The sequence below is a fragment of the Planomicrobium sp. CPCC 101110 genome, from assembly GCF_007859395.1.
Lineage (GTDB): Bacteria > Bacillota > Bacilli > Bacillales_A > Planococcaceae > Planococcus.
In genome coordinates, this window is record NZ_VOHD01000003.1 from 255,291 (window position 1) to 478,944 (window position 223,654).

Genomic DNA, 223,654 nt, shown 5'->3' on the forward strand with positions numbered 1-223,654 from the left:
AGCAACAAGCAGATTGAACGAGCGAATTGAAGTTGAAGAGAAAATAAGAAGCTGCTTCGTATGAAAGGAATCTCGGCTTTCCGACAGAACCGTTTCAATTCATTCGGTAAAACTGAAGGAATGGAATTGTTCCAGCGGAGTTGCTTACTGAAAAAAATAAAGCCGAGCCATCGGTGCAAGGTGCGAAAAGTGGATCAATGTACTCCTTACAGGTGAAGAAACTACAGCAGAAATTATTAAAGCCATGGATATCCAGTAAGAGAAAGTAGGAATTAGCGATGGAAATTTTATTGATAATGGTCGCCATTATGGTTGCTTGGGTGCTTCAAACTTTTCTAGGGACTTATCAGTTGAAGGACTTCAACAAAAACTATTCGGCGCTGCGTGCTTCCGGCCCCGTCTCTATCGGGCGCTCCAAAGGAATAGTGCGCACGGGTGTTGTTCTTTTGATGTCTTTGGACAAGGATAAAAAAATAATGGATGCAAGGAAAATGCAGGGCTTGACGATTTTTGCAAAGTTTAAACGTTTCTCTTTGCTGGAAAATCAGTCTTTGCTCAACATCGATCCCGAAGTTTATCAGCAGTTGGATCGCTTCACACAGAAAGCGTTCGACGAAGCAGTGGAAATTTACAAGAAGGTTGCCAGAGGAGAAGAAATCCCTGCCTCTAAAAGCCCGCTTGGAGAATTGGTTTCTGGATTCAGAAAAAATTAGGAGGTATGGAATATGGATCTATTAGTAAGGTTAGCAGAAGGATTTATCGGTCTCTTTGAACAAGGTGGAGAAGTGTTTACCGGATTTGTCACAGGAATCATCCCGCTTTTGATCGTATTATTAGTGGCGATGAACGCAGCCATCCGATTGATCGGGGAAGAGCGCATCAACAAGTTGGCCATGGCATCGTCAAAAAACATTTTCCTGCGTTACTTGGTATTGCCGTTTGTAGGCACGTTTTTCTTGCTGAATCCCATGACCTTATCTCTCGGACGTTTTTTGCCGGAAAGATACAAGCCAGGATATTATGCATCAGCAAGTTATTCATGCCACTCGATGAATGGATTGTTCCCTCACGTCAACCCGGCAGAACTTTTCGTTTTCCTCGGGATTGCAGCAGGCATCACTCAACTTGGCCTTTCAACAGGAGAGCTGGCTATCAGATATTTACTGGTCGGTATGGCTACGAACATGCTTAGAGGATGGGTTACAGACTTATGCGTAGCGTATGTAGAAAGACAACAGGGCATCAAACTTTCGAAAGAATTAGTTGAAAGAAAGGAAGCGGCTTAAATGGGCGAATATAAATCGGTTGTTGTAAAAGCTGGAAGCGGCGGATTTGGCGGACCTTTGCATGTAACGGTCAATGACAAAAAAAATAAGATAGTCAATATTACTGGAGGAACCATGTCCTCTGTTGCACAAAGAATAGCGGAGGTAAGTGGCGGGGAGCTAGTAGATGGCTTCCGAACTTCCGTCCCTGAAGATGAAATTGCTTGTGTAATCATTGACTGCGGCGGTACTTTGCGCGCCGGACTTTATCCGAAAAAGAGAATCCCAACTATCAATTTGATGGCGACAGGACAGAGCGGCCCGATGGCAAAATTCATCACTGAAGATATTTATGTGTCAGCAGTAAAACCTGAAAGCATTTCGATAGCGACTGAAAGCGCTAATGAAAGTGCACAAGAAAGTACAAAAGAAACAAACGTCGAAGCGGCGACCGAGAAGTTGGAAGAGACAGGGCAAGCACGAAAGTATGACACTTCAAAAAAAATCACGCAGCAATCCCAAGGAAACATCATGGCAAAAGTGGGCCAGCTCATGGGCGGTGTGGTCAGCGTCTTTTATCAAGCAGGGCGTGACGCCATTGATACTGTTCTTAAAACGATTTTGCCGTTCATGGCGTTTGTGGCCATGCTGATCGGTGTCATCTTAGGGACTGGAATTGGGGATGTCATCGCTAATTTCCTTTCTCCTTTAGGCAGCAGCGTCTGGGGCCTTATCGGTTTGGCTGCAATCGTATCGTTCCCCTTGCTTTCCCCTTTCCTGGGGCCTGGAGCAGTAATTGCACAGGTTATCGGTACATTGATCGGCGTAGAGATCGGCCGAGGAAACATTCCACCTCAATATGCATTGCCGGCGTTATTTGCCATTAATGCACAAGCGGCAGCAGATTTTGTACCTGTAGGGCTTGGTCTGGCAGAAGCGGAACCACAGACAGTCGAAGTAGGAGTGCCTGCAGTATTATACGGCAGATTCCTAACAGGAGCGCCGACGGTATTCATTGCTTGGCTTGCAAGTTTTGGTATGTACGATTCATAAAATTTATAAAGGTGGATAAAACACATGACAAAGACAATCTATAACACAGTAGTAACTAAACTTGGCGAATCCGTAAACGAGTTTTTGGAGCAAGGAATGCTCATCACATTCAAAGACAATGCCCCTGAAGAACTGGCTGAATTCTGCATTCTCCATTCGGAAAACGACTTGAAGGAGAACATTGAAGTGGGGGACACGCTTTTCATCGGCAATGATTCCTACCGCATCATCGGGGTAGGAGAAGCAGTTAACAAGAACTTGAAATCGCTGGGACACATCACATTTGATTTTAATGGCACTGAAGAAGTTGAACTTCCTGGTACTCTAGCGCTTGAAAACAAAGAAATCAGCCAAATCAAAGTCGGGGACGTTATAAAGGTGGAACGGTAATAAAGAGATAGTGGAATAAGAATAAAATTGCCTCTTCAAAAGGGGCGGGATGGAGTGTGGACAAATGGTGAAAACAGGAATTCGATTGGATGGAAAAGTAATTATTATTACAGGCGGTAACTCGGGCATTGGAGAGCAGATCGCCAAGCAATTGCAAAAAAGCGGAGCCAGTGTGGTTGTTGCTGATTTGAACGTAGAGACGGGGCTTCGGGAAGACGAAGTTTTCACAGTCCAATGCAATGTAACGAACAAGGAAAGTGTAGATAGCTTGGTCGATCTGACATTGGAAACTTACGGGAAAATTGATGGCCTGGTAAATAATGCAGGCGTCAACCTTCCGCGTCTTCTAGTTGATGCAAGAGGGGAAAAACCTGAATATGAGCTGAACGAAAAAGATTTCGACTTTATGGTAGCGGTAAATCAAAAGGGTCCTTATCTTTGTGCCCAAGCGGTCGCCAAACATATGGTGAAACAAAAAGGCGGCGTGATTGTCAACATGTCCTCTGAATCAGGAGCAGAAGGTTCTGCTGGACAAAGCTGCTACTCCGCAACAAAAGGCGCATTGAATGGTTTTACAAGATCTTGGGCTAAAGAACTTGGGAAATACGGGGTCCGTGTTGTAGGCGTTGCACCGGGCATCATGGAAAAAACAGGATTGCGGACAGACGCTTACAATGAAAGCTTGGCCTACACTAGAAATGTTGCGGTCGAACAACTGGACGGCAACTATGCAAGCACCATCCCTCTAGGTCGGCCGGGCGGTTTAGAGGAACTGGCGGATTTGGTCAATTACCTGCTTTCTGATTACTCGACCTATATAACTGGCACTACCATCAACATTTCGGGAGGCAAATCCCGCTAATTACCGGAGGGAAATGACCATTGAAAATTTATATCGATTCTGCGAATGTAAAAAGCATCGAGCGATTGACTGAGTACTTTCCTGTGGCAGGGGTTACAACAAATCCAACCATTCTAGTAAATGAGAAAAAACCTTATTTGCCCTTGCTGAAAGAAATCCGGGGGGTTATTGGCGGCGACAAAGCTTTGTTTGTACAAGCGATAGGAAACAAAGCCGAGGATATTGTCAAAGAAGCGGAATTTCTTGCAGAGCAATTACCGGGCAAGACCATAATAAAGATCCCTGTCACCGATGAAGGGGTCAAGGCCATCAAATTGCTTGCCCAGGAACAGATTGAGACCTTGGCAACTACTATCTATACCCCTTTTCAAGCAGTGCTAGCTGCACTCGCTGGTGCCAGTTATGTTGCGCCGTATGTGAATCGGATAGAAAATCTGGGTGGCAACGGGGTGGGAGTCACTGCTGAGATTGCCCAACTCCTTCAAGCGCACGGCTTGAACTGCGAAATTATTGCTGCGAGTTTTAAAAACATCCATCAAGTCCAAAGCGTCTTTCTTTCAGGGGCAGAGTCAGCGACCGTTTCCCCCGATCTTATCGAAAAAATGATAGAATTTCCTTCGACTGCAACAGATGTAGCCGATTTTAAAAAGCAATGGCAAGGTGCTTACGGAGAAAATTGCGAAACCATCATCGACTGAACGGATCAAAAGGTTAGGGTGATCAGCAGGTCGTTCTGCTATTCAAAAGCTGAGCCCACCGCTATATGACAGTATAAAGGAAGGATTCTTGCTATAGAATCCTTCCTTTTCTTTTTCCTATGAAATTTTTATCACGGTCAGCTGAAGCAAGGTGGGATAAACAGTAAGTGCACTGGAATTATATTGATGGGAAAGTTCACTTAGCAGCATTCGTCACTTCCAGCAAAATCGTTTTTTCTTTGCTCAACAGTTGAATCCGGTAGTCGTCTTCTTGGATGGTGGATTTGATTTCGTTCGACTCGAGATATACACGAATGGCGGTGCTGATCTCTTTCAGAAGTTGTGGATCTGGCTGTTTTGGCAATGCCGTCTTGATCTGGACGTGCGTGACACCTTCTTCTACCTTATAGCTTAAACCTGTTGTGCCATAAATAGCTTTTCCTTCCATGGCTTCGAAAATATCGCTGGAAACAAAGGCCCAACGATCTTCTTGGCTGCGATGCGCTGCGTTGAAATAACGCAATTCAACCTTCTGGATATTCCACTTTTCTTTCTCGATATTGGCAAGGAGATACTCTTTGATTTCCTCAATTTCCTTTACTTGGTCCGGCATATTCACTTCCAGGGTGTTGAAGAGCTTTCCTTCCTTGATGCTGTAAGTGGGTTGGCCGGCCAAATCGGGATAGCCATAGGCCGAAAAGGCTTCGCTGATCAGCGGTTCAACATTGATTTCCCCTCGGCTTGTATCCGAAGGCGGGTCTTCCCCTTCCTGCATTACAGTCAGATCCAATTGATACTGGTCGATGCCCTCTTCGGCAAGGAGCTCGTGGATCGCCGGTTCAACGGCTTCTTCCATTTCCGAAAGACTCATTTCCTCTTTAGTGAAAGCCAGTTGGACGGTAAACGGGTCTGGCGTTATGCCGACTGCTGAAACAGGATAGCCGCTTTCCTCAGCAGCCTGCATGATTTTTTCGGATAAACTATCGCCAGCCGACTCGGATGGCGCAATTATGAGCGGCAGAATTCTTTCCGCGAATGAAGCCATCGCCGGAGAGTAAAAAGGGGAAGTTCCCAGTAATAGCAGCATGGCCGCAGCTGCCGCAAGCCTTATTCTCATTCGGGAAGTCCCAAGTTTTCTTTTCCGTTTTGGTTCGCCGGCCTTCTCACTTTCCATAAGAATCCGGTCCCGTAACTGTCCATGGCGGGATGGTTCCATTCTGAGCTGGCCGTCCAAGTTCTTAAGCATGTCTTTCAGCTCGTTATCGCGCAATGGCGTCATAGTCAAAACCCCCTTTTACCAGTTCGGTTTTCAGTTCTTTCAAAGCCCTTGCCAAGTTGCTTTTCACTTTGCTTTCGGACCAGCCTAAAATTTCCGCCGTCTCTTTTGTCGAGAATTCCTTCAGCATGCGTAAAGTCGTGACTTGGCGATATGTAGGTTTCAACTTTTTGAGGGAATAAAAGAGAGCCTCCTCCTGTTCACCCATCTCCATCAATTGGGAAGGGAGGGGAGAAGAATCAGGTTCGGTTAACGGCAAGTTGAAATAATGCGTCAACGGATTTTTCTTTCGAAAATGATCTTTGGTCGTGTTTTGGGCGATACGGAACAGCCATGTTCGACTGCTTGATTGGTATTGGAATTGAGTGAAATGCCGATAAGCTTTCACGAATGTTTCTTGCGTCAAGTCTTCGGCCAGCTGGTAATCCCTCACCATCATGAAGATGTAAGTAAAGACAGCTTCTCCATGGTCGTCATACCAATCTGCTAAGGTTTCGCTGGTTTTCAATGATTTTTCTCTCCTTTCCTACTAACTTAGACGCAAAGCGGAAAAATCGGTCGCACAATTGGAAAGTTTTTCTATTGCTGATCGGCCTGTTTATGGGGCGGTTCCTGTCATCAATGACGGGTTTACATATAGCCGCTCATCAATAGCTGCATATAAGAAACCCCAACAACCTTATAAGGATAGGTTTGTTGGGGTTTCTTCAATTCATTTGCAGGCCGGCTTTCCCAAGAGAGCTGGATCTGATTTTAAAAACAACATCGACTGCTTAAAAGCCTCTCTGTTTCAAATAGTCTTCTCTGGCCTGTTTGGCTTTATCCGGTTTGGGCTCATCTTTCAATAGCCTCTTATGGAGATCGTTCAACAGATATACCCCTCTGAATAAGGTGCCTGAAATGATGCCGAAAGCGAGCAAGCCGCCAGCCATCGGCCCCGTCAAAAGCAGCAGGTAGCCTAAAATGGCCGATAAAACTATTGATAGCATCAATTGCAATGCAAGTCCCCCTTGATCCTATAAAAACAGCCCCTGACATTAGGGGCTGTCCCATTGGAAGCAGTTTATCAGTCTCTCGACAAGAACGATGTAAGGCGCAGGATATTCAAGAACAGATTCAGGAAATCCAGGTACAAGCCGATGGCCACGAACGGCACATCCTGTTCCGACATCGGCTGGTGCCGGATGCGGTTGAAATCATAGATCGTGTAGAGCGAGAACAGCAAGACGCCCGCCATCGAAAGGATCATCGCAAAGCCGCTTGAGAACGGAACGAAGAATCCGAAAAGCGAAATCACAAAAAAAGCGATCAATGCGACAAACAGGTAGCTCGACCAGCCGACCAGGTTTTTGTTCATGCGGTAGCCGACCAATCCGTATGCGGCAAAAACAACAGCGGTTGAAACGAATACTGCGAGGACGACTTCTCCGCCCAGGCTGCCTACGTAATACGTCAATGCAGGATAAAGCGTTATACCGCTGATCAAAGCGAAAATCATCGCAAATGTGCTGCCCGCTTTTCTCGCTTTCCGGATGAAAATCATGGAAATAAGGAGAACTACTTCAACGACCATCAATGGCAGCATCAAAGCAGGCGGCACGAATTGCCCTGCAATGACCCCGATCCCGGAGATTACCCATAGCACCGAGAAGAAACTCAAAACGCTCCTCAGCATTTCGTTGTTGGGCAGCTCTTTTTCTAATTCATATTGTGAATACATGTACATTTCCTCCTTTGTCTATAACTAGTATACGGTCATGGTGCCTTTTTAGATTCACCGGATCGAAAATTTTTTTCAGGAAATAAAGGGGTGGGAAAACAGGCTGCGGGTCCCTCGGTACGCAAAAAAACAGAGCCGATTCGGCTCTGTTTGGAGTGGCTATGCCTTTATTTCCGTCCAAGTTCCCGGCCCATGCCGCGCAAAAAATTGATTCCGAACTTGAGGGAGCGGTTGACGTCCGGGTCGCGGAGCGCTTTCACAAGGCCGAAGACGCCGATTTTTTTCGGATTGTCGCGATGCAGTTCCGCTTCGTCGAGTCCGCCTTTGACGCTGTCCATGAGGCGGGCCGTCGTGTTCGGGTCGATGGCGGTGACAACGGCCGCCGCTTTCATCGCGTTGTTGATGAGGTTGGTGACCGGTTCCCGGGAAGCTTGGTGGACGGCGATGCCCGTCAAATTTTCTCGCGCTTTCACCATCGCCCGCACCGCATCGAGTATACCGGCGTCGTTCAATTCACCGGTGATTTCCAGGATTTTATTGAGCGCCTGATCCTGCTGGACGAGCAGGGTTTCAAGTTCGCCCAGCTTTTTCTCTTTTTCCTCTTCCGGCGTCAGCTGCCGCTTGCTGATCTGTGTGATTGGCGTTGCCATCCTTATCACTTTCCTTCCTTATTGATCGGTCAGCGGCACATAGCCCGGGCGCTGCCATTTCCGTTGGACTTCCACTCCGCGCTGCGGCGTCCGTTTCTTGCCGCGCGGATTCGATTTCGAAACCGGGCTCTTGCCTTTTTTCTCGAGCAGTTCCAGGCGGACCTTCGTCTGTTTATAGGCAGGGGTATTGGTCCGGTGGTCGGTGGCCGGCCCGGTCAGGAAATTGATGGCCGTTTCCTTGTTGGTCGAGTGCATCGGCAGGAACAGTTCGTTGTCTTTCACCCGGTCAGTGACAAATGCCGGCACTTTCAGCGCTCCGTAAGGGGAGACGAGCCGTACGAGCGAGCCGTCTTCGATTCCGCGAATCTTCGCAAGTTCCGGCGACACCTCGACAAAGTTCTGCGGCATTTTCTGGTGGATGCCGCGCGATTTGTCGGACAGGTTGCCTTCATGGAACTGCTCAAGAAGCCGTCCGTTGTTGATATGCAGATCGAACTCCTCAGGGAAGACCACAGGCTCCACCCAGTCGGACAAGGCGAAACGTGCTTTCTTGTCCGGGAAGTTGAAGCCGTCGACGTACAGAAGCGGTGTGCTGGCACCGTCCAAACTGCCCCAAAGGAAGCTGTTCCAGCCTTCCAGCCCTTCATAGCTCGCCTGGGAGAAAATCGGCGTCAAACTCGCCATTTCAGCGAAGATGTCGCTTGGGTGGCTGTAGTTCCAGCCGGCGCCCATGCGGTTGGCGATTTCCTGGACGATCCACCAGTCGGGCTTGGAGTCCCCGAGTTCCGGCAGCGCCTTATACAAACGCTGCACGCGCCGCTCGGTGTTCGTGAACGTGCCGTCTTTTTCAAGCGACGGAGCAGCCGGCAGGATTACATCGGCGTACTGTGCCGTTCTTGAGAAGAAGATGTCCTGCACGACGAAAAAGTCCAGCTTCGCCAGCACTTCGTCCACATGGTTGGCATTGGCGTCGACAAGCGCCATGTCCTCGCCGACCAAATACATCGCCTTCATCTTGCCTTCCTCCACAGCCCGGAGCATCGAAACATTGTCATAGCCGGGCTTGGAATCGATCTTCACGCCGTATGCGCGCTCGAACTTTTCACGCGCCGCGTCATCCGACACGTGCTGGTAGCCAGGGAGCCATCCCGGCAATGACCCCATGTCGCAGGCGCCCTGGACATTGTTATGGCCGCGGAGCGGATATGCCCCGGCACCCGGACGGCGGTAGTTGCCTGTGGCAAGCAGCAGGTTGGAAATCGCGGCGGACGTGTCCGAACCGCCGGTGTTCTGGGTGACGCCCATGCCCCAAAGGATGCACGTGCCGTCCGCTTCATGGATGGCGTGCGCAATCTGGATCAGCGTTTCCTGCGGGATGCCGGTTTCCTGTTCCGCATAACTGAGTGTGTATTTCTTGAGCGCTTCTTTATATTCTTCGTAGAAATTGACATTTCCGCGGATGAACGCTTCATCATGCATCCCTGTATCGATCAGGTATTTGGTCACCGCCATCAGCCAGACCTGGTCGGTGCCTTGTTTCGGGCTGATGAAAAGGTCTGCGCGGTCGGCCATTTCGTTGCGGCGCAGGTCGGCGACAATCAGTTTCTGGCCGTGCAATTTATGCGCGCGCTTGATGCGGGTGGCAAGCACCGGATGGGCTTCCGCCGGGTTCGCCCCGACGATGATGACAAGCCCCGCTTTGCCGATATCCTTGATCGTCCCGGCGTCGCCGCCCATGCCGACCGTGCGGAACAAGCCGTCCGTTGCAGGGGACTGGCAGTAACGCGAGCAGTTGTCGATATTGTTCGTCTCGAACACTTGGCGCGCGATTTTCTGGAGCACGTAATTGTCTTCGTTGGTGATTTTTGATGATGAAATGACGCCGATGGCATCTTTCCCGTAATCGCGCTTATAGCCGCCAAGTTTGGAAGCGACCAGATCCAGCGCTTCCTCCCACGTGGCTTCGACAAATTCGTCGCCGCGCCGGATGAGCGGGGTGGTGATGCGCTTGTCGCTGTTGACAAAATCCCAGCCGAATTTCCCTTTGACGCATGTCGAAATCTGGTTTGCCGGCGCATCGGATACCGGCTGGATCTTCAGGATCTCGCGGTCTTTCGTCCACACTTCGAACGAACAGCCGACGCCGCAGAAAGTGCACACCGTCTTGGTCTTTTTCATGCGGGTGTGGCGCATCGCCGCTTCCGCATCGGAAATCGCAAGGATGCCGCTATAGCCGGGTTCCACATCTTTGACGAGGTCAATCATCGGATTCAGGATTTCCGGTTTCATGCCCGTCATGAAGCCCGCTTCGCCGAGCATGGTATTTTCCATGAGGGCGTTGCACGGGCAGACGGTGACGCAGTGGCCGCAGCTGACGCAAGATGAATCATTGATCTTCGCGCCGCCGTCCCAAAGTACGATCGGCCTGTCGCGTTCCCAGTCGATCGACAGCGTTTCGTTGACCTGCAGGTTCTGGCAGGCCTCCACGCACTGGCCGCAGGCGATGCACTGGTTCGGGTCGTAGCGGTAGAACGGGTTGGTGAAGTCCACGGCATCAGTCGAGCATTTCGGCTCGAACGGGTATTTCTGGTGTTCGATTTCCATCATGTCAACGGTGTTGTGCACCTTGCAGTTGCCGTTGTTGTTATCGCACACCGTACAGTAAAGCAGGTGGTTTTCGAGTATCCGGTCCATCGCTTCGGTCTGTGCCGCTTTCGCGCGGGTGGACCCGAGCTGGACGCTCATTCCATCCATAGCCTTGGCCGAACAGGTGCGCAGTAATTTGCCGTCCACTTCCGCGATGCATGTATCGCACGTCTGGATCGGGTCGACTTCGGGCATATAGCAGATCTGGGGGTGGGTGATGTTGTTCGCATTGACGACTTGGAGAATCGTCTGTCCGGGTTCAAAGTCAAAAGATGAACCGTTGATGATGATCGGCATGCCATTACCTCCTTTTAGTCACGTAAATGCCGGGATATCCGCCAAAACGGCAGCTGACGATTCTTGTATACCCCTGTTGTGTGGTAATATTATAATCAATTTAAGCGAGCCGAACAATTTATTTACGAAATAGTCAAAAAATATCGATGAATCTCCGGAAGGAAGGTGAAGTTGCCGATGGAACAGCATAAGGAACGGACCGTCACGCGCTTTGAAAACGGGGCGTTCACCGAGAAAAGGGACCGGGTTGTCATCGAAGAGCCCATCACCATCCATATCAATGGACGCGAATTCATCACCATCGTCTGCACGCCGGAGTGGGTCAAGGATATGGCGGTCGGCTTTCTGGCGTCTGAAGGCATCATCCCGAACCACCAGGACATCAAGGAAATCCGATTGGATGAAAAGGCGGGAATCGTCCACATCACGGCCGACAAAGTCTATCCGTTCTATGAACAATTGCAGAACAAGCGCTTTGTTTCATCGTGCTGCGGCATGAGCCGCCAAGGCTTCGTCTTTGCGCATGACGCCATCACCGCGAAGACGATGAAGGAAGCGCGGGTCAAGCTCACGCCGGAAGACTGTTTCCGGCTCATGCGGCAGATGGACGCCAGCGCCGAAACGTTCCGGAAAACCGGAGGCGTCCACAATGCGGCGCTTTGCAGCACGGACGGCTTTTTCCTGTCGCGCGTCGATATCGGCCGGCACAATGCGCTCGATAAAATTTACGGGCACTGCCTTAGAAACGGGATCCCTGTCCGCGATAAAGTCATTGTCTTCAGCGGCCGCATCTCATCGGAAATTCTCCTGAAAGTCGCGAAAATCGGCTGCGAAGTCATCCTCTCAAAATCCGCACCGACCGAGCTTGCCTTGGAACTTGCCGAAGAGCTCGGCATCACGGCGGTCGGTTTTATCCGCGGGGAGTCGTTCAATCTTTATACGCACCCCGAGCGGATTGCGGCAGGAAAAGCTGGCGGAAACCCGGATCTGCCGTCATCGAAACAGGAAATTTAACAGTGGGCCGGACAAGGAAAATATCAACATTTCCAATTTAAAGCAAGAATCGGCAAATTGGTTTAAACTGGACTGGAAGAACTTACTCGCAACTTACAGAAAAAGGTGAAATTATGAATGGTTTTATGATCGAAAAACCCGTTCCGTATTATGAACAATTCTATCATTCGATAAAAGCGATGATTTTCGAAGGGAAATTCAAACCAGGGGAAAGAATCGTGGAAACGCAGCTTGCTAAAGAATTCAATGTAAGCAAAAGCCCGATCAGGGAAGCGATTCGAATGCTCGTGCAAGAAGGCTTGATCGTCACGGATGAAAAATCAAGGATGGTCATCTACGAACCTACCTTGAAAGATGTGGAAGAAATCTATTTTTGCAGAAAAGCATTGGAATCATTTGCAGTACGGCTGATGATAGAAAAAGCGGCTGACAGTGAAATAGAGGAGATAGAAGAGCTTTTGCTGGAAACGGAAAAAGCGATCCGCGACGGGCAGGAAGACAAAGCAATAATTGATCTGAACGCATCTTTCCACAACTTGATCATTGAATTCACGAAAAACGAGCGGCTGAAAAAACAGATCAAAGACTTGAAAACCTTAATGTACTTTTTCCGAGTGATGAATTTTCAAGGCGGGCACCGGGCCGAAGATATTCTGAAACAGCATCGCGACATCTTTTACCATATCAAAAAAAGGGACCAAGAGAAGGCGGCCCAAGCGATGCTCGACCATCTGCAGCTGGATGTGGACCACTTGACCGAAGTTTTGGGCAAACCGACGAAATAAAAGCGCTGAGAAATTGGTTCAGCGTTTTTTTTTGCGCCGCAAAATAGTTAGAAATTTTAAAATAATCTATTGATTTTATTCTGCGCTTCTTGTAGTATTCAAATTAGAAGTTGGTCGACCGGATACAGTCGACTGAAAAGAACTGAAAATCAAAAAGGTGGGGTAGAATGAAAACTTTTAGAATCGCCAACATCCCTGGGGACGGAATCGGCAAGGAAGTCGTGCCGGCAGCAACGGAAGTTTTGAATGCGCTTGCAGAAGTGCATGGAGGCCTGAAATTCGAGTTTACCGAGTTTCCATGGAGCTGCGAGTATTACTTGGAGCATGGCCAGATGATGCCGGATGACGGCTTGGAGCAGTTGAAGGATTTCGACAGCATCTTCCTTGGCGCTGTCGGGAACTTGCAGCTTGTTCCCGACCACATCTCCTTATGGGGGCTGTTGATAAAAATTCGCCGCGAATTCGAACAGGTGATCAATATCCGCCCTGCAAAGCTGATGGACGGGGTCCGTTCTCCGCTGGTCAATCCTAAAGATTTCGATTTGATTGTAGTCCGGGAAAACAGCGAAGGGGAATACAGCTCCATCGGCGGGAACATCTACAAAGATGAAGATGAAATCGCCATCCAAAACGCTATTTTTTCAAGGAAAGCTTCAGAAAGAGCGATGCGCTATGCTTTTGAGCTGGCTGCCAAGCGAGGAAAGCACGTCACTAGTGCGACCAAATCAAATGGAATCATTTATTCGATGCCGTTTTGGGACAAGGTTTTCAAGGAAGTCTCGAAAGACTATCCGGAAATCACAACCGACTCACAGCATATCGATGCGCTTGCGGCGTTTTTTGTCACCCACCCGGACAAGTTTGATGTGGTCGTAGCAAGCAATTTGTTCGGCGATATTTTAACCGACCTTGGAGCGGCCATCATGGGAAGCATCGGCATTGCCCCGGCAGCCAATATCAACGTGAACGGAAAATACCCTTCCATGTTCGAACCGGTGCATGGGTCAGCGCCCGATATCCTCGGCAAAGGAATCGCCAATCCGATCGGGCAGATCTGGACGGCGAAAATGATGCTCGACCATTTCGGCGAAGAAGAGCTCGGAACCACATTGCTGGATATCGTGGAAAGCGTAACGAGGGACGGGTATTTGACCCCGGATATCGGCGGCACAAACACCACAAAAGAAGTGACGGACGAAATCATCAAGCGCATCAAGGATTTGGGGAAACTGAACGCGGACGAAGAAACGACCGGCTACTCGAAAGTATAAAATCAGGATATGAAGAATTGCATGGCAGGAGCAGAAGTTCTACCATGCGGTTCTTTGAATAAAATGTAAACGCTTTCTTAAAGTTTTGCATAAAACAAATAGGGGTGAAAAGAATGAGCAGTAACAATGTCCAAGAAATCGGCGGTATCAACGGAGTAGGCGAAAAGCGCAAAGGGTTGGGTTTAAGGGGCGTGAAGATTGCGGGAATCGAGGCTCCTGTATTTTTGGGAGTGGCGGCAATTGTATTGATCGGCATGTATATGGAACTGCTGCCGGAGAACATCGTAAGCGGCCTGGCAGTCACCATGGTTCTAGGCGGCCTGCTGATGTGGATCGGAAACAGCATACCGGTATTCGGAACGTTCGGCGGAGGTCCCATCCTTTGCATTTTGATCCCGGCCTTATTTCTGTACTGGGGGCTGATTCCGGAAAGTTTCGCGGTGCTGGCCGATAATTTCTACAATGAATGGGGCTTTGCGGAACTGGTCGTCACCGGTTTGATCGTCGGCAGCATCTTGAGCATGGACCGGAAAATGCTGATGAAGACAGGGCCAAGATTTTTCGTGCCGCTTCTGGGCGGGGTGTTTGCTGCTCTTCTTATCGGCGGAGCGGTCGGCCACTTGATCGGCTTCGGCTTCTCGGAAACGATTTTCTTTGTTGTCGGCCCGATCATGGGCGGCGGAATGGCCGCTGGCGCTGTGCCGATGGCCGAGATTTATGCAGCGAACGGCAGCGGGGATGCGGGCAGTTACCTTGCGCAGCTTGCTCCGGCTGTTATGGTCGGCAATATGGTCTGTATTCTGATTGCCGGGGGATTGAATGGTTTAGGGAAACGCAAAAAACCGCTTTCCACCAACTTTTCAGGAAATGGCAAACTTTTGAGAGCGGCAGAGGCGGGTGCAGAGGAAAAGGCCAAGGCGCAAAAAGAAAGCATCTTGCCGCTGTCATTAAGAAATCTGGCGGTCGGTTTGCTGATAGCTTCCGGGCTGTTCATTTTTGGTGAAATCATCAACTCATTTGTGCCAAGCCTTCACGCATATGTCTGGATCATTCTAGGGGCGGCGGCTTTGAAGCTTTTCAAAGTATTGCCGGAAAGCGTCGAGAAATCTTCGGAGGATTGGTACGACTTCATCTCCATGGCATGGGTTCCGGCTGTTCTGGTTACCATAAGCGCAGGAATGATCGATTTCAACAGTGTGCTGGGAATTGTCACAGACCCGAGCTACATCACCTTGACGATCCTGACAGTCGTGCTCGCTACATTAGGGGCCGGTTTTATCGGAACATTGGTCGGCTTCTATTTTGTCGAATCTTCCATTTCTGCGGGCCTTGGCATGGCGGACATGGGCGGCTCGGGGGATGTGGCGGTATTGAGCGCAAGCGAGCGGATGGGGCTTATGCCGTTCCTGCAGATTTCATCCCGCATAGGCGGCGCAATGATGCTGATCATCTTGTCGATCTTGGCGCCGTTGTTGATGTAAGTGAGGGAACCTTATAAAAATCCACAGCTCAAATCTTATTTTTAAGGTTTGGGCTTTTTTCATCACTTCAGTGATTCAGAAAGGAATGGTTTTGTCATGAAAGTGCTCGTTGCAATCGATTCCTTCAAGGGCAGCATTTCCTCCATCGAAGCCAGCAGAGCGATTTCCGAGGGCATCCAGGAAAGTTATCCCGATGCTGAGATCATCGCCCTGCCTTTGGCCGATGGCGGAGAAGGAACTGTTGAAGCCCTGCTGCAGGCAACAGGAGGAACGAAAATCGAAAGAAAGGTGAAAGGGCCCTTAGCCGCGGAAAAAACAGCGGTCTACGGCATCTTGGACGGCGGAAAAACAGCGGTGATAGAAGTGGCGGAAGCGTGTGGACTGGCGTTCGTTTCACCTGAGCAGCGCAACCCTCTTCTGGCGACTACATACGGCGTGGGTGAACTGATTGCAGACGCGATCGGGAAGGGGTGCCGCGACTTTGTCATCGGCCTCGGCGGCAGCGCCACGAACGATGGCGGCACCGGCATGCTGCAGGCGCTGGGATTCCGCTTTTTGGACGGGTCCGGCAATGAAACGGGGCTTGGGGGACAGGCACTGAAAAAGATCGCCGGGATCGACGGAAGCGGGGCAATGCCCGAATTGATGGAGTGCAATTTCAGGATCGCCTGTGATGTGAACAATGTACTTTATGGTCCGACGGGCGCGGCGCATATCTTTGGGCCGCAAAAAGGGGCGACTCCCGAGATGGTGGAAGAGCTTGATGAAGGGCTGCGGCATTTTGCGCAGATCGTTTTGGATCAACTGGGCATGGATCTTCAATCCATTGCCGGCGCAGGTGCAGCCGGAGGGCTGGGGGCCGCTTTTTCGGGCTTCCTGCGTTCGGAAATGGAGTCCGGGATCGATCTCATAATGGACATCACCGATATGGAGAAAAAAATGCAGGGCGCAGACATAGTGATCACAGGGGAAGGCAGATTGGATGACCAAACCGCCATGGGGAAAGCGCCTCTTGGAGTGGCCCGGCTTGCGGCATTGCATGGCATACCAGCAGTGGCGCTGGCGGGAGCGGTTTCGAAAGATGTCGGGGGATTGAACAGGCTCGGATTGACTTCGTGCTTCTCGATCATCAATTCACCAATGGCATTGGACGAAGCGATGAATCCCGAAGTGGCTTACAGCAACTTAAGAAGGACTGCATCTCAGCTGTTTCGCTTGATCCGAAGTGTAGCTGTTCCGGCAGGAAATCTGCAAAACTAAATCAAAGGGAGAGAACAGGATGAAAATTACAGATGTTGAGGTTATAGGCGTCAATCGATTCCTCTATGTGAAAGTCCATACGGATGAAGGGGTGACGGGCATCGGGGAATCTGGGGCGTGGGGGTTTTTGGATGCCTCGCGGGAAGTGGTCAACTCGTTTAAAAGCTATCTGATCGGAAAAGACGCGCTGCAGATCGAGCACCACTGGCAATACATGTACCGCTGTTTCCATTTTCGGGGAGCGGCCATAATGGGGGCCATCAGCGCAATCGATATCGCATTATGGGATATCGCGGGAAAATGGTTCGGCGTGCCGACTTATGTCCTGCTCGGCGGAAAAAGCAGAAACAAAATCCGCACCTATTACCATGTAATAGGCGAAACAACAGAACAGCTCGTTGCGGACTGTGTGAAAGCGAAAGAACTGGGCTACAACGCGATCGGCCATTTATCGCCTTTTTTGGATGAACCGAGAGGAAAACCTTACTTCATGCCATACGCGCAAATGATCAACGAAGCGGTAGAGCGCGTAAGGCTGATCAGGGAAGCTGTCGGAGATGAAATGGATCTTTGCCTGGAGCTTCACCGGAGGCTGAAACCGGGTGAAGCAGTGGCGTTCGCCCATGCGGTTGAAAAGTACCGGCCTTTCTTTTTGGAGGACCCGACCACGCCTGACAACTTCGATTCGATGGCCCTGATCGCAAACAAGACGAATGTGCCGATTGCTACCGGAGAAAGAATCCATACCATCCAGGAATTCGAGATGCTCCTGTCGCGTAACGCCATGTCGTACGCAAGGCCGAGCCTTGGGGTCTGCGGAGGAATTACGGGAGCCAAAAAAATCGCGGCCATCGCAGAAGCGCACGGCGTGCAGATTGTTCCGCATAATCCGCTAAGCCCCGTCAGCACAGCAGCGTGCATCCAGATAGCCGTCGCGGTGGACAACCTGGCAATCCTGGAATTTCCGGACCATGAAACCTTATCGGCCACGGAACGCTTTACAAGTTCCGGTGTGAACACACAGGATACTTTTAAGCAGAGCGATATGGTCGATTGGGTTCCGAAAACAGTGGATGGATTTATCGACGTTCCTGAAAGGCACGGCATCGGAATCGAACTGTTGGAAGGCGTCGAATCGAAATTCCCATACAAGCGGAGAGACATCAATACAAGATTAGGAATTGATGGTTCAGTTATTGACCAATAAGGGTAACCCATAAGAAACGAGGAAAGCAATCACTCCCAATAAAAAGAGATGAATCGATATGAACAAAACCGTTCTTCAAAACAATGCAGTCTTGAATATCAACCCTTGGCGCATGCTGACCTGGCTTCTGGTCGCCCAGATCATGGTGGCGTTTGTCGGCAGGAGCCTGGCGCCGCTTGGTGTATTGATCGGAGAAGACCTGTCGCTGACAAAAGCGCAGATCGGCATGCTTCCGGCGGCACTGTTTCTCGGACAGTCTTTGGTATCGATACCGGCCGGCTTTCTGGTCGACCGGGTCGGTTCGAAAAAGCTGCTCTTTCTTTTATCGTTGGGCTTGGGGCTGTCTTTCATCCTTATGACGGCCACTTCAATTTACGCTGTAGTCCTCTTCATGGTGGTGCTCGGCGGAGTCGGCTATGGCACTATGCATCCGACTTCCAACAAAGGCATTATCTACTGGTTCACGGAAAAGCGGGGGACCGCTATGGGCATCAAGCAAATGGGCGTGACATTGGGCTCAGCGCTGGCGGCGCTTCTTTTGCTGCCTGCGGCCACGGTTTGGGGATGGCGGCCGGTGCTGATCGGGGCCTGTCTGCTGCTGATCCTCACCGGACTGTTGGCCTTCAGGTTTTACCACGATCCGCCGGCGAAAAAAGCGCAAGGCGGGCCTGCCGGGAAGCCGGTCCGTCTGTTTGCGTCGATTCTCCAGATGTTCAAGGAAAAGCCGTTGGTGCTGGTCAGCATAGCGGCGATGGGCTTGAGCGGAAGCCAGCTGATCCTCAATACATATATCGTCTTGTTCGCTTACGAACACCTCGGCATCCCGCTCGTGCTGGCAGGTGTGCTCTTGGTCATTTCCGAAGTCAGCGGGTCGTTCGGCCGGGTGGCATGGGGCATGATCAGCGATCTGCTATTCAGCGGCAAACGGATCATCGTCCTTGTGATCATCGCTTCCTTATCCATGCTGGCTTCCATTATCGTCAGCCTATTGCCGGCAGGCACGCCGTTCTGGGTGATGGTTCCGGTGACGATTCTGTTCGGCTTCTGCATTTCCGGCTTCAATGGCCTTTGGATGAACGCCGCGACCGAGCTTGTGCCGATTGAACAGGCGGGAATCGCGACCGGCTTCACCTTGACGGTCGGTTCGTGGGGCGTCATCATCGGGCCGCCGCTGTTCGGCTATATTGTCGATGTCACCGGGGCTTTTACGTTCGGCTGGCTGTTTTTGGCCGCCGTACTGGCGGCTGTCATCGCCTTATTGCTTTTTGCGATGGCGATAGTGAAAAAAGAAGAGCGTCATCCACTCAAGTGAAAAGCCGTTCCGAAAAAATTCGAAGGGGTATGAACCGCTGTCCGGCTCCGGGCGGCGGTTTTCCATTTCCGGCCAATTCCAGGGAGAACTTATAGTATAATGAATGGGGAAACCTTATATTTATACTTTTCAGTAAAATGGCACAATGTTTTATTTGTACATAGCCGAAGGAGGAAATTATGTTCAAAGAGGAGTTTTATCAAAACCTGAAAGAACTTGCTGCAATTCCCGGAAGTTCGGGAAGGGAGCATGGAGTGGTCAAGCGTATGGTGGAGCTGTTGGAGCCGTACGCGGAAGTGGAAGTCGACCATATGGGGAATGTCTATGCGGTGCTGGAAGGGAACAAACCCGGACCTACCGTCATGGTTTCGAGCCATTCGGACGAAATCGGCTGCATGGTCAGCGCCATCGACGGCAAAGGGTTCCTCCGGATGGAGCGGACGGGCGGCATGATGGATGCACTGTTGGTCGGCCGGAAAGTCAACGTCAACGGCCATTTCGGCGTTATCGGCGTAAAAGCGGGGCATCTGCAGACGGCGGCCGAAAAGACGAAAGTGTTGCCGATCGAGGACATGTACGTCGATATCGGCGCTTCGTCAAAGGAAGAAGTTCACGCCATGGGCATTGGAATCGGCGACTCGGTCACCTATATCAGCGACCTTGACCGGTTCACCAACCCGGACCTTATCTGCGGCAAGGCGATTGACAACCGGAGCTGCTGCGTGCTGCTGGTGGAGCTGTTCAAAACCCTGCAGGACAAGGATTTCAGCGGCAAGCTGGTCGGCTTGGTGGCGGTCCAGGAGGAAGTCGGGCTCCGCGGCGCGCAAATCGCGGGCTATAAGGTTGACCCGGACTATGCCATCGTACTTGATACCATCGCCTGCGCGGATACACCCGACGGCAATTATTACCCGATAGCCATCGGCAAAGGGCCGGTGCTGCCGCTGTTGTCAGGGTCGGGGATGGGGAACATCATGTCCCTGCAGATAAAGGATCTTATCACGTCCTATGCCGACAAGCTGGAAATCCCGTATCAGCTGTCGGTCATGTCGAAAGGGACAACAGATCTTTCTTCCATCCATCTGGTGAAGGAAGGAATCCACGGAGCCGCCATCACGTTCCCGCGCCGCTATTCCCATTCGCCGGTTGAAATGGCGAACCTGAAGGATTTTGAGGCAGGGTTCAAGCTGCTTGAAGCGATGCTTCGGGACAGCGGCAATTGGGGCGATCTGAGTTTCGTCTGAACCAAAGGGATTTCCCCGTCTGCAGAAAAGATGAGGCAAAGGAAAAACGGTTTGTTAAGAAGAGAAGATAAAAGGAGATGGAAAAATGACGCAGCAAATACAGACAGAAGAAACGAAGCAGCAGTTATTGGATATGCTCACGAGCCGGAAAGACGAAATGATCGAGATTCGGCGCCGCCTGCATCAGAATCCTGAACTTTCCTTCAAGGAAGAAAAGACGGCGCAGTTCATTGCCGACTTCTATAAAGGCAAAGATGTCGAAGTCCAGACCCATGTCGGAAACGGCTATGGCATCATTGTCACCATCCAGGGAGGCAAGCCGGGCAAGACGATCGGTCTGCGGGCGGATTTCGATGCCCTGCCGATCCATGAGGAAACGGACGTACCCTTCAAATCGCAGAACGATGGCGTCATGCACGCCTGCGGCCATGATGGCCATACTGCCTATATGCTTGTTCTGGCCGACTGCCTGATCAGCTTGAAAGACCAGCTTTCGGGCACCATCAAAATCATCCACCAGCACGCCGAAGAGACGCCGCCCGGCGGCGCGAAAAGCATCGTGGAGTCTGGCGTCCTCGATGATCTGGATGCAGTGTTCGGAACCCATCTTTTCCCGAGCCATGCAACAGGCACAATCGGCTACCGGAGCGGCTATGCGATGGCGGGCCGGACGTATTTCAAGCTGATCATCCAAGGCAGGGGCGGACACGGCTCCGCGCCGCAAAATGCAAATGACCCGATTGTCGCCGGTGCCCATTTTGTCACAGCGGTGCAGACCGTCGTCAGCCGGCGGTTGAATCCGTTCGACATGGGCGTGGTCACCATCGGCTCGTTCGACGGCAAGGGCTCATTCAACATCATCAAGGACAGCATCGAAATCGAAGGCGATGTCCGCTATATGAACGAAGAGACCCAGAATCTCATTGCCCGGGAAATACATCGCATCGTCAAAGGAATCGAAGTGCAGTTTGACGTTACGTGCGACTTTACGTATCTGGCCGATTATCCGCCGCTCATCAATGACGCAGCGGTTACGTCAGAAGCGGTAGCGATCCTTGAACAGGCGGATGATCCGGAAATCAAGGAAGTGATTGAGTTCCCGATATTTTCAGGATCTGAGGATTTCGCATATTACTTGGAAAAAACGCCGGGGCTTTTCTTCAATATCGGCTGCAGGCCGAAAGGGGAAGGCACCGTCTACCTTAACCACCATCCGAGGTTCGACATTGACGAAGATGCCCTTCTCGTGGCGGCGAAAGCGGTCGCTCATGTGGTTTGCAGCTACCAAGGAAACCGCTGATTTCTTTTCAGGCGCAGCTGGTTTTGTCAGCTTCAGCGATGAAACATATCACGTTCCCGCGCCGCTATTCCCATTTTTTGTCGAGAAGGTGAACCTGTAAAATACAGGAAACTAGTAAAAAAGAAGAGTGAAGTACGGTTAAATACCCTGAAACCTCCAGGCAGGAAAGTGGTGCGCGGTTCGCGGGGAAATAAAACCACAACCCAGTAGAATAATTGAACAAGAAAAAGCCTCCAGAAATTTCTTTGACAGAATTCTGGGGGCTAACTTGTTATATGGATAATCGTTTTAGATTTGCGCTTCTTTAGGGATTAAGCTTTTACAGCATCCATCATTTTTTGATATTCAAGAATTTCTTCGTCAGTAAACACATTAGATGCCAGGCGTTTGACTTTATCCCAATATTCTTCTTTGAACTTTCCATATTCCAAGCCTTGTTGATCGATGAACGCAACCAAACTGCCGCCGCTGAAAAACAGGTGGGTTTTTGGGTACTTGGCATCCCAGTAGATGTTTGCTCGAAGATTGATGTCATTTCCGGTTTCCTTGGCTTCAAGGCTGATGGAAACAGCGCAGCGGAGTCTTGGTTCTCCACGGTCTTGGCCTTTTCCTTTGCCGGTGATTAGCATTTTGGTGATATAGTGCTCATTTTCAAAAATCATTTCTTTTTCATCGATTGAAAAATTCATCATTATTAATTCCCCCATTTTTCTGTTTTCCCGGACAACCGACTCTGTCTTTTTTGAGTTATTGAAGAAGCGGGACCTTTACGGATTCTTCCGATTAAAAAAGATTCTCCTTAAACATTATCGACTACCATATCTTGGATGGCAACGCTGGTTTCTTGAATCCCTGGCTTCTCTAGAAATCTGAGAGACGATTATGAAGTTTCTTCAAATGGAAATTGACAGTAAATTCTTGTATGATGAAAACTAAAGGGGAAAACCCCTAGCCTTTTGGGAGGTGATATCAGATGACAATCGCAGTCCAATTGTCAGCGTCACTAAAAACTCATGCAAAGCCTGGTATTCCAAACGGCGATACTTTGTATGGGGCAAGCAGCAACCAATCGCCCAATAACTTCGCTGTTAGAACACGGCTTTCTTCCTTATAATCATCTATCCAAAAAACTAAGGAGTGGGCACATGATACATGTAAAAGAAACAGCCGATAGAACCGGAAGCGCAGGGAACCTTCCTGATGCGTTCATCCGGAATGACCAGTTCAATTTCATCAAGGACCAGACAAAGATCCTGGTTACAGGGCAGGCGACCGGCAACGACGCCGAAGTGCTGAATGTCCTCCGCCACTTGGCGCACGAAAAAGTCTTCAAGCTGTTCCCGAATTTGACGCAGGAACAGAAAGCGGTGCTCAGCCCGCTGTCGCAAGTGAAGGAAACGGCAGACGCCGAAGCGTTCCTGGAACAGCTCCGGCCATTCGTCATCCCGTTCAAGACCGTCACCGACCAAAACCTGAAAAAGCTGTTCCCGAAAGCGAAAAAGCTCAAAGGGCCGAAGTTCGATGCGCTCGACTTCAAGAAACTGTCGTACCTCAGCTGGGTTGAGAGCTCGACGCTCATGTATTTGGTGACGGAAAAAGACGGCGTGCTGCACGGCGTCCATGGCACATTGACACGCAGCCACAAAAAAGGCATCTGCTCGGTCTGCAACCGCCACAGCGAAGTCGGCCTGTTCACCGCCAAGACGAAAAGCTCGGGGCAGGACAACTACACCAAGCGCGGCAACTATATCTGCCAGGACAGTGAAATATGCAACGGCAACATCAATTCACTCGACCGCCTCAATGGATTTGTGGAGCGTCTGGAAAAGTGATGGAATAGGCACCAATAAATATAGACCGCTAATTCATTGTGAATTAGCGGTCTTTTTATTTTGGCGATGCCCCGAAATCCGTCTGGACGTTCAGTTGAAGATCTTGCCGGGGTTCAGCAGGTTTCCGGGATCGAGCAGCTGCTTCATGCTTTTCATGACCGCAACGGCAGCACCGTGCTCGGCGTCCTGGAACTTCATCTTCCCGAGCCCGACGCCGTGTTCGCCGGTGCAGGTCCCTTCGAGCGCAATGGCCTGGAGCGCCAACTTTTCATTGACGGCTTCAGCTGCGAGCTGCTGAGCGGGGTCCTTGGCATCGTACATGATCAGCGTATGGAAATTGCCGTCGCCGATATGGCCGAGTATGCCGCCCTGCAGCCCGCTTTCAGCGATCAATTTACGGGCATAGTCGATCATGTCGGGAAGCTTCGAAATCGGGACGCAAACATCGCCGCCTGTCACGGAGACGCCGGGCTGATGGCGGAAAGCATAGGCCATTTCATGTCGCGTCCGCCAGATGAGCGCCCGCTCTTCCGAATCGGAGGCGACTTTCCAATCCTCGCAGCCCAGATCCCGCAGCAGTTCTTCAGCGAGGAGCGCTTCTTCTTCGGCGGCTTTTTTCATATTGGCAAACTCGAAGAAAAGCGAATGTTTTTCCGGCAGGCTGTAGCCGCCATACGCATTGACTTGCCGGATGCTCAGCGCGTCGACAAATTCCATGCGCATGACGGGAATGCCGCTGAGCAGGATCATATGGGCCGCCTCGGCGCATTCGCGCGGCGTCGAAAATGTGCAGCTTGCGGCAATGGTGTGCTCCGGGATGCCGTGGAGCTTCAAAGTGATTTCGGTGATGATGCCAAGCGTTCCTTCTGAGCCTGCGAACAGTCCGGTCATGTGGTAGCCCGACGACGACTTTTTGGCTTTTGTGCCGGTATGCATGACGGTTCCGTCGGCAAGTACGATTTCCAGGTCGAGCAGCTGGTCGCGCATGGCGCCGTAGCGGACCGCCGTGGTGCCGCTGGCATTGGTGGCGGCCATGCCGCCAAGTGTGGCATCCGCCCCGGGATCGATCGGGAAATGGAGTCCGTGGCGGTTGATGAAGCTGTTCAACTGCAAGCGGGTCATACCGGGTCCGACCGTGACAAGCAGATCCTCCGGAGAAAATTTGACGATCCGGTTCATGCGTTCAAAATTCAGCGAAATGCCGCCTTTCAGCGGAATCGACTGGCCTTCAAGGCCGGATCCGGCGCCGAACGGGGTGACAGCGAGCCCGTGTTTGCGGGCGATTTCGAGAATGGTCTGCACGTCTTTTGCCGACTCCGGAAAACAGACGGCTTCAGGCTCATGCGCCGAATGGGAGGATTCATCATGGCCGTGGCGGTACAGGTCGCTTTCGCTGGCGGAAACCTGATCAGACTTTAATGACTGGCGTAAATCTTCAATCCATATTTTTTTCAAAAACAGCCACCTCTTTCGAGAATTTTGACAATTATGAAACTTATATTTACAAACAATTTAGCATACCATATACTTTCTGTATACAGTATACACTGTGTGGAGATGGGGGGAGGAAGGGGGACGTGGAGAAAATCACGAAAAAAGCGACGCTGGCTGAGCAGGCCTATGAGCAGATTAAGAAAATGATCATCACCGGAAAACTGGCGCCGGGAGAAGAATTGCCGGAAGAAAAACTGGCTTTCGAACTCGGCATCAGTAGGACGCCATTGCGCGAAGCCCTGCGGAAATTGGCCGCTGACGCCTTGATCGACCTGCGTTCAACCCGCCCGGCGGCCGTAGCCCTTTTCACGTCGCAGGATGTCAGGGAAATCATGGAACTGCGAAGATTGCTGGAGCTCCATTGCCTCGAGCAGCTCCCGAAAGCCGGCAGCCGGCAGCTCCTGTTCGAGCTGAAGCAGAACGCGGCCCAGCAGGCGCAGGCGGTCGAAAGGAGCGATTTTGCATATTTCATGAATAAAGACCAGCAGTTCCACGCGCTATTGACCAACACCACTTCGAACAGGCGGATGAAGGAAATCATCGCCGCCATCAACACAGGGGGCAGCCGGGCGCTCCTGCTCCTGTCGGAAACGCTTGAAACCAGCGCCGCGGAAGCGTACAAGGAACATCTGGCCATTATCGACGCGATTGAACAAGGGGATATCGGGCTGGCCAAACAGCAGCTGGCCGCCCATCTGGATACCATCGAAAACAGATTGCTGAACCATTACATCAATCAGGAGGTATTATGAAAAAATTATTGGGATTACTATTAATGGCAATTATCATTTTAGCAGCGTGCGGCAGACCGGGCGGCGAATCCACAACAACTTCCGAAGGCGGCGGGGATGAGGAAGTCTACACAATCCGTTTAGCCCACCTGGTCCCGGAAGAGCAGTCTTCCCATGTGGCCGCAGTGAAATTCAAGGAGAAATTGGAAGCGGAATCAGACGGCCGCCTGAAAGTCGAGTTGTATCCGAACGGGCAATTGTACGGATCTGACCGGGAAGCGATCGAAGCGGTCCAGCTCGGCAACGTGGAAATGACGATTCCGGCAGTTGCAGCAATGGCTTCGTTCAACGAAAAGTTCAGCGTCTTCGACCTGCCGTTCCTGTTCAACAATCATGAAGCCGCATACGAGGCGCTTGACGGGGAACTTGGCCAGAGCTTGTTGAAAGACCTGGAAAACAACGACATCAAGGGGCTTGTCTTCGGAGAGAACGGCTTCCGCCACGTTTCCAATAACGAAGGTCCGATTGAAAGCCCTGAGGATATGCAGGGGCTGAAGATGCGGACGCTGGAAAGCCCGCTGCACACGGACACGTTCAACGCATTCGGCGCGAACGCTTCGCCGTTCGCTTTCGGGGAATTGTACACGGCTCTTCAGCAAGGGACTTACGACGCGATGGATTGCCCGATTTCCCTCTACTACACGAACAAGTTCTATGAAGTGCAGGATTACCTGACTTTGACAGGGCATGTGTATGCGGCGACGGCTATTTTGGCGAACAATGATTTCTACAACAGCCTGCCGGAAGACCTTCAGGCATTGATCATGGAAGGCGCCGAGGAATTCCGCACAGAACAGCGCCAGCTTGCGCAGCAGCAGGACACCGAGTTTCTGGAGCAGCTGAAAGCGGAAGGGATGCAGGTGAATGAATTGACGGATGAGCAGCGCAGTGCGTTCCGCGAAGCCGCAGAATCCGTCTATACAAAATACGAAGACCAGATCGGCAAGGATTTGATCGACCAGGCGCTTGCCGCGAACGAATAAATCGAACGCAATGTCGTGAAGGATCAAGGAAGCGATTCCTTGATTTTTCATTTCTGAAGGGAAGTAGGGGATATGGTGAAAAAATTCGCGAAAGCAGAGGAAGTTTTTCTTGTCTTGACGCTCATAGCCATGGTGGCATTGATCTTCGGCCAGGTGGTCGGCCGCTATGTCTTTTCCAACGCGCCCAGCTGGACAGAAGAGCTGGCGCGCTATATCCACATTTTTCAGGTGTGGATCGGCGCAAGCTATGCGGTCAAACTGCGGGAGCATATACGTGTGGAGGCATTTATCGGGTTGTTCAAAGGGGTTCCAAGAAAGATTCTTGAAACCCTGTCAGCTTTGATCTGGTTTGCACTGGCCTTATTTTTGGCTTATTTCGGCACGCAGCTGGTGCTGAGCAGCCTTGACAACGGCCAGGTGACGCCTGCGATGCAGCTGCCGATGTGGATTCCGTTTCTGGCGATCCCTTTAGGGGGAATTGGGATGGCAATCCGCCTCGTGCAGCAGATTGTGCAGATCTGGCGCGGCGATTACGAGATGCACAAGGACGGTGAGCTTCCGGTATGACGATTGGAATTTTGTTCGGCACCTTATTCGCCTGTCTGCTGATCGGTGTCCCGATCGCCATCGCGCTCGGCGTATCGGCGCTTGCAGCCATCTATTTCGGCACCACTTTGCCGCTCGGCATCATCACCCAAAAAGCGTTCACGTCGCTCGATTCGTTCCCGTTGCTTGCAATCCCGTTCTTCATGCTTGCCGGCATCCTGATGGGCAAAGGCGGCGTATCCAAACGCCTGCTTGACCTGGCAGCAGCGATGGTCGGCTGGATGACCGGGGGCCTCAGCATGGTGACGATCCTCGCCTGTATGTTTTTCGCGGCCATTTCCGGTTCCGGCCCGGCAACGGTCGCCGCAATCGGCGGATTCATGATCCCGGCGATGGTGGCGCGCAACTACAGCGGCGGCTTCGCTTCCGCGGTTGCGGCATCCGCCGGTTCGATCGGCGTCATCATCCCGCCGAGCATCCCGTTCGTCCTGTACGGCGTCATCGGCAGCGTCTCGGTCGGCAGCATGTTCCTGGCCGGAATTCTTCCGGGCCTCCTGATCGGTGCCGTACTGATGATGACGGCGTACATAATCTCGCGCAAACGCGGCTACCGGCCGGATCCGGCGGATGGGACGAAATTCGTTTTCAAGGACGTCGCCAAAGCTTTCTGGGACGCCAAATGGGCATTGCTCATCCCGGTCATCATCCTTGGCGGCATCTACGGCGGGGTTTTCTCGCCTACCGAAGCGGCGGTCGTCGCGGTGGTATATGCCATCATCATCGGCAAGTTCGTCTACAAGGAGCTGACGTGGCACGGCCTGTTCGAAAGCTTCCGGCAGGCGGTCGTCATCAACGCGACCACGATGATCATCATCGGCCTGTCGGTATCGTTCGCGTATTTCATGACCATCCAGCAAATACCGGGGGAAATCTCCTCGTACTTGACGGCCTTGTCGACCAACCCGTTTGTCATCTTACTGGCGATCAACTTGCTGCTTCTGGTGGTCGGAATGTTCATCGATACCATCTCGGCACTCGTCGTCCTGACGCCGATCCTCCTGCCGATTGTCGTTGCGGTCGGCGTCGACCCTGTGCATTTCGGCGTCATCCTGGTGGCGAACTTGGCGATCGGCTTTATCACGCCGCCTCTTGGCGTCAACTTGTTTGTCGCATCGAGCGTCGGCGGCGTGCAGTTTGAACGGATTGCCATCGCTGTTTTGCCGTTTATGTTCGCAATGATCGTCTGCCTGCTGGTCATCACGTTCATACCGGAACTGTCTTTGTGGCTGCCGGGCTTGTATGAGTGAGAATATAAGCTGTAAGAATGGAAAAGGCTCTCCGAATGACGGAGAGCCTTTTTTCTTTGATTCAGCTGTCTTGTGAAACATTATCCTCTAGTGCAATGCAAAGGTGGAAGCACTGTTTACAATAACAGTTCTAATATTTTAACAGCAGCGATTACAAAAAGAAGAAATACATTTAACCAAACAAAAAATTTAATGATAAACTCTGCCCAAAACTTTTTCTGCAGGCCCAAATAAAAGACAATAGCATAAAATAAAAAACTGCTGATTACATGGAATTCAGAAGATTTTTCAGTTCCTAAGCCAAAAAAGGATATGAAGATATGGATCGAAGCTGCCAAAGCAAAAGAGACCAAGTAGAATTTCTGTTTTTTTCGTTCAATTTCAGATTCCCATTCAAATTTCTTCATTCTATTTCCTCTTCCGATTTTTGGAGTAATTAAAACAAAAGCTATTCGACTGTTGCCAACAGCTCCCGTGACTCCATGTCGAAAATCTTATAGCCAATCTCAAACATATGGTCTTTTGAAACGGTCACTTCACAATAATAAGGAATTGCTTTTCCGTAGGCGTCCAGTTCAGGGATGTCCGTAAAAGAAAACACGTCATCTGTATCGGGCATCCTGAATGTTGCATCGGCAGTTTTACCTGAAGAAATTTCGATGACGCAGTCCCCTTTGACCACATCATATTCTTTCAGCAGTATGTACTTTAGGCTGGGAAGAGTAGTCATCAAAGCCGTACCGCCGATGAGCAAGCCCAAAACGGTCATAGCCACATTATTCAGTGTAACCTTTTTTTCAAAGTACATAAGCATACATAGGTAAACTGCCATACCAATAAAGAAAATTCCCACTAAGAGAAATGCATAATACATTTTTTCACTTCCTGCAATTGATGGATAAGGAGCTTTACGTAGCTATAGCTTTAAAGTTTCAAACGATGCAACTTGACCAGTATGTTAAAAAGCATACTGGAAAAGCGCATAATAAAGCGGACCAAGCAGGAAGAGCATGAAAACTCCGGCGAAAAGATCCATGGAGCGCGAACCCTCCTCATCGGCCTCGACGAGCGAGCCCTTCAGGAAGAAATAGAAGAAAACATCCCACAGCAGCACGCCGAAAAAGACGATCTGCCAAAAGAACGGCGTCAGGATTTCGCGGTGTGTGACAAAACCGAAAAGCCCGACCCAAGCGATGGCGGAAACGGCCAGGTCAATCAGGAAAACGATGTTCTTATAGCCGCCATGAATCAGATAGGCGATGGATAAAGTGGCCAAAAAGGCGGCGTAGATGTACCAAAAGATTTGTATCATATTTTTAGTTCCTTTTTAGATAGAATGGATGCATAAAGCAACAGTTTCCATTTTAACACTATTTTAAAATAAGAAGTTGAAATAAACCTAGGAGAAAATTACCCAATTGTCCGAAAGCTGTATAATAGAACGTATAAACAATGAGCAAAAACAAGCGGGAAGAACCCGCTTCTTATACAGGAGGAAAACAAGATGAACAAAACCGAACTGATCCAGGCAGTTTCAAATAAAACAAAGTTGCCAAAAGACCAGGCAAGCAAGGCGCTCAACGAAATTCTCAGCAGCATCACCCAAGCCCTCAAGAGCGGCGAAGAAGTGAAGATTAACGACTTCGGCGCATTCCAAGTGGCTGAAAAAGCCGAGCGCAAAGGCCGCAACCCGCAATCAGGCGAGGAAATCACCATCGCCGCTTCCAAAGCGCCGCAGTTCAAGGCGGCAAAAACGCTGAAAGACGCGGTGAACGGCCGCGATTGGATCGAAGACCTTCTTGCGGCAGAGAAGCTAACCGAGGAAGAGGCGAAAGTTCTCAGTTTTGTGGTGGAGGAGAACCGGAAGGCGAAAGAGGCGGATGGGGAATCAGAAGAACGAATCTCAGTTGAAGTGAAGGACATTGCGGATGCGTTGGAATTGGACTTTAGAGAAACTGAGAGCATTGCAAACCGGTTGATTGGGAAGAGGATATTGAATACGGAAGTGTTTACGAGCCAGATTGACAGTGTTTTTTTGAGAGCTAATTACCGGAAGTATATTTAAGAAAGTGAGGAGAAACGTATTGAAAAAGAAAATCCATGTCGTAGGAGCAGTCATTACAGACGGAGAAAAGATCTTATGCGCACAACGCGGAACTGAAAAAGCATTGCCAGGACTATGGGAGTTTCCAGGTGGGAAAATAGAGTCAGATGAAACACCACAACAAGCCCTACAGCGCGAAATTAAAGAAGAAATGCATTGTGATATAGAAATAGGCGAGCAAGTAGAACACACTGTCTACGAATATGATTTCGGTATTGTTCATTTAACAACTTTCTACTGCAATTTAGTAGAAGGTACACCGGTCCTTACAGAACATACCGCTATTGAATGGCTAAAACCACATGAATTAGAAACTTTGGAATGGGCGCCAGCTGATATTCCAGCAATCGAGAAAATAGCTCAAACCTTTGTTACTCAAGACTAAGAAAATGAATGGGGACCTTACATGGATTTACTACAGAATTTGCAGGAGTCTTTATACAAAGGATTTATCGACCAAACGCAACATAGCGGCGAGCGGTTTAAACCAACTTTGTTGGTCAATAACACCCAAACGAATGAGAACGTTTTAAATACATTGCTTGAAGAATTAGACCACTGCCAGTCCTTTCTTTTTTCTGTAGCATTTGTAACTGAAAGTGGTCTGGCGACGCTTAAATCTCACTTTTCAGACCTTCAGCAAAAAGGGATAAAAGGCCGAATTTTGACGTCCACATTTCTTAACTTCAACCAACCAAAAGTGTTCAAAGAACTGCTTAAAATTACCAATGTTGAAGTTCGGTTGGCTAATAAAAAAGGCTTTCACTCTAAAGGATACATATTCAATCATGAAACGCATCATTCTTTGATTGTTGGAAGCTCTAACCTTACCGCTAACGCTTTAAAAGTAAATTACGAATGGAACGTAAAGCTTACGTCACTTGAAAATGGCGAAATCGTTAATCACTTTAACGATCAGTTTAAAGATGTGTGGGAAACGTCTATTCCATTAACAGATGAATGGATTCGAACATACGAAAGCACTTATGTTCCACTCGAAAATAACCGAGAAGCGGGCGTTGTTACAGACTTTCCAATTGCTTATGAAACAAATTCGATAAAAGGTGCATTGCAAATCACGCCAAATAAAATGCAGCAAGCCGCTCTTCAAGAGATTCAAACCGTGCGAGAGATGGGAAATGACAAGGGATTAGTTGTCTCCGCAACTGGAACAGGAAAGACGTATTTGTCCGCATTTGATGTTCGGAGTTTTGCGCCGAAACGAATGCTTTTCATCGTGCACCGGGAACAAATTCTCCAAAAAGCAAAGTCTGATTTTATGCGTATTCTAGGTGGAGCGGAAGAAGACTTTGGTATTCTTTCAGGCTCTTCAAGACAAACCCATGCGCGGTATTTATTTGCGACAATCCAAACCATCTCAAAAGAAGATACATTGCGCCAACTCGATCCACAAGCATTCGATTATATTTTGATCGATGAAGTACATAAAGCAGGGGCAAAATCTTATCAAAAAGTAATTGATCATTTCCGTCCAAAATTCTTAATGGGAATGACGGCTACTCCTGAACGAACTGACGATTTTAATATATACGAGCTATTCGATTACAATGTTGCCTATGAGATCCGCCTTCAAGAAGCGCTAGAAGAAGACATGCTGTGTCCGTTTCACTATTTTGGTGTTACCGATATTGACCTAGGCGATGAAATCACAGACAAAACGAAGAGCTTCTCAAAGTTGGTTACAGAAGAACGCGTCAATCACATTCTTCAAAAAATTAATTACTATGGCTTCTCAGGAGAAAAGGTTCGAGGATTAATGTTTTGCAGTAGAAAAGAAGAAGCTGTAAAGCTTTCAATTGAGTTGAATAAGAGAGGCTTAAAAACGGTAGCATTAACAGGAGATAATTCGCAAGATGATCGTATCCAACAAGTTGAGAAACTAGAGAACGGGCAGTTAGATTATATTTTAACCGTCGATATTTTCAACGAAGGAATCGATATTCCAAGTGTTAACCAAGTAGTTATGCTGCGTCAAACTCAGTCGAGCATCATCTTTATCCAACAGCTTGGTCGCGGTCTGCGAAAGCATGGGTCTAAAGAATATGTAACAATCATCGATTTTATCGGCAATTATAAAAACAATTACTTAATCCCGATTGCCTTATCAGGAGACCGTTCTCAAAACAAAGACAATATCCGCCGGCATATGAAAGACACGAGCTATATTAAAGGTGTCTCTACTGTTAACTTTGAAGAAATTGCGAAGAACCGCGTGTTTAGTGCAATTCAAACGAGTAACTTAACCGCCTTAAAATTACTGAGAGAAGCTTATATTGAACTGAAAAATCGAATTGGTCATGTGCCGAAATTGCATGACTTTATTGTTCATAACTCAATCGATCCTCTTGTCATTGTTAAAGACTATCCAAATTATTACCGCTTCTTGTTGAAATTAAAAGAAACAGAAGAAATATTTTCAACATACGAAGAACAAGTGATAACAATGATTTCGCAAGAACTGCTAAACGGAAAACGAAAGCATGAAATTCTTTTGCTTGAACTTCTTCTGAAGGATGAGCAGGTATCAAAAGAAGATTATCTTTGCCAATTAAAACAACAAGGCTGCACGACGAAAGAAGATACCATTGCATCAGTAGAGCGTGTTTTAGATTTGTCCTTTTTCAATTCGGGCCCTCAAAAGAAATACGGAAATAAAGCAATTGTAGTGCTAAACCAGCAAGGATCCTATTCTTTCAATGAGAAAATTGTGCGGCAATTAAAATCCCATTCTAATTTTAAAGAAACGCTTATCGATCTTATCGAAACAGCCATGGCATTAAGCGAAGAATATTCGTGCGAGAAGCCATTGACTCTCTATAAAAAGTACACAAGAAAAGATGCGTGTAGATTGTTAAATTGGCATAGCGATGAAGGCTCAACGATGTATGGCTATAAAACCAAACATGGGACCTGCCCGATTTTTGTTACTTATCACAAGAACGAAGAAGTTGAGTCGAGTGTGGCTTACACTGAAGGATTTGTGAATCCAGAAATCTTCAAGTGGTCGACAAGAAGCAATCGTACATTAGCATCTGAAGAAGTTCGAAAAATTATCCAAGCAAAAGAACTAGGAATCGATCTGCATCTATTCGTGAAAAAAGATGATGACGAAGGAACTGATTTTTACTACTTAGGCGAAGTTACGCCAGATAAAAATGCAATAGAACAAAGTGTGATGAAAGATAAGAATAACAAGGAGATTCCTGTTGTTCATATGCATTTAGTGATGGAGAATAGTTTGGATGGTAAGTTGTATCATTATATTGCTAGTGAAGTAATTTAATTGTTAGCATAAATCTACATGAAAATGCCCTAAAGCTAATTTGATAGCTTTAGGGCATTTTCCTATAAAGAAAAAACTTCATGAAAATATCTGTATGAAAAAAATTCAAATAAAGAGGAATAATAATATAAGTTTCATACAAACTTTCTAAATATAATAACTCCAAAAATTAGTTTGAAATATTTTCTTAATTAATTCCCAATTGTTGTTATTTTATTGCGAAGGAAATGGTAATATAGCATTATTATATGTAATTAATTATGAAACTTAACAGGAAAAAGAGGTGCCCTAAATGACTAATCCTTACGTACAATATCTTCAGTCAATGAATAACGCGAGTAGTACTAATGATAATGCTATAGCAGAGTCGCAAATCACAAGTCCATATTATGACCATATTCGTATAGAAAGAGAATTAGGAACTTATTTAATTAAAACCATAAAAGAGAAGCCTTCTGTTATTCTCCTTACCGGACATGCCGGCGATGGAAAAACAGGTTTGCTACATCAAATCTTAAGTACTTTAAATGTTATTCGTTCACAAGATAATTTAAAAATTAAAGATGTTTGCTATATTGAAGAGTTGTCTAGTTTATTACTATATGTAAAAGATATGAGTGAATTAACTTTGCAGGAACAAGTTGCATACCTTAAAGAAGGGTTTGAAGTTAAAGCGCAAGGTGGATCTGCAATTATTATTTCGAATACGGGCCCTTTAATTGAAGCATTCAAAGAATATGAAAAAACCATATCAAGTAATGCGGACTTAGATGCTATTGAAATGGACATTCTGAAAATGATGGATAACAACGGCGGGGAAGCTAAATTTGTTGGACAACATGAAGTTGTGTTGATTAATTTGGCGAGAATAGATAATACAGATTTAGTTCCTAAACTATTTGAAAAAATTCTTCAGCCTGATTTATGGTCACCTTGTCAGACGTGCAGTGTCGCAGGAAGTTGTCCAATATACAATAACTACAATACTATTCGAGAAAATAAAGAATCAGTAATAACGTTTATTGAAGCTTTCTATAGATGGTTGTATGAAACCGACAAACGATTGACTATACGTCAAATTTTGGCGCATTTAACTTATTCCCTCACTGGAAATTTAGATTGTGGAACATTAAGCATTAAAAAAACCGAAGAAAATTTATTTAACTACCATTTTGCAAATTTATTTTTCGGCTATATCGGTACAAAAAGTTCCAGTGATGCTTTGAAAATTAAAGCAATCCAAGAAATTCAATCATTACGTATAGACGAGAAAGAACTTCCGCATAATTATAATATATTTGTAAGAAATGATTTTTCAAAGCTCAAAAAGGAAGTCCGCTATATGTCGGAAAAATTTTGGTTTAATGAAATGCGTTTCTATAATAGAAATTCAAGTAATTTACATTCCGATGAAAAACCTTACTTGTTAAGAAAGGCTATGAGACGGATGCAAGTACTGTTTGGAGAATATTCATATGAAGAACAAGAATTGTTATTAGCAAAAGTCTTTACTCCGATTTTTCCTAAATATCTTAAATTAAGAGAAGAACTAATTAAGAAAAGAGAACTGCGAATTTTAGAAAAAATGGTTGTTCGTGCTTTGAATTTGATTTTAGTTGGTAACATTGAGGGGCTTCAGGCAGAAGAAGTTTTGTATCTTCCTCTCAAGAGAAATGACGTTGATGTTCAAAGTGTTCAACTTTTATTAGGTAAAGTGAATACTACTGAAATATTAGTCGTACAAAAGGAAGTAGAGTCAAAGTTCGATGGAAAAGTCAACTTTTATAAACTTGAAATTAAATTATCGAAAATAGAAGAGTCTTTTCCTCTCTCTTTGCTATTACTAGATTACTTCGATAATATCGCTCGAGGTTCTGTTTCAACAAAGTTAAATCCTTCTTTAACTCATGGAGTAGATAAAATGAAAGCTAAAATTTATAAAGCCTATAAGTTTAAGGAAGAAGCAGAAGAAGTGAAGGTTTTGGTTCAAACATTAAAAGGACCTATATTAGTTAACTTAGAAATTGATGATAACAAAATTTATGTAGATTAAGAAAATTAGGAGGAAGTAAAAATGATTAAGCCCTATCCACCTTTAAAAGATTTAATAATACCTGAGAAAAATCCTCAGACTCAAATATACGGACAAAGACTTTATAAAGATCAAACGCATTATGAATATTTACTTGAGTTTTTAGTCGTTTTTATTTCTAAAAAAAGTGACGCAAATTATGTCGATTCTGATGAAGGATTTTCTTTTTTTGTACCGACTAATGGTAAAAAGCTCGCGTATTTTCCAATTCCTAGGATGGGGCTTAAGCGTTTTATTTTCTTTAATCATAGCGATCAAGAAAAACGTTTTAATATAGATAAGGAAGCAATGGCTACTCACCGCAATTATTTAACAACATTGATTAATGAAAGTAAAAAGAAAGATTATTCTAAAGAATTTGTACTAGATGTTATGCAAGATTTGTTATTTGGATTTAATGCCATAACCGGAAAACGTTCGTGGTCAGCTCAAGCACTTTTACCCTTATCTCCAGAAATGATATTTTGTGAAGCAATTGGAAACAGGGAGACCCGAATTAAACTTGGAAATACTGAAAATAAAAGTTCTGAAAAAAACTGGGTTGAAGTAGATAAAAAATTTAATTTTGATCAGCATGCTTTTATGGCGAGAGGTGGAGAAGTATATTACTTGCATGTAGCTCAATCTCTTCAAAATACTTCTCCTGAATATAAAGAATTAATAACTAGTGGAATAAAAGAAATGCTTACTAGCATCGAACAACTAAGTCACATCTCTACATTCATTCAAAAGCAGTGGGAAGAAATAGTAGATAATCCAAATAACAACGATTTAAATTTTCATTACATTAAAAAAACTGCTGAATTTATACCAGATACTTATCACAAAAGAGGAGAGTTTACTGTAAAGGAAATTTGTAATCTTGTTCGTTGTGAACTAGACCCTTTTGAAAAAATAAAACTTTTTGGGACTCTTATTGTAATACAAATTATTCGTTTAATGACTTTACAAGCAACAGAGACTATAAAAGGTGTAGATTCGCAGGAATGGCTAATTGATTTAACTAATAACTCTAAGAGTCCAATAAGAAAAATTGCTGTAAATTCTTATAGAGAATTGGAAGAAAACATATACAGAGCGGTTCACTATGCTGATATACAAAGTTATATAGATAAAATAAAAAATATGAATGATACTAAGGCTCTTGAAGCGGCTGCTAAAGATACAAATTTGTTAGTGCGACGGTTAGCCAAATCTATAAACTTCGTGATTCCTAACAAGGGGCCAAGCATGCGTTTTAGTTTAAATGAAGATTTAGTAAAGGTACTTGTTTTAACGTTAATTGCACCAGGAGAAAGGTTATTATTTTCAACTTTTTTAAAGAAGTGCTATGAACATTTCAAAATAATTATAGGGGCAAGAGAAGCCGCATACCATTTTCATGAAAAAGAAATAACCCATTTAGTTGACTTTGATGAAAACGAAGCTGCCTTTCAAGAACTATTAAAAGATTGTGGTTTTTTAAGAAATTTGTCTGATGCAACATCTATAGTTGAAAATCCGTTTAAAGGGTGAAAAAAATGCAAGTATATGTGAAGGAATTAATTAATATAGTAAATCAAAAAAATAGTGAGAATCAAAACGCTTCTTTCTTTAGGATTGATCATATTAGCCATCCTGCTATTTATCTAGAGTTAGCAAATATTTTAAACGCTAATGGGGATAATATAATTAAATTATCTCAGGAGAAATATGAAGAATTTATTCAAGAAAATAAATTTGGTCCAGTGCTTCAACAATTAAAAGAAAAAAGTTTTGTTAGTGAGAATCAGCGATTAACAAAATGGCGAAATATCTTTGCAGAAGAGAAGAAAACAATTATTTTATTAGGGACAGAAAGCGTTCAAGATAAAGGGGGACTAGCGGATTTTTATTCTATTACTCCTAAAGATATTGAAAAATCTCTAAATCGTAATTATGCCAAATGGTTTGAAGAATTAATAGATGATAATAAAGGGCAAAAAGATTTAATTAATAATTTATTTGAAGCCATCTTTAAGATTACCCCCATTAACTTACTTCAAGTTAGCGAAATAGTAGAAGATATTAAAGTGGAAGGTTTCTCAGAAGCCGAAGAGATCGTCAATTATGTTTTAAGTAATTTATGGTACTACTTTGAACTGCCTAATATCAAGACAGTAGAAGCGAAAGATATTAGTAAGTTAATGACTAATAAAAAACTGCCTATTCTAGAAAGTGCAGCTAAGTTTATAAGAAGAGAAGAATATAAAGATGGCTTTAGTAGCTCTAAAGAAAATAAAATAAACCAGAAATTTGAAGCTTTTTTAGAAAAAGAAGAATTTGATTTATACCAAGAAGAAATTAAAAACTATTTCCATTCTTATAAACACCTCCAAGAGCAAGTAAGAAATTTCGCTAAAGGCATTAACGTTCAGCAGCTTCGAGAAGAATTTGGACAGTTTGATTTTTATATTTTAAACAAAGTATTGGGCGTTAAAGTACCGGGAGAAGTAATCATTTCTTCTAAAGTTCGAACAGTTAAAGGAAATCCTCTGCATGCCTTTTCAACTATGATAATTGATTATATTCAACAAACAAAAATTGAAAAAGGAATTACTGAAGAAACCAAATTAATTATTAATGTACAAAAAATTTCTTTGGCGGAGGGAATTATAAGAGAGGACCAAGAGAATCGGTGGAAAGAGCTATGTTTAGCAGTTAAAGGAATTATTGAATATTTAAAAAATGAACTAGAAGATATTATTGATGTTGAATATCTGAATCAAAATGATGTATTTGATGTGAATAAATTTGATAATCCCATCCTTGAATTTCCATCAACTAAAAAGGTTTCTAAAATAGACTTCCAAATAAAAGCTGAAGGGTTTGGAGCGCTTAATTTTAGCTGGACCTTCAACCCATATGACTATTGGCTCCAATCATTTTCTTATCTTTCAATATTAGAAGAACAATTAAATGGAAATGATATGCTATTACCTATATTCAGTTCCGATAATTTAGGAAATCTTTTATCGAGCCCAGATGCAGCATCTTTCCATTTCCAACTAAAAGAACATGAAATTAGAGCAAATAATATATTAGCAACTCTAAAACATTTGCAGTCATCAGAAGATATTTTATTTGGCAAATTACTTCGCTTAAGAGAGCCATTTATTAATTTTGTCCATTATATTAATCATGAAGGCTTTTATAACTCTATAAATACTAAATATAGTAACGCAGCGACAACATTCATAAATAAATATACTGAAATTATGAAAGATATTTATGGAAATGTTGAACAGATGAAACAAGTGGAAAAGGACAGTTTATACTTAGTTTCAAATTTGTTTTCTATCGTTTCGGAGGAAGACATAAGTGCAACAGTTGGTAAGATCGAAGGAGCTATTATTCCCCCTTTTCATCCAGCGATGCTTGAAAAAATATTAGACCAACAAGCTTATCAAAGAAAAGGAATCGCTGAAATAATAAAGGAAAGCCTTGAAACTGATGTAATTTCTATCGCAAAGTTAAAGTCGAAATTTGAAAAAATTGAGAGACAATCAACCATTATTTCTGGGGTAGATACTATATTAAGTGTAAACAATTTTAGTCGAATTCCTTCACAAGTTTTAGGGTATTTTGCGACGCACGGATCTAATAGTAAGACTACAATTCTTGACAGTTCAAGTCTTATGAAAATGAATTTAGCAAGTGGAGAAGATAATGAAGAAAAGGATTCTGCCTCAAACTCTGCAAAGGCGAAATTAATTCAATCTCATATTCAGCAATATATTACTACTTTTCCAGCTAATATCGATTCGCTTTCAATAGGATTTGTTAATTTTAATCAGTTGCAACCAGTAATAGAAGGCTTACATGAATTTATAAATTATTATAGAAGTTCTCCGCATGGCGTTAATTTAAGATTAGATATTTTTTCTTCAAAAAATAATTACAAAGCTAAAAACTATATGAGTATGTGGTTAGACAGTGTTTTTACTGAAGATGATAATATTACAATTCAAACTTACTTCAATAAATTTGATTCAACCAGTGTAAATGGATTTGAAGATATTATTGATAGAACTCGTTATGATTTGTTATTCATTGAAAATCTGATGGTTACAAAAGAAATAAAGTATGAAAAAACTGGAGAACAAAATATAAGTCCTAGCGACACTCGATTTCCCATGGTTTTTCATCCGATCCCTACGAGAAATGATGAAACTATAAGAAATATCTCAATAAGTCAAAAACAGTTCCAAGCATCTTTTGCGCATTCTCAATTAGTATTTTGGATTGAAAATCCTTTTGGTGAGAAACAACTATATAGAGTTGAGAAGGTATTAAGTCTTGATAATTCTATTAAAGAATTACTTCCAAAACTACACCAATATTCACAATGGGTAATTTCACTTGATGCAGGATTAGATAAGTCAACATTTGAAAAAGAAAACATAATTAGTTTTTCTACTGGTGAAGGTGCATTTGGCGAATTGAATGTCGCTATTTCAGCTTCTGCGAATATGAAAGAAGACATAGCATTAAGACTGAAAAATCGATTAAAAGCTCTTTTCACCTCATGGAATTTGAATATGTGTGAAGAATCTGCTGAATACATTTTAGAGTCTTCCTCTGCTCTAGATGGAATAAAAGTATTAAAAGCTCTTAACCCTCGAGATTATGAAATTCATAGCTTCTTATCCGGAATTCTAGCAGTCAAAACTTTAAATATTGGTTCTCCTAAACCTCAAACGGTTTTGAAAAGTTTTATATCTTTAGATTCTTATAGTCACTGGTTCAACAATGAACCTAACCGTCCTGACTATTTGCTTCTTGAAATTGAAAAAGATGGTTTAAATGAAGAGAAGCTCATTATAAAAGCAAATTTAGTAGAGTGTAAAATGGGTAAAGAAAATCAAGTGCATATCGATAAAGGTACTCTTCAGCTTAAAAATAGCCTCGAATTTTTAGGCAAGGTATTCAATGGGAAGTCAACTGCAAATGATAGACGATATTGGTACGCTCAGTTATACCGATTGTTAGCATTTTCTCCGGTCCATATTACAGATAATCAAACTACTAAAAGTATTTTGAATCAGAACTTGTTGAAAATACTGGATGGTGAGTTCCAAATCATTTGGGATGCAACCCTTCTTACTTATTGGTTAGACCATAATCAAGAAGAAGTCTCAAAATCAGAAATACTATTAGAAGGCAGCAATGTGAAAATTAATCATAAAGCATATGGTCAGCTTTATATTCAATCGCAGTTGTTACCGCAAAAAGAAAGACAGGAAATTGAGTTCATTGCTCCGATAACTAAGGAATTTGATGCTTTTGCAGATGACGAGGAGAACTATAAAGAAGTTGCAAGAAACCTTGATGAAGATGAGTTACCTATAGAAGAATACGAAATAATCGATGTTAAAACGCCTCAGCTAGTTCTTGGGAATATAAAAACAGAAGTTGGCAATGACCTTTACAAAAATGGATTGAATAAATTCAATCATAATTCTTCACAAGTGGCAGAAGATCAGAAAGAAATGAAAAAGGATGACGATTCATTAATAGATGACTCGAAAGAACACCAAAAACCTGAAGCGGTAATCGAAGAAATAGAAGAACCAGGTCAAAGCCTAGAGTTGATAAGAGTATTGTTGGGCGAAGATAGCCGTACAAAGAAAAAAATATATTGGGAATACGGTCATCCTAAACTCGAAAATCGCCACATTTTAATTTCAGGGAAATCAGGAGTAGGTAAAACTTATTTCATGCAATGCCTGCTATTGGAGTTGGCGAATAACAATATTTCAAGCCTGATTTTTGACTATACGGACGGTTTTAAGAAAAGTAAGTTGGAACCTGAATTTAAGGATTCTTTGGGAGATCGGATAAATCAATTCCATGTTCAAAAAGAAGGTTTTCCGGTAAATCCATTCAAAAAGAATATGAAAGAAATTGATGAAGATGAATTTATGGAAGAAACAGATATTGATGTAGCAGAACGTATCCGAAGTGTATTTAGCGCAGTCTATCCAGGGATGGGAGATCAGCAGGCAAATGCTATATACCGTGCAACTTCTAATGGGTTGAAGAAATACGGCGACAAAATGAGCCTTCAGTATTTGAAATCTGAATTGGAAAACGATAACTCCGCTAATGCAAAAACAGTCCTGTCAAAAATTGAACCTTTAATCGATCGCAATCCGTTTAATATGAAAAAAGAATACGATTGGGAAGAACATCGCACAAAAGACGGTATTGTTTTTGTAGTTCAATTATCAGGATTTGTACGGGAAGTTCAGTTGATTGTTACGGAATTCATTTTATGGGATTTATGGAACTTCAACTTATCTCATGGAGATAAGTCGAAGCCATTCCCTGTTATTTTAGATGAAGCCCAAAACTTGGATCACTCTGAAAAATCCCCAAGTGCCAAAATTTTGACTGAAGGCAGAAAGTTTGGCTGGTCAGGATGGTATGCAACCCAATTCATGCAGGGGCAGATGGCGAAAGACGAAATACGACGCTTGCAAAATGCCGGTCAAAAAGTATACTTCTCTCCACCTGAATCGGAAATAAATGATATGGCAAGCTTTTTGAGTACGGACCTTTCTGAAAGAAAAGACTGGGCCAACAAACTATCTAAAATCGGAAAAGGTCAATGTATAGTTTCAGGACCTATGCTGAAAGAAAATGGAGAACTTCAATATGGAAGACCAGCTATTATTGATGTCACCCCATTAAAAGAAAGGGTTTAATAAATGGAATACCAGTTAAATTTTCATCAGACATTTGCACCGGAAACAGAAGCACTCGCACAATTGCTGCGGGTCGCTTCTGCTAATAATGAGTACCATACTAAAGAAGAGATTTCTTCGCTGACGATGATTCCTACCGGTGAAAGTTCAGGAAAAGTGGTTCCTCATATTTATTATGCAACAGCCATGAATCTTATTAATTTTGATAAAAAAGAAAATAAGTATTCACTTTCATTGACAGCCCTAGGAGAAGTTATTTACGAAGAAGATCCATTTCTAACTGAAGATTTATCAAAAATTATTTGTCACTATGAAGTTGCGAATAAGTATGCACCAACAATATTATGGTCATATTTATTTAATCGATATATTCCACTAAGTGGAAATATATTTTCGCAAAACAGTTTATCTAATGCAGTTACTCGAGAATTTGAAAGTGCAAAAGTAAATCTTTCACCTTTAAGATCTTTTTATACGGCTGAGAGATCTTTTGCGAGTTTAAATATTTTAAGCATTGATGGCGAAGAATTCACCATTTTACCGCATCCTATAAACCGTGTTTACCGCTACGTCTATGCATACTTGCTTCTAAAGAATTGGGAAGCACAATTGCCAAAGCAATCAGAAATTACTTTTACTGATCTTACTGATGCTTTAGGTTTTGGCAACCCATTTGTCTGGAATGAACATACTGTTATGGAGGTCTTGGAATTGCTCCAAGATCAAGGGGTAATTGTCGTAAACAGGCAACTATCGCCCATAACTATTATCAAGCAAGTTTCTGCTAATTATTGTCTAAGTAAGTTATATGACTTTTTAATTTAAGTAAGGTGGGTGATGGCATGCATCAATTAAAAGACGTTTTAAGATTTAAGAAAGAATTATATTTTAATGGAGCAGTTCAGGTAGATTGGTTTTATAACAAACAAAAACAAAGCGAAATTGCCAAGAGTTTTGTATTCCATGGACCAGAATATTTTGGTGTGGCAGAAAATGATATTGCATTTAAATCTCATCGTTTAATAGATACAGCAACTTTCACCAATATATTGGCTAATAAATTATATGATGAAAGTCCATTATCGAATTTCTTCATGACAATTGCGCCTTATGGAACAGGTAAATCGCATTTAGCTGTGACTCTTGCCAGTCTGTTTAGTGGAGATGTGCAAGGACAGAGAAACGTTCTATCTAACTTAAAAAGTATAGACTCTAAAATTGCTAAAGAACTTTCCACTTACACTTTAAAACCAAACTTAGTGCTAGTTTTGAATGGCATGAAAGACTTTAACTTAAATTATGAGATATTAAATGCAACTCAAAAAACCTTGGATATTAATGGAGTAGATGGAGAATTCCTTAAAGATTTAACGAAATCTTATGATATTGCACGTAATTTCGTTTCCAATACTTTTGGGAACTATGAAAAGTTATATGAGAAATATAGTGAAGAATTACTAAATAAAGTGCCCTTTAATGTATTAAAAGAATATTTGATGGAAAATATACTGCAGGAATCAAATGTTTTCGAAGTAGTCAACAAAGTTTATTTTGACATTAACGGTACATATATAAGATGGGACGAAGGAGTCTCTGCAGGCGATGTATTGACTAAAATAGCGGATGCCTTATGTGGTGAAAGAGCTCCATTTAATAAGGTGGTTGTATTTTTCGATGAATTTGGACGGTATATTGAGTTCGCTTCATCTTATCCAACTCGTGCTGGAGATTCAGCATTACAGCAAATTTATGAAGCGGTTCAAGATAGCGATGATAAGATTGTCTTTGTAGGATTTATACAATCCGACTTGAAATCATATCTCACTCGTGTGGATCGGACTGCTAATATTAACCGTTATATAGGACGATATGAAGCGAGTGAAAAAGTTCATTTATCATCTAATCTAGAGACCATCTTTGCCAATTTAATAGAGCGAAAAAATCAAAGTGTTTTTAAAGAATTAGTGGTTAATAAAATAGATAATCAAATTAACGATTGGGTCTCATACCATAAAGATTTCTTGGCATGGGCTCCTCAAGCTGAAATTTCAAGTGTCTGGGGAGATTTTGAGCACTTTAAAAAAGTAGTCTTAGAAGGCATTTACCCTCTTCATCCAATGACGTCATGGATGCTATCTAATCTTTCTTCTTGGTTGCAGCAACGTTCTTCTTTAACTTTCTTGGAACGCCAAATTGAATTTGAAGGGGAAAAAGAGTTAAAAGAGTTTGGAGATTTGATAAGTGTACCCGCTACTCGAATTATTCGAACAGAATTTTTCAACGAATTGCTTTCAGCTGAACAAGAGGGGCGTAAGCAAAGTGAATACGCGATTTTATATAATCAAATTTTATCAAAATATGATGATAAGTTTGATGAGCGTCAAAGAGAAGTGCTGGCAGCAAACTTAATATTACGTATCGGCCGTTTTAAGACAAGAAGTGCAACAGATGCTAAGAAAGCTTTGGCATATGCATCAAACCTTTCAATTAAAGAAATAGAGACTGCAGTAGAGCAGCTAGAAGGGAACTTTGGTGTAATCAGCTTTGATGAAAGTGCCAATGTTTACGACTTTGTTGCTGATGCGATTGGCATAAATGATTTTAAACGACTTGTTAATAAGAAAAAAAGTAAGCTGGAATTGGATTTGTCTTTAGTATTTGATAATGGATTGGATGAGATTTTACCGCTGGATAAACAAGAAACTGCATTTGGTGGACACCATTTTATTAAAACAACAGAATGGCAATTTACTCAAAAAATTGTCCATATCAAAGATGTAAATTTAAGGTTTTTAACACAGCTTAAACAAGAATGGAAAGAGTCGGTTGCACCAGATATGCCGAAAGGGCGCTTGGTTTGGATTTATCTTCCGTCTGATATTAGTGATGAAAAATTAAAAAGCATTAAAGATGTTTTGAGAAAAGAAAAATTCAATGAAGCTCCGATAGCTTTTTGTATATTAGATGACAAAGATAATAAATTTTATGAAGCTATTCAAGATTATCAAATTACAAATCTCTTTACCGCTCCGGAAAAAGAAATGTACGCTCGATTCATAGCTGACTTTAGATTGAAAGTCAGCACTATTTTAACTGATTCTTATAACGAATTAGCGACAAAAAGATTAGTTTTAACAGCTGAAGGAATTGAAAAAATTTCTATGCGTCCGAGTAAGTACATGGAGAAACTTTTTATGGAACTATACAGCCGTGTAATTCCTTTTCCATTCACTGAATTCTCTTTAAAACTATTATCAAAAGGAAAAAAGAATTTATCTCGTATAGGTCGTTTAGTGCTGTCAGAAGCTATCTTCCAATTGATTCATTCAGAAACAACAGAAATTAGAAATCGGGTTGAAGACTTGCTTTTTGAGAAAAAAGCTGGTTCATGGGGAGTATTCAACGGAGATTACCAGATGATTTCTCCAACTAATCCGCGTGTATTGTATATTTTCAATGAATGGGATGAGATTCTTGAAAAAGAAGGGAAAATGGATATCCAAAATATTTTTGACCGATATCAAATCCCTCCATTTGGAATAAATGATTACGCATTAGCCTTGCTTGTAACTGTATATATAGTGCAGCGCAAAGTAGAAACTCGGTTAAACGTGAACAATACACGATTGAAGTTAGAAGAGTGGAGTAAGTTGGTTTTCTTAGATAAGAATGTAGATTTTAAATCTTTGTTTTCAACAGTAGTAGTGCGAATCAATCCAGATGAATCTGCTAGCCGGTATTTAACTTTGTTCAAGAAAGTGAATCAAAATAATGACGTAATGATTGCGAATCAACTTTTTAATGAGTACGAAAAATTAAAAATTGAAGAAGACATTCCTGCTGATTTAGAAGATAAAGTGGCACATTTAGAGTATCTCTTAAAAGAAGGGCAGAGACTTTACAATAATACGATTCGTAAATTTGGTAAACTTCGTGCCGATATAGGTGAAGCCACAAGAAAAACTGATGATTTCAAGTTGCTGTTTGAAATATTAGAGACTGTAGAAAATATACAGGGACAAGTAGAAGATTCTGAGAAATATGTATATAACATTGCTCAAATAGAAGAGGCAAGGAAAATTGAAGAACGTTGCCATAACTATATTAAAGATACATTTCCTACTTTTATTAAGGAGTTAAAGTGTCAAAGCCTTGGACAAGCTAGTGCTTTCGAGAAGTGGATATACAAAATTATTGAGTCCTTAAATAAGTATGAGTATTTATCAGAAGCACGGCAATTAAAAAGCCGAAAAGATGTAATACTAGACAACTTAAATGAAAGCCGTAAAACTAGAGAAATTGAAGATACCATTAATCAGTTTGCTAGAAAAAATGCTCCTTCTATCTCTCTTGGATACCAAAAATTAGTTCAGATTAAAGAAGAAGGTTCTAAGAATATAGAGTTTGTAAACAAAAGTAAAGTTGATAATAAAATTAAACAAGAATTGCATCAAATAATAGAAGGTGTTTTACAAAAAACAGACAACTGCCTTAAAAAATTAAATGCAGAAGTAGGAGAAATTTATGATGCCATTTACGATTTATCAACAGTAGATGAGTGTGAAAATTTCTTTATCAAAGTAAAACAAATTCTGAATAAAGAAATACGAGAAGAAGATCGCGAAGGAATAGAAGAAGCTGCAAACAATTTACAAAACTTTTTGAATGATATCCAGGGAGTTCACGATATTAAAGAGAATCGCGAAGCTCTTTTAATGGAAATGGAAGCTTTAGAAAACAAATGGTTGAATATTGAATCTGAAATTGATTTTTCGGTTGTTCTAGAGAATTATAAAAACAGTTTAATAATACGCTTAGATGAACAAGCTGAAAAGTGGAAAGCAAAATATATTATTAGTGAAAATGATTTAAATTCTTGGGATGTTAAGCAATGTTCAACATGGCTGCAGCATACAAATGTAATTCCTCTTTATCTAACAGATGAATTGATTCAAGAAGCGAATGAATTAGATCATAAAATTCAAAAACGATTAAGTGAGTTAAGTGTAGACGCAGTAATTGGTTTATTCTTCGGCTTAACAAAAGAGCAACAAGAAATTGCTTTACAAAAAATGAAAGAAGTTATAGAAGTTCCTCAATAATTGAAGAGAATTTAATTTTAGTATTAATAAATAGCAGTAATTTAGTAAGACCATTTTTGTTATAACATGGTAAAATTATTAAAGTACTTAAAGGCGATAAACAACTAAGGTTTTTTAAAAAAGGTCGTTACAAGAAACGAAAGTTAATAAGTACATGTATTTTAATAAAAAATTCAAAGAAAAAAGACTCTAAGTCTTTTTTCTTTGATGTGAATTTTACTGGAGGCTAACTCCAATGAAAGAAGGTAAGGTAAATGGGTTATAGTCAACATCAAAGTTTTTATTTGCGTGATAGATGGCTTAGTAAAGCTATCAAAAACGTAGAGGTAAATAATTCCTTTTTCTTTGAAAAAGACGCTTTTGAAAAAATGGGATTAGGGAAGAACATGGTTCAATCGTTGAAGCATTGGATAATAGCAACGAAATTATTTGAGGAAGTCCGAGACAATAATCAAAAATACCATCAAATCACTTCCATAGGTAAGTTCATAAAGGAAAAAGATCGCGCTATCAAATATTTTAATACTGCAGGATTGTTGCATCACTCTTTAGGTACAAATAGAGATATCAGCACTACTTGGTATTGGTTTTTCAATGTATACACGGAAACTGCTTTTACTCGGGAAGACGTTTTAGCTGAGCTTACTAACTGGGTTCAGAAACGTGAAAAACGTGTTATTTCCGAAAACTCTTTAAAACGAGATATTGATTGCTTAATCAAGGTCTACACAAGTGGCGGAAGTTCTGCAGATCCTGAGGAAGTCATATTAAGCCCATTATATAAACTAAACTTATTAGAAGAACGTAATGGAATTATTTATAAAAAAGAAGCGAAAATGGATGAAGGCAACTTGTTATTAGTAGGCTATACGTTGCTTAAATATATGCAAGGGCGAAATTTAAGTGCCATCAGCATCGATGATTTGGTACATAAAGAAGAGTTGTTAGGAAAGTTATTTAATATGAAGAGATCTTCGATTGTAAACTTAATCAGTATGTGGACAGAGCATCCGGAATATCCAGCAGTTTTTACAAGAACTAATAATTTGGATACCCTGCGTCTTCCTGAAGTCTCTCCGGAAGAATTTATTTATTATGAGCATGAACGAAAGGTAGAAAAAGTTTATGATTACTGAAAGCAAAAAAGCATTCACTACCAGTATCAACTTGAAGTTTGACATTGGAAACAAGGAATTTGTTCAACGCTACTTGCCTACCCCTTCTCATGCAGAATTTTTGAAAGGCATTATTGGAGGGTTCCTGGGTGAAAGAAAAAATAATGCCCACATTATGATAGGACCTTACGGAAGCGGCAAATCATTAGCAGCCACTATTGTAGCGGATATTTTCTCCAGAAGTATTAATGACCAAGACTTTGAAAAATTGATAGACAAGTTTAAAGATGTGGATCAGGAAATTTTTGAAAAACTGAATGCAGCTAAGCAATCGAATGCATTATTTATTCCAGTAGTCCTTTCAGGGAATGAAGGTCCGTTTAACAGGACAATCATAAATTCTATTGTTAAGTCAGTGAAAAGTGCAGGCTTCCAGATAGATGTTCCTGGAGAAGTTGAAGAGATTCATGGTGTATTGAAAAACTGGGAATCAGCATTTCCGAAAACTCTTAGCCTGTTTAAAAAATCCCTAAAGAACCGTGGCTATACATTGATTCAATGGAAAAAAGAACTCAATGACAATAACCAAAAAGAAATTAAGTGGTTTATGGAAGAATATTCAGTCTTGAGTGCAGGTGCAAAGTTTCAGGTAGAGCATGAAACTAATTTTATAGATAAAATCACTCATATTATTGCTCAATTAAAAGAAAATAACATTAAAATTTTCATTGCATACGATGAATTTGGTCGCTTCCTTCAGTCACTGGAAATGTCACAAATTTATAAAACAATGCAAGATTTGCAGGATTTAGCAGAAGTGGCTGGCCGGAGTGAGAACACCCTTCAACTTTTGCTTATATCGCATAAAAACATGTCACAATACATGCTGGGGCACAATGAGGAATTTAAAGCGGAATTCCAAAGAATTGAAAAGCGATTCAAAACTTATTTTGTAGAAAGCGATAAAGCCACTTTTTACCGTATTGCTCAGGAATACACAAAAAATATGCAAAAAGAGTTAATGTTACTAAATCTTGAATCAGCGGATTCCAAGTGGATTTTAAAAAGATATAATTTGTTCAGCGAATTGAATCATCAGGAAACTGAAAAGTTAATTATAGAAGGTTCGTATCCTTTACATCCGCTGGCATTATTTTTGTTGCCGAGACTATCCAATGTTTTTGGACAAAATGAGCGGACACTCTTTACTTTCCTTGAGAGCGAAGAAACAGGCGGTTTGACTAACTTCGTAGCAAAGCATAAAGAGGGGATGTACTACCCTCATATGCTTTTTGATTACTTCTTTCAAAATTCGATCAATGAATTTCTGGGAGATGAATCTTTCGGGGCTTTGAAAACCTTCGCTAAAATTACCAGCAAAATGAGAACAACCAAGCAGAACAAAGGGCAAATGGATTTGCTGAAACTAATTACTCTATGGGAATTATCGAGCGCAACCAATGTCGTGAAGTTGAATGATGAGTTATTAATGTTTGGAACTGGTCAAAATTTAGACGAGTTGAAGTTAAACTTAGATCGGTTGGTTCAGCAAAAAATGCTGCGTTTTAATCGGATTCTTGGCCAGTGGGAACTTAATGAAGGCAGCTCTGTTTTGGTTGATGAGCTGTTGAATGAAGAAAGAACAATATTAAAAGTCAATAATGAAAATCGTTTAGATGCATTGAAAAGCCTTCTTGAAAAGAAATTTTATCTTGCAACAGATTATAACGACGAAATAAATATCACTCGTTTTATGCAAGTTAATATCCTGACGTCAGAACAATTATTAGAAGAAGGTTTTATAGAAAAAATAAAATATGATGCAGATGGTTATATTTACTATGTAATTCCTGCTGATGAAATGTCTTATTCAAAATCCATTTCGGCAATCGCTTCTATTAAAGACAAACGTATAATTTTCTCAGTCACTGATAGAGAGCTTAAATCCGTTCGAACTTCTTTAGATAGACTAATTGGTTTGGAATCTATTTATTTAAATAAAAAGATACTTTCTGAACATAATCGCTTAGAGGAAGAAATTAGTGTGCTGCTGGCCGAAACTCAATTTGAGATCAGAGAATTTCTAAAGGAATTTGAAAACTTCCAGGAGAATATAAAGTGGTTCTATGAGGGAGCCCAACTAATCGTAAATCACCAAGTTCAATTAGAAAATAAGATAAGCGAAATAATGTATGAAATGTACCCTTACACTCCTGAAATCAGAAATGATTCTATAAACAGAAGAAATTTAAATGGGATGCAAACTAAGGCAATGTATACGGTGCTGAACAATGTCATTAAGAATCCGAATTTCGAACGGCTGGGAATTGAAGGACAGGGACCAGATTATTTAATCTATGCCACTGTTTTTAAAAACAACAATCTTGATGTAAGTAATTTAAACCAAGTTACTTATGAACCCTATAGAATACTCAGACAGTCATTACTAGGTTTTATTAACAATAATAAAGAAGCATCTATGCTGGATTTAGAAAACATTTTCACTTCTCATCCTTTTGGTATTCGTAAGCCGCTCATTCCTTTGTTGTTTGCCGGCCTATTGAGAGACATTTGGGAACAGCTGATGTTTTACAGAAACGGCATGTATGTTACAGCAGTAGATGCAGATAAATTATATGGGATGTTTAATGAGCCAGCAGAATATCAGTTTGTTTTCAATGACTATTCACCAGAATTTCTAAGCTTCGTTAAAGGCGTACAAAAGATATTCCAGCCTTTTGAAAGCGAGTATGTACAAGAACAAACAATTGTTATCAAAGCAAGCAGCGGCATATTAAATTGGTTAAGGCAGTTGCCGCGCCATACTCAAACCACTGATAAAATGGACAATAATTTATTGGAATTTAAAAATATGGTCAGAAAAATTGAAGTGAATCCGATTAATAGCTTGGAGAAGTTACAAGAAACATTTGGAAAACCTGAAGTGTTGGTAGATATGAAAGCTCAATTAGAAGACCATTTCGTGCAATTTGAAGTTCAAGTTATTGATAAGTTATTTAAATCCTTTGATGTAAATTCAATAGAAGAATTAGCGGAGAAACGAAAAAACTTTTCTGCAGACCTTGGAAAACGAAACCAGCTGCTAAAATCTATCGATATCGAAGCTGATAATTTTATTCAAAACTTTGCTCTTAGCTACACGGGGGTTGAACTAGGAAATTGGTCAGACACAACATTTGATTTATTTGAACGACAGATGCAGAATGATTATAGGGATATGGAAATGTCTTCCGATGACAGTAATAAGATTCTGCTAGGCTATGGAGATTCACAAAAGTCTATCAAAAAAGTAGAACTATCTAACAAAGCGAAGACAGTATATGAAAATGTAAACCGGATTATCAATAATGCGGGAAGAAGTGTTCCTAGAGAAGAAATAGAATATCTTGTCTTTAAGTTATTGGATGAGTATATAGAGTAAGTAGGAGGGGTTATGGTGGAAAGAAAAAAAGTGCACGTTGCTATGTATAGCGGCGGAGCTTCTAGCGCATATGTCGCTTATCAAATGGTACAAGCCCACGGGAAAGAAAATTGTATCTTATTCTTTACCAATACCCTTTGGGAAGATGAAGATAATTATCGATTCATGTACGAAGTGGCTGATTATATTGGGGTAGAAATTACCGAGCGAGTAGACGGTAGAACTCCAGAAGAAGTCTTTTATGACTATCGCTTTTTAGGGAATTCGCGTTTAGCTAAATGTTCGGAGGAATTGAAAGTTCAACAGACTATTGTGTTCCTAGAAGAATTAAGAGATCTTCATAATTTAGAACCTGTTCTATACTTTGGAATTGGGCCGCACGAAACTCATCGATCTGATAATTTAAGAGAGTTTTATGCCCACCGCCCATTAGAGCCGATTGAAACTAGATTTCCAATGATTGAAACTTTTAGAGAAGACATTGATGTAAAATCAATTATTGAAGAAGAATGGGGCATTAAACTTCCAAGAATGTATGCAATGGGATTCTCACATGCAAACTGTGGTGGACGCTGCGTACGTGGAGGTTTCCAGCACTATGCGCAACTTTACAAAGTATGGCCTGAACGTTACGCGTTACAAGAGGAAATGGAAGAGAACTTTAGAAGAGATTTTGAAAAAAACGTTTCAATTCTCAAAAAAGATGGCGGGCCATATACTTTGCGAGAATATCGCGAACGTATGGATAGAGAAGGCATCGAAAACTTTTTAAAGATTCCCGATGAAACAGTCCCTTGTGTCTGCTCATTCTCCTAAACCTACTTAAAATTATAAAAAACTTGAAAGCCAGCAGAGTTCATTTAATTCTGGTTTTCAAGTTTTTTTATGTAATTTATTGATGAAAATTTCTAATCCCCCAATATCCTTTGCCTTTTTCCTCTACAGGATAGAATAAATCATGCTCATCTCCAATAGAACCTTTAAAAATATCACAATCACTAGAATGCAAGTAGATATGCTTTCTTATTTGTGATTTCCAATCAACATAGGAATCAAGATCAATCATATTGCGTTTTTCTATAGTGGAGTATATCTCTTCAAGAGTACCTTTGCCATTAAGCGAAACTAGCGTATGCATAATTTCTTCAAGCCATTTTCCCTGTGCTTTCATATTGGTCTCCTTCAATTTTCTATTAAATATAACCTAGTCAACGTTAATAATTAATATCTAAAAATATCAAGAAGTATACATAAAAATCTTTAATAAAAGCTAGAAATAAATTTTAATATTGACTAAGGTTGTTTATCTTGCTGGAATACTGCAAAAGTTTTTTTAGACTTGTAGTTTTATTATTTGGAACTTCCATCCAATCCATACGTAAAAAGAATATAGAGGAAAGGAGGAATGCACAATGCAAACAATAATTCTCATAGCCGCTATCTTTTTACTGTTTTTCATCATAGATAAACTCCTAAGAAAATGGTTCAAGGCCGAAAAAGCGAAGTTCAAGGACTCTCCTGCCAAAGAAATCAATCGGCGGGGAGAAAGGGTTATTTTTATACTTGCGCTGTGCTGTCTTCCTTTTGTGGTGATGAGCGAGGCTCCCGCTTGGCTTATGTGGTTCCTTATTGGAAGCATCATTGTGCAAAACTTCTTTCAAGCTTATATGCAGTGGAAATACGCAAGAGAAGCCCGGGAGCATTTGGTGACGCTTTCTCTTATCCCGGTTGGAGTGGCGGCAATGTTTGCCTTTGCTTTTCTCATATGGTGATAGTAGAAAGGGTTGTTATGAAGTACAAGAAGCAAGCCGATATTGACAAGCACTGGAGGAAACCCCATGGAAATTGTTATCATACTCATCCTGCTCACTATAGGGCTTTTCATCTTTGAAAAACTCATGCGAAAATGGCTGAATATCGAGAAAGTGGAACTGTCGGAAACTCCCGCAGCAAATATCGACCGGTGGGGCCGGGGCGTTATTTTGGTGCTCGCCCTATGCACCATCCCCCTCAGCGCGGGCGCCGAGGAGATGGAGCGGATGATCTGGTTTTTTGTTGTCTATCTTTTCGTTTTGAATCTCTTTCAGGCTTATTTGCAGTGGAAGTACATAAAAGGATCGAAAGAATACTGGGTGACGCTTGCGTCTCTTCCGATCGGCATCGGGGCTTTTCTTTCGATCATTTTCTTCTATTACTGAACAACCTCCGTGAATACGATGGAAAGAAAATAGCTGAACTGAATTGGCTTGGTCCTTTTCAAAGTTGAGTAACGGTACGCAAGATGGAATTGTGGCATTCAAGAACATTTAATCTTGGATAAAAAATGATTAATATCTATAGATAATCGGTTCTTTTGAGTTCTTTATATTAAAACAGCTATTATTAACTAATTTTTATGTATAATTATGTAATTTTAACAAATAAAAAGTATTATTATAGTTTATAATGTATTACAAATAATAAAGATGGAGGTTTTATAGTGCAAGAGAAGCTAGCAGGCTATCCAATTTTTCTGCAAAATATCTTTCGGGTAAGTTTAACGGTTATGATTGCTTTTGTTATGTTTTCCCACGGAACTCAAAAGTTATTTGGGTGGTTTGGAGGAATGGGAATTCAAAAAACTGCTGATGTGTTTGCAAGTTTGGGTTTAACTCCTGCACAGCCGATGGTTATATTGGCTGGTGTGTTTGAGCTCATCTTTGCCTTAGGTATACTAATTCCCAAAACAAGAATAGTGGCTGGATTGGGAATGGTTCTGTTCATGGCTTTTGCTGGAATCCAGTCTTATGAAGGAAAATGGTTTCAATTTGGCGGTTACGGATGGGAATTCGCCCTTTTATTCATTTTATCAACTTTCGTAATCATAACCTTGCAGGTCAATGAAAAAACTCGTTAAGAAATATCGCTTTCGATACCTGTAAATAAAAGCATTATAAGCGCATGAAAAATGCTTAAGAATACATACTCCAATTTCTTATATCTATTTTTCGTTTAGTATAACCAGCTTTCTCTTTCTTAGAAGAGTCAAGGGTGAAAAACAAATAATTCGACCAAAGCGAGGGATCAGATGAAAAAAGCATGGCTCTTCCATAATGGCATAGCGGTTCTAATCCTTGCCGTTTTGATCGTGCTGGATTATGTCGTAAATATCGTTATAGACGGCTCCGGCATTAACACAAGTTTTACGGAGCTTGCAATCTATTTCTGCGGCTTCCATATTTTGATTGCCATGCCCATCTGGCTGGTTGTCCTGCTGATTTGCCGGGCGCGGATGAACAAGAAAACTGTTGGGATGGGGTTGGGGTTGTTTTTGCTTTTCCTCGGACTGGCCGTTTACCCGGTTGTCACCGTAATCGGCTATACGGCTTATTAGCATCGCACCTGAAAAAAGAATAACGAGCAATGGACCGCCTTTCCGGGCGGTTCTTTTTTTATGCAGGAAGTTGTCTAAACTGTTTGACTATTATTTTTGCGGGAAGTTATTATAATAGAGCAGCTGCACCCTTCGGGAAGCTGGGATACGATTTTGGGTTGGAAACAGGGGAAAAGCAAGGCGCAAGGGGTTGACAATCTGTTTTACCATGGGGGGTTCCAAATTGCCTTATCAATTAGGTCGGAATTTTAAGATTTTCTCGTTGAATTCGAATCCGGAACTGGCAAAGGAAGTTGCGGATATTTTGGGCTGCAGGCTCGGTGAATGCTCGGTCACCCGGTTCAGTGACGGGGAAATTCAGATTAATATCGAAGAAAGTGTCCGGGGGATGGAAGTTTATATGATCCAGTCGACTTCCCAGTCGGCGAACGAACACATCATGGAACTCCTGATTATGATCGATGCCTTGAAGCGGGCGTCGGCAAAGACCATCAACGTGGTCATTCCGTATTACGGCTATGCGCGCCAGGACCGGAAAGCGAGTTCGCGTGAGCCTATCACGGCGAAGCTGGTCGCCAACATGCTGGAAACGGCCGGCGCGACCCGCATCATCACGTTGGACCTCCATGCGCCGCAAATCCAGGGTTTTTTTGATATACCGGTGGACCAGCTGTACGGAGGGACGATCCTGGCCGACTATTTCCAGAACAAAGCACTTGAAGATGCGGTGGTCGTGGCTCCGGACAACGGGGGACTCGGGCGGGCCCGCAAGCTCGCGAGCCATTTGGACGTTCCGCTCGGCTTTCTCGATAAACGCCAGCCGGAACCGGGTGCTCCGGAAGAGATCAAAGTTGTCGGGGACATCAAAGGAAAGAACACGATCATCATCGTCGATATCATCGATACCGCGAACACGATTACCTTGGCTGCCAAGGTCTTGATTGAAGAGGGCGCGAAAGCGGTTTATGCCTGCTGCACCCATCCGGTCTTGTCCGGAGAATCCGTAAAAAAAATCGAAGCGGCCCCGATCACGGAGCTTGTGGTGACCAACACCATCCAAGTATCGGAGGAAAAACGCATTCCGAAACTCACCATTCTTTCCATCGCCGCTTTGCTTGCCGAAGCGATCGAGCGTGTGCACAACGAAAAATCGGTGAGCCCATTGTTCGAATAACCAAGCATTCCGTACCGAAGCGGGACGCCGATAAATGGCGTCCCGCTTTTTTCTGCCGATATGAGCGGAAATAAAGAACAGAATTCGACAATTGCTCACATTTCGCCCGCTGAATGGATAAAAACGGCTTGTTCCTGTAGACACTCCACCGGAACTTGGTTTACTATCAATAAGGATGCTTTTTTTAATGTTTATGATAAATACGATTTAACTTGGGGGCCAGCACATTGTCTTATCAATTGAACGGGGATTTCAAACTTTTTACGTTGAATTCAAATCCGGAATTAGCAAAAGAAGTGGCTGAAATATTAGGCTGCGAAATCGGCAAAAGTTCTGTCACGCGCTTCAGTGATGGGGAAATCCAGATCAACATCGAAGAAAGCGTACGGGGCAGTGAAGTATATTTGATCCAATCGACTTCCCAATCGGGAAATGAACATATTATGGAACTTCTTATCATGATCGATGCGCTAAGACGTGTATCGGCAAAAACGATCAACATCGTCATTCCGTATTACGGCTATGCGCGCCAGGACCGGAAAGCGCGTTCACGCGAACCGATCACGGCGAAACTGGTTGCGAACTTGCTGGAAACGGCGGGAGCGGACCGCATCATCACGATGGACCTTCATGCACCGCAGATCCAAGGATTCTTTGATATGCCTGTGGACCAGCTGCTTGGCGTTCCGATCTTGTCCGACTATTTCGAGGCGAAAGAATTGGAAGACCTGGTCATCGTGGCACCGGACAACGGCGGATTGGTGAGAGCGCGTAAAATGGCCAGCCGATTGAATGTGCCGCTTGCGTTTATCGACAAGCGCCGTCCGAAGCCGAACGTTGCGGAAATCATGAACATTGTCGGGGAGATTGAAGGCAAGAACGCGATCATCATCGACGATTTGATCGACACTGCAGGCACCATCACGCTTGCGGCCAATGCGCTGAAGGAAAAAGGCGCAAAAGCGGTCTTCGCTTGCTGTACACACCCGGTCTTGTCCGGTCCGGCAATCAGCCGCATCCAAGACTCGGCAATCGAGGAATTGGTCATCACCAACACAATCGCATTGCCGGAAGAAAAGCGCATTTCAAAAATCACGACTTTATCTGTCGCGCCGCTATTGGCTGATGCGATTGAGCGGGTCCATAACGATGTATCCGTAAGTCCTTTGTTCGAATAAAATTCTACAATACATGAAGACGATAGAAGAGACGGCGTTTTGGCAGAAAGTTTGCCAGGACGCCGTTTTTTAGATGTGGAAGACGCGCCGGAAGGGTGCTAAAATTTAACTTGAAATAAAGTGCGTGCAAGCGGGAAAGCAAATGGGCCAGAGGGTCGGGAGGAGTTGCCAGTGGAGCGGTTTTGGAGTGAAGATGCGGCGTTCTTGCGGCCATTCGATGTGAATCACTGGATGTATATCGCGGTCTTGCTGGCGGTGTTCATCCTGTTGGTCCGGAAAAAAGCCTATATCCGCGAAAACAGCAAGAAGATAAGCATGATAGTGCTCGGTGTCTCGTTGTTTCAGCAAATACTGTTGTATACGTGGTACTCCTTTGAAACAGGCTTTCATCCGTCCGTATCGCTGCCGCTCCACATATCGCGGATCTCGACCCTGCTAGGCATGGTCTACCTATTGACGAAAAGCGCAAAAGTGATGGACATCCTGTTCTACTTCAGCCTTTTCGCATACGGATCTTTCCTTTACCCGATGCGCGTCTATGCCATCGAGCACGTTATGGGCCAATCGTTTCTCATCAACCATATCATTACGTTATTGTTGCCTTACTATGCGCACATGGCCTACGGCTGGAAGCCTGCGCCTTACAGCTTTTTGAAAGCCTACGGTGCTTTTCTCGTTTATTTCGCCGGAGTGCTCATCGTCAATCCGCTCGTCGACGGCAATTACTTCTATTTGAAATACCGGCCGTTCTTCACGGAGTGGCCGGAAGGGGCTTATAACGCAACGATCCTTGTGGTGGTGTTTGCCGGATACTGGCTGGCGTATCAGATTGCGCTGCGCTTGACGGAGAAGGACCATCCGCCATTAAGTAAACAAATGTCGGAGAGAAGATGATTAAAAAGAGCACCTCCTTAGGAAGTGCTCTTTTACAGTTTATTGAGGAACTTATACTTATCATTGAATGGAAACGGATATCGCCCTTGCTGTCCTGCTGGCGTCGTCGCTGTTTTGCTTTATAGCCAAAGTTATAGTGGCAAAGAGGAAACAAACAATTGTCCCGGAATATTTACCCCTTCTTCCTTTCTAAACAGGCTATGCAGAATGAAGCGGAAGGCGGCGACTCTTGCGGGAAAAGCGGGAGTCCTGAGACCCCGCAGGAAGCGCAAGCGACTGAGGAGGCTCAGGCCACGCCCCGCGGAAAGCGTCCGCCAGGAGCAAAATGAACAGTTATAAACTATTGATTTTCCTGTTTATAGATAAGCAGGTCTAATCTTCTATCCCGTAACCGCAGCCACCGATGCCCCTTTGATGTTCTCGGTCGGCAGGATGACTTTTGCAGGCGTCGCAGCACTTCCTTTAATCTTCGAGAACAAGAGCTCCGTGCCGGTCTCGCCGAGCTGCCGTATCGGGATCTCCATGCTCGTCAGCGACGGGAACAGGAACTGCGACAAGTTGGAATTGCTGAAGCCGATGACGGACATATCGGCCGGGATGCGGACGTTTTCCTCCGTGAACGCGCGGTAGACGCTGATGACTTTGAGGTCGTCCGTCGCGAATACGGCTGTCGGCCGGTCGGAAAGTTCAAGCAGTCCTTTTGCCGCTTTGTACGCTTCCCCGATCGTGTAGCCGCTGTTTCGGATCCACTGTTTCTTGGGTTTCAGGCCGTTTGCTTCCATGCAGTCGCGGTAGCCGTTGAAGCGGTCGATTGCCACATTATAGTCGAACGGCGAGTGGAGGCAGGCGATCTTTTCGTGCCCCTGGTCGATCAGGAACTGCGTCTGCGCATAGCTGTCCCGGTAGTTGTCGGTGTCGACGCTGAAAATGTTTGTGTAATCGCCGGTGACTTTTCCGATGACGACGGCGGGTATGCCAAAGACGTCGAGCTGCTGCAGCAGTTTTTCGTTCGTCGGGGACGACAGGATGATGATGCCTTTGATCATTTTCTCCCTGATTTTCTTGATGCACTTTTTCAGCTCATCCTGGTTGTTTTGCGACGTCTGCAGGATGACGTCGAAATGTTCTTCCTCCGCTTTTCTGGAAATGGAATTGAGGATTTCCGAAAAGAACGGGTTGTCGACGATCGTTGCGCTTGAGCGCGAGATGACGAGTATGGCGTCAAAGCCGGTCGACAGGGAGCGGGCGAGCTTGTTGGGATGATAGTTCAAATCCTTGATGGCATTTAGGACACGTTCCCTTGCTTCTTCTGAGATGTTCTGCTGGTTGTTCAGGACCCGGGAGACGGTCGACTTGGAGACATTGGCCGCGCGGGCGATGTCATAAATAGTAGGAGCCATAGGAGTTCCTTCCTTTATTCGTTTTTGATTTATGTAGAAAGCGCTCTCACATCCGCTTTCAAATGAGGCGTATCCGTCGGAGCCGAATGCTCCGTCCGGAATATGCCTTTTTGGTGGAGCTGGTATGTATCGGTGCCGTTTTCAGCTCTTTTATCTTAAGCGAAAGGGATGGGAAAATCTAGATTTTCGGCTGGAAAGGGTTTGACAGAAAACTCTTTCTATTATATATTTGGAGCGTGGGAGCGCTCCCAATCAAATATATACCATTTTTAAGGATTAGCATACATAAAAGTTTTAATTTTTTCAACAGAATGAAAGCGCTATCAGAAAGGGGGCTCCCGATGGACCGGATCAGAGAACGCCTGTCCTTTATATACGGAAGCGAGGAAAGCGAAAAAGCATACACGCGCATCCTTGCGTCGATGGAGAAGACGAAAGCGAAAGCGCTGCGCCCGCGGAAGCAAGCATGGGACGAAAAAGATGTCGTCCTGATCACGTACGGCGACCAATTCCAGGAAGAAGGCACGCCGACGCTCCAGACCTTGAAGAAGATGTACGACCGCTATTTGGCGGACAAGTTCGGTATCGTCCACATCCTGCCGTTTTATCCCTATTCCTCGGATGACGGATTCTCGGTCATCGACTATAGGAAGGTGGATCCGGCCATGGGCGGCTGGAGCGATATCCAGGAGCTGTCGGAGTCCGCGAGCATTATGTTCGATGATGTCTGCAACCACATTTCCGCAAGAAGCGAGTGGTTCCAGGAATACTTGAACAACAACCCGAAATACGCCGGATTTTTTGTCGAAGCGGACCCGGCGGCAGACTTGAGCGGAGTGACGCGTCCCCGGGCGCTGCCCCTCCTGACGCCATTCCGTTTGGCGAACGGCGAGGAAAAGCACTTCTGGACGACGTTCAGCGCCGACCAGATCGACTTGAACTTCGCAAATCCCGACGTCTTGGCGGAAATGGTCGATGTCCTGCTGTTTTATATCGAGCAGGGGGCGGAATACATACGGCTCGATGCCATCGGCTTTATGTGGAAAGAAATTGGCACCACATGCATCCACCATGAAAAGACGCACGAAATCGTCAAGCTGTTCCGCGATATCGTGGACAGCGTGGCAAAAGGGACGGTGCTCATCACCGAAACGAATGTGCCACATAAGGACAATGTGTCCTATTTCGGGAATGGCCGCGACGAAGCGCATATGGTCTATCAGTTCCCGCTGCCGCCGCTCGTCCTGTATTCCATCCATAACGGCAATACGCGTGCTTTGACGGAATGGGCGAAAGGCTTGCCAGAAACCAATCCGGATACGACGTTCTACAATTTCCTCGCTTCCCATGACGGCATCGGCGTTAATCCGATCCGGGGCATCATCCCGGAAAAGGAAATCGTCGGCATGGTGGAAGCATTGAAGGAAGAAGGCGCGCTCGTCAATTACAAAAAGACCGGGACGGGCGAAGACATCCCGTATGAGATCAACGTGACGTACTTTGACGCCCTGAACAAACGGGGCGACAGCGACAGCTTGTGCATCAAGCGCTTTTTGGCGGCCCATTCGGTGCTTCTGGCGCTGCCTGGCGTTCCGGCGGTCTATATCCAAAGCATACTGGGCTCTGTCAACGATTACGAAGGGGTCAGAAAAACCGGCGCGAACCGCTCCATCAACCGCCAGAAATTCAGGTTCGATGAAATCGGGCGGGAACTTTCAACAGGGGGCACAAGAAGAAACCGGGTGTTTACGGAACTGACGGACATCATCAAGGTTCGGAGAGCGGAAGCCCTGTTCCATCCGAACGTGCCGATGCAGGTGGAGGATTTCGGGGATGCGGTGTTTGCCTTCTCAAGAACGAACGGCGGCAACGGCTCGCTCCTGATCCTCAACAACCTGACAAACAGGGAGGCGGCGGTGCCGCTGGGCGGCAGGTTCCTTAATATAATCACACAAGAGGCATTGGAAGTGGAGAATGGCTTTACGCTCGGCCCGTACCAGTTTTTATGGCTGAAACCAATTCAAGAGGAGGAGAACAAATGATCAAAAAAACGTTCGGTTTATTCGGAGTCCTGGGATTGTCGGCAACGCTCGCGGCTTGCGGCGGCGGAGGGGAAACAAGTGAGGACGGCTCGGTATCGATCGAATTCATGCACTCGCAGGTGGAGCAGGACCGCATAACGGTCATCAATGACATCATCGAGAAATTTGAAGCGGCGAACCCGGACATCCAAGTGGAGCCGGTGCCGGTCGAAGAAGATGCCTACAACACGAAAATCGTGACGCTGGCGAGCGCCGGTGAACTGCCGGAAGTGATTGAAGTCGGACAGGATTACGCGCGGGTCATGGACAAAGACCAATTGATCGACAAAGAAGCGGTGCAGACCGTCATCGATGGAGTCGGCGCCGATAACTTCTATGAAGGCGCCCTGAAACTGCTTGGCACGGAAGATGGCAGCGGCTATACCGGCATGCCGATCCATGGATGGGTCCAGGGCATCTGGTACGACAAGGAAAAGCTTGAAGCGGAAGGATTCGCCGAGCCGGAATCATGGGACGATGTCCTTGAAGTGGCCAAAGCCTTCACGGAAGGCAAAAACTATGGAATCGCCATTCCGACGGTCGAAGGCGGATTTTCCGAGCAGGCCTTCTCCCAGTTCGCCCTTTCCAACAACGCGAACGTCTTGGATGCGCAAGGCGAGCTGACGCTGAACACACCGGAAATGCAGGAAGCGCTGCAGTTCTATAAAGACTTGTCGCAGTACACCATGCCGGGTTCGAATGACGTAACGGAAGTGAACGATGCGTTCATGAACGGCACAGTTCCGATGGCCATCTATTCCACATACATTCTTCCGGGCGTTTTTGAACAAGGCAATGCGGAAAACATCGGCTTTGCGATTCCGGCCAACAAAACCCAGGCAGTCTACGGCACGGCCTCCGCTCTGACGATTGCAGCGGGCTTGGAAGATGCGCAAAAAGAAGCGGCCCAGAAATTCGTGACGTTCATGGCGGAGCCGGAAAACATGACGGATTGGGTCTTGATGTCCCCGGGCGGCGCCCAGCCGGTCAGCAATCTGGTTACGGAGAGCGAAGCGTACAAGTCCAACGAAGTGGTGCAGGCGTTCGGCGACCTTTCCACTGAAATCGCCAATTCGTTCAATGAAATCCAGGTGTTCGGGCTTGTGGACGGCAAGAACTTCCTGAAGATGGGCGACATCTCAAGTTCAGGGGAAATCCCTAAAATGATCAACGGCGTAACCGTCGGCGAACAGGATGTCGAAGAAGCCCTCACGACAGCGGAAAGCAACATCCAAAAAGTTCTTCAATAAGTTGTTCTATACAGCTAAACCAGGGGATGCCATTCGGACATCCCCTTATTCTTTCAAATAAGGTGCGTTTTTGACGGCACCGGATATTAGGGGGAGACCATGAAGAAGAAAGCCAGGAAAAAAACCGACAACAAGCTAGCGGCCGTTTTGCTTTTCCCGAGCATCGCATTGATCTTGCTGCTTGTCGCGTATCCGATGGTTTCGAATTTCCAGATCAGTTTTTTCGAGCAGTCGATCAACCCGAACATAGACCCGACGTTTATCGGCTTTGAAAATTACACGGCTATCCTGACGGACGCCGAGTTTTTGAAAAGCCTCGGCATTACTTTCCTTTATACTTTTCTGACGGTGGTCGGCAGCACGATAGTGGGCCTCGCCGTCGCGATTTTCTTCAACCGGCCATTCATGTTCCGGAAAATCTCGCGCGCCCTTATCATCGCCTCTTATGTGGCGCCGACGATTTCGCTCGTGTTCGCCTGGAAGTATATGTTCAACAACAACTACGGCATCATCAATTATTTGACTGTGGATGTGCTTCATCTCTTCGACCAGGCGCCGCTTTGGTTCGACCGGCCGACAAGCAGCTTCATCCTTGTCGTCTTGTTTGCGATCTGGCGCTATTTCCCGTATGCGTTCATTTCGTTCCTAGCGATTTTGCAGACGATCGACAATACGCTGTACGAAGCGGCTGAGATCGACGGCGCTTCGGCTTGGCAGAAGTTCAAAGTGGTGACGCTGCCGGCGATCATGCCGGTCCTGATCATTGTCGCGACGCTGCGCGCGATTTGGCAGTTCTATACGTTCGAGGATGTCTTCCTGCTGACGAACCAAGTCAACACGCTCGGGATTTACCTGTACCAGACGGCGTTTGCCTTCAACGACCTTGGCAAGGCTGCGTCCATTTCGGTGATCCTGTTCCTCATTTTGTTTGCGGTAATTTTGATTACGAGAAAGCGGGTGAATGCAAATGGCAATGGCTAGCAGCAAGAAAGACCGTACGACGAGAAAAATCCTTTTCTATATCGGGCTCGCATTCGTTCTGGCCGGCTCGCTGTTCCCATTCTTCATCATGTTCATGACAAGCGTGAAAAGCACGTCGGAAGCCATCGCGCAGACGCCGACGCTGCTTCCGAAAATCTGGACCATTGATCATTATGCGGACATCTTCAATCCGGAATTGTTCCCTTACGTTACGTATTTCATCAACAGCATGGTCGTGTCGCTGATTGTCGCGGTCATTTCGGTCGCCTTTTCGATTTTCGGCGCCTATGCCATGTCGAAGCTGAAGTTTTTCGGGCGCACGACCATCAATTCCAGTTTCTATGTCGTCTATATGTTTTCGGGGCTCCTGCTGATTGTCCCGCTGTTCAAGATCATCTCGAGCCTCGGCTTGTACAACACGAAAACGGCGCTGACGATTGCGCTGATCGTCCAGACGCTGCCGGCGGCTATATTCATGCTGAAAAGCTATTTTGACACCATTCCCGCCGACATCGAGGAAGCCGCGATGATCGATGGCTTGAACCGGGTGCAGATCATTTTCTACATCATCATGCCGCTGTCGATTTCCGGGATCATTTCCGTGTTTGTCTATGCGTTCATGATCGCTTGGAACGATTTCCTGTTTGCGTCGGTGTTCTTATCAAGTTCCGAGAACTTCACCTTGCCGATCGGCTTGAACGCCTTGTTCAGCACGCCGGATTATGTGTGGGGACGCATGATGGCCGCGTCGATCGTTACGGCATTGCCGGTCATCATCATGTACGGCATCTCCGAGCGCTTTATCAAAGGCGGCGCGGTCGAAGGCGGAGTAAAAGGCTAAACCAAAAAAGGAGCGTTTGTTTTCAATGAAAAAGTTAGTGGCAGTCAAACCGAGAGTGGCAGCATTGATCGAATACGAAGAACGTCCGATCCAGCCATGGGAAGTGAAGATCGCGGTGAAAGAAGCCTCACCGAAGCACGGCACCGAAGTGGCGGATTTCCGGGGGCAGACCCCGTTTATCGAAGAGGAATTCTCGGAGGAGTGGCGCATGTTCATGCCGCGGAAGGAAGGAGCCAAAGGCCTTGTCTTCGGCGAGATGCCGCTTGGCAACATGATCGTCGGGAAAATCGTCGAAGTGGGCGATGAAGTGGCCGACTATGAAATCGGGGATATGGTCTGCACCTACGGGCCGGTCATGGAAACGGTCATCGTCGACGGCGTCGACAACCACCGCCTCCGCAAAATGCCGGAAGGCGCAAAATGGCAGAACGCGGTCTGTTACGACCCCGCACAATTCGCATTATCCGGCGTCCGGGACGCCAATGTCCGTGCCGGAGACTATGCAGTGATTGTAGGGCTTGGCGCCATCGGGCAGATCGCTGTCCAATTGGCAAAAAAAGCGGGGGCGAGCATCGTCATTGCCGTTGACCCGATCGCCCACCGGCGAAAAGTCGCGCTTCGCAACGGAGCGGACCACGCGCTCGACCCGACTGCGGTTGACGTCGGGTTCGAAATCAAAAAACTGACGAACAAAGTCGGGGCAGACGCCATCATCGAAACGAGCGGCAACGCGGCGGCCCTCCAAGGATCCCTGAAAGGCATCGCTTACGGCGGCACCATTTCCTATGTCGCTTTCGGAAAATCGTTTCCGGAAGGCCTGAACTTCGGGCGCGAAGCACATTTCAACAACGCGAAAATCGTCTTTTCCCGCGCGGCAAGCGAACCGAATCCGGATTATCCGCGGTGGAACCGCAAGCGGATCGAAGACACGTGCTGGGAACTGTTGATGAACGGCTATATCAACTGCGAAGACATTATCGACCCGATTGTTCCTTTCCAGGACAGCGCGGACGCATACGTGAAATATGTCGACCAAAATCCGGAATTGAGCATCAAGATGGGCGTGGAGCTGGAAAAAGGCTCTGTCCATCATCCGAAAACTGTACCCGAAGCTTGACCATGAGGAGGAAAAGGGATGAAACTTGGCACACAAAACCAGCCGTTCTTTCCTGAGAAGATTGGCGAGAAATTCCGCGTCATCAAGGAGATGGGCTTTGACGGATTTGAGATCGACGGCAAGCTGCTGGTCGACAATCTTGATGAAGTGAAAAGGGCCGTTGAGGAAACCGGCCTTCCGGTCGCCAGCGCATGCGGCGGCTATGACGGCTGGATCGGCGATTTTAACGAGGAAAAGCGGCTGAACGGCTTGAACGAAATCAAAGAGATTCTCAAAGCGCTGCAGCAGGTCGGCGGAAAAGGCATTGTCGTACCGGCTGCCTGGGGCCAGTTCTCCTACCGCCTGCCGCCGTTGGAGCCGCCAAGGGATGAAGAAGGGGACCGGGATGCCATCAACCGCTCGCTCGCTTTTCTGAATGAGGCGGCGGAGGAAACGGGGACGGTCATTTACCTGGAGCCCCTGAACCGCTATGAGGACCATATGATCAATACGGTGGCGGACGCGAGGCGCTATGTTGAATCGAACGGGTTTGAACGGATCCAGGTTATCGCCGACTTTTACCATATGAACATCGAAGAAGACGATATGGCGGAGACGCTGCACGCCAACCGCGATGTGATCGGGCATATTCACTTGGCCGACAACCAGCGGTTCCAGCCGGGAAGCGGCTCGCTTGATTTCAAGCGCTTGTTCGAAGGGTTGAAGAAAGACGGTTATTCGGGCTATTTGACGCTTGAATGCCGTGTGAAAGGCGAAAACCTGGAGGAGCAGTACAGGGAGTCGGCCGAGTTTTTGAGAAAAGCGCTAGCGTAGGCTAAAGGAGAATGCCCGTTGGAAAAGAAAAAAGCAGTGATCATCGGCGGGGGGAACATCGCGGAAGCGGTCCATGTCCCGCATTACCGGGAACAGAAAGCGATTGAAGTCGTGGCGGTGTTAGGGAGAAACGCGGAACGTGTGCAGGCGTTTGCGGAACGGAACGCCATCCCCCGGTTCTATACCGATGCGGATGAGATGTATGCGGTGGAAAATCCTGATATTGCCAGCGTCTGCACGCCGAACAGCTTCCATTATGCGGCCGTCATGAAAGCGCTGGAAAATGGCTGCCATGTGCTTTGCGAAAAGCCGCCGGCGATTTCCGCGGACGAAGCGTGGAAGATGCACCAAGCGGCCAAAGCGCGCAGCCTGGTGCTTGCCTATAATTTTCATAACCGCTTTGCGGAAGATGTGAAAATCATCCGGGAAAAAGCGGCGGCCGGATTGCTTGGCGACATCTACGTCACGAAAGTCCAGGCGCTGCGCCGGAGCGGCATCCCGGGCTGGGGGTATTTCACCAATAAGGAATTGCAGGGCGGCGGTCCGCTGATCGACATCGGCGTCCATATGCTTGATGCCGCCATGTATGTGCTCGGTTTTCCCGCGGTCAAAAGGGTCACGGCCAAGCAGTTCCAGAAAATCGGCACCCAAAAATCCAGCGGCTCCTTCGGTGAATGGGATCCCCAAAAATACGAAGTGGAGGATTCGCTTTTCGGTTTCATCGAGCTTGAAGGGGGCGGCTTGCTTCAGATTGAAACTTCATTCGCGCTCCACATCAAGGAAGACTCCATCATGAATGCCGCATTTATGGGGGACCAGGCAGGCGCCACGCTATTTCCGGCCCATATCCATACGGACAGGGACGGGAAGCTGGTCACCCTCTACCAAAAAAACCAAGCTGATCCGGAGTGCCAGCGCAAAAGCATGGCAGCGTTCATCGACAACTGTTTGGGCAAGGAAGCCATGATCGCGGACGGCGAACAGGGATTTCTCATCCAGCAGATCGTCGAGGCGCTGTACAGGTCAGCTGAAAAGGGTGAAAGCGTATCGCTATGACAGGAAAACGAACACTGGCCGAAACGGAATTCGATGTGCAGTACATGAAAAAGTATGGCAGCCTGATGGCGCAGGGAAACGGCTACTTGGGCATGCGCGCAGCGAACGAGGAAGCATACACCGAGCAGACGCGCGGCCTGTATATTGCGGGCATCTACAACAAGGCCGGAGCGGGCGAGGCATCCGATCTTGTCAACTTGCCGGATCTGGCAGGCATGCGCATCAAGATCGACGGAACCGTCTTTTCGCTTCTGGACGGGGAAATCTGCTATTACCGCCGGCAGCTGGATTTGTCGGGCGGGGAACTGCGCCGGCAGATCCTCTGGAAAAACAGGGAAGGTGCGAGATTCCACCTGCTGTTCCAGCGCTTTGTTTCGAAAGCCGACCTGCATGTGCTCGCCTCCAAAGTCACCATCACGAGCCTCGACAAAGACGCGGAAGTGGAAGTGGCCAGCGGCATCGACGCCCAGCAGACCAATTTCGGCCGGCAGCACCTGGCCGAAAGGGCGGTCCGGGTATTTGATGAAGAAGTGATGATGGGCAGCTATGAAACGGGCGAATCAGGGCACAGAATCGCCGCAGCCGCCATTTTCCGCTGCGATAAAAGGGCTGTCCGCAGTTTCACCGCCAAAAACCGGCAGCTGCTGCAGACGGTGAAACTGAAGATCGAAGACGGGAAACCATATGAGTTTGAAAAGATTTCCGCGCTCTATACTTCGCTTGACCGGGACTTGGAAGGACAGGAACCGGAAGAGGCGTGCGTCCTGAAGGGGCGGGAAGCCGCGAAAGCCGGCTACAAGGCCTTGTTCGCGGCGTCAAGCGCCGAATGGCAGGCGTTTTGGCAGCGGAAGCAAGTGAAGATCGCTTCAAGGGATCCGTTTGACCAGTTCGCGCTCGACTTCGCGCTTTACCACCTGGAAATCATGGCGCCATCGCACGATGAGCGCTTCAGCGTCGGTGCGAAAGGGCTGACGGGGGAAGGGTATAAAGGCCATGTGTTCTGGGATTCCGAGATTTTCATCTTGCCGTTCCATTTGTTCACCGAACCCGAAACGGCCCGGAAACTGCTGCGCTACCGGTATCTGAAGCTAGAAGGCGCAAAAGGCAAGGCGGCCCAAAACGGTTATGAGGGGGCGTTGTTCCCGTGGGAAAGCGCGTTTTCCGGACGGGAAGAGACGCCGGAGTTCGCGGCCATCAACATCCGGACGGGGGAACGCCAGCGGGTCGCGTCGCCCCTTGCCGAGCACCACATCGCAGCGGACATCGCCTATGCCACGGTCCAGTATTACGAAGCGACAACAGATGAAGCGTTCATGAAGAAAGAGGGCTTGGCGCTTTTGAAGGAAACCGCCCGGTTCTGGATAAGCCGGGCAACGGATGAAGGCGGCCGGCTGTCGCTGAAAGATGTCATCGGGCCGGATGAGTACACGGAGCACGTGGACAACAATGCGTTCACCAATCATATGGCGCACTACAACGTCAAACAGGCGCTCAGGTTCATGGCTCAGTTCGGAGAGGAAGAGGAAGCGTTCAAGCGGCGGGCCGAGGATTTTTTGGACCGGCTGTATTTGCCGGAAGCGGACCGGGAGGGGCTGATTCCACAGGATGACACCTTTTTGTCGCTGCCGGAAATCGACCTTGCAAAATACAAGGAGCATCAGGGCAGCCAAGGGATTCTGCTCGATTATTCACGAAAAGAAGTGAACGATATGCAGATCCTCAAGCAGGCGGATGTTGTCATGCTTCTGTATTTGTTCCCGGATCTGGTCCCGCCGGAAACGGCGCTCCGGAACCTGGAGTATTACGAATACCGCACGATCCACGATTCGTCGCTGAGCAAAGCCATCCACGCGATTGTGGCAGTCCGGTGCGGCCAGGCGGAGTCCGCTTACCGCTTTTTTCAGGAAGCGTGCGAAATCGACTTGGGACCGGACCCGAATTCGTCGGATGAAGGCCTCCACAGCGCTGCGCTCGGCGCCCTGTGGCTCGTCACCGTCTTCGGCTTCGCCAATATCAGGGCTGGCGGCGGCGTGTTGAGCCTTGCGCCGAAGCTTCCGGAGCAGTGGACGGAACTCGCTTTCCCCCTTGTATACCGGGGCCGGCGGCTGGAACTTGTGTTGTCGCATGAAAAGCTCAGCTTCACGAAGCTTTCCGGCCCGAGCATGCGCATCTCGGTTTCAGGGGAAGAATTCCTGTTGGAAGACCGCTTGGAAATAACGACTGTTCAGTTGGAAGGGAAGTAGCGGAATGAAAAAATTAGACGCAGTGGTGTTTGACTTGGACGGCGTGATCACGGACACCGCGCATTTTCATTTTTTGGCGTGGAAAAAGCTGGCGGAGGAACTGGGAATTCCGTTTGATGAAGCGTTCAATGAAAAGCTGAAAGGCATTAGCCGGATGGACTCGCTCGATCTCATCCTTCACAACGGCAATCAGCAGGACCGCTTCACCGATCAGGAAAAAGAAGAGATGGCCGACCGGAAAAACCGCCATTACCAGGAATTGCTGAAGAAACTGGGCCCGGACGATATCCTGCCGGGGATTCTGGAATTGATCGCCGAGATCAAGGGAGAAGGACTGCCGATCGCCATTGCGTCGGTTTCAAAAAACGCCCAAACGGTCCTGGAAGCGCTGGATCTGGAAACTGCGTTCGACTATGTGGTGGACGCAGCCACTGTCCGAAATTCAAAGCCGGATCCGGAGATTTTCCTGACTGCCTGCGAAAAGCTTGGCGCGTTGCCGGAGCACTCGATCGGGATTGAAGATGCCCTTGCCGGAATTGCGGCGATCAAAGCGGGCGGGATGTTCGCGGTAGGCGTCGGCCCTGCATTGGACGGTGCGGATTACCGGGTCGACACTACTGCTGAACTGGACTGGGGCCGCATCAAAAAAGCATATGAAAATTTTTCACCCGGTCTTTAAGGGACGCACCTCAAAGAATAAAAGGCGGCTGCCCAAGTTGTCTTTTATTTTTTGAAGCGTGCGAATTGGTATAGTGGAATCCAAAGCAGAGCAAACTTGGGGAGGGAAACGGATGAAAATTGTTGTGGCACCGGATTCGTTCAAAGGCTCGCTGCCGGCGCAAGGCGTCTGCAGGGCAGTCAAGGAAGGGATCCATGCCGTGTTTCCGGAAGCCGAAGTGGTGGAGCTTCCTTTGGCTGACGGCGGCGAAGGAATCATGGAAAGCATGGTATACGCAACGGGCGGCAATATGGCCAAGACGGAAGTGCAGGATCCGCTGCTCCGGAAAATCGAGTCGGCTTATGGTGTATTGAGCGACGGTGAGACCGTCATCATCGAAATGGCACAAGCCTCCGGACTGCCGCTGCTGGCCGAAAGGGAACGCAATCCACTGGCCGCGTCGAGTTTCGGGACGGGCGAACTGATCCGGGCGGCGCTTGATGCAGGTTACCGCAAGTTCATCATCGGGATCGGCGGCAGTGCGACGAATGATGCCGGGGCGGGAATGCTGCGGGCGCTTGGAACCAAGTTCTTTGATGCGGCAGGGAACGAACTGGAAGACGGCGGCGCGGCGCTTGCCCGGCTTGCGCGTTTTGATGGTTCGGCCTTGGATCCGCGCATTGGCGAATCGGCGTTTCTGGTCGCGAGCGATGTCCGGAACAAATTATGCGGCCCATCCGGCGCATCCGCCGTTTTTGGCCCGCAAAAAGGGGCCACTCCGGAAATGGTCGGGCAGCTGGATGCGGCGCTCGGCCATTTTGCGGATGTCGTTATGGCGCAAAAGGGCGTGGATCTCAGAAGTTATGAAGGCGGCGGAGCAGCGGGCGGCATGGGCGCTTCGCTTATTGCATTCCTCCATGCAACGCTGCAGTCGGGAATCGATCTGGTCATGGAGACGATCGGCTTTGATGAAAAAATCAGAGGTGCTGACTTGGTGATCACGGGGGAAGGCCGGCTTGATGCGCAGACGCTCGATGGCAAACTCATCACCGGCATCACAAAAGCGGCGGGGAAGGCCGGCGTTCCGGTCATTGCGCTCGCCGGATCACAAGCTTTAACAAGCGCGCAAGCGATGGAGATCGGACTCGTTTCCGCTTTCTCGATCGTCTCCGGCCCCTGCACCGTCGAAGAAGCGATGGCGCAAGCCGAATGGCTGATCAAGGAAAAGACCATTGCGGTCATGAACTTGTTGAAACTTTCAACGTATGGTGCGGCCGCGTATGAAAGCAGATAAAATATGATCTCTCCATAAAGAAAAGAACGTCCGTAACGTGTCTAAGCACGGTTGCGGCCGTTCTTTTTGGCGTTTTCAACTGATTTGGGGTGATCCTTATTCAAGGGAGCATGCGGTTTAAGATCATCAGTTCAACTGGATCGATTCTCTTTGCATTACCGGAAGGCACGCCTCCGGTCATCCTGAAAGAGCCGGTGCCATTCCCTAAACTTCACTCAAATTGATGATCCGTGAAAAGTAGGGAAGAATGGCTTGGTTATGGGTTACGACAACGATTGTTTTTCCTTGTTCGTTCAACTGCTTCAGATATTCCATGATGATTCTTTCATTTTCGGCGTCTAGACTGGCTGTCGGTTCGTCTGCCAGAATCAGGCTGCTTTCCTGTAAAATCAACCGGATGATAGCAATGCGCTGCTGTTCACCGCCACTCAATTGATAAATTCTTTTATCTTTCAAGTGGGAGAGGCGGAACTCCTCCAGAAGCAGGCTGATTTTTTCAGCTTTGCTTTTTTTATTCATCTTTTTATATTCCAGCGCCAAGTTCAAGTTCCATTCAACCGTTTCATCTTCTGCAAGCCCGAAATTCTGGAACAGGTACCCGATTTTTTCCCTTCTCAGCATCATGGTTGTTTTTGAATGGAGAGAAGGGTTTTTCTGATCCCATAAGGACAGGTCGCCGGTATTTTGCGGAGTGATCAAACCTATGATATTCAGCAAGGTCGTCTTCCCTTTGCCGCTTTTGCCGATGATGGCAACCATTTCTCCGCTTTCAATGGATAAATTTATATCTGACAGAATTTCTTCTTTGCCATATGCTTTAGTAATATTGGCCAATTCGATTACCGCCATGATTATCCCCCCTTAATAACTTCGTGGATGTTTGTTTGGATCACTTTTCTATACAAGTACAGCAAAATAAGCAGGTCAAGGACGAGCATGGACAAGTAAACGAGGACATTGAATTCTATGAATAGTTTCAAGGAAATGGCCGTCAGCAGCACAAGCCAGACCATGAATTGAGGGTTGAACATTTTGGCTATGCTAAACCCGTGCATATACTGGATGGCGTACCTTTTGCTATTGGAAACAACATCCACATAATTGGAGATGTACATAACGAACAGTAAAGTGAACAAAAACAGTACAGTGAAGACCAACAGATTATCCAGGATAAATTCCGTAAAGTGCAATTTGTCCATGTAAGGCGTCAATAGCGTCCCGGCATTCACAAGGCTGCTTAATTGGTATTGGGCAAGTGCTTGATTGAATTCGTCGCGTTCTTTCAGTTTGAAGTATATATCTCCGCGGTTCAAAAGATCATAGTAATAAAGGCTGCCGAAATCCCCTTTATCAATCAATACAATAGAATTTTTCAGTTTGCTGATATCCGATTCGCCGGACACGGTTTGGCCAAGCAGTTCATATTCCTGATCATCCGCTATATAAACGATATCCAGATCTGAAATCCCTTCTTTTTCCGCTTTCTTTAATCCGAAAAATTCGTTGTAATTCAGCAGGTCATTGTATTGCTTGATATAGAATTTTTTCACAGTCGATTCTTGATCTTTGTATTTTGCCGGAACCAAAAGGGCCGGTTCTTCCGATTGGAAATTTTCCAGGACTTTGCCTGCTGGATCCTTCAGCTTCATGAATTCTTGGATATACCGCTCGTTGGCCACAATATAATTTTCTTCAATGGAGTTGTATATGTCTTCTTCCGTCAGCCCGTGGATTTCTAGATAGGTGGGTGACAGCAGTTCCAGAACATAGGCGTCATTAACGTAAAGCTGCCCTTTTTCATCAAAGAAATCAACCATCTCTTCAATGGAGTTTCCGTAAGCTGCAAGCAGATCAAGGTTTCTGCGGGCCCTTGAATCTTCATCAAAATTATAGCCATTGGATGTGAAGTAGCCTTCCAGCTGCGAGTACTGTTCCAGTTCTTGGGATGTTTTCTGGTAGTCCTGATAAGTTTTGATGAAAGCGGAAACAGATAAAGTGATTGCTAATATCAGCGATACTTTGACGACATGCAGGGCCATATTTGAACGGTTCGAGTAGACTTTGTTTTTGACCATCAAATTGATGTCAATGAATCGCAGGCTTATCTGGGTGACGAGCAACAAGGCCAGATTCAGCAGAACGACTGAAAGTGAAAATGCGCCCAGCAATAAAAAGTAGCGCGGTACAACATTTCCTATGGCCGCATAATAACCAAGGTGAAGGGCGATCGTCGTTATGACGATGATGGTTTCCATCTTCAGAAAATCTTTTAGCGAAGCCTTTATCATATCGATGTTCGAATAACCCAGCATTTTCTTGATTGCATTTACTTTGATGCGCGTGAAAGTATAAATGAACAGCACTAGCTGAGTAAGAATCAGCAGAACTGCGAAATTCAGGATGTTGTTTTTTGCAATCTGATCATAAGCGATATTATTGCTGTGCCGCTCAATTGAGATTCCGAGTCCATCCGCAAAGCCCTGTAAGGTTTCAGGAGGTAAATCGGTATAGAAGACACCGCTGCTGTCGACAAACTCTTCTTTTGTCAGGCCGTGATAGGAAAAAACAGTGTCGGAAGAGATGGATTGGGGTTTGTTCAAGTCCTCCATTTGGCTATGGTAAATCTCGTAAACGAAAGTGTTGTTTTCGGAAACAGGCGTCTTGACCAGCTGCAGCCGGCATGCTTGTTTTGAAAGGCAATAATCATCGAATTCATTGTACAATCCGTTCAGTTCGTTTCCTGACACCGCCTCTATGATGTATCCTTCCAGGGACGGATCCCCGAGATTATTCAACTCGTAGATATCGTAAACAGATTTATTGAAAATGTACGACAACAGAACCAGTTGCCCTATTAAAAATATAAACAGCAGTTTTTTCATAGTTCCTCCTAAAAATCCATAACTCAAAGATAAAGGAAAAAGGGCGATAGTTTTTTAAATCTTATCTTTTGTAATAGTCATAATGCGAAGACTCGTCGCAATACCACACCCGAGCCTGCTGCTTGTAAGCTTTATCTGCCTGCCACCCTGAAGAATATGTACTGCTGCAGACTTTGACTGCCGCCCATACCATATATCTGTTAGAGTTCGTCGTAATGGCGTCCCTGATATCCGAATATACATAGGTATCTGTCTGGCCGCCTTTGTAAACCAATTCGCCGCCTGCTACCGAAGCTGCCGAAACAGCACCGACTGGGATCAAAAACATTAAAATTGCTAGTAACGTTAAGAAACTTTTATTCATTTTTTTCATTTTATCCGCTCCCGCATCGCCCTTTTTCCTATGTTTACCATAACATTACTGGAATGGGAAAAAATAATAATTTCTATATTTGTATAAAATTGGTTAAAAATAATCAAAAATTTTATTTTCAAGAATGGGGAACCAACGGTTATAGCTCTCTTACAATTCGGAAAGTCCTACAGCAAAGCAAATAAAGCAAATGATTAGTTGGATTGTGTTAACTATATTTGAAAATCCGGGAAATGATAAAAGCATATCCATGAAAATGAAAAGTTTAGGATGGAAATGTTAATGGTTTTATGAAAATAAGATGGAAACCATGGATGCGGCTCTGCAATTGAGCATAGGAAGCAGCCAATGCCATACGATGTTTGATATGCTATGAAAAGGGAGACCCGTATTCTTTAGTAGTATGTTAATATCAATATTGCTGCTGAACTGAGGCTGTAAATGAAGGAAAAGGTAAAACTGAAGGTGAAAGGAATTTACGATGACTACTATTTTGTCCAAACGAACAATCAGGATTATTTTATGGATCGCTTTTTTTGCGGTGATGGGTTTGATCGTTTTGCCCGCATCCGTGCCGCTCATTGTCGCTTTTTTGACTGCGCTGATGCTGGAACCGGCAGTCAGGCTTTTGCATAAGAAGAAATTCTTCCCCAACCGAAAGTTAGCCGTCTTAACCGTTTTTATCATATTTACTTTTGCCCTCGGTGTATCTGCTTATTTCATCGTCGCTATTTTAGTGGGGGAAGTGGCCAGGTTCATCGAAAATATTCCATATTACATAACAGAAATAAACGATATTTGGGTAGGGTTTGAAGAAAATCTTTTTGGCAAAGCGGATAATCTGCCTGAAAGCATCCTGATAGAGCTGTCTCTATATGTCCAGAACTTCTTTGATACGATAAAGATGAAGCTTACAGAAATATTCAGCTTGCAAATGATAGGTGCGCACCTCAAAAACATCCCTAATCTTCTAGTAAGCCTGATCGTATATTTGATCGCCTTGTTTTTGTTTTTGCTGGACCTTCCACGGTTAAAAGAAAAAATCCTGGGCTTGATGACAACCGGCACTGCCCAGAAATTTCAATTGATGACATTAAGAATGAAGCAAGTTTTCGTAGGATTTTTAAAAGCCCAATTCCATGTCAGCATTTATATTTTCATAGTTGCCCTGATAGGGCTTTTGGTCATATCGCCTCAAACCGCACTGGTGATGGCAATTATCATTTGGCTTGTGGATCTGTTTCCGCTAATCGGTTCAATCATTGTCCTCGGCCCATGGTCCCTATATCATTTTCTTGCCGGAGATGCAGTGCTGGGTGTGAAACTGGCGATTCTTGGATTGATTCTTTTGGTGGTGCGAAGAGTGATGGAGCCAAAAGTGATGGGCAACCATATCGGATTGTCGCCATTAGCCACTTTGATCGCCATGTTCCTTGGCCTGAAGCTTTTTGGATTTTTAGGAGTCATATTGGGGCCGATTCTAGTCATTCTCTTCAACTCTCTAAAAGATGCGGGGATTATACGTTTGAGTTTTAAACTATAGGTTTCAAGATTTAGCCTGCGGTCTGATAAAAGGGCTTTTCGCCTGCTGAAACAACCCATGAAAGGCATTGAACACCCTGCAAGCAGCAGGGTGTTTTTTTATTTCTCAATAATAGGCGGCTGGTTCTGTCAAATAGCAACCAATATGTTGATTTATACGGCAACCCTTATTGCAGTCACTTTACCCGGCTATTCTTTTATTCCGATAACCCGAATCCTTTTATAATCAGCTGTCCAACTTCCATCTTCCCATAAAACGGATTTTAAATTTCTCTCAGCTTTGGTTATGATGTTATTTTTTGTGTCTTCATCGACCTTTTCAAACATGTAGCCGCCGAACATTTCTATCCAATTCTTCAACCCGTCTTCGCCATTTAGGGGAGTCGGCCTGTCAAAGTGCTGGGCGAAGATGACTTTGAATCCTGCTTCCTCCATCAAAGGCGCATATTCACCGATACTCGGGAAATACCAAGGAAATTGGTCCGGGCTGTGGCTGATGCCTTCTTCTTTCAATTGATGGATGACTTCCTCGGTGATGGTCTGGACGTTCCCTTTGCCGCCAAATTCCGCAACAAACCTGCCTTTCGGTTTCAAGCTTTGGAAAATGCTGCTTAAGGCTTGTTTTGGCTGCTTCACCCAGTGAAGGGTCGCATTAGAAAATACCGCATCAAATTCAGCGCTATACCCCAAGTCAGTTGCATCCCGGACCAGAAAGCGAATCTCGGGGTATTTGCCCAGCGCTTCCGCAATCATATTGCTGGAATTATCCACCCCTGCAACATCCACTCCGCCATCGGATAATTTCTTCGCCAAATCTCCCGTTCCACAACCAAGATCAAGGATTTTCTCTCCTTGTTTCGGGGCTAGCAGTTCAATAAGATCGTTTCCGTACTCTGAGACAAATGAATGGTTTTGATCATATAGAGTCGCGTTCCAAGGATCTTTTGTGCGTTGAGACTTTTCCATTTTGTCCCACTCCTTTTATCGAATATCCGTAAAAATAATAAGATTAACAATTCCGGTAATTATATTGTAAATGAAATACTCATAAATATATATCAACACTCGCCAGAGACAACTTAAATATCAAGGGAAAGAAAGGGGTTGATAAACGAATGCCATTTCTTCCTTTTTGGCTCCTGCAACATTCTTTAACCAACAATTGAATTGGGGAAAGTTATGTATTGTCTTGAATTCAAAGGAGAGGTTTAGTGAAGAAATTTTTAAGCTTATTTTAAGCTTTGCCCCTTATAGTTGCCTTGTGTGAGGCGAAGAGGAAGCGGGATGACAGCCATCATAGCTTGGCTCTTCGAATGAAAAGGCTTATAAAAAACACTTTATTGGAGGAAGAATAAATGAAGAAAAATATGCTTTTAGGATTTGTTTTGGCGACATCGATTGCAACGGTATTAACAGGCTGTGGGAGTGAAGAAGAAAGCGGAACCACAAGCGAACAAGCAGAAAGCGCAGAAACACAAAGCACAGAGAGTGATGCTGAAATGCCGGAGGGCGGTCCGCCAAGCGGACAAGGTGGAGGCATGGGCTCCGCCACCGTGGATACTGAAAGTATTGTGACAGATGTGGCTGCCACGTTGGATGAAGAAGTTTCTGTTTCAGCTGATGGTGCTTCCGTGGACGGCCAAGCGACTGAACTAGCACAAGCGTTTTTAGCGACATTATCCGATGAACAGGCAGAAGCGATTCAATATGACCTGACTGCTGAAAATGCGGCGGTATGGTCAAACTTCCCGGTAAATATGGTGCAGCGAAACGGGATTCTGCTTGGCAGTCTTTCGGAGGAAAGCCTAAAAGCGGCGAAAGCTTTATTTTATGTTGCTTTAGGTGAAGAAGGGTACCAGCAGCTGGTCATGAACTTGGAAGCGGAAGAAGAATTGGGAGAATCGGATAGCGGCTATGATGCCGACATATATTATGTTTCCTTATTAGGGGAAGTGTCGGATTCTTCCACTTGGATTCTTCAGGTAGGCGGCCATCACTATGCCAATAACTTCACATTCAATGCCGAACAAACGGGTGCCACACCTTTCTTTGTGGGGACAGAACCCCAAACATTTGAGACGGCTGACGGGGAAACGGTTGAGCCGATGGCTGTGCATAAAAGCGCTATTTATACGATGCTCGATTCATTGAGCGAGGAGCAAGTGGCTGAGGCGGAAATCACGGATAAATTTGATGATGTTCTTGTGGGTCCGGGAAATGACGGGAATTTCCCGGCGGAAAGTGAAGGGATACTGGTCTCTTCATTAAGTTCAGAGCAGCAGGAATTGGTGAAAGAAGCCATCGAAGCCTGGGTTTCAGATGTGAATGAAGAAGACCAGGAAGCGATTTTGGAGGCTTATTATGCTGAAGATGCATGGGCCGAAACATATATCGCTTGGTCCGGCTCTACAAGCTCAGAAGACCAGGGCTCCTATGTAAGAATTGATGGACCGAGAGTATGGATCGAGTTTGCAGTTCAAGGCGGAATCATCATCAGAGATGAAGTGCATTTCCATACAATCTGGAGAGATAAACTAGCCGATTATGGCGGGGAGTTTAGTTCGCAATGATCAAACAGATCACGTTTATAGCCATGAGTTTGTTGATGGCGGTGCTGCTCATAGCACCTTCATCAACTTCCGCTCATTCCATGCCTTCTTCAGTTGTGTATTTGGATTTTTTGGAAGATAGAGTGGAAGCGGAGCTGGTCATCCCATTGGATCGATTGGAAATCGCGATGGAAAAGAGTTTGTACGATGACCCCGAGCAGGCCATCGTGACCTATCAGGATGAGCTTGTCTCCTATATCACAAGCCATATCAGTGCAGAAACGGCTGAAGCAGAACAATGGACAGTGACGGTTGATGAAATGTCCCTTTTGTATCCGGATAAAGAAACGGACCCGATTGACTTGGCTGTTCAGCTTATACTCACCCCGCCGGCAGGAGCAGCTGTGGATTCCTTCACATTAAATTACGATGCGGTCGTCCGGGAGCTTGTCACACATACCGTAACGGTTGCGGTCAGAAGCGACTGGAACAATGCCATTTACACCAGCAGCCCTGAAATTGTCGCGAGTGTCATTGAAGGCAATACGACAGTGCAAATCGACCAATCGGCGGGCAATACATGGACAGGCTTCATCAGCATTGTTCAGTCGGGCATGGCCCATATCGCGGAAGGCGTGGATCATTTACTGTTCCTGCTTGCACTGCTTTTGCCTGCACCATTAGCAGTGAGAGGGAAAGGATGGGGACAGTCGGCTGGCGTTAAATCCAGTGTAAAGCAGCTTCTGAAAATTACGCTGGCGTTCACGATTGGCCATTCCATCACCTTGATCGCTGGAGCCACTGGCTGGCTGGCTGTTCCAAGTCAACCGATTGAAGTTCTCATAGCTGTCTCTATTTTGGTCTCGGCGGTTCATGCAATCCGCCCGATTTTTACGGGCCGCGAAGTGTTTGTGGCGGGAGGCTTCGGTTTGGTGCATGGATTGGCGTTTGCGGCCTTAGTGACTGAATTGGGTGTGACACCGATGCGGATCATATGGAGTGTATTAGGCTTTAACATCGGAATTGAACTGATGCAGCTGATCGTGATTTTATTGATCATGCCATGGCTGCTTATACTCAGCGGCACTAAGGGTTATGCGTTCGTAAGACTAGCCGGGGCATTATTCGCAATCGCCGCCTCTATCGGCTGGATTCTGGACCGCGCCTTTGCTGTAAGTACTCCCGTGGACACCATAGTCAGCGCCCTTGCTCAAAACGTCGGGTGGCTTGTTGGAGCACTTGCAGTTTTTGCTGGTATAAGTCTGGCTTTAAAAAAGCGAAACAGAAGCATTATTCATTTACCTGAAGAGGCTGGTTCATAGCGGTTCACTGAATGGAAAAGACATTCATAAAAAGTGATTTCATCACTGTATGAATGTCTTTTCTGATTTATATTCCTGTTTCCCAATCACGGTCGCAAACCAGTCATACCCCTTGCTGCTGACATGCGTTTTAATTGCTTTCGCTTCATATACCAATCCGGGTCATCAAATAAAATCCATGGAAAAAAGCTGAACTTTAGAAACTGGTTCAGCTTTTTTTCAAGGAATGGCATATTTCAATGTGCCGAAGAAACGGAATCTGAAAAGGGGAGGGCGATGGCAGCCGCTCTACTTGTAGATTCTGTACGCGTCCTGGTCGGATTTTTTCGCTTCGTATAGCGCCATATCGGCGTATTTTATCAGCTGTTTTTCATTGGCGGAGTGGTCGGGATAAAGGGAAATGCCGATTCCTGCGCCTATTTGGATATCAAATCCGTTATAGGATAAGGGCGTTTCATACGATTTCAGGATCCGTTTTGCGGTGCTTTCGGCTATTTCCAAAGAATCGATTTCCGGCAGGATAACTCCCATTTCATCGCCGCCCAAACGTGCCGCCGTATCGATGGGCCGGACACATTCCTGAAGCCGCAGAGCCATTTCTTTGATCACAGCGTCTCCGGCATCGTGGCCGAACTGGTCGTTGATCTGCTTGAACTTGCGCCCGTCGAGCAGCAGGATTGCCACTTTTTTGCCGGAACGGTCTGCTTGATGGATGGCCTTTTGCAGCTTGTCGTCAAAAGTCCGCCGGTTCGGGATGCCTGATAAATGGTCGTAAAAAGCCATTTTCGCGATTTTATCCTGAAGCCTTCTGCGCTCTGTAATATCTCTGGCAATTGTAAACAGCTGTTTCACTTCCCCGTCAACCAAGACGGGAGTGGGGGAGACTTCCATCCAGATATAATGGCCATCTTGATGCAGAAAGCGGATTTCTATAGTGGCCGGTTTTCCTCCGTAGATAAGGGATGTTACGCTTTCTATCAAGTCGAATGCATCTTCGGGATGCACCTTCGTGGTAAACGGGCTTCCGATGCAGGCTTGGCCGGAGTGGCCTAAAATTCTTTCATAGGCGGGGGAGACATACTCTATCAAGCCGGAAAGGTTGATCAGTGTAATGATGTCAAATGTGCTTTCCGTAATGATTTTATATTTCTCCTGGCTTTTTTGCAGTTCCATTTCAGCTTTTTTAAGCTCCGTCACATTTTTGTATACGATGGTTGCTCCGACGATTTCTTTGTCCGCATTTTGCACGGGTGAATAAGAAGAGATAATATTCAGCGGTCTCCCCGTCTTGGTGATGCGGATAGTGTCATGGGAATTTACCGTTTCGCCGTTAAGGATTCTTTCAACAATCTGATATTGATCGGACTTCATATGCTGCGGTATTATGGTGCCTTTCCCGGTTGTCATTTCTTCTTCCGAAAATTCAAACGTTTCTTCGAAAGCAGGATTTACTTTCAGGATATCACCGGTAGTATCAATGTAGAAGATAGGGTCGGTGGAATTATTCCAGAACACTTCAAGCTCTTCCTTCGTCTCGGTCAAAGCCTTTTGGGCACGGTTCACTTCCGTGATATCAGTGACGATGCCATGGATGCCGACCACTTGTTCATCTACGATGATGGGAATATTGATCGCCAGAAGATCGATCAGCCGGCCGTTTTTATGGCGGAAGGTCAATTCGTAGCGTTCAGGCTGTTTTTCATTGATCGCTTTATGGAAGTGGCTGCGCACTTTTTCTGTTTCTTCGGGCATGATGATCGACAGGAACGATATGGCCAGCAATTCCTTCCCGGAATAACCTGTAATATTTTCGGCTCCTGCATTGATGCTTTCCACATTGCCATTCCGGTCAAAAGTGAATATTCCGTGTGGATGGTTATCAAACAGTGACTTGTACCGCTGCTGGCTTTCCCGCAAGAGGCGCTCCGTTTTCTTCTGCTCGGTAACTTCCTTGGCAATAGCGTAGATCCCGATCACTTTTTCCTCAACAATAATAGGAATTGTGTTGATGTGGAATGTGGCCATCTGCTGGTCTTTAGTGTGGATGGTTGTTTCAAATTCCACGGCATTGCCTTGCAATGCTTTTTCAAATTGCGCAAAGGTGTCCTCCAGGCAGCTGTCGACCACTAAGGAGACAATGGATTGGCCGAGCAGTTCCTCTTCGCTGAAACCAGTGGCTTCAATGACCTTCTTATTGATGCTGATGAAATTTTTCTCCTGGTCAAACTCAAACACTGCATATGCGTTGTTTTCCACCAGGGAATTCAGTCTTGTCCGTTCTATTTCTATTTCTCTCTGCCTCTTTTGAAGGTCCGTTTTTTTGCGCTCTTTTTCTGTGACATCCCTTACGATGGCTAATATATACTGGCACTGCCCAGTTTCTCCCAATATCGGGTTGAGCATGGTTTCACCGATAAATTCACCCTGTTCGGTTTCTATTCTTTCAATAAATTCAACAGGTTCTTGCACGGTCTGCACTTTCCGGTAATAGTGAGTCAATATACGGCTTTGTTCCGGCAGCATGACCTCTTCGAGCCGGCTGCCAAGAACCTCCTGGACAGGCAGAATGGCTAAGCCTGATGGGTTCACATAAACATAGCGAAAAGAATCACGATCTTCCTCCATCAAAAAAACCGGGTCTTTGATCAAATCAAAAAGAGCGGTGGAAACCAAAATATCCTGCGCGGTGCTTGCAGAAAAGTTCTTCATAGATAGCGTTCTCCCTTCGGTAAATAAAGGCAACCGTTTCCATTGGACCGAATGCGTTATTTTCCGTTTTGTGTTGTTAAGGTGCTGTATGTTTTCAAGGATTGATGATTCTCTGTTTATAAGTTATTATTTTCCATTTCATTAAAGTTTAGTTGATAATGCCAGAGTAAGATAGTAGTTTCTTCTAATTCGTTCAAAAATTTTGTGAATTTTTCAATTTTACTTTCATTACTGGCGGAAATTTGGCCTGCATATTAATTATAATAACCGCCGAGGCGATTTTAGTCGAAAAATGGCAGCTGGATGCAAAGCAAGAAGGCAGAGAAAAATAAACCTAAGGGATTGCGTCCGCTTCTTTTTTTTGATACTATCGTTTCATAGCTAACGATTCTAAAAACTTAGGAGGTAATCACTATACATTCGTTTGCCAAGGATGGGAATTTGCTTCCTGAAGAGGAGGAAACAATCAATCTCCTGATGAAGCTTCCGATGGAATCGCTGAACTTGGATGCAATTGCTGTTGTAACCAATATCTATAGAATGGCGCAGGGGCTAAGGAACAAAATGGAACAGGAAGTGCTGGCAGAGTACGGTTTATCTTGGACCTCATTTTCCATTCTTTACGATTTGTGGATTGGGAATTCGATCGAAACCAGGAAACTTGCCGAGTCCGCAGGGGTATCGAAGCCTACAATAAGCAACATTACGAAAACTTTGGAACGCAAAGAGCTTTGTTATCGGCTAACCGATAACAGGGACCGAAGAATGGCTTATGTGGCAATCACGGATAAGGGGAGAGGCGTTATGGAAGACCTCTATCCAAAATTCCATAAAAGGGAAGTGGAAATCGCTTCCAGTCTTTCGGTGGCTGAACAGAAGAAAGTTTCCGGCTTGTTAAGAGCCCTTATAAAAGAAAACAACTTTTGAACAAGCGAACACATATAAAAAAGCGTTGATGGAAAACCCAGTAGTGATTATCTCCCTGTATCAGAGAGCCGATGGTTGGTGCGAATCGGCACAAAGATGACACGAATTACATTTCCGGAGCTTTCTTTGCGGACAATCGTAAGCAAAGGCGGACGAGCCGTTATTCGTTGAGTGGAAGGCGGAAGTCTTCAACAAGGGTGGTACCGCGTGCAAGACCACGTCCCTTTTTATTGGGGATGTGGTCTTTTTATATTCTTTTAGAGGAGTGAAGATGATGGAATTGAAGAAACAGCTGACTGAAGACCAAGCAAATGAAGTAAAGAGGCAAATGGCCATTTATGCACAAGGGGTGCAGGATATTATTCCTTTCGAAGACCTGGAAAAGAAAGTCGCAAAATCGGTGCTGGAAAATCGGCCGCTGAAAATAAAGTTAGGGCTGGACCCTTCAGCTCCAGACGTTCATCTTGGGCACACCGTCGTTCTGAAGAAAATGAGGCAATTCCAGGAGAACGGCCACATCATCCAGTTGCTGATCGGCGATTTTACTGGGAAAATCGGGGATCCCACAGGAAAGTCGGTTGCCAGGAAGCCATTGACTGACGAAGAAGTGCAGCACAATGCCAAAACCTACTTCGAGCAGTTTGGAAAAGTGATGGATATGGAAAAAATCGAACTTCACTCCAATTCGGAATGGCTTTCCAAGCTGAACTTTGAAGACGTCATTCAGCTGGCCGGGAAAATAACCGTCGCCAGATTGATGGAACGGGATGATTTTGAAGAAAGGACGGCTCTTGGAAAGCCGATTTCTCTCCATGAGTTTTTCTACCCTGTGATGCAAGGGTATGATTCCGTTGTGCTGGAATGTGATATTGAACTTGGCGGAACCGATCAGCACTTCAATATCCTGATGGGACGGCATTTCCAGGAAAAATTCGGGAAGGAAAAGCAAGTCGCTTTGCTGATGCCTTTACTGGAAGGCCTGGACGGTGTGGAGAAGATGTCCAAATCGAAGAAGAACTACATCGGAATTGATGAAAAGCCGGAAGAAATGTATGGGAAAGCGATGTCTATCCCGGATGGATTGATGAAAAAATACTTCGAGTTGGTTACAGACTGCACTCCTGAACAGCTGGACATTGTAAAAGCTGGCCTTGAATCAGGCGAACTGCATCCAAGAGATGCAAAAATGCTATTGGCCAAAACAATTGTCCGAATGTACCATAACGAAGAAGCTGCTGCAAAAGCGGAAGAACATTTTAAAAATGTCTTCCAGAAAAAACAATTGCCGGACCAGATCGATGGAGTGGAATGGCGGGGCGATCACCAGGTGGTGATCACTGCCCTGTTGGTCGGCTTGAAGCTGATGAACTCAAAAAGCGAAGCACGCCGTATGGTTGAAAACGGCGGGATACAAGTGAACAGTGTGAAAATACTTGATCCCGCAGAGGCCATAACGCTTGAGAACAATACGATAGTCCAAGTGGGCAAAAGAAAGTTTGCTAAAGTTGTCCTCGGATAACGCTGGCTGGTGGATTCCTTCGTAAACAAACCGATATCGAATACATGTATAGTAGAGAGTGGAGCCCTTATCCTTTTGAAGGGAATGACGTACATTGGCTGAACTCGGAATTTGACCATCCGGCTGATGGCTCGGCGTCTCCTGAAACGTGATGAAAGGAATTTGCTTTTCCTGACCCAAAAAACAAAAAAGCAGGTGCAATGATGCGGAAAATTATTTTTGTCGATATTGATGGAACGTTGGTTAATGAAAATGGCGTGATTCCCGAATCAGCCAGACGGGGCATCCGAAACGCCAGAAAAAATGGCCATCTTGTCTTTATTTGTACGGGACGGTCCAAACCTGAACTATTCCCGGAAATACTGGAAGTGGGTTTTGACGGCATTATTGGCGCTGCCGGAGGCTATATCGAGATGGAAGATGAAGTGTTGCTTCATGAAAGAGTGAAGAAAGAGGACGTCCGGCATCTCGTGGAATTCTTTGACAAACATGGAGTCGATTTTTATCTGGAGTCAAATGGAGGATTGTTTGCCAGCGGAAATTGCAAAAAGCATATACGCGCCATTATAGAAAAAATGATGGTTGAAAATCCTGAAGCCAAAGAAGAAATTGAAAAAGGGCTGCAGCCTTTTCATGATGTATTGATAGAAGGGCAGGATTTGATCAGGGAAGATGTCAATAAGATTTCTTTTTTAGGGTCCGATCTGCCGTTTGAGGCCATAAAGCAGGAGTTCGAATCGAAATTCATGGTCATCCCAAGCACGGTGCCGGCATTCGGTGAAAACAGCGGCGAATTATCAGTTCTTGGCATCCATAAGGCAACTGCTATTGAAAAGCTGATTCAGCACTTGGATATTGCGAAGGAAAATACGTATGCCTACGGAGACGGGATAAACGATATAGAAATGCTGCAATTTGTCCAATACGGCATTGCGATGGGCAATGCAAAAGAAGCGGTAAAGAATGCGGCCGATGATATTACGGATACACACGACGAGGACGGCATTTTCAATAGCTTCAAAAAATACGAACTGATCTGATTTTGATCGGGAAAGCTTCAAATAAAAAAGCATTGGTCGGCTTTAAGCGGACCAATGCTTTTTGTCTATTAAAGTTCTGCACCGTTTGTAGCGATGACGTTTTTGTACCAGTCGAAAGATTTCTTCTTTTTGCGTTCAAGTGTACCGCTTCCATCATCATGCTTGTCTACATAAATGAAGCCGTAGCGCTTGGACATTTCACCAGTGGAAGCACTTACCAGGTCGATGCAGCCCCAAGGAGTATACCCCATCAGGTCCACGCCATCCTCGATCGCTTCGCCCATCGCTTCAATGTGGTCACGAAGATACTTGATGCGGTAGTCGTCATTGATGCTTCCGTCTTCTTCAACTTTGTCGTACGCACCAAGGCCGTTTTCCACAATGAACAAAGGCACGCGGTAGCGGTCATACAATTGGTTCAACGCGATCTGCAAACCGGTAGGGTCGATCTCCCAGCCCCAGTCACTTGCACTTAAGAATGGATTTTTCACGCCTGACATGATGTTTCCTTCTGCTATATCTTCTAGTGTTTTGTCTTTCTTTTCCGTACGCGACATATAGTAGCTGAAGGAGATGAAATCAACCGGATGTTGTTTGATGGTTTCCAAATCGCCTTCTTGCATTTCAAGTTCAATGCCGTTTTCCTTGAAATAGCGTTTCGTGAATGCAGGGTATTCGCCGCGCACCTGCACATCTCCGCAAATATAGTTGAAGATTTGCTCTTCCTTCATCGCATGCAATACGTTTGCCGGATTGCTGTCATACGCGTACACAGGAGCATAGATCAGCATACAGCCGATTTGGGCGCCGGGAATGATTTCATGGCAAGCTTTGACTGCCAAGCTGCTCGCCACAAATTGGTGGTGCAAGCCTTGGAAGCTTTCCTGTAAACGGACGTCTTCAGTAGCAGGAGAGAAGCCGAGGCCGAAAATCGGCATATGCGTCGCACCATTGATCTCGTTGAACGTCAGCCAATATTTCACTTTGTTTTTATAGCGGTTGAATAAAGTTGTTGCATAGCGCTCGAAGAAAGAGATGACTTCACGGCTTCTCCAGCCGTCGTACTCTTTGATCAAATATAAAGGCATTTCATAGTGGGAAATCGTTACAAGCGGTTCCATGCCATGCTTCAAGCATTCATCGAACACCCGGTCATAAAATGCAAGGCCTTCTTCGTTCGGCTCCAGCTCGTCGCCGTTCGGGAAGATGCGTGACCAAGCGATTGACAGACGGAATGTTTTAAAGCCCATCTCCGCGAACAATGCGATGTCTTCAGCGTAACGGTGGTAAAAATCGATGGCATCGTGGTTTGGGTATGTATACTTTTCCTTATCGATTTCAAAGTCGAATCCTGGCTGAGTGATCAGCTTGAAGCGGATTTTCCCGCCAGGCATCACGTCTGCAAGGTTCATTCCTTTGCCGCCTTCAAGATGGGCCCCTTCTAATTGATTGGCAGCTGTAGCACCGCCCCATAAGAAATTTTCGGGGAATTGATATGTTTTCGTCATTTGAAAAAACCTCCATATTACATTTTGGGGATGTGTTTGGCGCAGGCAATAAAAAAACCTAAATCACGTAAGGGGACACACGGGTCCCATAGTTTACGCGATTTAGGTTTTGCCTGCACTACCAGTAACAATCCTGAAATGTTTGATTGTATTAACTGTAACACCGCTTTTTTGATTAGGCAACGAATTTACAGAATTCATAGACTGAAAAGCTTTATTTTCCAACGCAAAAAATCGGCGGAGCCGCCGGTTTCCGCGCTTTTGAATATTTTCCCCGAAGCTGCTGCAGCAAACATCTGCATGGTTATCATTCTAAAGGGCCAGCGAAGCCTATTGTAAGCAACTTTATGAAAATAGGGGGCAGTAAAAGAACTTTGGCGCCGAAAAACAGAAGCCACAAAACCAATGCTGGGGAAGGGTCCGTTCATTAAAATCAAGGTTTTGGATCCCTCAGCCTATAAGGTGCATTTTGGTGAAGACGAAGAAGCGCAATAAGGCTAAAGGCTTCAGTAAACCAAGAGAGACATAAGAATCTTTTACGAAAAATTAAAATTTTTGCAATGTAAGCGTTGACATCTTATTTTGGTGCTGATATATTGAACCTATCAACTACATACCGATCCCTTTTAGGATTGTTACTGGTGAAGCAGGCAAAACCTAAATCATAGAACGTACAGAGCTTTTTCTCTGTCGTTGTATGATTTAGGTTTTTTTATTTCCCAAAAGAGGTTGGTCGAATAATACGGGGGTGGAAAAGATGAAGTATGAGAAGTTAGCAAAAGAGATTATTGAGAATGTTGGGGGCCGTGAGAACATCAACAGTGTAGTGCACTGCATTACACGTCTCCGCTTCAAACTGAAAGATGAAAGCAAGGCGAACACAGAAATATTAAAAGATATGGACGATGTCGTGACAGTTATGAAAAGCGCTGGGCAGTACCAAGTGGTTATCGGCAATCAGGTGCCGGATGTATATAAAGCAGTCGTGGAAGTAGGCGGCTTTTCATCAAACACTGCTGTTGAAGAAGAGTCAGGCGATACAAATCTGTTCAACCGATTTATCGACATCATTTCCAGCATTTTCACACCAATTCTGGGAGTACTCGCTGCAACCGGGATGATCAAAGGATTAAACGCATTGTTTATAGCGCTTGGATGGCTTGATACAACGTCGGGTACATACCAGATCTTAAACGCAATCGGTGATTCACTGTTTTACTTCTTCCCTATTTTTCTTGGCTATACAGCAATCAAAAAATTCGGCGGAAGTCCTTTTATCGGGATGGCCATTGGGGCGGCACTTGTTTATCCGGCACTATCCGGTGTAACAGCAGGCGAACCGCTTTACACCTTGTTTAGCGGCACGATTTTTGAATCACCTGTTTTCATTACATTCTTAGGTATTCCTGTTATCTTGATGAGTTATGCCTCATCTGTTATTCCAATTATTCTTGCTGCGTTTTTTGCGGCCAGAGTAGAAAAAGGTTTCGGAAAAATTATCCCTGACGTTGTAAAAACGTTTGTTGTTCCATTTGCTACATTGCTTGTAGTAGTTCCGGTTACATTCCTGCTGATCGGGCCAATCGCTACTTGGGCTGGCCAGCTGCTTGGCCAAGGAACCATGTTCATCTTCAACTTAAGCCCGATCATTGCCGGCTTGTTTATCGGAGGACTGTGGCAGGTGTTCGTTATCTTCGGTCTGCACTGGGGCCTTATACCGATTGCCATCAATAACTTGACGGTTTATGGATCAGATCCTGTACTAGGGATGATGTTTGCGGCTTCATTTGCACAAATTGGTGCCGTCCTTGCAGTATGGATGAAGATTAAAGATCAGAAATTGAAAACACTTAGCATTCCAGCATTTATCTCAGGGATTTTCGGAGTTACAGAGCCGGCAATTTATGGAATTACGCTTCCATTGAAAAAGCCATTCATCATGAGCTGTATTGGCGGTGCTGTCGGCGGTGCTATTCTTGGATTTGCAAAATCAAGTTTATTCATGGTCGGTGGCCTTGGAATCTTTGGAATTCCGACGTACATTAGCCCGACTGAAGGATTGAATTTCGCTTTCTGGGCAGTTTTAATCGCAATTGCGGTTGCCTTTGTTATCGGTTTTGTGCTGACATACCTGTTCGGCATGAGCAAAGTGACAACGGCAGCTGATTCTTCAACAGAAAAAGTGACTGTTCAAAAAGATGAAGCATTGCTTGTAGGAAATCAAATCGTGGCAAGCCCGATGCAGGGAATTGTAGTACCGCTTTCTGAATTAGAGGATGCTGCATTTTCATCAGGCGCCCTTGGCAAAGGGGTGGCGATCGAGCCGACAGAAGGCAAATTGTTCGCGCCGGTTTCCGGTACTGTAACTGCATTGTTTTCAACAAAACACGCAATCGGCATCACTGCTGACAGCGGTGCGGAAATTTTGGTCCACATCGGCATGAACACGGTCCAGCTTAACGGCAAGCATTTCACTGCTCACGTTGCACAAGGGGCCAAAGTTGAAAAAGGCCAGCTGCTGATCGAATTTGATATCGAGGCGATCAAACAAGCCGGATTTGAAGTGACAACACCTGTTGTCGTAACAGACACTGAAAAATATGCTGACGTGCAGCCTACAACAGACAAACAAGTCAAGTGGGGCGAGCCGCTCATTTCATTGGAAGTTTAATACCATATTCGTACACAGGAAGAAAAACGGAATTCCGTTTTTCTTCTATACATAATAGGAAAAGGAGTTCAGATCATGACATCTACTAAATTTCCAAAAGGGTTTTTATGGGGCGGCGCAACAGCTGCGAACCAATTAGAAGGCGCATTTGATGTTGGAGGTAAAGGGCTGTCGATTTTCGATATGGTTTCTTTTGTTCCGAAAGAGGAGCGCGGTACTGATATTGAAATGGATGTAAAAAGCGAAGCGGAATTGAACGAACTGTTGGCAGAGGAAGGAAAAACGAATTTTCCGAAACGCCGCGGAATCGATTTTTATCATCGCTACAAAGAGGATATCGCCCTTTTTGCGGAAATGGGCTTTAAAACGTTCCGTTTGTCGATTTCATGGCCGCGTATTTTCCCGAACGGTGATGAGCAGACGCCGAATGAAGAAGGGCTGGCTTTCTACGATAAAGTATTCGATGAGCTGCAGAAATACGGCATCGAACCGCTCGTGACCTTGTCGCATTATGAAATGCCGCTTCATTTGGTCCAAAAATACAACGGCTGGACCGACCGCCGCCTGGTCGACTTTTTCGTCCATTATGCGGAAACAGTATTCAATCGCTATAAAGATAAAGTGAAATACTGGCTGACTTTCAATGAAATTAATATCTCTATGTTTTCTCCTTATATCGGCAGCGGCATTTTGATTGACGACGTCGAAAACAAGGAACAAGCGGTATACCAGGCGCTGCATCATCAGTTTGTGGCAAGTGCGAGAGCGGTGAAAGCATGCCACGAAATCATTCCGGGTTCACAAATCGGCTGTATGCTGGCCCGCATGGAAGTCTATCCGGAAACATGCAGCCCGGACGATGTACTGGCAGCTCTTGATGAAGACCAGAAAAACTTATTCTTCACAGATGTCCAAGTACGCGGCTATTATCCAAGCTTCATGAACCGATATTTCAAAGAAAACAACATCCAGCTTCAAATGCTTCCAGGCGATGAGGAAATTTTGCTTCAGCACACGGTCGATTTCCTATCATTCAGCTATTACATGACAATGGTGGCGAGCGGGAATCCGGATAAAGCAAAAGAGAAAGGAAACTTTTCTCTGGGCATCAAAAACCCTTATTTGGAAGCTTCGGATTGGGGCTGGCAGATTGACCCGAAAGGCTTGCGCATCACCTTAAAGAAATTGTATGACCGCTATCAAGTGCCATTGTTCATTGTGGAAAACGGCTTAGGGGCATATGATGTTGTGGAAGAAGACGGATCGATCAACGATGATTACCGCATTGATTATCTTCGTTCGCATATCGAACAAATGGGAGAAGCGATCGAGGACGGCGTTGATCTAATGGGTTATACGAGCTGGGGCTGCATCGATTTGATTTCAGCCAGCACATCGGAAATGTCGAAACGCTACGGATTCATCTATGTCGATCAAGATGATTACGGCAACGGCACGCTGGAAAGAAGAAAGAAAAAGTCGTTTGGCTGGTACCAAAACGTGATTGCCACTAATGGCGCAGAATTGCAGCAGAAAAGTTTAAATGAAGTAAAATGATGAAAAAGTGCCTTGCTCACTCGAGTAAGGCACTTTGAGGTTGTAGACAAAGCAGGCGCAAGACGCCTGGTCGTGCCTTCTTGCTTCAGGCACCGGAGCGGAAGCCGGGCGACTCCAGCGGGAAAGCGAAGGGCCGAAATTCACTCGGGCTGCCCGAGTGGATTTCGGCGCGAGCCCGCGGAAAGCGCCTGGCTGGAGCGCAGGTGCCAATACGGCTTCAATAAACTTCTGGCTTAAAAGAAACTTAAAAGCCTTACAAAACACAGGAACACCATAATGGATTATACTGAAAGATAGGACTACATAAGATTTAGTGGAAGAGGTGTAAAAGGATGAAACTAATTGCGATCGATTTGGACGGCACTTTGCTGTCTCCGGAAATGGAAATTACGAAAGAAAGCCTTGAGGCCATGCGGGAAGCGCAGAACCAAGGGAATATCGTGATGATCTGCTCCGGTCGTGCCCCGGAAGATATCCAACAAATTCTTACGAAATATGATTTTTCGATCCCGTTGGCAGGAAGCAATGGATCGGTTGTGCAGCTCCAAGGGCAGTTGTTGAAAAAAGTATCGATGAACAAAGAAGATATTATTAAGATTGCGGAAAAGTTGGATGAGGAGAGAGCCCCATATCGGATTTACACGGATGATGGGATTTACATACCTACTAGCTGGTCAGAACGCGTGAAGCTTGCGATGGAAGAAGAGCAGATCCAAGTGGAAGGCCTGCCGGGTGAAATATATAAGCGGATTACGGAACAGCCGCAAAAATCCAGTCTCGTTAACTTTTTTGGCCACTATAGTGAATTGTTGGATGAGAAAGAGTTGGCCATTCAAAAGTTCTTCGTGCTGACGCTGAACAACAGCATCAAAACAACGTTAACTGCTTATCTGGAAGGGATCGACACGGTCGGTTTCACTTCCTCGCATCCTTTGAACATCGAAGTGATGGACAAGAACGGCAACAAAGGCAATGCTTTAAAGAGAGTAGCTGAACACTATGGCATTCCTTTAAAAGACACTATGGCCATTGGCGACAATTTCAACGATATTCCGATGTTTGAAATGGCAGGGCTTTCTGTTGCAATGGGAAATGCAGAGCCTCAAGTGAAAGAGATCTGTGATATCGTTACCCATTCGAATGGTGACAATGGCGTAGCTTATGCAATCAATAAGTACGTATTAAACAAATAAATTCTATTACCCTTGATGCAGCCGGAAATTTGCAGAAGCAGTCAGCTGGCCATGAATAATCGGATGGGAAGAGACTTCTTATGAAGTTTCTTCTCTTTTTTTGTATGGGCAAGTGAACTTTTGCAAATTGCTTTCCATAACTAAAGAAAAGAAGAGACGATCATGTAATTTCTGTGTCCGTCCCCGAATGAAAACTGTGGGCAAAACAAAAAAGATGTTTATTAAATATACGCATATGCAATAATAACTGGCTACCAAACGGAAGGGTTTTTTTTAGGGGCAAAACCATGAGAGGGTTCGATTTCCTTGAAAAATCTGCTCTAAAATCCAAATTGTAGGAGCGATATTAAGCGAAATGGCTGGTAAATGTCTGAATACTTCTGAAATGAAAAAATTTTGTTTAATCTAGTCCACCCTTTGTATAGAATAGGGATATGTTGAAATTCCCGATGTTAATAGGAGGTCATTTGCTGTAAGGGACAGGTAGCGGGAGCTCGGCTGTGTTGCAATATTATAAGAAAGTAATAGGGGGAAAAGCAAAAGCTATGAAACTATTGAAAATGTGGAATCGGATAAGTTTAGTAAAGCAAATATCTATTGGTTTGGTTCTTGGGATTATTTTGGCTGTGTCGGTTCCGGAAGCGGCAAAATCTTTGACTATTCTAGGTTCTTTATTTGTAGGCGCTCTTAAAGCGATCGCTCCTGTATTGGTGCTGTTCCTGGTTATGGCGTCCATCGCCCAGCATAAAAGCGGCCAGCGGACAAACATGAAATCGATCGTCTTCCTATATTTAGTAGGAACGTTTTTAGCTGGACTCGTAGCTGTAGTTGTTAGTTTCATTTTCCCTGTGAACATCATCCTTACCCAAGGGGCTGAAGATTTGGCGGCTCCTGGCAATGCGGTTGAGGTTATAAAAACATTGGTATTGAACATTGTCGATAATCCTGTAAATGCTCTTGTCAACGGCAACTATATCGGTATTCTAGCGTGGGCTATCGTCCTTGGATTGGCATTAAGAAATGCCGCAGATACGACAAAGACGCTCGTATCCAATTTCTCGGATGCTGTTTCCAAAATGGTTGGCTGGGTCATTAAATTCGCGCCATTAGGCATCATGGGCCTAGTGATCGAGTCGATCACTACAAACGGCCTTTCATCCCTGCTCGGCTATGGAAAGTTGCTTGCTCTTTTGATCGGGTGCATGCTTTTTGTGGCTTTTGTGGTCAACCCGCTCATCGTCTTTGCGAACATCCGCCAAAATCCATATCCGCTTGTCTTCAAGTGCATTAAGGAAAGCGGTATTACAGCATTCTTCACCCGCAGCTCTGCTGCAAACATTCCTGTGAATATGACGCTATGCGAAAAATTAGGGTTGGACAAAGACACTTATTCTGTATCCATTCCGTTAGGCGCAACAGTCAATATGGCTGGTGCGGCGGTTACGATTTCTGTTCTGACGCTTGCCGCGGTGCATACACTTGGCATCCAAGTGGACATCCCGACAGCCATCATCCTTAGTGTATTGGCAGCTGTATGTGCATGTGGCGCCTCTGGTGTCGCCGGCGGTTCACTGCTGCTGATTCCTTTAGCGTGCAGCCTGTTCGGCATCCCTGCTGATGTGGCTATGCAAGTGGTTGGCGTTGGATTTATCATCGGTGTTTTGCAGGATTCATTTGAAACAGCGCTTAACTCTTCAACAGACGTTCTTTTCACAGCAACAGCTGAATATAAGAAACGTCTAAAAGAAGGGGAAAAAGTGAACATCAAAAAAGCATTTGCTATTAAGAAACCTGCAAAAAATTTAGCGAACAGCTAAGTTGCTCCTGAGCTGGAAAGAACAGACCTGATTTGAATTGCATATAAAACATATTCTTTAGGCTGCCCGATTCCCTGATTCTTTCAGGGAGTCGGACAGCCTAATTTTTTTATCGGTTTATTCCGTGTTCAAAACGTCCTGCATCCCTTTATAAAAATAATAATATTTTTTGAAAAGAATAAAAATGAAATATTATTGTAATAATATTTGGATTTAAAGCTGTTATAATAGGGGAGTCGTAAATTTTCAGAAATAATATAAATCGTTTAAGTTTATTAAAATAATAGCGTCATAGAGACAGAGAGCAAGTTTGGAAGGGGAAAAAGCAATTGAAACCGAAATGGATGGTAGCAGGATTATCTTCTGTGTTAGCTTTGTCATTTTTAGCACCAACAGTAAATGCGGACAGATTAAGCGATTTGGAGCAAAAACAGCGGGAAGCCCAACAGCAGCAAAGCCAGCTGAACTCCGGAATTACCGAGAAAACGAAGGAAATCAATAAAAACGCCACGAAATTAGAAAAATTGGCGGCGAAGATTGAGGAACTGAACAATAAGATCAACGAAACAGAAGCCAAAATAGATGAAGTCCAGGCCCAAATCGACCAGACAAAAGCGGAAATCGATGAGCTGAGAAAATCGATCGATGAGCTTGAGCGGAAAATTGCAGAGCGCGAAGAACTTTTGAAAGAGCGCGCCCGTGCGATTCAGTTGAGCGGCGGTTCTGTAGACTATATTGATGTGCTTCTTGGTGCAAACAATTTCGTCGATTTTATCGACCGTTTCTCTGCCGTCAATACACTGATTGAGGCGGACCGCGAGATCATGCGTGAACAAGCGGAAGACAAAAAGCTGCTGGCAGAGCAAAAAGCGCAAGTGGAAACAAAACTTGCAGAGCAGGAAGCGCGCCATGCAGAACTGATGGGACTTAAAGCTTCTTTGGATGGCCAGAAGAAAGAACAGGCTGACCTGGTGAAAGAGCTGGAAGCAGAACAAAAACGTTTGGCTGAAGAAAAGGCGCATTTGGAAGATGAACACCACGAAACGATCAAAATCAGTGCGAAGCTTGAAAAGCAGATCGCTGACGAACAGGCACGCCTTGCTGAAATCGCACGCAAAGCGGAAAAAGCCCACCAACGGGAACTGGCAGCTAAAAAGGCGGCAGCACGCAAGTTCCAAGCAGTTTCGAGTGTAAGCTCCAGCAATAGGGCGCCCGCTTCCGGCGGCATGTTCATCCAGCCGGCAGCCGGCCGATATTCATCAGGCTACGGCGGACGGGATATCGGAGCCGGAGCCGAAAACCACTTAGGGCAAGATATCGCCAACGTTACCGGAACGCCTATTTGGGCGTCTGCCTCTGGTTATGTGTCTTTCGCTGGCGCAATGGGCGGATACGGCAATGTCGTGATCATGACTCATTTCATTAACGGCCAGTCCTACGCAACTGTATATGCACATATGAGCGCCATCAAAGTTTCGGTTGGCCAAGCGGTTTCGCAAGGCCAAACCGTCGGGCTTGTCGGCAGCACAGGACGTTCCACCGGGCCTCACCTTCACTTTGAAATCCATGTCGGGTCTTGGAACGGAGCGCGTTCGAACGCGGTCAATCCTATGAATTACCTTCAATAATACCGAAAAGCAGACATCTTATGGATGCCTGCTTTTTTATGCCGTTTTTTAGTGGGCCATTTTCTGCAGGTGCGGACTTTGCATCCCATGATACGGTTGAAAGACAGCCCATTGAGCTGCAAGCAGGATGGGCTCTGCCTTTCTGATATTGAGGGGTGGCCTTGAACATATAAGCATATGCTGATATGCTATTATTGGTTTTAAAAAAGCAAGCATGAAACGGTTCCAGTAAATGGATTCCGCCGGTATGGCGTGAGAGGTGAAGAACAGATGGAAGTAAGAGCGAAAGAACTTGAAATCGAAAAAGCGAGCATGGTGCTCAAGCTTTTGGGGGACAAGACAAGGCTTGCGATGATGAAGCTTTTGGAAAAGAACGAATGCTGCGTCTGCGAGTTTGTTGGAATTTTTCATATCAGCCAATCAGCCATCAGCCAGCATCTCCGGAAACTCCGTGATGTGGGGCTGGTAAAGGAGAACCGCAAAGGACAATGGATTTTTTATTCATTGAACAAAGACAGCGATATGTATGAAATGGTCCTGCACATCCTGGAATTTGTTCCAAGCCAAGATGAGCGGATCCAAGCATTGGAAAAACAAGGACTGCGGATCAGCTGCCAATAATGGAGGGAGGCTCTTCCTTCGGTTGGCACGTGTTGAATGGCAGCCTTCAACGGATTGGTTTATGTTATTGATCCCTCAAAAAATTATTTCAATCGAAAAGGAGTTTTACATCATGACGAAAAAAACATTGTATTTCCTATGCACAGGCAATTCATGCCGCAGCCAGATGGCTGAAGGCTGGGGGAAAGAAATTCTTGGCGATGAGTGGCAAGTGCTGAGTGCCGGCATTGAAGCGCACGGGCTGAACCCGAAAGCGGTCAAAGCGATGAACGAAGTGAACATCGACATTTCCAGCCAAACTTCGGACATCATCGACTTGGACATTCTGAACAATGCCGATTTTGTCGTTACGCTATGCGGCGATGCAGCGGACAAATGCCCGACGACACCGCCTCATGTAAAACGCGACCACTGGGGCTTTGTGGATCCAGCGAAAGCGGAGGGAACGGACGAAGAGAAATGGGCAGTCTTCCAAACCGTCCGCGATGATATCGGCAAACGCATCCGCGAATTTGCTGAAACAGGCAAGTGAAAAAAGAGCCGTGATCTTGTATCCCGGCTTTTTCCATAAAAAGAACATTAGTATATTCTAATATCGTAATGGAGGAGAACCCATCATGAAAAAAGTTGAAATTTTTGATCCGGCAATGTGCTGTTCCACTGGCGTCTGCGGGCCTGTAGTGGATCCAAACCTTACCCGCATCGCTTCAGCGGTCTATTCCCTTGAGAAGAAAGGCTTCGAAATCGCCCGCTATAACCTGTCCAATGATCCGGGTGCGTTTGTGGACAATCAAGCCGTCAATCAAATGCTGGGAGAAAAGGGGCCGGAAGCACTTCCTTTGGTCCTGGTCGATAACGAAATCGTTAAAGTGGCGGAGTATCCGACAAATGAAGAACTGGCAGAATGGTTCGGAACCACGCCTGCCGATTTGCAGGAAAAACCGCGGGTTCGGGTTTCTGTCAACTTTGGCAGCTGACGGGGGGAATCGCATGTATCCGCTATTCAATCCGGAAAAGATGCAGCTGACGCCTTTCCTGTTTTTCACCGGAAAAGGCGGTGTCGGCAAAACATCCACAGCTTGCGCCACAGCTGTCGCGCTTGCCGACCAAGGAAAGAAAGTGCTGCTCGTCAGCACCGATCCGGCATCCAATCTTCAGGATGTGCTGGAAGTGCCGCTCACCAATCAGCCATTGGCGATTCCAAACGTTCCCAATCTGTTTGCGTGCAATATCGATCCGGAAGAATCCGCGCGCGCCTACAAGGAAAATGTGGTGGGCCCTTATCGCGGCAAGCTGCCGGATGCTGTCCTGGCTACAATGGAAGAACAGTTATCGGGTGCCTGTACGGTGGAAATTGCTGCGTTCGATGAGTTCTCGCATCTGTTGGCGGACGAAGCAATTTTGGAGCAATATGATCATGTCTTATTCGATACGGCTCCTACCGGGCATACGCTGCGGTTGCTGCGGCTGCCGGCTGCCTGGAGCGGTTTCCTGGAAGAAAGCACACATGGAGCTTCCTGCCTGGGGCCGCTGGCTGGATTGGAAGGCAAAAAAGAGTTGTATGCCAAAGCGGTCGAGTCCCTTTCCAACGAGAACAAAACCACATTGCTGTTGGTTGCGCGTCCAGACAATTCATCCTTGCTTGAAGCAAATCGGGCTGCTGCGGAACTGAAAGAAATCGGCATCCAAAACCAATTGCTCATCATCAACGGGCTGCTTCAAACGCACCAGCCTGAAGATGGAGTGTCCACAGCATTCCATAATCGCCAGCGCCTGGCTTTACAGGCAGCGCCGGATGCCTTGGAGCGGGTTTTGACGTTTGCGCTTCCATTCGTTTCATATTCTTTGACCGGGATAAAGAATTTGCGCTCTTTGTTCAGCGCTTGCCCGGATTCCGTTTTTGATGACAAAGAGGCAAAGAAGGCAGAGTTGAATCTGCCGGGTTTGAACCAGATCATCGATGACATCTCGGAGAAAAACTTGCGCGTCATCTTCACAATGGGCAAAGGCGGCGTCGGCAAAACCTCGATCGCTTCAGCCATCGCGGTCGGCCTGGCTGAAAACGGGCATCCCGTCCATCTGACCACTACAGACCCGGCAGCTCACCTGGGATATACGTTCGCAGGCAGTGAAACGCGGAACAACTTGTCCATCAGCAGCATCAATCCCCAAACCGAAGTTGAACGCTACAAACAGGCGGTTCTCCAACAGGCAGGAATGGGGCTGGCAGAAGAAGAACTGGCTTATCTGCAGGAAGATCTGGAATCGCCTTGTACGGAAGAAATCGCGCTGTTCCAGGCATTTGCAGCCGTAGTGGAGAAGTCGGAAGACGAAATTATCGTGATTGATACGGCTCCTACAGGCCATACGCTCCTTTTGCTGGATTCGACGGAAGCCTATCACAAAGAGATGAGCCGTTCGGCCGGCGACGTGCCGGAAAGCGTCAAGAAACTCCTGCCGCGCCTGCGCAATCCGGAAGAAACAGGCGTCGTGATTGTCACCTTGGCTGAAGCGACACCCGTGTTGGAGGCGGCCAGGCTTCAAGAGGATCTGAAGCGGGCACAAATAGAACCGAAATGGTGGGTCATCAATCAAAGCCTATATGCAGCGGATACCACAGATCCCATTTTAAAAGGGCGTGCAAGTTCCGAGAAAAAATGGATCGAAAAAGTGGACAGCGAGCTGGCTTCTAAATGTGCCGTGGTTCCATGGCTGCAGGAGGAAAAGATCGGCTATCAGCAGCTGAAAGAATTTATCGTATAAAGGCGGGCAAGCCGGGAGAGGTGGAAATCGAAATGGATAAAAACTATCAGGAACTGGTAAAAGACCGCATTTTCATTGGCGGGGCAGCAGATGCAAAGGCCGCGGCGGATGCGGAGCAGATTGACGTCGTGGTTGATCTGCGCGCAGAAGCAGCTGAAGGGGAGTACGGATATCTCCGGATCCATAGCCCGATAGTGGACGATTCCGATGAACAGCAGGATGATTCCGTCAAGAAAGCGATCGGCCAGGTGGTGGATGCCTATAACGATGGGAAAAAAATCTATTTCCATTGTGCTGGCGGAAGCAACCGGACCGGCACTGTAGCTATTGGAACACTCCTGGCTTTGGGCAAAGCGGATACTATTGAAGAAGCGGAAGCCCAAGCGGCGTCTGTGCGCCAGAAAATCAGCGTGAAACCGGCATTGAAGAGATCCCTTCAGCGGATTTTCCCTGATGCTTAACAGGCGGCAATACCAAAAATGACAGGTGATTCAAAAGGAGAGATGGAATCTATGATGATTGCAGATGAAGCAAAACAATACATCCAATCCATTCTGGATGAGCAAAAAGCTGAGGGCCTGCGGATTTATGCAGTGGCGGGCTGCTGCGGACCGCAGATCGGCCTGTCGCTGGATGCACCGGAAGCCGCCGATGAAGTAACGGACGTCAACGGAATCCGGCTGGCAATCTCTTCAGATGCGAAGGAAGCCGCCAGCAGCCTGACATTGGATTTTGACGCACAAGGGGAGCAGCCGGGCCTTGTGATGGTCGGCGCACCGAATTGCTGTTAAAAGGAAAGGGCTCATTTTTTGAGCTCTTTTTTTATTGGCCCGCGGCATGGATAAGAGCAGGCAATCATCAATCACATATTGGAGATGGAGCTATTGGGAACTTAGCGAATCCAAGAGTTCGTTGAAAGATAAAAATATGTTGAAATCAAATGCATTGACATATCGAAGTAAATCGATATAAGATAAGCGCCATGGATAACTTAAATGTTTTAGATATATTCAAAGCGTTGTCAAATGAAACCCGTCTAAATATTTTAAAATGGCTAAGAGAGCCGGAGAAGAATTTTCCAGTCCAGCAAGCGCATTTGCCTAAGGAGGTAAGCATCAAAGGCGGCGTCTGTGTCGGGGATATTCAAGAAAAGGTGAACTTATCCCAATCAACTGTTTCCCATTACTTGTCGCTCATGCAAAAAGCAGGTTTGCTGGAAGCTGTGCGTTATGGGCAATGGACATACTACAGACGAAATGAAGAGACATTGGCGAAAATTGCAAAATTCATCAAAGAAGAAATTTAAGGCAGAGCCATGTCTTTTTTTTCATTCCCTATATCGATTTTTTTAGATATATCTATATAAAGGGATTCGAGCGTTTTTCATATGGTGCAGAAGAATAAAAAAACAGGAGTGGAATTTTCATGAGTACAGTTACAGATAAAGATTCGTTAAGCGCAAAACAAAAAATATTGGCATTTACACTGACACTTTTAACTTTTGTAATGGGGACCAGTGAATTTGTGATTGTCGGCCTTTTAACTGAAGTTTCTTCAGACTTGCATATCAGCCTTGCAGCAGCCGGCACTCTGGTATCCGGCTTTGCCATCGCTTACGCTATCGGGACTCCTTTTTTGACGGCATTCGTCAGCCGGTTTCCCAAATATCCGTTGATGCTGGTTTTGATTTCTTTGTTCATCATCGGAAATGTGATCAGTGCCTTATCCGGATCATATGAGCTTTTGATTTTTTCCAGGATCATTACGGCGGTAGTCAGCGGCGTATTGGTGGCGCTGTCGATGAGTATTGCCAGCGACATCATGCCGGCAAGCAAGAAAGGCCCGATCATCGCGCTGATTTTTGCCGGTTTTACAATTTCGAATGTTATTGGTGTTCCTATAGGGACGCTCATCGGGCAACTTGGCAACTGGCAGCTGACTTTCTGGTTCACTGCGCTATTAGGGGTCATTAGTTTAGCCATGAGCATCTTTATCTTGCCGAGAAAGCTGAAGGTGCAGAAAGGATCGGCAAAAGATCAGCTGAGTTTGCTGGCCAATCCGCGCATGATTCTGGCTTTCTTTATCCCGACATTTTCAATTGCCGGTACCTATACGATTTATACTTATATCACACCGATATTGGAAGAAGGACTGGCAATTCCCACAAGATACGTGAGTGTTATCTTGCTGGCTTACGGGGCGTTTTCCATCCTCAGCAATGTCCTTGCGGGAAAAATCGCCAGCCGCAATGGTGTAAGCAAGCTTCGCTATGTTTTTATCGTCCAAGCTGTTATTCTGGGTTCCTTATATTTCACAATGGACTTCAGAGCTGCAGGGCTGGCAAGCCTCATGTTGATGGCCGTAATGATCTATGCCATGAATGCGACCATCCAATTGTATTTGATGGATCTGGCTTCGGCCTATTCCCCGGCAGCCAAAGACTTTGCTTCATCCTTAACGCCTGTAGCCGTCAATATCGGCATTGCGCTGGGAGCGACAATTGGCGGATATGTGGTGGCCAACGGAAGCCTTGTCCAGCTTTCATGGGTCGGCGGCTTATGTGCGTTGATTGCCTCTGGCTTGGCATTAGCCAGCTACCGGATGGACCGGAAAGAAAGCTTTTCAGGTTCGGAAGCGCAAGAAGCATAAAAGAAATTGAACACCCTGCGATTAGCAGGGTGTTTTTTAGTTTTCATTGAATGCAGATGAAGGGATGGTTTTCTTTTAAAAACATTAAAAATACTTTACTAATTATTACATTTACTTGATAGAAATGTTAAATAAATACAAAATAGGATTAATCACAGATGGCTGTGGTAAAGAGGGAGTGTAAGACATCTTAACATCAAGAGGAGGAAGAAATTTTGAAAAAATCACTTTTAAAAATTACTGCTCCAGCGTTAGCCATTGGTCTTGCATTATCTGCACAGGGCGGGGCATTAGCCGCTAGCCCGAATGCATCAGCACAAGCTAAAGCAAATGCGGAAGTGAAAATAAATCATGCCCCGCACCAAATCAAGGCGACAAATCTTGACAAACGATTGGCGCCTGTGGAAAAGCGGGTCACCTCAGTGAATTCCAAGCTTTCTAAAGTCGTCGTTGAATTGAATACAAAAGGAAGCTTAACTGTTGAAGAGTTCGAGAGCTATCAAGAGCAGCTGGATTCGCTCAGCAAACGGTTGAATGCTTCGACCAATCAATTGAAGGCAGTTTCGAAGAAGTTTGGAAGCAGTTCGCCAGCCATAGTCGAGTCTAAAACGTCCATCAGCGCATCGCTCGGAGCCATTGCAGGAGCACAGACTCTATTAGATTCCATTCCGGTTGTCCCTGCTGCGCCTGTAACAGAGCAGCCGGCAGAACAACCAAGTGAATCACCGGCAACGCCATAAAAGCAATTTCTTTGTTGTAAGACCTGGATATTCAAGCCCTTCTCCTTTTGTCGGAGAAGGGCTTTTTTGTCTGTGAAAACCCTCTTCTCCAAGCGTTTTTTACAAAGGCTGCAGCCAAGCGAAGCGCGCTGGATAAATAGTAATCCTTATTTGATAATGCTACCATTGAAGTAACATAAAATTCGGATGGCTATGGATTTGCTGTACATATGTTGATATATGAATTCATAACTTTAACAATTATAAATGCGAAGGGATTGTCCTCATGGAACTCATAGGAATTTTATTGTTCTTAATTTCCGTTATGCTGATCATCGGCGTATTGGCTACAAAGTTCTCCTCGAAATTAGGGCTTCCAGCCCTGATCCTCTTCTTGCTTGCGGGTATGGTGCTTAACCGGTTCATGTATTTTGAAGATGTCCAGCTGACCCAATTTATCGGTACATTGGCTTTGATCATCATTCTTTTTGATGGAGGAACCCAAACGAAATGGGAAAAAATGAAGCCCATTCTTGGGCCTGCCAGTTCATTGGCTACGCTCGGCGTTTTGCTTACCACGTTCATCACCGGTGTTGCCGCCATGTACATTCTGGATTTTTCTTTGCTGGAAGGCCTGCTTCTCGGAGCTATCATCGGTTCCACGGACGCAGCGGCAGTTTTTTCCGTCTTGGGAAACAAAAACTTCAACCAGCGGTTAACATCTACATTGGAAGCGGAATCGGGTTCCAATGATCCAATGGCAGTCTTTCTTACCGTTGCGCTCATTCAAATGATCGTAATGCCGGATATGTCCATTTGGTCCGCCATCGGGAGCTTTTTTGTGCAGATGGGACTTGGTCTGGCCATTGGTCTTCTTATAGGAAAAACATCGGTTTTTGTCATCAACAACATCAAGTTGGACACATCGAGTTTATATCCCATACTTGCAATGGGGGCAGCTGTCTTCACTTACGCCATAACGGATTATTTCGGAGGCAGCGGCCTGCTTGCAGTCTACGTCATGGCAGTGTTTGTCGGAAACAGCGATCTAACCCACCGGTTCTCCATCCTCCGGTTCAATGAGGGATTCGCCTGGATGATGCAAATTATCATGTTCACGCTGCTTGGCCTGCTTGTCTTTCCTGGGCAGTTGATCAGTGTGTTCTGGAAAGGGATATTGATTGCTGTTATTTTGATGTTCGTTGCACGCCCTGCTGCTGTATTCATCAGCATGCTGTTCATGAGATACAATTTCAGGCAAAAGTTGTTCATCTCCTGGGCGGGTTTGAAAGGGGCCGTCCCGATTGTTCTGGCTACTTATCCGATTGTGGCAGGAATAGACAGCAGCAACTTGATATTCAATACCGTCTTTTTCGTTGTGCTCATATCAGCTTTGATGCAAGGAAGCACATTGTCCTGGCTGGCTGGAAAATTGAAGCTGACCGGCGAAGAAGACGATGGGTATGCAAGCGTCGAACTGATAAATCTGGGGGACACAGACTCGGAAATCATGAAGGTGACCATTCCGAAGCAATCGCCCGCAGTCAATGTGTCTTTGTCGGACTTATCATTGCCTGACCACACGCTGATCATCGGAATAAGCAGAAAGAAAAAGCTGCTGACTCCAACAGGGACATCTGTCATTGAAAAAGGAGATACCTTATATGTGCTGGGGGATAAAGAAAGAAGAAAAGAAGCGAAGCAATCGCTGTTAGGGAAAATGGAAAAGGCAAAAACTCCATCTGATATAACCGGCGACATTAAAACAAAAGAATAAACCAAGAAAGGAAGTTTAGAACGATGGATTTCGAATCAGTTATGCAAGAGCTTGAAGCCTTGGGCAAAGAACGGACCAAAAAAATGTATCTGGCAAATGGGGCCCATGAGCCGCTTTTCGGTGTGGCTACAGGTGCCATGAAGCCGATAGCCAAAAAAATAAAGACCGACCAGCGGCTGGCCGAGGAGCTGTATGCTACAGGCAATTACGATGCCATGTATTTTGCGGGCATCATTGCCGACCCGAAAGCCATGACTGAATCGGATTACGACCGCTGGATGGATGGCGCCTATTTTAATATGCTGTCCGATTATGTTGTAGCCGTGACTTTGTCCGAGTCAGATCTTGCGCAAGAAGTTGCCGACAAATGGATAGCTAGCGGCCAGGAGCTGAGAATGTCGGCGGGCTGGAGCTGCTACTGCTGGCTATTGGGGAATCGTAAGGACGATGAATTCTCTGAAAGCAAGATTTCCGATATGCTGGATACTGTGAAAGATGGGATCCATGATGCGCCGGAGCGGACGAAATCCGCTATGAATAATTTTCTGTATACTGTTGGGGTTTCATTCATCCCTTTGAATAAAAAGGCGATCGAGACTGCAGCGGAAGTGGGGACAGTGGAAATCCGGAGGGAAAATAAGGATAACAGCTTCCTGAACGCTTATGAAAAAATTCAAAAAGATATGGAAAAAGGAAGACTGGGCTTCAAACGGAAATATGTAAGGTGCTAGAATTCAGCTTTAGGGAAAGGCGTGTTTGAATTTTTCAGTTGATGTTTGAATCCAAAACCCAAAACCCTGGTCCTTAAAAGTCTTTCAGGACCAGGGTTTTCTTTTGTTCCCGAAATGGAGCGGGGGGGTGCCTTTACTTTTTTTAGCTCTTTTCCATCACTTTGGCCATGTGCTGTGAACCCGGGTTTTCTTCCTGCTGCAGTCGGCCGTTGATCCTGCAACCATCCATTCTGTTCCGTATACATGACCGCCTGTTCGGAATAGGGCTTGGAGATGTAAGCATGCCATCACCAACACTTCTTCGGCAGTTTCGAATGTCCGCCCTTGGGAATATCCGTAAGCCATATGTCCTGTGATATAGAACACTTCGCCTTCTTTGACCAACTGAAAGCGGTTTGTTTTATCGTTGGCCTGATTGTAATAGGAACGGGGATGGCAAGCAATATGCACACGAATTTCGCATCCATTCCGGTGGACCGCTTAACATTGATTCTGTAGGAGTTGACCGGACCCAATCTTTTCTTTTCAAGAACCTTGATTTGCCTCGTATTCCTGCGTATGGCTATGGTGCTGGATGGACCTATCGGCATCGGTTGGAATGCATCTTAGGAAAAAAAATGAGGAGAAAAAATATCAAGTCTCTTCAACTTCATATGCATTCGAATAAAAAGGAACTGAGTATACAGTTCCTTTTTTACATTTGGGCTTTTAATATGAAGTTGAGCATTTAGGAAATTCTTAAACCGCTTCTTCAGAAAATATTCGCAATCACCTTATTGTTTATAACATAAAAATCACCAAAAACATTTCAAGGTTTTTCTAGGCGTTACTTTAATTTTATAGTCCTTCGCTAATTTAGAAACAGTATAAAAAACATCTAAATTTTGTTGGGCTAATTCTTTGATTCGTTTTTCATCATAATGAATATTGTTTTTTTCTTTGTATTTGATATAACGTCTACTGACAAACAGCGGCTTATTTCGGCTGCTGATTGTCCGGCCTGTCGTTGTATTAAAGGTAGACCATTGGTAAACGGCGCCTTTTATATAATCTCCTTCCCAAGAAAAAACCAAAATGATATCGTATTTTGCTAATACATTCAATGTAACTTCTTTTGTAGTGAGCATGAGCTCTAATGTGCGGCCAACAAAGTATTTTAATTCATTCATATGTCGAACTTCCATAATTTCTTCTTTTCTTGCGATAGCCATTGGTTTCCCCTCCGTTTCAATCAGCGTCAGCATGCTGGTAAAATGAATCCGCGTATTTTATAGCCAAAAAAGTCTTGTGTTTCAATTGTAGGATATCAACCGTGGAAACCAGCTTTCACATAGCTGAATCAATTTAGTCTTATCCTGTCTTAGAAGTTTTTTTGTTCTTTCCCGCTAAGTAAGTCTGAGCAAAATTTTCTGGAAGCAAAGGTTTTTCGTATAAGTATCCTTGATGAATAATGCAACCGCTAGTTTCTAAAAACGTAGCTTCGTTTTCCAACTCCACTCCTTCTGCCACTAACTCACAATTGATGCTTTTGACAAACTGGATAAGTGATGTGAGAACTGCTTCTGATTTTTGGTCAAAGCCGATTTTTGTAATGAACGATTTGTCTAATTTGATTTTATCGATTGGAAAATCCATCAAGTATGCCAACATTGAAAAACCGGTACCGAAATCATCCAGTGCTATGGATATTCCTTTAGACCTGCATGCCTCTAAGTTTTTAAGGGTTAATTCTGAGAACGTAAGCTCCATGCTTTCCGTGATCTCAATTTCAATCCATTCTGGTGAAATCCGGTATTCTTCCATAAGATGAAATAAATCTTCAAAAAATATTGTGCTGGTAAGAAGAGATGGCGTGACGTTAATAGCAGTTTTTGGAAACTTGCTGCACCGGCTTCTGTTTTCGTTAATAAAAGAAAAAACTTCCTTTAACAAATGGTTGGTCAAGTGTGAAATTGTTCCTGTTTCTTCAGCTATGCCGATGAATTCAATAGGAGAAATTGATCCGAGTTTGGGATGATGCCATCGAGCCAGTACTTCTATGCCGTTTAGATTTCCAGTCGAGCAATTGATTTGCGGCTGAACAACAAAATGAAAGCCCGATGATTTGAGATCTCCCTCTAAACTTTTTTCAATCATCAGTCGTCGAGCCATATCCGCTCCCATGCCAGAATGAAAAAGGGAATAGGAAGAGCCTCTTTGCTTTTTTGCTTCCCGCATTGCAGTCTCGGAAAATGCAATCAATTCCTCAACACTGTATGAATCTTGAGGATAAGAAGAGAGTCCGATGCTGGCGTTTACTGTAACTGAGTGAGCGTTCTTCAAAACAATGGGTTGAGCGAAAATCTCCCTTACTTTACTCGGAAAGTCTTCAAGTTTCTCATTTTCTTGATGCAAATGAAGAAGGATCAATTCATCACCGTTAAGCCGGCCTGCTATTTCACGAGGTCGAAGCAGTTGTTCTAAATTTTTTGCGATGCTTTTGATAACTTCATCACCTATTTTATGATTGTAGAGCGCATTAATATGTTTAAAATTATCTAAATTTATATAAAGAACGGAAAAAGGAATTTCTTCTTGCAGAATGTATTCCATTCTTTCTTCAAATTTTCTGCGGTTCGGCAAACCGGTTAAATAATCGGTGTAAGCGTATTCGGATTTTTCTCTTCTTTCTTCGGGATTTTCAAGGAGCTTCTGGTAATAAACGGCCAATCCTCCCCATTGCATGGGATTTACCCTTACAGTAAACCAAGAATCCAAAGGACTATAATACTCCTCAAATTGGAATGAAACCCGTTCTTGCATAGCACGATTATAGTTTGCGTAGAAAGCGGTTCCAACCAGCTGGGGGAACAGTGTCCAAATATTACGGCCGATCAAATCTTCTCTCCTTGTATGAAGTATGGACTCGGTCTTCGTATTCAAGTAGTAAAAATTCATCTCTTCATCAAGAAGATAGAAGGCATCTGACATATTTTCAATAACTAGCTTAGTGTTCATAGGCTCAACAGGTATATTGTTTAAGGATTGTTTATATAAAATTCCTCCAACTTCTCCATTTCCCAACGGAAACTGGCGATATTTTATGGAGAACTGCTCTTTCTCATTAGCGAACTGAAAGGATGAAAGTAGAACTTGCTCGACGCTGCTTCCTGCTAATATACTTTTTAAGCATTTCAAATCCTTAAATTTTTCGTTTTCTTCTAATCCTTTAAGGTAATTTTCTCCGGTCTTCCAAAAATTTTTGGATAATTGATGTTCTCTACAATAATTTCTCCAATTTTGATTGGTATGGATAATGGCTCCATCCGTATTTAGAAGAACAACAAAATCTTCTCGCGTTTCGATTAATTCCTGTATTTGTTGTCCTGCAGTACCCATACTCAGTCACCCCGGTTATCCAGATTATGTTTTAACCCCTGATGAATTTTTCATTTAACCCCGTATCAATTAACAGTAAATTTCTCTTGAATAAATATAAACTCAGTGTATCCATTATTAGCCCGATAAAATCTTTTAAGCCCGAAATGAGAATTAAAGAATTTTAGTAAAAAGACCTAGTTATGTGGTTGGATGGAATTAAAATTCATAGCACCTCATAAAAATAAAAAGTTATTGCTATTCATGAAAATAAGTAAATTTAACTTGATTAAAAGCTTTGAAATAAGAATTTTATTATTTTTTTATAGTAAGTGAACCTATGAAAATGGTTGGTAAATTAAGCATTAGATAAAATTGCTTATTTTTAACTTTTATTAAAATGAATTATATAATCTGACTTTATAACTTAGAATAGGCATATTTAACTAAATAATAAAATATAGTGATTATGACATTTCAAGTGCCATTTATATTACTAGTTTTTTGTTGCACATTTTTTTATAGAAGATCACCATAACAATTCCGCTATCTTTTTTATTTCCATTATTTTTATTAACTACTTTAATTTGAAAGGCAATTATACTGAGGAGATATTGAATACATGAGGATTTTGAAGCCGTTTTGCCATTGCGTGTTTTTGCGGAATAGGTGGATTTGATGCTTGGGACAGTAAAGGGAGCAGAAGAAACAGGAACTCGAACCATGAGAGGATAGCCGTGTTTCCCAAAAGAATGGCTGAGAATCATATTTAAAATTCTAGAGGGATATTCAGCTGGAAAATTGGAAGAAGTTTTAGGATCCTTCCTTACAGAAGGATATATGTTAAAAATAAACCATATCAAAAAAGTGCATTGGCTATTTTATAACTCTTTAAGTAAAATGGGTTTTTCCTGAAACAATTACTTTGACAAAAAGGAAAGAACCTATTAGTATACGGGTATAGGGTATATTGAATCGGGAGGTTCAGCAAATGGAAAAAACGATGAAATCCACAGTACAGCCTAACAAGCAGCAGCTTTTGAACCGGTTGAAGCGTATTGAAGGACAAGTCCGCGGCGTGCATCAAATGGTGGAAAACGACCGCTACTGCGTGGACATCTTGCACCAAGTCAGTGCTATCCAGTCGGCAATGAACAAAGTATCGCTGGCTCTATTGGAAGACCACACCCATCATTGTGTTGCAAAAGCCATCAAGGAAAACAAAGGTGAAGAAGCGATCAGTGAACTGATGGATGTCATGAAAACCATGACAAAATAAAAGCGGGAACAAAAAAGTTGTGATACCCACAGAGGGTATGATAAATTTAAGGAAAATATAAATTAGGAGGCAAAACCGATGAATGAAACATTAAAAGTGCAAGGCATGTCTTGCGGCCATTGTGTAAATGCGGTTGAATCGAGCGTAGGTGGACTTCAAGGCGTCTCTTCTGTGAAAGTGGATCTTGAAAAAGGCGAAGTAGCAGTTGAATATGACACCAGCAAAACGTCACTGGATAAGATTCAAGAAACAATTGAAGACCAAGGATACGATGTCGTATAAGAGTGCTTTTCAGCACTCTCTATTTTTAAACAAAATATACCCCCTAATGGTATACGGGAGGAGGGAAACATTATGGCTGCGGAGTTGAAAGAAGCAAGTTTTCAAATCACAGGAATGACATGTGCAGCATGCGCGGCACGAATTGAAAAAGGAATAAACAAAATGGAAGGCGTAGAGCAGGCAAATGTCAACTTGGCGCTTGAAAAGTCATCTATCCATTACGATCCTTCAAAACTCAGCGAAGCGGATTTTGAAAAGAAAATCGAAGCGCTTGGCTACGGTGTTGTAAAACAAAAAGCTGAATTGGATATTACTGGAATGACATGTGCGGCATGTGCAACACGCATCGAAAAAGGCCTAAGCAGACTGGAAGGTGTTGCAGCTGCAAACGTCAATTTGGCGCTTGAAAAAGCGACCATCGAGTTCAACCCGTCCGAACTTGCCGTTGCGGACATTATTGCAAAAGTGGAAAAGCTAGGCTACGGTGCGCACCAAAAGCGAGACGACCAAGAACAGGTGGACCACCGGGAAAAGGCCATTCAAGAACAAAAACGGAAGTTTATCATCTCGGCGCTTCTGTCGTTGCCATTGTTGTGGACAATGCTTGGCCACTTTTCGTTCACTTCGTTTTTGTATGTGCCGGAAATTTTGATGAACCCTTGGATCCAGATGCTGCTGGCGACTCCGGTCCAGTTCTATATCGGGAAACAGTTTTACGTCGGGGCTTATAAGGCGCTTCGAAACGGCAGTGCAAATATGGATGTGCTGGTGGTCCTTGGCACGTCGGCTGCTTATTTCTACAGTGTCTACCAAGCGGTTGTGACTTCCGGCACGCATCACAGCGCACAGCTGTATTTTGAAACGAGTGCGGTGCTGATCACCCTCATTATTCTTGGGAAATTGTTTGAAGCAAAAGCGAAAGGCCGTTCATCCGAAGCGATAAAAAAGTTAATGGGCCTTCAGGCCAAAACGGCAGTCGTTTTGCGCAGTGGAATTGAAAAAGAAGTGGCTTTGGAAGAAGTTGTGATTGGTGACACCTTGTTGGTCAAACCGGGAGAGAAAATTCCGGTTGATGGGGAAGTGCTTGAAGGAACGACAGCGGTTGATGAATCGATGTTGACGGGGGAAAGTTTGCCGGTGGACAAAGCCGCAGGTGACGTTCTGTACGGCTCAACGATCAACAGCAACGGCTTTATCCATATGAAGGCCACTAAAGTGGGACGTGATACGGCACTGGCCCACATCATTAAAGTGGTGGAGGATGCACAGGGGACAAAAGCGCCGATTCAGCGGCTGGCGGATAAGATTTCAGGGATTTTTGTCCCGATCGTTGTAGGCATCGCCATTCTCACTTTCCTGATTTGGTATATCTGGGTGGATCCGGGCAACTTTACTCCGGCACTTGAAGTGCTGATTGCGGTACTTGTTATCGCTTGTCCGTGTGCACTTGGCCTTGCGACCCCGACTTCCATCATGGCAGGTTCAGGCCGCTCAGCGGAAATGGGCATTTTGTTCAAAGGCGGCGAGCATTTGGAACAGACCCAAAGCATTGACACGGTAGTCATTGATAAAACCGGGACAGTGACGCACGGAAAACCTGAACTGACAGATATTTTGCCAGCAGATGGCCAGGATGAAGAGAAGTTGTTGTCGCTTATGGGCGCGGCGGAAAAGCAATCCGAGCATCCGTTGGCCCAAGCCATCGTGCAAGGCATACAGGAAAAAGGCATCGAACTAGGCAAGGTGCAGTTTTTTGAAGCGATTCCAGGTTACGGCGTTCAGGCAACGGTATCCGGGCAAGGGGTTGTCATCGGCACACGCAAGCTTATGCAGCAATACGGAATCGATATTGCACCGGTTTTGCCGGCGATGGAAGCGTTGGAGAGCGAGGGCAAAACAGCGATGCTTGCAGCCATCAACGGCCAGTATGCGGGAATGGTGGCTGTAGCGGACACTGTAAAGGATACCTCGCGGGAAGCAGTACGCCGCCTGCAGGAGATGAACATCCGGGTCATCATGATGACAGGAGATAACGAGCGGACCGCCCAAGCAATCGGCAAAGAAGTAGGCGTTGATGCGGTGATTGCGGAAGTGCTTCCGGAAGGCAAAGCGGAAGAAGTGAAAAAGTTGCAGCAGCAAGGCAAAAAAGTAGCGATGGTCGGCGACGGGATCAATGATGCGCCGGCCCTTGCCACAGCGGATGTCGGCATGGCGATCGGTACAGGTACCGATGTGGCTATGGAAGCGGCAGATATCACCTTGATCCGGGGCGACCTTAACAGCATCGCCGAAGCGATTCTCATGAGCCGCAAAACGATGCGCAACATCAAGCAAAACCTGTTCTGGGCATTTGCCTATAATACACTTGGAATTCCCATTGCGGCAGTCGGATTGCTGGCGCCTTGGCTTGCCGGTGCGGCAATGGCATTCAGTTCTGTATCCGTCGTCTTGAACGCATTGCGGCTGCAGCGGGTGAGATTGGAAAAGTGAACCAATATAGAAGCAGGGGGCAAGGACTATGCTGTTCACTGGTGAAACGCCCATAAAAAAGAAAAACCGCCGATCGGGTTTGTCCGGTCGGCGGTTTTCCTTCTTACTTGATGCGAAGTTCTGTTGATTTGTCGAAGAAATGGGCTTTGCTCATATCGAATGCCAAGTCAAGGGACTGGCCAGTTTCTACGTTGAAACGTGAATCGACGCGCGCCACAAAATCTTGTCCTGCCACTTGTGAATACAGGATGATTTCTGCACCCATCAATTCCGCCACTTCGATTTTTGCGCGGAATTTTGTTTCCGGTGATACATCAAGGAAGACGGGCTCATCATGGATATCCTCTGGACGTACGCCAAGCACCACTTCTTTTCCTTCGAAGCCCTGATCGCGCAATGTTTGTACACGGCCTTGCGGTACAAGAATTTTTTGATCACCCATCACAAAATAATTGCCTTCTAGCTTTCCGAAGAAGAAGTTCATCGCCGGTGAACCGATAAAGCTGGCCACGAACATGTTATCAGGCAAATCATATACTTCTTTAGGCGTTCCGACTTGCTGTATAAAGCCCGCTTTCATAACAACGAGGCGTGTCGCCATTGTCATAGCTTCTGTTTGGTCGTGGGTGACGTAAACAGTCGTTGTCTGCAGACGCTGGTGAAGCTTTTGGATTTCAGCGCGCATTTGAACACGCAATTTCGCATCCAAGTTGGAAAGCGGCTCATCCATCAAGAACACTTCAGCATCGCGGACGATGGCGCGGCCAAGTGCCACACGCTGGCGCTGACCGCCGGATAAGGCTTTCGGCTTGCGGTACAGGTACTCCTCAAGGTTCAGGATACGTGCCGCGTTGTCGACGCGCTTTTTGATTTCATCTTTTTTCATCTTGCGCAATTTCAATGAAAATGCCATATTGTCATAAACGTTCATGTGCGGATATAGAGCATAGTTCTGGAACACCATCGCGATGTCGCGGTCTTTTGGCGAGACATCGTTTACGCGTTTTTCGCCAATGTACAAATCGCCGTCTGTAATGTCTTCAAGGCCGGCAATCATGCGGAGCGTTGTCGATTTTCCGCAGCCGGATGGGCCGACGAGTACGAGAAATTCCTTATCGCGGATCTCCAAGTTGAAGTCTTGCACGGATACTACACCTTTGTCATATTCTTTGCGGATATTCACTAAATTCAATCCAGCCATTCTATTCCCCTCCAATTGTGTAAGTGCTTTCATTAACTTCTTACAGCATACAATTTTCCGATAATTTGCGTAATGGTAAACGTGCACAAAAAAGCGCCGGGTTCTTGGTGCATATTTACGGAAATAGGGAAAAGGCTTATTTTTTGGCGAGCATGGCCAGATAAACCGGCATGGCCTGATGGAACTGGCGCACATCAATGCCTGTTTTTTCGAAAAACCGGTCGAGCCGGTATTGCAGGCTGTTGCGGTGCAGATGAAGCTCTTTTGCGGTCTCTGATATGTTCAGGTTGCTTTGCACGAATGTTTCCAGCATCTTCAGTGTGTCTTCATCGTCGATAAATTCCTGCAGCACATTTTTGCCAAGTGCCTGGCGGAGTGCCGGGTCGGCCTGGTCAATCAATAGATAGGGCACTGCATCAATATATGTGATAACGGTCTTGTCCGAATAAGCGAAAACTTTTTTTGCATCGCGTATGACGGAATGATAATACGCCCGGATAGAATCAAAGCCTTTCTGGTAGGGACCGACAAAAAAAGTGATTTTCACGTATAAGTCGCTCATTAAAATGTCAATCATCTGTTCATAGGATGGATAATCTTCACTCAGGCTCCCTTCTTCGATGATGATGCCTTCAGATTCATTTTCCCAAAGGATCGGCACCGGTTTCTCAAACAACTCCTGAAGGGCTTCATGAAAAAAAACAGGGGTGATCTGGTTTTTGTTCATCGAAAAGTAGATGAAGCGGTAAGGGGTGAGCACGGGAAAAGCAGAATCGGCTGGCCCTTCAGCCTGGTCGATCGCTTTCTTCCAACGCTGTTCATCCTCTGTCATCGGGGGGAATTTTATATCATATGGCACGAGAAAAGCGGCAAGCAAGGCTTGGTCTTTATCGGCCAGTTCTGCTTTTTGGATGCCGATAATTGCATTGGCTGCAGTCTTATACCATTTATAGCTTGTGTCCAGATTGCCGTTCTCATTCGTATGGACAAGGAGGGAAGGATAGATTTTACGCAATTGTTCGATCATCAAATCACTTCTTTCTGGATTTGTGCTGCTAATAATCTATTTTCCCATAATGGAAACCGCTGCGTCCATCGTTATTGGCGCAAAAAGAAAAAAACGGAATGCCAGAACAGCAATCCGTTTTTCTAACGCCAATTTTCAAGTGGTCTGCTGTACTGAACCGACCAAATTTTCCTTGCAGGAGCTGGACCGGTAAGCGGGGAAAAATTCTTCGTCCGGAGCGGCGCCGGCTATCTCGCAAAGCTCCGAATAAACTGCTTCGTTCCACACTTTTCGGCCAATGTGGAACTCGAATTCAGTGTTCTGGCCAAATTTCTTCTTAAAGAGGTACAGCGAATCATCAGGCTCATTGGTGGTTCCGCCGCCTGCATGGACAAGGTCCGCACCGTTTTTCTTGCCCCATTCGGCAATGGCAGCGGTCATGGCATAGACCGGGGACAAATGATGAAACTCAGCAAGTGTGCCCGACAAGTGGGTATGAATCAAGTTATTATAGAGAAAATGCAGTTCCGCACCGATGACCTGTTCTTCGTATATTGCTTCGACAAGTACGATGTTTTCACCGAAATAATTGAGGCATTGTGAAAAATAGCTGTCACCAAAATAATAATATGAATCGGCGCCAACCCGTTCCATATTGAGATGATAGAGTTCTTTGAACTTATCCAGGTTTTTCGGATTCTTTGTCACCCGGCACTCGACACCATCCCGGATTGCCTTCCGGATGCTTTTCCGGGTGGATTTGGAAAATTCCGATTGGACTGGATCGTCATAATCCTTGAGGTTAGTGCCGACGGTATTGCGCATGAATTTCACTTCATAGCGGCTTTTGAAATCCTCTGCGTTTTTGAGGATCGGATGAAAGCGAATGAATTCAGCGACAATCCGATTTTCCTTGCAATATTGCTGAAAGGCTTTATGGAACTCCTCGACAAGCTGGTCTTTGTTCCCGCTTTCACAATTGAGAATAAGGGGGCCGCCATAGCCATACGGGGTGACGATATCATGATAAGTTTCTGTACGGACTGCCAGTGGAATCTCACGTTTGATGAAAAGATGCCTGACAGTACCGAGAGGATGGTGGAAGTCGAACACTTCACATTTGCCATTTTCAAGCTCTTCATAGAGTTTGCCATATTCTTTTTCAAAAAAAATATCCATCATTATCAAAAACCTCATTTCTTGGGAAGTCTCATTGTTCATTTGGCCATAGGAACCGGCAACAGATATCTTGTCTCCAGCAGATTGGTATGAAATGTAGGAGATGGCCGATGGCACTCCAAAGATGGCGAGTACAAATACCTAATAACCGGTGATGTTTTGTTTCTTTTTATTCACAAAAGCATGAAACATTAACTACCAAGTTACCAGTAAAGCAAAAGAGTGTCAATATAGTTTTTTGAATTTTTGGATTAATCGAAATTCATTGGGCTGAATCTGCCTTTTGAAAAGGCCCGGAAGAAACGATTCATACGGAAATCAGTAAATTTAACCTCCTTTTAACAATCTGCCATTATCATGAACCTAAAATGTTGTTCAACTTAGAAATCTGACTGAAGCAGCCAAGGAGGAAAAATGAAATGACAGTAAGTTCAAAGACAGCGGTACCGGACATTTTTTTTACGAAGGAATGGGGGAAAGCGTACGAAAGGCATGATCTCGGGGAAATGCGCATTTTCGAGTTGAAAAATGAAACAGGACATATTTATTATCCATTCATTATGAGACCGATTCCGGCCGTGGTTGGCTCGGTAGTATACTACGATACGATTACTTCTTTCGGGTTGAGCGGTCCTCTGATTCTTGAATGTCTGCCTGGAAAAAAGCGGGAGTTGACAGACGCGTTTGACAGAGAATTTCAGTCCTATTGCGAGGAAAACCATATCATTTCCGAATATGTCCGGTTCAGTTCCTGGCTTAATAACGCAGAGGATTTTAGGAACATATATGATATTAATAACCGGGGCATCGTCATGTATGTCGACTTGACGGTTGAAGATTATTTTATGCAGGAATTCAAATCCTGCACACGCCAGCAAATCAGGAGAGCATGGAAGAATAATGTGGAAATCGAATACGATTATACAGGAGCCACTATTCAGGAATTCCATCGCCTTTATATGATCATGGCGCAGAAAAATAACATCCCAAAACATTATATGTTCACCGAAGAGCTGCTTGCGGAGTCATTCAATCAATTAGAGGGAAAACAATTCATCATTTACGCCAAGTACCAAGGGCAGTACATTTCAGGTGCAATTTTTATGCATCATGGAGAGTATCTTCACTATCATTTAGCGGCGAATGATCCGGAGTTTTTCAATGTCGCTGGCAACAGTTTGATATTGCATGAAGGCTGCCGCTGGGGAGTGGAGCATGGCAAAAAGGAATTGTTCCTCGGAGGCGCATCGACGGAGCCTTTGTACCGCTTTAAGCGCGGCTTCACAAAAACTGAGCCGCTTCCAATTATTACTGGAAAAAAAGTAAGGAATCCAGAAATCTATGCCTCACTGACAAAGTGGAATTTAATAATGAACAAAGATGCCGATACAGGGTATTTTCCTGCTTATAGAGGATAAGTTCAGGGCGTCTCAGTAAGAGGCGCTTTTTTTCTGCCCCTGGCCATCATTTGTCTTGCGCCAGGAAAGAAAAACAATAAGAGGTGAAGATGCAAAATGAAGCTGTACAACGAATTGGCAGAGTGGTGGCCATGGATGTCGCCGCATACAGAGTATGAGGAGGAAGCTTCTTTATACCTGGAGATTATCCGGCGCTATCATCCGAATGTGAAAACGGCTGTTGAATTCGGGGCAGGAGGAGGCAGCAACGCCTACTATTTGAAGCGCCATTTTGACATGGTGCTGTCCGATTTGTCCAAGGAAATGCTGCAGGTCAGCCGACAGCTGAACCCGGATTGTGAACATATCCAAGGAGATATGCGCAGCATCCAAGCGGGTTCAACTTTCGATTTGGTGTTCATCCATGACGCCATTACTTATTTCACGGATACGGAAGATTTGCTTGCGGTCATGAAAAACGCGAAAAAACACTTGAAGGAAAATGGCATTTTGTTTATCATGACCGATCAGTTCCAGGAAACATTCCGGCCTGGAACGAGCCATGGGGGCATTGACAAGGACGGGCGGGGCTTCCGGTATTTGGAATGGACCGATGACAGCGATCCAAACGACTTTGTGACCGAAACTGAATACCTCTATATAATGAAAAATGAAAAAGGCGAGATTTTCAGGGAGTCTGATAGTTCCCATTCCGGTTTGTTTCCCATGGATACTTGGGAAAAGCTGCTCGCTTCAGCGGGTTTTAGGGCGACGTTCGAACGCATCCATTATACGGCAGAACCTGGTATCTACTACGGAATTGTCGCCGAACAAATTCCGGCGGGTTAAGGAATTGCTTGGTTGTGAATTGAGAAAGGCAGCCCATATAAGGGCTGCCTTTCTTGATTCATAGGTGAAATTTTGATGTTCAACAGATGGTCTTCTTTTAAACGACTTGCAATGCTTCTTTGGCGGGCGTCCAATCTGGCAGCTTTACAGGAGAGCCGAGTGCTGCAATTTCCCATTCGTATAACCCATCGAAAACCCCCACTTCAATCACTGGCACATTGAATGTCTGGCAATATTCCTCAAACCGGTGACTGCCAGAAGGGGTTCTGAGCTGTTCACTGACGGTATAAATAGGAAGATCCGTTTTCTTGCAAAGCGCCAAAGCGTGCCATGTATTGATATCGTCAAAAGTATTAAAGACTCCGTCAATTTGTTCTTTTTTGGCTATTTGAACAAGCGCCTCTATATTGGACACGCTGCTGTCATAAGATTTGTCGGCGAATTTTTTGGCCTGCGCTTCTACCATATTGTCCGTCAAAATAGTATATAACCCCATTGTTTTTGCAGTCTCCACTACTTCGATCATGTAAGAAGCTCCACTGAGAATCAAGACTTTTTTCTTATTCATCATCATATTAAAACCCCCGATTTCAAAAATGGATGGTGCAGGGATATATTGTAAGCTAAATTATTATCCTAATTCATCGAAAAATAAGTATTTATTATTAAAATAACAGCCTTTTTTACTAAAGTCAACTAATTGTCAGAAATTTAAAATAATAAAAAGAAAGGTTGTGAAGTAAAAAATTTCCTCAGTTTTGTTTGCTTCAAATACAGATTCCAAAAGCCTATAATAAAACATGAAACCGAGCCAATGGAAGGATGGAAAACATGAAAAATTACCGGATCGATCCAAGGCGTGGCCTGGAGTTTGGTCTATACACGCTGGGAGACCATATTCCAGATCCAAAAACTGGGGAGCGCATTTCCGCCGGAGAGCGTATTCATGAAATAATTGAATTGGCAAGATTGGCTGAACAGGCAGGCATTGATTTTTTCAGTGTCGGGGAAAGCCACCAGGAATATTTTGCGACGCAGGCGCATACAGTGGTGCTTGCCGCAATTGCCCAAGCAACAGAAAAAATCAAGATTTCCAGTTCTTCCACTATCATCAGCACCTCGGATCCGGTCCGCGTGTATGAGGATTTCGCGACAATTGATTTGATTTCAAAGGGCCGGGCAGAAATCATTGCTGGACGTGCGTCACGCATTGGATTGTTCGAGCTTCTGGGCTATGATATTCGGTATTATGAAGAACTGTACGAGGAAAAATTCGATTTGCTGCGGAAAATCAACGAAGAGCGAGTGGTCAACTGGAGCGGCAGGTTCCGTGCGTCGCTGAAAGACGCAGAAGTTCTGCCGCGTCCGCAATCAGGATCGCTGCCGATTTGGCGGGCAGTAGGCGGACATCCGGCAAGCGCCATCAAAGCCGGTCAAGCAGGTGTTCCAATGATGCTTGCGACACTCGGCGGTCCAGCGGAAAGCTTCAAGCATTCCATCGATGCGTTCCGGGAAGCAGCTAAAGAAAGTGGTTTTGATCCGGCAGATCTGCCGGTTGCGACCGCCGGCTTTTTCCATGTTGCGGAAACCACGCAGCAAGCGTTCGATGAAATTCATCCACATGTGGATAAAGGCATGATGAAAACAAATGGCCGTGGTTATCCACAATGGCAGTTCATGCACGGAGCAAACCCGCATGATGTCATGAATATCGGCAGTCCGCAGCAAGTTATCGAAAAGATTCTTTATCAGCATGAATTGTTTGGGCATCAACGCTATATTGCGCAAATGGATTTCGGCGGAGTACCGTTTGACCGGCTGATGCGGAACATCGATATGATCGGGTCGGAAATTTTGCCGGCCCTCAAGAAATATACGAAAAAACAATAGTATGCAGGCTTTCCTTATGGAAGGCCTGTTTTTCTTCAAGGGCAATGTTTCTTCTATATATACATACCGATAATTTGCAAAACAATAATCAGATAAATAAAAGAAATGCAGAATGGAATTTTCGCTTCAAAACTTTTATTTAGTAATTGGACAAGTGGAATAAGCAAGATCAAAGGGAGAGTCGAATGAAGATTTTATCGATTGATTTAAAAAGAATATTTTAATGCTTTTACATAAGCACGTAAAGAAAACATCGCATTTGATCTTGGCCAGCTGGTGAATGGCATTTTTAAATATTAAACTTTAATGGTTTGAAACTTTTTTTTAAAAAAAGTGATCCAAACATCTTCTGTCTCCGTTTAGTTAGCAGAACAAAAAAACAAAACAGAAAAAGGAGATGTTTAGAATGAAAATGAACAAATTATTGGTCGCATTGCCATTGACACTTTCCTTGTTAGTCCCGACTGCTGCATTGGCGGATAGCCACGGGGACCATTCACAAAAAGAATCGCACCAATCATCGATGGAAGCCGGAACGGCAACACCGGCAGCTGAATTGCGGATCGCACTCGACACGGTACTTACAGAGCATGCTTTCCTGGCTGTGGAAGCGATGAGAAAAGGCGTTGACGGAGCCGAAGATTTTGAACAGGCATCAAACGCCCTTCTGGCGAATGCCGATGATTTGAAAGCGGCTGTCGCGTCAGTCTACGGAGAAGAAGGAGCTGCCCAGTTTGATGAAATCTGGAAGTCGCATATCGGCTACTTTGTCGATTACGTAACAGCGACAGCTGAAGACAACCAAGAAGGAAAAGACAAAGCGCTTGCAGAGCTTGAAGAATACAAGAAAACCCAATCCGAGTTCTTTGATGCTGCTACAGAAGGGCGCTTGCCGGCCGCAGCAGTTGAAGAAGGTTTGGATATGCACGTTGACCAATTGATCCAAGCGTTTGACGCTTACGTTGAAGGCGACTTTGAAACTGCTTATTCGCTTGAACGGGAATCAATCCACCACATGAGCATGTTCGCAGAAACGTTATCGATTGCAATCACAGACCAGTTTGCCGACAAGTTCGAGAACACAAATCCAGATACACCGGCAATCGACCTTCGAGCGCAGTTGAATGCCACATTCACTGAGCATGCCGGACTTGCGGCAATGGCGATGCAAGACGGAGCTGACGGAGCTGAAAGCTTCGATGCTGCATCTGGTGCATTGCTTGCAAACGCTGACGACTTGTCCGCTGCTGTCGCTTCAGTATACGGCGAAGAAGCCGGCGCCCAGTTTGAAGAGATCTGGAAATCGCATATCGGCTACTTTGTGGATTATGTAGTGGCGACAGGCGAAGAAAACGCTGAAGGCCAGGAACAGGCGAAAGCTGAGCTTGATGAATACATCGTTGAACAAGCGGCTCTATTGGACGCTGCAACTGAAGGCCGTGTCCCTGCCGACGCACTTGAAGAAGGATTGACTGCACACGTTGACCAGTTGCTGAAAGCATTTGACTCTTACGTAGCAGGCGATTATGAAACTGCTTACAGCTCGATTCGTGAAGCTTACGCTCACATGACAATGCCGGCAGCCGGTTTGTCGGAAGCGATTGTCGATCAGTTCCCGGAAAAATTCAGTGCAGCCCAAATGCCTTCTGAAATGCCGAAAACTGGAATGGGCGGAACAGCCGATTCGTCTGCAGCGCCATTCATGTGGATCCTTGGCGGCTTGATGCTAGCTGGGTTAACTACAACTGTAGCTTTGCGTACACGCAGACAATCATAAAATCATACAAAATATCAGGAAGCTGGCCTCTTATGGGCCAGCTTCTTTCAGGCTATCGGGAATTTTCCGTTAGCCTTTTTTGTTTCGTTCCTGGCGCTTGCTTTCGTCAAGCTGTTCCTGCAAGACGTGCCTTAAGTGAAGAGTGTTCGGACAAGTATTTGTTCTCAGCAGATTGGTTTTGAAAAATTATTTTTATAAGAGATGAATTATATTTGGGCTCATTGTGTTCAGATCCATTTTCTCTAAGGCTTTCACCAAATTTAAAGGTTATGTTAAACCATTCTTTTAATACCTGCATGAGTGATAGTATGATTAAGGCTATAAGTTAATCCATATAGGGAAGGGGAGGAAGTGGGATGATTTCTTTAAGGAATGTTCAATCCGCGGATCTAGAGCAGCTAATGGCAATTGAAAGTGAAGGGTTCCCAAGAGAAGAGGCCGCCACGATAGAAGCATTTGCAGAGAGGATCAAGTTGATGCCTGACACCTTTATTGTGGCAGAAAAGGATGGGGAGATCCTTGGTTATATTAATGGACCTATTATCAATCAGCCCTATATTACCGATGATCTTTTCGGGAAAATCAACGAAAATCCTAAAAGAGGAGGCTATCAGAGTGTTTTAGGAATAGCAGTTTCCAAAAAGGCCAGAAATCAAGGGATAGCAAAAACATTGGTTGTAAAAATGGAAAAGCTTGCAGAAGAGAACGAAAGAGAAGGAATTACGTTAACGTGCAAAAAGGACTTGGTTTCTTTTTACGAAAATTTGGGCTTTGCAAACCATGGCCTTTCCGATTCAAAACATGGCGGAGTGAGCTGGTATAACATGGCCAAATCAAAATAGGCATGAATGGCTTCTTTCTTGAATGATAGGATACTCAAGGGTACGAATCTTATATTGAATAAAAGGCCAATTCATTCAGAACTCGCTGTAGGAAGCAGAAGAAGAGAGGAGTACTCCCGATCTGCCGGTTCTTTTGGAAAGGCTGGGGGCTTTACTTAACTTGCCATAGCCTTCATTCCACAGCAGGCTATAAAAGCCGGCACTATTAAGAAGAAAGGCTTCAGGGGATAGATTCTCGAAGCGGTAGTGCTCAGATGGACTAGTGGCTTCGCAGTTAAAGAGGTCGCTTATGTCCTGTTCAATGGATATGCCGCCTGCTTTGAAGTTGAAGCTTGCGTAAAGTTCAATGAGGAGACGCTCGAAGCCCTCAAGATTTTCCGTTTTAATGCCACGTTGGTTATGCGCTGGATCATCAAACTGACTTCCATAAAACCAAAAGTTGGCCAATAAGGCGTTTGTAGACAATTGCTCAACTTGCAATATGGCTTTGCGCAGGCCAGCAACATCAACTTTTATCCTCAAGAGCAATGAATGAATGCGAGGAGATTTCGGATTTTCTTCGTCACTAGGATAGCCTTCAACGAACGCAGCGATTAGCTCGTCGATATCCTCATCTGCGAAACTGATGGCAGTAGAAAGGGCGGACAATTCTCTGATCAAAGAACGGGCCGCTTCTTTTTTGCCGGCTTCCAGCTCCAATAGAAAACTCACCTCAAGAAACGGGCCGCCTTGCAGCCAAATCTTGTCCATAAATCCACCTCCCAAATACCGCTGATTCCTCCAATTATACATGGAAAGAACCATAAAGAAAACCGGATCTGCAGGCTGTTTAGGCGCTGCAATCCGGTTATTCTGAATGCCAGGGTTATTGTTTTGCTTGGGCTTTCTTTGATTCGTTCAAATCGACGTCCACAGAGGTGACAAAATAGCGTTTGTCAGGAGAAGTTTGCAGCTCCACTTTTTTTCGGTCGAACAGTGAAACCGTGTCGATTTTCTTTATTTCACCCGTCTTTTTGTCTTCTTCGTAAATACGGTAGCCGATGATAGCATCATTGCGTACTGCATGCCAAGAAATATTGAACGAGGTGGCTTTGACGTTTGTCGGCGGTTCTGGCTCTTTTTCCTTTGTAGCAGAATCGGAGACCAATTCCGCGGATACGACAAGCCGTTCTTCATGTGAACCGATTTTCCGGTTGAAATCGCCTGTGCACGTGATCAAGTTGATCATGCGTTTGCCCGAGCTGCCGAATATTTCTTCAATCGGTGCTTCGTCTGTCTCATAGCTCACCATTTCAGTTACTTTGAAAACCATTTCGCGTCCATCACGATCCCTTAAAATGACCGTCTCACCGATTTTCATTTTCTTTAAATCATAGAAAACCGCAGGACCTGTCAAGCTGTCGACATGGCCGGCAAGAACGGCATGGCCTTTTGCACCGACTTTGAAGCCGGGTTCGAACCAGCCCACTTCGTCTACATCTTCAGGCACACCCATTTCACCATTTTCCAATATGCCGGTTGCCTCTATTTCCGCTTTGGCTTTAATGGAGGGAATCTCGATCCGGGCCGGCTCCATGCCTTTTATGCTTTCTTGGCGCTGCCGCTGTAAAGCATCCAATTTTTTCCGCTGGGCAGGGAGGACCGGGAATTCGGCAATTTTATCAATAGATTCATCTTTTTCTTTGGCAACTGTCTCGATTTTTGTTTGAACGGGCGCACTGTTTTTTTCAGGTGTCGGCTCTTCAAATGCTGGACTATCCGCCAGCGGGTTCATGGCAAAAAACAGCGCTGCGCATAGAACCAATGCAGTTGCCATTGTGAATATTTGCTTCATGCTCAACCCTCCCTCTCAACAGGAATAGAGAGAGCGCAGAGGCCCTCTCCTGATATTATTGCTGCTTGCTTTGACGGTATGTCAGTGTTCCGGCGCCGAGTAAAATCAATGAGCTGAGTGTAACCCAAAGAACCATAGTGTCTGATTGGCCAGCTGTCCCGCCAAATCCTGTTTTCGGCATTTTTTCAGGTGCATCATTGTGGAAGTTGTCAGGGAACTGATCGACGATGGCGCTGCTTAGCCCGGCACCAATATCAAACATCAGAGCATAGCCTGTACGGTATGTTTCGTAAGATGTTTCAAAGTCGCCTGCAGCATACTGATTGAAAGTGTCAATCACAGAAGTTTCATGAGCTTGGATTCCGGCGATGGTGTCTTCTTTTGGCATGCGATCTTCAGTAGCTGTGCTTAAAAATGTTCCGAGTTCTGTGGCGAATTCATTCGTCAAGGCGTCTGCCGCTTCATCCACAGCCGATTGGTCGTCTGAAGCCGCAGCTCCTGCAAGGTCACTTTGTACGGAAATATGCTGGTTATCCCAGACTTCCACGAATTGCGTGCCGGCTTCTTCACCATATATGGAAGCGATGGCGCCGCGGAACTCTTCAGTGTTCTGGTCTTGCGCCCAATTTGCAAAGTCAAAATCCTCTGCGCCGTTATAGCCTTTTGCCATGCTCAATTGCGCCAAAGCAAAATGTTCGGCTGCAATGCGGTTCACTGTCGAGCGGAAGTCTCCGGCTGGAGTGTTCGGATCAGAAAATTTATCCGGGAACTGAGTGGCAATTGCGCCGCTGATGGCACTTCCTGCACCGAAAATCTGCTTGAAGCCTTCCAGATAAGAGGTATAGGCTTCCTCGTATTTTCCTGCTGCGTACAGATCAAAAGTGTCCTGCACAAAATCTTCATGCTGGCGAAGTGCTTGAGTAGCGCCCTCCTCCAGCAAGTGGCCTTCAGTGGCAGCCCCTAAAAATGCGCCCATATCATCTACAAACGATTGGATTTCCTCGAGCGCTTCTTGTTGCATTTTCTTATCGCCTTCTTTGACGGCTAGAGCATACTCTTCTGTCCCTGTATTGTGTTTCGTGAAAATTTCTTCGAATGCTGCACCGCCTTCTTCGCCGTATACAGAAGCGATGACCGGTTCCATGTCTGCGGCGTTGGCTTCAAGTGCTGCAACCGCTGCTTCAGCGCCTTTGTCCCCGTCGTAGACTTTCATCATGGAATCGACTGCAAGTGCATAATGCTCTGATAACAAAGAGTCAAGTGTCGCACGCAGTTCCACGCCTGTAGTATCGGTTTTCGGGGTACCATGTGCAAAAGCAGTTGTTCCTGTTCCGGCGGCCAAAAGCGCCGCCCCTACTACCGGCGCCAAAAATTTTCTCCATTTCATCAATAAACCACTCCTCTATTTCTGATTTCTTGCCTACCTAACGCAATGCGTTCAGAAATGGATCACTTTTTTATGAAAAATTGCTTCAAGTAAAGTTAAAAGCAGGCGGTTTATTGATAAATTGTATATTTTGGAAAAACAGCCCCTGTATTGTGATAGTATATGTGACAAAAGGGGGGAGAGAGATGGGGTGGATGATTGTTGTAGTAATAGCTTATTTACCTGTTTTTTATAGAATTCATCGGCGCATCAATTTTTTAGAAAATGAAGTGGAAAGATTAAAAAGGGAGCTTTAATCCCTTAGGAAAGGGGCTGCCTGAAGCGAAATAAGGCAAAGCCGAGGAAATCTCCATAATTTGAAAAAAGAGGCGCCGGATGGCGCCTCTTCCAGGCAGTTGATGTAGAATATTTACTTAACGCCTGAACTTTTCAGGAAGTTGATCATTTCTGTATTGAATCGTTCCGGCTCATCGCCGTTAATGCCATGTCCGCTGTCCTTGAATGGAACAAGAACAGAGTCGGGAATTTGTTTTTCCATTTCTTCGCCGAGCTCGTAGGCGCAGATCTGGTCTTTCTTTCCATGGAAAATGGCGGTCGGCACTGTAATGCCTGCCAACTCGCCGCGCAGATCCTCATCGCGCAATGCAATGGCTGCATTGATCGTGGAATGTGCGCCTGCTTCAAGTCCCAGCATCTGGAACCAGTGAAGAAATTCATCCGACTTTTTCTGTTCAAAGAACATATCAGCAAACTGCGCCAGGAAAGCGGGGCGGTCCTGCTTTATTTGTTCGATGATGTCATCCACTTCTTCAGCCTTCAAATTGATATTGAAATCATCCCGCTGTGTGAATAGCGGAGCCGCCGCACTCATCAGCAACAGTTTGTCCACGCCTTGCTGGCCATATTTGGTCAGATAGCGGATGGCGATAGGACCCCCCATCGAGAATCCGCCAAGGACAAAGTTCTCTAATCCCAGATGGTCGATAACTGCTTTCACGTCGCTTGCCTGTGTATCGTAATCATAGCCGGACCATGGCTTGTCCGATTTTCCGAATCCGCGCAGGTCTATGCCGATAAACCGGAATCCCTGGAGCGCCAATTCATTTGCCTGCATTTCAAATGATTTGCTGTTCAAAGGCCAGCCGTGGATAAAAACGACAGGCTGCCCGGTGCCGATATCTTCCACAAATACTTTTACTCCAGCTTCCACTTCAATATAATGTCCCAAATTCTGTTCCTCCTCTTATTTTTTTGTTTTGCTTGCTAGTAATTGAAGTTCCCTATATATCTTCAATTAAACAAGTAGGAATTCGTGATATTCAAAACAGCCCAGGTTCCAAAAAGTGACAAAGACGTGAAATCTTGTTGAGAAGTGAACTAAAAGGCTTCCTTTAACGTTATGTTAGAAAGGTTCTATACATGAAGTGCAAAGATTTTTCCATGGGCGGCTTCCACCTGCCGCACGAGTTGTAGTAAGCTTGAAGCATGACATTTTAAAAAAGGGGAACGTCCATGGAGAAAAGTTCGGACTTTACACTTTACGGCCGTATACAGCAGAAAGACAAAGAAGCGCTCGAACAGCTGTACGACCGGTATGAGAAAATCCTTTTTTCCTTCCTTGTCAAAATGACTGAAGATCCGGATTTGGCAGAAGAAGCTCTGCAGGAAGTCTTTATCAAAATATGGCGAGGCAAAGGGGAATACAACGAAAGCAAAGGGAAATTTACATCTTGGTTGTTTACCATGTCGCGTAATGTGGCGATTGACTTGATCCGTAAACGGAAAAAGCCTACTGTTCCTTTGGAAGAGGTCGGCGAGCTGGTGAACAATGAGTCCACAGTCGAAGAAGCGGCAGAGTGGCAGGAGCAGAAAGAACAAATTGAAACTGCTGTCCAGGAGCTGTCAGGGGAACAGCAAAAGATGATTCAGCTGTTTTATTTTAAAGGCTATACGCACGAAAAGATTGCCAGTATTTGCGATATCCCGCTTGGAACAGTTAAAAGCAGGATCAGGCTGGCGCTGAAAAAACTAAAAAAATCACTGCACGGTGTGCAAGAAAGGGGGGCTATTGATGACTAAAATGGATTGTGAATACGTAGTGGATTATTTGAATGGAACGTTTTCCGAAGAGGAAATCCGCGAATTTGAAAATCACCTTAAAAACTGTGCTGATTGTCAGCAAATTATAGAATTGACAGGCGAGCTCCCTTACCTTGCTGAACCGATTGAACCGCCTGCGGAGATGAAAACACGGATTTTGGCGAAAGTTTTTGAAGAAGATGTGACAGAAGAACAGCAGCTTGAACCGAAGCCGGCAGCAGTGCCGATGGCTAAACGGACGCCAAGACGCAATTGGTGGACGCCGCTTATTGCCGCAGTGCTTCTGCTGTCATTGCTCGGCAATGCTTATGCGTTTCTCCAGCTTTCCGATCAACCGGAAACGGAAACAGCGATGCGGGAGGTCAATCTCCAGCCGAGCGAACTGTTTGAAGGAGCGGCGCAAGTGAAATTGATCCGTGAAGACGAGGCGCTTGATGTGGTCGTATCGGCTGAAGGCCTCGAAGAACTGCAAGGCGATGAGATTTATCAAGTATGGCTGCTGAAAGAAGGGCAGCCGATTCCCGCCGGCGCTTTCAAGCCGAACCCCAATGGTGAAGGTGCCGCATACTTTAGTCTAGAAGAAAATACCGAAGGCTGGGACACGATAGCCATTACGCGCGAACCGCAAGCGGGCAACGAATTGCCCCAAGGCGACATCGTCCTCAGTTCCGAACTTTAATTTGGCTGCTCAACAGCTGATAACCAAACTTTGACCCAAATGCACTCGTAAAACGAGTGCATTTTTTATTTTGGGTTTATAAAGAGCGGCAAATAAAAAACGCCGGGATTTCTCCCGGCATTTTTTATCTTACTTAGATTTTATTAGAATCCTTTGTTGTTGCGATCTGTAGTGTTTGTCGTATTGTCGTCTTCGTCGATATCCGCAACTTCACGGCGGACAGTTTCGTTCACCTGTTCAGTGTCCTGGACTTTCTTCTTGCCGACGACAATCTCTTCAGAGACAACGTCTTTCTTCGTTACGTTTACACGTTCTTCCGAAACCGGTACATGGATTGTGTCGTTGGTATCACGGAAAGCGTCTGTGCCCGTTACTTCTTCGTTTACCGGACGGCGCTCCACATATACTTCTTCGCGTTCAACCGGTACTTCGATTGATTGGTTTTCCTCGACGACATGTTTGCCGACATTCACTTCGCCAGTTTGCACGCGTTCTTTGCCGACATTCAAACGTTCTTCATGAAGGCGCAAGCGTTCTTCATCTGTCAAATTCGCTTCGTCTCTTGACGAGTCGAATGTGCTGCCTGCAGTTCCAGATGTGGAACCGAATGTGCTGTCAGTGTCTGAAGTCGACCCGAATGTGTTTCCGCGGTCCGAAGAAGTGGAGCCGAATGTGCCGTCTGTATCGTTTGATGATCCAAATGTATCCCGGTCATTCGATGTTAATCCGGAAGTTGTGCCGGAACCGAATCCAGCAGCCGTTTCGCTTGAAGTATGGCCAGTTCCCGAAGAACTGTTATAGCTTTGGCTATAGCGGTCATACGACTCGCCATAATCACTGTCTACATATAATACAAGTTTGCCGTTTTGCACTTGGCGGTAGTATTCATCTTCCTCGTCACGATCTAATCCCATGCCGTTGAACGCTCCTGTAGAAGAATCGCCAGAAAGTGCTGACATGAATTTCCCCATGAATCCTTGGTTTCCGTTTTGGCCATCTCCAGTGGAGTCTACATGAACGTCTGTCTGGTTTTGGACCATTGAAAACGAGTTTTCATCTTGGCCAACAACATACATATCATTTTCGTTGTAGCCTTGTGCTTTAAGTTCCGTCACTTTGCTTAAAACTTCCGCTTGTGTGTCAAATACTCCGATAAATGTATTGTCTTTTCTAGCCATGGTGAATTCCTCCTTGTAATGTTGGATACCCTTGAACTCAGGTAATGGTAGTTTACCCAGGGCCTTCTGCATAATAAACATTTAATGTGCACAGGAAGGGAGAAAGGGCTCGCCAGCCATTGATGCCAAAGGGTTTTCAAGCAATGAAGTTTTTGTGGGAACATGCAGGAATAACGTTGTTTTGCCTTGGGGCAGGGAGCTTTCTTGCCGGTTCTCTTGTCTTTCGCAAGAGGAGGGATCGCTCTAAATCATTGCGATGGCCGCCAGCTTTTACGGTAGGCAAGCGGTGTAGTCCCAACCCGTTGTTTGAATAAGTTGATAAAGTGGCTGACATTCGGGACGCCAACTTTTTCTGCAATGGCCGCCACCGGCTCATTTGAATATTTCAGCGAATTTTTTGCGTAAGCGATTCGGCAAGAAATCAGGAATTCGTTCGGGCTGAGGCCGGAATGTTTTTTGAACTCTCTTGCCAGGTGGTACTTGCTGATGTTGAAATGTGCCGCTAAGTGCCCGAGCGACAATGGTTCGTTAAAGTGCTGCTCCAAATAGCGCATGATCGGTTTCACGGAATCAGGGAAGGCATCGCCAGCGTCCAGAAAATTGCCGGCGGAATACAGGATTTCGGTCAAGAGATCCGTTAATATCTTTGAAATTAGGGGTTCTGAATAAGGGGTGAATTCTCTGTGCAGCCGTATCAGCTCCTGCAAATCAGATTTTGCGGCTCCAGGATTTTTCAGCGTGACAACGGGTGACTCAGACAGTTGGAAATAGTGGTAATAACCGCTGATGGCTGCTCCGTTCAAATGCACCCAGCTGAACTCCCATAAGTCGCGCTCATCTGTTGCGTAATATTGATAATCCATGCAATGGATGAAAAACGCTTGATCCGCCTTTAACTTGTACTGTTTTCCGTTGAATTTCAAAATGCCTGTTCCGGCCAAAGTGATTGCTATCAGGAAGGAGTTCAGTTCTTCCCTCTCCGTAAAATAACCAGGCTGAGTACGGAAATAGCCTGCTTCCTCCACATAGAAAAAAGAATTTCTGGCAAGCTGGCTTGGCGTAGCAATAAGGCGGATTGAATCCTCTGTCCAATTATGGGCTGCCTGTTCTCGGTAATGTGCCATCGAAGACCTCCGCAAGATTCTGTTATTTTTAAACAACATTATAGGATGCAGCGGGTAATGTAAACGGATACAATGAGTGAAAATCACAGGATTTTATTTGAAGGAGGAATTTGATATGAAGTTTCAACCGATCAAATCGCCAAAAAAAGCGCGTATAGGTCTCTATACGATTGGCTTGAAGGCTTATTGGGGCCAATTTCCGGGATTGAAGGAAAGAATGGAAGGCTACGGGGATTTTTTGGAGAAAAAGATGGCTGAGTACGGGGAAATTTATAATTACGGACTGGTCGATACGGAAGCGGAGGCCCGAACAGCCGGCTACTGGTTCAATGAGAAGAACGTCGATTTGATTTTCTGCCATTCTGCTACGTATTCAACAAGTTCGGCGGTGCTGCCTGTCCACCAGATTTGTAAAGCTCCTGCAGTTATTTTGAACTTGCAGCCGACGGCAAAAATCAATTATCAGCAAACCACGACCGGTGAGTGGCTCGCGCATTGCGGAGCTTGTCCTGTACCGGAAATTTCAAATGCCTTCAACCGTGCGAAGATTCCGTTCCGGGTGGTCAATGGATTGCTCGGGCTTGAAGAAACACCGGAAATTTCGCTGGCAAATGAAAAAACGAATGGACGCAAAGAAGCGGTACGCGCATGGAAGAAAATTGAAGAATGGATTCGTGCAGCGGCAGTTCCCCGTACACTGCGCGAAAGCCGGTTTGGATTTTTGGGGAACACCTACAACGGCATGCTTGACATGTACAGTGACTTCACAATGATCCAAGCACAGACAGGCCTTCATGTAGAGGTTATGGAAATGGGGGACCTTGATATGCTGTTTAGGGATGTCGCGGAAAAGGACGTGAAAGGGAAGCTGGAAGAAGTCCGCGCCATGTTTGAAATCAGCGGCGACTCCCAATCGGATCCGATAGCCAGAAAGCCGACGCAAGAACAGTTGGAGTGGTCTTGCAGAGTTGCGGCGGCGCAGGAAAAAATGGTGAAGGAGTTTGATCTGGATGCGTTGGCTTATTATTACCATGGTTCGCCCGGCAGCCATTTCGAGCAGCTCCAAGCCGGTTTTATCGTCGGCCATTCCTTGCTGACAGCAAAAGGCATTCCGTGTGCAGGTGAAGGTGATTTAAAAACGGCCGTCGGCATGAAAATTGCGGATATTCTTGGGACAGGCGGGAGCTTTTCCGAAGTGATGACGGTCGATTACGACGCGGAAACGATTCTGCTGGGGCATGACGGACCTTTCCATATTGCAATCTCCGAAGGCAAGCCGATTTTACGGGGAATGGGGCTTTATCATGGAAAACAAGGAACCGGAGTATCAGTGGAAGCAAAAGTCCAAACCGGGGCGGTAACCATTTTGAATGTCACCCAAACCGGCGATGGCAATCTCAAGCTGATTATGGGCGAAGGCGAGTCGACGGCTGGAGAAACTATGCAAGTCGGAAACACGCAGACGCCTGTAAAATTTTCCAAGCACCCGGATGAATTCATGGAGCAGTGGTTCATGGAAGCACCGACCCATCACTGCGCATTGTCCATCGGAAGCAATGCGAACCTTTTTGAAAAAGTGGGGGACCTGTTGAATGTAAAGCATGTGACATTATGAAGAAATTCCCTTCCCCATCCCAAATGGAGGCTGAAAGCAGCCTTTTTTTGGGATGGGCCTCTAAAAAAGGTAGAGCTAAGTTGTCTGAAAAGTGTTAAAATAACCGTAAATTCAAAATTGCCTCCGGATAGACCGGGCTTGTTGTATTTATAATGGACGGGAAGGAGCGTGCATTCACCCCATGAAATTATTTTTCAGTTTTGTTTGCACCTTGTCTATTGTAAGCGCTTGCGCAATGCCTTCTGCCAATACCGGGAAATATGATGTTATCTATTCGATGGACGAAGTGGTGCATGAAAAGACGGCAGCGGAACAAGAAGAGCAAATTACCATAGCGGTTATCCCTAAAGTGGCAAACATCCCTTATTTTAACGCAGCGGAAGAAGGTGCAATCGAAGCGGCGGAAGATTTGGGAATCAATCTTCTATACGAAGGGCCCGCTTTTGCGGATGCCGCCCAGCAGATCTTGATCATTGAGAAGCTGATAGAAGAGGAGGTCGATGCGATTGCCGTTTCGGCAAACGATCCTGAAGAATTGGCTCCTGTCTTATTGGAGGCAAAAGAAAAGGGCATCAGTGTGGTTACATGGGATTCCGATACGATCCCGGAAGCAAGGGACTTTTTTATCAACATGGTGGATCCTGAAACGCTCGGCCGACATCTGATGGATACGCTGGCATGGAATACGGATGAAAAAGGGGAGTTTGCCGTATTGACGGGCGCTTTATCCGCCGCCAACTTGAACACATGGCTGCATTGGATAAAAGTTCATCAAAAAGAGCATTACCCGGACATGACCTTGGTCGAAGTGTCGGCAAATGACGATAATTCCCAGCGCGCATATGCATCAGCAAAAAAGCTGCTGAAGAAGTACCCTGGCCTGAAAGGCATTATCGGCAATTCGTCGGTCGGGCCGCCAGCAGCCGCCCGAGCGGTGAAAGAGCTTGGAAAGGAAGGGGAAGTTGCAGTGGTGGGGCTATCATCGCCCAATCCGATGAACGAATACTTGAAAGACGGCTCAGCCCAGATTATTACGCTATGGAGCCCGAAAAAGTTAGGGTATTTGACAGTGGCATTAACCAACAATGCGGTGAATGGCATAGAGCCTTTTGACTGGCAGGACATCGCCAAGGTGGGGAAGATACGGATGATCAACAATATGGTGATTATGGGAGACCCGATGGATTTTACAAAAGAGAATGTGGATCAATATGATTTCTAAACTGATGAAATTCAAAAATTACCGGCTAAGGACCAAATTGATCGTCACCTATGTATTGTTGACGGTTATACCAATCTCCCTATTGGGGTATATCGCTTACAGCCAGTACACGAAATCCATCGAAGAACAAGTGGGCGAATATATTCCAAAGCTGCTGGAACAAGCGAATGAAAACATCGCCAACCAAATAAGGGAACTCAGAAAATTTCCCGACCTGCTCTACAACTCGGATGAAGTGGTGGAAGTGCTGAGGAAGGATGCACATCAAAGCCGTTCATCGCTTTTGCAGGACGAATTCACTGTTAACAGCTACTTATCAAGAACCTTCATCAACGGAGGCAGCCAGGACATTTTGGGTGTTTTTGTAATATCGAAAAACCGTATTTTCCAGAGCACTAAAATTCCGCATACCAACTTTGGGCTGATGGATTATTCCCAATCGTATGGGCAGGATATCCAATTGAAAACTGATGATATATTCGTTCTGCCGCATCAGACTTCGCTGCGTTTCGAAGGGAATCCGCCCTTTGTTCTCATCATGAAACAACTTACCGATCTTGAGAACCGAACCGACCTAGGCACCGTCCTCATAGCAGTCAACGTCACTTTTTTTGAAGATGTCATAAATGAAATGAGTGAGGAAGGCAAAGCCGACCTGTGGATGATGAACAAAGAAGGCAGGGTTATTTACCATACAAATCCTTCGAAAATCCGGACGATTGACCGGGAATTTGCCATGTACCCCCAAATAAACGGCAGTTTCCGGACGACCCAGGAAGACGCAAGCCGGCTGATCAGCTTGAATCATATGGATGAAACCGGCTGGACTTTAGCGCACAGTGTTTTAGCGGGAAACTTGACGGAACAAACCGATCTGGTCCGAAATGCCACAATCGCGGTTTTTCTTGTCTTTGTTGCCATGAGCACCGTGATCTCCATTCTGCTGGCCTGGAATGTATCAAGTCCGCTTAACCGGTTGACCAGTGTCATGAAGCGGGTTGAAAAAGGGGATTTTGATGTGGATCTGGCCATCGGGACAACCGATGAAGTGGGGATGCTCGCAAACAACTTCAATTCCATGGTAACGGAAATCAAGGACCTTATCCGTGAAAATTACCAAATCGAGCTGAAGCAAAAAGAAGCGGAACTTTATGCCTTGCAATCCCAGATCAATCCGCATTTTATGTACAACACACTGGAAACGATTGCCATGTCAGTGGAAGATGACGAAAAAGACACGGTCATAGAAATGGTGACGCTGCTCGGGAGGATGCTTCGCTTTTCAATCGGCAATAAAGAAGCGCTGGTGCCGATTGCAGATGAGCTGCTGCATGTAAAAGATTATTTGACGATTCAAAAAATCCGCTTTGAGGAAAAATTCGATTTTTCCATTCAGGAAAAAATAGAATCCCAAAACTACTATACGCCAAAGTTCGTCTTGCAGCCGATTGTTGAAAATGCCGTTAAACACGGCCTCGCGTATGGACGCGTTACAACCATTGAAATCGGAGTCTGCTTGGTTCCCGGCAATGAAGGTTCTGAAGAAATAGCTTTCAAGGTAAAAGATAACGGATCAGGCATCAAAAAAGAGACGCTTGCAGACATTCAGCGGACACTGGCTTCAGATCCAATGGCCAAGCGGGACTCGCATTTTGGGCTGAGCAACGTCCATGCACGCATCGCCATGAATTTCGGCAGCGGCTTTGGCCTGGATATCATAAGCGGCGTTGACCAGGGAACAGAAGTCGAAATCAGGATTCCGGTTCTTAAAAATGGCTCTGAAGGAGGCTGCCATGAGCTCAAAGAAAATTAAAACGGTCATTGTTGACGATGAAAGCCGCATCCGGCGGGGAATTGAAAAGCTGGTGTTGTCCTGCGGGGAAGACTGGGAAGTTATAGCGTCGTTCGGCGATGGAATTGAACTGATTGAAGCATTCGAAAAAGAGTCTTTTGAGTTTGACGTTTTGCTTACGGATATCCGAATGCCGGTGATGGATGGGCTTGCCTTGATCAAAAGAATGAAGGAAATGGCTTTTTTCAATCCTGTTGTCATCAGCGGGTTTGATGATTTCAATTATTTGCAGGTTGCTCTGAGAGAAGGTGCACTGGATTATATATTGAAGCCGATTGACCGTGAGGAATTCAGAAAACAGCTGGAAGTGCTCAAATGCAAAGTGAAAAAACAATGGGAAGAACAGGAACAAGTTGGCCTTCTGCAAAGTGAAGCCAGAAAACTGGACTATATCAAACAAGTGGAAAAATTGAACGAGGCGACAAAGGGGTTTGAATTTGACATTTCTCTGGTCGATTGGACAAGCGATTTTCCGAAAGGAACTTATGCGTTGATCCAGATTGCGATTGATCAGCCGCTAAGCTATTCCCGGACCATGCCGAAGGAGGAGTGGCATACATGGGTCCTTGCAAACGAAAATATCATTTGCGAACTTCTTCAGCGGAGCGAAAGGGAATATTGGGAATGGCGGGGGGAAACTTCCTGTTTTTGGTCGTTGCTCTGCAGCAAAGAAGATGAAAGCGAAGAAGAATTCAAAGAGGAAATCAGGAATTTTGTCTACAAGCTTCAAAGCAATGTCCAAAATCTCTTGCCTTTTACGAATTCGGTTGCAATCAGCCAATCCTTTGCAGATTTAGCGTGCCTGCAAACAACCGCCAACGATGTATTGGCGCTCATGCGGTTCCGTTCTGTTTTTGGGAATAACCAAATCCTGCTGCAGGATTCGAACGAAATTCTTACGATGGATGGCGAGTTGAGAAATGCAGGGAAACTGCAGCAGTTGATCCAGCAAATCATTCAAGCATTAGAGCGGATGAATGAGACCGAACTGAAAAAGCGGCTTGGGTTGTTTACAGACGAGCTGCAGTCGTTGCGCCTATCCAGCGAAACGGAGTTTTTTCTGCAGTCGCTCAGCATACAGCTGATAAACTATGTGATCAAATGCACCCCCCGCATAAATAACGGCTTGCTGGACGTTCATGATACGGCGAATTTGCTAAGAAAAACGAAAAACATGGAAGAGCTGAGATGGGAACTGGAAAATTGGGTTCTGGCGGTTTATCAAAAACTATCGGCCATGAACAAAGAAAAGGTCCATAACGAAACAAGCGTAGCGAAAGAATGGATTTTGGAAAATCTAAGGGAGAACATCACAATTGAAAAAATCGCCGGGCAAGTCTACATGAATCCCACCTACTTCTGTGAATGCTTCAAGAATGAAACGGGGGAAACGGTACTCGACTATGTAACGAGGAGCCGGATCAACAAAGCCAGGGAATTGCTTCTTACGACGAACTTGAAAGTGTATGAGATTTCTGAGGAAGTGGGATATGCAGATACAAAATACTTCAGCAAATTGTTCAAGAAATATTATGGAGAGCTCCCTTCCAAATACAAAGAAAAATTGAAAGCTTAAAAAACCCTCAGAAATGGGGGTTTTTTTAGTGCAAACAAAAACAAACAGAGAAATGCCCACCTTTTTCCGAAAATCCTCTCCTTACTGAATTTCCGGAAAAAAGATAATCTTTATGAAAGCGCTAACAATCCAAGGGTGCCGCAAAACTACTATATGTTTGGGAGTGAAATCATGTCTGAATACGTTTTGGAACTGAAAGGGATAACCAAAAGATTTCCGGGAGTTACAGCTTTGGACAATGTGCATTTCAAACTGAAACCGGGAGAGATTCATGCATTGATGGGCGAGAACGGCGCAGGAAAATCCACATTTATCAAAGTGATTACAGGCGTCCATGCACCGGATGAAGGAGAGATTTTCCTGAACGGGGAAAAGGTCGAATTCTCAAGCCCGAACGATGCCCAAGCGGTAGGAATAGCCGCAATTTATCAGCATGTTACAAATTACCCCGATTTGAGCGTCACTGAAAATATATTTATGGGGCATGAAAAAACTCATAAGCTTACTGGCCGTTTGCTTTGGAAAGAAATGCACGAAGAAGCAAGAAAGGTTTTGCGGTCGTTAAGTTCATCTATTGATCCGAAAGCTGAAATGGGGTCTTTGAGTGTAGCGCAGCAGCAAATCGTTGAAATTGCCAAGGCCATTTCAACCCATGCCCGAATCATCATTATGGATGAACCGACAGCCGCTTTAACATCAAGGGAAAGCGAAGAGCTTTACAAGATTGCTGAAAGCTTGCGCGACCGGGGCGCATCGATCATTTTTATCTCGCACCGTTTTGAAGACATGTACCGGCTTGCTTCACAAGTTACCGTGCTGCGGGATGCCAAGTATATCGGTTCTTGGGGGATCAACGAAATTTCCAATGATGCATTGATAGTTGCAATGGTCGGCCGTGAAATCAATCAAGTGTTCCCGGACCGGAACGGGGAATTGGGGGAGAAGCTTCTGGAAGTGGAAGGGCTCAGCAAGGCTGGGTATTTCGCTGATATTTCATTTACGCTCCGCAAGGGGGAAATCCTGGGTTTGACAGGTCTCGTGGGAGCTGGAAGAACGGAAGTATGCCAGGCGCTATTTGGAATCATGCCTTACGACAAAGGAACAATCGAATTGAAAGGGCAAAAGGTCAATATCCAAAGCCCGAAAGAGGCCATTAGGCTGGGAATCGGCTATTTGCCTGAAGACAGGCAGCTGCAAGGGCTGGTGCTTCAATGGAGCATTGGAAGAAACATTACGTTGTCCGCATTGAAAAAGTTTGACACAAAGGGCTGGCTCAATGAAAAGAAAGAACATGCTTTCACAAAAAATCTGGCTGAAAAAATGCATGTGAAAGCGAACAGCATTTTCGATCTTGTTAGTTCCCTATCGGGAGGCAATCAGCAGAAAGTCGCTGTAGCGAAGCTTTTGACTGCTCAATTGGATGTCATTATTCTCGATGAGCCGACAAAAGGGGTGGATGTCGGAGCAAAGACAGCCATTTATGAAATCATCAACGAGCTGGCAGCACAAGGATATGGAATCATACTCGTTTCATCTGAAATGCTGGAAGTAATCGGTATGAGCGACCGTATCGCAGTGATGCGCGCAGGCAGAATCACTACAATTCTCGACCGGGAAACGGTTACCCAAGAAAAAATCCTTGAAGCGTCAATGGCGGACAAACCGAAGAAAAATGTCGGATAAGACAGGAAAGGCAAGAGGTGAATCATATGGCCGAATCTGTAATAGATAATTCCGCAGAACTTCCTGTGGAGAAGAAAACTTCCAAACTGGCGGCGGTTTCGAAGTTTCGCGAACTGGGTTTATTGGCTTTTATCGTCCTGCTTTGCATCGTCGTCCAAACAAAAAATGCCAGCTTTTTAACGATCGGCAACTTGACAGACATGGTAACCAATACCGCCATCCTCAGTATTCTGGCACTGGGCATGATGCTGGTATTGATAACAAGGGGCATTGATTTATCGATCGGTTCCACCCTTGCTTTATCGGGAATGATTGTAGCGCAAACGGTCAGTGTCTACAGCGGTTTAAACCCAATTCTGGCAATTTTGATGGGGACGGCAATCGGGATCGCATGCGGCGTTGTCATCGGTTTTCTGGTGGCGAAAATAGGGATTCTTCCAATTATAGCGACATTGGCAATGATGAATATTTTCAGGGGCCTGAATTATACGGTCAGCGACGGGCAATGGATCAGCTCCTACCAGATGCCGGCAAGTTTTGTTTCCATCGCAACCAGCAAGATCATAGGCATCAACACATTGGTGTTTATCGCCATAATCATTTATATCACGGCTTTCTATTTTATCAACCATACAAGGACGGGAAGGCAGATTTATGCTGTCGGCAGCAATCCCGAATCCGCGAAAGTCAGCGGCATCAATCAGACGAAAATTTTATTGATCGTATATTCGATCATGGGCGGGTTGTCCGGATTATCCGGGGTATTATGGGTTTCGAAATTCGCGTCCGCCCAAGGAGATACCGCTTCGGGCTATGAGTTGACTGTCATTGCGGCCTGTATTCTTGGCGGAGTGAGCATCGCAGGCGGTTCCGGAAAAATTTCAGGGGTCCTCTTAGGCGCGTTTTTACTTGGCATCCTGAACAATGCTCTTCCATTGATGAATGTTTCTCCTTTTTGGCAAATGGCGATACAGGGATCGATTATTTTGATAGCCGTCATTATCAACGCCCTCGTTAAAAGAGGAGTAGACAGAAACAATTTGCTAAGGAGGAAGATATGACCATGGCACAAAAAGCGATTGATCAAAGCGAATATGTTCAGCGCACACTCAAGGACACACAAGATTTTTCATGGAAGAAATTTTTCCTCCAGTGGGAATGGCTGCTGATTTTGGTTTTCTTTTTGGTCTTGGTGATCAATACCAATCTTTCTCCTTTCTTTTTGAACGGCGCAGGATTACGGGACGCCACAATGATTTTCCTGGACAAGGCGTTTATCGTCTTTCCGATGGTCATGATCATGATCCTTAGGGATATTGATATTTCAGTCGGTTCTACAGTCGCCTTGTCTTCGGTCATCATGGCGACGCTCTACAATGATTTCGGCCTGCCTATGGGCGCGGCGCTTGGTGCGTGTTTGCTTGTAGGGGCCCTTTGCGGATTGGTAAACGGCTTGCTGATTGTGAAATTCAAGGAGCTTTCGGCAGTTATTGTAACGCTCGGAACCATGATCCTGTACCGGGGCATCGCCTATATCATCTTGGAAGACCAAGCCTCCGGAAACTTCCCGGCATGGTTCAGTTTTTTCGGCTGGGGGAATATCGGCGGCATTCCATTTATCTTGATCGTTTTTGCGGTGCTTGCGGTTGTCTTCACGCTGCTGCTCCACAAAACGACTTTTGGCAGACAGGTATTTGCAATGGGCAATAACACGACAGCCAGCCGGTTCTCGGGTGTCCAAGTCGATAAAGTCAAGGTCATCGTTTTCACATTAGCCGGAATAATGGCTGCCATCACTGCCATCTTCCTGGCTTCACGAATGGGCAGCACGCGGCCGAATGTGGCGACGATGTATGAGTTGGATGTGATTGCAATGGTCGCTTTAGGCGGAATCAGCACAGCGGGGGGCAAAGGCAGGATGGTTGGCGCCATTATTGCAGTTTTCATACTCGGCTACCTCCAGTACGGCTTGGGATTGATCAATATCCCTTCTCAAACGATGCTTGTTATCACTGGGCTGTTGTTGCTTGCTGCAGTCGGAATTCCCAAGCTCAATGTCAGCCGTAAATTCAAACGGTTCAGACGGAAACAATTGGAATAGGTTACTGGCAGCGGGCTACTCCAGGCTTGCCGCGTAATTATAAAAAACAAAACTAAAGGGGCGGAAAAAGATGAAAAAATTTCTCTCGAAATGGGCAATGATCGGGTTGGCGGCAACAATGCTTACGGCTTGCGGAAGCCAGGAAGCGGCGCCGGAACAAAGTGCAGCAGCAGGGGATTCCGGCGGAGATGGAGCTAAAACTTACGCCATGGTATTCAAAAACACTGGGAATCCATATGGAGAAAAAATGATGGAAGGGTTTGAGGAAGCTATCAAAGAAGCAGGCGGCGAAGTGATTCTCCGCGCTCCTGAACAGCCGACAGCAGAAGGCCAGATCCAGATCGTCGAACAGCTGATCACTCAAAAAGTAGACTCTATTTTAATCACAGGAAATGACATAGACGCCCTTCAACCGGTTTTACAAAAAGCGATGGATGCAGGCATCAAAGTTCTTTCAGCTGATGCGGCTGTAAACCCGCAGAGCCGATTGGTGCACGTCAACCAAGCCGATCCGGAACTTATTGGCCGCACACAGATTCAGGCAGTTTCTGAAATGATCAATGGAGAAGGCCAGATTGCAGTCTTAAGTGCCACTTCCCAAGCATCCAACCAAAACCTCTGGATCGAGTGGATGGAAAAAGAACTTGAAAAACCGGAGTATGACAAAATTGAACTTGTGAAAGTTGCATATGGCGATGACTTGCGGGATAAGAGTACATCGGAAACAGAAGCTTTGCTGTTGCAGTATCCGGATTTGAAAGCCATTGTCTCGCCTACTACTGTAGGGATTGCAGCTGCAGGAAAGGTGCTTACGGATAAAGGGCTGCAAGGTAAAATCGCTTTGACAGGCCTGGGGCTTCCAAGCGAAATGGCGACTTACATCGAAAACGGTGTTTCTCCGGCAATGTTCCTCTGGAATCCGATCGATGTGGGCTACGGAGCAGGAATGACTGCTGTCGCTTTGGTGGAAGGCGATATCACGGGGAAAGTCGGAGAAACTTTTGAAGCTGGGCGCCTCGGTGAAAAAGAGATTGTTGAAGACGGCGAAGGAACTCAAGTTATGTTGGGTGAACCGTTCCGTTTCGACAAAGAAAACATTGCCGAGTGGAAAGAAGTTTACTGACAAACCAAAGAGTCCGATCGGGCACAAAAAATATATTGAAGGGAAGCGGCTGCTTTCCTTCAATATCCTTTTGTGATAACGGCAAAGCCTAAACTTTTAATGACAGGGGGAGCCCAATGGAAAAAAGCAATAAGTTCGCCTGGTCGTGGATGATAAAAGAAGAGTTTTTGGATGATTATGTAAAGCTCCATGAAGAACCGTGGCAGGAAGTGCTCGATGAACATGCCAAGGCGGGGATCAGGAATTATTCCATCTTCCAAAACGGCACACAATTTTTTTATTGCTTTGAGTGCGACGATGTTGAACAGGCATTTGCTTATATAGCGGAAAGTGAAGCCTGCAGCAGATGGAATGCCATCACTTCAACCATGGTCAAAGGATCTTTCGATTTTAACGAATCAGAACCGATCAAGCCAATGAGAGAAGTGTTCTATTTGAAATGATGGAAAGTTCTTCACCTTTTTCAAAAAGGAGGCGCGTGTTTCCTCAGCCTCTAAAATGCGCAAGCATCAAAAGCGGCGAAAGCAACTAAAAATTGCAGTTTAGGCAACTGACAAAACTGACTGCACAGGAGGTACTTATGGTACAGAAACTATGGAGCGAAGAAAAAGCCAATAACTTAGCTGTTGGACTTAGTGAACTTGTCTACCGTTCGAACTTGATCGGATCTGACCGTTCCGTATGTAATTGGGGCGGCGGCAATACATCCATGAAAACGACCGAAAAAGACTTTCGGGGCAGGGAAATTGAAGTGATGTGGGTCAAGGGAAGCGGTTCGGACCTTGCCACTATGAGGGCTGAAAATTTCACAGGTTTGAACCTGGAGGATATCCTGCCGCTAATGGAGCGGGAAGAAATGCCGGATGAAGAAATGGTGGAATATTTGTCCCATTGCATGATTGACAGCAAGCACCCGCGCGCTTCAATCGAAACCTTGCTCCATGCATTTCTGCCTTTCAAGCATGTCGACCACACACATCCGGATGCCATTATAAGCCTTTGCTGTGCAGATAACGGCAAAGAGCTGGCCAAAGAGATATTTGGTGACCGATTTGTCTGGGTGCCGTATGTGCGTCCCGGTTTCAAGCTTTCCAAAATGATTGCAGAAGGTGTCCGGAACAATCCTGCTGCAGACCTTGTATTGATGGAAAAGCACGGCTTGGTCGTTTGGGGGGAGACGGCAAAAGAAAGCTACGATAAAACCATCTCTGTGATAAACGAAGCTGAAAGCTTTATCCAGGCGCGCATCGACAAAACAAAAACCTTCGGCGGCAGGAAATTCGAATCATTGCCGGCAGAAGATCAAAAGCGGATTCTAGCCCGGGTGATGCCGTTTATCCGGGGGTCAGTAAGTGAAGAAAAGAAGATGCTCCTAACATACGACAATGGGCACGATGTGCTGGAATTCGTCAACAGCCAGGACGCCGCTGAATTGTCCCAAATCGGGGCGGCCTGCCCGGATCATTTGGTCCATACAAAGATGAAACCGCTGTTTGTGGACTGGGATCCTGCCACAAAGGATGCGGAACAATTGATCAAGGCAGTTTCTGCCGGCATCGCCAATTTTAAAGAAGAATACAAAGCGTATTTCGAGCGCAATAAAAATGAAGGCGACGTGATGTTCGAGCCGGCTCCTCGTGTAATACTGATTCCTGGGATCGGCATGGTGAACACCGGGAAAAATAGTGCCATGGCAAATGTCAGCGGACAGCTTTACCACCGGGCGATAGCGGTTATGAAAGGCTCTACGGCGCTGGGCAATTTCGTTTCCTTGAATGAGAACGAATCATATAACATTGAATATTGGCCGCTGGAGCTTTATAAGTTGTCGCTCGCTCCTGCGGAAGCGGAATTTTCCCGCAAGGTGGCTTTTGTAACCGGTGGAGCCGGAGGCATCGGAAGCGAAACGTGCCGGCAATTTGCCGCGCAAGGAGCGCACGTCGTTTTGGCGGATCTCAATCTTGAAGGCGCTGAAAAAATTGCCGGAGAGCTTACGGAAGAATTCGGAGAAGGCCGCGCCATTGCCTTGAAAATGGATGTGACGAGTGAAGAACAAATACAGGCGGCTTTTCAGCAAACGGCCCTGGCATATGGCGGGGTAGACATCATAGTCAACAATGCCGGCCTCGCAACTTCAAGCCCGTTCGATGAAACGACGCTGAAAGAGTGGAATTTGAATATGAACGTTCTTGGAACCGGTTATTTTCTGGTCGCCCGTGAAGCATTCAAGCAAATGAAAGATCAGGCGATTGGCGGGAGCATGGTGTTCATCGGGTCGAAAAATTCCATTTATGCCGGCAAGAATGCCTCAGCCTACAGTTCAGTCAAAGCATTGGAAGCGCATCTGGCCAGATGCATTGCAGCTGAAGGAGGAGAATTTGGGATTCGGGTCAATTCGGTTTTGCCTGACGCTGTTTTGCAAGGATCCGCAATTTGGGGTTCCAGATGGCGTGAAGAGCGGGCGGCGGCATATGGGATTGAACCAGACCAGCTGGAAGAGCATTACCGCAAGCGGACAACTTTGTTAGTCAACATCTATCCGAAAGACATCGCGGAAGCCATCCTGTTCCTTTCTTCGTCTAAGGCGGAGAAGACGACCGGCTGCATGATTACTGTGGACGGCGGAGTGCCGGCTGCCTTTACCCGGTAAAAACCTTAGCTTTTGGAGGTCGCTCATGAAAAAATATAGCCTTGCTGTAGATATCGGCGCATCCAGTGGCCGGCTAGTTCTGGGAAGCTTGGAGAAAGGCCGTCTGGAACTCCAGGAAATCCATCGCTTCTCAAATGAAATCATAGAGAAAAACGGCCATTTCTGCTGGAATATCGAAGCCTTGTTCGAGGAGGTGAAAACCGGGATAAAAAAATGCGGCAGTTTAGGCATTGTTCCGTCAAGCATCGGCATTGATACATGGGCAGTCGATTTTGTTCTGCTCGATGAAAGAGACCAGCTTTTAACGGATGCTGTCGCTTACCGGGATCCCCGGACGGATGGCATTATGGAAGAAGTCACTGGAATTTTCATGAAAGAACGGCTGTACTTGGAAACGGGAATCCAGTTTCAAAAATTCAATACCATTTATCAATTGTATGCCTTGAAAAAGCAGCAGCCTGAAATACTGGAAAAAGCGAAGTCTTTCCTAATGATTCCGGATTATTTGCATTTTTTATTGACCGGCAAAAAAACAAATGAATATACCAACGCGACGTCGACCCAGCTGATTAACGCGTTTACAAGAAAATGGGATAAAGACATCATCCAAACGTTAGGGTTTGACATACACATGTTTCAGGAAATCGAGGCGCCTAAAGCGGTTCTAGGACCTATAAAAGAAGAATTGGCAAGGGAATTCGGCTTTGGGATGGATGTTATTCTTCCCGCTACTCACGACACAGGATCAGCTGTCCTGGCGGTTCCGCAAGTGGAAGATACCATCTATATCAGTTCAGGCACGTGGTCATTGATCGGTGTGGAAAATTACTTTCCGATTTGTGTCACGAAAGCTTTGGATTACAACTTTACGAACGAAGGCGGAATGGACTATCAATTCCGGTTCCTGAAAAATATCATGGGGTTGTGGATGATTCAGGAAATCCGGAGAAATTATGAAAACCGCTATTCGTTTGCTGAATTGGCAGAGCTTGCGGAAGCGGTGACCGGCATGGTCCCGGTCGTGAATGTTGATGCCCCCCGTTTTTTGAAGCCGGATGATATGGTGGCGGAAATCCAGGCTTACTGCTTGGAAACCGGCCAGAAGGCACCTGAAAGTCCGGGAGAAGTCGCCAAGTGCATCTTTGTAAGCCTTGCTGACAGTTACCAAAGGGCAGTGTTTGAAATTGAAGACATCTTCGAAAAAGAATTCAAGTCAATCAGCGTTATCGGCGGCGGTTCCAAAAATGAATTGCTGAATCAGCTGATAGCGGAAACGACAAAAAAAGAGGTATATGCCGGACCGACTGAAGCTTCAGCCATTGGAAACCTTGTAGCCCAGCTGATCGCATTGAATGAGATAGCGGGCATCAAAGAGGCGCGGCACATAGTCCGGCAATCTTTTGAAGTGAAGAAATACAGGCATTCGATAAGTGAAAAACAAGGAGGGATTGTATGAGTGTCAAAAGGCGGTTTGAGGAAGCCAAGAAAGAATACGAACAATGGGGAATTGACGTTGAAGGCATTTTCGAAAAACTGAAAACTGTTCCGATTTCCATCCACTGTTGGCAAGGGGATGATATTGGCGGGTTTGAAATAAACAAGGAAGCATTGTCGGGCGGCATTGATGTGACAGGCAATTATCCCGGAAAAGCGACGACCCCTGAAGAGCTGAGGCAGGATTTGGAGAAGGCGCTTTCGCTCATCCCCGGCAAGCACCGGGTCAACTTGCATGCAATCTATGCTGAAACGGATGGGGAAGTGGTGGAAAGGGACCGGCTGGAACCGAAGCATTTCGAGAAATGGGTGGCGTGGGCAAGGGAATTAGGGCTGGGCCTCGATTTCAACCCCACTTTGTTTTCCCATAAAAAAGCGGAAGATGGCCTGACATTATCCCATCCGGATCCGGAAATACGGCAATTTTGGATTGACCATTGCATAGCCAGCAGGAGAATAGGTGCATATTTCGGAAAAGAGCTGGGAACCCCATGCCTCACAAATATTTGGATTCCAGATGGCTATAAGGATACTCCAAGTGACCGGCTGACACCGAGAAAGCGCCTAAAAGAGTCGCTTGATGAAATTTTTGCGGTCGAAATAGACGGACGGCTGAATATCGATGCGGTAGAAAGCAAGTTGTTCGGCATCGGTTCAGAGTCGTTTGTGGTAGGTTCGCATGAATTCTATTTGAACTATGCTTTGAAAAACGATAAATTGTGCCTGCTCGATACCGGCCATTACCATCCGACAGAACTGGTTTCCAACAAGATTTCAGCTATGCTTCTGTTCAATGACCGGCTGGCGCTCCATGTTTCAAGGCCGGTGAGGTGGGACAGTGACCATGTTGTGGTGTTCGACGATGAGTTGAAGGAACTTGCCGTGGAAATTGTCCGAAATGATGCATTGGACAAAGTCATGATCGGCTTGGATTTTTTTGATGCCAGTATCAACAGGGTAGCCGCTTGGACCATTGGAACACGGAATATGATCAAAGCGCTGCTGTATGGACTGCTTCTGCCTCATGAACAGTTGAAAGCGCTTCAGGAACAAGGGGATTTTACGAAGAGGCTTGCGTTATCTGAAGAGTTTAAAACCTATCCATTCGGCGCCATCTGGAATTATTACTGTGAAGCGCAAAATGTGCCGGTTAAAGAACAATGGCTTGATGAAGTGGCGCATTACGAAGAAACAGTGCTCGCCAAAAGGTCCGCAGTTTCCGTGCCGGATGCTTTGGAACGAGCATAAGATGCAAGGGACGAATAAGGCATCATAAGCAGTCAGGGGGAGAGAGATGCTTGTAGCGGAGCGCCATAAAAAAATGGCTTCACTTGTCAATGAAAGGGGCAGCAGCCGGGTTTCTGAATTGAGCCGTATCTTCAAAGTGACCGAAGAAACCATCCGCCGTGATTTAGAGAAACTTGAAACCGAAGGGAAATTGAAGCGCAGCCATGGCGGAGCTGTAAGCGTCAAAGAGAATGAATTGGAAGCTTCCTATAGCGAGCGGGAAATACGGAATGTCCAGGAAAAAATGGCCGTAGCGGAAGAAGCGGTGAAGCTCGTCTCAAGCAATGACCGGATTGTCTTGGATGCCAGCACAACGGCTTGGTATATGGCAAAGATCCTCCCGGATATGCCATTGACCGTGGTGACAAATTCACTGAAAGTGGCCATGGAACTGGCAGCCAGGAACAACATTACTGTGATTTCAGCCGGAGGCACCCTTGTGCGGAAATCATTGTCGTTTGTAGGGCCCCAGACAACCAACGCTTTAGATTCTTATCATGTCAACAAAGCATTCATCTCTTGCCAAGGAATCCATTCGGTGAGGGGAATCAGCGATTCCAGTGAAATGCAGGCATTGGTGAAAAAGAAGATGAGCGAAATAGCGGATGAGGTTTATTTATTGGCGGATCATACGAAATTTGGTTTGCAGGCTTTTTCATGGATTGCCCCTATGCAGGCAATCGATTTTATCGTAACAGACGCAAAAACAAGCGAAGCCCAGCTCAAGGATTTCCGTGACTATCCTGTATCCGTGATTCAGCCTTCTGCACATCATTCGGGATAAGAATGGCGCTTTCTTTTTTCTGGGGAATCCAATGGAATCGGGTTGAAAAAGCATTCTGAAAGAGGAGGAGGCTACTATGGCGGAGAAAATATATAAAGTGATATCCGATACCGGAATCCAAGCCCGTCCCGCTGCGCAGCTGGTTAATCTGGCTTCGCAATTCGATGCGGACATATCCTTGGAATACAACTCCAAAACGGTCAACTTGAAATCCATTATGGGCGTCATGTCTTTGGCAATCGGCAAAGGATCTGAAATTATTATCACAGCCAAAGGCAAGGGAGAGCATGAAGCATTGCAAAGGATTGATTATTTTATAACAAGCGAAATAGCGGAATGAACTGCAGGCAGCTCTTGTCGCTGATTTGATGCCCAGCTGGAAAATACACGATGGAAGAGTGGATGAAAATGAAGGTCTCTTTGTTTATCACTTGTCTCGCAGAGATGTTTTATCAGAACGTTGCCAAGGATGTCGTAGAAATTTTAGAGCGGCTTGGATGCGATGTCGATTTTCCGAAAGGCCAGATTTGCTGCGGCCAGCCGGCGTATAATAGCGGCTACCGGAAAGATGCCCAAAAAGCTGCCAAGCAGATGATCAAGAGCTTCGAGCATTCGGAATTCGTCGTGACGCCTTCCGGCTCCTGTGCAGCCATGTTCAAAGAATACCCGGAATTATTCAAGGAAGAGCCGGAATGGCGAAAGCGGGCAGAAGCCGTTGCGGGCAAAACGTACGAATTCACCCAGTTTATCGTAAATGTACTTCATGTTGAAGATGTTGGGGCAGTTTACCCGGCCAGCGCCACTTACCACACCTCCTGCCACATGATTCGCTTGCTGAAAGAGACAGAGGCCCCTTTTAAACTATTAAAAAACGTTAAAGGGCTCGAACTCTTGCCGCTTGAAAACAGCTACGACTGCTGCGGTTTCGGAGGGACCTTCGCGGTGAAGATGGCGCCGATTTCAGAACAGATGGTGGACGAGAAAATTCAGCATGTGGAAGATTCGACAGCGACTCTCTTGATTGCAGCGGATAACGGCTGCCTTATGAACATCAAAGGAAGGATTGACCGGAAAGGCAAACCCATCGAAGTAAAACACATCGCTCAAATTTTAAATACGCGAGCCGAAGGGAGGAATTGACCATGCCCATGAAAATTGGGGAAAAGCCGTTTTTCGGCCGGGTGGACGATGCACTGGAGAACAATTTCATGCGCACCGCCATGGCTTCAGCCCAAGACCGGCTGCGCGGCAGGAAGCTGGATGCAACAGTAAGGGATGAGCAAATTGGCGATTGGGAAGAATGGCGCAGCGCGGGAGAAGAAATTCGCCGTCATACTCTTGAAAATCTCGACTATTATTTGGAACAGTTGAGCGAAAACTTTTCCCGAAAAGGCGGCCATGTATATTTTGCCGATACGGCAGAAGATGCTACCCGCTATATCCAAGAGGTGGCCAAGAAAAAAGGTGCCAAAAAAATAACGAAAGCCAAGTCGATGGTGACAGAAGAAATCGGCTTGAACGAAGCATTGGAAGAAATCGGATGTGAAGTGTTTGAGACAGATCTCGCCGAGTACATTCTGCAAATAGATGATCATGACCGGCCTTCCCATATTGTCGTCCCTTCGCTTCATAAGAACAAAGAACAGATTCGCGATACATTCCGGGACAAAGCGGGCTATACCGGAACAGAAGAACCGCGCGAGTTGACGGCCTTTGCGCGAAGCCAGCTGCGCGAAGTGTTTTTGCAGGCGGACATCGGAATCACAGGCTGCAATTTTGCTGTAGCCGAATCAGGTACCGTTTCACTCGTGACAAATGAAGGCAACGCAAACATGGTGACAACTTATCCGGATACCCAAATCAGTGTCATGGGAATGGAGCGCCTCGTCCCGACCTGGAAAGAGCTTGATGTCATGGTGAATCTCCTGAGCAGGAGCGCTGTCGGCCAAAAAATAACCACCTATATAACCAATTTAACTCCCCAATTAACAGAAGACAGTGTTGATGCCCCGAAAGAATTCCACCTTGTTATTTTGGACGCAGGGCGCTCAAACGCGTTGGGAACGGAATTTCAATCCGCTCTTCATTGCATACGCTGTGCCGCTTGCGTAAATGTATGTCCGGTTTACCGGCAGATCGGAGGCCATGCTTACGGTTCGATTTACCAAGGGCCGATTGGAGCTGTTTTGACCCCGATTCTTGGCGGCTACGAAGAATACGGCGAACTTCCTTTTGCTTCCAGTTTATGCGCCGCCTGTACAGAAGCCTGTCCTGTCCGGATTCCGCTCCATGAGCAATTGATCCGGCACCGGGAAAATTACGCAGCCCAAAAAGGCAGAACGGGAGAAAGGCTGGCGATGAAAGCATTCGGGATCGGTGCCAGTACCCCGGCTCTTTTTCAAGGAGCAGTAAAAGGGTTGCCGGCCATCATGAAACCTTTGGCCGAAGATGAAGGCATTTCTTCCGGGCCGGGTCCGCTGAAGCTCTGGACAGCTGTCCGGGATTTCCCTGCTCCTGGCAACGGCAACTTCAGGAGCTGGTTCAAAAACCATAAACAAGAGGGGGACTCATAAATGGCTGAAGGGACGATCCAAAACAAAGATGAGTTCTTGAATAGAATTGCCGGTAAGCTCGGACGTAAAAAAGCTGAGCCAGTAACGCTTCCCGAATGGAAACATCAGCCCCAATGGGAAGTCTTCAAAAATAGTGCACCGGATGATTTGCTGGCAGCTTTTTGCAAAAGCAGCAAGGCGAAATCGGCCTTCGTGATCCAAACAGAAGTCGCGAACCTGGAAACGGCCATGAAAGATGCCATCGATAAATACGGCGGGGGATTGATTGTCACGACTAAGGACGGGAGATTTGAAGAATTCGGCCTGGAACCTCTATTGGCTGATTCCAAAACCCATGTATGGGATGCCGATTTAGGGAAAAGGAATATCGAAATCGCAAAACAAGCGAATATCGGTGTGATTTTCAGCGATATCAGCTTGGCGGAATCAGGGACAATCGTTCAATTCAACGATAAAGACATCGCCCGGTCTGTCAGTTTGCTGCCTGTAACTTATATTGCAATCGTTCCCCAATCCACCATTGTGCCGCGCATGACCCAAGCAACGCATCGGGTGCATCAGGCGGTAGCGGCAGGCAAAGGCATTTCAACGTGCATCAATTTTATCTCCGGGCCGAGCAATAGTGCCGATATTGAAATGGACATCGTCATTGGGGTGCACGGTCCAGTCGAAGCAGTACATATCGTGGTGACCGACAAGTGAATAAGGGCAAACAACGGAGCGTCTTTCGGATCTGGTTTTATGGGATCGGTTAAGGCGTTTTTCTTATGCCTAAAAGGGTACTTATAAATCAGCGAAAACTATATCTCCACAATCGGGAGTGATGGCATGTCCAACAATTTACCCCGTGACGGGCTGACGGTAGTTGTCACCGGGGCATCAAGCGGTTTTGGCAAAGGGATTGTGAAGCGGTTGTCAGCGGAAGGGGCGAATGTGGTGCTTGCCGCAAGGCGCACGGCACTGATAGAAGAGTTGGCGTGGGAATGCGGTCCGGATGCGGTGGCGGTCACGACCGACATCAGCAAGGAAGAAGATATGGCGAACTTATATGAAACCGCCATATCGCGCTTTGGGAAAATCGATGTCTGGATCAATAATGCGGCACTTGGCATCATCGGTTCCTTCACCAAGGTGCCTCTTGAAGATTTGGTTCGTCTCGTGGAAATCAACATACTTGGTACGATGTATGGCAGCCACTATGCACTGAATCACTTTAAAGAACAGGGCAGCGGCACCCTCATCAATATGTCATCATTCGTCAGCAAAGTGCCGTTGCCGTACGGGGCGATCTATACTGGCACAAAAGCGGCCATCACCTCACTCAGTGCGGGGCTTTATCAGGAAATGAAACTGGAAGGCCGGGACGATATCCATGTTTGCGCCGTCCATCCGTGGGTGACCGATACGCCTTGGACAAAGCATACCGGCAATTATAGCGGCCACGATCTGCAATTTGGTCCGGTGGACAAGCCGGAGACAGTTATTGAAGCGGTCATCGGGCTGATTGACAAGCCGCAGGAAAGCATTGATATAGGCTTCAAAGTAAAAGGGACGCTGGCTTCCTATAAGCTGGCGCCGGGTTTGGTGGGGAAACTGAACGGTGCTTCTTTGATGGCCATGCTGGAATCTGCACCCGCAGCTGACGCAACGTCAGGGAGCCTGCATATCCCTCAGCCGGATGGGACGGAAGTATCGGGCGACTTGCGCGAAAAGCTGACGCAGAAATTGAAAGGCCAAGAAAAAGCTTAGAAGATTATGGACAGGAGGAATGCAATATGCGGGATAGTGCAGATCGAAAAGGGTTGACCGTAGTCATCACTGGAACGTCAAGCGGCATCGGAAGGGGCACCGCGCAGCAGCTGGCAGCGCAAGGGGCGAACGTGGTGCTTGCGGCGCGGCGCACAGACGTTATCGAAGAAATTGCCCAAGCCTATGGACCGAACGTAATCGCGGTGACTACGGATATCAGCAAGGAAGAGGACATTGCGAATTTAAGCGAAACCGCCATATCCACTTTCGGGAAGATCGATGTTTGGATCAACAATGCGGGAGTCGGCACCTATGGCTCGTTCACGGAAACACCTCTAGCGGATCTGGTCCGCACAGTGGAAATCAATATGCTTGGCACCATTTACGGCACGCATTATGCGCTCCGGCATTTCAAGGAACAAAAATCCGGCACGCTCATTAATATCGCTTCTTTTGCCAGCCAAGCAGCGGTTCCCTTTGGCGCGGTTTATACTGGCACAAAAGCGGCGGTATCAGGGCTCAGCAAAGGTCTCTACCAGGAGATGGAGGAGGATGGCTTCGAGGACATCCATGTTTGTGTGGTCGATCCCTGGGTGACTGACACTCCGTGGACTGCCCATGCGGGCAATTACAGCGGCCATGAAATTCTCGTGGGGCCTGCCGATGATCCGCAAAAAGTCATTGATGCCATCATCGGATTGATAGACAAGCCGCAAGAGCAAGTGGAAATTGGGTCTAAAGTGGCCGGCACAGCGTTTATCGGCAATGTTGTGCCAGGCGCAACCGATAAATCCACTGGCAAAGCACTGCATCAAATGTTGATGGAAGCGCCGCCTGCCCCGCTGACTTCCGGCAGTTTGCACGAATCACATCCTGAAGGAACAGGCGTATCGGGTGACTTGCGGGAGCGGTTGGAACGGAAAAATGCTGCTGATTGAGCGATAACCAGATTAAAGAAGCGGAGGAATTTACGATGGCCAATGAAAATTCACATGCGGGATTGACCGTTGTCATTACCGGTGCATCAAGTGGGTTCGGAAAAGGTGTTGCGCAAAAGCTCGGGGCAGAAGGGGCAAACGTGGTCCTTGCGGCGCGGCGGACAGAGTTGATAGAGGAGCTGGCAATTGAAATCGGGCCGAACGCACTTGCGGTGACGACGGATGTCAGCCAGGAAGAAGATGTGAAGCATTTGTTTGAATCGGCAATAGCCGCCTTCGGATCGATTGATGTTTGGATCAACAACGCGGCGGTCGGTGTAATCGGACCTTTCACAGAGGTGCCGACAAAAGATATTACCCGAGCTGTCCAGATTAACGTCATTGGCACCATCTATGGCAGCCACTACGCATTGCGGCATTTCAAAGAGCAGAAAACCGGCACACTTATCAACGTAGGATCGGTTTCCGGCAAAATCCCCTACCCTTACTACACACCTTACAGCATGACAAAGTTTGCGGTGACAGGGCTTAGCGCAGCCCTGCATCAGGAAATCGAACTGGAAGGCTGGGATAAGATCCATGTTTGCACTGTCCATCCTTGGGCGACCGACACGCCTTGGTTCGAACACACAGGGAACTATACAGGGCATGCAGCCGAGCTCAAACCGATGGACGATCCGGAAATTGTGATTGATGCCATCATTGACTTGATCAGCAACCCGAAAGAAAGTGTCGATACGGGCGCCAAAGCAAAGAGCGCCTCCATATCCAGCCATTTGGCGCCAGGGGCAACAGAAACATTCAATGCCAAATACGTGAAAAAAATCATTCAAAGCGCACCGCCCGCACCGCCGACTTCCGGCAGCCTGCATGAACCGATGCAAAGGGGTACAGGGGTTTCGGGCGGCATAAGGGAACGCATGAAGCAGGAAGAAAAGCAGCAAAAAAGGACATGAAAAAGAAAGCTGGCAACTACGGAGCCAGCTTTCTTTTTATGTGCAAAACAAAACAGGCGTCATCCTGCAACTGATAGGAGCACAATAAAGCCGAGGCCAGGAATTTATGACTGAATTGTGGCATAACAGGCTAAAAAATAGGTTGCCAGTGATGATTATCATCAAAGCTGGCAAATTACTCTGTAGGGTCTAGAAGAACTTGCTATAATCAATTTACATTGCAAAAAACCGATTTAACAGCAGGTTAATGACGTTATAAGTCAGGAGAGAACAGTATGAACCATCGCGCGTATTTAGCTTTAGCGATCCCGCTTGCCATATCGACGATTACCACGCCGCTGCTTGGGGCTGTCGATACGGCAGTCGTAGGGCAGCTTCCAAATCCCGCTTATATCGGGGGGGTCGCGGTCGGAACGGTCATTTTCAATACGATGTATTGGCTTTTCGGCTTTTTGCGGGTCAGCACTTCCGGCTTCGCGGCACAGGCAAGCGGAGCAAATGATGAACGGCAAGGCGTGCTGGCATTAGCGCGCCCATTTTTCATCGCCTTGCTCGTAAGCCTTGGGTTTCTGCTGCTGCAGAAGCCGATTGAACAAGCTGCATTGGCCATGATCAACCCGGCAGCAGATGTCAGTAAGTTTGCCTCTGAATATTTCGGCATCCGCATATGGGGCGTGCCTTTTACCTTGCTGAACTACGTCATTCTCGGATGGCTTATGGGGATGGGACGCATTAAGATTTCAGTAACAATTCAAATCATGATGAATGTCTTGAACATCATTTTGGCATTGCTGTTTGTCAATGTATTCTCGTGGGGGATATCAGGGGTGGCGACAGCGACGCTTATTGCCGAGTTTTTCGCTTTTGCTTTCGGGGTGTTTATTTTATGGAAGGAAGCTTCCATCCGAACAAGTTTGCCGCCATTGAAGGAAATCATCGATTCCGGCTCTTTCAAAAAAATGATGGGTGTAAACCAGGATCTTTTTATACGTACGTTATGCCTATTAACAGTATTCAACTTGTTCACGATGAAGAGTGCTTCGTTTGGAACGGAAATGCTGGCTGCGAACGCTGTGCTTTTCCAGATTCATTATCTGATGGCTTACGTTTATGACGGGTTTTCCAATGCATCCAGCATTTTCGCCGGAAAAGCGAAGGGCGCAAATGACAGGGAACTCTACACCAAAACTCTTTCTTTGTCATCCCAATGGGCCATCATCTCATCCGTATTGATTGCAGCTGTTTATTACTTGTTCAGTGAAAGCATTATTTCAGTTTTCACCAATATCCCATCGGTCATCGCATTAGCGGAAACATATGATCAATGGCTGATCATTTTCCCATTTACTGCAAGTTTCGGCCTGGTGCTTTACGGATTGTTTACTGGGGCAACCGAAACGGCGCCTATCCGGAATTCGATGATTTTCGCTTTGCTTGTGTTTTTGGCGGCCCTGTATTCCTTGGTGCCGCTCTTCGGCAACCATGGCCTGTGGCTGGCGTTCCTTATATTCAGCCTTGGCCGTTCACTCTTTTTAGCGCTATACGTGCCGAAGTTAAATAAAAAGTACATGCAGTCAGCAAAAATGGTATCTTAAATTAATGGTTGGGTCTTTTGGGAATATCGAATCAGCTTCTTTTTGTTTTTTAAAATAATGATATTATAGAAGAAGTTAGGAAATTCAATAAAATTGATAGAATCTGTTGATTGTTGCCAATAGGGGGAAAGCAGTATGAATACGGAAATTTTGGTCCGCAATAATGTACAGGTAAAAGGGCAAGGAGACACAACCATGGTCTTCGCCCATGGTTTCGGCTGTGATCAGCTGGTTTGGCGGGAAGTGGCTGCAGCTTTTGAAGAGGACTATCAAGTGGTGCTGTTCGATTATGTCGGATCAGGAAAAAGCGACAAATCGCAGTATTCAACGGAACGCTATGGTTCTTTGCACGGCTATAAGCAAGATTTGTTGGAAGTTTGTGCCGCCCTGGATTTAAAGGATATTATTTTTGTGGGGCATTCGGTCAGCAGCATGATCGGAGCTCTTGCTTCCATAGAGCAGCCCCACTTGATGGATAAATTGATCATGGTCGGACCTTCGCCGCATTACTTGAACGAGCCTGGATATCGTGGCGGTTTTGACAAAGAAGATATTGACGAATTGCTGGAAATGATGGAAGTGAACTATAAAGAATGGGCAAAATACTTGGCGCCGGTCAGTATGCAAAATCCGGAGCGGCCGCATTTGGCAGAAGAGCTTGAACAATTGCTTTGTTCAAATGATCCGGTTATTGCGCGGCAATTTGCAGAAGTGACGTTCAGTTCAGATGTCCGCGATGAACTGGAAAAAGTATCTGTGCCGACTTTGATAATGCAGCCGAAATATGATGCCATCGCTCCGCCAGAAGTGGGTGAATACGTTAAGGATAAAATACCCGCCAGTGAATTGGTTGTGATGGACGCCATGGGCCATAATCCGCATATTAGCGATGCTCAGGAAACGGTTTGCCTCATCAGGGAATATATAGCGAAACACTAGGAGGAGATCGGATGGAAGAGCAGTTGAATTTAGCGCCGTGCGGCTATCTGGTGATTGACCCGTCCAACTGCATCATCGAAATGAATGAGACACTAAAGCAAATGATCGGTGCAGAAAAACCTCTGACCCATATGCATGAATTGTTGACAGTCGCCTCACGGGCCTATTTCCAAACTTATTTTGCTCCGTCTATTAAGATGCATGGCAAAGTGAATGAGATGTTTCTGACATTGAAAAGCGTAAGTGGCCGGATACCGGTGCTGATGAATACGGCGGAACGGAATGGCAGGTACGAATGTGTGCTGCTGCCGATGACCGTCCGGCAGGAATATGAGAACGAATTGCTTTTGGCAAAGCGCCAAGCCGAAAAAATCCATCGGGAAACAGCAGAAGCTTATACGAATCTTCAGGAGCTGTTGGAAGAGGTTGAAGGGAAGAAGCAGGAACTTGAAAAATTGAATGTCCAGTTGCAAGGGCTGACAATCACAGATCCACTCACAGGCCTGAAAAACCGGCGTTATTTGGATGAACAGCTGCCGCAATTGATGAGGCACTCTTTGGAGGCCGAAAAGCCGATGGCGCTGCTGGTAGTGGATATCGACCATTTTAAAAATGTGAATGATACATACGGGCATCCGGCGGGAGATTCAGTGCTTCAGGAATTGGCTTGGAAGCTTCAAGCCGTAACGCGGGACCAGGACACCGTCGCCCGTATGGGAGGAGAGGAATTTGTCATTGTCCTCCCTGACATAGACACCAGCGGGGCATTGGAGATGGCTGAGAAAATTCGGGGGAATGTCGAGCACGGGGAATGGAAACATGTGAACATTACAGTCAGTATCGGCGTTGCTGCATATGAAAGCGGCGATGACCCGGCTAGCTTGTTCTCAAAAGCGGATGAAGCGTTATACCATTCCAAAAATGCCGGGCGCAACCGTGTTACAGCGCACGGGGTAACCCAATAAAAGAGCAGGCTTGCTGGCAATTGCAGCCGGCCATAAAATGAAAATCAAAATGCGGAACCATTCAGGAGGATTAGATGGAAAGAGAAGTTGTTTTGTTGGGAGAACGGGTGGCACAGGATAAATATCTTCTTGCCGAGCTGATTCATGAAGAAGCGGTGAAAGACTTGGGCACGGCAGAGCTGAAGAATAACGAGCAACTCATGGAGGTTGTCATTAAGACGAGAGCCGGCTTTATTGAATTATTGGGCAAATCAATGCAAAATTATTTGAAACAGGAAGCATTTGACCAAATTTCGCAGTGGGGGGAAGCTACAGGCAAGTATTTTTTGGAGCAGGGGATGTCTCTGGAAAGTGCTCTGGCAGAAACCTCCGTTTACAGGAAACACATAGGGAAAGTGATCAAGACAGAAGCCTTGCACCGGAAAATGTCTGTCGAAAACATTTTTGAAGGAATGGAAGTTTTTCACTCGTTTCTGGATCATGCGGTCAGTTCTTACAGCACAGCGTATATCAAAGCTTATCAGGAGAACTTGGCAGCAGCCCGGAAAGAATTTCTTGAATTGTCGGCGCCGGTTGTGCCATTGAATGATTCTATTGCGGTTTTGCCGATAATCGGCGAACTTGATACGGACCGTGCAAGTTATATGCTTGAGAAAACATTGATGGCGGCGAGCCAGTTGCGGATCACTACGCTGATCATCGATTTGTCTGGCGTGGTAAAAGTCGATTCGATAGTGGCGCAGCAGATCATACAAATTGTTCAATCACTGAAGCTTGTGGGCGTACGCGCGATTTTGACAGGCATTCGTCCGGAAATCGCTTTGACGCTGACGCAATTGGGCGTGGACATCAACAGCCTAGATATTGGCGGAAGCTTGAAACAGGCTGTCCAGAAGTTGAATGTTTCCCATTAAAGAAAAGCCGCTGAAGAAAACTTCAGCGGCTTTTGACTTGTTCCGCAAAACCGATCCGCTTGCAGCGGAATGGTTTTGCAAATGGCTTTCCCGGCAGCTGCAACTATTCAAGAGGATTATTTTGTAGTTGCATTCAATTTGTCGGCAGGCAAAACTTCTTTTAATGCTTCAGTTTGTTCAGCTGTCAACGGGATCATCGGCAAACGGACGCCGCCCACTGAAATGCCGGTCAAGTTTAACGCGGTTTTCACTGGTGTCGGGTTTGGAGCAGCAAACAGTGCTTTCATTAACGGCAACAGCTGGCGGTGAGCGGCTGCAGCGCTTTTTGTGTCGCCCTGGCTGAAGCTTGAAATCATCTCTTGCATTTCGTTTCCGATGACGTGCGAAGCGACAGAGACAATGCCTTGTCCGCCGATTGCGAGCACTGGCAGCGTTAAGCTGTCATCGCCGCTGTAAAGGGAAAATGTCTCCGGTGTCCCTTCGATGATTGCGGCCATGGCTTCCAAATCGCCGCTTGCTTCTTTCACTGAAACGATGTTGTCGATAGCCGCCAAGCGGATGATCAGCTCGACAGACATATTGACGACGCTGCGGCCTGGAATGTTATAAAGCATGACCGGCAGGGAGGTGGCTGCCGCAATCGCCTGGAAATGCTGGAACATGCCTTCTTGGGAAGGTTTGTTGTAATAGGGCGCTACAAGCATGATGCCGTCAACACCGGCTTCTTCCGCTTGCTTGGTCAGGGAGATCGAGGCGCGTGTATTGTTGGAGCCTGTTCCGGCAATAACCGGAATCCGTCCATTGACAGCGGCTACAACAAATTTGAACAATTCCACTTTTTCTTCCGTCGATAAAGCCGGTGATTCTCCAGTTGTGCCTGCAACGACCAATCCATCCGATCCATTGGCGATCAAATACTCTATCAATGCTTTTGCTGCTTGAAAATCAACTTCTCCGTTTGCGTCAAAAGGAGTTACCATCGCTGTTACTACTTGGCCAAAATTCATAAGCTCACACCCTTATCATTTTTTTAATATCTATTCCTGAGGTGTTGGGCAGCTGTAGATAAACAAAAAAGCACCAACGAGGGTCTCGTTGGTGCAGTAGAAACAATGTTTACCGATCGTTTCTGTGCGTCAGATAGCCCTCCATATAGTTTCCTATATGACAGTCCGGCATTTGTTCAATGCAGAACCAGCGGTAAAGAGCATGAGCTTCTTGCCGCTTCGGCAAATCCCCCTTTCCACAAACGTCACCGGACCTCATGCTCCTCTGTTTGTATACTGATGGTTTTTGCACCTCTATCCTCACTTCAAATGAATGAAGCAGGAAATATTGAATTAGCTAGACTTTAACAAAAATCTCTTTTAAATGCAAGAGAAATCGGGTATTGTTTTGCCGAAAAGCGAGGTGGAAAGCGATGAAAGAAAGGGATTATGACAAACGGTTGGATGTAAAAACAGAAGGCAACCAGAGCGGATTCAACGATTCTCCGCATTTTCACCGCTATGAGCCGACCCCTTACGCTTTGCTTGAGCGGCTATTCGCTCAATATAAACTTGAGGCAGGGGATCGGCTGGTCGACTTCGGCTGCGGGAAAGGAAGGTTGAATTTTTATGTCCACCATTTGTTTGGCATTGAAACTGCCGGAGTTGAACTGAATCCAATCTTCTTCAACGAAGCATTGGAAAATCAGGAGCAGTATGCCAAAAAGAGAAAAGACGCCAGCGGCAAAATCCGGTTCTATTGCTGTCCGGCTCAGGAATATGAGATTAGCCGAAAGGACAACCGCTTTTATTTTTTCAACCCATTTTCCGTCCAGGTTTTCATGTCTGTCATTGCCAATATCCTGCGCTCGGTTGAAGTGGCGGGGCGTGAAGTGGAAGTGCTGCTGTTTTTTCCGTCAGACGACTATATCGACTTTCTCGAACGCCGGACTTCTTTTGAATTGAAAGAGGAAATCGTGTTGCCGGGGGCACAAAAAGATCCGCGGGAGCGCTTTTTAGTTTACCGTCTTTCAGGAAGCGGATTAGAAACCTGAAGGATTTGGGTATAGGCAAATACAGCGTGAAATGAAGAAAGCGGGGAGATCTTATGAAATGGCAAGGCAGAAGGGCGAGCAGGAATGTGGAGGACAGGCGCGGAAGGGGCGGTGGCGGCAAGCTTGTCGGCGGCGGGCTTGGCGGGTTGGTGATCGTTTTGATCGTAGCGCTTATGGGCGGCGATCCGACAGCAGTTTTAAATGAATTGAACGGTGCCGGTTCCGCTTCGGTCGAGCCATATGTTGAAACGGCGGAAGACCAGGAGCGGGCAGAGTTCGTGTCGGTTGTGCTGGCGGATACCGAACAGATCTGGTCGCAAGTTTTTGCGGAGGAAGGCATGGAATACGTCGAGCCGACCCTGGTCTTGTTCACGGGCAGCGTCGAGTCAGCATGCGGAACTGCGGGAGCTTCTGTCGGGCCATTCTATTGTCCGGGCGACCAGAAACTGTATATCGATTTGAGTTTTTATGACGAGCTGCAGCAGCAGTTTCAGGCACCTGGAGATTTTGCTATGGCGTACGTCATTGCCCATGAAGTCGGCCACCATGTGCAGAACTTGCTTGGAGTGATGGAGGAAGTCCAACCGCTTCGCAACCAGCTCAGCGAAGAAGAATATAACAAGCTGCAGGTCCGGCTTGAACTGCAGGCGGATTATTTGTCCGGCGTCTGGGCACACCATGCGGAAGACATGGGGCTGCTGGAAGCAGGCGACCTGGAAGAGGCGTTGACGGCGGCAAGCGCAGTCGGCGATGATACTATCCAGCAGCGGGCGCGCGGCTATGTGGTGCCGGAAAGTTTTACCCATGGCACGAGCGAGCAGCGAAAAAAATGGTTTTACCGCGGTTTTGAGGCCGGCAACTTAAAAGAAGGCGATACGTTCAATGCGAAGGACTTGTGACGGAATAGTTGCTGGAAATCAGGAAACCGAGGGCGGAGCATTGATATTTCGGCCATTGTGATTCATTATAAGAATAGACAGTCTTTTCGTGCTTGGCGCGGGAAGAAATACATTTCTGTAAAGGAAGTTCACTATGGCTGAAGAAAATATCACGCGTATACAACTAGGCGAAAAAGAACTGATTTTGATCGGAACTGCGCATGTATCCAAACAAAGTGCGGAGCAAGTCAAACAGGTTATTGAAGCGGAGCGGCCAGACTCGGTATGCATCGAGCTGGATGCCCAGCGCTACCAATCCGTAACAGAAAACAGCAAGTGGAAAGAAATGGATATTTTTAAGGTGATCAAAGAGAAAAAAGCTAGCTTGCTGCTGATGAACCTGGCAATTTCATCGTTCCAGAACCGGCTGGCCGACCAGTTCGGCATCAAGCCTGGACAGGAAATGATCCAAGGCATTGAGTCGGCAAAAGAAACCGGCGCCAACCTGGTTCTTGCTGACCGCAATATCCAAATCACGTTTTCCCGTATTTGGGGCAACATCGGCTTGATGGGGAAAGCCCAGCTATTGACGTCGGTGTTCTTCAGCATCTTCAACAAAGAAACGATTTCGGAAGAAGATTTGGAGAAGATGAAATCGCAGGATACGTTGAATGCAGTGTTGGATGATTTCACTAAAGCATTTCCTAAGCTGAAAACGCCATTGATCGATGAACGCGACCAGTACCTGGCGCAGAAGATCAAAGAAGCGCCGGGCAGGAAAGTTGTAGCGGTACTCGGTGCGGCGCACGTGCCGGGCATTACGAAGGAAGTCCATCGCGACCATGATTTGGAGGCGCTCAACAAACGGCCGGCAAAATCCAAATGGCCGAAAATTCTTGGCTGGGCACTGCCGGTTCTGCTGGTGGCGATCATCGCCTATACGTTTTACTTGAATCCGGCGGCAGGCATCGACCAGACAATAAGCTGGATCCTTTGGACAGCAACGCTTGGCGCGATTGGCGCGGCTGTGGCATTTGGCCATCCGCTTGCAATTTTAACGGCTTTTGTCGGCGGTCCGGTAGGGGCGCTGCATCCCTTGCTTGCCGCAGGCTGGTTTTCCGGTCTTGCGCAAGCGTATATCCGCCGTCCGAATGTCGGCGATTTTGAAACTCTGTCGAGGGATGTCTTTACCGTAAAAGGGTTCTGGGACAACAAGGTCACCCGTGTTCTATTGGTGGTCGTTTTGACCAATCTCGGGACTGCAGCAGGCAATATTATCGGCGGCGCGGATGTTATCCGGCTGTTTCTGAAAAATCTATAATGGCTAGTCAGCCGGAACCGGACGGGAAAATTCCCGCCCGGTTTTTCTTTTGGACATGATAGTTCACTCTGGAAGTGGGTATAGCAGAAATAAGAATATGAACACGGGGGGCGCAACAAATGGGTCTTTTCTTGGCGGGAATCGTACTCTGGTCGCTGGTCATTTTATCGGTCGTGCTTCTGGTCGTTGGGATTTGGAAAAAATCGTGGCAGCTGCTTGCCTGGAGCGGAGCCGCGATGCTGCTGCCCAGTTTGCTGATATTCATGGGAGATGATGGGATTTGGTTCAAGCTGGCCATTTTACCGCCAATTTTAGTGTTTACAGGCGCCTATTACATCAAGCATAAGATGAAACACACTTTTTAGGGAACAATCCTGAGCGGAACAGAAATTCCATGGCGATGCTGCTTTCAGGGTCTCTAGGCTGACGAGGTGATGGCTGTAGTGGAAAGGCAACCGGCTTTAGCGGAACCGGATTTTAAAAAAGTGCCTTTTTTGGCTGTTTTAATGGCAGGGGTGTTTGTCGCTATTTTGAACCAGACTCTCCTTGCGACTGCCTTGCCGCACATTATGGAAGACTTGAAGATCAACGCAAATACTGCGCAGTGGCTGACGACCGTCTTTATGCTGGTCAATGGGGTCATGATTCCAGTCACTGCTTTTTTGATTGGAAAGTTTTCAACGAGGCGGCTGTTTCTGACTGCAATGGGCTTGTTTGCTGCCGGAACGATCATTTGTGCATTTGCTCCTGGCTTTTCGCTGTTGATAGTCGGCAGAATCATTCAAGCATCCGGAGCAGGCATTATGATGCCGCTGACCCAGACAATTTTCTTTGTGGTTTTTCCAGTTGAAAAACGCGGACAGGCGATGGGGTTATTCGGTCTAGTGATTGCATTCGCCCCCGCCATTGGACCGGCTTTGTCCGGATGGATTGTCGGGGAATATCCATGGCGGGCACTGTTCTATATTATTATTCCGATTGCAGTAATCGATTTTATTTTGGCGGTTTTCTTACTGAGAAATGTGACGAAGCGGACATTTCCAACGCTTGATGTGCCATCGGTCATTCTGTCGACCCTCGGCTTCGGCGGTATTTTGTACGGCTGTTCAAGTGCGGGCAACCACGGGTGGGGAAGTGCCGAGGTCCTGAGCTCGATTGTTGTCGGCGTCATTTCATTGATTTTGTTTATCCGACGCCAATTCCGTTTGAAGGAGCCGCTCCTTGAATTCAAAGTATTCACTTACGGGATTTTTACACTGTCGACAATCTTAAGCGTTATTGTTTTCATTTCCATGATCGGCAGTGCGACTATATTGCCGATCTATATGCAGAATATGCATGGTTTTACTGCGCTTGAATCCGGCTTGATGTTATTGCCAGGAGCCATTTTGATGGGCTTGATGAATCCGGTCAGCGGCAAGATTTTCGATGCCGTCGGAGGCAAGTGGCTGGCCATTTCCGGCTTGTCAATTGTGACCATAACGACATTCCAGTTCTCGGTGTTGACAACGGATACGACCTTTGCTTATTTGACAACTGTAAACGCCTTGCGGATGGCGGGTGTCGCCATGGTCATGATGCCGGTGACGACAGCAGGGCTCAATCAGTTGCCGGAACGGCTGATTCCGCATGGCACAGCCATGAGCAATACGATGAGGCAAGTATCAGGTTCAATCGGAACAGCTTTGCTAGTTACGATCATGACAAGCACTGCATTGGATCCGGAACAATACGGGGCGGATGGTCTAGTGCGCGGGGTGAATATTTCGTTTGTCGCAGCGGGCGTGCTGAGCGGGATTGGGGTAGTGATGGCCTTTTTTCTTAAACGGGCGGTGCCGGAGGAAGAAAAAAATTGATGTTATCCATTCCCGCAAAAAAGGGCGCCATTCAAAGGGAATCATTCAAGTGGCGGCGAGTCTTTTCAAGAAGGCTGGTTTTTTGTCACAACCTGTCCATTTACTTCTGTTGTTTTCTTTGGTAAGATGTCTGACGACTGAAAATATAGGCTTGGAATTGCCTTAATATTCTAAGCAGGAAATAAACTAATGAGGTGAAGCTGTGAATTTATTGTGGGGGTTACTCGGCATAGTCGTTGTTTTAGGCATTGCCTTCTTATTGTCCGGAGCTAAAAAGTCCATCAAGCCACGAACCATCCTTGGCGGTTTGGCCATCCAAATCACATTCGCGTTTATGGTGCTTGAATGGGATTTAGGAAGAAGAGCATTGTTGGGACTGTCCAACCTTGTGCAGAACGTGATCAATTACGCAGGGGAAGGGATCAGTTTCGTATTCGGCCCGGCGGCTGATACGGCAAACTTCGGTTTCGTATTCGCGTTCCAAGTATTGACGATCATCATCTTCTTCTCTTCTTTGATTTCTGTTCTTTATTACCTTGGCATTATGCAAGTCATCATTAAAATTTTGGGAGGCGCGCTGTCAAAACTTCTTGGAACCAGTAAAGCGGAGTCCATTTCGGCTGCAGCGAACATTTTCGTCGGCCAGACGGAAGCTCCGCTTGTTGTGCGCCCATTCATTGCAGGAATGACAAAATCCGAATTGTTTGCCATCATGACAGGCGGTTTGGCTTCGGTGGCCGGTTCGACATTGGCCGGGTACGCGCTTCTTGGCGTTCCGCTTGAGTATTTGCTGGCTGCAAGCTTCATGGCGGCTCCGGCCGGTTTGATCATGGCTAAAATAATGATGCCGGAAACCGAGAAAGTGGAAGAGAAAGACTTTATTATGGAAAAAGACAAAACCTCGGTCAACGTAGTGGATGCTGCGGCACGCGGCGCGGCTGATGGCCTGCAGCTGGCTTTGAATGTAGGAGCCATGCTATTGGCGTTCATCGCATTGATTGCGTTATTGAACGGAATGCTTGGAGGAATCGGCAGCTGGTTCGGCGCGGAAAATCTGACAATCCAAAGCATCCTTGGCATCATCTTTTCACCGCTTGCCTTTGCAATCGGAGTGCCTTGGGCGGAAGCTGTCCAAGCCGGAAGCTTTATCGGCCAAAAATTGGTGCTCAACGAATTTGTTGCATACACAGCATTTGCACCTGAAATCGCTAACCTGTCACCTAAAACGGTTATCGTCGTCAGCTTTGCCCTTTGCGGTTTCGCAAACTTAAGCTCACTGGCAATCCTGCTTGGCGGCCTTGGCGCAATGGCGCCGACCCGCCGTCCGGACATCGCACGCCTGGGCCTTCGGGCTGTCGCGGCGGGTATGCTTGCTTCACTGTTAAGCGCGGCAATTGCCGGCATGTTCATCTGATTCAATAAAATCAAAAGCATCTGCGAAACTGCAGATGCTTTTTTGTTTGTGAAAGCTGATGTTATAAAATATGGGAGTTTTGTGCGCCCGTTCTGCCCATCTATTTACTGGTGAGACTCCAGTGCTATAAAGCACATTTCCTTGACAGTCTCTTCTTTTTTCATTACACTTCTATATTGGCTCACCTATTCTAAATAGGAAGAGCGGGTTGGGAGAGGGCTAATTTAATAGAAGGTAGAAACTATGTTGAAGTGGTTGGACCGATTTTTTGGTCTTCAAACGAATGAAACAACAGTGAAACGTGAAATGTCAGCGGGACTGATCGGGTTTTTCACAGTGGTTTATATCATTGTGGTCAACTCGCTTATTTTGTCGGAAGCTGGCATGCCGCTTGAAGGCGCAATTGTTGCCACGATCGCGGCGTCCGTATTCGGCTGCCTGGTCATGGGATTGTTGGGCAACGCCCCGATTTTGCTTGTGCCAGGTATGGGGATCAACGCGCTGTTTTCGTACACGATGGTCCAGTCGATGGGCTTATCGTGGCAGGAGGCGCTGGGTGTCGTTTTCGTTTCAGGCGTTATTTTTGCGGCAGTAGCATTTACGCGGTTTGCAAAACTGGTGAGTGCTGCTGTGCCGCATTCACTGAAAGAAGCGATTACGGTCGGGCTTGGACTGTTCCTTATGCTGATCGGCCTTGAAAAAGGCGGCATCGTGGAGCGGGGGACGGCTTCGATCCTGGCGCTCGGTTCACTTGGCGAAGCGCATGTGCTGGCGACCGTTTTGACATTTGTCGTGGCCATTATTTTGTTCGTCCGAAATGTGCCGGGGAATTTCCTGATCACCATTGTAGCGGGAACGGTGATTGCGTCCTTTTTTGGCCTGATCGATTTCAGCCAAATGGAAGGCGGGTCGCTCAATGCTGCAGAAGCTTTTTCGGTGTTCGGTGCGTTATCATTCGATGGGATTCTATCGATGACGTTCTGGATAGCGGTCTTTTCGCTGACGATGGTGCTGGTTTTTGAAAACATCGGCCTTGTCCACGGGCAAGTCAATTTTATTGGCCGTCCCGAAAAGTTCGGCCGCGCGTTTCAAGCAACTTCCTTGTCGTCAATGGCTTCCGGCATTTTTGGAACGAGCCCGACAGTAGCATCTGTTGAAAGCGCGTCGAGCATGGTGGCTGGCGGCCGTACTGGCTTGACAGCCATTACCGCGGGCATCCTGTTTTTGGTTTCAGCGTTTTTCATACCGGTTATCAAACTGATACCGGACAGTGCCATTGCGCCGATTCTTGTTATTATCGGCGGGCTCATGCTGCAGAACATCCGCAATCTCGATATGCAGGATATGAGCGAAAGCTTTCCGGCATTGCTGATCATTGCGCTCATTCCGTTTACGTACAGCATCGCAGACGGCATCGGCATCGGCTTTATCCTTTATCCGATTCTAAAAATCGCGATTGGCAAAGCCCGCGAAGTATCCGTAACATTATATATTATCGCCGCCTTGTTCCTGGTGAACTTCATCTTCCAGGTGGTCGGTTGACCCCAAAGCGCATTTGCTTACGCGAATGCGCTTTTTATATTTCCGGCCGATGTCTGGCCCGAAGGCGGGCATGGTATACTGAAAGCACAAGAAGTTGAAAGGAGTTGGCATCCACATGAAATTTACTAAAACAAAAATGGAACGGCTCGTCAATGACAACCCGGAATTGAAAAAGCAATTAAAGACGTTGATGAAGGATATGGACTTGGAGAAGAACTTTGCACTAAAAGCACTTTACCATTCTCAAGTGACCGATAATGGACCGTACCAGTCGGCCTATCAGGATTTGGACTCAGAGTAAACGGTTGGTTTTTCCGGTAAAATTATCTATATATATTTTATACAATTATTATTGCGCCATACAAAAAATCCCGCTAAGTTGCTTTAGCGGGATTTTTCTCTTTTTATAGTGGCTGCTTGAGGAGCCAATCTTGCCAGATTTCATAGCTTGGGCCAAGGTGGGCAATCTTTCCATCGATTTTATCTTCTGGTACACCTTGTCCACCGATAAGAAAACGAATATCTGAATTCACTTTAGCCAGCTTTTTGACATACTGGTCAACAGCAGGCAATAGATCCTCTGTCGATATTGACATGCAGACGATTTTGAAGTTCTGCCGCAATACCAGTTCATCGAGGCCTTCAAGCGGGGTATCAGGCCCAATATAGGCTACTGAAAAGCCGTTTTCCCGCAAGAATAACGTGAACAGCAGCAAGCCGAGCTGATGGTGCTCACCGCTCGGGCAAAGGGCGATTGCTTTCGGCAGATTGTCAGACGTAGGAAATACCCGGAAAAACTGGTTGAATCGCTGTTGGATAATATGGCTGATCAAATGCTCATGGGCGACAGAAATAGTGCCGTTTTCCCATTCCTCTCCTATGCGGACCATCAAAGGGACAATGATCGAGAAAAAAACAGTGCGGTAATGGAACAGAGAAAAGTTCAAATCCAGCAGGTAATTGAAACGCTCGGTATCCATTTCAGCTGCAGCTGCATAAAGTTCCTGTATTTGTTTATCATAAGGCTGGTCAATGCGTTCTTCTGTTTCATCCGGTTTTGAGTGGAATTTTTTCCTGGAAAGATGAAGCTGCTGAACCGCTTGGCTAATCTTCATGCCTTTTTCCTGCACTTGGATTTTCAGCCATTTCAAATCTTCTAAGTTCTGGTCCGAATAAAGGCGATGCCCCGATTCCGTACGCGCAGGGGTAATCGCATCATAGCGTGTTTCCCATGAACGGATGGTCACTTTTGGCATATCTAGTATTTTGGCGGCTGCTTTGATATTGTACATAGCATTACCTACATTTCTATAGTTTAGTCGGAGAGTTATATAATTATTATACATCCTGCAGGAGTAATGCGTAAAGCTGGGCACACTCTGGCGCGGGCACATAAAAAGCCGATTCCTCCATAAGTCGGGGAATCAGCTTTTTCTCAGGATATTACAGCAGTCGGTTTTGCGGTGCGTGAGCGTTGCCAGATGACGGTGATAGCCGTTGTGATAAGCAGCAACAGCAAGCCCAGAATAAACGGATAAACGATATTGATATCGTACAGCATGCCAGCAAGCAGCGGTCCCATGACATTGCCGATGCTCATATAAGCATTGTTCATGCCCATGGCAAAACCTACTTCGCCTTCCGCCATTTTCGAAATCATCGTATTGAGCACAGGGCGCAAAATAGACGATGCCAGGAAAATAATCAAAGATACGGCGAAAAACATCTCATAGTTTCCAGCGACCAATGACAACAAGAATCCGGCGGCGGCAACAATCAGGAATGTGATGAGGATAGCCGTCTCGCCAAAGCGGCGGACAATACGGTCCACGACGAACAATTGGACAATGACACTGACTATGCCCGTTGCGGTAATCATGAATGCGATATCTTTGGCAGTTGACTGGAATTGATTGTCCAAATACAAGCCGACAACCGACTCGTATGCCAACAAGCCGAAGCTCATAACCAGCGTGATGATCAGCGGGATAAAATAAGGCATATTGACCGAACGGCCGATTTTTTTGAACATCGATTCTTGTTCGGCAAGAAGCATCGCTTCAGTTTGTTCTCCAACAGGAGCCTCATTTTCTTTCAATAAAGCAATAGAGAAGAGGACTGCCGCAAGCGATACGAACGCCGAAACCAAGAACGGCAATTTAAGATCGTAATCAGCAAGAAACCCGCCGATGCCAGGCCCTACGACGATGCCGAGTGACATGGCAGCGGAAACGAGGCTGTTGCCTTTTGCGCGCTGAGCATGCGTAGTGATGTCCGCAATATAGGCGAAGATTGCGGGAACGAGCATAGCCGCACCCACTCCGCCGATAACGCGGGAAAAATACAAGACCCAGATGGAGTCGGAGGCATAAAAGACGAACATCGAAGCGGTCAAGCCCGCCAGACCATAGATGATCATCTTGCGGCGGCCATACTGGTCCGCCCATTTTCCGGCAATAGGGGAAAACAGGAATTGCGCGGCAGCGAAAATCGCAATCATCAGGCCGGCAGCCATGCCGCCTTGGTTGATGGAAGCCAAATAAGAAGGGAGGATCGGGATGATGATTCCGAAACTGGCAATGGCGATAAACATATTGATCATTAAGATGATTATTTTCTTTCTTTGTTCTGCGGACATGAAGAAAAGAGCCTCATTTCTATAGGGTGATTATTTTTCGGTATACTAAAATCTTGAATACAACCTTTTATAGAATAGGGTTGGTTGTAGCCTTTGTCAATGGAACAAACTTAACTTGCCGCCGTTTTTTTAAAACTTGAACGTGCTCCGAGCCAAAGAAAAAGCTGAATCCTAAGAAAGGGATTCAGCTTCAAGTGCAAGGGTTTCTTCTGTAGCTTTTGTGATGGTTCTTTTGCCGCTTGAACGATACCAAGCGACAGTGATGCCAATTGTCACCAGCAGAATCGCTAAACCGAGAATGAACGGATAAACCATATTCACATCGTATAACATCCCCGCTGACACAGGGCCGACTACATTGCCGATGCTCATATAAGAAGTGCTCATTCCCATGGCAAAGCCGACTTCGCCTTTTGCCATCTTGGAAATCAGGATATTCAATACTGGGCGAAGAATGCTCATCGCGAAGAAAATGATTAACGTGACAACAAAGAACATGACATAGCTTCCGGCAGCCAGTGCCAATACAAAGCCGGAAGATGCAACACCGAGGAATGTAATAAGGACAGGAATTTCGCCAAAGCGGCGAATTAGGCGGTCAACCGCGAAAAGCTGCGTAAGGACGCTGACAGTTTGTATAGCCATGCACATCAAAGCGATGTCGGTGACACTGGCGTTGAACTCATCATTCAAAACCAGGCCGAAAATCGATTCATAGGCGACCAAACCAAAACTCATGGCAAATGTGATGATCAGCGGAATAAAATACGGCATTTTCGTAGATCTGGCGATTTTTTGGGACATCGACTCTTCATCTTCCAGATCCCGGACATTTGCCTGGCCTAAACGGGCCGGATCCGATTCTTTCAAAAAGAAAAAGGAAAAAACGACTGCGCCCAATGTAATCCAAGCGGAGACCAGGAACGGCAGCTTTACGTCCATATCGGACATCATGATGCTGAGCGCGGGACCGGAAACAAGTCCAAGCGACATGGAAGCCGTGACAAGGCCGGTTCCTTTCGCTCTTTGTTCCGGTGTTGTGATATCGGCAGTATAGGCGAAGACGGCAGGTATAAGAAAAGCGTCACCGATGCCTCCGATAACTCGTGCAGTATATAAAACCCATAAGGAGTCGGTAGAATAAAACAAGAACATGCCGACGCATAAAAGAATCAGGCCGGAGATAATCATTTTTCGACGGCCGAATTGATCGGTCCATTTTCCGCCAAGCGGAGAAAAAAGCAATTGGGCGCCGGCAAAGATAGCGATGATCAGGCCTGATGCCAAGCCGCCTTGGTTGATGGATTCCAGATATGCCGGAATTACGGGGCCGGTGATTCCAAAACTCGTTATGGCAATAAACATAGTTATCATTAATATCGCGATTTTTTTTCGCTGATTTCTAGACATTGAAAATTAATCCTCATTTCAAATATATTATTTCACTATTACTTGGTCTTTTGGCAACTTTCATATAGTATGCTCGTCGAAGCGTGAAGTCAACATATTAATCCAAATTTTATTATAAAAGAGGTTTGAAAATATGTTTTGTTAAAAACATATTTTTGAAAGAGAATTTCGACAATTTTTTTGGAAGAGCTTTCAATGCTGTGAGGGAAGGAATTGGGATGAAAGCGCATCTTGCAACAAATCGGCTCGTTGTTTGAAAAAAAGGGAACAGGGAATGTCAAAACTGTGACGCGCAAGGGTGGAATAATCGGAGTTTTAGAGCAGGCCTTTAAGAGAAATGATGCACAGGATTTATAATAGAGATAAGCGGAAAACATAATTCAAACCCGAAAGGTGACAGTGATGGAAAACAACATTCATCGAATTCAAGCCATTCAATTGCAAGACCGTATTATAGAAGCGGAAACAGCAGCCTCATGGATTCAAGACGGCATGACCCTCGGACTGAGCGGGTTTACCCGCGCAGGCGACGCCAAGGCGATACCTTATGCTTTGGTGCAGCGGGCAGAATTGGAAAGCTTCAAAGTGAATGTGTTCACCGGGGCCTCGCTCGGCTCGGATATCGATAAATTGTTTGCAGAAGCGGGCATCGTCAACAAGCGTTTGCCGTTCCAGGCAGATCCTGCCATGCGCAAAAAAATCAACGAAGGCGATATGCTGTTTGTTGACCATCACTTGTCCCATACAGCAGAGTGGATCAAAGCGAATGTCATCGAACCGATAGACTTTGCAATCATTGAGGCGCTTTCGATTACAGAAGATGGCATGATTATCCCGACAACTTCTGTTGGAAACTCGGCCCTTTTTGTCAAGCACGCCAAAAATGTCATTGTGGAAATCAATTTGGACCAGCCTGAGCTTTTTGAAGGAATCCACGATATATACGATACCGGGAAGCAAGGAGAGCGTTCACCGATTCCGTTGACCAAAGCGAGTGACCGCATCGGCACAGTCGGCATTCCGGTGGAACTGGAAAAAGTCAGGGGGATTGTATTTACCCGGCAAGAAGACTCGCCATCGCCGATTGTTCCGCCAGATACTGAGACGGAAATCATAGCGGGCCATCTTTTGGAGTTCCTGCGTTCTGAAGTCAAAGCGGGACGGCTGACGGAAAAATTGGCGCCGCTGCAATCCGGAATCGGTTCTGTTGCAAATGCCGTATTGGAAGGGTTGATCGATTCCGAATTCAGCGATTTGGAGATGTATTCAGAAGTGCTGCAGGATGCCGTATTTGACTTGATCGATGCAGGAAAAGTTAAATTTGCATCAAGTTCTTCCATTACATTGTCGCATGAAAAAATGGAGCAGGTTTACACCAATTTTGAAAAGTATCGCGATAAGATCATCCTGCGGCCGCAGGAAATTTCCAATCATCCGGAAATCATCCGCCGCCTCGGCCTGATTTCGATCAACACAGCATTGGAATTTGATATTTACGGCAACGTCAATTCCACTCATGTGTCAGGAACAAAAATGATGAACGGCATCGGCGGCTCCGGAGACTTTGCCCGCAACGCGCGCCTTGCGGTATTCGTCACCAAATCAATCGCCAAGGATGGCAGAATTTCCAGTATCGTGCCATTTGTTTCGCACGTGGACCACACGGAGCACGACGTGGATATTGTCGTGACGGAACAGGGGTACGCCGACTTGCGCGGGCTAGCGCCGCGCGAACGGGTAGAGTTGATCATCGAAAACTGTATGCATCCGATGTACCGGGAACAGATGCGTGCATATTATAACGAAGCGTTGACACGCGGCGGGCAGACGCCGCATGTTTTGGAGAAAGCATTTTCTTGGCACACGAGCCTTGCGCAAGCAGGGACGATGCTTCAACAAAAAGAACAGTTTATTTGAAAATATAAAACCCAGCCAGTCCCGTAAAGGGATTGGCTGGGTTTATCATTTGCCGCCGTACATTTCCGATGTGCTGCGCGAATACAGTTCAATTGTATGGCCGAAAGGATCTTTTGTGTAAACCAAATAATGTGGCTTGCCTTCAGAAAGGTTCCAGATTTTACTGGTTTGTTTGCCGCCATGCTGTACAATACGCTCAATTGTTTCCACCAAGTCATCAACAATGAGGCAGATGTGGAAAAAACCGGAGTGAGCAGGAAGTGGCTCTTCTTCAAAAGTGGGCTGCTGGAATTCAAACAGTTCGATTCCGACGCCGCCTAATGACATCAAATGTACATTACGCGTTTTTTTCACTTCTTTGCCTAACAGGTCCTGTGTCATATTGCGTTGTTTTTCATTTTCTTCATTGAATTCGAAAGGCCCGGCAAGCACATAAAAGCCGAACACTTTACTGTACCAGTTGATGGCCCGCTCCAAATCGGGCACGGCGAGCCCTACATGAGTTATGACGCTCATTTCACCACCTCCTTATGTATAGGATATTACCCAGAAATCGGCATTTTAACACAATATGAAAACAGAGTTTTCTGTATAAACAAAAATAGTTGTTGTCAAAGGCTATTTTTAGTATTATAATAAGCAATTGTGAAATTCGAAAAGAGGGTATTAAACAATGAAAAATTCCATCTATGGATTGACGATAGATCAACTAAAAGATTGGTTTTTGGAAAATGGGCAAAAGAAATTCCGTGCCGAACAAGTTTGGGACTGGTTATATATTAAGCGCGTGACTGAATTCTCCCAGATGAACAACTTGAGCAAAGAGGTTGTTCAACTGCTGGAAGAAAACTTCGCAATTCGTACACTTGAGGAAGCGGTCAAACAGGAATCTTCGGACGGAACCATCAAGTTCCTTTTCCGTCTGCAGGATGGCAACTTGATCGAAACCGTTTTGATGCGATTCAAATACGGCAACTCGGTTTGTGTAACAACGCAAGTCGGCTGTAACATCGGCTGCAGTTTCTGTGCCAGCGGCCTGTTGAAGAAGAGCCGAGACTTGACCGCAGGTGAAATTGTTGAGCAGATCATGCAGGTGCAGGCTCACTTTGATGCACAGAAAAAAGACGAGCGGGTCAGCCATATCGTTGTTATGGGAATCGGCGAACCGTTTGATAACTACACGAATTTGATGGGCTTCCTGAATGTTGTCAATTCGCAAAAAGGTTTGGCCATAGGAGCCCGCCATATCACGGTTTCAACGAGCGGTATTGTACCGAAAATCTACGATTATGCGGACGAAGGCCTGCAGGTGAATTTGGCGATTTCCATCCATGCACCGACTAACGAGCTGCGTTCACGCATCATGAAGATCAACAAAGCGTATCCTATCGAGAAATTGATGGCGGCCATCGATTATTACCTGGAAAAATCCAACCGCCGCATCACGTTCGAGTATATTTTATTGCGCGATGTCAATGACCATGTTGAAGAAGCGAACCAGCTGGCGAAACTGCTCGAGAACAAACGCCATTTGTCTTACGTCAACCTGATTCCGTACAACTCCGTCAGTGAGCATGACCAGTATCAGCAAAGCACGCCGGAAGCGATCAGCGCTTTCTTCGACGCTTTGAAAAAGAAAGGCATCAATTGTGGCGTCCGTGTCGAGCAAGGTGCCGATATCGATGCAGCTTGCGGCCAATTGCGCAGCAAGCAGATTAAAAAAGAAAAAACAACCGTGTAAGCACGTAAAAAAGCGTCCTGCCTGCAGGACGCTTTTTTATGTTGAAGGAATCTATCCAGCTGTTGCATGGCTATCCCGCTGGAGTCTCCGCTGCTGGGCTCCATAGCTAAAGAACAACAAGACGAAAACGAACCGGTCACCTATAGAAATTACGCCTTAAAAGCTAAACAAAAACAAAAGCCCATGTGCTGAAATCCGCACATGGGCTTTTGTTTTTTATTTTCCTCCGGACTGCAGGTTGATGCCCTGGATGAAATATTTTTGGAAAACGAAGAACAGCAGGATGACTGGCAGCAGCACAATGAGTGAGCCGGCCATCAGATAATTCCATTGAGTGCTCAACTGGCCTTTGAATACCTGCAAACCGATCTGCAGCGTATACAAATTTTCGTCGTTCAAGTACAGAAGAGGCCCAAGAAAATCGTTCCATGCGCCGTTGAACGAGAAGATAGCAACCGTCGCAATTGCCGGCTTGGTCAACGGCAGGCCGATTTTCCACCAAATGTAGAAATGGTTGGCGCCTTCCATTTTCGCCGCTTCGATCAATTCTGTTGGAATTGTCATATAAAACTGGCGAAGCAGGAAGATGTTGAAGGCGCTGCCGAAAAAGGCGGGCACAAACAATGGATAGTAAGTGTTGATCCAGTTCAATTTGGCGAAAAGGACGTATTGCGGAATAAGTGTTACAAATCCCGGAATCATCATGGTTGCCAACACAATCGCGAACAATATGTTTTTTCCTTTGAACGGAATCTTGGCAAAGCCGTAAGCGATAAACGAATTTGACAATACATTGCCGATTACGACAAGAATCGTGATGGTCAATGTGTTGATCGTATAACGTGTGAAAGGGGCTGCTTCCCATGTCCGCAAGTAGTTGCTGAACAGCCAATTTTCCGGCCAAAACGATGGCGGGAACGACATTACTTCTGCCATTGTTTTAAGCGAGGTGGAAACCATCCACCATAAGGGAGAAAGGATGAGCAAACCGCCTATTGCGAGCAGGAAAAAATTGATGACTGTCAGAAAGTTTTTCCGGTTCCCGCGATGCTCCAGGAAACTCGGATTTTCATTGGTCTTGCCGATGCTTTTCAGTTTATCGGCGCTGTCCAGATAGTCAGTCTCTTCAGTGGTTTTATCCATTTATTTCTCCTCCCCTTCGTAATGAACCCAGCGAGGAGCGAGTTTCAGATTGATGACTGTCAGGAAGAACACAATGACGAACAAGATCCACGACATTGCCATGGCATAGCCCATATTGAAGTTTGTAAAGGCCTGTTTCCACATATACAGATTGTAGAACAGCAAAGAATTTGCGGGGCCGCCTTCACCGTTGTTGGACATGACATATGCTTCCTGGAAAATCTGGAAACCGCCGATGAGGCTTGTCACCACGTCAAAGAAAATGACGGGTGTTATCATCGGGATTGTAATATGGAAGAACTTTCTCCATGTATTTGCACCATCAATTTCCGCTGCTTCATAAAGATTCTTCGAAACGCCTTGCATACTCGCCAAATACAAAAGCATCGAACCGCCCACGCTCCAAAGCTTCATGAAAATCAACGATGGTTTTGTCCAGTCGGGATCGAACAACCAGTTGGGGCCATCGATGCCGAACCAGCTCAATACCAGGTTGACCATCCCGGTACCTGGGTCGAGAAGCTGCATCCAAAGCATGTATACGCCGACACCGGACAAGACTGCGGGCAGATAGTACAAAGTCCGGAAAAAGCGGATCCCTGGAATGTCCTGATTTAGCAGAGCGGACAGGAAAATGGCTCCGATTGTTGTCAGCGGAACTGAAAATGCCACGAAATACAAGGTGTTCCAGAGCGAGGTCCAAAAAAGGCTGTCTTCCGTGAAGAGCCCTTGATAGTTATCTCCGCCGACAAAGTCCATCTGTGATGTAATGTTATAGTTGGTGAAACTCGCCGCAAAGGAAAATACCAAAGGTCCCGCGGTGAAAGCGAGAAATCCGATAATCCATGGCAATACGAAAATATAGCCATAGATGCTTTCCTTGCGCCGCATGGTCAGTCTTTTTTTCCCCAAAATGGCTCCCCCTCGCTTACTGGTTTTTCTCGATCAAGCTCTCGACATCTTTCTGTGATTTCTCTAATGCCTCTTTTGCTGTCATAGAACCGAGGAAGAATTCGTCCATGTTCGGGTTGATCAAACTGCTGAAATCAGGTGCGATTACCGGAACCGGCGTCAATAGCGTATGCTCCATGTTTTCAACGGCTTTCTGGTAAACCATCGTGCCGTCTTCCGTGAATTCTGTTGATTCGGCAGCTGTCTCAGCCGCTTCAATGTTCGCTACATTATCAAAGTTTTGGACAGCCCAGTATGTCTGTGCTTCAACGTCCGTCAAGTATTTGATGAATTCCCAAGATGCTTCAGGGTTTTTGGCGCCCGCTGGAATTTCTGCCACGAAACCGCCGCCCCAGCTTGTATGGCCGTTGCCTTCTTCGTATTCAGGAAGTTCCACCACGCCGAAGTTCAAATCTTGCGCATAGTCGCGGATCTGTGTGTAGAAAGTAGGCTGCTGAACAATCATCGCCAAGTCTCCGCTAAAGAATGGATGGCCTTGCTGGCTGTCGATCTGAGCTTGATAGGAGTTGATCACATCTTCACCGTAATGGTCTTTGAAAGACTTCAGCCAATTCAACACATCTTCATTTTTTGCCGTATCAATTTGGAAATTGTTTTGTTCGTCAAAATAGTTCTGGCCGTTTGCGTTCAACAGCCAGACATCATAGCCGACTCCCCATAGCGGGTAGAACCCGATGCGGTCATAGCCATTGTCGGATTTCTTATCCAGCTTGGCTGCATATTCTTCCAGTTCAGCCCAAGTGGTCGGCGGATTCTCAGGATCCAGGCCCGCTTCTTCAAAGGCGTCTTTGTTGTAAAAAAGAACGCGTGTATCGGTATTGAAAGGAATTCCGTAAGATTCGCCTTCGTAAAGAGTCGCATCCCATAGTTCAGGGTAGAAGCGATTGGAAATGTCGTCCTGCTCCAGGAACTGAGACAAGTTCATCGCTTGTTCTTTCTGTCCGCGAAGAGCTGTCGCGTTGATATCGTTGATCACAACATCAGGCGGATCGCCGGCAGCGATTGCCGCAAGTTCTTTCGTCCAAACATCGCCAAATGGCAGATATGTGTGTTTTACTTCAATTTCGTCTTGTGATTCGTTAAAATCTGCTATGATTTTCTCGATGATCGGACGGCGGATTTCAGATCCCCAGAATGTCCAAAAATCGATGACGGTTTTGCCTTCTGGGTTTTCCTCTTTGTTTGCTTCTTCGTTATTGCTGCTTGTCTGGAAGCCGGCGCAGCCGCTTAAAAATAATACCAGGGCTGCCAGTACGAGGATAAAACTGCGTGTTTTGTTCATTTTTCTTCACTCCTCCTGTAGTTGCGGTAGTTTTAGAAAGTAAATCAGGTTATTACTTCGACAGTCGAAGTTATTTGCGTAAAATCTTTGACCCTCGAAGTAATTAGCCCAAATTGCTGGACTTTAAACCTTTTCTCCTCTATAAATTTAGAGAAGGTGGATGGAAAATTCCAGCTTCTACTTCTTTAGGAGAAGTATAGCTTAACTTCATCTTCTTTTCCACGGTCATATTTGTAATTTACAGAAAACTATCTATAATTAAACAAAAAGAATGGGGGAAGCAAATTGGCAGAGATTAAAATTGAAAACCTGAAAAAAACTTATGACAACGGGGCTATTGCAGTAAAAGATTTTAATCTTCATATTAAAGACGGGGAATTTATCGTCTTTGTCGGCCCTTCTGGATGCGGGAAATCGACAACGCTCCGCATGATTGCAGGACTTGAAGAAATCACGGACGGCGAATTTTACATAAACGGCAAACTGATGAACGAAGTCCAGCCGAAAGAGCGCGATATTGCCATGGTGTTCCAGAATTATGCTCTCTATCCCCATATGTCCGTTTTTGAGAATATTGCGTTTGGTTTGAAGCTGCGCAAAGTGAAAAAACAGGAAATCAAGAAAAAAGTTGAAGCCGCGGCGGATATTCTTGGTCTGCAGCCATATTTGGACAAAAAGCCGAAAGTTTTATCAGGCGGCCAGCGCCAGCGGGTGGCTCTTGGACGCGCTATTGTCCGGGATGCACAGGTCTTTTTAATGGATGAACCGTTATCGAACTTGGATGCCAAGTTGCGGGTGCAGATGCGGGCGGAAATCGCCAAGCTGCATCAGCGCCTCCAGACGACGACTATTTATGTCACGCACGACCAAACAGAAGCCATGACCATGGCCAGCCGCATTGTCGTCATGAAAGACGGCCTCATCCAGCAGGTCGGGACGCCTAAGGAAGTCTATGATTTCCCGGCCAATCGGTTTGTCGGCAGCTTTATCGGATCGCCCGCCATGAATTTCTTCGAAGGTGTACTGAAGAACGGAACGTTCACTATGGGCGGCCGGACGCTGGATATCCCGGCGGACCAGCTTGAATGGCTGAAAGGGCAAGGTTTTGACGGTGCGCCAGTCACGTTGGGAATCAGGCCGGAACATATCCACGTAAACAGTGAAGATCTCTCAGGGCTTCCGACAAGCGAATTTGATGCGACAATTACTGTATCTGAACTTACTGGCGCTGAAACTATCTTATATGCTCTTTATGCAGACCAGGAATTTGTTGCGCGTGTTGAAGCAGATTCGAAAATCAGTCCGGGCGATACAGTACGGCTTGCCTTCGACATGTCCCATGCCCATTTCTTTGATCCGAAAAATGGAGACCGCATCAAGGAGCCGATTCCCCATTCAGTTGTGGAAGTTTACTGAACTATGATATAGTGGCTACGAAAACTAAATACTGAACACCACTAGGGGAGCCGGATATCGGCTGAGACGGGCATAAGCCTGGACCCTTTGAACCTGATCTGGATCATACCAGCGGAGGGAAGTGGCGGACGCATGCTGATTTCTCTTTTCTAAGTGCATACACGCCGCTTTCCTTTACTGGAAAGCGGCGTTTTTATTTGCTGAAAAAGCGGGAGGCGCCGCTCAGCTCCAGAACTCTTTTCAAGGAGCTGAACATTCAAACCGAAAAATCGACCAAAAAGGAGATGGAGAAATGTCATTTTGCAAAGAAGTGCGTGAAGAATGCAATGGATTATGGCAAGCAAGTTTTGATCACCCGTTCGTAAAAGGAATTGCCGATGGCACATTGGCGCTTGACCGGTTCCGTTTTTATGTGATGCAAGACGCGTACTATTTATCCCATTTTGCAAAAGTGCAGGCGATCGGCGCTGTCAAAGCGGGTGACATGGAAACGACAAAACGTTTTGCCCATCACGCGGAACAGACATGTGCCGCCGAAATGGCGCTGCACGAGTCGTTTATGGAATTGCTGGATGTTACAAAAGAGGACTGGGCTGCATTTGAACCGTCTCCAAGCGCATATGCATATGTATCCCATATGTATCGTTCCGCAGAAGGCGATCTGGCTGACGTATTGGCTGCGATTCTGCCCTGCTACTGGCTGTATTATGAAATTGGTGAAAACTTGAAAAACGCAAAGCCTGACCACCCGATTTACAATCGCTGGATCGAGACATACGGTTCGGAGTGGTTCGGGGAACTTGTCGCCGAACAGATCGAGCGCATGGACAAGCTGGCAGAAGGGCTGCAGGAAGCGAGGCGCCAAGAACTGAAAGGCCATTTCCGGCGGAGCAGCTATTACGAATGGAACTTCTGGGAACAGGCTTGGAAAAAAGAAACATGGTTCATTGAAACTTTCAATAAGGCGGGTGTTTGAAATGCTGGTCGAACTGAAAAACCAAAAACCGATTGTCCATTCTATTACCAATCATGTCGTCTCGAATTTTCAAGCGAATGGCCTGCTGGCAATCGGGGCGTCGCCGATCATGGGGGAGGCGCCGGAAGAAGCCGCGGAACTGGCTTCCTTGGCCGGAGCGCTGTCGCTGAATATCGGCACCTTGAATGCTGTTTCTTTGCAGAGTATGCTGATCGCTGGAAAAGCCGCCAACGAAAAAAACATTCCCGTCGTTCTGGATCCGGTGGGTGCTGGCGCGACTCCGTACAGAGCTGACGCAGTCACGAAAATCCTCAGTGAATTGAAAATCACCGTTCTTCGCTGCAATGCCGGCGAACTTGCTGCCATTGCCGGAGCGGATTGGCAGGCCAAGGGTGTGGATGCGGGAGAAGGGCGGGCGGATGTTGGTGAACTTGCCCGTCAGCTGGCTGTAAAGCTAGGGATAATTGTCGCTGTTACCGGGGAAGTGGACATTGTAACGGACGGGGAGCAATTTGTGGAAATTCCGTTTGGTGACGCCATCATGGCATCGATTACCGGCACTGGCTGTTTGCTGAGTGCTGCGGTGGCCGCATTTTTGGCGGTAAATCCAAAAGATGCTTTCATGGCCACGGCGGCGGCCATGCAATTTTATGCCATCGCCGGAGAAAGAGCGGCCGCTTACGCAAAATTGCCGGGAACTTTTCAACTGGCTTTTTTGGATGAATTGAGTTCACTCCAGCAAAACGAAATCGAAGAAATTATAAAAGGGAAGGAAGAAAAGGTATGAGTGCGATTCCACAAGTACTGACCATTGCAGGATCTGATTCTGGAGGCGGCGCTGGCATTCAAGCGGATATTAAAACCTTTCAGGAACTCGGTGTTTATTCCACTTCAGCCATAACAGCAGTGACGGCGCAGAATACGCTCGGAGTTGATGCGATTTACCCGATGACCCGTGAAGCGGTGCGCAGCCAGCTGCAGGCGATAGGCCGCGACTTCCAGGTGGCGGCACTCAAGACGGGAATGCTGTTCAGCGCGGAAATTATCGAAGAGACAGTAAGGAATATAAAACAATTTGGCTGGGCCAAAGTCGTCGTCGATCCGGTCATGATTGCAAAAGGAGGAGCCGCTTTGCTTCAGCAGGAAGCTGTTGAAGCGGTAAAGGAGCATCTTTTGCCATTGGCAACTATCGTAACGCCGAACATTCCGGAAGCTGAAGCTCTCTGTGGGATGGCGATTACTGACGAGGTGTCGCGAAGAAAAGCCGCTGAAAAAATTCTGTCATTCGGGGCGGAATCGGCCGTTATCAAAGGAGGGCATGGTGCAGATCCTCACGTAGCGGAAGACTTTTACTTGCACAGCACAGGCGAATCTTTTATCTTCCGCACTGTCCGTATTGAGACAACCCAAACACACGGGACCGGCTGTACGTTTGCCGCTGCTGTGGCAGCGGAATTGGCGAAAGGGAAAACGGCAAAAGAAGCGATACATGTAGCAAAGCAATTCATTCAGGCGGCGCTCACCGACAGCTTGCATATCGGAGCTGGCCATGGCCCGACCAACCATGCGGCTTATAAGGCCGGATTGCAGCAAGGGAACAGGGGGAACGGCGTTGAAATACTGGGGTGAACCGTCAGTCTACTTTATTATGGGAACCGGAAATGTAGGGGAACGAGATCCGCTGACTGTGCTTGAAGAAGCCCTGTCAGCGGGAATCAGTTTTTTTCAATTGCGGGAAAAAGGCATGGGGGCTTTGGGTGGGAGTGCGTTAAAGAAATTTGCCCAAGATTGCCAAAGGCTGTGCAGGATACACGATGTGCCGTTTATCATCAATGATAATGTTGCATTGGCATGCGAAATTGACGCGGACGGTGTCCACATTGGACAGGAAGATGAAGATGCCGCCGCTGTGCGCAAACAAATAGGGCCAGGAAAAATTCTTGGTGTTTCCGTCCATTCAGTGGAGGAAGCGTCGGCGGCCGTTGTGGCGGGAGCAGATTATGTGGGAATGGGCCCCGTTTTTCCGACCTGCTCGAAAAGCGATGCGAAAAGCCCTGCTGGTGTAGCGGGCATTCTTTCAGTGAAATCCATATATCCCCAATTGCCGATTGTTGGCATCGGGGGAATCACTCCTGATAACGCTGGGCATGTATGGGCTGCGGGTGCGGAAGGAGTGGCGGTGATATCCGCTATAGCCCAAGCGGAAGATGTGGCGCTTCAAGTCGGGCTTTTCAAAAAATCCTATAAAAAAGGGGCCGTCAGATGAAAACCCGAAAATTAGTGCTGATAGCGATGTTTGTGGCGATTGCTGTAGCAGGCTCGACCTTTGTCTCATTTCCAGCGGGCATTGCCCGCGCTTACCCCATCCAACATGCTGTCAATGTCATTTCGGCCGTTCTTTTAGGTCCGGGCCCAGCTCTTTTGATCGCATTTTTGACGGGAGCGGTGAGAGTTTTCATAGGCACCGGTTCATTGCTCGCTTTTCCGGGAGGCATGATCGGTGCCCTGCTTGCCGGAATAATGTATGCAAAGTACGGAAAAGTTTGGTTGGCTGCAATAGGTGAAGTGGCCGGGACGGGAATTCTTGCGTCTTTAGTAGCCGTGCCTTATGCGAAGGTTTTAATGGGCACAGAACTCGGCGCATTTTTCTTCTTTCCGCCTTTTTTGATATCAAGCGCAAGCGGCGCGGTTCTCGGCGTCATTCTAGTATCAAGATTGACGAGAAATAGTGAAAAACGGCTGTTTAACTAAATTTATTACATTCCCGAGACAAGTGTTTATCCTATCGGCATTGAGGGGAAACTAAGGAACAAACACTTTTCGAAAGGGAGTTGACATGGAATGGTTAAAATTGCAGTTGAACAACCGTTTACTTCAGTAAAAGACGCGCTTGAAAAGAAAGGGTATAAAGTAGACATGCTCAAGGAGAAAACAGATTCGGTAAGCTACGACTGCGTGGTGGTCCGCGACAAGGAGGACTTGGCGGATTTTCATATGAATGTTCCTTTGGTTGAAGCAAAAGGCCGGACACTTTACGATATCGTCGAGGAAGTAGAAGAACGCCTTATACGTTCAGGGAAGATTGCTGCACCTGCTGACGTGGAAAAAGGCGGCCTGAGCCCATTCCTTAAAGGCGCAGCTACTGGCGCTGTAATCGGTGCAGCGGCTGGGTTGTTGTTGACCCCGAAAAGCGGCAAGGAACTGCAGGGAACCGTAATGGAAAAAGCAACAGGCACACTAGAGCAAGTGAAAAGCAAAGCGAGTGGCCTGACTTCAAAAGATAAAGATCAAGACCAAGATGCATCCAGCGGAGGCGGCGTCGCTGAAAAAGTGAAAGGCGTCGTTGGCCAGGCGAAAGAAAAATCCTCTGGTGTCCTAGAAAAAGCAAAAGGCCCAGTGGACAACTTAAAGGCCAAACGCCAAGAGAAAAAAGAAGAAAAAGAGCTGGCTAAACAGCAAAAAGCAATTAAGAATGAAATTAAACAAGAGGAAAAAGCCCAAAAAGAGCATGAAAAAGCTGAGAAAAAAGCCGAAAAAGAAATTAAAAAAGCTGAAAAAGAAGCGAAACAAGAAAAAGGCAAGATAGAAGTGGTTGAACTGGGAGATGCTTCTGTTGAAAACAACGAGACAGGCGGCGTCATAATCCAATCAAAAGATAAGTGAAATAACTGAAAGGTGGCCCGAAAACCTGCGTATCAGCAGGCTTTCGGGCCACCTTTTTTTATGGTCAGCTACTTTCGGCAATGTCATCAACAGCATCATGGGCAACAGGCTCTGGTACGCGGGACAGAATGACAATCCCGATGATGAACAGGATTACCAGGCTGAAAACGCCCATGCTGGAATTTCCTGTGATTTGGGAAGTGACGCCCACGAGAAGCGGGCCGAGGATGGCTGCAAACTTGCCGAAAATATTGTAGAATCCAAAAAATTCGTTGGAATTTTCTTTTGGCACGAGCTTGCCGAAATAGGAACGGCTCAGTGCTTGGATGCCGCCTTGGCTCGTTGCTACAAGCATTGCCAAAATCCAGAAGTCCACGATTGTTTCCAGGAAGAAAGCATAAATGCATACAACGATGTAAATGCAAATGCCGACATACAGCATCTTCTTTCCGGTAAAGCGTTCTGACAGCCGGCCGTACAGGATTGCGAACGGAGCAGCGACCACTTGCGTGGCGAACAGGACGATCAATAAGCTGACCGAACTCAGCCCAAGGTCGGTTCCGTAGGCCGTAGACATGGAAATAATGGTCCCCACCCCGTCAATATAAAAGAAGTAGGCGATTAAAAACAAAAACAATGCACGATATTGACGGATTTCCCGGACGGTTTTGCTGAGGCGCTTGAAGCTTTGGCTGATGGGGTTCGGTTCCTTTTCAATAAAGTAGCGCTGCTGGACATGGCGAAACATCGGGATGGAGAACGAAATCCACCAGACGGCAGTAATGCCGAATGCGATCCGGCTGGCGTTGATTGTTGAGACCGGCAAAATTTCTTGCTGGGAAAGCACGATAATGGCAATGGATATGATAAAAGGGATTGTCGATCCGATATAGCCCAGCCCATAGCCGAAAGAGGAAACGATATTCATGCGCTTTTCCGTTGTCACATCAACAATGAAGGCGTCATAAAAAACATTGGCACCTGTTGCGCCGAGCGCCGCAAAAGTATAGCAGACTAGAAGCATCAGCCAATTGCCGCTTGGCACAAAAGCGAGCATTACTGTAGCGGCGGTGCCGATAAAGAAAAAAGCGGCGAAAAATTTCTTTTTCAGCCCTTGATAGTCAGCGATTGTCCCTAAGATTGGTCCAAGCAAAGCCAATATAAATGTGAAAATGGCAATTGTATAACCCAGATAAGCGGTTGAATCCGAAAGGCTGACCCCGGCTTCTGTAGCAGCGGATTTGTAAAATAGCGGAAAAACGGCCGTTGTAATGATAATGGAATAAGCAGAACTTCCCCAATCATAAAGTGCCCAGCTTTTCTCTTCTTTTGTGAAATTTTTCATGAGTTCAATCTCCTTAGCTCTAGATAGGTCTATTGTACAAGAAGAAGGAACTGTTGGGTGAACATTCTAAAAAATTACTGAAATTTTACCTTCGAAGAAAGGAGCCAATCGATTTGAGCAGTGCGCTTTCCTCGAGTAAACTGGAAAAGGAAGCAGAAAGAAGGGGTACTTTTGAAATTGATTTCATGGAATGTAAACGGACTTCGGGCTGTGATGAAAAAAGGCTTTATGGACTTTTTCGAAAAAGTCGATGCCGATATATTCTGCCTGCAGGAAATCAAGCTGCAGGAAGGGCAGATTGAGATGGAACTGCCGGGATACTATGAATATTGGAACTATGCCCTTAAAAAAGGCTATTCCGGCACGGCCATTTTTACGAAAAAAGAGCCGATAAGCGTACAGTACGGAATGGGTATAGCGGAGCATGATACAGAAGGGCGCATCATCACGCTTGAATTCGACGATTATTTTGTTGTGACAGTATATACCCCCAACTCGCAGCACGGGTTGCTCCGGCTCGATTACCGATTGCAATGGGAAGATGCGATACTCGAATATGTGAGAAAGCTGGACCGTCAAAAGCCGGTTGTTTTATGCGGTGATTTGAATGTGGCGCATGAAGAGATCGACTTGAAAAACCCGAAGGCGAATATGAAAAATTCCGGATTCACTCCAGAAGAACGCGGAAAGCTTTCCGGCTTTTTAGCGAGCGGATTCATCGACACGTTCCGCCATTTTTATCCCGACACGCCTGGGAAGTATTCCTGGTGGTCCTACCGCTCTGACTGCCGGGAAAAAAACATCGGGTGGCGCATTGACTACTTTATCGCCTCAACCAGGCTCGCACCGAAGCTGGCAGGAGCTAAAATCCATACGGAAATACTCGGTTCCGATCATTGTCCGGTTGAATTGGAGATAACTGCTTGACCAAGCGGACTTAAAACCCCGCCCCGGCTTCTTTTTGAGAAGCCGGGGCGGGGTTTGTTTTTTTATTTGTTATAGAAGAATTTAGCTGTGATGGAACCATCTTCATTTTCCACAACGTCGGTTACATTGATTCCCGAATCAGCAGGTGTGGCGCTATTGCCTTTCCAGAAATAATAAGAGCCGGTGTGGACATTGCTGCTTTGTGGTGTGATTTTGCTCCCTGTCTTGAAGAAATCGCCAGCGTCTCCGCGGTTAGCGTTTTTCTCAAGGTCGTATTTGCCGTCTGCTTGAAGAAGGGACAAACCGTAATGAGTTACTTTTGTTCCATCGGAAGCCGTAGCGGATTGATTGTACTGGTAGCGTTTGTTCATCCAGTTTTCCACGTTGTTCGGGCGGAATCCGGCTGTCTGGTACAAACCGATGACATTTTCATCCACATGCCAGGCCAGCAAGCCGTGGGCCTCAGTGCCTTGGCGGTTCAAGCCTTTGTTGAAGCCGTCCTGTTGGACGTTTTCAAACAAGAAGTATTCAGTGCCGTTTGATCCCGGAACTTCCATTTTTACAATACCGTTATCAGCTTTCGCTTTATTGATAGCTGGCAATGTGATTTCCTGTACGCCGCTTTCAGGTTTTACTTCAACCGGGTCGACCCAACCCAAGAAAATTTTCGAGAACGGATCAAAATGGGTCGGTGCGTTTCCTGAGTAGGCGCTATTGTTAGGGTAGCGCATCCATGAACCGCCGGCCATCATGGAATAGTTGCCGACGCCTTCCGAAGTGTAGGCCGTATCATAGAAATCAGGCAATCCGAGCGCATGGCCGAATTCGTGGGCGTAAACCCCTGGCTGTGCCGGATATGGACCGGTTTTTGCCGTATCCGAATAAGTGCCGGTTGCCGCATCGTATCCGGCCACGTTGCCGCCGATGCCAGGCTGGATATTATAATTATTCACCACTACACCATCATATGTCATGTCTTCTTTTTCTGTTTTGGCGATCCACTCACTTTGGCTCATGCCCTCATATTGGTCTGCCGGTTTGCCGGTTTCATAATATTTCCCGTAGTACAACGCACTAAGCAGGCTCCATTTGTGCGACCAGAATTGGGCAGGGTCGCTGCTGAATTCGGCTCCGGTTCCTTCATGTACGACGAAGATGTTTGGCACTTCGCCATCTACCGCATATTGGGAGAAATCGACTTGATCGTCGGCCGCTTTCAAAAGATCGCGTACAAATTCACCGGTATGGGCGTCGCCGTTGGCGTTTCCAAGAACATAAGTGCCGTTTTCAGCATAGGTGCCTTCCTGGTCCAAATAGTAAGAAGCGCCTTTTGGCAGTTCAACCCATAAGAAATCCGTGTTTTCTTTACGTACCAAGTTGATTCTTCCGTTGCTCGACTCTTTGTAGACATTCTGCATTGTACTGTCTGTCGGAGCTTTTACCCCGTTGAATTCTGCGTATTTCTCGAACTGGGGAAGCTCGTACGGATTGTATTCACTTCCAAAGATCAAATCTTCATAATAGTGGGCGGGAACTTGGCCGGGCATATCGCCGATCGGTTCGTCGCCTTCTTTGTATTTAGCTAAAATTACCAAGACCGGGACATCGCCTTGGGCGGCCTGGTAAGCTGCGCGCTTATCGCCGGGGGCTTGGAATTTCGTGCCGTTTGCGGCCGATTTTTCGACAGGATCAGCTTTTGAAATGTCAATCCCCAATTTTTTTGCTTTATCTGCCAGTTCAGGCGCAGCCCCCACATGTTCCGCCGGGCTTAAATTATACTTATTGGGCTGTTCCGCCGGAGCGGCCGGAGCGCCAGTTCCTGAAAAAATTGCAGCTCCTGCAACCGCCAGGGTTAAAAATGATGTGGATAAGACTTTTAACAAAAGTGTCACTCTCCTTAAATATTAATGTTTTGTAAAATAATATAAATAATTCAGTATATTTTGAATAGGTATTTTTATTCTTTTTAGAAATTGTTTAGGGTGTCTAAATACTTACGGGCTTGAACTTCCCTTAATATGATGTTTAAGAAAAGGCGCATCGGGAAAAATGAAATGATAGCAAAATATAGAGGAGGATTCGTATGAGTGAAAACAAGGAAGAAAAGAACTTGAAAATGGGATCAGGCGAAGATGAGCAAACGCTGACGACCCGACAAGGACATCCTGTAAGAGACAATCAGAATATACGGACCGTCGGTAACCGCGGCCCTGCCACTCTTGAAAACTATCACTTTATTGAAAAAATCTCGCATTTTGACCGGGAAGAAATTCCGGAGCGAATTGTCCATGCGCGCGGCGCTGGTGCATTCGGATATTTTGAAACGTACGGTAAAGTCGGCGATGAGCCGGTTGAAAAATATACGCGTGCAAAAGTATTTTCCGGTGCAGGGAAGCAGACGCCGCTATTGGTCCGCTTTTCTACAGTAGCAGGATCCAGGCATTCCTCAGAAACCGCCCGTGACCCGCGAGGATTTGCGGTCAAGATGTACACGGAAGACGGCAACTGGGACCTTGTCGGAAACAACCTTAAAATTTTCTTTATCCGTGATGCGATGAAATTCCCGGATATGATCCATGCATTCAAAAATGACCCAGTGTCAAACGTGCCTAACCCTGAGCGTATGTTCGACTTTGTTGCACGCACACCGGAAGCGACGCATATGATCACGTTCCTGTTCTCGCCATGGGGTATTCCCGCGACTTACCGGCATATGCAAGGATCTGGCGTAAACACGTATAAATGGGTAAACGATAAAGGCGAAGCAGTCCTTGTTAAATACCATTGGGAGCCGAAACAGGGCATCCGCAATTTGACGCAGGCAGAAGCCAATGAAATCCAAGCGGAAAATACTGGGCATGCTACACAGGATTTATTCGAAGCCATCGAACGCGGAGATTATCCGGAATGGGAATTGTTCGTTCAAATTATGAGCGACGATGAGCATGCAGAACTGGATTTTGACCCATTGGACGATACAAAACTATGGCCGCAGGACAAGTTCCCATTCCTTCCTGTCGGGAAAATGGTATTGAATCGCAACCCTGAAAACTACCATGCCGAGATCGAGCAAGCGGCGTTCGGTACCGGGGTGCTTGTAGACGGGCTTGACTTCTCGGATGACAAGATGCTGCAAGGGCGTACGTTCTCGTATTCCGATACGCAGCGCTACCGTGTCGGTGCCAACTACTTGCAGCTGCCGGTCAATGCACCGAAAAAACGTGTAGCGACAAACCAATATGGCGGACAAATGGACCGCCCGGCAGAACATGTGCCGAACCCGCATATCAATTATGAGCCATCTGTTCTTGGGGGCGTGAAGGAAGCTGAACGGGTTGCACCGCCTCACGAACCGGCATACAATGCCAAAGTGGTTAGCCAGCCGATTGACCGCACCAACAACTACGGCCAGGCTGGAGAAACTTACCGCAGCTTTGAAGATTGGGAGCGCGAAGAGTTGATCAACAATCTAGGTGACGCGCTGTCTGTATGTGATCCAAGAATCCAGGAAGAAATGATCCATCACTTCACGCAGGCGGATGAAGATTATGGCCGCCGTGTCCGTGAAAACATGGAACAGAAGATCAAAGCGATGGAAGAAATGAAAGGCAGCGAACCTAAAATTTACGGCAAGCCTGCCGCCAATAAAGTGGCGCAAGGCGCAGCTCAAAAAGGGCACGAAGCTGGACCATACTGATAAAATCCAAAATACCGGCAAGCTGAAAAGCTTGCCGGTATTTTTTATCGTCCAGAAGTTTGCCCTGCCTTTTTGGAGCATTCTTAGGGCCCTTTTTTATTCACTGCCCTTAAGGAGAGAGGAATGATTAACGCCGAAAACTTTTTCAACATCAATCAAAAAAGCGATTCCTTTTCCGGGGGCGTCTAGGTCGATGGCATTTTCAATGCTTTTGACAACCGCTTCTGTATAGCTTTGGGGAATGACTGTAAGGACGATGTCTTTCTCCGGTTCGATGGTGAAGTTCAGGAATTTTTGCTGTTCATTCACGCCGGTGCCGCGGCCCGATAAAATGGTTCCGCCTTCCGCGCCGGCATCGGCTGCTGCCTTCACTACTTTTCCCGAATCGCCGCTGTTGACAATTGTCACCACAAGATGAAACTGATCGCCTGCGTTCTCCATGGACAAATCACCTTTCTGTTGTCTGGCTTCGCTGACCCGATCTGACAAATGCGGAACGCCGAGCAATTTGTTCAAATGCACGGTGAACCCAAGTCCGTGTCCCGGTATGCCGAGTTTTCCGGCTCGGCTGACTGCTTCTGTTACGGCAGCTTCAATTTTGCCGTCAATAGCTAAGAAAAGCACATCTTTTTCATGGGTTGCAGGCAAACCGAAGAATGTCGGTTTCTCATTGCGCCCGATCCCTTCCCCGTACAAAATGGTCGCTCCATCCGCGCCTGCTTTTTTCGCTTCAGCAATCACGTCGCGCGAATAGCCTCGTTTGACGATTGCAATCATCAGCTTATGATTCAGGTTCATCGTTTCGAGCCCCACCTTTTCTTGTGAAAATCAAGCCAAGAACAAGCACTGCCAGTATAGGCATCATAGCCACTAATGCGACCAGGCCAAAGCCGTCCATAAGCGGATTGCGGCCATCGGTGACAGAAGCTGCTCCAACAGCCATTGACAAGATGAATGTTACGGTCATTGGCCCAGTGGCTACGCCGCCGGAATCGAAGGCGATGGCGATAAAGACTTGTTTTGAAAAAAAGACCAGGATCAAAGTGAGCAAATAGCCGGGAATGAGAAAATACCAAAGGGGAATGCCCACAAGAATTCGGGCCATTGATAGGGCGATGGAAATGCCGACTCCTATTGATAATGTATAGAGCATCAGTTTTTCGGAAATATAGCCTTCGGTTACACGGTCGACTTCAGCGTTCATGATGCTGACAGCTGGTTCCGCAAATGTTGCTGCAAAGCCGAGCACAAAGCCGACAGGGACCAATATCCAGGAATAGGTCTTGCTGCCCAGCGCTTTGCCCATCATCTCGGCTATCGGGAAAAAACCGATATGGACCCCTTGAAGAAAGAATGCAAGACCTAAAAAAGTGAGGGCAAAGCCTAAAGCAACCTGAAGAACGCGCTGCAGCGGAAGTTTCAATAAGAAGATTTGAAAGAGAGCAAAAAACAGGATTAAGGGAATAAGGGCCCAGCCTACTTCAAGGAGCACATCAGCAAATCCTTCGAAAATATGAAAAGTCACCTGAACAGCACCCCCAAAATCATGACAGCCAAAATAGGCCCGATGGAAGCGAGCCCGATCAATCCAAAGCCTTCACTGTCAGAGGAAGAACTTGAACGGAGGACGGAAGCCACACCAACTCCAAGAGCCAAAATGAAAGGAACTGCCATGGGACCGGTTGTAACCCCCCCAGAATCAAACGAAATCGAGACAAATTCTTCCGGCACAAATATCGAAAGAGCAAAAACTGAAACATAGCCGCCAATCAGCATGTAATGAAGCGGGATACTGTAGATTGTCCGCACCATGGCGAGAGCGACAAAGATGGCCAGCCCAAGCGCAACGGAAAAGATCAACAGATTTGAACCGATGCCGCCTGCCGAGACCTGGTCGATTTGCTTGGCCAGCACGCGTACGTCCGGTTCAGCGATTGTCACCGCTAAGCCGAGCAGAAAGCCGGTTCCGATAATGAGCCAAGTTTTTCTGGTTTTTGGCAGCTGTTTGCCGATCAATTCGCCGACTGGAAGCAAGCCGGCGGTAACACCAAGAAGAAAAAGGAAAAAACCGATGCTGACAAATGCGGCTCCTATCAGAAATTGAAGCAAAGCTTCCAAAGGCAGCTGAATGAGTGTCACTTGCAAAATGATGACGACAATAGTTACAGGCAAAATGGCGGAAGCAACTTCTTTAAAGGTTTCTTTGATGTTTTCCATCATAAGTCTCCTTTGCCGCTTTTTGATCTTATTCCCTTACTATTTTTGTCATAAACTTATCAATCTGAGGGCCGGCGGTTTGAAAGCCGGCACCGGTTTTAGCTATGCCCTTTTTGAATTGATGTATAATAACATATTGGACCAAGTAAATGGAGCGCTCCTTCCATTGGCGGGCGCAAAAGCCGATGCGTGCGGCAGTGGTGGATCAGGAGAAGGAACAAAACTGGCTTCGTTAATGATGCAGCCAGTTTTGTCTTGCCAGGAGGATGTATAAAATGAAAAAAATCAAACGATCCATACCGATCATCCCTGCGGATTTGGAAACTTTACCTTTTCAACAAGCGATGGACGACCAGTATATAAGCAATTGCAAAATCGCTCAAGAAACCATCGAGTACCAGACAGATGAGGCATTGCATTTTGATAAAGTAGTATTTGAGAACGTCAATTTTCTGGAAGCAGCATGGCCGCGCAGTGAATTTGTCGACGCAGTGTTCATCAATTGCGATCTTTCCAACGCGGATTTCAGCCGAAGCGTCTTTCATCGGACGGAATTCCGAAATTCCAAATTGCTGGGGACGAATTTCGCAGAAGCGGGGGTCCGGCATACTTTGTTCATAGATTGTGTGCTCAATTATGCAACTTTCGGGTTTTCACTGTGCAATACCACTCAATTTGAAAGTTCGGAAATGCATTATGCGGATTTTTACGAAGCTGAACTGAAAAGCACCGAATTCCTTTCGTGCGGCATGAACAATATCAATTTTATTGAAACGGGATTAAAAGGCGTCGACTTGAGCACGAACCGCTTTGAAAACATCCAAGTGACTGTAGAAAAACTAGCTGGCTGCCGTGTGTCTTCCGAACAGGCCCTTGCATTTGCCCGGCAGCTTGGACTTGTCATTGCAGATTGAAAACCGAAAAAGCCCGCTAGCGATGAAACGCTAGCGGGCTTTTTCGGTTTTTAACGCACACCTTTCATAAAGCGTTGGATTGCAGGAGAAGCAAAGTACAAAATTATACTAAGCACGATAGAAGCTCCGCCGATCAATCCAAAATACATCATTTCATTTTCAGGTGTGTAGAATTTCACGAGCTGTGCATTCAGAGCTTGGGCTGCTGCATTGGACAGGAACCATAAACTCATCGCTTGCGCAGAGAATGCTGCAGGCGCCAATTTTGTCGTTGCAGACAAACCGACAGGAGACAAGCACAATTCGCCAAGGACAACAATCAAGTAACTAAGCACTAGCCACATAGGGTTCACCAATGCCTCCGAACCGCCAAAGTAAGCCGGAAGCAAGATGACCAGAAATGACAAGCCGGCAAACAGCAAACCAAGTGAAAATTTTTGCGGAATAGAAGGTTGGCGGCTGCCAAGTCTTACCCATAACCAAGCAAACACTGGAGCCAGAGTGATGATAAACAACGGATTCAACGATTGGAACCAGGCCGGCGAAATTTCAATGCCTGCGAAAGTCAAATCCGTCCGTGTATCCGCGTAAGCGGCAAGGATCGTCGAACCTTGTTCCTGGATAGCCCAGAACATTACGGATGCGATGAATAACGGGATATACGCCAGGATACGGGAACGTTCAACTTCATTGGTCTTTTTGCTTCGGTACATGACAATGAAATACATCGTAGGAATTAAAATTCCTAGAATCCCGACTGTGGCGATAAAGCTGTCAAACGTCAAGAAACCGAATTCTAAGCCTAAGTAAACAATGGCTGCAAGCGCAACGGCGCTGCCGATAAAAATTTTGATGAAGTTTTTCTTTTCAGTGGCAGATAATGGGCTGGCAATTACAGTTCCAGCCAATCCAAGATTTTTTTTCTTCGTTGCGACAAACAAAATAAGACCCAGGAACATTCCGACTGCAGCAATTGCGAAGCCAAGGTGGAAGTCGATATCCATTCCGACTTTGCCGACAATCAAGGGAGACAGAAAGGCACCGAGGTTGATCCCCATATAGAAGATGCTGAAACCGGCGTCGCGCCGTTCATCTTTCTCGGCATAGATTTCTCCAACGATACTTGATACGTTCGGTTTAAGCAGCCCTGTACCGAGGACAATCAGCACCATCGAGACAAAGAACATCGACAGGCTGCCTGGAATCGCCAGTGCGATATGGCCTAGCATGATTAAAATCCCGCCGTAGAACACAGCTTTCGAAGTGCCGAATACCCTGTCCGCTAGCCAGCCTCCGATGATTCCGGACATATAGACCAGGGAACCGTAAATGGACATGATCGATAAGGCCAGCGTCTGATCTAATCCAAGCCCCCCCTGGGAAAGTTCGTAATACATATAATATACAAGAATCGCTCTCATGCCATAGTATGAAAAGCGCTCCCAAAATTCCGTGAAGAATAAAGTGAATAGCCCTTTAGGATGCCCAAAAAACCCTTTTTGCGGCACGCTATTCACAATATCTTGCTTCCTATAATGGTCAGACATCTAACGACCTCCTTTAAGATATGTTACTATAATACTTTTTTTAGCAATAAAAATCAAAATAAAAATAAAAACTAGGATAATAGACGGTGATCATTCAATTTATTTGAAATCATTTATAAAAACTAATATTCTGAAGTTTTTTTAAGAAAATAAAAATAAAACGTATACTGACAATTATTGGTACTAAAAACCTATGCTGGCAGTTGTCATTTCAAATATAACTGTTATAGAGCACAAAGTTTTAGTATTTGAATAATAGCAATGAAAAAATTTACATTTCTTAGTACATCTTTACTAAAAATTCACATTTTTTAAAAAGTGCTATATAAATATATTGTATTTACCGAGTGAATGCAGTATATTTTAAATAGTTAGAATTTTATATAGAGAAAGCGGGAAGCGGAATGGAATTATTAGCTGCGAAAATCAAAGAACTTAGAGAACAACGGGGAATGTCGGTCGAAGCTTTAGCCGAAGCATTAGGATTTGCTAAAAGTACTGTTTGGGCATATGAGAGCGGCAAAAAACAAGTGTCCGTCAGCCATCTTGCTATTTTAGCTGACTATTTTAACGTCTCGGTTGATGGAATGTTAGGTCGCGTTGAACGCACGTTCAATGTAAATATACAAAATTCTTCTATATTAAATGAATATACCTTCTTATTAGATGACAAACCGCTGGATCAAGCTGAAATTGCAGAAGCTGCTTCTTACATCCAAGTAAAGCGGCGCATGGGAAGCTATGGATCGAATCCAGTCTAATCCATATTGTTGTTTATAGGGAAAAACACCTGCCTCTGTTGATAGAGGCAGGTGTTTTTTTATTGTATTTTCAAGCTTGCCGTTTTCAGGCAGGATATTAGGAAGCGGATAAAGAAGAAGTAGAAAGATTACCGATGGGATTCCTTGCAGGAGTGTCAAGGAGAATGGTTGCAGCTGCGTGACTGGTAAATGTTTTTTGCTTCCCATGGTCAAGAAAAGCCGGAAATCCGAAGCAGGCGGTTTTAGCCTTGCTTTTTTATTTCTTCATTAAAAGCGGGTGATTTTATGGATAGATATGTATTATATGAAACTTATCGGCTGGGCATGTTGATTGGGCATATCGAACCTGCTGAACTCATAAGGGAAATTGACAAGTTTATAACTGCATCGCCGGTCGAAGATATTCCCCATGTTTTTTACGTGCTGTCACTGGCCAGCAACCGGCGGGTGATGATTGAACTGCTTACGGATTTGGCGAAAGGGGTTGACCAGGAATTGCCGAGCAGCATTGTCGCTGGGCTTCTGCATCGCGACCAGGACCGGTATACAACCGAAGAACTCTATTGGAAGATCGGATTGCTGGCATCTTTACTGGCTGACCAAGATGGAGACATAGCAGTTGAATTTACAGAACTGAAAGAAGCGTACGATGCTGCGCAAAAAGCGTACGGTTTAAGGTTCAAACGAAAAAAGGCAAGAGAGCGGATGCTTGCGAAAAACGAGAAAACCATAAAAGACTCCTTGAAAAAGTATGCAAAGTATATAGAAGAGTTTGAAGCTGAAAATTGGTGGCGCAGTTAAAAAGGCTTTGTTTATCTCATCTGCCAGAGGGAAGGGAAGGAATAGAAGAAATCATATTCACAGGAGGCAGATTGGATGAGCAAAACGATTTTTATTACCGGAGCTGGCAGCGGCCTTGGCAAAGGGGCGGCAATCGGCTTGGCTAAACAAGGGCACAGGGTGATTGCGCCGGTGGAAATTGCACCCCAAGTCACAGCTTTGAGAGAAGAGGCAAAAGAGGCGGGAGTGGAACTTGAAGTATTCAAAATGGATATAACAAATCCGCAGGATCTTTTGCAAATGATGGAATATGACTTTGATGTTTTTGTTGCAAACGCGGCGCTCAACGAAGGCGGAGCACTGGGAGAAGTCCCGATGGCAAACTTCCGCAAACTATTCGAAGTGAATGTTTTCGCTGCATTGGAAACTGCACAAATTGCTGCGCGGAAGTTTGTGGATAAGGGCAGAGGGAAAATCATTTTCATGTCTTCGATGGCTGGCATCATGGCGACCCCCTATGTTGGGCCCTATACAGCTACCAAGCATGCCATTGAAGCGATTGCAGCAACAATGCAAAAAGAGCTTGCCGAATTTGGCGTTCAAGTAGCCACCATCAATCCTGGCGCATTTGCTACCGGCTTCAATGACCGGAGTGCCGAAGCAAAATGGAAATGGTACGACGAAAAATTCCATTTTACGAAAAAAGAGGATATGGCCGAAGCCGACAAAGCGTTGGAGCAGCAATTCGACCCTGCTGATATGATAGCGAAAATGGTGGAGATTATCCCGCTGGATTCACATAAATTCCGGACTGCTTTTCCGCCGGAAACGGAGCAGCAAATGAAGGAAGAAGAAGCAAAACGATGGGATATGGAAATTTGAAGGAGTGGTTTAGATGTACCACGACACGGAAATCCGGCTGATCCTTAGGCAGGGAAAAGCGGATGTGCATACGGCATGCCAACTATTCGACTCCTGTGAAGCGGCTGACCTGGACATGTTGCTCGGAACTTGGAAAGGGCGGGAATTTCATACGGGCCATCCGCTCGACGGGGTTTTGAAAAAGTTGAATTGGTATGGCAAAGCCTTTCATGATGCAGAGAATGTGGATCCTTTGTTGTTTGAAGGAAGAAAAGGGGACGTATTTGCAGTGGATCCGGTTCCTTTCATGGATAACCGGAAACTTGTGAAGGCTGTTGGCGGAAAAGCCCGTATGCGGATGATGAAATTCCGCGGGGAAATGACCGCAACGATGATTTACGACAATTTGCCGGTCCACGATCATTTTCGAAAAGTGCATGACGGATTGCTTTTTTGCATGATGGATTGGAAAGCGGACAAACAGCCGTATTTCTTCCTATTGGAAAAAGTGGAATAGAAAACTGCCCATTGAAAGTGGGCAGTTTTTTTGTTTGTTGGTGAAGCGTGAAGAAAGTTCAAAAGTCCTGAATTCATTTTGGGTGGTCCCGGAGAAAGAAAAAAAGGGCGGAAATATGGTAAGCTTGTCAGTACGATAGAAGTTTTGGGAGTGTTTAATTTTGTTGGAAGAAGCAAAAAAATTACTGCAGTCGTATTTCGGCTATGAAGCATTCCGGACTGGCCAGGAACAGGCGATTTCACAAGTTTTTGAAGGGCATAATTCCATTTGCGTCATGCCGACTGGCGGCGGAAAGTCGATGTGCTACCAGATTCCGGCTCTTGTAATGGATGGAACGACCATTGTCATTTCCCCATTGATTTCCCTGATGAAGGACCAAGTGGATGCATTGACAGCGGCTGGAATCCCGGCCGCTTATATCAACAGTTCTCTCGATTTTGAAGAAGTCCGGGAAACCTTGCATAATGTGCAGCAAGGGGCTGTGAAGCTGCTCTATATTGCGCCGGAACGGCTCGATTCACAGATTTTCCTGGATGAGTTGCAAGGTGTGCATGTGCCGTTAATTGCGGTGGACGAAGCGCACTGTATTTCGCAATGGGGGCATGATTTTCGGCCCAGCTACCGTCTGATCAGCCGGATGATGGATATTTTTCCAAACCATCCGACTGTACTTGCGCTGACAGCGACGGCTACACCGCAAGTTCGGCAGGATATCTGCCGTATCTTGGAGATCGATGAAGCCCATACGGTCATGACCGGATTTGAACGGGCGAATCTCACATTTTCAGTGATTCGCGGACAAGACCGGGAGCGTTTTGTAAAGGATTATGTAGAAAAAAATAAAAAAGAAGCAGGCATCATTTATGCGGCGACTCGGAAGACCGTTGATTCTGTATATGAGATGCTTGTGAGAAAAGGCATCAAAGCGGCGAAATACCATGCGGGCATGCCGGATGAAGAACGGAAGAACGGACAGGAACGGTTTTTGAATGATGAAGTGACTGTCATGGTCGCAACCAATGCTTTTGGCATGGGAATCGATAAATCGAACATCCGTTATGTTATCCATTATCAATTGCCTAAGAACATGGAAAGCTATTATCAGGAAGCAGGCCGTGCTGGACGGGATGGGCTGCCAAGCGAATGCGTTGTGCTTTATGCTTCGCAGGATGTTCAAACACAGCGTTTTTTGATCGACCAAGCACAAGATCCAAGCCGCATTCCCGGCGAATTGATGAAACTCCAAGGGATGGTCGATTATTGCCATACCGAAAACTGCCTTCAACAATTCATTATTCATTATTTCGGGGATTTGAGTGCGGAACCGTGCGGGCGATGCGGCAACTGCCTGGATGAGCGCGAAAGCCTGGACGTGACAAAAGATGTGCAAATGGTACTGTCGTGCGTGGTCCGAATGGGGCAGAAATTCGGGAAGATGCTGACGGCTCAAGTACTAACCGGTTCTCGCAACAAAAAGGTTATTGAGTTCGGCTTTGATAAACTGTCGACATACGGCATCTTGAAGCACCAAAGCACAAAAGAAGTTTCTAATTTGATGGAATTCATGATTTCGCAAGAGCTGCTAGCGGTCGAACAAGGAGCATATCCGACGATTTATGTTCCGGACGGCGGTCGCGATGTGCTGCTTGGAAAACGTAAAGTAATGCGAAAAGGCGCAGTAGCCACAAAGCAGCTTTCGGAAAACGATCCTTTGTTCGAAGAATTGCGGAAGGTGCGGAAAGGGTTGGCGGACGAGGCAGGTGTTCCGCCGTTTGTTATTTTTTCCGATAAGACTTTGCAGGATATGTGTTCCCGCAGGCCTAAAACTCCAGATAGCTTTTTGGAGGTCAACGGGGTAGGCGCCAACAAATTGGAGAAATACGGAGAAGCTTTTTTGCAGGCGATCCGTTCATATGATCAAGTTGAAACTTAATAATTATGCATGAAAACCCTTATTTTCAAATAAGGGTTTTTCTTTGTTCAATAAAGAAAAAAGGAATCGGAAGTAAGGCTATATCACCAGTGTTTGAAAGCGCTTGCAATAAAAATTTAATGAATTTTGTAAATTCACTTTTATATTTATTCAAATATTATGATATACTATTCAAAATTAAAAAACTTTACTGAACTAAAGGAGGCGATTTGATGAAGAAGAAAGAGTATCCCGTCCGTCAGGGGCTTTACCATCCGGATCAAGAGCATGAAGCATGTGGCATAGGAATGATTGCCAATATAAATGGTGAAAAATCGCATTCGATTGTTCAAAACGCGATTAATATACTTTGTAATCTGGAGCATCGTGGAGGTCAGTCGGCCGACACAAGTACAGGCGATGGAGCGGGAATCCTTACGCAAATCCCTCACCGCTTTTTCCTGAAGCAATGTGAAAAAGAAGGCATCAAGCTTCCGAATGAAGGAAAGTATGGAATTGGCATGGTCTTCATGCCGCAAGATTATGATTTGCGGATGAAAGCAAAAGAAATCATTGAGCGCATCGTCGCTGAAGAAGGCCAAGGGTGTTTAGGCTGGCGCGCAGTGCCAGTAAATGATGCTTTCGTCGGAAAAGTGGCGAAAAAAACCAAACCGGTAATACGCCAAGTGTTCATAGGGGCAGCCGAAGAACTTTCGGACCGCAAAGATTTCGAACGAAAACTATATATCATACGCAAGCGGATCGAACAGGAAATGATAGGGAAAGAAGAGTTCAAAGACGTGTATTTCAGCAGCTTGTCTGCCGGGACAATTGTTTATAAAGGAATGCTGATTCCGGAACAACTGGATTCGTTCTATATCGACCTGAACCACCCGGAATTCAAGTCTGCTCTGGCGCTTGTGCATTCCCGCTTCAGTACAAACACGTTCCCAAGCTGGCAGCGTTCACACCCGAATCGCTATTCCATTCATAACGGCGAATTCAATACGCTGCGCGGGAATGTCAACTGGATGCGGGCTCGCCAGGCATTGTGCAGTTCCGAATATTTCAATGAAGAAGACCTTCCGAAAGTTTTGCCGGTCATTGATGAAACAGGCAGTGATTCGTCGATGTTCGACAACTGCTTCGAATTCCTTCATTTGTCCGGCCGGTCTCTTGCCCATACGGCTATGATGATGGTGCCAGAACCATGGGTGAACGATCCTACGATCAAGCAGGAGAAAAGAGATTTCTACGAATACCACAGCACGCTGATGGAACCTTGGGACGGTCCGGCAGCTTTAGTCTTTACGGACGGCAAGCAAATCGCTGCCTGCCTTGACCGCAACGGTCTACGTCCTGCCCGTTACTATGTGACAAAAACCGGCATGATCGTTCTTGGTTCAGAGGTTGGGGCACTAGATATTTTTGCTGATGATATCGTCTATAAAGACCGCCTGCAGCCAGGGAAAATGCTTGTTGTAGATTTGGAAGAGGGGAAAATTATTCCGGATGAGGAGATCAAACTGCAGATTGCTGCAGAATATCCTTATAAAGACTGGGTCGAAAACAAGATGGTCAACCTGGAGGATCTTCCAAAACCAGATCTTCACACTGAGAATGACGTTGCGGAAGGGTTGCTTGAACAGCAGCATGCTTTCGGCTATACCACCGAAGAATTGCAGAAAATTGTCAAACCTTTGGCTACAGACGGCAAAGATCCAGTAGGGTCGATGGGGTACGACTCACCGCTGGCGGTATTGTCGAAAAAGCCGCAGCTTCTCTACAATTATTTCAAGCAGTTGTTTGCGCAAGTGACAAATCCGCCGCTTGACGCTATTCGGGAGCACATCATCACCTCCGCCCGGACAACAATAGGTGCCGAAGGCAATCTTGTCGAGCCCGGCCCAGAAAGCAGTTGCCATATCCGGCTGGAAACGCCGATTTTGACAAATTATGAATTGGAAGCACTGCGCCAGCAAAAGCTTAAAGAGTTCCAGGCAGTGACTTTGCCGATTTTGTTCCAGGCTGATGGCGGGCATGAAGCCATGGAAGCTGAATTGGAGTCCCTCTTTGCAAAAGCGGACGCCGCGCATGCGGATGGAGCGACATTGATCATCTTGTCGGACCGTGGAGTAAACCGCGAATTTGCGGCCATCCCTGCGTTGCTTGCCGTTTCTGGCCTGCATCATCATTTGATTCGCCAGGGAGTGCGGACAAAAGTCAGCCTGCTTCTTGAATCGGCCGAGCCGCGGGAAGTGCACCATTTTGCGGCGCTTCTAAGTTATGGGGCAGAAGGCATCAATCCTTATCTTGCGTTCCGCTCTATCAAGGAACTTGTAGAGATTGAAGATATTGCCGGCTTTACTTATGAAGAAGCGGAAAAGACGTATGTTAAAGGGGTAACTGACGGCATTGTGAAAGTATTGTCGAAAATGGGGATTTCTACAATCCAAAGTTATCGGGGCGCACAAATTTTTGAAGCGGTTGGCATTCATATGGATGTAATCGACAAGTACTTTACCCGGACATCATCACGCCTTGGCGGCATCGGCCTGGATATCATCGCTAAGGAAGTATTGATGCGCCATGCGCAAGCCTACCCTGAACGTGAAGGCGGAAACCGCGCGCTTTATGCAGGCGACGAATTCCAATACCGCGAAAAAGGCGAGGATCACCAATACAACCCGGTGACAATCCATACGCTTCAGCAAGCTTGCCGAACAAATAATTATGAAGCATTCCAAAAATACACGAAATTGCTGACGGACGAAAAAGCCAATCTGCAATCGATCCGCGGTTTGCTGTCCTTCAAAAAACGGACGCCTGTGCCGATCGAAGAAGTGGAATCGATTGAGGAAATCTGTGCCCGCTTCAAAACGGGAGCCATGTCTTACGGTTCGATCAGTGCAGAAGCGCATGAAGCTTTGGCCATTGCGATGAACCGCATTGGCGGAAGAAGCAACTCGGGAGAAGGCGGAGAGCAAGTATCCCGCTTTACGCCGGATGAAAACGGCGATAATCGCCGAAGCGCCATCAAACAAGTAGCTTCCGGCCGATTTGGAGTGACAAGCCATTACCTCGTCAATGCTGATGAAATTCAAATCAAGGTGGCCCAAGGTGCAAAACCTGGAGAAGGCGGACATTTGCCGGGCAAGAAAGTTTACCCGTGGATTGCAGAAGTGCGAGGCTCTACGCCTGGCGTGGAACTGATTTCACCACCACCTCACCACGATATTTATTCAATTGAAGACTTGGCGGAACTGATTTTCAACTTGAAAAATGCCAATCCTTCCGCCCGCATCAGTGTCAAGCTCGTATCGGCAGTCGGTGTTGGAACGATTGCTGCGGGTGTTGCGAAAGGCCGTGCAGATGTTGTACTGATCAGCGGTTATGATGGGGGCACAGGAGCTGCTCCTAAGACCAGTTTGAAACACACCGGTTTGCCTTGGGAAATCGGGTTAGCGGAAACCCATCAGACATTATTATTGAATGGTTTGCGTGACCGGATTGTTGTAGAGACGGATGGCAAGATGATGACAGGGCGAGATGTTGTAACAGCTGCACTTTTGGGAGCGGAAGAATTCGGTTTTTCTACTGCGCCGCTTGTAGTGCTGGGTTGTGTTATGATGCGCGTCTGCCATTTGGATACATGTCCAGTCGGAATTGCTACTCAAAATCCGGAATTGCGGAAAAAATACATGGGAGACCCGGAACATGTCGCTAATTTCATGCGTTTTATCGCAAGACAAACACGGGAGCTGATGGCGGAACTAGGTTTCCGTACAATCAACGAAATGATCGGAAGAACGGACGTGCTTGAAGCCAACCAGGCAGTTGATCATTGGAAAGCTGGCGGGCTCGATTTATCAGCACTGCTATATCAGCCGGATCTTCCAGAAGAAGTCGGCCGTTACGCGACCATCAAACAAGATCATGGCTTGAAGCAGACACTGGATTACCAGGAATTGTTGCCGCGCAGCAAAAAAGCGATCGAATCAGGAGAGCGTGTGGAAGTGACTACCGCAATCCGCAACATCCACCGTGCAACAGGAACCATTATCGGCAGTGCGGTTTCTAAACGGTACGGGGCGGAAGGGCTCCCTGAAGATACCATCAATTTCAATTTCCAAGGCTCGGCAGGCCAGGCATTCGGCGCCTTTATTCCAAAAGGGATGACGCTTAAATTGATCGGCGATGCCAATGACTTTGTCGGCAAAGGGCTGTCTGGCGGGAAAATCATTGTCTATCCGGCAAGCGACTCAACGTTCATACCTGAAAAGAATACCATTATCGGCAACGTTGCCTTCTACGGGGCATCTGACGGTGAAGCTTATATTTATGGAGTGGCCGGCGAGCGCTTTGCCGTCCGCAATAGTGGAGCGAACGTTGTTGTTGAAGGAGTCGGCGATCATGGCTGCGAATACATGACAGACGGCCGAGTTGTGATTCTAGGAAAAACCGGGAAAAACTTCGCGGCAGGCATGTCCGGAGGGATTGCTTATGTGCTTGACGAAGACGGAACATTTGCAGTGCGCTGCAATCCGGAAATGGTGCATTTGCAGCCTCTTGCAGAGCCAGCGGAAATTGAAGACTTGCGCAGTATGATAGAAAAATACGCTCAATATACAAACAGCTCAAACGCCAAGCGGATCCTGGCACACTGGGAAATCTTTTCCGCTAAATTTGTTCGGGTCATTCCGAAAGCGTACTTGAAAATCAATGACCGCATCAACAAACTTCAAAGCAGCGGCATGACGAAAACTGATGCTGAAATGGCGGCATTTGAAGAAAGCAAAATGGCAAACGCCGGGAAATAAGACAACCGGCTTGGAGATTGCTTTGGTTTTTAAAAACAAAACCGAAATGGGGGGATATAATGGGAAAAGCGACTGGATTTATGGAATATAATCGCCAGACATTTAAAGAACGCAATCCAGCGGACCGGATCAAGGATTGGACTGATTACACGGCACCGCTGTCAGAGCAAGAAGTGAGGGAACAGGGCGCACGCTGCATGGATTGCGGAGTGCCAACGTGCCAATCAGGCATGGAGATAGACAGAACCACTACAGGCTGTCCGGTTTATCATCTTATCCCTGAATGGAATGATCTCGTTTACCGAGGGCAATGGAAAGAAGCGCTGCGCCGGGAACACGTAATGAATAATTTTCCGGAATTCACGGGGCTTGCGTGCCCTGCTCCTTGCGAAAGTGCCTGCATTTTAGGGATCAACGAACCGCCGGTCGCTATCAGGACGATCGAACGGTCAATCATTGAAAGAGGATTTGCAGAAGGATGGGTTGTTCCGGAACCGCCAAAAAGCCGGACCGGCAAAAAAGTGGCTGTCATCGGTTCTGGTCCAGCAGGCCTCGCTGCAGCCGCTCAATTGAACAAAGCCGGCCATCTGGTAACTGTGTTCGAAAGAAGCGACCGTGTAGGCGGGCTGTTGACTTATGGCATTCCGGAGATGAAACTTTCCTATGATGTCGTAAAACGCAGAGTCGATATTCTGGAGCAAGAAGGCATCGTTTTCCAGACAAATACGGAAGTCGGAAAAAATTATCCGGTTTCAGCGCTTCGTTCGGACTTTGACGCTGTCATCATGTGTACAGGCGCTACTGTCCATCGGGACATTAAAGTGGAAGGCCGGGAATTGAAAGGCATTGAATATGCAATGGACTTCCTTCATTCCAGCACAAAAAGTTTGCTTGATTCGAATCTGGAAGATGGAGCGTATATTTCAGCCGAAGGAAAAGACGTCATCGTAATTGGAGGAGGCGACACAGGTACTGACTGCCTGGCAACAGCTGTCCGCCAGAATTGCAGAAGCCTTGTCCAGTTTGACGTCTATGACAAAAAAGGGGCAATCCGTGATGAAGTCGGAAACCCTTGGCCGCAATACCCGCAAATCCATCGGGTTGAATATGGCCAAAAAGAAGCGGCGGCTGTTTTTGGGGAAGATCCAAGAGCTTACGCTGTCATGACGAAGAAGTTTGTCGGCGATGAGAATGGAAACGTCAAAGAAGTCCATACGATCAATGTGAAGTTGAAAATCGACGAACAAGGCAACCGCGTCCGAGAAGAAATTCCCGGCACGGAGAAAGTATGGAAAGCGGATTTGGTGCTTTTAGCAATAGGGTTCAACGGACCTCAGCAGCAGCTGATCCAGCAACTGGATGTTGAAACAGAAGCCAACTCCACTGTAAAAGCGGAATATGGCAAGTATGCGACTAATGTAGAAGGCGTATTTGCAGCGGGGGATATGCGCCGAGGGCAAAGTTTGATTGTCTGGGCAATCAATGAAGGCCGGGAAGCTGCCCGTGAATGTGATCGCTTCTTAATGGGATCAACTATATTGCCATAAAAAAAGAACCAGGAGAAAATCCTGGTTCTTTTTTATAAAGTCCGGATAAATATAAAAATTTGCTATGAATTAAGAGAATATTTAGAAATAAGTTGTTCTTTATACCTAGTTCCTCTATACTAATGATGGGTGGGGCGTGTTTTTTGATACATAGGTGAAGCCAATTCGAATTTCAATTGTTTCAAGTCAAAATCCATTGCATTCGCTACATCATAGGAAAACTGGGAGGAAAAGAATGTTTAAGAAAAGTTTTGCAGCCGCTTTATTTTCTATTATTCTTGCTGTAATGGGCAGCACTTCGGCTTTTGCAGCAGAACCAGCCAGCCCGGAAGTTGAGAAAGCGCTAGTGAAGATTGAAGAAACTAACGATAAAATTTATGCTGAAGTTGAGAAAACTCAAGTGAAAGCACAGACTTTATACGAACAGTACCTTGAAAACTTAAAGAAAGAGCAGGCTACTGAAAAGAAAGCTCAGCTGACTGCTGAATATGAAAGAAATATTGAAGCATTAATTGCCGAGTTGGATCAAAAAACGCAGGAGTTGACTCGAGCAGGAGTCGAGAAAGTGACAGAAGCTGGGATAACGGTTGAGATTCAGTGGGTTTTGTACCAATTTGCTGATCGAGAAGCTTGGATTGATCCTATTATGGTAGTAGGCTGGTAAAATAGTATAAATATTGACAGAGTTCTATAGGAGTGAAGTTTTTTCTGCTCCTATAGTTTTTTTGGAAGGAAGTGTGTTCGTGAAAGGCTTGGATATATTGAAAAACGGGTACCTTGAAACCGTAAATAATGATTCCACATCTTTGAGTCTGCTTGGCCGAGGTAGCGGTATTGAGATGATGAAGCAACTTGTCTTAAAGGATAAGATATTTTTCCTCTATCCCAGTGAAGATGCCGACGTTCAAGAGTTTTTTTACATACTGAGCGGAAAAGTTGAAACTGAGGTAAATGGAAAGGTTATAGAACTTGGAGCAGATGATTTTTTTACTGCAAAAAATTTGGAAGCTACTGTACAGTTTACAGCTAAAACTGACGTAAGCTTTTTATCTGTTTCTACTGCTCCTGTATTTCATTATCTTAGCAACGTTATTAGTGCATTGCGCAAAGTTGGGGAAGCGGTGGAGCGAAAAGACCCGTATACTTTCCAACACAGTTCGCGAGTCGCTAATTATGCTGTAAAGATTGCTTTGAAAATGAAGCTTAAAAAAGAAAGAATGGATAATTTATTCATTGCATCCATTCTTCATGATATCGGAAAAGTAAATATTCCAGAGGAAATTTTAAAAAAACCAGATAAATTGACCGCTGAAGAATTTGACTTAGTAAAAAAACATCCAGGAGACGGTGCAGCGATGATCCGGGAAACAATCTATGCTGATTTAGCGGATATTGTGGAACAGCATCACGAAAGGGTTAATGGTAAAGGCTATCCTCATGGGTTGACAGATGAAGAAATTTTAATAGAAGCAAAGATTATTGGAGTAGCGGATACATTCGATGCTATGACAGAAGACCGCGCTTACCGTAAAGCCTATTCGCCGGAATACGCGATGGAAGAGTTGAAACGGCTTTCCGGCACTCAATATGATCCAGAAGTTGTAGAAGCTTTTGAACACGTGCTATTGGAAGAAGGAAAACTCACCTAAGAATACAAACACCTCAGACACCTTGTTTTATATCACAGGTGTCTTTTATTTATTCCTAAGGATGTTTAAAAACATCAGGTTTAGTCAATACTAAAACAAAGTGTAAACAAATCAGAGGAGGAGATCGAAATGGCTAGAAACAGCGGCGGTGGAGTATTCAGCAAACTTGTATTATTAGGCTTAGGTGCGGCAATTGGAGCAGCTATGACACAGAAAAAGACCAATACAGATGGAACGACAACTTCACAAGCAAGCAACTTAAAGGAAAACGTCAAAAAAGGGCTGGATCGATTCAATGAACAATCAGGCGGCATGGTCGATAAAGTAAAGCCAGGAGTGACAAAAGCGGTTGAAGCGGTAAAAGGTGCAATCGACAGCCAGCAAAAAATGATGGATAAAGAAAAAGACATGCTTGATAAAGCGAACCAAACGCTTCAGGATGATGTCGGCGGTTCATCAAGCAAAGATTCAAGCAGTTCGGCAAGTGATACTTCAACTGGCACTTCGGCTACTTCTAAAACAGATACGACTACGCCAAGCGGCGGAATTTACGGCGGCAGCACAGCTTATACAGATTCTTTGAAAAAAGATCTTTCAGATGATTCTGCAACCGGCGGCAACTCTTCTTCAAATAAGTCTACATTTGACAAATAGAATAGTATATACTGATTATTAAGATAAAGCTATGCTCGAGTCTTACGGGCTATAGCTTTTTTCTCTATCGTCATTTGTTTGAAAATTACATAAACTTAGAGAGGGGGAACCACATGTTTAATTCGTACAAGACAAGTCCTTTTTTTGATGAGATGTTCACTTCGGAAGGGACACCAAAACCACATTACCAAAAGTTTCACGAAATCCTTTCCCAATTCAAAGAAGATGAATTAAAAGAAAAACATGAGACAGCCCAACTCTCATTTTTGAGGCAAGGAATCACGTTTACGGTTTATAACAATAATGTGGGAACTGAACGGACAATGCCGTTCGATTTTGTTCCGATTATCATTTCCCCTGAAGAATGGAAGACTATTGAAAAAGGAATGATTCAACGGACTGAAGCCCTCAATCAATTTTTGGAAGACGTCTACCACGATCAGGAAATCCTCGAAGATGGCATTATTCCAAGAAGCCTTATTGAAGAAAATCCTTATTATTATGCGAAACAAGTCCAAGGGATTAATATTCCCATAAAAAATCATATTTTCTTGGCTGGAATCGATTTGATCAGGGACGAGTCCGGCAAATATCATGTGCTCGAAGACAATCTGCGGAATCCTTCCGGAATGTCCTATGTTTATCAAAACCGCTATGTGATGAGGCAAGTGTACCCTGAGTTTTTTGCTAAGCACGCAGTGGAAACATTGGAGCATCAGTTGTCCTATTTATATGAAGCGATGCTTGACCATGCCCCTGAGGCGAAAAAAGACAAGCCTTTTGCGGTGCTTTTGACGCCAGGCATGTACAATTCAGCTTATTATGACCACGTTTTTCTGGCGCAGCAGATGGGAATAGATTTGGTCGAAGGACGGGATCTGCTTGTTAAGGATAATATCGTATACATGAAATCGATTCGAGGCCTAAAACGTGTCGATATTATTTACAGGAGAATCGATGACGACTTTCTGGATCCAGAAGCCTTCAGGGAAGACTCCGCTTTAGGGGTAGCTGGATTGCTGGAAGCTTATCGGCACGGAAATGTGGCCATATTAAACGGCATCGGCAACGGTGTGGCTGATGACAAGGCCATTTATGCTTATGTTCCGGATATGATCCGATATTATTTGGGGGAAGAACCGATCATCGACAATGTGAAAACCTACTTGCTCAGCAAAGAGGAGGAACGGAAGTGGGTGCTTGAGCACCTTGAAGAACTTGTTGTCAAAAATGTCGGGGCGTCAGGCGGCTACGATATGCTGATCGGTCCGCATGCCTCTAAAGAGGAAATAGAAGAGTTCCGGGAGAAAATTATTGAAACGCCCCATCAATACATTGCCCAGCCAACGATCAAGCTGTCGAGGGCGCCGGCCTACCAAGGGGAAAAATTTTATCCTTGCCATGTTGATTTGCGGGTTTTTGTCATGAGAGGAAAAGAATCCCGTGTACTTCCGGGCGGATTGTCCCGTGTAGCTTTGAAAGAAGGGTCTCTAGTTGTCAACTCCTCTCAGGGCGGCGGAGGCAAAGATACGTGGGTATGCAAAGATGAGGGAGGGGTATTGTAATGTTGAGCCGAGTAGCGAACTCATTATACTGGATGTCGCGGAATGCGGAAAGGGCCGAAAACAATGCCCGTATCTTAGATGTGCAGCTGCTGCAGATGATTGAAGCATCAGATGAAGAATTGGTGCGAGACCGGGATTGGAAACTGATTTTTGAAATTTGCGCTTCTACAGAATTGATGGAACAAATCAAATCTATGCCATATTATGATGAAGAGAATCTTGTGCATTATTTGGCATTGTCCGAAGAGAACTTGAATTCAGCAGCAAATTGCGTACGGTTTGTCAGGGAAAATGCCAGAGTGAGCCGGGACCACATTCCGGATGATTATTGGGAGGCATGGAACGACAGTTTTTGGACGCTGCAGAAAATGGATGGACAGCAGATTAGCATGCGCAATGTCCGCAAGTTTCTAGAACAAGTCAAAATGACTTCATTGACTTCCCAAGGCATTATCGAATCTGCTATGTCCCGCGGGGTTGCCTATCAAATCATAAAAATTGGCAAATGGCTGGAACGTGCTGAAAAAACTGCACGAATTTTAAATGTCGTGTGTGAACGTACCCGGGAACGGGAAATGGAGGAGCAGGCAGAGGATTATTATTACTGGCTGGCGGCTCTCCGGATGACAAATGGCTATGAAGCGTACCTGAAAGCCAACCCGCCACTTATGGACGCAAAAGAAGTGCTGTGCTTTTTGACTTCCAACGAGGCCTTTCCGCGCTCGATCATTTATTGTTTGAATCATGTAAGGGAAGCAATCGATGATTTGGAGGGCGGGAAGATTTCCCATTATTCATGGAAGCTTTATGCAAAACTGGACCAATTGCGAACCGATTTTGAAAAAACGGACATAAGAAATTTGAGTTCTGACGAAATGATGGATTTCCTGAACCAGTTTCAAAATGGCTGCAATGAAATCGGGGAGATTTTTTCAAGGACTTACTATTTGATAGACCCCACCTTGCAAAAAGAAGAAATGAAACAATCCCAGGGTCAGAGGCAGACTCAAACGATGAGTACGAAGGGAATTACTTCTATGAAATATAAAGTTGAGCATACGAATATCTTTGAATACGACACTGTTGTCGACCAAAGCATGAATTCTATCCGTTTGAAACCGAGAACGGATGAATGCCAGCGCTTGCTTTCCTACCGGGCGGAGATTACGCCGGCCTCGCTGGCAAAAGAGCATGTTGATATTTGGGGCAATCATGTCGAAACCTTTTTTATAGCGGAACACCACCAGCAGTTGGAAGTGAAAACCACTTCGGTGGTCAGTATTCAAAAAAGCCCATTTGTCCATCGGATCGATTATTCGCCTGAAATGAATGCAATTTTTCATTCCCAACTATTCAGTGAACATTATTTGGCCTTTTTGAGCAACACAGCGTATACGTATATTTCACCGGAACAGATGGAGCAAGTGGATAATCAGCTTGGTGAAATGACTAACCCGGTTCAGTACGCCATCGACGTTACCGAATTCTTATATAAGCATTTTACTTATGATGGCGAATCCACAGATGTTTCAACTCTGGCAGAAGAATCTTTCGGCTTGATGAAAGGCGTCTGCCAGGACATCACGCACGTAATGCTGGGAATCTTGCGCAATAAGAATATACCGGCCCGTTACGTCAGCGGCTATTTGTATGTTGGCGAAAACTCGGCTTTGGTGGGGGATGCGGCAAGCCATGCCTGGGTGGAAGTGATGGTCCCGGGAATCGGGTGGGTCGGGCTCGACCCGACCAATAATGTAGAAGCTTTGGAACATCATATCCGCGTTGGAGTCGGCCGTGATTATAATGACGTCAGCCCTGTCCAAGGCGTCTACAGGGGCGGCAGCCAGTCGTTGGACGTAAAAGTTTCTGTCAGTCTATTGGATCAATAGAAAAGAGGCTATCCAAAAGGATCAGCTTTAGAGCCCGTGAAGAAAAAGCATTGCTCTTTCTTCACGGGCTTCTTTATGCCGCATAAAACTTAATAATCGTTTAATGACCGGAATACTTTAAACCGTGCAATAATAGAAATACTGAAATATTTGCGTAATGAAAAGGAGCAAAAAACATGAACAAAAAGCAATTTATCGATTTTAACCTGAGCGAACCGATCTTGCGGACGCTTGAGGGGTTGGGGTATGCAGAACCGACCGAAGTACAGGAGAAAGTGATTCCAGTGGCACTGGCCAAGAATGACGTAACGGTAAAATCGCAAACCGGTAGCGGAAAAACTGCGGCATTCGGCATTCCGCTTTGTGAACTGGTTGAATGGGAAGAGAACAAGCCGCAAGCGCTTGTATTGACTCCTACGCGGGAGCTGGCGGATCAAGTGAAAGAAGATATCACAAATATCGGCCGATTCAAAAGGGTCAAAGCAGCTGCTGTTTACGGCAAGCAGCCTTTCGCCTATCAGCAAGCCGAGCTGAAACAAAAATGCCACGTTGTTGTCGGAACGCCGGGACGTGTCTTGGACCATTTAGAGCGCGGAACACTGAATGTTGACCAGATCAAGTATCTTGTTTTGGATGAAGCGGATGAAATGCTTAATATGGGCTTTATCGAACAAGTCGAAGCGATTATTGAGAAACTGCCGAAGCAGCGCACGACGATGCTGTTTTCTGCGACACTGCCGGAAAATGTTGCGAAGTTGCAGCATAAATACATGGACAAGCCGCAGCATATCGAAATCGAGTCAACGGAAACATTGACGGACCAAATCGATCATTCATTATATGTAGTGAAAGAGCAGGAGAAATTCTCTTTGCTGCGGGATGTGACAATCGCAGAAAATCCCGACAGCTGCATTATTTTTTGCCGAACAAAAGATAATGTGGATTATGTAGTGGATGAACTTGAGAAACATTACTATACCGTAGACAAATTACATGGCGGCATGGTGCAGGAAGACCGTTTTGCTGTGATGAATGAATTTAAAAGAGGCGAGTTCCGTTATTTGGTCGCTACAGATGTAGCAGCGCGCGGAATTGATATTGACAATATCACCCATGTTATCAACTATGATATTCCATTAGAGAAAGAAAGCTATGTCCATCGGGCGGGAAGAACAGGGCGCGCAGGCAGAACCGGAAAAGCGATTACCTTTGTTACGCCGAACGAAGACAAATTCCTGGCCGAAATCCAGTCATATATCGGATTTGAAATACCGCAGCAGGATGCTCCGACAGCACAAGAAGTGAGCGAAGCTAAAGACGCGTTCATGGAAAAACTTGAAAGCCGTCCAAAGTTGAAGAGAAACAAAAATGAACAGTTGAACAAAGACATTATGAAGCTGTATTTTAATGGCGGAAAGAAAAAGAAACTGCGCGCATTTGATTTTGTCGGCACTTTAACCAGCATTCCTGGAGTTACTGCTGAAGACATCGGGATCATTAAAATTCAAGATACCGTCACGTATATCGATATCTTGAACGGTAAAGGCCCTATTGTGTTAAAGGCCATGAAAGACAAAACAGTTAAAGGGAAATCCTTGAAAGTCCATAAAGCAAATAAGTAATAAAAAGATAAGCCGTTGCGTATGCAGCGGCTTTTATAATTTCAAATTATTATTTCCCGGGGAATATTGGTATGAATGATTAAATATGATTAGTTTAATTAGAATAATTTTAATGAAATATTTTACAAATATTACTGACTAGCTAGTTATTATGTCATAAAAAAGAACACAATTGTAATTGAATTGGTGGTTCTTTGTTACAAGACTGTAATGTTTACGTGTTATTTTGTTTGTACTTACCAAACACGAACAAAGGAGAGAACAGATTGAAAAAACTACTAGTCGTCTTGAGTTTTGCACTGATTTTATTCCTTGGCACATCACTTGAAAGTTCCGCAGCAGCGAGCACCTATACAGTTAAAAGTGGAGACACATTATATAAAATTTCCAAAGCAAAAAAAGTGAGCGTCACGAACCTTAAATCGTGGAACGGATTAAAATCCAATACCATCCATCCGAAACAAAAGTTAAAGTTAACAAAATCGGCTTCTAAAGCAAAAACACCATCCCGTTCTTCATCAAGTTCTGTCGTTAAAGAATTTACGGTTTCATCTACAGCTTACACAGCTTCATGCAGTGGCTGTTCAGGAATTACAAGAACTGGAATCAACTTGAAGAAAAACCCTGGCTTGAAAGTTATAGCGGTCGATCCGAACGTCATCAAACTCGGTACTAAAGTATATGTTGAAGGGTACGGATATGCTGTTGCCGGTGACACGGGAGGCGCAATCAAAGGGAAGAAAATCGACGTCTTTATTCCTACACAAAGCGGTGCGCTTAAATGGGGCCGCAAAAACGTCAAAATCAAAATTTTAAAGTAAGCTATAGATAAAAAGCAGTTTGCAAGGCTGGATTGGCCAGCCTTGCAAACTGCTTTTTAATTTTGGACAATAAGAATCCGCTTTTCTGAAAGGAAATAGATGGAAAAACACCAATCTGTCAGGAGCAGATTGGTGTTTTTATCTGTTCTTATTTATAGATCCAAACTCGAGCGGCTGAACCATCCGCACTTTCTCCTGCCACCCGGAACTTCAATCCGAAATTCGGAACATTGCGCCCAGCGTGGACCATTCCGGGATTGCTGTAGTCTGCGCTGTCGTCAAATAACGGGTTGCGTTTCGTATAGCTGTCAGCCAGTGTGAGTCCATTGATAGCGGTGTAATCAAGGAACATTTTAGACTTTTTGTTCAAGCTGAAAGCTGCGTCATTCAGCTGGTAACGGGAAGATCCAACTGCACCGCTGCTCCAGTAGTTTGTTGTTTGATCAGCATCAACCACTCCAAGGAAGCCGTCTCCAGGATGCTTGCCCGTCCAGTTATCCTCATAGAATGTATCTACATACCATACAACCAACCCCGCATCATAGCTCATCAAGCTTGCGCCTCGGCGGATGTTGGCAAGGCCTTCGTCTACGCCGTTATGGGAGCGCCACTCAAGCAGGTAATAATGCTCAGTATAATCTTTTCCATCATTCATCGTGAAACCTTCCAGTTGAAAAATAGGGTCTCCCTCTGCATCATCAGAAACGATTGTTTTGCCGTCTGCAGTGATTGCCAGATTGTCCACATAGAATCCTGGATGAGTAACATATGGATCAGTCCAATAGTTCAATTCCACGGTAACTTTTTGTCCAGCGTAATCAGACAAGTCAAAGTTCGCGTCCACCCAGCCGTTTGATAGGCCAGTGATTCCGTGTCCAGGGTTTTGACCTTGTGGGTTTTCCAATGTCGTGATATTGCCTTGGATTGTTTTGCCAGCCACTTTAACAGAAGCATAATCCCAGTCTTCTTCAATATCGTACCAAGTTTTAAATGTAAGGGCAGCGGAAGTAGAGGCGGTCAAATCGACTTCAACTGACATTGAATGGTCCAAGGTATTACCTTTGCCGCTGAAATATTCTTTGGCGCCGCCGAATGGCGTGTTGATGGCAGTCGCTTTATCCGGCAAGTCGATGCGCAGTGCGTCATTATTTGTGCCTTTTGTTGCGGCTTCATCCAAAAGGATGGTTATGCCGTCTTCGGTAATATCTTTTTCATTTAAAGTGGTGCCGCTTAGCCAGTTGCCGCCATGTCCTGCCTGCAGCATTTCCTTGGCATATGCGCTGAAACCGGTCGGCTCAGTGCCCGGGACTGAACCGGCCCAGCTGCCGCTTGCCATGATCGACCAGTAAGCTACCGCTTCTCCCGTTCCGGAATATTGAGTGTCATACTCATCCGGAAGACCAAGATCATGTCCGTATTCGTGCGCAAAAACGCCAACTGCGCCGTCTTCCGGTTCAATGGTGTAATCCCATGCCGCTAGTTTTCCGCCAAAGCGGTCGCTATTCGATGTTCCGCCAGGCACGCTGACTGGGCTAGCGCCTAATTTTGAGCGGTGCGACCAAATCGCATCCCCGCCTAATTTACCGCCGCCTGCTTCTTCGCCGACACCTGCATGGACAATCATCAAGTGGTCGATAATGCCGTCCGGTTCGTTATATTCTCCGTCGCCATCATAGTCATCGCGATCCCAGACATCGTATTCCGACAAATCGACTTTAGGATCTTGGCCAGCCTTTGTTAAGGCTTCATAGACCAATGATCTTGCAGCTTTATCTCCGCCAGTTGCCGGATTGTTGCCTCCGTAGTAAGCTGCCGGGTAATCTGCTGTATACCAGCCGGCTACTGTGCCGTCTATGGTGTAGCTGCCGCCCGATTGCTGTTCATAATATTGTTTCATCGACACGAAGGATTCGCCATTTGGTCCTTGGAAGCCGTTTTCACCAAAAACCATGTCTTGGAAGTGGGAGATCGGGTAATCTTCATAGAACATATCCGACTCTTCCTTTGTGATCGAACCTGCTTTGTAATCAGGGAAGTCGATAGCCAGAACCAAAACTTTATCTTTCCGCACTTTGCCTTTGTATGCTTCTTGTTCAACAGCTGCGACCTTGTTTTTCTTCGCTTGTCCCAGTTTGTTTCCTTTGCCGTTCGTCATGCTGTTGTTCACGGCTTTGTTTTGAAATCCGCTCTCGTACTTATGAGCAAGGCCGTTTTCTTTGTCAGCTTGCGCATTGCTTGCCGCTTTAGCCCTTAAAAACTTATTCAAAGCTTTTTGTGCTTCAGCAGGACTAGCATCTTTGGCCACAATACCTTCTTTTTTCAGCATTTCAATCAATCGCTCGTCATTTGCCACTCCTAGATCAGCCGGAGTAGCACTATCGGAGTCCTTGTACTGTGATAGCGGGTTAGCTGCTTGCGCTGCAGGGGCAGTGGAAAAACCGCCGGCTGTCAAGGCGCTGAATCCGAGAATTGCAGCCATCGTGGTGCTTACGAACATCTTCTTCAACTTTATTCCTCCTAGAAAAGTAGAGTTTTCCTAACATTCAAAAGATACGCTAACTGCGTCAACATTACTAGGCGGGAAAGAATAAAAAGTAAATATTTCCTATTTAATAATAAAAAATATAGGAAAAAGTTTACATGTAGAAAATCATCTTCTGTAAAATTTTGTTTTATAAATAAAAAAATCGGCTCCTTCAAGCAACTGGTTTCTTATGAAAATTAATGTCATGCTGCAGTGGCGGAATAATCGCTGCCAATATGCTGTCAAACAGTAAAATGTACTTTTTTGAAATAAATTGAAAAAAATTTTTATTTCTTTGGAAAGATGGTTTATTTGTCCCTGAAAACGTTTAAAGAGGTACGTTGTAGGGAATCTTTTTTTTAAGTCCATGTAAAATTTACTACGAAAGCCAGCATTTTCCCCTAAAATAAACCATCTTTTAAAAAGAAGCGCCGGCTAAGCTCCCATCAGCACTAAAATCATCAACCGGATAAAATGCAGTCCCGCCTTTGATCCGCCTATAAAAACAATGGATAGGGATGCAATGAATATACATATTAGTTTTATTTTTTTAATGCAGTGTTGCAGGTTTTCCTGCATTGGTATATAATTTTTATAAGCATTTCAGTATATTTATAAGTTGGGGGAGTAGTTTGTGCAGGATATACTGCGTGCCATCTCAAGTTCGTACCAAGACTTTAGTTCCGGACAAAAAAAAATTGGCGATCTTTTTTTTCAGGAACCGATTTTTTTAGCTTTTTCTTCTGCTCTGGAAGTAGGGAAGCGCGTAAATGTCAGTGAATCTACGGTAATCCGCTGGACTCAGAAATTGGGGTATAAAGGATATACTGAATTTCAGCAATTGCTGCAGCGGAAACTGGCGGAAGAACATTTTGGGCAAAAAGAGCAAAAAAAAGCGGAACCTGCTTCACAGTCTTTTTTGGGGAATCTATTGGATGCCGATATTGCCAATCTTATAAAGCTGAAACAAACTGTCGATGAAGAAGTGCTTCTTCAAGTAGTAGACGCTATAGGCAGCACAAAGCGCTTATATGTGACCAGCAATTTTTTTGATTATGGTTTGGCCCATTGGTTTTCGACATGGATGAATATCGCGCTTGACCATACTGAACTATTGATGCCTGCTGATGTACAGTATTTCAGCAGGCTGGCAAAAGTGGAATCCGAAAACACGGTGATTGCATTCGCTTTTCTGCGCAATACGAAACCTTTGATGGAAACGTTGAAGATGGCCAAGGAGCGAGGGGCAGAAGTGATTGTGTTTACAGACTCCGCCGATTCTCCCGCTGCAGGCATTGCCGATATATCGATCCCGGTTTTTCTGGATACCAATCTGAATATTGATTCGTATACGGCGGTTCATGCATTGTTGGCTTCAATCATGAGGTTTGTCTATGTGAAAGAGCATACAAAAGTAAAAGAAAACTTTTCCGAGCTGGAGAAGATTTACAAGGAAAAAGATATTTTTTTTTAGCAGTGGTCAACGTCTGGGATTGTCCTGAAACGCTACAGCGTTTTGGTAAATAATATATAAAAGGGGAGAACAACATGAAAAAGAAATTGTCATTTTTGAGTGTCATCTTGTCAGCTGGGCTATTCGTATCAGCTTGCGGAGGCGGAGGTTCTGAAGGGGAAAGCGGAGGCTTGAAATTAGTCGAAGAAGGAAAATTCACGACTGCGTCAAGCGGGCTTTATAAGCCGTTCAGTTTCGAAGAAGGCGGCAATCTTACAGGATTCGATATTGAAATAGGCAATGCAATTGCAGAAGAAATGGGACTTGAGCCGAATCCGGTTACAACTCCTTTTGAAACCATTATCCAAGGTTTGACTACAAACCGCTATGACGCAATCATCGGTTCATTGGCAATTACAAATGACCGCGCGGAGCAAGTGAGTTTCACAGATCCTTACTACTATTCCGGCGGCGCTATTTTTGTCAGAGAAGGAAATACTGAAATCCAATCCAAAGAAGACTTGAAGGATAAAAAGATCGGCGTTGTTGGACAAAGTACGTATGAAACGGCTGCCAAAGAATATACTGAAGATATCCAATACTACAACAGTGATGTTGTGGCTTTGCAGGATTTGGAAATCGAAGGGCGTTTGGATGCTGTCATTACCGCTGATGTGGTAGGGTTTGAAGCGCAAAATACAGGGATCAAAGTGGAAGCGGTTGGAGAGCCTTTGTGGATCGAAAAAGTAGCTATTGCTGTCCGCAAAGACGATACGGAAATGCAGACTCAAATCAATGAAGCGTTGGCTGCAATTATAGAAAACGGAACATACGAAGAAATTTCAAACAAATATTTTGGGCGTAACCTCCTGGAAACCGATATTGAAGGCATTGAAGTTTTAGAATAGGCACGTGCCACAAGGAGGAGTGAAGAACCTATGCCAGAGATATTTGTAACAGTTTATGATGTATTTATGCGAACCTATCCGGGATTTCTGGAGGCGACGCTCGTCACGCTGCAATTGACGGCTGTCGGGGTCATTCTCGGAACGGTTATCGGTTTGATTTTTGCTCTTATGAAAATTTCAGGATCAAAGATACTGCGGGGAATAGCCAATACCTATATTACAATCATTCGCGGAACGCCGCTGATTGTACAAATCATGTTTTTATACTTTGGGATTGTTGAAATTTATACGATGGATAATTTCTGGGCCGGTTCGATCGCGCTTGGTATTCACAATGGCGCATACATTGCGGAGATTTTCCGTGGCGCGATTCAAGGCGTCGATCCAGGACAGCGGGAAGCGAGTATGTCGCTTGGCATGAACCGGAGACAGACAATGAGCCGTATTGTCTTTCCGCAAGCTTTGCGCCGCTCAATTCCTCCATTAGGAAACCAATTCATTATTACATTAAAAGATTCCTCGCTGGTTTATGTTATCGGGGTATCAGAGATATTCTCGCTCGGAAACCGGGAAGCGGCCCAGTCTTATCAGCCGTTCGAATCATTTTTGGTCGTGGCGCTTTACTATTTGGTGCTGGTCATGATCTTCACATTCCTGTTGCGTTTGTATGAAAACAAACTCGACGTTGACAGAGCGTAAGAGGGGAGATATAAAGATGCTTACTGGAGAAAATATCCATAAATCATTCGGGGATCTTGAAGTGCTCAAAGGCGTGGATTTGCACGTGAATCCTCAGGAAGTGGTTGTTCTTGTCGGAGTCAGTGGATCAGGCAAGAGTACATTGCTCCGATGCTTCAATTTTTTAGAAATGATCAATGATGGAAAAATCATAATTGATGGGCAGACGATAAACCCCCAAAAAGACAATTTGACAAAAATCCGTGCGGAAGTCGGAATGGTGTTTCAGCACTTTAATCTTTTCCCTCATAAAACAGTTTTAGAAAATGTTATGGAAGCGCCTATCACTGTGAAAAAAATGAGAAAAGATGAAGCGCGAAAACTAGGTTTGGAATTGCTGGACAAAGTTGGGCTCCGCGATAAAGCGGATGTTTATCCAAGCAAGCTCTCCGGGGGGCAAAAACAGCGGGTCGCGATTGCGCGTTCACTTGCCATGCAGCCGAAGGTCATGCTGTTTGATGAACCGACCTCAGCACTTGACCTGGAAC

The 223,654-nt window shown here is 45.9% G+C and carries 190 protein-coding genes, 2 pseudogenes, 2 riboswitches and 1 other annotated feature; of the genes and pseudogenes, 145 read left to right on the forward strand and 47 right to left on the reverse strand.

The window, feature by feature from the left end:
• The first annotated feature begins 278 nt into the window (after nucleotides 1–278).
• From FQV30_RS01500 to FQV30_RS01525, 6 genes are all read left to right on the forward strand, one after another.
• Nucleotides 279–713 (forward strand): transcriptional regulator GutM, encoded by a 435-nt coding sequence (locus FQV30_RS01500; RefSeq protein ID WP_146498378.1) that lies wholly within the window; start codon nucleotides 279–281, stop codon nucleotides 711–713.
• Nucleotides 714–725: 12 nt separating this feature from the next.
• Nucleotides 726–1,286 carry a PTS glucitol/sorbitol transporter subunit IIC gene (gene srlA / locus FQV30_RS01505; protein WP_146498379.1) on the forward strand — a complete coding sequence of 187 codons (561 nt, stop codon included), beginning with the start codon at nucleotides 726–728 and terminating at the stop codon, nucleotides 1,284–1,286.
• On the forward strand, nucleotides 1,287–2,318 hold the full coding sequence (srlE, locus tag FQV30_RS01510; protein ID WP_146498380.1) for a PTS glucitol/sorbitol transporter subunit IIB: 1,032 nt from the start codon (nucleotides 1,287–1,289) through the stop codon (nucleotides 2,316–2,318).
• Nucleotides 2,319–2,342: 24 nt separating this feature from the next.
• Complete coding sequence (locus tag FQV30_RS01515) at nucleotides 2,343–2,708, forward strand: PTS glucitol/sorbitol transporter subunit IIA (protein WP_146498381.1); 366 nt, start codon at nucleotides 2,343–2,345, stop codon at nucleotides 2,706–2,708.
• A 64-nt stretch (nucleotides 2,709–2,772) separates the two neighbouring features.
• Complete coding sequence (locus FQV30_RS01520) at nucleotides 2,773–3,570, forward strand: SDR family oxidoreductase (RefSeq protein WP_146498382.1); 798 nt, start codon at nucleotides 2,773–2,775, stop codon at nucleotides 3,568–3,570.
• Nucleotides 3,571–3,590: 20 nt separating this feature from the next.
• Nucleotides 3,591–4,268: a transaldolase family protein gene (locus FQV30_RS01525; RefSeq protein ID WP_146498383.1), complete on the forward strand. Its 678-nt coding sequence runs from the start codon at nucleotides 3,591–3,593 to the stop codon at nucleotides 4,266–4,268.
• A gap of 196 nt (nucleotides 4,269–4,464) precedes the next feature.
• Here the strand turns inward: FQV30_RS01525 and FQV30_RS01530 are convergent, their stop codons facing one another.
• The 6 genes from FQV30_RS01530 to fdhF all read right to left on the reverse strand — a co-directional run bounded on the left by FQV30_RS01530 (nucleotide 4,465) and on the right by fdhF (nucleotide 10,857).
• The gene (locus tag FQV30_RS01530) at nucleotides 4,465–5,547 is read right to left on the reverse strand and encodes a hypothetical protein (protein WP_146498384.1); all 1,083 of its coding nucleotides are present in this window, start codon (nucleotides 5,545–5,547) and stop codon (nucleotides 4,465–4,467) included.
• On the reverse strand, nucleotides 5,528–6,052 hold the full coding sequence (locus FQV30_RS01535; protein WP_146498385.1) for an RNA polymerase sigma factor: 525 nt from the start codon (nucleotides 6,050–6,052) through the stop codon (nucleotides 5,528–5,530). The genes FQV30_RS01530 and FQV30_RS01535 overlap by 20 nt, the downstream gene beginning before the upstream one ends.
• A 265-nt stretch (nucleotides 6,053–6,317) precedes the next feature.
• Nucleotides 6,318–6,533 (reverse strand): hypothetical protein, encoded by a 216-nt coding sequence (locus FQV30_RS01540; RefSeq protein ID WP_255473351.1) that lies wholly within the window; start codon nucleotides 6,531–6,533, stop codon nucleotides 6,318–6,320.
• A 77-nt stretch (nucleotides 6,534–6,610) separates the two neighbouring features.
• Nucleotides 6,611–7,264 carry a Bax inhibitor-1/YccA family protein gene (locus tag FQV30_RS01545; RefSeq protein WP_186725492.1) on the reverse strand — a complete coding sequence of 218 codons (654 nt, stop codon included), beginning with the start codon at nucleotides 7,262–7,264 and terminating at the stop codon, nucleotides 6,611–6,613.
• Between the two features lie 167 nt (nucleotides 7,265–7,431).
• Entirely contained in the window at nucleotides 7,432–7,914 is a 483-nt protein-coding gene (locus FQV30_RS01550) for a helical membrane plugin domain-containing protein (protein WP_146498388.1), read from the reverse strand.
• 18 nt (nucleotides 7,915–7,932) lie between these two features.
• The gene (fdhF, locus tag FQV30_RS01555) at nucleotides 7,933–10,857 is read right to left on the reverse strand and encodes a formate dehydrogenase subunit alpha (RefSeq protein ID WP_146498389.1); all 2,925 of its coding nucleotides are present in this window, start codon (nucleotides 10,855–10,857) and stop codon (nucleotides 7,933–7,935) included.
• Nucleotides 10,858–11,034: 177 nt separating this feature from the next.
• Between fdhF and fdhD the strand changes: the two genes are divergently transcribed.
• The 9 genes from fdhD to FQV30_RS01600 all read left to right on the forward strand — a co-directional run bounded on the left by fdhD (nucleotide 11,035) and on the right by FQV30_RS01600 (nucleotide 21,731).
• The gene (fdhD, locus tag FQV30_RS01560) at nucleotides 11,035–11,871 is read left to right on the forward strand and encodes a formate dehydrogenase accessory sulfurtransferase FdhD (RefSeq protein WP_146498390.1); all 837 of its coding nucleotides are present in this window, start codon (nucleotides 11,035–11,037) and stop codon (nucleotides 11,869–11,871) included.
• A gap of 113 nt (nucleotides 11,872–11,984) precedes the next feature.
• On the forward strand, nucleotides 11,985–12,656 hold the full coding sequence (locus FQV30_RS01565) for a GntR family transcriptional regulator (protein WP_146498391.1): 672 nt from the start codon (nucleotides 11,985–11,987) through the stop codon (nucleotides 12,654–12,656).
• 167 nt (nucleotides 12,657–12,823) lie between these two features.
• Nucleotides 12,824–13,927 (forward strand): tartrate dehydrogenase, encoded by a 1,104-nt coding sequence (locus FQV30_RS01570; protein WP_146498392.1) that lies wholly within the window; start codon nucleotides 12,824–12,826, stop codon nucleotides 13,925–13,927.
• Between the two features lie 113 nt (nucleotides 13,928–14,040).
• Nucleotides 14,041–15,408, forward strand: a complete 1,368-nt coding sequence (locus FQV30_RS01575) for a 2-hydroxycarboxylate transporter family protein (RefSeq protein WP_146498393.1) — start codon at nucleotides 14,041–14,043, stop codon at nucleotides 15,406–15,408.
• A 96-nt stretch (nucleotides 15,409–15,504) separates the two neighbouring features.
• On the forward strand, nucleotides 15,505–16,668 hold the full coding sequence (locus FQV30_RS01580; RefSeq protein ID WP_146498394.1) for a glycerate kinase: 1,164 nt from the start codon (nucleotides 15,505–15,507) through the stop codon (nucleotides 16,666–16,668).
• 19 nt (nucleotides 16,669–16,687) lie between these two features.
• A complete protein-coding gene (locus FQV30_RS01585) occupies nucleotides 16,688–17,875 on the forward strand; it encodes a mandelate racemase/muconate lactonizing enzyme family protein (RefSeq protein ID WP_146498395.1) in 1,188 nt (395 codons plus the stop codon).
• A 58-nt stretch (nucleotides 17,876–17,933) separates the two neighbouring features.
• Complete coding sequence (locus FQV30_RS01590; protein ID WP_146498396.1) at nucleotides 17,934–19,187, forward strand: MFS transporter; 1,254 nt, start codon at nucleotides 17,934–17,936, stop codon at nucleotides 19,185–19,187.
• Between the two features lie 179 nt (nucleotides 19,188–19,366).
• Nucleotides 19,367–20,431 (forward strand): M42 family metallopeptidase, encoded by a 1,065-nt coding sequence (locus tag FQV30_RS01595; protein ID WP_146498397.1) that lies wholly within the window; start codon nucleotides 19,367–19,369, stop codon nucleotides 20,429–20,431.
• Nucleotides 20,432–20,516: 85 nt separating this feature from the next.
• On the forward strand, nucleotides 20,517–21,731 hold the full coding sequence (locus tag FQV30_RS01600) for an amidohydrolase (RefSeq protein WP_146498398.1): 1,215 nt from the start codon (nucleotides 20,517–20,519) through the stop codon (nucleotides 21,729–21,731).
• Between the two features lie 311 nt (nucleotides 21,732–22,042).
• On the opposite strand, the gene FQV30_RS01605 is transcribed toward FQV30_RS01600, so the two are convergent.
• The gene (locus FQV30_RS01605; RefSeq protein WP_146499535.1) at nucleotides 22,043–22,423 is read right to left on the reverse strand and encodes a hypothetical protein; all 381 of its coding nucleotides are present in this window, start codon (nucleotides 22,421–22,423) and stop codon (nucleotides 22,043–22,045) included.
• Between the two features lie 281 nt (nucleotides 22,424–22,704).
• On the opposite strand from FQV30_RS01605, the gene FQV30_RS17840 reads away from it, so the two are divergent.
• Nucleotides 22,705–22,845, forward strand: coding sequence for a hypothetical protein (locus tag FQV30_RS17840; protein WP_186725493.1), 141 nt, complete (start codon nucleotides 22,705–22,707; stop codon nucleotides 22,843–22,845).
• 31 nt (nucleotides 22,846–22,876) lie between these two features.
• Nucleotides 22,877–23,563 (forward strand): FusB/FusC family EF-G-binding protein, encoded by a 687-nt coding sequence (locus tag FQV30_RS01610; RefSeq protein ID WP_146498399.1) that lies wholly within the window; start codon nucleotides 22,877–22,879, stop codon nucleotides 23,561–23,563.
• Between the two features lie 90 nt (nucleotides 23,564–23,653).
• Here FQV30_RS01610 and FQV30_RS01615 read toward each other — a convergent pair whose 3' ends face one another.
• Entirely contained in the window at nucleotides 23,654–25,009 is a 1,356-nt protein-coding gene (locus tag FQV30_RS01615) for an FAD-binding oxidoreductase (protein ID WP_370512363.1), read from the reverse strand.
• 131 nt (nucleotides 25,010–25,140) lie between these two features.
• On the opposite strand from FQV30_RS01615, the gene FQV30_RS01620 reads away from it, so the two are divergent.
• The 4 genes from FQV30_RS01620 to FQV30_RS01635 all read left to right on the forward strand — a co-directional run bounded on the left by FQV30_RS01620 (nucleotide 25,141) and on the right by FQV30_RS01635 (nucleotide 28,684).
• Nucleotides 25,141–25,809, forward strand: a complete 669-nt coding sequence (locus FQV30_RS01620) for a GntR family transcriptional regulator (protein WP_146498401.1) — start codon at nucleotides 25,141–25,143, stop codon at nucleotides 25,807–25,809.
• Nucleotides 25,806–26,831, forward strand: a complete 1,026-nt coding sequence (locus FQV30_RS01625) for a TRAP transporter substrate-binding protein (RefSeq protein ID WP_146498402.1) — start codon at nucleotides 25,806–25,808, stop codon at nucleotides 26,829–26,831. Before FQV30_RS01620 ends, FQV30_RS01625 begins: the two co-directional genes overlap by 4 nt.
• Nucleotides 26,832–26,903: 72 nt before the next feature.
• Entirely contained in the window at nucleotides 26,904–27,398 is a 495-nt protein-coding gene (locus tag FQV30_RS01630; RefSeq protein ID WP_146498403.1) for a TRAP transporter small permease, read from the forward strand.
• Entirely contained in the window at nucleotides 27,395–28,684 is a 1,290-nt protein-coding gene (locus tag FQV30_RS01635) for a TRAP transporter large permease (RefSeq protein WP_146498404.1), read from the forward strand. The genes FQV30_RS01630 and FQV30_RS01635 overlap by 4 nt, the downstream gene beginning before the upstream one ends.
• A 116-nt stretch (nucleotides 28,685–28,800) precedes the next feature.
• Here the strand turns inward: FQV30_RS01635 and FQV30_RS01640 are convergent, their stop codons facing one another.
• The 3 genes from FQV30_RS01640 to FQV30_RS01650 all read right to left on the reverse strand — a co-directional run bounded on the left by FQV30_RS01640 (nucleotide 28,801) and on the right by FQV30_RS01650 (nucleotide 29,996).
• On the reverse strand, nucleotides 28,801–29,091 hold the full coding sequence (locus FQV30_RS01640; protein WP_146498405.1) for a hypothetical protein: 291 nt from the start codon (nucleotides 29,089–29,091) through the stop codon (nucleotides 28,801–28,803).
• 41 nt (nucleotides 29,092–29,132) lie between these two features.
• Nucleotides 29,133–29,558, reverse strand: coding sequence for a hypothetical protein (locus FQV30_RS01645; RefSeq protein ID WP_186725494.1), 426 nt, complete (start codon nucleotides 29,556–29,558; stop codon nucleotides 29,133–29,135).
• Between the two features lie 84 nt (nucleotides 29,559–29,642).
• The gene (locus FQV30_RS01650) at nucleotides 29,643–29,996 is read right to left on the reverse strand and encodes a hypothetical protein (RefSeq protein WP_146498407.1); all 354 of its coding nucleotides are present in this window, start codon (nucleotides 29,994–29,996) and stop codon (nucleotides 29,643–29,645) included.
• Nucleotides 29,997–30,170: 174 nt separating this feature from the next.
• On the opposite strand from FQV30_RS01650, the pseudogene FQV30_RS18085 reads away from it, so the two are divergent.
• The 11 genes and pseudogenes from FQV30_RS18085 to FQV30_RS01705 all read left to right on the forward strand — a co-directional run.
• Nucleotides 30,171–30,455 (forward strand): annotated as a pseudogene (locus FQV30_RS18085) (HU family DNA-binding protein); the annotation flags it as partial.
• A 313-nt stretch (nucleotides 30,456–30,768) separates the two neighbouring features.
• Nucleotides 30,769–31,173 (forward strand): (deoxy)nucleoside triphosphate pyrophosphohydrolase, encoded by a 405-nt coding sequence (locus tag FQV30_RS01660; RefSeq protein ID WP_146498409.1) that lies wholly within the window; start codon nucleotides 30,769–30,771, stop codon nucleotides 31,171–31,173.
• Between the two features lie 21 nt (nucleotides 31,174–31,194).
• Nucleotides 31,195–34,092, forward strand: a complete 2,898-nt coding sequence (locus tag FQV30_RS01665) for a DEAD/DEAH box helicase (RefSeq protein ID WP_146498410.1) — start codon at nucleotides 31,195–31,197, stop codon at nucleotides 34,090–34,092.
• A 292-nt stretch (nucleotides 34,093–34,384) separates the two neighbouring features.
• A complete protein-coding gene (locus FQV30_RS01670) occupies nucleotides 34,385–36,145 on the forward strand; it encodes a hypothetical protein (protein WP_146498411.1) in 1,761 nt (586 codons plus the stop codon).
• A 21-nt stretch (nucleotides 36,146–36,166) separates the two neighbouring features.
• Complete coding sequence (locus tag FQV30_RS01675) at nucleotides 36,167–37,699, forward strand: hypothetical protein (RefSeq protein WP_146498412.1); 1,533 nt, start codon at nucleotides 36,167–36,169, stop codon at nucleotides 37,697–37,699.
• Between the two features lie 5 nt (nucleotides 37,700–37,704).
• Nucleotides 37,705–42,912 (forward strand): ATP-binding protein, encoded by a 5,208-nt coding sequence (locus tag FQV30_RS01680; RefSeq protein ID WP_255473278.1) that lies wholly within the window; start codon nucleotides 37,705–37,707, stop codon nucleotides 42,910–42,912.
• Nucleotides 42,913–42,915: 3 nt separating this feature from the next.
• Complete coding sequence (locus FQV30_RS01685; protein WP_146498413.1) at nucleotides 42,916–43,737, forward strand: DUF4007 family protein; 822 nt, start codon at nucleotides 42,916–42,918, stop codon at nucleotides 43,735–43,737.
• A gap of 17 nt (nucleotides 43,738–43,754) precedes the next feature.
• The gene (locus tag FQV30_RS01690) at nucleotides 43,755–48,014 is read left to right on the forward strand and encodes a hypothetical protein (protein ID WP_146498414.1); all 4,260 of its coding nucleotides are present in this window, start codon (nucleotides 43,755–43,757) and stop codon (nucleotides 48,012–48,014) included.
• Nucleotides 48,015–48,268: 254 nt separating this feature from the next.
• Complete coding sequence (locus FQV30_RS01695; RefSeq protein WP_146498415.1) at nucleotides 48,269–49,150, forward strand: DUF4007 family protein; 882 nt, start codon at nucleotides 48,269–48,271, stop codon at nucleotides 49,148–49,150.
• Nucleotides 49,140–52,571 carry a hypothetical protein gene (locus FQV30_RS01700; protein WP_146498416.1) on the forward strand — a complete coding sequence of 1,144 codons (3,432 nt, stop codon included), beginning with the start codon at nucleotides 49,140–49,142 and terminating at the stop codon, nucleotides 52,569–52,571. The genes FQV30_RS01695 and FQV30_RS01700 overlap by 11 nt, the downstream gene beginning before the upstream one ends.
• Nucleotides 52,572–52,583: 12 nt before the next feature.
• Nucleotides 52,584–53,387 carry a hypothetical protein gene (locus FQV30_RS01705; protein ID WP_146498417.1) on the forward strand — a complete coding sequence of 268 codons (804 nt, stop codon included), beginning with the start codon at nucleotides 52,584–52,586 and terminating at the stop codon, nucleotides 53,385–53,387.
• Between the two features lie 76 nt (nucleotides 53,388–53,463).
• On the opposite strand, the gene FQV30_RS01710 is transcribed toward FQV30_RS01705, so the two are convergent.
• The gene (locus tag FQV30_RS01710; protein ID WP_146498418.1) at nucleotides 53,464–53,742 is read right to left on the reverse strand and encodes a hypothetical protein; all 279 of its coding nucleotides are present in this window, start codon (nucleotides 53,740–53,742) and stop codon (nucleotides 53,464–53,466) included.
• 241 nt (nucleotides 53,743–53,983) lie between these two features.
• On the opposite strand from FQV30_RS01710, the gene FQV30_RS01715 reads away from it, so the two are divergent.
• The 7 genes from FQV30_RS01715 (at nucleotide 53,984) to FQV30_RS01745 (ending at nucleotide 59,190) form a co-directional block, all read left to right on the forward strand.
• Nucleotides 53,984–54,343, forward strand: coding sequence for a DUF4181 domain-containing protein (locus tag FQV30_RS01715; RefSeq protein ID WP_146498419.1), 360 nt, complete (start codon nucleotides 53,984–53,986; stop codon nucleotides 54,341–54,343).
• A gap of 66 nt (nucleotides 54,344–54,409) precedes the next feature.
• A complete protein-coding gene (locus FQV30_RS01720) occupies nucleotides 54,410–54,769 on the forward strand; it encodes a DUF4181 domain-containing protein (RefSeq protein WP_146498420.1) in 360 nt (119 codons plus the stop codon).
• A gap of 281 nt (nucleotides 54,770–55,050) precedes the next feature.
• Nucleotides 55,051–55,467, forward strand: coding sequence for a DoxX family protein (locus FQV30_RS01725; RefSeq protein WP_146498421.1), 417 nt, complete (start codon nucleotides 55,051–55,053; stop codon nucleotides 55,465–55,467).
• A 171-nt stretch (nucleotides 55,468–55,638) separates the two neighbouring features.
• Entirely contained in the window at nucleotides 55,639–55,944 is a 306-nt protein-coding gene (locus FQV30_RS01730; protein ID WP_146498422.1) for a hypothetical protein, read from the forward strand.
• 223 nt (nucleotides 55,945–56,167) lie between these two features.
• Nucleotides 56,168–57,118: a ribose-phosphate diphosphokinase gene (locus tag FQV30_RS01735; RefSeq protein ID WP_370512347.1), complete on the forward strand. Its 951-nt coding sequence runs from the start codon at nucleotides 56,168–56,170 to the stop codon at nucleotides 57,116–57,118.
• 227 nt (nucleotides 57,119–57,345) lie between these two features.
• Nucleotides 57,346–58,296, forward strand: coding sequence for a ribose-phosphate diphosphokinase (locus FQV30_RS01740; protein ID WP_146498423.1), 951 nt, complete (start codon nucleotides 57,346–57,348; stop codon nucleotides 58,294–58,296).
• Between the two features lie 171 nt (nucleotides 58,297–58,467).
• Nucleotides 58,468–59,190 carry a YwaF family protein gene (locus FQV30_RS01745; RefSeq protein WP_146498424.1) on the forward strand — a complete coding sequence of 241 codons (723 nt, stop codon included), beginning with the start codon at nucleotides 58,468–58,470 and terminating at the stop codon, nucleotides 59,188–59,190.
• 380 nt (nucleotides 59,191–59,570) lie between these two features.
• Here FQV30_RS01745 and FQV30_RS01750 read toward each other — a convergent pair whose 3' ends face one another.
• Nucleotides 59,571–60,590, reverse strand: a complete 1,020-nt coding sequence (locus tag FQV30_RS01750; protein ID WP_146498425.1) for a LacI family DNA-binding transcriptional regulator — start codon at nucleotides 60,588–60,590, stop codon at nucleotides 59,571–59,573.
• A gap of 341 nt (nucleotides 60,591–60,931) precedes the next feature.
• On the opposite strand from FQV30_RS01750, the gene FQV30_RS01755 reads away from it, so the two are divergent.
• From FQV30_RS01755 to FQV30_RS01800, 10 genes are all read left to right on the forward strand, one after another.
• Nucleotides 60,932–62,632 (forward strand): alpha-amylase family glycosyl hydrolase, encoded by a 1,701-nt coding sequence (locus FQV30_RS01755; protein ID WP_146498426.1) that lies wholly within the window; start codon nucleotides 60,932–60,934, stop codon nucleotides 62,630–62,632.
• Nucleotides 62,629–63,921, forward strand: coding sequence for an ABC transporter substrate-binding protein (locus FQV30_RS01760; RefSeq protein WP_146498427.1), 1,293 nt, complete (start codon nucleotides 62,629–62,631; stop codon nucleotides 63,919–63,921). The genes FQV30_RS01755 and FQV30_RS01760 overlap by 4 nt, the downstream gene beginning before the upstream one ends.
• Before the next feature lie 99 nt (nucleotides 63,922–64,020).
• On the forward strand, nucleotides 64,021–64,902 hold the full coding sequence (locus FQV30_RS01765; RefSeq protein WP_146498428.1) for a carbohydrate ABC transporter permease: 882 nt from the start codon (nucleotides 64,021–64,023) through the stop codon (nucleotides 64,900–64,902).
• Nucleotides 64,895–65,743 carry a carbohydrate ABC transporter permease gene (locus FQV30_RS01770; protein ID WP_146498429.1) on the forward strand — a complete coding sequence of 283 codons (849 nt, stop codon included), beginning with the start codon at nucleotides 64,895–64,897 and terminating at the stop codon, nucleotides 65,741–65,743. The genes FQV30_RS01765 and FQV30_RS01770 overlap by 8 nt, the downstream gene beginning before the upstream one ends.
• 25 nt (nucleotides 65,744–65,768) lie before the next feature.
• Complete coding sequence (locus FQV30_RS01775) at nucleotides 65,769–66,860, forward strand: zinc-dependent alcohol dehydrogenase (RefSeq protein WP_146498430.1); 1,092 nt, start codon at nucleotides 65,769–65,771, stop codon at nucleotides 66,858–66,860.
• A gap of 18 nt (nucleotides 66,861–66,878) precedes the next feature.
• On the forward strand, nucleotides 66,879–67,673 hold the full coding sequence (locus tag FQV30_RS01780; RefSeq protein WP_146498431.1) for a sugar phosphate isomerase/epimerase family protein: 795 nt from the start codon (nucleotides 66,879–66,881) through the stop codon (nucleotides 67,671–67,673).
• 18 nt (nucleotides 67,674–67,691) lie between these two features.
• A complete protein-coding gene (locus tag FQV30_RS01785; RefSeq protein WP_146498432.1) occupies nucleotides 67,692–68,729 on the forward strand; it encodes a Gfo/Idh/MocA family protein in 1,038 nt (345 codons plus the stop codon).
• Nucleotides 68,726–70,972 (forward strand): glycoside hydrolase family 65 protein, encoded by a 2,247-nt coding sequence (locus FQV30_RS01790; protein ID WP_146498433.1) that lies wholly within the window; start codon nucleotides 68,726–68,728, stop codon nucleotides 70,970–70,972. Before FQV30_RS01785 ends, FQV30_RS01790 begins: the two co-directional genes overlap by 4 nt.
• Before the next feature lie 4 nt (nucleotides 70,973–70,976).
• On the forward strand, nucleotides 70,977–71,651 hold the full coding sequence (gene pgmB / locus FQV30_RS01795; protein ID WP_146498434.1) for a beta-phosphoglucomutase: 675 nt from the start codon (nucleotides 70,977–70,979) through the stop codon (nucleotides 71,649–71,651).
• Between the two features lie 112 nt (nucleotides 71,652–71,763).
• Entirely contained in the window at nucleotides 71,764–72,924 is a 1,161-nt protein-coding gene (locus FQV30_RS01800) for a glycerate kinase (protein WP_146498435.1), read from the forward strand.
• 204 nt (nucleotides 72,925–73,128) lie between these two features.
• Here FQV30_RS01800 and FQV30_RS01805 read toward each other — a convergent pair whose 3' ends face one another.
• The 3 genes from FQV30_RS01805 to FQV30_RS01815 all read right to left on the reverse strand — a co-directional run bounded on the left by FQV30_RS01805 (nucleotide 73,129) and on the right by FQV30_RS01815 (nucleotide 76,179).
• Entirely contained in the window at nucleotides 73,129–73,773 is a 645-nt protein-coding gene (locus FQV30_RS01805; RefSeq protein WP_146498436.1) for a putative bacteriocin export ABC transporter, read from the reverse strand.
• 2 nt (nucleotides 73,774–73,775) lie between these two features.
• A complete protein-coding gene (locus tag FQV30_RS01810) occupies nucleotides 73,776–75,806 on the reverse strand; it encodes a hypothetical protein (RefSeq protein ID WP_146498437.1) in 2,031 nt (676 codons plus the stop codon).
• Nucleotides 75,807–75,867: 61 nt separating this feature from the next.
• The gene (locus tag FQV30_RS01815; RefSeq protein ID WP_146498438.1) at nucleotides 75,868–76,179 is read right to left on the reverse strand and encodes a hypothetical protein; all 312 of its coding nucleotides are present in this window, start codon (nucleotides 76,177–76,179) and stop codon (nucleotides 75,868–75,870) included.
• 481 nt (nucleotides 76,180–76,660) lie between these two features.
• On the opposite strand from FQV30_RS01815, the gene ytvI reads away from it, so the two are divergent.
• Nucleotides 76,661–77,722, forward strand: coding sequence for a sporulation integral membrane protein YtvI (ytvI, locus tag FQV30_RS01820; RefSeq protein ID WP_146498439.1), 1,062 nt, complete (start codon nucleotides 76,661–76,663; stop codon nucleotides 77,720–77,722).
• Nucleotides 77,723–77,910: 188 nt separating this feature from the next.
• Here the strand turns inward: ytvI and FQV30_RS01825 are convergent, their stop codons facing one another.
• A complete protein-coding gene (locus FQV30_RS01825; RefSeq protein WP_146498440.1) occupies nucleotides 77,911–78,687 on the reverse strand; it encodes a class I SAM-dependent methyltransferase in 777 nt (258 codons plus the stop codon).
• A gap of 389 nt (nucleotides 78,688–79,076) precedes the next feature.
• On the opposite strand from FQV30_RS01825, the gene FQV30_RS01830 reads away from it, so the two are divergent.
• Together FQV30_RS01830 and FQV30_RS01835 are read left to right on the forward strand one after the other, a co-directional pair.
• Nucleotides 79,077–80,291, forward strand: a complete 1,215-nt coding sequence (locus tag FQV30_RS01830; RefSeq protein ID WP_146498441.1) for a DUF3500 domain-containing protein — start codon at nucleotides 79,077–79,079, stop codon at nucleotides 80,289–80,291.
• A complete protein-coding gene (locus FQV30_RS01835; protein WP_146498442.1) occupies nucleotides 80,288–81,592 on the forward strand; it encodes a HupE/UreJ family protein in 1,305 nt (434 codons plus the stop codon). The genes FQV30_RS01830 and FQV30_RS01835 overlap by 4 nt, the downstream gene beginning before the upstream one ends.
• A gap of 288 nt (nucleotides 81,593–81,880) precedes the next feature.
• Here FQV30_RS01835 and FQV30_RS01840 read toward each other — a convergent pair whose 3' ends face one another.
• Nucleotides 81,881–84,301, reverse strand: a complete 2,421-nt coding sequence (locus FQV30_RS01840; protein ID WP_146498443.1) for a PAS domain S-box protein — start codon at nucleotides 84,299–84,301, stop codon at nucleotides 81,881–81,883.
• A gap of 477 nt (nucleotides 84,302–84,778) precedes the next feature.
• Here FQV30_RS01840 and FQV30_RS01845 point away from each other — a divergent pair, with 477 nt between their 5' ends.
• The 3 genes from FQV30_RS01845 (at nucleotide 84,779) to FQV30_RS01855 (ending at nucleotide 87,787) form a co-directional block, all read left to right on the forward strand.
• On the forward strand, nucleotides 84,779–85,228 hold the full coding sequence (locus FQV30_RS01845) for a MarR family transcriptional regulator (RefSeq protein WP_146498444.1): 450 nt from the start codon (nucleotides 84,779–84,781) through the stop codon (nucleotides 85,226–85,228).
• Between the two features lie 16 nt (nucleotides 85,229–85,244).
• Nucleotides 85,245–85,456, forward strand: a binding site (T-box leader).
• Between the two features lie 43 nt (nucleotides 85,457–85,499).
• Nucleotides 85,500–86,747, forward strand: coding sequence for a tyrosine--tRNA ligase (gene tyrS / locus FQV30_RS01850; protein ID WP_146498445.1), 1,248 nt, complete (start codon nucleotides 85,500–85,502; stop codon nucleotides 86,745–86,747).
• A 203-nt stretch (nucleotides 86,748–86,950) separates the two neighbouring features.
• Nucleotides 86,951–87,787 (forward strand): HAD family hydrolase, encoded by an 837-nt coding sequence (locus tag FQV30_RS01855; RefSeq protein ID WP_370512348.1) that lies wholly within the window; start codon nucleotides 86,951–86,953, stop codon nucleotides 87,785–87,787.
• Between the two features lie 68 nt (nucleotides 87,788–87,855).
• Here the strand turns inward: FQV30_RS01855 and FQV30_RS01860 are convergent, their stop codons facing one another.
• On the reverse strand, nucleotides 87,856–89,295 hold the full coding sequence (locus FQV30_RS01860) for a glycoside hydrolase family 1 protein (protein WP_146498447.1): 1,440 nt from the start codon (nucleotides 89,293–89,295) through the stop codon (nucleotides 87,856–87,858).
• A 757-nt stretch (nucleotides 89,296–90,052) separates the two neighbouring features.
• Between FQV30_RS01860 and FQV30_RS01870 the strand changes: the two genes are divergently transcribed.
• From FQV30_RS01870 to FQV30_RS01945, 16 genes are all read left to right on the forward strand, one after another.
• A complete protein-coding gene (locus FQV30_RS01870) occupies nucleotides 90,053–91,966 on the forward strand; it encodes a beta-glucoside-specific PTS transporter subunit IIABC (protein ID WP_146498449.1) in 1,914 nt (637 codons plus the stop codon).
• A 75-nt stretch (nucleotides 91,967–92,041) separates the two neighbouring features.
• On the forward strand, nucleotides 92,042–93,523 hold the full coding sequence (locus tag FQV30_RS01875; RefSeq protein WP_146498450.1) for a glycoside hydrolase family 1 protein: 1,482 nt from the start codon (nucleotides 92,042–92,044) through the stop codon (nucleotides 93,521–93,523).
• Nucleotides 93,524–93,855: 332 nt separating this feature from the next.
• Entirely contained in the window at nucleotides 93,856–94,716 is an 861-nt protein-coding gene (locus FQV30_RS01880; protein ID WP_146498451.1) for a Cof-type HAD-IIB family hydrolase, read from the forward strand.
• Nucleotides 94,717–95,261: 545 nt separating this feature from the next.
• Nucleotides 95,262–96,533 (forward strand): serine/threonine transporter SstT, encoded by a 1,272-nt coding sequence (sstT, locus tag FQV30_RS01885; RefSeq protein WP_146498452.1) that lies wholly within the window; start codon nucleotides 95,262–95,264, stop codon nucleotides 96,531–96,533.
• 329 nt (nucleotides 96,534–96,862) lie between these two features.
• A complete protein-coding gene (locus FQV30_RS01890) occupies nucleotides 96,863–98,161 on the forward strand; it encodes a murein hydrolase activator EnvC family protein (RefSeq protein WP_146498453.1) in 1,299 nt (432 codons plus the stop codon).
• A 270-nt stretch (nucleotides 98,162–98,431) separates the two neighbouring features.
• Nucleotides 98,432–98,782: an ArsR/SmtB family transcription factor gene (locus FQV30_RS01895; RefSeq protein ID WP_146498454.1), complete on the forward strand. Its 351-nt coding sequence runs from the start codon at nucleotides 98,432–98,434 to the stop codon at nucleotides 98,780–98,782.
• Nucleotides 98,783–98,894: 112 nt separating this feature from the next.
• Entirely contained in the window at nucleotides 98,895–99,314 is a 420-nt protein-coding gene (arsC, locus tag FQV30_RS01900; RefSeq protein WP_146498455.1) for an arsenate reductase (thioredoxin), read from the forward strand.
• A gap of 85 nt (nucleotides 99,315–99,399) precedes the next feature.
• Nucleotides 99,400–99,759, forward strand: a complete 360-nt coding sequence (gene arsD, locus FQV30_RS01905; RefSeq protein WP_146498456.1) for an arsenite efflux transporter metallochaperone ArsD — start codon at nucleotides 99,400–99,402, stop codon at nucleotides 99,757–99,759.
• 13 nt (nucleotides 99,760–99,772) lie between these two features.
• Nucleotides 99,773–101,545 carry an arsenical pump-driving ATPase gene (arsA, locus tag FQV30_RS01910; protein WP_146499538.1) on the forward strand — a complete coding sequence of 591 codons (1,773 nt, stop codon included), beginning with the start codon at nucleotides 99,773–99,775 and terminating at the stop codon, nucleotides 101,543–101,545.
• Between the two features lie 32 nt (nucleotides 101,546–101,577).
• Nucleotides 101,578–102,006 carry a protein-tyrosine phosphatase family protein gene (locus FQV30_RS01915; protein WP_146498457.1) on the forward strand — a complete coding sequence of 143 codons (429 nt, stop codon included), beginning with the start codon at nucleotides 101,578–101,580 and terminating at the stop codon, nucleotides 102,004–102,006.
• Between the two features lie 51 nt (nucleotides 102,007–102,057).
• The gene (locus FQV30_RS01920; protein WP_146498458.1) at nucleotides 102,058–102,336 is read left to right on the forward strand and encodes an adhesin; all 279 of its coding nucleotides are present in this window, start codon (nucleotides 102,058–102,060) and stop codon (nucleotides 102,334–102,336) included.
• A gap of 191 nt (nucleotides 102,337–102,527) precedes the next feature.
• The gene (locus FQV30_RS01925; RefSeq protein WP_146498459.1) at nucleotides 102,528–102,851 is read left to right on the forward strand and encodes an ArsR/SmtB family transcription factor; all 324 of its coding nucleotides are present in this window, start codon (nucleotides 102,528–102,530) and stop codon (nucleotides 102,849–102,851) included.
• Between the two features lie 119 nt (nucleotides 102,852–102,970).
• Nucleotides 102,971–104,194 carry an MFS transporter gene (locus FQV30_RS01930; protein ID WP_146498460.1) on the forward strand — a complete coding sequence of 408 codons (1,224 nt, stop codon included), beginning with the start codon at nucleotides 102,971–102,973 and terminating at the stop codon, nucleotides 104,192–104,194.
• Between the two features lie 215 nt (nucleotides 104,195–104,409).
• On the forward strand, nucleotides 104,410–104,934 hold the full coding sequence (locus FQV30_RS01935) for a hypothetical protein (RefSeq protein WP_146498461.1): 525 nt from the start codon (nucleotides 104,410–104,412) through the stop codon (nucleotides 104,932–104,934).
• Nucleotides 104,935–105,199: 265 nt separating this feature from the next.
• Nucleotides 105,200–106,690 carry a potassium/proton antiporter gene (locus tag FQV30_RS01940; protein WP_146498462.1) on the forward strand — a complete coding sequence of 497 codons (1,491 nt, stop codon included), beginning with the start codon at nucleotides 105,200–105,202 and terminating at the stop codon, nucleotides 106,688–106,690.
• A 23-nt stretch (nucleotides 106,691–106,713) separates the two neighbouring features.
• A complete protein-coding gene (locus FQV30_RS01945; RefSeq protein WP_146498463.1) occupies nucleotides 106,714–107,421 on the forward strand; it encodes a DNA alkylation repair protein in 708 nt (235 codons plus the stop codon).
• Between the two features lie 156 nt (nucleotides 107,422–107,577).
• On the opposite strand, the gene FQV30_RS18310 is transcribed toward FQV30_RS01945, so the two are convergent.
• Complete coding sequence (locus FQV30_RS18310) at nucleotides 107,578–107,871, reverse strand: hypothetical protein (RefSeq protein WP_370512375.1); 294 nt, start codon at nucleotides 107,869–107,871, stop codon at nucleotides 107,578–107,580.
• On the opposite strand from FQV30_RS18310, the pseudogene FQV30_RS18090 reads away from it, so the two are divergent.
• Nucleotides 107,809–108,015, forward strand: a pseudogene (locus FQV30_RS18090) (YitT family protein); the annotation flags it as partial. The gene FQV30_RS18310 and the pseudogene FQV30_RS18090 sit on opposite strands and share 63 nt — an antisense overlap.
• Nucleotides 108,016–108,215: 200 nt before the next feature.
• Here FQV30_RS18090 and FQV30_RS01960 read toward each other — a convergent pair.
• The gene (locus FQV30_RS01960) at nucleotides 108,216–108,632 is read right to left on the reverse strand and encodes a hypothetical protein (RefSeq protein WP_146498464.1); all 417 of its coding nucleotides are present in this window, start codon (nucleotides 108,630–108,632) and stop codon (nucleotides 108,216–108,218) included.
• A 139-nt stretch (nucleotides 108,633–108,771) separates the two neighbouring features.
• Complete coding sequence (locus FQV30_RS01965) at nucleotides 108,772–110,799, reverse strand: EAL domain-containing protein (RefSeq protein ID WP_146498465.1); 2,028 nt, start codon at nucleotides 110,797–110,799, stop codon at nucleotides 108,772–108,774.
• Between the two features lie 970 nt (nucleotides 110,800–111,769).
• Here FQV30_RS01965 and FQV30_RS01970 point away from each other — a divergent pair.
• From FQV30_RS01970 to FQV30_RS01980, 3 genes are all read left to right on the forward strand, one after another.
• Nucleotides 111,770–112,057: a metal-sensitive transcriptional regulator gene (locus FQV30_RS01970; protein ID WP_146497286.1), complete on the forward strand. Its 288-nt coding sequence runs from the start codon at nucleotides 111,770–111,772 to the stop codon at nucleotides 112,055–112,057.
• 78 nt (nucleotides 112,058–112,135) lie between these two features.
• Nucleotides 112,136–112,339 carry a copper chaperone CopZ gene (gene copZ, locus FQV30_RS01975; RefSeq protein ID WP_146498466.1) on the forward strand — a complete coding sequence of 68 codons (204 nt, stop codon included), beginning with the start codon at nucleotides 112,136–112,138 and terminating at the stop codon, nucleotides 112,337–112,339.
• 72 nt (nucleotides 112,340–112,411) lie between these two features.
• On the forward strand, nucleotides 112,412–114,829 hold the full coding sequence (locus tag FQV30_RS01980; protein WP_146498467.1) for a heavy metal translocating P-type ATPase: 2,418 nt from the start codon (nucleotides 112,412–112,414) through the stop codon (nucleotides 114,827–114,829).
• A 103-nt stretch (nucleotides 114,830–114,932) separates the two neighbouring features.
• Here the strand turns inward: FQV30_RS01980 and FQV30_RS01985 are convergent, their stop codons facing one another.
• The 3 genes from FQV30_RS01985 to FQV30_RS01995 form a co-directional block, all read right to left on the reverse strand.
• Nucleotides 114,933–116,030 carry an ABC transporter ATP-binding protein gene (locus FQV30_RS01985; RefSeq protein ID WP_146498468.1) on the reverse strand — a complete coding sequence of 366 codons (1,098 nt, stop codon included), beginning with the start codon at nucleotides 116,028–116,030 and terminating at the stop codon, nucleotides 114,933–114,935.
• Nucleotides 116,031–116,166: 136 nt separating this feature from the next.
• A complete protein-coding gene (locus FQV30_RS01990) occupies nucleotides 116,167–117,057 on the reverse strand; it encodes a PucR family transcriptional regulator (protein WP_146498469.1) in 891 nt (296 codons plus the stop codon).
• 135 nt (nucleotides 117,058–117,192) lie between these two features.
• Nucleotides 117,193–118,218: a GNAT family N-acetyltransferase gene (locus tag FQV30_RS01995; protein ID WP_146498470.1), complete on the reverse strand. Its 1,026-nt coding sequence runs from the start codon at nucleotides 118,216–118,218 to the stop codon at nucleotides 117,193–117,195.
• Between the two features lie 416 nt (nucleotides 118,219–118,634).
• Between FQV30_RS01995 and FQV30_RS02000 the strand changes: the two genes are divergently transcribed.
• A complete protein-coding gene (locus tag FQV30_RS02000; protein WP_146498471.1) occupies nucleotides 118,635–119,633 on the forward strand; it encodes a GNAT family N-acetyltransferase in 999 nt (332 codons plus the stop codon).
• A gap of 96 nt (nucleotides 119,634–119,729) precedes the next feature.
• Nucleotides 119,730–120,461 carry a class I SAM-dependent methyltransferase gene (locus FQV30_RS02005; RefSeq protein ID WP_146498472.1) on the forward strand — a complete coding sequence of 244 codons (732 nt, stop codon included), beginning with the start codon at nucleotides 119,730–119,732 and terminating at the stop codon, nucleotides 120,459–120,461.
• Between the two features lie 97 nt (nucleotides 120,462–120,558).
• Here the strand turns inward: FQV30_RS02005 and FQV30_RS02010 are convergent, their stop codons facing one another.
• Nucleotides 120,559–121,035, reverse strand: a complete 477-nt coding sequence (locus FQV30_RS02010; RefSeq protein WP_186725495.1) for a hypothetical protein — start codon at nucleotides 121,033–121,035, stop codon at nucleotides 120,559–120,561.
• A gap of 257 nt (nucleotides 121,036–121,292) precedes the next feature.
• Between FQV30_RS02010 and FQV30_RS02015 the strand changes: the two genes are divergently transcribed.
• The 3 genes from FQV30_RS02015 (at nucleotide 121,293) to FQV30_RS02025 (ending at nucleotide 124,970) form a co-directional block, all read left to right on the forward strand.
• Nucleotides 121,293–122,351 (forward strand): LLM class flavin-dependent oxidoreductase, encoded by a 1,059-nt coding sequence (locus FQV30_RS02015; RefSeq protein WP_146499539.1) that lies wholly within the window; start codon nucleotides 121,293–121,295, stop codon nucleotides 122,349–122,351.
• A gap of 406 nt (nucleotides 122,352–122,757) precedes the next feature.
• A complete protein-coding gene (locus tag FQV30_RS02020) occupies nucleotides 122,758–124,128 on the forward strand; it encodes a copper amine oxidase (RefSeq protein WP_146498474.1) in 1,371 nt (456 codons plus the stop codon).
• Between the two features lie 356 nt (nucleotides 124,129–124,484).
• Nucleotides 124,485–124,970, forward strand: coding sequence for a GNAT family N-acetyltransferase (locus FQV30_RS02025; protein ID WP_146498475.1), 486 nt, complete (start codon nucleotides 124,485–124,487; stop codon nucleotides 124,968–124,970).
• A 75-nt stretch (nucleotides 124,971–125,045) separates the two neighbouring features.
• Here FQV30_RS02025 and FQV30_RS02030 read toward each other — a convergent pair whose 3' ends face one another.
• The 4 genes from FQV30_RS02030 to FQV30_RS02045 all read right to left on the reverse strand — a co-directional run bounded on the left by FQV30_RS02030 (nucleotide 125,046) and on the right by FQV30_RS02045 (nucleotide 129,419).
• A complete protein-coding gene (locus tag FQV30_RS02030) occupies nucleotides 125,046–125,720 on the reverse strand; it encodes a hypothetical protein (RefSeq protein ID WP_146498476.1) in 675 nt (224 codons plus the stop codon).
• A 115-nt stretch (nucleotides 125,721–125,835) separates the two neighbouring features.
• A complete protein-coding gene (locus tag FQV30_RS02035; RefSeq protein WP_146498477.1) occupies nucleotides 125,836–126,804 on the reverse strand; it encodes a sortase in 969 nt (322 codons plus the stop codon).
• A gap of 55 nt (nucleotides 126,805–126,859) precedes the next feature.
• Nucleotides 126,860–128,191: a hypothetical protein gene (locus FQV30_RS02040; protein WP_146498478.1), complete on the reverse strand. Its 1,332-nt coding sequence runs from the start codon at nucleotides 128,189–128,191 to the stop codon at nucleotides 126,860–126,862.
• Nucleotides 128,192–128,600: 409 nt separating this feature from the next.
• A complete protein-coding gene (locus FQV30_RS02045; protein ID WP_146498479.1) occupies nucleotides 128,601–129,419 on the reverse strand; it encodes an alpha/beta fold hydrolase in 819 nt (272 codons plus the stop codon).
• 284 nt (nucleotides 129,420–129,703) lie between these two features.
• Here FQV30_RS02045 and FQV30_RS02050 point away from each other — a divergent pair, with 284 nt between their 5' ends.
• Both FQV30_RS02050 and FQV30_RS02055 read left to right on the forward strand, forming a co-directional pair.
• A complete protein-coding gene (locus tag FQV30_RS02050) occupies nucleotides 129,704–130,270 on the forward strand; it encodes an RNA polymerase sigma factor (protein WP_146498480.1) in 567 nt (188 codons plus the stop codon).
• Nucleotides 130,263–130,970 (forward strand): anti-sigma factor, encoded by a 708-nt coding sequence (locus FQV30_RS02055; protein ID WP_146498481.1) that lies wholly within the window; start codon nucleotides 130,263–130,265, stop codon nucleotides 130,968–130,970. Before FQV30_RS02050 ends, FQV30_RS02055 begins: the two co-directional genes overlap by 8 nt.
• 143 nt (nucleotides 130,971–131,113) lie before the next feature.
• Here FQV30_RS02055 and FQV30_RS02060 read toward each other — a convergent pair whose 3' ends face one another.
• Entirely contained in the window at nucleotides 131,114–132,148 is a 1,035-nt protein-coding gene (locus tag FQV30_RS02060) for a DUF2382 domain-containing protein (RefSeq protein ID WP_146498482.1), read from the reverse strand.
• Between the two features lie 248 nt (nucleotides 132,149–132,396).
• Nucleotides 132,397–133,272, reverse strand: coding sequence for a helix-turn-helix domain-containing protein (locus FQV30_RS02065; RefSeq protein ID WP_186725496.1), 876 nt, complete (start codon nucleotides 133,270–133,272; stop codon nucleotides 132,397–132,399).
• A gap of 115 nt (nucleotides 133,273–133,387) precedes the next feature.
• Between FQV30_RS02065 and FQV30_RS02070 the strand changes: the two genes are divergently transcribed.
• From FQV30_RS02070 to FQV30_RS02185, 24 genes are all read left to right on the forward strand, one after another.
• On the forward strand, nucleotides 133,388–134,887 hold the full coding sequence (locus tag FQV30_RS02070; protein ID WP_146498484.1) for an L-fucose/L-arabinose isomerase family protein: 1,500 nt from the start codon (nucleotides 133,388–133,390) through the stop codon (nucleotides 134,885–134,887).
• A gap of 181 nt (nucleotides 134,888–135,068) precedes the next feature.
• Complete coding sequence (locus FQV30_RS02075) at nucleotides 135,069–136,109, forward strand: autoinducer 2 ABC transporter substrate-binding protein (protein WP_146498485.1); 1,041 nt, start codon at nucleotides 135,069–135,071, stop codon at nucleotides 136,107–136,109.
• Nucleotides 136,099–137,922 carry a cache domain-containing sensor histidine kinase gene (locus FQV30_RS02080; RefSeq protein WP_186725497.1) on the forward strand — a complete coding sequence of 608 codons (1,824 nt, stop codon included), beginning with the start codon at nucleotides 136,099–136,101 and terminating at the stop codon, nucleotides 137,920–137,922. The genes FQV30_RS02075 and FQV30_RS02080 overlap by 11 nt, the downstream gene beginning before the upstream one ends.
• Complete coding sequence (locus FQV30_RS02085) at nucleotides 137,903–139,537, forward strand: response regulator transcription factor (RefSeq protein ID WP_186725498.1); 1,635 nt, start codon at nucleotides 137,903–137,905, stop codon at nucleotides 139,535–139,537. Before FQV30_RS02080 ends, FQV30_RS02085 begins: the two co-directional genes overlap by 20 nt.
• A gap of 171 nt (nucleotides 139,538–139,708) precedes the next feature.
• On the forward strand, nucleotides 139,709–141,220 hold the full coding sequence (locus FQV30_RS02090) for a sugar ABC transporter ATP-binding protein (protein ID WP_146498488.1): 1,512 nt from the start codon (nucleotides 139,709–139,711) through the stop codon (nucleotides 141,218–141,220).
• Nucleotides 141,221–141,246: 26 nt separating this feature from the next.
• The gene (locus tag FQV30_RS02095) at nucleotides 141,247–142,281 is read left to right on the forward strand and encodes an ABC transporter permease (protein ID WP_146498489.1); all 1,035 of its coding nucleotides are present in this window, start codon (nucleotides 141,247–141,249) and stop codon (nucleotides 142,279–142,281) included.
• On the forward strand, nucleotides 142,278–143,321 hold the full coding sequence (locus FQV30_RS02100) for an ABC transporter permease (RefSeq protein ID WP_255473282.1): 1,044 nt from the start codon (nucleotides 142,278–142,280) through the stop codon (nucleotides 143,319–143,321). The genes FQV30_RS02095 and FQV30_RS02100 overlap by 4 nt, the downstream gene beginning before the upstream one ends.
• 70 nt (nucleotides 143,322–143,391) lie before the next feature.
• The gene (rhaS, locus tag FQV30_RS02105; protein ID WP_146498490.1) at nucleotides 143,392–144,444 is read left to right on the forward strand and encodes a rhamnose ABC transporter substrate-binding protein; all 1,053 of its coding nucleotides are present in this window, start codon (nucleotides 143,392–143,394) and stop codon (nucleotides 144,442–144,444) included.
• A gap of 116 nt (nucleotides 144,445–144,560) precedes the next feature.
• A complete protein-coding gene (locus tag FQV30_RS02110) occupies nucleotides 144,561–144,887 on the forward strand; it encodes an L-rhamnose mutarotase (RefSeq protein ID WP_146498491.1) in 327 nt (108 codons plus the stop codon).
• Nucleotides 144,888–145,024: 137 nt separating this feature from the next.
• Entirely contained in the window at nucleotides 145,025–147,094 is a 2,070-nt protein-coding gene (locus tag FQV30_RS02115) for a bifunctional aldolase/short-chain dehydrogenase (RefSeq protein ID WP_146498492.1), read from the forward strand.
• A 25-nt stretch (nucleotides 147,095–147,119) separates the two neighbouring features.
• Nucleotides 147,120–148,550: a rhamnulokinase gene (gene rhaB, locus FQV30_RS02120; protein ID WP_146498493.1), complete on the forward strand. Its 1,431-nt coding sequence runs from the start codon at nucleotides 147,120–147,122 to the stop codon at nucleotides 148,548–148,550.
• On the forward strand, nucleotides 148,547–149,836 hold the full coding sequence (gene rhaA, locus FQV30_RS02125; protein WP_146498494.1) for an L-rhamnose isomerase: 1,290 nt from the start codon (nucleotides 148,547–148,549) through the stop codon (nucleotides 149,834–149,836). The genes rhaB and rhaA overlap by 4 nt, the downstream gene beginning before the upstream one ends.
• A 46-nt stretch (nucleotides 149,837–149,882) precedes the next feature.
• Nucleotides 149,883–150,659 carry a DeoR/GlpR family DNA-binding transcription regulator gene (locus FQV30_RS02130; protein WP_146498495.1) on the forward strand — a complete coding sequence of 259 codons (777 nt, stop codon included), beginning with the start codon at nucleotides 149,883–149,885 and terminating at the stop codon, nucleotides 150,657–150,659.
• 76 nt (nucleotides 150,660–150,735) lie between these two features.
• Entirely contained in the window at nucleotides 150,736–150,999 is a 264-nt protein-coding gene (locus tag FQV30_RS02135; protein ID WP_146498496.1) for a phosphocarrier protein HPr, read from the forward strand.
• Between the two features lie 68 nt (nucleotides 151,000–151,067).
• Entirely contained in the window at nucleotides 151,068–151,799 is a 732-nt protein-coding gene (locus tag FQV30_RS02140) for a (Fe-S)-binding protein (RefSeq protein ID WP_146498497.1), read from the forward strand.
• 2 nt (nucleotides 151,800–151,801) lie between these two features.
• Nucleotides 151,802–153,232, forward strand: coding sequence for a LutB/LldF family L-lactate oxidation iron-sulfur protein (locus FQV30_RS02145; protein WP_146498498.1), 1,431 nt, complete (start codon nucleotides 151,802–151,804; stop codon nucleotides 153,230–153,232).
• Nucleotides 153,233–153,934, forward strand: coding sequence for a LutC/YkgG family protein (locus tag FQV30_RS02150; protein ID WP_146498499.1), 702 nt, complete (start codon nucleotides 153,233–153,235; stop codon nucleotides 153,932–153,934).
• A gap of 126 nt (nucleotides 153,935–154,060) precedes the next feature.
• Nucleotides 154,061–154,981, forward strand: coding sequence for an SDR family NAD(P)-dependent oxidoreductase (locus tag FQV30_RS02155; protein WP_146498500.1), 921 nt, complete (start codon nucleotides 154,061–154,063; stop codon nucleotides 154,979–154,981).
• A gap of 26 nt (nucleotides 154,982–155,007) precedes the next feature.
• Nucleotides 155,008–155,919, forward strand: coding sequence for an SDR family NAD(P)-dependent oxidoreductase (locus tag FQV30_RS02160; protein ID WP_146498501.1), 912 nt, complete (start codon nucleotides 155,008–155,010; stop codon nucleotides 155,917–155,919).
• Nucleotides 155,920–155,954: 35 nt separating this feature from the next.
• Complete coding sequence (locus FQV30_RS02165) at nucleotides 155,955–156,875, forward strand: SDR family NAD(P)-dependent oxidoreductase (protein WP_146498502.1); 921 nt, start codon at nucleotides 155,955–155,957, stop codon at nucleotides 156,873–156,875.
• A gap of 275 nt (nucleotides 156,876–157,150) precedes the next feature.
• Nucleotides 157,151–158,470 (forward strand): MATE family efflux transporter, encoded by a 1,320-nt coding sequence (locus FQV30_RS02170; RefSeq protein ID WP_146498503.1) that lies wholly within the window; start codon nucleotides 157,151–157,153, stop codon nucleotides 158,468–158,470.
• 135 nt (nucleotides 158,471–158,605) lie between these two features.
• Nucleotides 158,606–159,409: an alpha/beta fold hydrolase gene (locus tag FQV30_RS02175; protein ID WP_146498504.1), complete on the forward strand. Its 804-nt coding sequence runs from the start codon at nucleotides 158,606–158,608 to the stop codon at nucleotides 159,407–159,409.
• 11 nt (nucleotides 159,410–159,420) lie between these two features.
• Complete coding sequence (locus tag FQV30_RS02180) at nucleotides 159,421–160,374, forward strand: GGDEF domain-containing protein (RefSeq protein WP_146498505.1); 954 nt, start codon at nucleotides 159,421–159,423, stop codon at nucleotides 160,372–160,374.
• Between the two features lie 74 nt (nucleotides 160,375–160,448).
• Complete coding sequence (locus FQV30_RS02185) at nucleotides 160,449–161,288, forward strand: STAS domain-containing protein (RefSeq protein ID WP_146498506.1); 840 nt, start codon at nucleotides 160,449–160,451, stop codon at nucleotides 161,286–161,288.
• A 116-nt stretch (nucleotides 161,289–161,404) separates the two neighbouring features.
• Here the strand turns inward: FQV30_RS02185 and dapA are convergent, their stop codons facing one another.
• Nucleotides 161,405–162,295: a 4-hydroxy-tetrahydrodipicolinate synthase gene (gene dapA / locus FQV30_RS02190; RefSeq protein ID WP_146498507.1), complete on the reverse strand. Its 891-nt coding sequence runs from the start codon at nucleotides 162,293–162,295 to the stop codon at nucleotides 161,405–161,407.
• Between the two features lie 126 nt (nucleotides 162,296–162,421).
• Nucleotides 162,422–162,600: riboswitch (Lysine riboswitch) on the reverse strand.
• A gap of 108 nt (nucleotides 162,601–162,708) precedes the next feature.
• Between dapA and FQV30_RS02195 the strand changes: the two genes are divergently transcribed.
• The 8 genes from FQV30_RS02195 to FQV30_RS02230 all read left to right on the forward strand — a co-directional run bounded on the left by FQV30_RS02195 (nucleotide 162,709) and on the right by FQV30_RS02230 (nucleotide 170,641).
• Nucleotides 162,709–163,329, forward strand: a complete 621-nt coding sequence (locus FQV30_RS02195; protein ID WP_146498508.1) for an SAM-dependent methyltransferase — start codon at nucleotides 162,709–162,711, stop codon at nucleotides 163,327–163,329.
• A 53-nt stretch (nucleotides 163,330–163,382) separates the two neighbouring features.
• The gene (ypfJ, locus tag FQV30_RS02200) at nucleotides 163,383–164,228 is read left to right on the forward strand and encodes a KPN_02809 family neutral zinc metallopeptidase (protein WP_146498509.1); all 846 of its coding nucleotides are present in this window, start codon (nucleotides 163,383–163,385) and stop codon (nucleotides 164,226–164,228) included.
• Between the two features lie 133 nt (nucleotides 164,229–164,361).
• Nucleotides 164,362–165,528 (forward strand): TraB/GumN family protein, encoded by a 1,167-nt coding sequence (locus FQV30_RS02205; RefSeq protein WP_146498510.1) that lies wholly within the window; start codon nucleotides 164,362–164,364, stop codon nucleotides 165,526–165,528.
• Between the two features lie 119 nt (nucleotides 165,529–165,647).
• A complete protein-coding gene (locus FQV30_RS02210; RefSeq protein WP_146498511.1) occupies nucleotides 165,648–165,893 on the forward strand; it encodes a hypothetical protein in 246 nt (81 codons plus the stop codon).
• Between the two features lie 141 nt (nucleotides 165,894–166,034).
• Nucleotides 166,035–167,384 (forward strand): DHA2 family efflux MFS transporter permease subunit, encoded by a 1,350-nt coding sequence (locus tag FQV30_RS02215; RefSeq protein ID WP_370512365.1) that lies wholly within the window; start codon nucleotides 166,035–166,037, stop codon nucleotides 167,382–167,384.
• 202 nt (nucleotides 167,385–167,586) lie between these two features.
• Entirely contained in the window at nucleotides 167,587–168,798 is a 1,212-nt protein-coding gene (locus FQV30_RS02220) for a NupC/NupG family nucleoside CNT transporter (RefSeq protein ID WP_146498513.1), read from the forward strand.
• 243 nt (nucleotides 168,799–169,041) lie between these two features.
• Nucleotides 169,042–170,340, forward strand: coding sequence for an NCS2 family permease (locus tag FQV30_RS02225; RefSeq protein ID WP_146498514.1), 1,299 nt, complete (start codon nucleotides 169,042–169,044; stop codon nucleotides 170,338–170,340).
• A 115-nt stretch (nucleotides 170,341–170,455) separates the two neighbouring features.
• Nucleotides 170,456–170,641, forward strand: coding sequence for a hypothetical protein (locus FQV30_RS02230; protein WP_146498515.1), 186 nt, complete (start codon nucleotides 170,456–170,458; stop codon nucleotides 170,639–170,641).
• Nucleotides 170,642–170,744: 103 nt separating this feature from the next.
• Here FQV30_RS02230 and FQV30_RS02235 read toward each other — a convergent pair whose 3' ends face one another.
• From FQV30_RS02235 to FQV30_RS02245, 3 genes are all read right to left on the reverse strand, one after another.
• A complete protein-coding gene (locus tag FQV30_RS02235) occupies nucleotides 170,745–171,632 on the reverse strand; it encodes a MerR family transcriptional regulator (protein ID WP_146498516.1) in 888 nt (295 codons plus the stop codon).
• A gap of 143 nt (nucleotides 171,633–171,775) precedes the next feature.
• A complete protein-coding gene (locus tag FQV30_RS02240; RefSeq protein WP_146498517.1) occupies nucleotides 171,776–172,978 on the reverse strand; it encodes an MFS transporter in 1,203 nt (400 codons plus the stop codon).
• Between the two features lie 171 nt (nucleotides 172,979–173,149).
• Nucleotides 173,150–174,388, reverse strand: coding sequence for an MFS transporter (locus tag FQV30_RS02245; protein ID WP_146498518.1), 1,239 nt, complete (start codon nucleotides 174,386–174,388; stop codon nucleotides 173,150–173,152).
• Nucleotides 174,389–174,790: 402 nt separating this feature from the next.
• Here FQV30_RS02245 and FQV30_RS02250 point away from each other — a divergent pair, with 402 nt between their 5' ends.
• Entirely contained in the window at nucleotides 174,791–176,305 is a 1,515-nt protein-coding gene (locus FQV30_RS02250) for a succinyl-CoA:acetate CoA-transferase ScpC (protein ID WP_146498519.1), read from the forward strand.
• Nucleotides 176,306–176,350: 45 nt separating this feature from the next.
• Here the strand turns inward: FQV30_RS02250 and FQV30_RS02255 are convergent, their stop codons facing one another.
• Nucleotides 176,351–176,821, reverse strand: a complete 471-nt coding sequence (locus FQV30_RS02255) for a VOC family protein (RefSeq protein WP_146498520.1) — start codon at nucleotides 176,819–176,821, stop codon at nucleotides 176,351–176,353.
• Nucleotides 176,822–176,978: 157 nt separating this feature from the next.
• Between FQV30_RS02255 and rlmN the strand changes: the two genes are divergently transcribed.
• A complete protein-coding gene (gene rlmN, locus FQV30_RS02260; protein WP_146498521.1) occupies nucleotides 176,979–178,046 on the forward strand; it encodes a dual-specificity RNA methyltransferase RlmN in 1,068 nt (355 codons plus the stop codon).
• A gap of 216 nt (nucleotides 178,047–178,262) precedes the next feature.
• Here rlmN and FQV30_RS02265 read toward each other — a convergent pair whose 3' ends face one another.
• The 3 genes from FQV30_RS02265 to FQV30_RS02275 are packed head-to-tail and all read right to left on the reverse strand — an operon-like array spanning nucleotide 178,263 to nucleotide 181,443.
• Nucleotides 178,263–179,189 carry a carbohydrate ABC transporter permease gene (locus tag FQV30_RS02265; protein ID WP_146498522.1) on the reverse strand — a complete coding sequence of 309 codons (927 nt, stop codon included), beginning with the start codon at nucleotides 179,187–179,189 and terminating at the stop codon, nucleotides 178,263–178,265.
• Nucleotides 179,190–180,101, reverse strand: coding sequence for a carbohydrate ABC transporter permease (locus tag FQV30_RS02270; protein ID WP_255473283.1), 912 nt, complete (start codon nucleotides 180,099–180,101; stop codon nucleotides 179,190–179,192).
• Nucleotides 180,102–180,117: 16 nt separating this feature from the next.
• A complete protein-coding gene (locus FQV30_RS02275) occupies nucleotides 180,118–181,443 on the reverse strand; it encodes an ABC transporter substrate-binding protein (RefSeq protein ID WP_146498523.1) in 1,326 nt (441 codons plus the stop codon).
• A 285-nt stretch (nucleotides 181,444–181,728) separates the two neighbouring features.
• Here FQV30_RS02275 and FQV30_RS02280 point away from each other — a divergent pair, with 285 nt between their 5' ends.
• The 7 genes from FQV30_RS02280 (at nucleotide 181,729) to FQV30_RS02310 (ending at nucleotide 187,498) form a co-directional block, all read left to right on the forward strand.
• Nucleotides 181,729–182,859 carry an ABC transporter ATP-binding protein gene (locus FQV30_RS02280; RefSeq protein WP_146498524.1) on the forward strand — a complete coding sequence of 377 codons (1,131 nt, stop codon included), beginning with the start codon at nucleotides 181,729–181,731 and terminating at the stop codon, nucleotides 182,857–182,859.
• Nucleotides 182,860–182,892: 33 nt separating this feature from the next.
• Nucleotides 182,893–182,996, forward strand: a riboswitch (TPP riboswitch).
• A 155-nt stretch (nucleotides 182,997–183,151) separates the two neighbouring features.
• The gene (tenA, locus tag FQV30_RS02285; RefSeq protein WP_146498525.1) at nucleotides 183,152–183,835 is read left to right on the forward strand and encodes a thiaminase II; all 684 of its coding nucleotides are present in this window, start codon (nucleotides 183,152–183,154) and stop codon (nucleotides 183,833–183,835) included.
• 1 nt (nucleotide 183,836) lies between these two features.
• On the forward strand, nucleotides 183,837–184,622 hold the full coding sequence (thiM, locus tag FQV30_RS02290; protein WP_146498526.1) for a hydroxyethylthiazole kinase: 786 nt from the start codon (nucleotides 183,837–183,839) through the stop codon (nucleotides 184,620–184,622).
• Nucleotides 184,619–185,464: a bifunctional hydroxymethylpyrimidine kinase/phosphomethylpyrimidine kinase gene (gene thiD / locus FQV30_RS02295; protein WP_146498527.1), complete on the forward strand. Its 846-nt coding sequence runs from the start codon at nucleotides 184,619–184,621 to the stop codon at nucleotides 185,462–185,464. The genes thiM and thiD overlap by 4 nt, the downstream gene beginning before the upstream one ends.
• Entirely contained in the window at nucleotides 185,448–186,101 is a 654-nt protein-coding gene (gene thiE, locus FQV30_RS02300; RefSeq protein ID WP_255473284.1) for a thiamine phosphate synthase, read from the forward strand. Before thiD ends, thiE begins: the two co-directional genes overlap by 17 nt.
• Nucleotides 186,098–186,586, forward strand: coding sequence for an energy coupling factor transporter S component ThiW (gene thiW / locus FQV30_RS02305; protein ID WP_146498528.1), 489 nt, complete (start codon nucleotides 186,098–186,100; stop codon nucleotides 186,584–186,586). The genes thiE and thiW overlap by 4 nt, the downstream gene beginning before the upstream one ends.
• A gap of 90 nt (nucleotides 186,587–186,676) precedes the next feature.
• Entirely contained in the window at nucleotides 186,677–187,498 is an 822-nt protein-coding gene (locus FQV30_RS02310; protein ID WP_146498529.1) for a YkuS family protein, read from the forward strand.
• Between the two features lie 64 nt (nucleotides 187,499–187,562).
• On the opposite strand, the gene FQV30_RS02315 is transcribed toward FQV30_RS02310, so the two are convergent.
• Nucleotides 187,563–188,843, reverse strand: a complete 1,281-nt coding sequence (locus tag FQV30_RS02315; protein ID WP_146498530.1) for an MFS transporter — start codon at nucleotides 188,841–188,843, stop codon at nucleotides 187,563–187,565.
• 171 nt (nucleotides 188,844–189,014) lie between these two features.
• Here FQV30_RS02315 and FQV30_RS02320 point away from each other — a divergent pair, with 171 nt between their 5' ends.
• Nucleotides 189,015–189,770, forward strand: coding sequence for an exodeoxyribonuclease III (locus FQV30_RS02320; protein WP_146498531.1), 756 nt, complete (start codon nucleotides 189,015–189,017; stop codon nucleotides 189,768–189,770).
• 62 nt (nucleotides 189,771–189,832) lie between these two features.
• Here FQV30_RS02320 and FQV30_RS02325 read toward each other — a convergent pair whose 3' ends face one another.
• A complete protein-coding gene (locus FQV30_RS02325) occupies nucleotides 189,833–191,653 on the reverse strand; it encodes a M6 family metalloprotease domain-containing protein (protein WP_146498532.1) in 1,821 nt (606 codons plus the stop codon).
• A gap of 200 nt (nucleotides 191,654–191,853) precedes the next feature.
• On the opposite strand from FQV30_RS02325, the gene FQV30_RS02330 reads away from it, so the two are divergent.
• Nucleotides 191,854–193,467 carry a catalase gene (locus tag FQV30_RS02330; protein WP_146498533.1) on the forward strand — a complete coding sequence of 538 codons (1,614 nt, stop codon included), beginning with the start codon at nucleotides 191,854–191,856 and terminating at the stop codon, nucleotides 193,465–193,467.
• Nucleotides 193,468–193,563: 96 nt separating this feature from the next.
• Here the strand turns inward: FQV30_RS02330 and FQV30_RS02335 are convergent, their stop codons facing one another.
• Genes FQV30_RS02335 through FQV30_RS02345 form a run of 3 tightly spaced genes read right to left on the reverse strand, consistent with a single transcriptional unit; the run spans nucleotide 193,564 to nucleotide 195,684 of the window.
• The gene (locus tag FQV30_RS02335; RefSeq protein ID WP_146498534.1) at nucleotides 193,564–194,265 is read right to left on the reverse strand and encodes a P-II family nitrogen regulator; all 702 of its coding nucleotides are present in this window, start codon (nucleotides 194,263–194,265) and stop codon (nucleotides 193,564–193,566) included.
• Nucleotides 194,249–194,992, reverse strand: coding sequence for a DUF1538 domain-containing protein (locus FQV30_RS02340; protein WP_146498535.1), 744 nt, complete (start codon nucleotides 194,990–194,992; stop codon nucleotides 194,249–194,251). Before FQV30_RS02340 ends, FQV30_RS02335 begins: the two co-directional genes overlap by 17 nt.
• Entirely contained in the window at nucleotides 194,989–195,684 is a 696-nt protein-coding gene (locus FQV30_RS02345; RefSeq protein WP_146498536.1) for a DUF1538 domain-containing protein, read from the reverse strand. Before FQV30_RS02345 ends, FQV30_RS02340 begins: the two co-directional genes overlap by 4 nt.
• 79 nt (nucleotides 195,685–195,763) lie before the next feature.
• Here FQV30_RS02345 and FQV30_RS17845 point away from each other — a divergent pair, with 79 nt between their 5' ends.
• Both FQV30_RS17845 and FQV30_RS02350 read left to right on the forward strand, forming a co-directional pair.
• Nucleotides 195,764–195,958 carry a hypothetical protein gene (locus tag FQV30_RS17845; protein ID WP_186725499.1) on the forward strand — a complete coding sequence of 65 codons (195 nt, stop codon included), beginning with the start codon at nucleotides 195,764–195,766 and terminating at the stop codon, nucleotides 195,956–195,958.
• 1 nt (nucleotide 195,959) lies between these two features.
• Nucleotides 195,960–196,598, forward strand: a complete 639-nt coding sequence (locus tag FQV30_RS02350) for a pentapeptide repeat-containing protein (protein ID WP_146498537.1) — start codon at nucleotides 195,960–195,962, stop codon at nucleotides 196,596–196,598.
• 50 nt (nucleotides 196,599–196,648) lie between these two features.
• Here FQV30_RS02350 and FQV30_RS02355 read toward each other — a convergent pair whose 3' ends face one another.
• Entirely contained in the window at nucleotides 196,649–198,145 is a 1,497-nt protein-coding gene (locus tag FQV30_RS02355) for a peptide MFS transporter (RefSeq protein ID WP_146498538.1), read from the reverse strand.
• A 404-nt stretch (nucleotides 198,146–198,549) separates the two neighbouring features.
• On the opposite strand from FQV30_RS02355, the gene FQV30_RS02360 reads away from it, so the two are divergent.
• From FQV30_RS02360 to FQV30_RS02425, 14 genes are all read left to right on the forward strand, one after another.
• On the forward strand, nucleotides 198,550–198,906 hold the full coding sequence (locus FQV30_RS02360; RefSeq protein ID WP_146498539.1) for a helix-turn-helix domain-containing protein: 357 nt from the start codon (nucleotides 198,550–198,552) through the stop codon (nucleotides 198,904–198,906).
• Between the two features lie 285 nt (nucleotides 198,907–199,191).
• Nucleotides 199,192–199,707, forward strand: a complete 516-nt coding sequence (locus FQV30_RS02365; RefSeq protein WP_146498540.1) for a hypothetical protein — start codon at nucleotides 199,192–199,194, stop codon at nucleotides 199,705–199,707.
• 75 nt (nucleotides 199,708–199,782) lie between these two features.
• Nucleotides 199,783–200,568 (forward strand): SDR family oxidoreductase, encoded by a 786-nt coding sequence (locus tag FQV30_RS02370; protein ID WP_146498541.1) that lies wholly within the window; start codon nucleotides 199,783–199,785, stop codon nucleotides 200,566–200,568.
• Between the two features lie 13 nt (nucleotides 200,569–200,581).
• Nucleotides 200,582–201,064 (forward strand): DUF4334 domain-containing protein, encoded by a 483-nt coding sequence (locus FQV30_RS02375; RefSeq protein ID WP_146498542.1) that lies wholly within the window; start codon nucleotides 200,582–200,584, stop codon nucleotides 201,062–201,064.
• Nucleotides 201,065–201,224: 160 nt separating this feature from the next.
• The gene (gene recQ, locus FQV30_RS02380; protein ID WP_146498543.1) at nucleotides 201,225–202,997 is read left to right on the forward strand and encodes a DNA helicase RecQ; all 1,773 of its coding nucleotides are present in this window, start codon (nucleotides 201,225–201,227) and stop codon (nucleotides 202,995–202,997) included.
• Nucleotides 202,998–203,209: 212 nt separating this feature from the next.
• Nucleotides 203,210–207,796: a glutamate synthase large subunit gene (gene gltB, locus FQV30_RS02385; protein ID WP_146498544.1), complete on the forward strand. Its 4,587-nt coding sequence runs from the start codon at nucleotides 203,210–203,212 to the stop codon at nucleotides 207,794–207,796.
• Nucleotides 207,797–207,855: 59 nt separating this feature from the next.
• A complete protein-coding gene (locus FQV30_RS02390; RefSeq protein ID WP_146498545.1) occupies nucleotides 207,856–209,343 on the forward strand; it encodes a glutamate synthase subunit beta in 1,488 nt (495 codons plus the stop codon).
• Nucleotides 209,344–209,578: 235 nt separating this feature from the next.
• Complete coding sequence (locus tag FQV30_RS02395; RefSeq protein ID WP_146498546.1) at nucleotides 209,579–210,007, forward strand: OmpH family outer membrane protein; 429 nt, start codon at nucleotides 209,579–209,581, stop codon at nucleotides 210,005–210,007.
• A gap of 79 nt (nucleotides 210,008–210,086) precedes the next feature.
• Nucleotides 210,087–210,992: an HD domain-containing phosphohydrolase gene (locus FQV30_RS02400; protein ID WP_146498547.1), complete on the forward strand. Its 906-nt coding sequence runs from the start codon at nucleotides 210,087–210,089 to the stop codon at nucleotides 210,990–210,992.
• Between the two features lie 129 nt (nucleotides 210,993–211,121).
• Nucleotides 211,122–211,646 (forward strand): hypothetical protein, encoded by a 525-nt coding sequence (locus FQV30_RS02405; RefSeq protein ID WP_146498548.1) that lies wholly within the window; start codon nucleotides 211,122–211,124, stop codon nucleotides 211,644–211,646.
• Between the two features lie 113 nt (nucleotides 211,647–211,759).
• Nucleotides 211,760–213,211 carry a circularly permuted type 2 ATP-grasp protein gene (locus FQV30_RS02410; RefSeq protein ID WP_146498549.1) on the forward strand — a complete coding sequence of 484 codons (1,452 nt, stop codon included), beginning with the start codon at nucleotides 211,760–211,762 and terminating at the stop codon, nucleotides 213,209–213,211.
• Entirely contained in the window at nucleotides 213,211–215,100 is a 1,890-nt protein-coding gene (locus tag FQV30_RS02415) for an alpha-E domain-containing protein (protein WP_146498550.1), read from the forward strand. The genes FQV30_RS02410 and FQV30_RS02415 overlap by 1 nt, the downstream gene beginning before the upstream one ends.
• Before the next feature lie 176 nt (nucleotides 215,101–215,276).
• Nucleotides 215,277–216,722, forward strand: coding sequence for a DEAD/DEAH box helicase (locus tag FQV30_RS02420; protein ID WP_146498551.1), 1,446 nt, complete (start codon nucleotides 215,277–215,279; stop codon nucleotides 216,720–216,722).
• A 266-nt stretch (nucleotides 216,723–216,988) separates the two neighbouring features.
• On the forward strand, nucleotides 216,989–217,543 hold the full coding sequence (locus tag FQV30_RS02425; RefSeq protein ID WP_146498552.1) for a 3D domain-containing protein: 555 nt from the start codon (nucleotides 216,989–216,991) through the stop codon (nucleotides 217,541–217,543).
• A 148-nt stretch (nucleotides 217,544–217,691) separates the two neighbouring features.
• Here the strand turns inward: FQV30_RS02425 and FQV30_RS02430 are convergent, their stop codons facing one another.
• Complete coding sequence (locus FQV30_RS02430) at nucleotides 217,692–220,040, reverse strand: immune inhibitor A domain-containing protein (RefSeq protein ID WP_146499543.1); 2,349 nt, start codon at nucleotides 220,038–220,040, stop codon at nucleotides 217,692–217,694.
• A gap of 661 nt (nucleotides 220,041–220,701) precedes the next feature.
• Here FQV30_RS02430 and FQV30_RS02435 point away from each other — a divergent pair.
• The 4 genes from FQV30_RS02435 to FQV30_RS18095 all read left to right on the forward strand — a co-directional run.
• Nucleotides 220,702–221,541 (forward strand): MurR/RpiR family transcriptional regulator, encoded by an 840-nt coding sequence (locus FQV30_RS02435; RefSeq protein ID WP_146498553.1) that lies wholly within the window; start codon nucleotides 220,702–220,704, stop codon nucleotides 221,539–221,541.
• A 74-nt stretch (nucleotides 221,542–221,615) separates the two neighbouring features.
• Entirely contained in the window at nucleotides 221,616–222,428 is an 813-nt protein-coding gene (locus tag FQV30_RS02440) for a transporter substrate-binding domain-containing protein (RefSeq protein WP_146498554.1), read from the forward strand.
• 30 nt (nucleotides 222,429–222,458) lie between these two features.
• On the forward strand, nucleotides 222,459–223,127 hold the full coding sequence (locus tag FQV30_RS02445) for an amino acid ABC transporter permease (protein ID WP_146493550.1): 669 nt from the start codon (nucleotides 222,459–222,461) through the stop codon (nucleotides 223,125–223,127).
• A 16-nt stretch (nucleotides 223,128–223,143) separates the two neighbouring features.
• A partial coding sequence (locus FQV30_RS18095; RefSeq protein WP_255473285.1) for an amino acid ABC transporter ATP-binding protein occupies nucleotides 223,144–223,654 on the forward strand: 511 nt, incomplete at its 3' end.

Coding starts and splice junctions, on each gene's coding strand:
- FQV30_RS02230 (WP_146498515.1), top strand. CDS start 170,456: ATGAAATTTACTAAAACAAAAATGGAACGGCTCGTCAATGACAACCCG.
- rlmN (WP_146498521.1), top strand. CDS start 176,979: ATGAAAAATTCCATCTATGGATTGACGATAGATCAACTAAAAGATTGG.
- FQV30_RS02115 (WP_146498492.1), top strand. CDS start 145,025: ATGGTACAGAAACTATGGAGCGAAGAAAAAGCCAATAACTTAGCTGTT.
- FQV30_RS02005 (WP_146498472.1), top strand. CDS start 119,730: ATGAAGCTGTACAACGAATTGGCAGAGTGGTGGCCATGGATGTCGCCG.
- FQV30_RS02130 (WP_146498495.1), top strand. CDS start 149,883: ATGCTTGTAGCGGAGCGCCATAAAAAAATGGCTTCACTTGTCAATGAA.
- FQV30_RS01610 (WP_146498399.1), top strand. CDS start 22,877: ATGATACATGTAAAAGAAACAGCCGATAGAACCGGAAGCGCAGGGAAC.
- FQV30_RS01840 (WP_146498443.1), bottom strand. CDS start 84,301: ATGAAGAACTTTTCTGCAAGCACCGCGCAGGATATTTTGGTTTCCACC.
- FQV30_RS01540 (WP_255473351.1), bottom strand. CDS start 6,533: ATGCTATCAATAGTTTTATCGGCCATTTTAGGCTACCTGCTGCTTTTG.
- FQV30_RS02235 (WP_146498516.1), bottom strand. CDS start 171,632: ATGTACAATATCAAAGCAGCCGCCAAAATACTAGATATGCCAAAAGTG.
- FQV30_RS01845 (WP_146498444.1), top strand. CDS start 84,779: ATGAAGCTTCCGATGGAATCGCTGAACTTGGATGCAATTGCTGTTGTA.
- FQV30_RS01625 (WP_146498402.1), top strand. CDS start 25,806: ATGAAAAAATTATTGGGATTACTATTAATGGCAATTATCATTTTAGCA.
- FQV30_RS01990 (WP_146498469.1), bottom strand. CDS start 117,057: ATGATCGAACAATTGCGTAAAATCTATCCTTCCCTCCTTGTCCATACG.
- FQV30_RS02170 (WP_146498503.1), top strand. CDS start 157,151: ATGAACCATCGCGCGTATTTAGCTTTAGCGATCCCGCTTGCCATATCG.
- tenA (WP_146498525.1), top strand. CDS start 183,152: ATGTCATTTTGCAAAGAAGTGCGTGAAGAATGCAATGGATTATGGCAA.
- FQV30_RS02185 (WP_146498506.1), top strand. CDS start 160,449: ATGGAAAGAGAAGTTGTTTTGTTGGGAGAACGGGTGGCACAGGATAAA.
- FQV30_RS01675 (WP_146498412.1), top strand. CDS start 36,167: ATGATTAAGCCCTATCCACCTTTAAAAGATTTAATAATACCTGAGAAA.
- FQV30_RS02350 (WP_146498537.1), top strand. CDS start 195,960: ATGAAAAAAATCAAACGATCCATACCGATCATCCCTGCGGATTTGGAA.
- FQV30_RS02420 (WP_146498551.1), top strand. CDS start 215,277: ATGAACAAAAAGCAATTTATCGATTTTAACCTGAGCGAACCGATCTTG.
- FQV30_RS01915 (WP_146498457.1), top strand. CDS start 101,578: ATGGATAAAAACTATCAGGAACTGGTAAAAGACCGCATTTTCATTGGC.
- FQV30_RS02275 (WP_146498523.1), bottom strand. CDS start 181,443: ATGAACAAAACACGCAGTTTTATCCTCGTACTGGCAGCCCTGGTATTA.
- FQV30_RS01670 (WP_146498411.1), top strand. CDS start 34,385: ATGACTAATCCTTACGTACAATATCTTCAGTCAATGAATAACGCGAGT.
- rhaA (WP_146498494.1), top strand. CDS start 148,547: ATGAGTGTCAAAAGGCGGTTTGAGGAAGCCAAGAAAGAATACGAACAA.
- FQV30_RS02345 (WP_146498536.1), bottom strand. CDS start 195,684: ATGGAAAACATCAAAGAAACCTTTAAAGAAGTTGCTTCCGCCATTTTG.
- FQV30_RS02440 (WP_146498554.1), top strand. CDS start 221,616: ATGAAAAAGAAATTGTCATTTTTGAGTGTCATCTTGTCAGCTGGGCTA.
- FQV30_RS01685 (WP_146498413.1), top strand. CDS start 42,916: ATGGAATACCAGTTAAATTTTCATCAGACATTTGCACCGGAAACAGAA.
- FQV30_RS02160 (WP_146498501.1), top strand. CDS start 155,008: ATGCGGGATAGTGCAGATCGAAAAGGGTTGACCGTAGTCATCACTGGA.
- rhaS (WP_146498490.1), top strand. CDS start 143,392: ATGAAAAAATTTCTCTCGAAATGGGCAATGATCGGGTTGGCGGCAACA.
- FQV30_RS01590 (WP_146498396.1), top strand. CDS start 17,934: ATGAACAAAACCGTTCTTCAAAACAATGCAGTCTTGAATATCAACCCT.
- FQV30_RS02080 (WP_186725497.1), top strand. CDS start 136,099: ATGATTTCTAAACTGATGAAATTCAAAAATTACCGGCTAAGGACCAAA.
- FQV30_RS01985 (WP_146498468.1), bottom strand. CDS start 116,030: ATGGCTGGATTGAATTTAGTGAATATCCGCAAAGAATATGACAAAGGT.
- FQV30_RS01855 (WP_370512348.1), top strand. CDS start 86,951: ATGCGGAAAATTATTTTTGTCGATATTGATGGAACGTTGGTTAATGAA.
- thiM (WP_146498526.1), top strand. CDS start 183,837: ATGCTGGTCGAACTGAAAAACCAAAAACCGATTGTCCATTCTATTACC.
- FQV30_RS01595 (WP_146498397.1), top strand. CDS start 19,367: ATGTTCAAAGAGGAGTTTTATCAAAACCTGAAAGAACTTGCTGCAATT.
- FQV30_RS01580 (WP_146498394.1), top strand. CDS start 15,505: ATGAAAGTGCTCGTTGCAATCGATTCCTTCAAGGGCAGCATTTCCTCC.
- FQV30_RS02035 (WP_146498477.1), bottom strand. CDS start 126,804: ATGAAGCAAATATTCACAATGGCAACTGCATTGGTTCTATGCGCAGCG.
- FQV30_RS02205 (WP_146498510.1), top strand. CDS start 164,362: ATGGCTGAAGAAAATATCACGCGTATACAACTAGGCGAAAAAGAACTG.
- FQV30_RS02390 (WP_146498545.1), top strand. CDS start 207,856: ATGGGAAAAGCGACTGGATTTATGGAATATAATCGCCAGACATTTAAA.
- FQV30_RS02140 (WP_146498497.1), top strand. CDS start 151,068: ATGAAGGTCTCTTTGTTTATCACTTGTCTCGCAGAGATGTTTTATCAG.
- FQV30_RS02100 (WP_255473282.1), top strand. CDS start 142,278: ATGACCATGGCACAAAAAGCGATTGATCAAAGCGAATATGTTCAGCGC.
- FQV30_RS01570 (WP_146498392.1), top strand. CDS start 12,824: ATGAAAACTTTTAGAATCGCCAACATCCCTGGGGACGGAATCGGCAAG.
- FQV30_RS01695 (WP_146498415.1), top strand. CDS start 48,269: ATGGGTTATAGTCAACATCAAAGTTTTTATTTGCGTGATAGATGGCTT.
- FQV30_RS01750 (WP_146498425.1), bottom strand. CDS start 60,590: ATGGCTCCTACTATTTATGACATCGCCCGCGCGGCCAATGTCTCCAAG.
- FQV30_RS01755 (WP_146498426.1), top strand. CDS start 60,932: ATGGACCGGATCAGAGAACGCCTGTCCTTTATATACGGAAGCGAGGAA.
- FQV30_RS01870 (WP_146498449.1), top strand. CDS start 90,053: ATGAAGTATGAGAAGTTAGCAAAAGAGATTATTGAGAATGTTGGGGGC.
- FQV30_RS01565 (WP_146498391.1), top strand. CDS start 11,985: ATGAATGGTTTTATGATCGAAAAACCCGTTCCGTATTATGAACAATTC.
- FQV30_RS01715 (WP_146498419.1), top strand. CDS start 53,984: ATGCAAACAATAATTCTCATAGCCGCTATCTTTTTACTGTTTTTCATC.
- FQV30_RS02405 (WP_146498548.1), top strand. CDS start 211,122: ATGGCTAGAAACAGCGGCGGTGGAGTATTCAGCAAACTTGTATTATTA.
- FQV30_RS01775 (WP_146498430.1), top strand. CDS start 65,769: ATGAAAAAGTTAGTGGCAGTCAAACCGAGAGTGGCAGCATTGATCGAA.
- FQV30_RS01980 (WP_146498467.1), top strand. CDS start 112,412: ATGGCTGCGGAGTTGAAAGAAGCAAGTTTTCAAATCACAGGAATGACA.
- FQV30_RS02000 (WP_146498471.1), top strand. CDS start 118,635: ATGACAGTAAGTTCAAAGACAGCGGTACCGGACATTTTTTTTACGAAG.
- FQV30_RS02025 (WP_146498475.1), top strand. CDS start 124,485: ATGATTTCTTTAAGGAATGTTCAATCCGCGGATCTAGAGCAGCTAATG.
- FQV30_RS01575 (WP_146498393.1), top strand. CDS start 14,041: ATGAGCAGTAACAATGTCCAAGAAATCGGCGGTATCAACGGAGTAGGC.
- FQV30_RS01705 (WP_146498417.1), top strand. CDS start 52,584: ATGGTGGAAAGAAAAAAAGTGCACGTTGCTATGTATAGCGGCGGAGCT.
- FQV30_RS17840 (WP_186725493.1), top strand. CDS start 22,705: ATGACAATCGCAGTCCAATTGTCAGCGTCACTAAAAACTCATGCAAAG.
- FQV30_RS01805 (WP_146498436.1), bottom strand. CDS start 73,773: ATGGCGGTAATCGAATTGGCCAATATTACTAAAGCATATGGCAAAGAA.
- FQV30_RS02135 (WP_146498496.1), top strand. CDS start 150,736: ATGGCGGAGAAAATATATAAAGTGATATCCGATACCGGAATCCAAGCC.
- FQV30_RS01545 (WP_186725492.1), bottom strand. CDS start 7,264: ATGTATTCACAATATGAATTAGAAAAAGAGCTGCCCAACAACGAAATG.
- FQV30_RS02365 (WP_146498540.1), top strand. CDS start 199,192: ATGGATAGATATGTATTATATGAAACTTATCGGCTGGGCATGTTGATT.
- FQV30_RS01830 (WP_146498441.1), top strand. CDS start 79,077: ATGAAGAAAAATATGCTTTTAGGATTTGTTTTGGCGACATCGATTGCA.
- srlE (WP_146498380.1), top strand. CDS start 1,287: ATGGGCGAATATAAATCGGTTGTTGTAAAAGCTGGAAGCGGCGGATTT.
- fdhD (WP_146498390.1), top strand. CDS start 11,035: ATGGAACAGCATAAGGAACGGACCGTCACGCGCTTTGAAAACGGGGCG.
- FQV30_RS02355 (WP_146498538.1), bottom strand. CDS start 198,145: ATGTCTGACCATTATAGGAAGCAAGATATTGTGAATAGCGTGCCGCAA.
- FQV30_RS02255 (WP_146498520.1), bottom strand. CDS start 176,821: ATGAGCGTCATAACTCATGTAGGGCTCGCCGTGCCCGATTTGGAGCGG.
- FQV30_RS02055 (WP_146498481.1), top strand. CDS start 130,263: ATGACTAAAATGGATTGTGAATACGTAGTGGATTATTTGAATGGAACG.
- FQV30_RS01780 (WP_146498431.1), top strand. CDS start 66,879: ATGAAACTTGGCACACAAAACCAGCCGTTCTTTCCTGAGAAGATTGGC.
- FQV30_RS02155 (WP_146498500.1), top strand. CDS start 154,061: ATGTCCAACAATTTACCCCGTGACGGGCTGACGGTAGTTGTCACCGGG.
- FQV30_RS02085 (WP_186725498.1), top strand. CDS start 137,903: ATGAGCTCAAAGAAAATTAAAACGGTCATTGTTGACGATGAAAGCCGC.
- FQV30_RS01650 (WP_146498407.1), bottom strand. CDS start 29,996: ATGATACAAATCTTTTGGTACATCTACGCCGCCTTTTTGGCCACTTTA.
- FQV30_RS01790 (WP_146498433.1), top strand. CDS start 68,726: ATGACAGGAAAACGAACACTGGCCGAAACGGAATTCGATGTGCAGTAC.
- FQV30_RS01965 (WP_146498465.1), bottom strand. CDS start 110,799: ATGGGTACTGCAGGACAACAAATACAGGAATTAATCGAAACGCGAGAA.
- ypfJ (WP_146498509.1), top strand. CDS start 163,383: ATGAAATGGCAAGGCAGAAGGGCGAGCAGGAATGTGGAGGACAGGCGC.
- FQV30_RS01810 (WP_146498437.1), bottom strand. CDS start 75,806: ATGAAAAAACTGCTGTTTATATTTTTAATAGGGCAACTGGTTCTGTTG.
- FQV30_RS02040 (WP_146498478.1), bottom strand. CDS start 128,191: ATGAAATGGAGAAAATTTTTGGCGCCGGTAGTAGGGGCGGCGCTTTTG.
- FQV30_RS01875 (WP_146498450.1), top strand. CDS start 92,042: ATGACATCTACTAAATTTCCAAAAGGGTTTTTATGGGGCGGCGCAACA.
- gltB (WP_146498544.1), top strand. CDS start 203,210: ATGAAGAAGAAAGAGTATCCCGTCCGTCAGGGGCTTTACCATCCGGAT.
- FQV30_RS02195 (WP_146498508.1), top strand. CDS start 162,709: ATGAAAGAAAGGGATTATGACAAACGGTTGGATGTAAAAACAGAAGGC.
- srlA (WP_146498379.1), top strand. CDS start 726: ATGGATCTATTAGTAAGGTTAGCAGAAGGATTTATCGGTCTCTTTGAA.
- fdhF (WP_146498389.1), bottom strand. CDS start 10,857: ATGCCGATCATCATCAACGGTTCATCTTTTGACTTTGAACCCGGACAG.
- FQV30_RS01515 (WP_146498381.1), top strand. CDS start 2,343: ATGACAAAGACAATCTATAACACAGTAGTAACTAAACTTGGCGAATCC.
- FQV30_RS02370 (WP_146498541.1), top strand. CDS start 199,783: ATGAGCAAAACGATTTTTATTACCGGAGCTGGCAGCGGCCTTGGCAAA.
- FQV30_RS02215 (WP_370512365.1), top strand. CDS start 166,035: ATGGCAGGGGTGTTTGTCGCTATTTTGAACCAGACTCTCCTTGCGACT.
- FQV30_RS02310 (WP_146498529.1), top strand. CDS start 186,677: ATGGTTAAAATTGCAGTTGAACAACCGTTTACTTCAGTAAAAGACGCG.
- thiW (WP_146498528.1), top strand. CDS start 186,098: ATGAAAACCCGAAAATTAGTGCTGATAGCGATGTTTGTGGCGATTGCT.
- FQV30_RS01930 (WP_146498460.1), top strand. CDS start 102,971: ATGAGTACAGTTACAGATAAAGATTCGTTAAGCGCAAAACAAAAAATA.
- FQV30_RS01825 (WP_146498440.1), bottom strand. CDS start 78,687: ATGGAAAAGTCTCAACGCACAAAAGATCCTTGGAACGCGACTCTATAT.
- FQV30_RS02070 (WP_146498484.1), top strand. CDS start 133,388: ATGAAGTTTCAACCGATCAAATCGCCAAAAAAAGCGCGTATAGGTCTC.
- FQV30_RS01760 (WP_146498427.1), top strand. CDS start 62,629: ATGATCAAAAAAACGTTCGGTTTATTCGGAGTCCTGGGATTGTCGGCA.
- FQV30_RS02225 (WP_146498514.1), top strand. CDS start 169,042: ATGTTGAAGTGGTTGGACCGATTTTTTGGTCTTCAAACGAATGAAACA.
- FQV30_RS02110 (WP_146498491.1), top strand. CDS start 144,561: ATGGAAAAAAGCAATAAGTTCGCCTGGTCGTGGATGATAAAAGAAGAG.
- FQV30_RS02315 (WP_146498530.1), bottom strand. CDS start 188,843: ATGAAAAATTTCACAAAAGAAGAGAAAAGCTGGGCACTTTATGATTGG.
- FQV30_RS01500 (WP_146498378.1), top strand. CDS start 279: ATGGAAATTTTATTGATAATGGTCGCCATTATGGTTGCTTGGGTGCTT.
- FQV30_RS01770 (WP_146498429.1), top strand. CDS start 64,895: ATGGCTAGCAGCAAGAAAGACCGTACGACGAGAAAAATCCTTTTCTAT.
- FQV30_RS02075 (WP_146498485.1), top strand. CDS start 135,069: ATGAAATTATTTTTCAGTTTTGTTTGCACCTTGTCTATTGTAAGCGCT.
- arsC (WP_146498455.1), top strand. CDS start 98,895: ATGACGAAAAAAACATTGTATTTCCTATGCACAGGCAATTCATGCCGC.
- FQV30_RS02415 (WP_146498550.1), top strand. CDS start 213,211: ATGTTGAGCCGAGTAGCGAACTCATTATACTGGATGTCGCGGAATGCG.
- FQV30_RS02165 (WP_146498502.1), top strand. CDS start 155,955: ATGGCCAATGAAAATTCACATGCGGGATTGACCGTTGTCATTACCGGT.
- FQV30_RS02245 (WP_146498518.1), bottom strand. CDS start 174,388: ATGTCTAGAAATCAGCGAAAAAAAATCGCGATATTAATGATAACTATG.
- FQV30_RS01815 (WP_146498438.1), bottom strand. CDS start 76,179: ATGAAAAAAATGAATAAAAGTTTCTTAACGTTACTAGCAATTTTAATG.
- FQV30_RS02150 (WP_146498499.1), top strand. CDS start 153,233: ATGGCTGAAGGGACGATCCAAAACAAAGATGAGTTCTTGAATAGAATT.
- rhaB (WP_146498493.1), top strand. CDS start 147,120: ATGAAAAAATATAGCCTTGCTGTAGATATCGGCGCATCCAGTGGCCGG.
- ytvI (WP_146498439.1), top strand. CDS start 76,661: ATGACTACTATTTTGTCCAAACGAACAATCAGGATTATTTTATGGATC.
- arsA (WP_146499538.1), top strand. CDS start 99,773: ATGTATCCGCTATTCAATCCGGAAAAGATGCAGCTGACGCCTTTCCTG.
- FQV30_RS01640 (WP_146498405.1), bottom strand. CDS start 29,091: ATGAAGAAATTTGAATGGGAATCTGAAATTGAACGAAAAAAACAGAAA.
- FQV30_RS02015 (WP_146499539.1), top strand. CDS start 121,293: ATGAAAAATTACCGGATCGATCCAAGGCGTGGCCTGGAGTTTGGTCTA.
- FQV30_RS01645 (WP_186725494.1), bottom strand. CDS start 29,558: ATGTATTATGCATTTCTCTTAGTGGGAATTTTCTTTATTGGTATGGCA.
- FQV30_RS02250 (WP_146498519.1), top strand. CDS start 174,791: ATGGAAAACAACATTCATCGAATTCAAGCCATTCAATTGCAAGACCGT.
- FQV30_RS02410 (WP_146498549.1), top strand. CDS start 211,760: ATGTTTAATTCGTACAAGACAAGTCCTTTTTTTGATGAGATGTTCACT.
- FQV30_RS02330 (WP_146498533.1), top strand. CDS start 191,854: ATGAGTGAAAACAAGGAAGAAAAGAACTTGAAAATGGGATCAGGCGAA.
- FQV30_RS02145 (WP_146498498.1), top strand. CDS start 151,802: ATGCCCATGAAAATTGGGGAAAAGCCGTTTTTCGGCCGGGTGGACGAT.
- FQV30_RS01665 (WP_146498410.1), top strand. CDS start 31,195: ATGGATTTACTACAGAATTTGCAGGAGTCTTTATACAAAGGATTTATC.
- sstT (WP_146498452.1), top strand. CDS start 95,262: ATGAAACTATTGAAAATGTGGAATCGGATAAGTTTAGTAAAGCAAATA.
- FQV30_RS01835 (WP_146498442.1), top strand. CDS start 80,288: ATGATCAAACAGATCACGTTTATAGCCATGAGTTTGTTGATGGCGGTG.
- FQV30_RS01585 (WP_146498395.1), top strand. CDS start 16,688: ATGAAAATTACAGATGTTGAGGTTATAGGCGTCAATCGATTCCTCTAT.
- FQV30_RS02180 (WP_146498505.1), top strand. CDS start 159,421: ATGGAAGAGCAGTTGAATTTAGCGCCGTGCGGCTATCTGGTGATTGAC.
- FQV30_RS02010 (WP_186725495.1), bottom strand. CDS start 121,035: ATGATGATGAATAAGAAAAAAGTCTTGATTCTCAGTGGAGCTTCTTAC.
- FQV30_RS02065 (WP_186725496.1), bottom strand. CDS start 133,272: ATGGCACATTACCGAGAACAGGCAGCCCATAATTGGACAGAGGATTCA.
- FQV30_RS01630 (WP_146498403.1), top strand. CDS start 26,904: ATGGTGAAAAAATTCGCGAAAGCAGAGGAAGTTTTTCTTGTCTTGACG.
- FQV30_RS01860 (WP_146498447.1), bottom strand. CDS start 89,295: ATGACGAAAACATATCAATTCCCCGAAAATTTCTTATGGGGCGGTGCT.
- FQV30_RS02445 (WP_146493550.1), top strand. CDS start 222,459: ATGCCAGAGATATTTGTAACAGTTTATGATGTATTTATGCGAACCTAT.
- FQV30_RS02095 (WP_146498489.1), top strand. CDS start 141,247: ATGGCCGAATCTGTAATAGATAATTCCGCAGAACTTCCTGTGGAGAAG.
- FQV30_RS01710 (WP_146498418.1), bottom strand. CDS start 53,742: ATGAAAGCACAGGGAAAATGGCTTGAAGAAATTATGCATACGCTAGTT.
- FQV30_RS02060 (WP_146498482.1), bottom strand. CDS start 132,148: ATGGCTAGAAAAGACAATACATTTATCGGAGTATTTGACACACAAGCG.
- FQV30_RS01680 (WP_255473278.1), top strand. CDS start 37,705: ATGCAAGTATATGTGAAGGAATTAATTAATATAGTAAATCAAAAAAAT.
- FQV30_RS01700 (WP_146498416.1), top strand. CDS start 49,140: ATGATTACTGAAAGCAAAAAAGCATTCACTACCAGTATCAACTTGAAG.
- FQV30_RS01895 (WP_146498454.1), top strand. CDS start 98,432: ATGGAAGTAAGAGCGAAAGAACTTGAAATCGAAAAAGCGAGCATGGTG.
- FQV30_RS02050 (WP_146498480.1), top strand. CDS start 129,704: ATGGAGAAAAGTTCGGACTTTACACTTTACGGCCGTATACAGCAGAAA.
- arsD (WP_146498456.1), top strand. CDS start 99,400: ATGAAAAAAGTTGAAATTTTTGATCCGGCAATGTGCTGTTCCACTGGC.
- FQV30_RS01970 (WP_146497286.1), top strand. CDS start 111,770: ATGGAAAAAACGATGAAATCCACAGTACAGCCTAACAAGCAGCAGCTT.
- FQV30_RS02395 (WP_146498546.1), top strand. CDS start 209,579: ATGTTTAAGAAAAGTTTTGCAGCCGCTTTATTTTCTATTATTCTTGCT.
- FQV30_RS02020 (WP_146498474.1), top strand. CDS start 122,758: ATGAAAATGAACAAATTATTGGTCGCATTGCCATTGACACTTTCCTTG.
- FQV30_RS01940 (WP_146498462.1), top strand. CDS start 105,200: ATGGAACTCATAGGAATTTTATTGTTCTTAATTTCCGTTATGCTGATC.
- FQV30_RS01600 (WP_146498398.1), top strand. CDS start 20,517: ATGACGCAGCAAATACAGACAGAAGAAACGAAGCAGCAGTTATTGGAT.
- FQV30_RS01720 (WP_146498420.1), top strand. CDS start 54,410: ATGGAAATTGTTATCATACTCATCCTGCTCACTATAGGGCTTTTCATC.
- FQV30_RS01520 (WP_146498382.1), top strand. CDS start 2,773: ATGGTGAAAACAGGAATTCGATTGGATGGAAAAGTAATTATTATTACA.
- FQV30_RS01880 (WP_146498451.1), top strand. CDS start 93,856: ATGAAACTAATTGCGATCGATTTGGACGGCACTTTGCTGTCTCCGGAA.
- FQV30_RS01605 (WP_146499535.1), bottom strand. CDS start 22,423: ATGATGAATTTTTCAATCGATGAAAAAGAAATGATTTTTGAAAATGAG.
- tyrS (WP_146498445.1), top strand. CDS start 85,500: ATGATGGAATTGAAGAAACAGCTGACTGAAGACCAAGCAAATGAAGTA.
- FQV30_RS01995 (WP_146498470.1), bottom strand. CDS start 118,218: ATGATGGATATTTTTTTTGAAAAAGAATATGGCAAACTCTATGAAGAG.
- pgmB (WP_146498434.1), top strand. CDS start 70,977: ATGAAAAAATTAGACGCAGTGGTGTTTGACTTGGACGGCGTGATCACG.
- FQV30_RS02175 (WP_146498504.1), top strand. CDS start 158,606: ATGAATACGGAAATTTTGGTCCGCAATAATGTACAGGTAAAAGGGCAA.
- FQV30_RS01765 (WP_146498428.1), top strand. CDS start 64,021: ATGAAGAAGAAAGCCAGGAAAAAAACCGACAACAAGCTAGCGGCCGTT.
- FQV30_RS02240 (WP_146498517.1), bottom strand. CDS start 172,978: ATGTCCGCAGAACAAAGAAAGAAAATAATCATCTTAATGATCAATATG.
- FQV30_RS02360 (WP_146498539.1), top strand. CDS start 198,550: ATGGAATTATTAGCTGCGAAAATCAAAGAACTTAGAGAACAACGGGGA.
- FQV30_RS02265 (WP_146498522.1), bottom strand. CDS start 179,189: ATGGATAAAACCACTGAAGAGACTGACTATCTGGACAGCGCCGATAAA.
- FQV30_RS02090 (WP_146498488.1), top strand. CDS start 139,709: ATGTCTGAATACGTTTTGGAACTGAAAGGGATAACCAAAAGATTTCCG.
- FQV30_RS01925 (WP_146498459.1), top strand. CDS start 102,528: ATGGATAACTTAAATGTTTTAGATATATTCAAAGCGTTGTCAAATGAA.
- FQV30_RS01635 (WP_146498404.1), top strand. CDS start 27,395: ATGACGATTGGAATTTTGTTCGGCACCTTATTCGCCTGTCTGCTGATC.
- FQV30_RS02375 (WP_146498542.1), top strand. CDS start 200,582: ATGTACCACGACACGGAAATCCGGCTGATCCTTAGGCAGGGAAAAGCG.
- FQV30_RS01730 (WP_146498422.1), top strand. CDS start 55,639: ATGAAAAAAGCATGGCTCTTCCATAATGGCATAGCGGTTCTAATCCTT.
- FQV30_RS01550 (WP_146498388.1), bottom strand. CDS start 7,914: ATGGCAACGCCAATCACACAGATCAGCAAGCGGCAGCTGACGCCGGAA.
- FQV30_RS01960 (WP_146498464.1), bottom strand. CDS start 108,632: ATGGCTATCGCAAGAAAAGAAGAAATTATGGAAGTTCGACATATGAAT.
- FQV30_RS02210 (WP_146498511.1), top strand. CDS start 165,648: ATGGGTCTTTTCTTGGCGGGAATCGTACTCTGGTCGCTGGTCATTTTA.
- FQV30_RS02430 (WP_146499543.1), bottom strand. CDS start 220,040: ATGTTCGTAAGCACCACGATGGCTGCAATTCTCGGATTCAGCGCCTTG.
- FQV30_RS02030 (WP_146498476.1), bottom strand. CDS start 125,720: ATGGACAAGATTTGGCTGCAAGGCGGCCCGTTTCTTGAGGTGAGTTTT.
- FQV30_RS01945 (WP_146498463.1), top strand. CDS start 106,714: ATGGATTTCGAATCAGTTATGCAAGAGCTTGAAGCCTTGGGCAAAGAA.
- FQV30_RS01800 (WP_146498435.1), top strand. CDS start 71,764: ATGAAAATTGTTGTGGCACCGGATTCGTTCAAAGGCTCGCTGCCGGCG.
- FQV30_RS01920 (WP_146498458.1), top strand. CDS start 102,058: ATGATGATTGCAGATGAAGCAAAACAATACATCCAATCCATTCTGGAT.
- dapA (WP_146498507.1), bottom strand. CDS start 162,295: ATGAATTTTGGCCAAGTAGTAACAGCGATGGTAACTCCTTTTGACGCA.
- FQV30_RS01690 (WP_146498414.1), top strand. CDS start 43,755: ATGCATCAATTAAAAGACGTTTTAAGATTTAAGAAAGAATTATATTTT.
- thiD (WP_146498527.1), top strand. CDS start 184,619: ATGAGTGCGATTCCACAAGTACTGACCATTGCAGGATCTGATTCTGGA.
- copZ (WP_146498466.1), top strand. CDS start 112,136: ATGAATGAAACATTAAAAGTGCAAGGCATGTCTTGCGGCCATTGTGTA.
- FQV30_RS01530 (WP_146498384.1), bottom strand. CDS start 5,547: ATGACGCCATTGCGCGATAACGAGCTGAAAGACATGCTTAAGAACTTG.
- FQV30_RS02335 (WP_146498534.1), bottom strand. CDS start 194,265: ATGAACCTGAATCATAAGCTGATGATTGCAATCGTCAAACGAGGCTAT.